Raw genomic sequence first — 223,921 nt, 5'->3', positions numbered from 1 at the left:
TGGGTCGATGGCGGCTGGGATCTGCCCAGCACGGTGGCCTTCGCCGAGGCGCTCAAGGCGTGCGGCTGCAGCGCGATCCACGTCTCCAGTGGTGGCGTGTCGCCCCAGCAGAAGATTCCGGTGGGCCCGGGCTACCAGCTCGGCTTTGCCCGCGAGGTCAAGGCGCGCGTCGGCTTGCCAACTCTGGGTGTGGGCCTGATCACCGAGGCGCGCCAGGCCGAAACCGCCATTGCCGAGGGCCAGGCCGACGCGGTGGCGCTGGCGCGGGCCATGCTGTACGACCCGCGTTGGCCCTGGCATGCCGCGGCCGAACTCGGCGCCCAGGTGAACGCGCCGCGGCAGTACTGGCGTTCGCAGCCGCGCGAGTTCAAGGACCTGTTCACCGGCGCGCGCATCGCGCAGCGCTGAAGCGGCCGCCGGCGGCTGGCCCATCAGCGCGCCAGCGCGTGCATCTCCGCGATCAGGTCGGCCTTGCCCTCGAAGCCGATGCCCGGCAGCGGCGGCAGGTGCACATGGCCGTTGTCCACCTTCACGCCATCGGGAAAGCCGCCGTAGGGCTGGAACAGGTCGGGATAGCTTTCGTTGCCGCCCAGGCCCAGGCCGGCCGCGATGGCCAGCGACATCTGGTGCCCGCCGTGCGGAATGCAGCGGCTGGGTGACCAGCCGTGGTCCTTGAGCATGTCGAGCGTGCGCAGGTACTCGACCAGGCCATAGCTCAGCGCGCAGTCGAACTGCAGCCAGTCGCGGTCGGGCCGCATGCCGCCATGGCGGATCAGGTTGCGCGCGTCCTGCATCGAGAACAGGTTCTCGCCCGTGGCCAGCGGGCCGGCATAGGCCTCGCCCAGGCGGGCCTGCAGCTCGTAGTCCAGCGGGTCGCCGGCCTCTTCGTACCAGAAGAGCGGGTACTGCGACAGGGCGCGGCCGTAGTCGAGTGCCGTGGGCAGGTCGAAGCGGCCGTTGGCGTCCACGGCCAGCTGCTGGCCGGGTGCCAGCATCTTGAGCACGGCCTCGATGCGCTCGCAGTCCTCGGCCAGCGGCGCGCCGCCGATCTTCATTTTGACCACCGAGTAGCCGCGGGCCAGGTAGCCCTCCATTTCCTGCCGCAGGCCATCCAGCCCCTTGCCCGGGTGGTAGTAGCCGCCCGCCGCGTAGACGAAGACGCGCGGGTTGGCTTGGCCGTTGCCGTAGCGCTCGGCCAGCAGCTGGAAGAGCGGCTTGCCCTCGATCTTGGCCACGGCGTCCCACACCGCCATGTCGATGGTGCCGACCGCCACCGAGCGCTCGCCGTGGCCGCCGGGCTTCTCGTTGCTCATCATGCAGGCCCAGATGCGGTGCGGGTCGAGGTTGTCGCCCGTCTCGTCGCGCAGGTTGGCCGGGTCGGCCTCCAGCACGCGCGGGATGAAGCGCTCGCGCATCAGCGCGCCCTGGCCGTAGCGGCCGTTGGAATTGAAGCCGTAGCCGATCACCGGTCGCCCGTCGCGGATCACGTCGGTGACCACGGCCACCAAGCTCAGGGTCATCTTCGAGAAGTCGATGTAGGCGTTGCGGATGTTGGATTTGATGGGCCGCGTGGATTCGAGGATGTTGACGATCTTCATGGCGAGCGCGTGGGTGATAGGTCGAAGAAAAAGAAAAGAGCGGGTTCAGCGGGGCAGCGACGAGCCGCCGCAGATGGCGATGTCCTGCCCGGTGATGGCCGCCGCCTGGGGCGAGAGCAGGAAGGTGGCAAGGGCGGCGATTTCCGCCGGCTCGATCAGCCGGCCGATGGGCGGCAGCCGCGGCGCACTGCCGGCGCGGGCCGGGTCCTGCAGCATGCCGGTGGCCGTGGCGGCGGGTGAGATGACGTTGACCGTTACGCCCTGCGCCGCAACCTCGGCGCCCCAACTGCGGGCCAGCGCGACCAGCGCCGCCTTGGTGGCCGCGTACTGGCTGCGGCCCGGCATGCCCTGCGCTACCCGGCTGCCGATGAAGACGACCCGGCCCTGGCGGCGCTCGGCCATGCCGGGCACCAGCGCGTCGGCCAGGCGGCTGGCGGCGTCCACATGCAGGCGCCACATCAGCTCGCCGGCCTCGGCATCGAGCTGGCCCAGCGGGCCGACGCGCAGCACGCCGGCCGCATGCACCAGGGCCTGGGCCGGCGGCAGCGTGGCGCACAGACGGGCGATGGCGGCGCCGTCGCGCAGGTCGATGGCGTGGCCCGTGAAGGCGGCATGCACGATCGAGGCGGGCGCGGCGTCGAGCCCGCTGACCTGCCAGCCGGCATCGAGCAGCGCCATGGCGATGGCACGCCCGATGCCGCTGCTGCTGCCGCTGACGACGGCATGCGGCTGGGGCTGCGGCACTGCGGTGCTGCCCTCAATCGACACGGATGTTGCCCTCCGTGATGATCTTGCGCGAGCGCTCCATGTCGGCCTGCTGGAAGGCGGCGAATTCCTCCGCCGTGCCGGGCGTGAGCAGCAGGCCCTGCGAGCCCAGCAGCGTCTTCATCTCGCCCGCCAGGGCCTTGTTGGTCTCGGCATTGAGGCGGCGGGTGATGTCGGCCGGCGTTCCGGCCGGCGCCCACAGGCCGTACCAGCTGTAGAACTCGTAGCCCGGCAGCGTCTCGGCCACCGTGGGCACGTCGGGCAGGCTGGCCGCGCGCTGGGCCGAGGTGACCGCCACCACGCGCAGCATGCCGCTCTTGTGGTACTGCAGCGAGCCGAGGATCGGGTCGATGAAGCCGTCGATCTGCCCGCCGATCAGGTCCTGGAAGGCGGGCGCTGTGCCCTTGTAGGGCACGATCAGGTAGTCCAGATTGCCGGCGCGGCGCAACAGCTCGGTCGCCAGGTGGCCGGCCGAGCCGATGGAGCCGACCGCGAAGGTCATCTTGCCGGGGTTGGACTTGGCGTAGGCCATCAGCGAGCGCACGTCGGTGATCGGCAGGTTCTTGTTGACCGCCACCGACAGCGGCGCCTTGGCCACCAGCGCCACCGGCGCGAAGTCGCGCACCACGTCGTAGCGCACCGACTTCATGGTCATCGGCGCCGTGGTGAAGGTCGAGGCGTTGAACAGCAGCGTGTAGCCGTCGTTGCCGGCCTTGGCCACCACCTCGGCACCGATGGCGCCATTGCCGCCCGGACGGTTCTCGACCAGGAAGGTCTGGCCCATCTGCTCGCCCAGCTTCTGGGCCAGCATGCGGCCGACCGTGTCGAGCGTGCCGCCGGGCGGGAAGGGAATGATCACCCGCACCACCCGGTTGGGCCAGCCCTGCGCCATCACGGGCGCGGCGGCGGCCAGCGTGGCGGCGCCCAGGGCGCCGTGCAAAAAGCGTCTGCGTTGCAGCATGGTGTTGTCTCCGGTGTCGTTGTTCCGAGGAGCCGTGCGGACGGCTCAGCGGCGCAGCAGGCCGGCCTGGCGGCAGGCGGCGCGCAGGGCGTCCATCTCCTGCGGATTGGGCGCCTCGGTGGGCGGGCGCGCGGTGGCGCGCTCCAGCACGCCGGCCAGGTACATGCCGCCCTTCATGCGCGCATGGGCCTCGCCCGTGGGCTCGCCGCCGCCGTAGACGGCGTCCTTCAGCGGGGTGATCACGGCCTGGATGGCCATCGCCTTCTTCAGGTCGCCGGCCTTCACCGCGGCCCACAGGTCGATGATGAGTTGCGGGATGAAGGTGGCGAAACCCACCAGCGCGCCGTCCACGCCCTGCACCATCGAGGCCAGCAGGTATTCGTCGTGGCAGGTCAGGATCGCCTTTGCCGGGTTGGCCTCGCGGATGGCCTGGATGTCCCGGGCGTACTTGTTCATGTCCCGCTGGCCGACCTTGAAGGCCTGCAGGTACGGCAGGCGGGCCAGCTCGGCCAGCAGCTGCGAGCTGTACGAGGCGCGCGTCCAGGCGGGGTAGACGTGGCAGACCAGGTCCAGCTCGGGCGCGGCGCGGTGGATGGCCTCGAAGTACTGCAGCGCATGACCCGGCGTGAAGCCGAAGCGCAGCCAGTGGTGGGGCGGCATCACGTCCAGCGCCGCGGCGCCGGCGGCCTGGGCGGCGCGTGCGTGTTCTGCCGCCTCGGCCAGGCCTTCGCAGACGATGGACGAGATCACCGGCAGACGGCCGCGCAGTTCGTCGGCCACGATGCGCGTGACCTCGGCCCGCTCGGCGGGGGTGAGCGAGAAGACCTCGCCCGTGTGGCCGTTGGTCATCACGGCCACCACGCCCTCATGGCCGGCGAGCCAGCTGGCAAGCTGGCGCAGGGCCGGCTCGTCGATGCGATGGTCGGGGGTGAAGGGGCAGGCGATGGCGGGGATGATCCCCCGATAATTTTCGATGGACGGCATTGCAGGTCTCCGTGCGGTGCGATGGGTGAAGGAAGCGGAGCGGATGATTCCGCGCCGGCCCCCGGACCGTCCAATACTCGAATCGCATACAACTATCGCGGGCCGTGCGGCCCCGCAGGAGACGCCCATGGGCCCGGGCAACCGCCCCCTCGACCTCGACTGGCTGGAAGACTTCGTCGCGCTGGCCGACACCGGCAGCTTCTCGCGCGCGGCCGAGGTGCGGCACATCGCGCAGCCCGCCTTCAGCCGCCACATCCGGTCGCTGGAGGAATGGGTGGGCGTGGAGCTGTGCGACCGCAGCGCCCATCCGGTGGCGCTCACGGCGGCGGGGCAGCGGTTCCTACCGTTGCTGCGCGGCGTGCTGGCTGGACTGGAGGCTGCACGCCAGAAGGCCCGCGCCGCCCACGAGTCGGCCGCAGCCAGCCTGCGCTTCGCGGCCACGCATGTGCTGTCGTTGACCTGGTTCCCGGCCTGGCTGGCCGGACTGGAAGGGCGGCTGCGCATCGGCCCGGTGCAAACGCTGTCGGACAGCTCCCTGGCCTGCGAGGACCTGGCGCTTCAGCGGCGCGTGCAGTTCGTGCTGTGCCATGGCCATGCCGAGGTGGCGGGCCGGCTGGACGAGGCGCAGCATCCGTGGCTGCGGCTGGATGGCGATGTGCTGCTGCCGCTGTCGGCGCCGGATGCGCAGGGGCGGCCAATGCACGACCTGGTTGCGGGTGGCCCGCTGCCCGTGCTGGCCTACAGCGAGGCTTCGGGCCTGGGGCGCATCCTGCGTGCCCAACTGCGCGAACTGTTCGGCGACGAGGCTCAGGCCGCCGTTGAACCCCGCGCCTCCATTGTCTTCACGGCCCACCACGCCATCCTGCTCAAGGCCATGGTGCGCGAAGGCAAGGGCGTGGCCTGGTTGCCGGCCAGCCTGGTGCAGGATGAGCTGCGCAGCGGCGCGTTGGTGGATGCGGGCGGCGGGGGATGGCGGGTGCCGGTCGAGATCCGGCTGTACCGCCAGCCGGCGGCGATGTCGGCGCTGGCGGAGTCGCTGTGGCGGCTGGTGAGCCTGCCTGGGGACGCAGCGGGGCAGTGAGTCGGTGGGCAACGCGATGCGACGGGGCGCCGCATCGCACATCGGTCAGCGCAGGCCCTGGCCGGTGCCGGCGTCGTCCTTGCGTTGGATCAGTTCGATCTTGTAGCCATCCGGATCCGTCACGAACGCGATGACCGTCGTGCCGCCCTTCACCGGCCCCGGTTCGCGCGTCACGTTGCCGCCCGCCGCCTTGATCTTGTCGCAGGCCGCGTAGGCGTCCGGCACGCCCAGGGCGATGTGGCCGTAGGCGGTGCCCATCTCGTAGCTGTCGGTGCCCCAGTTGTAGGTCAGCTCGATCTCGGCCTGCTCGGGGTTGCCGTTGCCGAAGCCCAGGAAGGCCAGGCTGTACTTGTATTCGGGGTTCTCGCTGGTGCGCAGCAGGTTCATGCCGAGCACCTGGGTGTAGAAGTCGATGGAGCGCTGGAGGTTGCCAACGCGCAGCATGGTGTGCAGCAGTCGCATGGTGTCGTGGGGGAGGGAACGAAAGCCCGGATTCTCCGGTGTGATCGGTTCCTCGTCGCGGCTCGCAGCAAAAGCCCGCTGTCACCGCCGGCGCTCAGACGGGCCGCGCCATCTCCCGCCACTGCGCCAACCGGCCGTTGTGCATCACGCCGATGCGGTCGGCCATGGTGTGGGCCTCGGCCTCGTGGTGCGTGACGAGGATGGCGGTCTGCCCCGCGGCGCGCAGGATGTCGCGCACCTGCACCGTCAGGTGCTGGCGGGTGGCGCCGTCGAGGTTGGAGAAGGGTTCGTCCATCAGCAGCAGCGCGGGCGCAGGCGCCAGCGCGCGGGCCAGGGCGATGCGCTGCTGCTGGCCGCCGGACAGTTCATGCGGATAGCGGCTGGCAGCCTCAGCCAGTCCCACCACACCCAGCAGCTCGCGCACGCGCGCCTCCTGCGCGGGCCGCGGTTGCCGGCGCAGGCCGAAGGCCACGTTCTGTGCGGCCGTGAGGTGCGGAAAGAGCGCGTATTCCTGGAACACCATGCCCACCTGCCGCCGCTCCGGCGCCAGATGCACGCCCGGTCCGGAGAGCAGTTGCCCGCCGAGCCGGATGTGCCCGGCGCGCACCGGCTCGAAGCCGGCCACGGCGCGCAGCACGGTCGTCTTGCCGCAGCCCGAGGGACCGAGCAGGCAGCCGATGTGGCCGCCCTCGAGCGTCAGAGAGAAGCCGTCCACCACGGTGTGCAGGCCCCGCGGCGTGTCGTAGCCGAGGCGAAGGTGGTCGATGTGCAGGGCGGCAGCGGTCGTCATGGATGGGGCGTGATGTCGTCGGCCTGCACCGCCGTGCCGCTGACGGGCGTGCGGGCCAGCAGGGCCACGGGCAGCAGGCCGGCCAGCACGATCAGCAGGGCGGCGATGGCGCCTTCCTCGTAGGTGCCGCGGGCGGCCTCGGCATAGAGCCAGGTGGCCAGGGTGTCGAAGTCGGCGGGGCGCAGCAGCAGCGTGGCGGGCAGCTCCTTCATGGCGTCCACGAAGACCAGCAACGCGCCGGCCGACAGGGCAGGGCGCAGCAGTGGCAGGTGCACGCGGCGCAACGTGCCCAGCGGGCTTTCGCCCAGCAGGCGCGAGGCCTGTTCGAGCGAGGCGGGAATGCGAGACAGCCCAGCCTCGATGCCGCCCACCGGCATGGCCAGGAAGCGGATCGTGCAGGCGACGACCAGCGTCACGCCCAGGCTCATCAGCGGCAGGCCGGGAAGGCCGAACAGGGTGGCGATGCCGGCATCGGCCGCCAGTGCCGGCGTGAGCAGGCCGATGGCCAGCACGGTGCCGGGCAGCGCATAGCCCAGGCTGGCGGCGCGGGCCGGCCAGCGGCGCGGCGTCATGGCGCCGGGCGGCTGGCGCGTAGCCCAGGCCACCACCAGGCCGGCGGCCACGGCCAGCACCGTCACGCCCAGCGCGACCGCCAGCGTGTTGCCCAGGCTGCCGATGAGCGCCGGCGAGACGCCGCCGCCCAGCCGCAGGCGCTTGATGGTTTCCCACACCAGGTAGGTGGCCGGTGCCGCGAAGCCGATCAGCACCGGCAACAGCGCGGCCAGCGTGGCGCCCAGGGCGGCCGGCCCCTGCAGGCGCCGCGGCGTCACCGCGCGCATGCGCTGCGCGGAGCCGAAGCGCTGGTGCCGGCGGCCGTGGCGCTCCAGCAGCACCAGCGCGACCACCATCGCCAGCATGGCGCAGGCGATCTGTGCGGCGCCGGCCAGGTCGGAGCGGGTGATCCAGGTGGTGTAGACCGCCACAGTGAGCGTGTTGACGCCCAGGAATTCCGAGGCGCCGATGTCGTTGAGCGTCTCCAGCAGCGCCAGGCTCAGGCCCACCGCCAGGGCCGGGCGGGCCAGCGGCAGCGCCACGCGTCGGAAGGCGCCCCAGCGGCCTTCGCCCAGCAGGCGCGCGGCCTCCATCAGGTGCGCGGGCTGGGTCACGAACATGGCCCGCGCCGTCATGTAGACATAGGGGTACAGCACCATGCCCAGCACGAAGACCGCGCCGCCCATGGAGCGCAGGTCGGGCAGGCGGAACTGCCGCGGGCTGTCGTAGCCAAGGGCCCATCGGATGGCGCCCTGCACCGGCCCGAGCGGATGCAGCAGGTCCAGGTAGGCGAAGGCCACGATGTAGGTCGGCATGGCCAGCGGCAGCAGCAGTGCCCATTGCAGCCAGCGATGGCCCGGAAAGTCGCAGGTGGCGACCAGCCAGGCGCAGCCGGTGCCCACCCCCAGGGTGAGGGCGCCCACGCCCGCCAGCAGCAGCGCGGTGTTGAGGGCTGCTTCAGGCAGCACATGGGTGGCCAGATGCGCCCAGTGCGTCAGGTCGGCGCCCAGGGCCAGCCAGACGAGGCTGGCCACCGGCGCCAGCACGCCCAGGGCGATGGCGACCGTGGCCGCATGCCAAAGCCGCCCGACGGGACGCAGGCCCGCGGGGCGGCGCATGAAGGGCGCGAAGCGCAGCGGCTTACTTGTCGAAGCCAACCTTGTCCACCAGCAGGCTGGCCTGCTTGCGGTGCTTGGCGATCTCGGTCAGCGGCAGCGGGTCGACCTTCAACTCGCCGATCGTCTGGCCGATGATCGGGTCGAGTGCCACACCCTTGCGGACCGGGTACTCGTAGTTGGCCTGGGCGTACATGGCCTGCGCGGGCTCGGAGACGAGGAACTCCAGCAGCTTGACCGCATTGGCCTTCTGCGGCGCATGCTTGGCCACGGCGGCGCCACTGATGTTGACGTGCGTGCCGCCCGGCTGCGTGCCGCCGAACACCGGCCGCACGACCTGGATGCCGTCACCCCACTTGCGGGCGTCGCTGCCTTCCTTGGAGCCCTTCATCTGGCCCACGTAGTAGGAGTTGGCCAGGCCCACGTCGCAGATGCCGCCCAGGATGTCGCGGGCCACGTCGCGATCGCCTCCGGTGGGCTTGCGCGCCAGATTGGCCTTGACGCCGCTGAGCCACTGCTCGGTCTTCGCCTCGCCGTGGTGGGCGATCATGGCCGCCACCAGGGCTGTGTTGTAGGGATGCTGGCCGGCGCGGATGCAGACCTTGCCCTTCCACTTGGCGTCGGCCAGATCCTCGTAGCGGAAGGTGGGCAGCTTCAGGCCCTTGTCCGCATACAGCACGCGGGCGCGCATCGACAGCGCATACCACTGGCCGTCGCTGCCGCGCAGGTTGGCCGGAATGGCGGCATTCAGCGCGGCCGACTGCACGGGCTGCGTGGTGCCGGCCTCGACCAGATCCAGCAGGTTGCCCACATCCACCGTCATCAGCACATCGGCCGGCGAGCGCTGGCCCTCCGCCTTGACGCGCTCGACCAGGCCGTCCTTGACGAACACGGTCTTGACCTGGATCTGCGTCTGCTGCGTGAAGGCGGCCAGCAGCGGCTGGATCAGCCCGGGCTCGCGGGTGGTGTAGACGGTGACTTCGCCCTGGGCCTGCGCAGCGACGGCTGCGGTGCCGACGAGGCCGGCGAGCAAGGCGCGGCGCGCCCAGGCGCCACGGGGCGCGATCGATGCTTTCATTGGGATTCCCACTCCAGGTTTTTTGAACAGGTCGACCGGTCAGCCGACGGGCGCCGCGCTTCTCGTCGTTGTTGTGCTTGCGGGCTGAGAAGCATTATCAACGCCGGCCTGCGGTGTCTTCATCAAACCTGGATGGAACGTCGGGTTGCTCCGGCGCTGAGCTCAGCGCGGACGCAGGTCGAACACGAGGCAAGTGGTCGTGGCATGCGCGTAGAGCGTGCCGTCGGGGCCCACCAGCCGTGCCTCGGCCGTGGCCAATTGCCGGCCGCAGTGGATGACCTGGCCGATGGCCCGCACGCGCGGCACCTGCGGCGTGATCGCGCGGACCATGTTGATGCCCAGCTCCGCGGTCGTGTAGCTGCGGCCGGCCGGCAGGCTGGTGTGCACGGCGCAGCCCAGGGCGGAGTCGAGCAGGGTGGCGAACCAGCCGCCATGCACCGTGCCCAGCGGGTTCAGGTGGCGCACCTGCGGCTGGCCCTGGAAGACGGCACGGCCGGCCACGGCCTCGATCAGCACGAAGTCCAGCGTGCGGGCGATCTCGGCATAGGGCAGCTCGCCGGCCAGCATCGCCTGCATCACCTCCAGCCCGCTGCGGCCCATCACCTGTTCAGGCCTTGCCACGCCGGGGCCGGCACCGGCATCCATCCGCGCGCGGACCGTGGCCTCGTCGTCCAGCCAGCGCTGCAGTTCGTTCGTGCTGTCGCTCATCGCATCTCCTTTGATTGCATATGCAATAGTTGCATCTACAATCATAGGCCATGAACACCATCGTCAAGCCGAAGGGCTGCACCAACTTCAAGCTGCGCCAGCTAGGGCGGCGCGTTTCGCGCCTGTACGACGCCGAGCTGGCGCAGGTCGGCCTCAAGACCACGCAGTACTCGCTGCTGTCGCATGTGCTCAAGCTGGGGCCGTTGCGCCCGGTCGACCTGGCGCGTGCCATGGGCCTCACCGCCTCGACGCTGACGCGCAACCTGCAGCCGCTGCTGGCCGCCGGCTGGATCGAGCAGGCCGAGGGGCCCGATGCGCGCAGCCGGCTGCTGCACATCACCGACGCCGGCCGCGAGAAGCGGACCGAGGCGCAGCGCCGCTGGCGCGCCGCGCAGGAACGATTGAACGATCTGCTGGGCCTGGACCGGGTGCTGGCCCTGCATGCGCTGCTCGACGAGGCCATCGACCTGCTGCGCGCCAACGAGGACGGCGATGCCGACGAAGGAGAAGAGCATGAGTGATTCCACCCCGGCCGCCGGCGCGGTGCGCCTGCCCGCCCTGTGGCTGGTGCTGCTGGCCGCCGCCGGCACTTTCGCGCTGACGATGGGCGTGCGCCAGACCATGGGCCTGTACCTGCCCTCGCTCAACACCGCCACGCATCTGGGGCTGGGCAGCATCAGCCTGGCCTTCGCCTTCGGCCAGCTGTGGTGGGGCCTGACGCAGCCCTTCGCCGGCGCCCTGGCCGACCGCGTCGGCACCGCGCGCACCGTCTTGCTCGGCGTGGTGCTGGTGGCCATCGGCACCTTCATCACGCCGTACATGACGAGCACGCTGGGGCTGATCCTGGCCGTGGGTGTGCTGGCGGCGGGCGGGGCGGGCATGGCGGGTCCCTCGGTCATGATGGGCGCGACCATGCGGCTGGTGCCCCCGGCCCGTCGCGGGTTGGCGACCGGCGTGGTGAATGCGGGCGGCTCCTTCGGCCAGTTCGCGCTGGCGCCGGTGGCCATCGGTTTGACGGCGGCGGTGGGGTGGGCCGCGTCGATGCAGTGGCTGGGCGTGCTGGTGCTGCTGGCCCTGCCGGCGGCCTGGGTGCTTCGGGGCAATTCGCGCGCGCTGGTGGCGCAGCAGGCGGCGGCCGGTGGGCCTCGCGCCCTGACGGTGCGCGAGGCCATCGGCCAGGCGCTGGCCACCCCCAGCTACCGCTACCTGGCCGCGGGCTTTCTGGTCTGCGGCTTCCATGTGGCCTTCCTGGCCACGCATCTGCCCAGCGTGGTGGCGGCCTGCGGCCTGCCGCCGGCGGTGGGCGGCTGGTCGCTGGCGGTGATCGGCCTGTTCAACATCGTCGGCAGCCTGGCCATGGGCTGGGCCCTGGGGCGCTGGCGCATGAAGTCGCTGCTGTCGCTGGTGTATGCGACGCGGGCGGTGGCGGTGCTGGTCTTCCTGCTGGCGCCCAAGACCGTGGCCGTGATGCTGGTCTTTGCGGCAGTGATGGGCGTGAGCTTTCTCTCCACCGTGCCGCCGACAGCGGGACTGGTCGCCAAGATGTTCGGGCCGGCCAACATGGCCATGCTCTTCGGCCTCGTGATGCTGTCGCATCAGATCGGCGGCTTCCTGGGTGCGTGGATGGGCGGCTGGGTGTTCGAGCGCACCGGCAGCTACGACCTCATGTGGTGGATCGACATCGCGCTGGCGGCCGGCGCCGCGCTGGTCAACCTGCCGATCCGCGAGTCGCCACCCGCGCGCGCCATGGCGCCGGCCTGAGCCTCCGTCTTCTTCGCACCCCACCGCGTCACGGCGGCCGCAGCAATGCGCCGCCGCCGCTTGCCGCATCCAGGACCTCGCCATGACCTCATCGACTCCCCGGCTCGACCCGCGCACCCGCATGCTGCTGGAGGCGCCCATCACGCCCACGCTGCTGCGCCTGGCCGTGCCCAACATCGCCGTGATGTTCGCGCAGGCGGCCATCGGCCTGGTGGAGACCTACTTCGTCGGCCGTCTCGGCACCGATGCGCTGGCTGGCATGGCGCTGGTCTTTCCGCTGGTGATGCTGATGCAGATGAGCTCGGCCGGCGCGATGGGCGGCGGCATCGCTTCGGCCATTGCACGCGCCCTGGGCGCGGGCCGGCGCGACGACGCGCATCGGCTGGTTTGGCAGGCGGTGGCCATCGCGCTGGGCTTCGGCTTGGCCTGCATGGGGGTCATGTGGCTCGCGGGCGGCTGGCTCTATGCCCGCATGGGCGGGGAGGGCCCGGTGCTGGCCGCGGCGCTGACCTATTCGCACTGGGTCTTCGGCGGCGCCGTGCTGGTGTGGCTGTTCAACTCGCTGGCGGCGGTGGTGCGCGGCACCGGCAACATGGCGCTGCCGGCGCTGGTGACCATCGTGGGCGTGGTGGTGGCCGTGCCGCTGTCGCCCATGCTCATTTCCGGCTGGGGCCCGATTCCGGCGCTGGGCATCGCGGGCGGGGCCATCGCGCTGCTGCTGTACTACCTGGGCGGCACGGTGGCGCTGGCGCTGTACCTGCGTTCGAGGCGCAGCCTGCTGCAACCGGCATGGTCGCAGGCGCAATGGAGCTGGCCCCTGATGCGCGGCGTGCTGCGCGTGGGCCTGCTGGGCGCGGTATCGACCGCAGCGACCAACCTCAGCATCGGCATCGCCACCGGACTGGCGGGCCACTGGGGCGCGGGCGCCATCGCCGGCTATGGCACCGGTGCGCGACTGGAGTACCTGCTGGTGCCGCTGGTCTTCGGCCTGGGCGCGCCGCTGGTCGCGATGGTGGGCACGAGCATGGGCGCCGGTCGCCCGGAGCGTGCACTGCGCGCGGCGGCCATCGGCGCCGCCCTGGCCTTCGGCATGACGACGGTGATCGGCGTGGCGGCTGCGCTCTGGCCGCTGGCCTGGCTGCGGCTGTTCGGCCAAGACGCGGCGATGCTGGAGGCGGGCACCTCGTACCTGCGCGCCGTGGGGCCCTTCTACGGCTTCTTCGGGGTCGGGCTGGTGCTGTATTTCGCCTCGCAGGGCGCGGGCCGGTTGATGTGGCCCGTGCTGGGCAACCTGCTGCGCCTGCTGGTGGCGGGCGTTGGCGGGCTGGTCGTGGTCGCATCGGGTGGCACGCTGGCCCAGGTGTTCGCGGCGCAGGCGGCCGCCCTGGTCGTCTACGGCCTGGTTATCGCCTGGAGCATCGCTGGCGGCGCCTGGTTCGGCCGGGTGGGATGGCCACGCTGGCCCGGACGTGAAAACGCCACCCTGGGTGGGATGGCGCTTCGGTCAGACCGTTGACCGGTCAGTAACGATAGGGGTTGTGCGGCCGGCGGTCGTAGCGGTTGGGCACGCCGTCCCGGTCGGCATCACCCCAGCCGCGACGGTGGTGCGGGGGGCGGTGATAGTGGTGCGGCGGCGGACCGTAATACCGCGGCGGCGGGCCGTAGTAATGGCGCGGCGGCGGCGGGTAGTACACCGGTGCGGGCACCGGCACGTAGGCGGGGGCCGGCGGCGGGCCTCCCAGGTACACCTGCGCCTGGATGCTCGGGCCGCTGGCTTGCGCGAGGGCCGGGACGGCGAGTCCGGCCAGCGCCAGCGCACCTGCCGAGAAGGCCATGGTCAACTTGTTCATCACGACTCCTTGCTTCCTGTCGGTTGTTGGTGAAGCAATGGTCGCCGCCGCTTGTCAATGCCATGTAAGCGGCCCGAGAAGCGTGGAAAGAAGTTGTGAGCATTTGGCTGCCCTCGTGAAACGAAGGCCTGCCGAATGCGACAGCCGTGTCAGGGTGTGACGGTCGCGGGCGCCGGCAGCATGCGCCGCAGCGCCTCGAAGAACAGGTCGGACTGCTCCCTTTCGCCCTGCACCTGGGCCGCGACGCGCGCAGCGATCCCGGGTGCCACCGGCGCCAGGGGCCGGCCGGTGCTCTGCGCCAGCACCTGGTGCAGGCAGGCGCGCTCCAGGTAATAGAGGTCGTCGTAGGCATGGGCCACCGTGGCGCCCGCCACGATGACGCCGTGGTTGGCCAGGAAGGCGACGTCCTTGCCCTGGTCGGCGGCCATGGTGCGCGCGATGCGCTCGCCTTCGGCATCGTCCAGCGCCAGGCCGTTGTAGTGTGGATCGATGGCGATGCGGTCCATGTAGCGCATCGCGTTCTGGCTCAGCGTCGGGTCGAGCGCGCGGTCGGCCGTGAGCGTGAGGGCGGTGGCATAGGGTGCGTGCACATGCATGACCACCGCATGGCCGGTCAGCCGATGGATGGCACCGTGGATGAACAGGGCCGTGGGCTCCACGCGATGGCTGCCCGCCAGCACCTGGCCGTGCACGTCGATCATCACGATGTCGTCCGGGCCGACCTCGCTCCAGTGCAGGCCGCGCGGGTTGATGAGGTAGCGCGCCGGCTCGCCGGGCAGCATCACGCTGAAGTGGTTGCAGACGCCTTCGCCCAGGCCGTGGTGCGCCGCGGCGCGCAGGGCCAGGGCGAGGTCCTCGCGCAGCTGGCGCACGGCGGGGCTGTGGAAGTCGGTGTGGGCGTCGAGGGTCATCTGAAAAGCTTGGTGCAGGAGGGGGCAGGAAGGCAGGCCGGGCGGCCCGCGGGCATTGTGGCGCGCAGACGGTTGCAACCGCGGGGTGCGCCACTGCCTTCAACCAACCGCTGGCGCGGCACGCGCTGACGCGGGCGGGAAATCCTCCAGGATCATCCGCAGCAGAAGGGCCGCCGCCAGCGGCAGCACACGCCCGTGGCGCGACACCACATGCACCCGCCCCTGCGACAGCAGGGCATTGCGCATCGGCAAGGCCGCCACGCGGCTGCCATCCGGTGCCGCGGGCATGGGCAGGCGAGCCGACAGCGCGTAACCCAGGCCCGCCATCACGAACTGGCCCAGCGCATGGAAGGAGGTGGTGCTCAGCTGCGTGGGCAGCCGCACGCCTTCGCTGATCTCGGTGGCCTCGATGTGCTGGCGAACGCCGAAGTCGCGATGCAGCGTGGCGCCGCGGTAGGGCAGCAGGTCCGCCAGCCGCAGCGGCCGGCCGAGTTGCGCGAGCGGATGCGTCTGCAGCACCAGCGTGAGGATCGGCTCCGGGTGCGAATGGTGCGAGCGCAGCCGCTCGTCGCGCGGCGGCTGGAAGAGCATGCCGATGTGGGCCCGCTCCTCCACGATCTCTCGCACGACGGCGTCGGTGCTGCCCACCGACAGGTCCACCGTGATGCCCGGATGCGCCGCCATGAAGCGCTGCAGGCTGTGGCGCATGAGCCAGTCGACGAAGCCTTCGCCGGCCACGATGTCGATGTGGCCCCGCTCCACCTTCTGGATGTCGTCGAGCTGCGCCAGCAGTTGCTGCTTCTGGGTGTGCTGGCGGCGCACGTAGGTGGCCAATAGCTCGCCCGCATCGGTGGGCACGACGCCCCGGCCCCGACGGTCCAGCAGGCGGACGCCGCATTCCTCCTCCAGCACGCCGATGGCGCGGCTGACGGCCGACGGGTCCATGCCCAGCACCTCGGCCGCACCGCGGACCGAACCGCTGTCGAGCACCTGCATGAAGTAGCGCATGCGACGGGCGTCGAGGCGGTCGTCCATCGCATTCATCGGGCGACCGCCTTCCAAGTGTTGCATTCCATGCAACGAATATCCCATTCGCCGGTCATTGATGCAACGGCGGCAAGTGCGGAGACTGGCGGCCGCCGCTGGAGGAGCGGTGTTTTCTTCAACCCATATCCGACCCCGGCGAGGGCGTCGAAGCCGATGAATCCAGCCATGCCACCTTCCACGGCCATGCCGGCCGCTGTCTTCATATCCACCGCGAGCGACAAGCTGCGCCTGGTGGTCGTCATCCTGGCCGTCGTGGCCGCGGCCGAGTGGATCGGTGCGGCACAGTTCAAGCTGGGACCGGGCAAGGTGGTGTTGCTGCCCATGCTGTGGGCGCTGCTCATCGCCGCGGCACTCGGCATCGCGCAGGCCCGACTGCCCCGGCTGATGCGTGTGGACCGCGGCCTGCAGGGGCTGGCGAGCGGACTGCTCAACGCGGGCCTGCTGCTCTTCGTTGTCAAGCTGGGCCTTACCGTGGGTGCCGCGCTGCCGATGGTGCGGCAGGCTGGCTGGGCCTTGCTCTTCCAGGAGTTCGGTCATGCCTTCGGCACCCTCGTGCTGGGATTGCCGTTGGCGCTGCTGCTGGGCATCAAGCGTGAAGCCGTGGGCGCCACCTTCTCGGTGGGCCGCGAAGGCAACCTGGTCATCATCGGGGAGAAATACGGCATGGCCTCGCCCGAGGGCCGCGGTGTGCTGGCCGAATACGTCACCGGCACCGTGCTCGGCGCGGTGTTCATCGCGGTGCTGGCGGGGTTCATCGCCAGCCTGCACATCTTCGATCCGCGCTCGCTGGCCATGGGGGCAGGCGTGGGTTCGGGCAGCCTGATGGCGGCGGCGCTGGGCGCGATCACAGCGCAGCAACCGGCCGAGCTGGTGCCCCAGCTCACCGCCATTGCCGCCGCCTCCAATTTGCTGACCTCGGTGGTGGGCTTCTACTTCACGCTCTTCCTGTCGCTGCCGGCCTGTTCCTGGCTCTATGGGCGGCTCGAACCGCTGCTCGGTCGTGCGACGGCGCGCGGGCGCCGCCCGGCCGTGGAAGCGCAGGCAGATCCCGCGCAAGCCGCCATGCCGGCCCACGCCGCACTTGGCCTGCGCGACACCGCACTGGCCTGGGTGGTGATGACCGGCGGTGTGATGGTGGGCAACCTGCTGTCGTACAAAGTGCCGTTGCTGACTTCGCTGGAGGGCATGCTGGTGGTGGTGCTGATCGTCGCCGTCGTCGAAGCGCTCAAGCGCCTGATGCCGCGGTTGCCCATGGTTCTCGCGCTGTCGGTGCTGGCCACCGTGATCGGCGTGCCCGGACTCTTTCCCTTTTCCGACACCGTGCTGGCCCTGACCGGCAAGCTCAACTTCCTGGCCTTCACCACGCCCGTGCTGGCCATGGCCGGCTTCTCGGTTGCGAAGGACCTGCCGCTGTTCCGCCAGCTGGGCTGGCGCATCGTGGTGGTGTCGCTGACGGCGACGGCCGGCACCTTCCTCGGCGCGACGCTGATCGCCGAGCTCTTCCACTGACCCACGCTCCCACCATGTACCGAAATCCCGAGATCGCCGACGACATCCGCCAGAGCATGGTCGCCTGGCGCCGCGACATCCATGCCAATCCCGAGACCGCCTTCGAGGAGCACCGCACCGCCAACGTGGTGGCGCAGGCTTTGGCGCTGATGGGCCTGCCCGTGCATCGTGGCCTGGCCGTGACGGGTGTGGTCGCCACGCTCCGTAACGGCGATGGCCCCAGCATCGCGCTGCGTGCCGACCTGGACGCACTCAACATGCAGGAGCTGGGCCGCCAGCCGCATGCCTCGCGCTGCAACGGCAAGATGCACGCTTGCGGCCATGACGGCCACACCGCCATGCTGCTGGGCGCGGCGGCCCATCTGGCACGGCACAAGCCCTTCCGCGGGACGGTGCACTTCGTCTTCCAGCCCGGCGAGGAAAACGAGGGCGGCGGCCGCGTGATGGTGGAGGAGGGGCTGTTCGACCAGTTCCCGGCCGACGCCGTCTACGGCATGCACAACTTTCCGCAACTGCCGCGCGGGCACTTCGCCATCCGCAGCGGCACCATGACGGCCTTTCTCGACACTTTCGAGATCGTCGTCACCGGCAAGGGCAGCCACGGCGCCATGCCCGAGACCGGCATCGACTCGGTGGTGGTGGCGGCCCAGCTGATCAATGCATTGCAGACCATCGTGAGCCGCCGCACCGCCGCCACCCAGTCGGCCGTGGTCAGCGTCACGCAGATCCATGGCGGCGACACGTGGAACGTGATCCCCGAAGAGGTCGTGCTGCGCGGCACCGTGCGCACGCTGGACGCGGCCGTGCAGGACCGCACCGAGGCCGCCATGCGCCAGATCTGCGAGGGCGTGGCCCGTACGCACGGCGCGACGGTGTCGCTCAAGTACATGCGCGGCTATCCCGGCGTGGTCAACACGCCGGCCGAGACGCAGGCGGCCATCGCCGCCGCAGCCAGCCTGGTCGGTGAGGGGCAGGTGCACACGGACATTGCGCCGGCCATGGGCTCGGAGGACTTCGCCTTCATGCTGCAGAAGCGACCCGGCGCCTACATCGGCATCGGCGCGGGCGAGGGCGCCGACGATCCGCCGGTGCACAACCCTTACTACGATTTCAACGACAACATCCTGCCGCTGGGCGCCGCCTACTGGGTTGCCCTGGTGCGGCAGCAATTGCCCGCGGCATGATCGGCCGATGCTTTCCGTCTTCGACATCTTCAAGATCGGGATCGGTCCCTCCAGCTCGCACACCGTCGGGCCCATGCGTGCGGCGCTTCTGTTCGCGCGCGGACTGCAGGCCGCCGGGCTGCTGAATGCGCTGGCGCAGTTGCAGGTCGATCTCTATGGCTCGCTCGGTGCCACCGGCCGAGGGCATGACACCGACATCGGCGTCATGCTCGGCCTGATGGGCGAGGCGCCCGACTCGGTCGAGCCGCAACAGGTCGCCCCACGTCTGGCCGCAGTGCGGCGCGAGGGCCTGCTGCATGTGCTCGGCCTGCAGCCGATCCGCTTCGACGCCTTGCAGGACATCGCCTTCCTGGGCGAGCGGTCGCTGCCCGAGCATCCCAATGCCCTGCGTCTGGCGGCCTTCGACGCCCATGGCGGCCTGCTGCGCGATGCGCACTACTTTTCGGTGGGCGGCGGCTTCGTGGTCGAGGCTGGGGCGGATGGTCCGCGTGCGGACGCGCTGGCGCCCGTGCCGCATCCCTTCGCCAGCGCGGAGCAACTGCTGGGGCAGGCACGGTCGCAGAGCATCGCCGCCCTGGTCATGGCCAACGAATGTGCCTGGCGGCCGGAGGCCGAGGTGCGCAAGGGGCTGCTGCGCATCTGGCGCGTGATGCAGGACTGCGTGGCCCGCGGCCTGGGCATCGGCCACGAGTCAGCCGGCCAGCCGCTGCCCGGACCTCTGCGCCTGCGCCGTCGGGCGCCGGAGCTCTACCGGCGCCTCATGCAGGAGCAGGGCGACCAGGATCCACTCGCTGCCATCGACTGGGTCAATGCCTTCGCCATGGCCGTCAACGAAGAGAACGCCGCAGGCGGCCGCGTGGTGACGGCGCCCACCAACGGAGCGGCCGGCATCGTGCCCGCCGTGCTGCACTACTACTGGCGCTTCGTGCCGCGGGCGACGGAGCAGGGCGTCATCGACTTCCTGCTCACCGCGGCAGCCATCGGCATGCTCTACAAGACCAATGCCTCGATCTCCGGGGCGGAGGTCGGTTGCCAGGGCGAAGTGGGCGTCGCCTGCTCGATGGCCGCCGGTGCACTGGCAGCGGTCCAGGGCGGCACGCCCCAGCAGGTGGAGAACGCGGCCGAGATCGGCATGGAGCACAACCTGGGCCTCACCTGCGACCCGGTGGGGGGCCGGGTGCAGATCCCCTGCGTGGAGCGCAACGCCATGGGGGCGGTCAAGGCCATCAACGGGGCGCGCATGGCACTGTGCGGCGACGGCCAGCACTGCGTGTCGCTCGACACCGTCATCCGCACCATGAAGCAGACCGGCGAGGACATGAAGTCCACCTACAAGGAAACCTCGCTGGGCGGTCTGGCGGTGAATGTGGTCGAGTGCTGACCGCCAGCCACCGTGCAGTCGTCAGCGGTGGGCGAGGGCGGGATGCACGCCACCGCCGCTGGCCGGAGTGAGGGGCGCCTGCACGCCCATGTCCACGCCGCGGTGCTCGCGGCTGAACAGGATCAGGCCCGCGATGACCACCGCGACCGTGCCGGCCACCACGGCCATCGCAAACGCATAGTCGTTGCCGCGTGAGGTCGCGAGCGATGCTTGCATGGTCGCGTTGACCGAAGCCAGCAGGTTGCCCAGCTGGTAGACAAGGCCCGGGAAGGTGGCCCGCAGTGCGGGTGGCGAGATCTCGTTGAGGTGCACCGGGATCACGCCCCAGGCGCCTTGCACGCTCAGCTGCATGAGGAAGGCGCCCGCCGCCAGCGCGGCCGCCGAGTGCGAATAGGCCCACAGCGGCAGCACGGGCAGCGCGAAGAGGGCGGCGCCGAAGATGGTCCACCGGCGGCCGATGCGCTCGGAGAGCGTGCCGCAGGCCAGGCCACCCACGATGGCGCCGATGTTGAGCACGATGGTCACCATCGACACGGTGTGCGCGTCGAAGCCATGCTGCACGCGCAGGAAGGTCGGGTACAGGTCCTGCGTGCCGTGCGAGAAGAAGTTGAAGGCCGTCATCAGCACCACGGCGTAGAGGGCGAGCTTCCACTGCTGGCGCAGGCCGGCCAGCAGACTGGGCCGGGGCTGGCTGGCCATCTGCTTCCACGCGGGCGATTCGGGCACATGCGAGCGCACGTAGATCACCAGCAGCGCCGGCAGGATGCCGACGAAGAACATGCCGCGCCAGCCGATGTGTGAATAGAACAGGCCGAACACGAGCGACGCCAGCAGAAAGCCCGTGGGATAGCCGGCCTGCAGCAACCCGGAGACGAAGCCGCGCGATCGCGCCGGCACCGTCTCCATGGTGAGGGCCGAGCCCACGCCCCATTCGCCGCCCATGGCGATGCCGAACAGCGCCCGCAGCACGACCAGCGTCGCCAGGTTGGGCGAGAAGCCCGACAGCAGCTCCAGCACGGCATAGCAGAGGATGTTGGCCATCATGGTGGGCCGGCGCCCGAAACGGTCGGCCAGCCGCCCGAAGATCAGCGCGCCCACCGGCCGCATGGCCAGCGTGAGCGTGATGGCGAGCGCCACGGAAGGCAGCGGCGCGTGGAACTCGGCCGCGATGTCCTTCAGGATGAACACCATCAGGAAGAAGTCGAAGGCGTCCAGCGTCCAGCCGAGATAGCTGGCGGTGGTCACGTGGATCTGCTCGCGGGTCCAGGTCATGGTGTGTTCTCCTTGGGTTGTGCAAGCGTTGCGCCTGGCACGGAGGAGGAACGACCGCCGGTGTCGGTGTGCAGCGTGGAGCCACTCTAGGCCGATGGCGCGGGCGATGCCAGTCGGACGCGGTCTTGTGGTGGGCCGCTTAAGGCTGGCCTAAGGATGCGCCCCGTGTCGCCGGGGAAAGCCTTCCTGTGCGGAGGTCGATCGTCTCGACCGCGTGGAAGGCCTCAGGACGGCTTTCGCCGAAGCACGGCGACATGGACCGGCGTGCGCACGACGAAGCCGAGGTCTTCGTACAGCGAGATCGCGGCGGTGTTCGTCGTCCACGCGTGCAGGAAGGGCAGGTCGCCGCGCTGCTGGATGTCGGCTGCCACGGCGGCAGACAGGCGGCGCGCCAGGCCCTGTCCGCGGAAGTCCGGATGCGTGCAGACGCCACTGATCTCCACATGCCCGGGAAAGCGCATGCGCTCGCCGGCCATTGCGGCCAGACGGCCGCCGATGCGCACGCCGATGAAACGCCCCAGCGTGTGCGTGCGGGCGAAGAAGGGGCCGGGCTCGGTGAGCCGGGCCAGGGCCAGCATCTCGTCAACATCCGCATCGCCCAGCACCACCACGTTGTCATCGGCGTGGAGGCGGCGTGTGGCCACCATCTGCACGCCTGCGGCTGCTTTCACGACTTCAAGGCCCGGAGGAACGGCGATGGCCGGCACCTGCAGCAGATACACGCTGTCGCCAGCGGGGCCGAGAAGGCCGACGAGTGCGTCGAGGCTGGCCGCACTTTCATCCGCCGTGGCGGCAAAGCCGTGGAGATCGGGCACGAAGCGTCGTGCACGCTCACCCCCGAGTGCCCAATGCGGTTGATGCTGCAGGCTGGCCCAGACGGGCCGGTCGAGTGCGGACATGGTCAGGCCTCCTGGATGCGCTGCAACAGAGGGGTGGTGGCCAGCGCGTCCTCAAGTGCAGCGAGCTGCGAGAGCAGATCGCCCCGGCTTCGGGCGCAGGCCTGCGCGACAGCGGACTCGATGGCCGGCCAGGCTTCGCGCCGGGCACGCTGCACCAGGCTTCTGCCCTTGCGGCTCAAGGTCACGCGGCGCACGCGGCGGTCTTCGTCGCCCGTCTCCGACTGCACGAGGCCTTCGTCCTCCAGCCCCTTGAGCGATCGGGTGACCACGGGCTGGCTCACGCCCACGGCCTGGCTCAGCTCGCCGACGCTCAGGGCGCCCAACCGGTCCAGCGCCGCCAGCAGCGGGAAGTGCGCGGCCGGCTGTTCGAAACCGTAGCTGGCGAGAACGGCCTGCGTCTGCGCCTGCAGCAACTCGCCGGTTCGCTTCAGGCGGGTGCCGAGCGTCAGATGGCCCAGCTCCTTGACGACGTCCTCGATCATGCGGTCTCCATCATGGCTATTTCCATATCATGCTATGCAAACGGCTTGGCCGCGTCAATCGAGCAGCCAAAGAAAAAGCGGCCCGATGGGCCGCTTCGTTCTTCGCTTGTGCAGGCAGGATTCGCTCAGTAGCGCTTGCCGCCGCCGGAGTAGCCGCCACCGCCACCGCCGGAGTAGCCACCGCCACCGCCGCCACGACGGCGATTGCCACCACCACCGCCGCCGCCGCCGTTGCCACCACCACCGCCGCCGCCGCCATTGCGACGGCCACGGCCGAAGGTCGCCTCGACGCTGGTGCGCAGCGGATCGGGCTGGCCCGACGGTCCGCCATAGGCCTCGGCGCGGCGATGCGCGACCACGTCGGCATGCGAGGGGCTGGTCGTGTTGCCGTAGTGCTTGGGCTGGCGCTCCGGACGGTCCTCGTACAGGGCATGGGCCGGCGCGTTGCCGCCGCCGTGGCCGCCCGCGCCGCCATGGTGACGCTTGGGCCCGTTGTTCTGACGCGGCGGGCGCGGACCGCCATTGCCGCCACCCGAGGGCTGGCCGCCGGCGCGTTGCTGCTGGGGTTGCTGGCCACGGCCGCCCTGGCCCTGACCGCCACCGGCCTTCTTCTGGCCGCCGCGCTCGCCGCCCTGGCCCGCCTTGTTCTCGCGGATGCGGGTCATCATCTCCTGGCGCGCAGCACGTGCCGCGGCGGCCATCACCTCGCGGCTCGGCGGCTTGCCGGCGCCGCCCCACAGGGTCTGGCGACCCATGGCGATGGGCTCGGCGATCTCGCCTTCGTCGGGGCCGAAGCCTTCGAGCGTTTCAGAGGGGATCTGCTGCTTGGTGAAGCGCTCGATCTCCTGCATGAAGCCTTCCTCGTCCAGGCAGACCAGGCTCACGGCCTGGCCTTCCTTGCCCGCGCGGCCGGTGCGGCCGATGCGGTGGACATAGTCCTCGGGCACGTTGGGGATCTCGTAGTTCACCACGTGCGGCAGGTCGTCGATGTCGATGCCGCGGGCCGCGATGTCGGTGGCCACCAGGGCGCGGATCTCGCCGCTCTTGAAGCCGGCCAGCGCCTGCGTGCGGGCGCTCTGGCTCTTGTTGCCGTGCAGCGCCATGGCGGTGATGCCGTTCTTCTCGAGGAACTCGGCCACATGGTTGGCGCCGAACTTGGTGCGCGTGAACACCAGCACCTGGCTCCAGTCGTGCTGCTGGATGATGTGCGCCAGCAGCTGCTTCTTCTTGCCACGGCCCACCGGGTGGACCACCTGCGTGATGCGCTGCACCGTGGTGTTGCGCGGCGTGACCTGGATGCTCTGCGGATTGCGCAGCAGACTGTTGGCCAGCTCGCGGATGTCGTCGCTGAAGGTGGCCGAGAACAGCAGGCTCTGCTTGTCCTTGGGCACCAGGGCCAGCACCTTCTTCACGTCGTGGATGAAGCCCATGTCGAGCATGCGGTCGGCTTCGTCGAGCACCAGGATCTCGACTGTGGACAGGTCCAGGTGGCCTTGCTGCTGCAGGTCGAGCAGGCGGCCCGGCGTGGCCACCAGGATGTCCACGCCGCGCTTGATGCGCTCGATCTGGGGGTTCATGCCCACGCCGCCGAAGATGACGGTGGAGCTCAGCGGCAGGTACTTGCCGTAGGTACGCACGGATTCCTCGACCTGGGCGGCGAGTTCGCGCGTGGGGGTCAGCACCAGGGCGGCGATGCCGTCCTTGCCGAACTTGTTGGTTTTGCCCTCGCCCTTGGACAGGCGGTGCAGCATGGGCAGGGTGAAGGCGGCGGTCTTGCCGGTGCCGGTCTGCGCGCCGGCGAGGAGGTCATGGCCTTCGAGGACGGCCGGGATGGCCTGGGCCTGGATGGGGGTGGGGGTTTCGTAGCCTTGCTCGCGCACGGCCTTGAGGATGGCGGGGGCCAGCTTCAGTTCGTCGAAGTTCATTCGGTAGTTACTTACGGGCGCCATGCACGGCGCGGTGTTCTTCTTGCGTCCACCCGCCGCGATGGCGCTGCTTGGGCGCGAACCGGGCCAGTCGAGGTGGAAAGGGAGGTAAGGCGGGAGCCTGGAAGGATGCGAATCCGTCGTCCCCGGCGAAGAGCCGTGTTGCGGGTGACTGTGCCCGGCAACGCCCCGATTGTGGCATGAGTTCAGCGCTGGCGCGCCCGTCGGCCGCGTCGAGGAGGGATAATCGATGGTTTTCGCGCTCGCCCGGCACCGGGCCCCTCTTCATCCGAGCGCGTTCCCCCACCCCGCACCGACACGAAGCCATGGCCCAGTACGTCTACACCATGAATCATGTCTCCAAGACCGTGCCGCCCAAGCGGCAGATCTTGAAGGACATCTCCCTCTCGTTCTTTCCCGGCGCCAAGATCGGCGTGCTCGGCCTCAACGGCTCGGGCAAATCCTCGCTGCTGAAGATCATGGCCGGCGTGGACAAGGAGATCGAGGGCGAGGCCCTGCCGATGCCTGGCCTGTCCATCGGCTACCTCGAGCAGGAACCCAAGCTCAACCCCGAGCACACCGTGCGCGAGGCCATCGAAGAGGCGATGAGCGAGGTCAACAACGCCAAGAAGCGCCTCGACGAGATCTACGCCGCCTACGCCGAGCCCGATGCCGACTTCGACGCCCTGGCCGCCGAGCAGGGCCAGCTGGAGGCCGTGATCGCCGCCGCGGGCACCGACAGCGAGCACCAGATCGAGATCGCCGCCGACGCCCTGCGCCTGCCGGCCTGGGACGCCAAGGTGGGCATGCTCTCCGGCGGCGAGAAGCGTCGCGTGGCGCTGTGCCAGCTGCTGCTGTCCAAGCCCGACATGCTGCTGCTCGACGAACCCACCAACCACCTGGACGCCGAATCCGTCGAGTGGCTGGAGATCTTCCTGCAGCGCTTCACCGGCACCGTGGTGGCCATCACCCACGATCGCTACTTCCTCGACAACGCCGCCGAGTGGATTCTTGAGCTGGACCGCGGTCGCGGCATTCCCTACAAGGGCAACTACTCCGAGTGGCTGCTGCAGAAGCAGAACCGCCTGGAGGCCGAGCAGAAGGGCGAAGAGGCCCGCGCCAAGGCCCTGAAGAAGGAACTGGAATGGGTGCGCCAGAACGCCAAGGGCCGCCAAGCCAAGAGCAAGGCCCGCATCCAGCGCTTCGAGGAACTGAGCGACTACGAATACCAGCGCCGCAACGAGACGCAGGAAATCTTCATTCCCGTGGCCGACCGCCTGGGCAGCCAGGTCATCGAGTTCAAGGGTGTGAGCAAGAGCTTCGGCGACCGCGTGCTGATCGACAACCTGTCGTTCAACGTCCCGGCCGGCGCCATCGTCGGCATCATCGGCCCGAACGGCGCGGGTAAATCCACGCTGTTCAAGCTGATCGCCGGCCGCGAGCAGCCCGACAGCGGCGAGGTCGTGATCGGCCAGACCGTCAAGATGGCCTTCGTCGACCAGTCGCGCGACGCGCTGGCCAACGAGGCGACCGTGTGGGAAGACATCTCCGGCGGCCTCGACATCATCAACGTCGGCAAGTTCCAGATGGCCAGCCGGGCCTACGCCGGCCGCTTCAACTTCAACGGCCAGGACCAGCAGAAGAAGGTCGGCAACCTGTCGGGCGGTGAGCGCGGCCGCCTGCACCTGGCCAAGACGCTGATCCAGGGCGGCAACGTGCTGCTGCTGGACGAACCGTCGAACGACCTGGACGTGGAAACCCTGCGCGCGCTGGAAGACGCCCTGCTGGAGTACGCCGGCACCGTGCTGGTCATCTCCCACGACCGCTGGTTCCTGGACCGCATCGCCACCCACATCCTGGCCGCCGAAGGCGACTCGCAGTGGGTGTTCTTCGACGGCAACTACCAGGAGTACGAGGCCGACAAGAAGAAGCGCCTGGGCGAAGAGGGCGCTGCCCCCAAGCGGGTGCGCTTCAAGGCGCTCAAGTAAGCTGGCGCCCCGCTCGCCGGGCCCTGCGGCCTGGCGGGCCCGTTGGCATGCTGCGGGCCGGGCGTGCCCGTATCCGCGTCGACGCTCAGACCGTCGCCACCGCCAGCGTGCGCAGCAGCGAGCGGTTGATTTCCTCGGCACCCATGTCGAAGCGCGCGCGGGTGGCGCGCACCACGGCCGGGTTGTCCTGGCCGAGGGCCTGGGCCACCTGCAGCACGCTGGCGTAGGGCCCGGTGCCGCGCAGCACCGCCTCCACCAGTCGCTCGGGCAGCGCCACCCGACCGACCGCCGTGCGCATGGGCTCGTCCATCACCAGGTCGAGCTGGGCGAACAGCCCGCACAGATAGACCTCCCGCCGCAACTCCTCTTCCACGCCCGCTTCCATCAGTTGCGAGGTGAGGTGCGCCCGCAGCACCATGGTGGCATTGGCGGGCTGCAGGTTGCGGTCGTCGCTGGTGTGGGGCAACTGCTCGGCCAGCCAGGCGTCGAGTGTGCGGTAGCCCAGCATCATCACGCCGTGGCGCAGCGAGGTGATGCGGCGCCGCAGGCCCAGGCTCGCCGAGTTGAGATGCAGCAGCAGGCGATAGGCCAGTGCCGGCTCCTGGCCGAACTGCAGCTCCAGCTGATCCAGCGACTGTTCGGATTCGAGCGCCTGCATGGTGCGCACCACGCCGCGGCGCGTGGGCGGCAGCGGCTGGCCCTTGTTGCGGTGGAGCACGTCCTCGATGGGCCAGCCGGCCACGGCCCAGGCCGCGCGCTGGTCCAGCGCATGTTCGACCAGCGCCATGCTGGCGGCACCCACCACGATCTGCTCGGGCTCGATGGGGCTGGCGGCCAGTTGCGCCTGTGCCGCCGCCCGCTGCGCGGGATGGCGCGGATCGGCCTCGCGCGCGCGCAGCACGGCCTGCAGGGCGGCGGCCGCATGGTCGACCTCCAGCTCCATCACGCGGGGCGAGCTGCGGCCCGGGAAGTCCGTGCGCCGCGGTCCGGGACCGGCCGAGGCGATGAGTGCGGCGCCGCGGCGGCGGGCCTCGGTGGCGGCCAGGGCCAGGGCTTCGTCGGCCAGCCAGTCGACCGGCACCTCGACCATCGGCGACTCGCCATCGGCCTGCTCCAGCACGCCGTGCAGCAGCCGGGGCGAGCGCGGCGCCACCAGCAGCTTGGGCGATTCGGCCATCCACATCTCGGTGAGGCTGCGCAGCAGATGGCCGCCGTCGGCATGTTCACCGTCCTCGTAGGCCAGCAGCCGTATCCCCGCCATGTCGCGCCTGCGATTCCAAAGAAGCTGGTAGCAAAGGGTGAGACTGCCGAGAACGGATTGGGCCACGATGCGGAAGAGGGAGGAAGCCTGGCGACAGGCCTCAGCTCAGGTAGTTGAAGAGAGAGAGCTTCTGGATCTGGGCATAGGTGCCCAGGGCGGCAGAGTACATCGTCTGCTGGCTGCTGATATCCGAGAGAACCTTGACAGGGTCGGCATCCTCGGCGTCGGCACGCACCTTCTCGAGCTGGTCGCTGCGGGTGGTCAGCCGGTCGCCGATGGTATCGGCCCGGTTGAGCAACTCGCCGGCCTGGCTGCGCGCGGCGGACAGCTTGGCCAGGCCTGAATCCACCTGCGCCAGCCCGCGCGAGACGGCCTGCGTGACCTGGCCATTGGCCGCGCTGCGCACACCCGCGATGGCCTGGTCCATGACCGCGAAGAGGCTCTGGCTGCCTGAGGGTTTGACCTCCAGCGTGTCGCCACTGGCCGGCGTGCCGCTGGCCGTGAAGGACATGCCGCCGAAGCTGATCGCCTGGCCGCTTTTGTACGCGGCGCCGGAGACCACCGCCTGCTGGGTGTTGGTGTCGAGCACGTCGTAGGTGGTCGTGCCGTCGGTGGCGACGGAGAACTTCACCTGGTACCCGTGGCCGGTGAGCGCGCCCGGGTCCAGCACCTGGCCGGTGTCGGTGTGCACCTGGGTCGTGCCGGTGGCCTGGTTCACCTCGAACACGCCGTTGCCGGTGGGCACATCCATCCAGGTCGCGAAGCCATCGAGCACGCCGGGCACGCTGCTGTCCGAGGCGGCGGCCTGGCCCGACACGCCCTGGTAGCTCACCGTGCCGCCGGCATCGGTGAAGGGCCGGGCGGTGCTGCCCAGGCCGCCGAAGAGCGGCAGGCCGTCGGCATTGGTGGTGTTGGCATACGACAGCAACTGGTCGCGCAGCGCCGTCATCTGCTGGGCGATGGACTGGCGGTCGGTCTCCGAGAGCGCGCCGCCGCCAGCCTGCACCAGCAGCGAGCGGAAGGACTGCAGGGCGGTCACCGAATCGCCGAGCGTCGACTCCACGCTGGTCATCGAGGCCGTCTGGGCCTGCAGCGCGCGCTGCTGCGTCTCGACGCGTGCCACGCGGGTGGTGGCGCGCTCGGCCTGCGCCGCGGCCAGCGGGTCGTCGCTGAGGCGGTTGATCTTCTTGCCGGTGTTGACCTGCTCCTGCAGGTCGGCCAGTTGGGCCTGGCGTTCGGCCAGGCGCTGGATGGCCGTCTCGCGCAGGTTGGGGGTGGAAATGCGTTGGATGGTCATGCGGTGGCCCCTTGCCCTCAGCGCACGCTGGACAGCAGCGAGTCGAAGATGTTCTGCGCGATCTGGATCACCCGTGCCGAGGCCTGGTAGGCCTGCTGGTAGGCCAGCAGCTTGGTGGCTTCCTCGTCCAGGTTCACGCCGGTGCTGTTGGCCCGCGCCGTCTCGGTGCTGGTGGCGATGGCCGAGGAGACCTGCGCGGCGTACTTGGCGCCCTGGGCCCGCACGCCCACGCGGGCGATCAGTCCGGCGTAGCCATCCGACAGCGGGGAGCCGTCGATCACCTTCTGGTCGGCCAGTGCCTGCAGAGCCTTGGCGTTGCCGCTGTTCTGCGCCGTCATCGACGCGGTGGCCGCCTGCACGGTCACGGTGTCGCCCGCCTTGGGCACCCCGGTGAGCGTCAGTGACCAGCCGTTGACCTGGATCGCCTCGCCCGCGGTATAGGGCTGGTTGTTCAGGTTGCCCGTGCCTGTGCCGCTGATGTCGTAGGTGCCGTCGGCGTTGAAGGTCAGCGTGGCCGTGGCGGTGAGGTTGGCGTTCTGCGCGCTGGCATACACGCCCGACACGGCGAGGCTGCCCGCGTTGGCGGTGCCGGTGCTGGCCTGCACCGGGCTGCCGGCCGCCACCGCGCTGGCCGAGCCCAGCGCCACCGCCACCTTGCCCGCGGCCTGCGCGAAGGGCTCGATGCGGTAGACGTCGCCCGGTGCGCCGGCGCCCGACTGCAGATCGAGCGACAGCCCGTCGATCTGCGCGGGCAGGCTGGCGAAGCTGCTCACCGTGTTGTCCGACAGGCGACGCACCTGGTAGCTGCCATCGGGCTGCACGCTCAGCGCATAGGACGAGGGCACGAGCGCCGACACGTCGCTCACAGTCGCCGCGAACACCGCGTTGCCGGTGTTGGTGGCGGCCGGCGTCGAAGCGGGCACGCCGATGTCGCCGAAGAGCTTGTTGCCGGTCTCCCCGTTCAGGCCCACGCCCAGCGAATGCTGGGCGTTGACGGTGGTGGTCATGGTCAGGGCCAGCCGGCCCAGCAGGTTGCGCGTGTCGGGCAGGTCCTCGTTCAGGAAGCGCAACTGGCCCGCTGCGGCGCCACCGCCGAGGGTGTCCGCGTCCAGGTGGGCCACCACGCTGCCACGCGCGATGTCGAGCGTGGTGCTGCCGTCGGCCGCCGTGCCCACCGACACCTGCCCGGTGCTGCTGCCCAGCACCAGCGCCTGGTTGCCGACGAAGACCGACAGCGTGCCATCGTCGGCCTGCACGGTACTGGTCTGCACCTGGGCGTTGAGCTGCGTGATGAGCGTATCGCGCTGGTCGAGCAGGTCGTTGGGCTCCTGGCCGGTGCCGCGGGCGCGCTGGATCTGGCCGTTGATCTTGGCGATGGAGGCGGCCAGGCGGTTGACCGTGTCGGCCGCCGTGCCCAGCTGTTCCAGCGTGGACTGGCCCATCTCGTCGAGCTGGCTCTGCGCGCTGGAGAAGCGCGACGCCAGCGCGCCCGCCTGGGTCAGCACCACCGTGCGTGCCGACAAATCGGTGGGGGCGCTTGCGACGTTGGTGAAGGCATTGAGCAGCGAATTCATCGCCGAGCCCAGACCGGCGCTGCCGGTCTGGAACACCGACTCGAGCGAGGCCAGCTGACCCGAGCGGGCCGAATCCGCCGCCGACACGGCGGCCGTCTGGTTGGCCTGCTGCGTGAGGTAGCTGCTGTACGCGCGCTCCACCGTGACGACGCGCACGCCGTTGCCCAGGTAGCCGCTGCCGGTGGGCGTGGTGATGGCCTGCTGCTGCACCACCGACTGGCGCGAGTAGCCCACGCTGCCCGCGTTGGCCACGTTGTTGCCGGTGGTGGTCAGCGCCGCCTGGTTGGCCTGCAGCGCGGACAGGCCGATGTTGAGGAGGGAGCTCATGTGGTCTGCAGCCGCTGCTGAAGGGCCTGCGTCGCCTGGATGGCGCGGCCCAGCTTGCGGGCATAGGCCGGGTCGGTGGCATAGCCGGCCTTCTGCAGCTGCGCCGCATAGGCCTGGGCGGAATGGGTGTTGGCGCGGGCCTGCGCGTAGCGCGGGTTCTCGCCGATCAGGCGCGCATAGTCGCGGAAGGATTCCTCGGGCGAGTCGTAGGCGCGGAACTTCGCCTTCACCTTGCGCGGCTCGCCGTGGATGTACTCGGTGGTGGTCACGGTGGCGACCTTGCCCGTCCAGCCGGCCGTGGCCTTGATGCCGAACAGGTTGTTGGCGCTGCTGCCGTCGGCGGTGCGGATCTCGCTGCGGCCCCAGCCCGTCTCGTGGCCGGCCTGGCCGATCATGAAGGCGGCAGGGATGCCGGTCTCCTGCGCCACGCGTTCGGCTGCGTCCTGGTGGCGGGCCACGAAGCCGCTCTGGCTGGCCGTCGTCGACACCGGCGCCTTGCCGATGCCGCCCATGGCGGCCAGCGAAAGCGTGGAGGGGGCCTGCCTGCCCTGGATCTGCTGCGTCAGCTGCCGCGTGATGGCGTCCGACAGCCCGCCGGGCAGGCCCGAGAGCTGCACCGACAGTTGCTGGTCCAGCAGGTCGGTGCCCAGCTTCTCGCCGTCGCTGTCGAGCAGGCCCGACTTGGTGGTCGCCTCGCGCATGCTCTTGATCAGCTCGCGCATGAAGAGGGACTCGAACTGCTTGGCGGCTTCGCGCACCGCCTTCGGGTCGTTGCCCGTGGCGTACTTCAACGCGTCCAGCGAGCGCGCGTCGGCGGCCAGGCTGTTGGAGGTGGAGGTGCCGATGCTCATGGCGATGCGGGCCGCGTCAGATCACTTCCAGCTCGGCATTGAGCGCGCCCGAGGCCTTGATGGCCTGCAGGATGGCCAGCAGGTCCTGCGGCGTGGCGCCCAGTGCATTGAGCGCGCGCACCACGTCGGCGAGTTGCGGCGAGGCCGGCACCTGGTAGAGGATGCCCGGCTCCTGCTTGATCTGGATGGCGGCCTGCTGGGCCACCACCGTCTGGCCGCCCGACAGCGGCGCCGGCTGGCTCACCACCGGCTGCGAGCTGATGGTCACCGACAGGTTGCCATGGGCGATGGCGCAGGGGTTGAGCGTCACCGCCTGGTTCAGCACGATGGAGCCCGTGCGCGCGTTGATCACCACCTTGGCCGCGGGCGCGGCCTGCTCCAGCGTCAACTCTTCGAGCTGGGCGATGAAGCTCACGCGTGCATCCGAGTCGCCGGGCGCACGCACCTGCACCGTGCGGCCGTCCATGGCGCGGGCCATGCCGCTGCCCATGCGGCGGTTGATGGCCTCGGCCACGCGGCTGGCGGTCTGGAAGTCGGCCGCGTTCAGGCCCAGGTTGATGGTGTCGCCATCGAGCAGGGGCGTGGGCACGGCCCGTTCCACCTGCGCGCCCTCGGGCACGCGGCCGGCGCTCAGGTGGTTGATCTGCACCTTGCTGCCGGCGGCCGCGGCACCGGCGCCACCCACCACCACGTTGCCCTGGGCGATGGCGTAGATCTCGCCGTCGGCACCGCGCAGCGGCGTGGCCACCAGCATGCCGCCCTTGAGCGAGCGGGCATTGCCCATGGAGGCGACCGTCACGTCCACCGCCTGGCCCGGCTGCGCGAAGGCCGGCAGCTGGGCCGTGACGATCACGGCCGCCACGTTCTTGAGCTGCAGCTGGCTGGCCCGGTTGTCGGGCAGCGTGATGCCCAACTGCTGCAGGTAGTTGGCCACGCTCTGCGTGGTGAAGGGCATCTGCGTGGTCTGGTCGCCGGTGCCATCCAGGCCCACCACCAGGCCGTAGCCGGTCAGCTGGTTGCTGCGCACGCCCTGCACGGCGGCCACTTCCTTGATGCGCACCGCCTGCGCCGGCGCCAGCAGGGCCAGGCCCAGTGCGGCACCCGCCAGCAGGCGGTGGATGGTCTTTGTCGTGTTGTTCATTTCCCCTCGATCCTGTCGTGCGTCGCGGCTGCCGCTAGAAGGGCATCACGTTCATGAAGAAGCGGCTGAGCCAGGGCATGACCTGGGCCTCGCCCTGGGCGCCGCGGCCGCGCGACTCGATGCGCACATTGGCCACCTGCGTCGAGTTGACGACGCTGCCCGGGCCGATGGCGCGCGGGTCCACCGTGCCCGAGAAGCGCAGCACGTCCACGTTCTGGTTCACGCCGATCTGCTTTTCGCCCACCACCACCAGATGGCCGTTGGGCAGCACGTCCACCACCGTCGAGGTGATGGTTCCGTAGAAGGTGTTGGCGGCCTCGGTGCCGCCCTTGCCGGAGAAGTCGGTGGCGGAGTTGCCGGCCGCGCTGGCGCGGGTGAAGGAGTTGGCGCTGATGAAGGGCAGGGCGGTGACGCCCGCGCTCAGGCTGTCCTTCTTGTTCACCGTCGACGTGGACTTCTGGCTGGCGGTCAGCGTCTCCACGATGTTGATGGTGACCGTGTCGCCGGCCATGCGTGCGCGCCGGTCCTCGAACAGCGGCCGGTAGCTCGCGTTGTGGTACAGGCTGCCCGTGGCCGCGCGGGGTGTCTGCAACTGCGTGGGATAGGTGATCTGCGGGCGCGTGTCGGGGATGTCCACCTGCGGCGTGTTGGCCAGGGTCGAGCAGCCCACCAGTGTGGCGACGGCCAGCGCTGCGGCGATCAGGGCAAGCAGGCGGTGCATCAGAGCTGTCCTAATTTCTGCAGCATCTGGTCGCTGGTCTGGATCGCCTTCGAGTTCATCTCGTAGGCCCGCTGCGTCTGGATCATCGACACCAGCTCGGTGACCACGTTGACGTTCGAGGTCTCCAGCATGCCCTGCACCACCGTGCCCAGGCCATTGGTGCCCGCGGTGCCGCCATTGGGCTGGCCCGAGGCCGCCGTCTCGGCGAAGAGGTTGTCGCCACGCGGCTCCAGTCCGGCCGGGTTGATGAAGTTGACCAGCGCGATGGTGCCGATGTTCTGCGGCGTCGCGTTGTTGGGCAGCGTTGCCGTGACGGTGCCGTCCGTGGCCACGCTCACGCTGGTGGCGGTGGTCGGCACGGTGATGCCGTTGGCGATCGGCAGGCCCGAGGAGGTCACGATGCGGCCCTGCGCATCCACCTGGAACGAGCCGTCGCGCGTGTAGCCGGTGCTGCCGTCGGGCATGGTCACCTGGAAGAAGCCGTTGCCCTTGATCGCCATGTCCAGCTGGTTGGTGGTGGACTGCAGGCTGCCCTGAGTGAAGGAGCGGCTGGTGGCGATGGTGCGCACGCCCAGGCCCAGCTGCAGGCCGGTGGGCAGCTGCGTCTGCTCGTTGGCATTGGCGCCCACCTGACGCAGGTTCTGGTACATCAGGTCCTGGAACACCGCGTTGGCGCGCTTGTAGCCGGTGGTCGAGACGTTGGCCAGGTTGTGGGAGATGACGTCCAGCTGGGTCTGCTGGGCCTCCATGCCGGTCTTCGAGATCCAGAGCGAATTGATCATGGCGGTGTGCCTGCGGTGTGAAGTGGAATCAGCCCTGCACGCTCAGCAGCTGGGCGGCGGACTTGTCGGCGGTTTCGGTGGTCTGCAGCAGGCGCATCTGTTGCTCGAACTGGCGGGCGGCGGCGATCATGCCGACCATGGTCTCGACCGGGTTCACGTTCGAGCCTTCGAGCGCGCCGGTCTCCAGGCGCGCATTGGCATCGGCGGGCAGCACATCGCCCTCGCCGGGGCGGAACAGGCCGTCGGTGCCGCGGGTGAGCGGCGTCTCGGACGTGGCGAGCTTGATGCGGCCCAGCACCGCGGCCGGCTGGCCGGTCTGCTGCGCGCTGATCGTGCCGTCGGCGCCTACGGTGAGGTTGGCGCCGGCCGGCACGTCGATGGGCGAGCCACCGTCCGAGAGCACCAGCAGCCCGCTGCTCGTGGTCAGCGCGCCTTCGGGCGAGATCTGGAAGGCACCGCTGCGGGTGTAGGCCTCAGTGCCGTCCAGGCCCTGCACGGCGAACCAGGCGTTGCCCTGGGCCGTCATATCCAGGTCGCGGCCGGTGCGCTGCAGCGCGCCGGGGCGGCTGTCGTAGCCGGTGGTGGTCTCCATGGCGAACACGCGCGTGGTGGCGCCGTCGCCGCGCAGCGGCACCGCGCGGAAGTTGGCCAGTTCGGCGCGAAAGCCCGGCGTCGAGGCATTGGCCAGGTTGTTCGCGAGCACGGACTGGCGCTGCGCCGCGGCGCTGGCGCCGGTCATCGCGGTGTAGATCAGGCGGTCCATGCGTGCTCAGCCCGTCCGTCGATCAGCGGAGGTTGACCAGCGTCTGCAGGACCTGGTCCTGCGTCTTGATCGTCTGGGCATTGGCCTGGTAGGCGCGCTGCGTGGTCATCATGTCGACCAGCGCGGCGGTCAGGTCGACGTTGGAGTCTTCCAGCGCCTTGCTCTGGATCGAGCCGAACACGCCTTCGCCCGGCGCGCCCAGCAGCGGCTGACCCGAGGCGGTGGTCTCGAACCAGTAGCCGGAATCGGTGATGCCCAGGCCCTGCGGATTGCGGAAGTCCGCCAGTGCGACCTGGCCGGCCGCCTGCGTCTGGTTGTTGGAATAGGTCGCCATCAGCGTGCCGGTGTCGTCGATGGTCAGGCTGGTGAGCTGGCCGGCGGTGTAGCCGTCCTGCGTCAGGTCGTTGACCGTGAAGCTGGAGCTGACCTGCTTGAGCTTGCTCAGGTCCAGCGAGGCGGTGAAGGTCTGCGTGGGATCGTTGGGCGACGACAGCGTGAGCGTTTGCGTGCCGCCGCTGGTCAGGTTGCCCGAGGCGTCGAAGCCGATCTGGAAGGGGGTGGAGGCCGACGGCGTGCTGCCGTTGACGCTGGTGTAGACGTTCCAGGTGTTGTTCGCCGTCTTCTGGAAATACATGCCCACCTCCACCTTGAGGCCCTGGGCGTCGTAGGCGGTCATCGAGGTGCTGTACTTGGACAGGTCGGCGGTGCTGGTGGACACGGCGGCCGATGCGTCCAGCGTGATGTCGGCGCTGACGGCCGAGGTGCGCTTGGCCGGCACGGTGCCGGTGGGCACCACCAGCGTCTGGAGGGTGGAGCTGGTGCGGTTGCCCTTGGCATCCGTCGGATAGCCCATCAGCTTGGCGCCGGTGGCCGTCACGATGGTGCCGGAGGCGTCCTTCTTGAAGTTGCCCGCGCGGGTGTAGGCGGCGCTGCCGTCGGGCATCGTCACCTCGAAGAAGCCGTTGCCGTTGATGGCCAGGTCGAGCGCGTTGTTGGTGGCGTTGATGTTGCCCTGCGTGAACTGCTGGGACACGTTGCCCACCATCACGCCCATGCCGCCGGTCACGCTGTTGGTGCCGGCCGCGGCGGCCGCATACACCTCGGCGAACTCGACCCGGGAGGACTTCATGCCGGTGGTGCCGGCATTGGCGATGTTGTGCCCGATCACGTCGAGGCTGCGGCTGGCGGCGTTGAGTCCGGCGATGGCCTGCTGAAAGCTCATGGAAGGCTCCTGGGTCAGAGAATCGAGTAGATGGCGGAATACGGCTTGCTGCCGTTGCGGCTGAGGTTGAGCGTCAGCCCGTCGCTGGTGGTGCTCACCGAGGTCACGCTGTCGTACATCAGCGTGGTGCTGCCCACGGCATCGCCCTTGTTGGTGGCGGTGACGCTGAAGCTCAGCTCCTGGTCGCTGGGATAGCCCGAGGCGTCGAGCGTGATGTCGTGCTCGCCGGCCGGCAGCGCGCCCAGCGACTTGGTATCGATCACCTGGCCGGCGGCGTTGGTGACCTTGACCGTGACCTCGGTGGCGGCCGCGTCCAGCACGACGGCGCCCATGGCCGTCTTGCCGTCGCTGCTGTAGGCCAGCGTCTTGCCTTCGGTGAGCACGTTCTTGCCCACCACGGCGGCGGCCTGCAGGGTCTGCGTGGTCGAGGCCTGGGTGGCCAGGCCGCTGACGGTGCTGTTGAGCTTCTCGATGCCGGTGACGGTGTTGATCTGCGCGATCTGCGAGGTCAGCTGTGCGTTGTCCATCGGGTTCATCGGGTCCTGGTTGCTCAGCTGGGCGACCAGCAGCTTCAGGAAGCGGTCCTGCAGGTCCGCGGCCGAGGTGGAGGCGAGCGACGAGGCGCCGCCCGTGCTGCCGGTGGTGCTGTTGCTGGCGGTGGTGCCGGTGACGGTGCTCATGCGGAGGTTCCTGCGGCGGTGGCGATGTCGGGGATGCGGGTCACTGGCCCAGTTGCAGCGTCTTGAGCAGCAGGCTCTTGGCCGTGTTCATCACTTCGACGTTGTTCTGGTAGGAGCGCGAGGCCGAGATCATGTTGACCATCTCCTCCACCGCGTTGACGTTGGAATAGGTGACATAGCCGTCGGCGTCGGCCAGCGGGTTGCCGGGCTCGTGCACGCGCCGGCCCGGGTCCTGCCGTTCGGTGACGACGTCGACGCGCACGCCGGCCGAATAGCTCTTGCCCGCGGTCGTGGGGTCGCCCTCGGCGCCGGCATCGCCCAGGTCCACGGTCTGGAAGACCACCTGCCGCGCCTTGTAGGCCTTGCCGTCCGGCCCGGCCGTGGCGTCCGCATTGGCCAGGTTGCTGGCCACGACGTTCAGGCGCTGCGACTGCGCGCTCACCGCGCTGCCGGAGATGCCGAAGATGGAGAACATGGACATGGCGGCCGCGCCCTATCTTTCGTGGTCTGTCGGGTGGATCGAGCGGCCGCGGAGCAGGCCATGCCAGAGCGCCCGCGGAACCGGCTTTGCCGGGCCGCCGGGCGCGCCCCTTCGAGGGGGTCGGCGGAGCGCGAAGCGCGCAGATTGGGGGTGTTCCATGTCATTGCCCCTGGATGGCGGACAGAAGCGTCTTGCCCTGGCCATTGAGGAAGCGCAGCGTGGCCTCGTAGCGCACGGCGTTGTCGGCGAAGGCGGCGCGCTCGCGGTCCAAGTCCACGCTGTTGCCGTCCATGGCGGGCTGCACCTGGGCGGTGTAGGCCAGGCTGCCGCCGGCATCGCTGGTGCGCGGCGCCAGCCGGAAGTGCCGGCCGTCGCTGCGGCCATCGTCGGCCGCGGTCGCCTGCGCCGGGCTGCCCGCGGCGCCGCTGCGGTCGCCGGCGGTGGCCTCGGACAGCGCGGCGGCAAAGTCCAGCTCGCGCGCGGCGTAGCCGGGCGTGTCGGCATTGGCGATGTTCCCGGCGATCACGCGCTGGCGCTCGGCGCGCAGCATCAGTGCCTGGCCCTGGAAGTCCATCGACTGCGTCAGCTTGTCCAGCATGCGTGATCCTTGGTGTGGCGAAGGGAGGAGGGCGGTGTGCCACCCCGTGAAGGGACGGACGCCACCGTGCGGAAATTGTGGGCGGGAGGCCCCGGGGCGAATGGCGGGAACAAAGGCGGCTTTTCCGGGCTGTTTCCGGCTTTGGCACGGCGGGCCCCTGTCTACAGTGCATCGCATCCCGCCAATGGCCGGCCTGCGCGCCTAGCCATGGCGCCATGCCGCCGGTGCCCGTGCACCCGGTCGGCGCCTTTCTTGCCCCCGGCCCCGGCCGACCCTTGCCGCCGTCCTGCCATGTCCCGCTCGCACCGCTGCTTCCTGAAGAACCTGGCCGCCGCCCTGGGTCTCGCCCTGGCCGCCCTGGCTCCGGCGCTCGCCCAGACCCCCGGCGGCGCCGGTACGCTGCCGGGCATCGGCGGCGAGATGGGCGCCGATTTCGTGGCCGCCGCCCAGCACTGGGTGGACGATGCCGTGGCCCAGGGCCGCGGCGCCGCCGGCACCGACATGGCGCCCCTGCGCATGGAGGTGAGCGTTGGCACGCTGGACAGCCGGCTGCGCCTGGCGCCCTGCGCCAGCGTCGAGCCCTACCTGCCACCCGGCCAGCGCCTGTGGGGCCGCAGCCGGCTCGGCCTGCGCTGCGTGGACGGCGCCGTGCGCTGGAACGTCTTCCTGCCCGTGACGGTCAAGGCCATCGGCCCGGCCTGGGTGCTGCGCGACGGCGTGGCGCCGGGGGCGGTGCTGCAGGCGGGCGACGCCGTGCAGGCCGAGGCCGACTGGGCCGCGGATGCGTCGCCGGTGGTGGCCGATCCGGCCCAGTGGGTGGGGCGCGTCGCCACCCGGGCGCTGGCGGCCGGCCAGCCGATCCGCCAGGCCATGGTGCGCACGCAGCAGGTGCTGCAGGCGGGCGCCTCGGTCCGCATCCTGGCGGGTGGGCGCGGCTTCGAGGTCAGCACCGAGGGCCAGGCCCTCAGTGCGGGCGGGGTGGGCGAGGCGGTGCGCGTGCGCATGCCCAACGGACGCATCGCCACCGGACAGGTGGTCGACGCCGGGACGGTGCGCATGGCGCTCTAGGAATGCGCTTCACGAACGCGCGCGTCGTGGACATCTGCGGACGCGGGCGATCGAAGAAAGTCGAAAAAAAGTCCTCAAGTTCCCCGGGAGGCCGCCGAAAAACAGTGACGATGCCCTTCCAAGGGCGCATGGAGTCCAGTCATGAAAGTCGGTGCAAGCAATGAAGTCGGCCTGATCGCCACCGGTGCGGTGCGGTCGGACCGCGCCGCCACCACCGCGGCGGAGTCGGGTGGCGCCCGGGCCGAGGCCGGGGTGTCGGTCGACGTGTCGTCCACGGTGCAGTCGCTCGGCCGCACCGGTTCGGGCTCGGGCATCGACGAGGCCAAGGTCGCCTCGATGCGCGAAGCCATCGCCAACGGCACTTTCACCGTCGATGCCGGCGCCGTGGCCGACAAGATGCTCGCCAACGCTCAGGAAATGCTGAGCCGCACAAGAGGTTGAACGCCATGCATGCCCCCCTGATGATCGACACCCGCGAGTCCACCGAAGAGCTGTTGCAGGAAGTCGAGCGCCAGCTCGACGCCGTGGATGCCCGCCTGCTCGAAGGCGACGCCCCGGCGCTGGAGGCCGCCTGCAACGGCATGCGCCAGGTTGCCAGCGGTTTCAGCAACGTGCTGGAGTCGGCGCTGTCGGCCGAGGTGTTCGACGCCGACTTCCGCGACCGCATCGAAGGCGTCGCCCAGCGGCTGCGCGTGATGCGTGCCGGCATCGCCCGCCGCGCCGCCGCCGTGGAGCGCAGCCTGTCGGCCCTGCTGGGCACACAGGACATGCCCACCTACGGCGCCGGCCTGGGCCAGCGCGCCATGTTCGGCGCCGCGGCGCGCGGTGCCTCGGCCGGCATGCACTGAGCCGGTCCGCGCGCCCGTCCGGCGCGCCCCATGAAAAAGCCCCGGCCGGATGGCGCGGGGCTTTTTCATGGGCGTCCGGTTCAGGTCGGCCGCAGCGACTGGTGGCCCAGCCGCCGTGACACCGCGGCCCCGCAGGCCTTGGCAGCCTTGGCCTGGGTGCCGTTCCAGTCGGTGTCGAAGGAGCGCGAGCGCCCCATCAGCGTGATGCCCAGGACGATGTTGCCCGAATAGTCGAACACCGGCGCCGCGAAAGAGCACACCCCCGGCGTGGGGTTGTTGACGGCGCGGGAGACGCCGTGCTCGCGCACCTCCTGCAGCAGGGCCTGCAGGTTGTCGGGTTCGGCGGGCTGGGCGATGTCCGGGCCCAGGCGGCGCGCATCCTCCAGCAGCGATTCCTCGATCAGCCGCGCCGGCAGGTAGGCCGCGAACAGCCGGCCGGTGGCCGTGGAGGCCAGCGACATCACCGTGCCGGTGCGGATGTTGGTGTGCAGCGGGTAGATGGCGTCGAACAGGAAAACGATGGTGGGCCCCTGGTTGCCCCATACCGACAGCGCCACGCTGTGCCCCGTCTCGCGGGCCAGGTCTTCGGCGAAGGGCACCGCCTCGCGCACCGGATTGAGCATGCGCAGCGTCACCAGGCCCAGCTGCATGGCCGTGGGCCCCAGCCAGTAATGGCCGGTGGAGGCCTCCTGCGTCACCAGCCCCAGCTTGGAGAAGCTCACGAGGTAGGGGTGCGCCTTGCCCGGCGCCATGTCGGCCGCCTTGGCCAGTTCGCGCAGCGGCATGGGCCGGCCATGTGCGCCCAGCGCCAGCAACAGCTGGCCGCCGGCCTCCACCGACTGGATGCCTCGCCGTTCCTTTTCCGCGTTCGATTCGCCCGGGTCGTTGTCCGAAAGGCCCATGGATGTCTCCTAACGCTTCGATCTTATCAAACCCATTCTCCCAGGGTAAACGATTAGATTGAGAAAGATGCGTTAGCTAAATACTAACGACACGGCAACACGTTCCTCCTGAACCGTGTGGGCCGAGGAGACATGGCGAATGACTGAAGGACAAGAGATCTACGACGTACTGGTGGTCGGCACCGGTGCGTCCGGCATGTCCGCCGCAGTGACGGCGGCGCACCAGGGGCTCAAGGTGCTGGTGGTGGACAAGGCCCCGCTGTATGGCGGCACCACGGCACGGTCGGGAGGCTGGCTGTGGATTCCCGGCACCCGGCTGGCCACGGAGCAGGGCATCCACGAACCGCCCGGCGCCGCACGGACCTACCTGCAGCACGAGGCGACCACCCATTTCGACGCGGCCCGCGCGAGGCCTACCTCGGCACCGATGAACCGGAACCCGAGGCGCAGCCGGAGCCCGTCCCCGCGCCGGAACGCTGCGCCGCCTGAGGAGCCCGCCATGTTGAAGATCGAATCCGTCCAGGTGTCCTACGGCGCCATCGAGGCCGTCAAGGGCGTCAGCATGGAGGTACGCGCCGGCGAGGTCGTGGCCATCATCGGTGCCAACGGCGCGGGCAAGAGCACGCTGCTCAAGAGCATCTGCGGCCTGGAGCCTGTGGCCGGCGGTCGAATCCTGCTCGACGGCGAGGACCTGGCCCGCGTGCCGCCGCACCGGCGCGTGGCCATGGGCGTGGCCATGTCGCCCGAAGGCCGGGGCGTGTTCGCCGACCAGACGGTGCGCGAGAACCTGATGCTGGGCGCCTATGGCCGTCGCAAGGACCCGGTGTCCGTCGAGGCTGCCATCGCCCGCGAGTTCCAGCGCTTTCCGCGGCTGGCCGAGCGGCAGCACCAGCTGTCGGGCACGCTGTCCGGCGGCGAGCAGCAGATGCTGGCCATCTCCCGCGCACTGATGAGCGAGCCGCGCCTGCTGCTGCTGGACGAGCCCTCGCTCGGCCTGGCGCCGCTGATCATCAAGGACATCTTCGAGGCCATCCGGCAACTGCGCCGCTCGGGCCTGACCATCCTGCTGGTCGAGCAGATGGCGCGGCAGGCGCTGGGCGTGGCTGACCGCGCCTACGTGCTGGAAACCGGCCGCATCACGCTCGAAGGCGCTGGCCGCGCGCTGCTGGGCGACGCCAAGGTGCGGGCCGCCTACCTGGGCGCGCACTGACCTTCCGCCCCGTCCCATTCCCCTTCATCCAAGGACCCCCATGACCGCCACCAAGACATTCGCCAGCCAGGCCGACCTGGAAGAAAAGAAGATCAGCTTCACCCAGATCTCCGAACATGCCTGGGCCTACACCGCCGAGGGCGACCCCAACACCGGCGTGATCATCGGCGACGACGCCGTGCTGGTGGCCGACACCCAGGCCACGCCCGCGATGGCGCAGGACGTGATCCGTCGCATCCGCGAGGTCACCGACAAGCCCATCCGCTACGTGCTGCTCACCCACTACCACGCGGTGCGTGTGCTGGGCGCCAGTGCCTACGGGGCCGAGCAGATCATCGCCAGCCAGGACACCTACGACCTCATCGTCGAACGCGGCGAGGCCGACAAGGCCAGCGAGATCGGCCGCTTCCCTCGCCTGTTCAGCAACGTCGAGACCGTGCCGCCCGGCCTGACCTGGCCCACGATGACCTTCACCGGCCGCATGACCCTGTGGCTGGGCAAGCTGGAGGTGCAACTGCTGCAGCTGGGCCGCGGCCACACCAAGGGCGACACCGTCGCCTGGCTGCCGAGCGAGGGGGCGCTGCTGTCGGGCGACCTGGTCGAGTTCGGCGCCACGCCCTATGCGGGCGACGCCTATTTCAAGGACTGGCCCGAGACCCTGCGCCGCGTGGAGGCACTGAAGCCCCAGGTGCTGGTGCCGGGCCGTGGCGCCGCGCTCACCACGCCGCAGGAAGTGGCCCAGGGCCTGGCCGAGACGCGGCAGTTCATCGCCGACGTGTACGCCAGCGTGCAGGCCGGCGTGGCGGCGGGGCAGGACCTGAATGCCGTCTACCGCGCCACCTATGCCGCGCTCAAGCCCAAGTACGGGCACTGGGTGATCTTCGACCACTGCATGCCCTTCGACGTGACCCGCTGCTACGACGAGGCCACGCAGTACGCCGACCCGCGCATCTGGACCGCCGAGCGCGACCTCGAGATGTGGAAGGCGCTGGAAGGTTGACCGGCGCCACCATGGACGCTGGTGCCGGGACGCCGGACGCGTCGGGGCCTCGGCTCTTTCAGCCCCTCCAGCTGCGCGGCCTCACCCTGGCCAACCGGGTGGTGATCTCGCCCATGTGCCAGCACGCCGCCCAGGACGGGCAGGCCGGGGCCTGGCATCTGGTGCACCTGGGCAAGTTCGCGCTGGGCGGTGCCGGCCTCATCCTGACCGAGAGCACGGCGGTGGACCCGCGCGGGCGCATCGGCACGGCCGACCTGGGGCTGTGGTCCGACAGCCAGATCGCGCCCCTCCAGGCCGTGGTGGATTTCGTGCACGACAACGGCGCAGCCATCGGCGTGCAGCTGGCCCATGCCGGCCGCAAGGCCGGCAGCCAGCCGCTGTGGGAGGGTGGCGCCGCGCTCGGCGATGCGCAGATGCAGGCCGACCGTCTGCCCTGGACCCGTCTGGGCCCGAGCGCCTTGCCGGCGGGACCGGGCTGGTCGGCGCCCGAGGCCATGGACGAGGCACAGATCGAGGCGGTGGTCGAGGCCTTCGTGCAGGCCGCCGTGCGCGCCGACCGCGCGGGCTTCGACGTGGTGGAACTGCACTTCGGCCATGGCTACCTGGTCGCCGCCTTCCTCTCGCCCCACGCCAACCAGCGGCAGGACGCCTGGGGCGGCGGCCTGCAGGGGCGCATGAAGCTGGCCCTGGACATCGCCGCGCGGGTGCGCGCCGTGTGGCCCGCCGCCAAGCCGCTGTTCTGCCGCCTGTCGGCGGTCGATGGCAGCGTGGGTGGCTGGGGGCTGGAGGACTCGGTCCTGCTCGCCCGCGCCCTGGCCGAGCGTGGCGTGGACGTGATCGACTGCTCCTCGGGTGGCCTCACCGAAGAGACGAAGGCGCTGCCCGTGCCGCGTGGGCTGGGCTTCCAGGTGCCCTTCGCCGCACGCATCCGCGAGGCTGCCGGTGTGAGGACGCAGGCCGTGGGCATGATCGTGGACGCACAGCAGGCGGAGGCGGTGCTGCGCGACGGCCAGGCCGACCTGGTCGCGCTCGGCCGCGAGGCGCTGTGGGACCCGTACTGGGCCCACCACGCGGCCCAGGCCCTGGGGGCCGATCCGCAGTTCCGGCGCTGGCCGGTGCGGCACGGCGTCTGGTTGGCCAAGCGCGCGCCAGCGTTGGCGCGCGCGCGATCCGAGGAAGCTGCCGGATCTCAGCACGCTGGCTGAGAGGCCACGCGGCGCTCTTCAGGCGCTCGCGTCGTCAGTGCCCGCGCATCTTGGCGCGCAGCCGCGCCACGGCCTGGCTGTGCAGCTGGCACACCCGTGATTCGGTGATGCTGAGCACGGCCGCGATCTCCTTGAGGTTCATGTCGTGCTCGTAGTACATGCCCATGATGTAGCGCTCGCGCTCGGGCAGCGACTCGATGGCCGCGACCAGCGCGCTGCGCAGGCGCTGGTCCTTGAGCACGCTCATGGGGTCGGCCTCGTTGTCGGCCACATGGCGTTCGAGGAAGGCCTCCTCGTCGTCGCGGCCCTCGCCGCCCATGTCCTCCAGGTACAGCAGCTGGGTGCCGCGCACGCGGCCCAGCAGCGACTGGTATTCGGCCAGCGGCATGTTCAGCTCGGCGGCGATCTCGGATTCGTGCGGGGCGCGGCCCAGCTTGTGCTCCAGCCGCACCACGGCCTGCTCGATCTGTTTCTGGCTCTTGCGGGAGCCGCGCGACATCCAGTCGCCGTCGCGCAGTTCGTCGAGCATGGCGCCGCGGATGCGCTGCGTGGCGAAGGTCTCGAACTGCACGCCCTGCGTGGCGTCGAAGCGCGAGAGGGCGTCGACCAGCCCGATCATGCCGACCTGGATCAGGTCGTCCACCTCGACGTTGGGCGGCAGCTTGGCCACCATGTGGTGGGCGAGGCGCTGCACCAGCGGCACATACTGGCGGATCAATGCGTCGCGGTCGAGGCGGCCCTTGGCGGTGTACATCTTCTGGAGAGCGGCGGCGGCGAGCATGGCGGGTCTGTCCCCGTGGTTCAGCGCCGAGTGCTGCATTGTGCCGGGGAAAGCAGAAGGTCGAGGTCGTCCACGCAGCGGGGCTCGAAGGCCCCACGCAACGGGGCGTTGAAGGTCTCGCGCAGCAGTTCGGCCGTGCGCGGCATGCGCCAGTCGTCCGGCACCACCTGGCCGCAGCCCAGGCCGCGCAACTGCAGGCCATGGCGCATCAGCACGTCCAGCGCGGGGCCGAGCTTGACCGCCTCGTCGACCTTGGTGAGCAGCGCGTGGCGCGCGCCATCTTCGCGGAAGGCCTGGGCCACTTCGTCCAGTGCGTCGCCCTGGGCGCCGGCGTTGAGCACGACCAGCGGCTTCACGCCGGGCAGGTCCAGTTGCGCCATCTGCTGCTGGCGGCGCGGATCGTGCGAGGCATGGCCCGCGGTGTCGATCAGCACCAGCCGCTTGTGCGCCAGCAGGGCGAGCAGCTCCTGCAGCGCGGCGGTGTCATGGGCCTGGTGGGCCACCACGTCGATGCTGCGGCCGAAGGCGCGCAGTTGCTCATGGGCGCCAGCGCGCTGGGTGTCGAGCGTGATCAGGCCCACGCTGGCGGCGCCATGGTTGCGCGCGCACAGTGTGGCGAGCTTGGCGATGGCGGTGGTCTTGCCCACGCCGGTCGCGCCCACCAGCGCCAGGATGCCGCCTTCGTCCTCCAGCGGCACGGCCTGCTCGTCGATGGCCAGCAGGCGCGTGAAGGTGGCCAGCACATGGGCCTCGGCCGCGGCGGCGTCGGTGCCGGCAGCAATGGGTTGCAGCACGGCGCGCACCAGCGGTGCCGAGAAGCCCGCGCGCACCAGGCGCAGCATCAGATCGGCCAGCGCCGGGTCCTGGCGCGCGCGGCCCAGCCAGGAGAGCGCCTCGAAGCGGGTCTCGACCATCTGGCGCAGGGCGCGCAGTTCGGCCATCACCTCGGAGAGGGCCTGGGCGGGAACCATCGCCCCGGCCGGCGCGGGTTCGGCGGCGGCAGCAACAGCCGGGCGCTGCGCGGACAAGGGCATGCCGGTCAGCGGCGCGGGTCGCTGTGCGGCGGCGGGGTTCCAGGGCATCGCGGCCACGGGAGCTGCCCCACGCGCGACGGCGGCCTGGCTGGGCGCGGCCACCGCGGCCGGGCCGGCGGGCAGGGCGGCGGCAGTCGATGCGGCCGCGTCGCCCAGTTGCTTGCGCAGCATGCGTTCGCGCACGAAGTCCTGGAAGGAGAGGGTGCTCATCGCCAGGCGGTTGGCGTCTTCCTCGACCGAGGTCTCCGCGAGGTTGGGCGTGCGTGGGGGCACGACGGCCGCTGCAGCAGGCGTCACCGGGGCGGCCGGCGCGGACGCCGCCGCAGGACGCGCGGAGGCGGCCTCCTGGAGGCCGGCCAGAGACTCCTCGGACGCGGCCATCACCTCCACGCCCTGCTCGGTCTGCTTGTTCGACAGGATGAGCGCGTCGTCGCCGAAGGCAGCCCGGGCCATGGCCATGGCTTCGCGTGCGGTCGGGGCCAGAAAGCGTTGGATGTTCATGATTCAGGCGGGCAGCGGCTGAAGGCGGACGATGGGGGCGATGCGGGGGGCACGGCGCGCGTCAGGCGGCCGCGCCGCCACCGCGCAGGATGGGCCCGATGCGGATGGTGTGGGTCTCGGGGATCTCGCTGTGCGAGAGCACCGCCAGCCGAGGCGCCGTGCGGCGTACCAGGCGGGCGATGGCGCCGCGGATGGCGTCGGGCACCAGCAGGCAGGCGGGCACGCCGCGCTCTTCCTGCCGGTTGGCGATGTCGGCCGCGCTGCGGGTGAAGGTGTCGGCCACGCCGGGGTCCAGTGCCGGGCCCTGTGCGTTGCCCAGGGCCTGCATCAGCAGGCGCTCGAAGCCGGGCTCGATGGCGATCACGTCCAGCTCCTTCACCGGGCCGTAGATCTGCTGCACGATGGCCGGTGCCAGTGCCACGCGCACGCGGCGGGCCAGCTCCACGGCATCGGTCACCACGGCCGCATGCTCGGCCAGGGTCTCGACGATGGTGCGGATGTCGCGGATGTGCACGCCTTCCTCCAGCAGCAGCTGGAGCACCTTCTGGAAGGTGGCGATCGGGATGAGCTTGGGCACCACTTCCTCGATCAGCTTGGGGCTGTACTGGCTGACGTGTTCCACGAGTTGCTGTGTTTCGGATCGGCTGAGCAGGCGTCCTGCCTGGGTCTGCATCAAATGTGACAGATGGGTGGCCATCACGGTCTCTGGATCAACGACCGTGAAACCCGCCATTTGTGCGCTGTCGCGATAGCGGGCCTCGATCCAGGTGGCCGGCAGGCCGAAGGCCGGGTCGGTGGTGGCGGTGCCGATCAACGGCGTGCCGATGCCGCCGGGGTTGATGGCCAGGAACATGCCCGGGAAGGCCTCGCCCTCGGCCACCACCACGCCGCGCAGCGTCACGCGGTAGGCGCTGGGCTTGAGCTCCAGGTTGTCACGCACATGCACGGCCGGCGGCAGGAAGCCCACCTCCTGCGCGAACTTGCGGCGCACGCCCTTGATGCGGGTGAGCAGGTCGCCCTGGCGGTTCTTGTCGACCAGCGTGATCAGGCGGTAGCCCAGCTCCAGGCCCAGCAGCGACACCGGCTGCAGGTCGGCCCAGGTGGCGTCGGCCTCGGGCGGTGGCTCGCTGGGCTTGGGCGTCTCGGCCTCGATGCGGCGGCGGCGCGCCATCGTCCATGCGCCCCAGCCCAGCAGCGCGGCCATGCTCAGGAACACCACATGCGGCATGCCGGGCACGCTGCCCAGCAGCAGCAGGATGGCGGCCGTCAGGCCCAGCGCGCGCGGCGAGGTGAAGACCTGCTGCACGATCTGCCGGCCCACGTCGTCTTCCTTGCCCACGCGCGAGACCACCATGGCCGCGGCCACCGAGATCAGGAGCCCCGGGATCTGCGCCACCAGCGCGTCGCCCACGGCCAGCAGCACATAGCTGTTGGCCGCCTCGCCGGCCGGCATGCCGTGCTGAAGCACGCCGACGGTGAAGCCGCCCACGACGCTGATGACCAGGATCAGGATGCCGGCCATCGCGTCGCCGCGCACGAACTTGGAGGCGCCGTCCATGGCGCCGAAGAAGTTGGCCTCTTCCGCCACTTCGGCGCGGCGGCGGCGGGCCTCCTTCTCGTTGATCGTGCCGGCATTGAGGTCGGCATCCACCGCCATCTGCTTGCCGGGCATGGCGTCGAGCGTGAAGCGGGCCGACACCTCGGCGATCCGTTCCGCGCCCTTGGTCACCACCACGAAGTTGATGACCACCAGGATGGCGAACACGATCAGGCCGACCGCGAAGTTGCCGCCGATCAGGAAGTGGCCGAAGGCCTCGATCACCGCGCCGGCCGCGCCCGGGCCGGTGTGGCCTTCGAGCAGTACCACGCGGGTGGAAGCCACGTTGAGCGACAGGCGCATCAGCGTGGTCAGCAGCAGCACCGTGGGGAAGGCGGCGAAGTCCAGCGGCTTCGTCATATAGGCCGCCACCATCATCACCATCAGGGCGGCGGCGATGTTGAGGGTGAAGAAGCCGTCCAGCATCCACGCCGGAATGGGCAGCACCATCAGCGCCAGGATGGCGATGACCAGCAGCGGCGCGGCCAGTCGCTGCAGGCCGGCGGAGTCGGGGCCGTCGCCGAACAGGCCCTGCATGGTGCGCTGGAGGGCGTTCATGCCTCATCCTCCAGGTCGGCCAGGGCCTTGGGGTCGTTGAGCGGATCGAGCTCGGCCGGCACCACCGGTTCGGGCACGGTCTGCGGCCAGGCGCCACGGCCGGCGATGGCGGCCTTCAGGCGGTACACATAGGCGAGGATCTGCGCCACGGCGGTGAAGAGCTGGCTGGGGATGGGCTGGTCGATCTCGGCATGGGCATACAGCGCGCGGGCCAGCATCGGCGACTGGATGACCGGGATGTCGTGCGACTTGGCGATGTCGCGGATCTTCATGGCCAGCAGGTCTGAGCCCTTGGAGATCACGTGCGGCGCGGCCATGTTGGTCTCGTCGTAGCGCAAGGCCACGGCGAAGTGGGTCGGGTTCATCACCACGAAGTCGGCGCGCGGCACCGCCGTGATGCTGGCGCGCTGCAGGATCGCGCGCGCGGCCTTGCGCTGCTGGCCCTTGACGTGCGGGTTGCCGTCGGTCTCCTTGTGCTCCTGCTTCACCTCCTCGTGCGACATGCGCAGGCGTGAGCGGTGCAGCCAGCCCTGCAGCGGCACGTCGGCGACGGCGGCGGCCACCAGCACCAGCATCGCCAGCGCGGTGCCCTGCACCAGCCAGTCGGCGAAGTAGGGCAGGGCACCGGGGGCGGGCATCAGCACCATGCGCGCCAGCGCGTCCATGGACCCGCGCACGTACACGAAGCCCACGCAGGCCAGGATGGCCGACAGCAGCACCAGCTTGAGCACGGTGCTCGCCTGCTGCTTGCTGAAGAGGCGGCCGAGGCCGGAGAAGGGGTTGAGCCGATCGAGGTCCGGCGTGATGGCCTTGGCGCTCATCACCCAGCCGCCGGTGGCCAGCGTGGCGATCACCGAGGCCGCGATGACGATGGCGGCAAAGCCCACGCAGGCCGCGATGCCGAGCAGGCCCAGCTGCGTCAGCCGCTCGCCCATGGCGGCGGGGCGCATGGCATCGGCGGCATTGAAATGCAGGGCCGCGGCCAGCGCGTCGCGCAGCGCACCGAAGGCGGTGGGGGCCAGCAGCAGCAGCGCCACCGCGCCGGTGCCCACCACGGCCAGGTGGGTCAGGTCGCGCGAGCGGGGCACCTGCCCGTCGCGGCGGGCCTGGTCCAGGCGCCGCTGCGTGGCGGGGAGCTTCTTGTCCTGGCTGCTGGATGACATGGGCGCGAACGGCGGTGGGCGGTTCGGGGCATTCTCGGCAGCGGGTGATGTTTCAAAAGCCGGATAAGGGGCGGCCCGTGCCCCTTATTCAGCCGCCCCAGCGCTGGAGCAGCCGGTCCACGCGCTGGTCGAAGCCGCCGTCCAGCGGCCGTTCGAACTGCGACAGGTGCGCCGCAAGGCGGCCGGCCGCGGGTGCCAGCGCGTCGCCATGGAGATCGAGCAGCGCCTGCGCCTGCCAGTGCGCCAGGCGCTGCAGCAGCCGCTGTTGCGTGGCCGGCCAGGCCGCGGTGTCGCGCAGCAGGCCCAGGAAGTCCTGGGCCTGTGCGGCCTCGCGCATCCAGGGCATGCCCTCCACCGGGGCGAGCAGGCTGCGCGCCAGCAGGCCGACGGGCTTGCCGGTGAAGACGGCGTCGAACTGCAGCGTGCTGAGCGTGAAGAGCAGGGCGTCGGCCGCCCCGAAGACGGTGGCCGTGCTCTGCTGCACGCGCAGGATGCGCGGATGGGCCGGCAAGGCCAGCACGCGTCCGGCGGCGAGGTTGAAGGGATGCTCCTGCACCAGCAGCCAGTGACCGTCGGCCATCACGCGTTCGCACAGGGCGTCCACGCGTGCCTGCAGCCTGGCGTGGCTGCAGTCGTGCAGGTCGGCCAGGCAGTCCTGGTCACGGCCGTGCAGGCTGGGCTCTCCGTGCGTGAAGAAGGCGAGCACCCAGTCCTCGTCGCCGATGCCCCAGGCGCTTCTTGCGGCCGCCCGGTCGAGTTCGGCGGGCGCGTCGTAGCGGTCGGGCGAGTCGATGGCCCGCGTGCGCTCGACCAGTGCGGCCACTTGGGCTGGTGCTTCGGCGCAGGTGGCGGCGGCATGGCCCAGCGCCAGGCTGGTGGTCTGCTCGCTCAGGCCGTTGTTCTCGCCCGTGTCGACCATGAGCGTGTACTTGAGCCAGCCGCGCTCCACCGACCAGAAGGGGATGTCGCGCGCACGGCTCAGGTGGCGCAGGCGGCGCGTCACCGGGTTCAGGCTCTGCCAGCCCAGCACGGCGCAGGGCCGCAGCTGGTCCAGCACATCGCCCAGGAACTCATGGGCCACGCGCTGCGCGTCTTCGGCCCCGGCATAGCTGCAGCGGTACCAGGCCACGGTGTCGAGGATGTCCTGCTCTTCGATGGCGATGCCCTGAGAGGGCTGGCCGCGCCAGCGGGCGAAGTCGGTGAGCGCGAAGGGGATGGGCAGGGCGTCCAGCCCCGGCGTCTCGATGGCCGTGGTGGCCAGGAGCACGAGGCGCAGGCCCTGGCTGGCCAACTGCTCTGCCAGCGCCAGCCAGAAGGCTTCGACGCGCGGGTCCACGCTGGCAGGCACGCAGTGCATGGCCAGCACCAGGCCGCGGGCGATGGGGGCCTGGGCCGCGCCGGCCACGCGCCGCCAGGGACGCTGGGCCGTGGCATAGCTGATGTGCGACAGGTCGACCGCCGGCTGCAGTGCCGGCTTGTGGCCACCCATGATCCACCACTCGCTGTCGGGTGGCATGCGCGTCTCGGCCGGCAGTTCGCGCCAGGTGCGGGGCATGCGCAGCCACTGGCCCCCGCCGAGGCCGGACTTGCAGCCGCTGGCGATCTGCTGCACCAGCCGGTCGCGCACGAAATGCGTCGAGAACTCGCGCCGCAGCCGGTCGAGGGTGTAGACATGCAGGTGGTGCGGGTTGGGGTCTTCGCCGGTCTCGTCGCTCCAGTCGTTGGGCACGCTGACCACGATGCGGCCGCCCGGCGCCAGCAGGCGCTCGAAGGCGGCCAGCGTCTGCTGCGGCTCCTCCACATGCTCCAGGGTCTCGAAGGACACGATGAGCTCGAAGCTGGCGTCGGGCAGTTGCGCCAGGTCGCGCGGCAGGTAGCCGGCGTGGAAGGCTAGGCGCTCGTCCTGCGTGGCGAAGTTCTGCCGCGCATAGTCGATGGCATAGGCGCTGCCGTCGATGCCGGTGACGCTGGCGCAGGTGCTGTGCCGCGCCAGGATGTAGCTGCCATAGCCCAGGCCGCAGGCGGCGTCGAGCACGCGGTCGCCGGCGCGGGCCAGGCTGGCGGCCCACTGGTAACGGATGAGGTGGGCGTCCGCGCGCTCGCCGGTCTCGCGCAGCATGTCCATGTGCAGGTCGCGCTCGGCCAGCAGCTCGTCCTGCGGATACGCCGCCAAGGCCGCATCGGGAATGCGCTGCAGCGGCACGACGAGCGGCCACGCGTCGGCGTCCAGTGCCTCGTAGGGCAGGCACAGGTGGTAGGCCGGATGCTTGCGGAAGCCCGCGGCGAAGGCCTGGCGCTCGATGTGCGCGCGGGCGGCGGCGGCCGGCAGTCCGGCGGGCGGTTCGGCCACGAGGGCCAGCAGATCCTGCGCGCCCGCGGCGCGCAGTGCATCGAGCTGGGCCCGCAGGCCGGGGCCGTCCGCGTCCGCCCAGCGCAGTGCCCAGGCGATGCCAGGGGTGCTAGCGCCGCGCGCGCGCGGCCATTCACCCAGTGCACTGCGCATTGCCTGCACGTCCATCGCAGCGTCGGCGCCCACGAGCCGCGGGGCGCCGGCATCGGCAGGGCCCAGCAGCTCGGCGAGCAGTTCGGCCGAGCTGCCGAGGCACAGCGGCGCGGTCGGGCCCAGGCAGAGCTGCGCGGCGCGCCGGGCGAACAAGGGCGCGGGCAAGGCGGCGAGCGGGGCGTTCACGAAACGAGCTCCGGTGCCGCGGCATCGGCCGCGGGGGAGGGATGGGCGGCCGGCACGGTGCCGCGCTCGACGAGGGGTCGGTAGACGATGCGCAGCACGGTGCCCGGGACCACGGGGGCGCGGGCGGCGGGGACGTACATCATTCCGCCCGGTTCCAGGCGCAGCAGGCCGTCGTCGTCGAAGGCGGCCTGGTCCAGCAGCACATCGCGGCCCAGCTGCAGGTCGACCGGCGCATCCTGCAGGGTGCCGAGGGTCAGGCGCTGGATGGCGTCGAGCTGGATGCAGCGCAGATGGCGGCCCCAGAGCACGCTCATGTCGAAGCTGGCACTGAGGGGCAGCACCAGCTGGTGGTAGCCGTCATGGGTGGCGATGGCGGTCACCTCCTGCAGGGCATGCTGCGTGCGGTTGGCCAGCAGGACGGCCAGTTGCTGCCGACGCTGGCCCCCGCGGCCGGCGTCCAGCGCAAAGCCGAAGCGCACGGCGTCGAGCAGCAGGTTGGACAGTCCCGCATCCAGGTGCCGCAATTCGGCGGGATGCCCCACGCGGAGATCGCGGAAGTCGTGCGTCAGCATGGCGAAGCCCTCCCGGCGGAACTCCTGCGCTGCCGCCGCCAGGTCGATCACCGGATGGGCGAGCGACGAGCCGAGGTTCATGTCGAACTGCAGGCCGGCCAGGCATTCGGTCTCTTCGGGCGAGGGAAAGTAGACGAGCCGCCCCAGGTCGGCTGCGGCATTGATGCCCAGCTCCACCAGGTCCGCCGGGCCGCGGCAGGCGGCAGGCCAATCGCGCCACTGTGCGACGAAGCGCAGGCAGGCCGCCTGCATCGCCTCGACCTGCGGCGATGCCACCCGCGGGCGCGCCCCGGCCGCCGCCCGCGGCGTGCCGTCGTCGTCGTAGTCCTCCGTGCTGGGGGCCGCCAGGGCGCAGATCTTCTCGAAGATGCCGATGAACGTGGTGAGCGCGACCACCAGCCGTTCGTCCGCCCAGTGCGCATCGATGAGGGCGCGGCGGTCCGATCCATGCAGCGTGGCATTGCGTGCGAGCAGGTAGGCACCGAAGAGCTCCACGCCCAGGGCTTCCTTCAGCACGGGCGCCAGCGCGGTCTGCACCGTGCCCGCATAGCCCAGGTCCACCAGCATCAGCCGCTCGCCCGGTTGCACGCCGGTGCGGCTGCGGACATGGGCGACGAGCCGGCGGCCGTAGGTCTGCGATTGCGCAAAGATGGTGCGCAACACGGCCGGCTGCTGCACGGCATTGGCGAAGGCGCGGGCCGGGTCTGGCTGCCGCCTGGCCTGGGCCACCAGCTGGCGCGCCATGTCGGGCGGCAGCAGCAGCTGGCGCGCGAGGATGTCCAGCGTGTGCACGCTGAGCGAACCGGCCAGCACGCCCAGCACGTCGTCCTGCGTGCGCAGCGAGGCGGCGATGGCCGCGAAGCGCGAGATGTGCAGCGCGCTGGCGTCCAGCACGCCCGGCGCCAGGGCCTCGCAGGCCCGCTGCGGCAGGTGCCCGTCGCGCATCAGGAAGGCCGTGCGCACCCGCGGCCCGCGTGCGGCCAGGGCCTGTTGCTGCTGGAGAATGAATTCGGCGAAGGCCGCGAGGATCGGTCCGACGGCGCCATGGCCGATGCGATCGGCCACCGTGGCCGCCTGCTCGTCCCCCAGCGAGAGGACGCCGTGGAAGAGGCTGGGCACGGGGCGTTCCGCACGCAGCTGCGGCATCAGCTGCAGCGCGGCCTGCAGGCGGTCGCCCGCCTGGGCCGTGGTGGTCTCGTCGAGCGGCAGCAACTGGGCCGCGCCGATGCCGGCCTGGCGTGCGGCCTCGGCATCGGCCACCGGATGGTCGCCCACATGGAAGAGATGGGCGGCGTTGCCGCCTTCGCGCCGCAGCACCTCCTTCCAGCCGCCGGCGCTCTTGCCGCGGCCCAGTTCGCTGGAGCAGTGGATGGCGTCGATGCCCGCGCAGTCGGGGTCGTCCATCACCCGACACAGCAGGCGGCGCAGCTCGGCGGCGGTCCAGTAGGTGTCGCTCACGACGATGACGCGCAGGCCGCGGGCCTTGGCCTGGCGGATCAGCGCGAGCGTGCATGGATGGATGAAGCCCGCTTCGGCCTCGCAGTCGAACTCGGCGTCGCACAGCGCCTGTCGCTGCGCGGCCGTGGCATGGGGCAGGGCCTGCCGGTAGATCTCGTCGAGCGTCACCTCGGGCAGGCCGCTGCGCAGCTCCTTGCGGCGCCGGGCCTGGGTCTCGCTGGCGGCTCGCCACGCGGCCGTCAGGCCCAGCGCCACGGCGGCAGGCCGCTGCTGCAGGGCATAGAACACATCGATGGGCTGCGCCACGCGGCGCCACAGCAGCGTGTCGAAGCAGTCCAGCGACAGCGTGCGCACGCCGAGGGGCAGCAGTGCCGGCAGTTCGGGCAACTCGGCGGGCCGGAGAGTGGAAGGAGGCATGGTCGCTTTCGACGCAATCGGGGCATTGCCACTGTAGGGGCGGCACCCGTGCGTCGAAGGCCCGATATGCGGCGGCGGGGGGCGGCTGTTCTCGCCTTCGGCGGGCCGCCTGGCCCGTGCGTGTGCAGGCTCAGGGCTTGGCGTCCGCCACGTTCTGGCGGGGCGCAGCCGGCGCGCTGACGGTCGTGGCGGGCGCGGCAGCCGCCTGCTCCTGCAGCGCCTTCACGGCGTCGCCGGCCTCCATGCTCCGGCGCCCGTCCATGCGGGCCTCGGCCTCGCGGGTGAGCACGGTGATGCTGATGCGCCGGTTGATGGCGGCGGTGCGGTCGTTCTTGTCCAGCGGGTCGCTGGCGGCCAGGCCCACCACGCGGATCAGCTTGTCCTCGGGCATGCCGGCGGCCACCAGTTCGCGGCGCGAGGCGTTGGCGCGGTCGGCCGACAGCTCCCAGTTGCTGTAGCCGCGCTCGCCGTTGCCGTAGGGGGTGGAATCGGTGTGGCCGGCCAGGCTCACCTTGTTGTCGATGCCCTTGAGCGAGCCGCCGATGGCGCCCAGGATGTCGCGCATGTAGGGCTTCACCAGCGCGCTGCCGGTGTCGAACATCGGCCGCTGCTGGGCATCGACGATCTGGATCTCCAGGCCGTCGGGCGTGGTCTCCAGGCGGATCTGCGAGCGGAACTCGCGCAGCTTCACGTCGCTGGTGATCAGCACCTCGATGCGGCCGCGCAGGGCTTCGAGCTTGCGTGCGTCCTCGCGCGCGGCCTGGGCGCGGGCCTCGGCCGTGTGCGAGCGGGTCGGGTCCTTGCCCACCTCGGTGCTGCGGCGCATCTCGCCGGTGGTGCGGGTGAGGTCGTTGCCGCCGCCGGTCACGATGCTGGAGCTGCTGCCGGTGCCCGGTCCACCTGCCATTTCCACCTTGAGCGGCGAGTTGAAGTAGTTGGCGATGCCCTGCAGGTCGCCCTTGGTGGTCGAGCCCAGCAGCCACATCAGCAGGAAGAAGGCCATCATGGCCGTCACGAAGTCGGCGTATGCGATCTTCCAGGCGCCGCCATGGCTCGCATGCACCGTCTTCTTGACGCGCTTGACGATGATGGGCTGGAGCTTGCGCCCCGACGAGCCGGTGGCCATGGTTGCGTTCGTGATTCAGTGACGGGGCGGCGCGGCGTTCAGGGGCCTCAAGCTGGCTTCTTCTTGACGTGGTTTTCCAGCTCGCTGAAGGTCGGCCGCTCCGTGGAGAACAGCACCTTGCGGCCGAACTCGATGGCCGTCGTCGGGTTGTAGCCCTGCATGCTGGCCAGCAGCGTGGTCTTGATGCACTGCAGCTCCTTGCCCGCGTCCTCGGCCTTCTGCTCCAGCAGGCCCGCGAGCGGCTCCACCACGCCGTAGGCCAGCAGGATGCCCAGGAAGGTGCCCACCAGCGCCGAGCCGATCATGGCGCCGAGCACGGCCGGGGGCTGGCCCACTGAGCCCATGGTGTTCACCACGCCCAGCACGGCGGCCACGATGCCGAAGGCCGGCAGGCCGCCGGCCAGGCGGGTGAGGGCGGCCACGGGGCCATGGGCCTCCTGGTGGTGGGTCTCGATCTCGCTGTCCATCAGGGACTCGATCTCGTGCGCGTTGAGGTTGCCCGAGACCATCATGCGCAGGTAGTCGGTGGTGAACTCCACCACGTGGTGGTCGCTGCCCACCTTGGGATAGGCCTGGAAGATGGGCGACTCGGCCGGCGACTCCACGTCCTTCTCGATGGACATCAGCCCGTCCTTGCGGGCCTTCTGGAGGATGTCGTAGAGCAGCGCCATCAGCTCCATGTACCGCGCCTTGGTGTACTTGGAGCCCTTGAGCGAGGCGGGCAGGGCCTTCATCGTGGCCTTGAGCACCTTGGGCTGGTTGTTGACCACGAAGGCGCCGATGGCGCCGCCGCCGATCACCAGGATCTCGTTGGGCAGGGCATGCAGCACCACGCCGATGTTGCCGCCGTGCGCGATGAAGCCGCCGAAGATGCAGCCCAGGGCGACCAGGTAACCGAGGATGACGAACATGGTGGAGATCGAAGATCAGGTGGTGCTATTGGGCCTGACGGCGGGCTGAACCGGTCCCGCAAAAAGGGCCCGATCACGGGCCCATATCGACAGTTCGGAGGCAGGGTGCCTGGGGTTCAATTCACTGAAGATGCACACCATTGGCCGAACCTGCACCCGCCCCCTTGCCCGCCCGAGCCGGCGGCTCGCACAGGCCGCACACGAAGTGGCGGGGGTTCTCGTAGGCATCGGCGACGAAGTGGCCGCCGCAGCGCGTGCAGGGCACCATCTTGAGCATGTTGTTCTTGACGAAGCGCACCAAGCGCCACGCGCGGGTGATGGTCAGCAGCGGCTCCAGGCCCTGCGCACCGACCTGCTCGGAATAGAGGCCATAGGCCTTGATCATCACGTCGACGTTCTCCAGGTCGGCGCTGGAGCGGCTGAGGTAGGCGTGGATGTTCTGGAACAGCGAGGCGTGGATGTTCGGCTGCCAGGTGAGGAACCAGTCCGTCGAGAAGGGCAACTGCCCCTTGGACGGCGAGCGGCCGGCCACTTCCTTGTACAGGCGCAGCAGGCGCTCGTAGGACAGATCGGTTTCGCTTTCGAGCACCTGCAGCCGGGCGCCCATCTCGATCAGGCTGACGGCCCGGTCGATCTGGCGCGACTCGTCGAGCACGCTCTTGGGGGTAGGCATCTTCTTGCTATCCACGAGGTGACAGGTTCAGAGACCCTGCTCCGCGATGCGGCTGGACATGACGATGTTGGCATGCAGCCGGGCCGTGGCCTCGTTGATGGTGCGGTGGCCGACGTTGTGGTTGGTCAGCAGGCTCCAGACCATGTCGTCGTCCGCGCGGAAGGTGCACAGCAGCATGTTGCCCGACGCGATCTTCATCAGCTGGGCCGGCGACAGCGCCGCGATCAGGTCGGCCGATTCGCCGGAGATGCCAAGGCGGTAGAGCGCCTGCGCGCGGTCCTCGCGGATGAGGCTCTGGGCCAGCATCAGGTAGGTGAGGTTGGCTTCCTTGATCTCGGAAAGGATCTGGTCGCTGGTCATGGTGGGCCCCCAAGGAACTGTGTCAGTCGATGGAAGTAATTGTGAGATTGGTAACAAAAAACTTAATGCGAAGCAGGCGGTACTTGGTGTCATCCAAGCTACAACTTCGCGAGATTTTTGGTTACACGGAAAGTATTCATTCCAAGACTTGGTGCCAGCAATCCGGTGCATCTAGTGCCTACGCATTAACTTTGTCACACCGGGTGTCAGCGTTCCCGCGATGGATGGCGCTGTCAAGGACACTGTGGGGTTTTGGCGTCGAGTCCGCGAAAGTTCTAGCGAGTTACAGCTGTCGCGGGCAATGCGTTAGAACAGTAACAGGTCGTATCGGTGTTGGGCAGGCCGCCGCCGACTGCCGGACAACGGGCCGGGTGTCTTGCGCAGGGCCGGAATCTTTAGGGTCTGCACCGAAAAATAAAGTGCTCAAGTCGAGCCCCGCGAGACCCGAAATCCAGGCAACGGGCCTCACCGGTCCGTCTGGCAGCCAGTGTCGGCACTGGCAGACATTGGCAACGGATGCCGGATCCACCGGCTTGCAACAGGAGTAGTCACCATGGCCTCGATCATCAACACCAACATCGGTTCGCTCAACGCCCAGCGCAACCTGGCCGCGAGCCAGAACTCGCTGGCGACCTCGATCCAGCGTCTGTCGTCCGGCCTGCGCGTCAACAGCGCCAAGGACGACGCCGCCGGCCTCGCCATCGCCTCCCGCCTGGACGCCCAGGCCCGCGGCATGAACGTGGCGGCCCGCAATGCCAACGACGGCATCTCGCTGGCGCAGACGGCCGAAGGCGCGCTGGCCCAGATCGGCAACAACCTGCAGCGCATGCGCGAACTGGCCGTGCAGTCGGCCAACGACACCAACACCAGCACCGACCGCACGGCCCTGGACAACGAGTTCAAGCAGCTCGCCCAGGAAAACTCGCGGATCATCACCAACACCAAGTTCAACGGCCAGTCGCTGCTGACCGGCACGGGGGGCTCCAGCGGCACGTTCACCTTCCAGGTGGGCGCCAACACGTCGGCGGACAACCAGATCTCCGTCGCCACCACCGACGTGGCAGGCGCGATGACCACCGCCACCCAGGGCGCCTCGGCAACCCTGGGCACGACCGCCGCCAGTGCACGCACCGCCATGACGGCGATCGATTCGGCCATCGACAGCATCTCGAACTCGCGCTCCACCTTCGGTGCCGCCCAGAACCGCTTCGAGGCCACCATCACCAACCTGCAGACCGCGGCCGAGAACACCAGCTCCGCCAAGAGCCGGATCACCGATGCCGACTTCGCCGTCGAGACGGCCAACCTGTCGCGCGCGCAGATCCTGCAGCAGGCCGGCACCTCGATGGTGGCGCAGGCCAACCAGATGCCCCAGACCGTGCTGAAGCTGCTGGGCTGATCGTTCGCAGGACGAGGGGCGCGCTGCCGCCCGGCAGGGCGTCTCCATCGAGGCGGCTGGCGATTCTTCGCCCGCCGCCTTCAACCATTGAGGAGCACCGTACATGGCCAGCACCGGCACCGTGACGTCGAGCGGCACCAACATCGACATCGACTCCATCGTCAGCAAGCTGATGTCGATCGAGCAGACCTCGGTCACCAAGCTGCAGAACCAGGCGAGCACCATCCAGAGCCAGGTGTCGGCGGTGGGCACGGTCAAGTCGATGCTGTCCACGCTGTCGGATTCGGCCACCGCGCTGACCAAGGCGACGCTGTGGGCCACGAAGACGGCCAGTTCTTCTTCCGCGGCGGTGGGCGTGAAGGTGTTGGACTCCAGCCTGGCGGCCGCCGGCAGCTTCCAGGTGAGCGTGTCGCAACTGGCGCGCTCGCAGTCGGTGTCGTCCTCGGCGGTGGCCGCCACCGATGGCTTCCAGGCGGGCACGCTGTCGATCCAGGTCGGCACCTGGAGCGGCACCTCGGGCACGAGCCCCAGCTTCGCGGCCGGCAGTGCCGCTGCCGTGGACGTCGCCATCAGCGAAGGCGACACGCTCTCCACCGTCGCCTCCAAGATCAACGCGGCCGGCGCCGGGGTGACGGCCAGCGTGGTCACCGACCTTAGCGGCCAGCGGCTCGTGATGCGCTCGGCCACCACCGGCGAGGCCGCGGGCTTCCAGGTCTCGGCCAGCGGCTCGGGCACTGGCACCGCCCTGAGCGGCCTGGCCTTCGACGCGCCGGGCTCGGGCGCCGGCATGGCGGCCAACAGCGTGCAGTGGGCGGCCAACTCCGTCGCGACGGTGGACGGCGTGACCGTCACCTCGGCCACCAACACCGTCACGGGCGCCGTCCCGGGCCTGTCGCTGACGCTGTCGCAGCTGAGTGCGGATCCGGTCACCGTCACCGCCAGCACCGACACCAATGCGCTCACCAACGCGATCCAGGGCTTCGTCAACGCCTACAACAACATCAACAGCCAGATCAACTCGCTGACCTCGTACGACGCGGCCAGCAAGAAGGCGGGGCTGATGCAGGGCGACAGCATGGTGACCGGCCTGCAGACCATGATGCGGCGGCTGGTAGGGACCGCGAATGCGAGCGGCACCTTCACCACCTTGTCGCAGCTGGGCATCTCCATCGGCAAGAGCGCGGACGGCGGCCTCACGCTGGACAGCACCAAGCTGTCCGAAGCGCTGGCCAACCCCGATGCGGTCAAGACCTTCTTCATGGGGGGCAGCGATGGTGCCGGCGGCACGACGGACGGCTGGGCCTCGCGCTTCTCGGCCTTCACCCAGGGCGCCGTGGGCACCGACGGCACGCTGGAGACGCGCACCGCGGCGCTGCAGAAGCAGCTCGACGCCAACTCGGACGACCAGACCAAGCAGACCGACCGCATGACGCTGGTCGAGTCGCGCCTGCGGGCCCAGTACTCGGCGCTGGACGCCAAGCTGAGCACGCTCACCTCGCTGGACACCTACGTCAAGCAGCAGATCGCGCAGTGGAACAAGTCGGGCAGTTGACGTGTAACTGACTTGATTTTGGGCGGCGGCGGCCGATAAAGAAGGAAAGCATCGAATCAGGAGCCGCCATGTACACACCTCCCGCCGCCCGCGTCGCCCGTGCCTACCAGCGCGTCGCGGTCGAATCCAGCATCGAAGGCGGTGCCAGCCCCCACCGCCTGGTGGAGATGCTCTATGAAGGCGTCGGCCAGTCGCTGCTGGCTGCGCAGGGCGCGCTGGCCCGCGGCGACATCGCCGCCAAGGGCGAGCAGATCGGACGCGCCGTCCGCCTGCTCGAAGAGGGGCTCAAGGCTGGCCTGGACCTGTCGCGCGGCGGCGAGCTGGCAGGTAGACTGCGCGCCTTGTACGACTACTGCATCGGCCGCCTCACCACGGCCAACCTGCGCAACGACGCGGCCATCGTGGCCGAGGTGGCCGCCCTGATCGGTCCCGTGGCGCAGGCCTGGCGCGAGATCGGTCCGCAGGCGCATGCAGTGGCCCCCCAACCGGCCTGAAGCCGCTATGCAGGAGCTCGCGATGTCCCATCGACTGCTGGACTACTACAAGGCGATCGAGGACGCGAGCGTACGCATGCTGGAGGCCGCACGCCGTGAGGACTGGGACGAGGTGGTGCGCTGCGAGGGCGCCTGCGCGGTGCTGATCGAGCAACTGCGCTTCAAGGGCCGCAGCGAGAAGCTGGAGCGCACCGAGCGGGCCGAGAAGGCGCGCATCATGCAGCGCATCCTGCGCAACGATGCCGAGATCCGCGTGCTGGCCGAGCCCTGGCTGTCGGACGTGGCCCAGCTCTTCGACGCTCGCCTGCAGACCATGCACTGAGGGAGCGCCCGGCCGCGCCTCACACCTGCATGTTCATGATGTCCGTGTAAGCCTGCACCAGCCGGTTGCGCACGTTCAGGGTGGCCTGGAAGCCCACCTGGGCCTTCTGGATGGCGACCATGGTCTGCTCCAGGCTGACCTGCGGGTTCTCCATCTGCACTTCCTTCTGCAGGCGCGACGACTCGTTCTGGGCATTGCTCACTTCGCGCAGTGCGCCCGAGAGCGCCGACGAGAAGCCGCCGCCGGCCGCGGCATCCACGCCGGGTGCAGGGCGGGCGGCGCCTGCCGGCCGCAGGCCCGCGGCCGAGGGGGTGACGGTGTTCAGGCGCAGTTCCATGATGGCCCGGATGCTAAGGCGCCCGTCGGCATGCCATGGCGGGAATTGAGGCCGAATCCGGGGCCTTATCCAAGGCTTGGCGGCGGCGGTGCTTCGAATAATCGGCGGCCATGCGGAGGCTGTCCTGGCGTCCGCCCTCCAACGCCGCCGCTCCCCTCATGTCCGCCGCTGCCGCCCAGCTTCCCGCCACCAGCCCCATGCCCGGCAATGCCCTGGTGCCGGCCGGCCTGGCCAGCCGCTTCGCCGCCCTGGACCGCAGCCAGCGCCTGAAGCTGGCGCTCGGCGCCGTGCTGCTGGCGGCGGTGGCCATCGCCGCCATCGTCATGGGGCGTTCGGCCGAATGGCGCGTGCTGTTCTCCAACCTCAGCGACAAGGACGGCGGCGCCATCGTCGCCCAGCTGGCGCAGATGAACGTGCCCTACAAGTACACCGAGGGCGGGGGCGCCATCATGGTGCCGGCCGACAAGGTGCACGACGTGCGGCTGCGCCTGGCCTCGCAGGGCCTGCCCAAGGGCTCGGTCGCCGGCTTCGAGCTGACCGATGCCAACCGCTTCGGCATGACGCAGTTCCAGGAGAAGCTGAGCTTCCAGCGCGGGCTGGAGGGCGAGCTCACGCGTTCCATCCAAGCCCTGGCGGCCGTGCAGTCGGCCCGCGTGCACCTGGCGCTGCCCAACCAGAACGGCTTCTTCCGCGAGCAGCAGAAGCCCTCGGCCTCGGTGCTGCTGACGCTGCATCCGGGCCGCACGCTCGACCGCGCGCAGATCGCCGGCATCGTGCACCTGGTCGCCTCCAGCGTGCCCGAGCTCAGCCCCGCGGCCGTCAGCGTGGTGGACGACAGCGGCAAGCTGCTGTCCAGCACCGGCGACGCCAATGCCAACGGCAGCGTCGATGCCCAGCAACTGGCCTATGTGCAGCAGCTGGAGCAGCTCTACACCCGTCGCATCCTGGACATGCTGGAGCCGGTGGTCGGCAAGCAGAACGTGAAGGCCCAGGTGACGGCCGACGTGGACTTCTCCCAGACCGAGGCCACCAGCGAGGAGCACCGGCCCAACCTGTCGCAGGACGCCAGCGCGGTGCGCAGCCAGCAGACCATCGAGACGGTGGGCGCCACGCCGGCCCAGCCCTCGGGCGTGCCGGGGGCGGCCTCCAACCAGCCGCAACCGCCCGGGGCGCCGGCCGCGCCCATCAACGGCCAGGCCGCCCCGCTGGCCCCCAACGGTGCCCAGGCACAAGGCCAGGCCCAGGCCGGCCAGCGCCCGCCGGGCAAGCGCGAGTCCATCACCAACTACGAGGTCGACAAGACCGTGCGCACCGTGCGCGGCGCGGTGGGCACCGTCAAGCGCCTGTCGGCGGCCGTGGTCGTCAACTACCAGGGTGTGCCCGATGCGCAGGGCAAGGTCACGCCCACCGCGCTGCCCGCGGCCCAGCTGGAGCAGATGACCGCGCTGGTGCGCGAATCCATCGGCTTCAGCAAGGAGCGTGGCGATTCGGTCAACCTGATGAACGCCGCCTTCATGGCCGACGGTGCCGTGGCGCCCGAGCTGCCCCTGTGGAAGCGGCCCGAGCTGTACGAACTGGCCCGCAGCCTGGCCTGGCCGGCGGCCCTGGCCGTGCTGGGCCTGGCCGTGCTCTTCGGCCTGGTACGCCCGGCGCTCAAGGCCCTGGCCCCGCCCAAGCCCGAGGCCGCCAAGGACAAGGCGCCGCAGGAGCCCCTCGCGCTGGAAGGCGGGCCCATCGCCGCGGCCCTGCCGGGCCCGGGCGGCGCGCTGGACGCCGTGGTGGGCGATGACCCCGAGCGCCCGGCGCTGGAAGCCCCGGGTATCGAGGGCGGCCCGGAGCCCATCGCGCTGCCGCGCCCGGAGCTGCTGCTGGAACAGGCCCAGCTCGAAGGCGCCCGCGTCATGGCCCGCCAGAACCCCGCCGCCGTCGCCAACATCGTGCGCGGCTGGATCAACGCAGACACCGAGAAGGCCTGAGCCGCCATGGACGAACAAGGACTCGAAGACGCCGCCGTGCTGCTCATGTCGCTGGGCGAGCAGGAGGCCGGCGAGGTGCTGCGGCACCTGTCGCCGCGCGAGGTGCAGAAGATCGGCGAGACCATCGCGCGCACGCATGTGGTGTCGCGCGAGCGCCTGGGTGCGGTGGCCGAGCGCTTCATCGCCGCGACGTCGGGCCAGGGCCTGTACGCCGCCGACACGCACCAGTACGTGCGCACGGTGCTGCAGCATGCCCTGGGCGAGGAAAAGGCCGGCATCCTGGCCGACCGCATCCTGCAGACCAGCGACTTGACCGGCATCGAGAACCTCAAGTGGATGGACGCCGTGGCCGTGGCCGAGGTGCTGCGCAACGAGCATCCGCAGATCGTGGCCGCCATCCTGGCCCACCTGGAGCCGGAGCAGGCCGCCGCCATCCTGGTGCAGCTCGGCGAGGACATGCGCGGCGACGTGCTGCTGCGCGTGGCCAAGCTGGAAGGCATCCACCCGGCCGCGCTGGAAGACCTGAACGACGTGATGTTCCGCGTGCTGGCCGGCGGCGGCAAGGTGCGCAAGCCCTCGCCGGGCGGCACCAGGACGGCGGCCGGCATGATCAACCTGCTGGGCGCCGGCAACGACACCTCCGCGCTCGACGCCATCCGCATCCAGGATCCGGACCTGGCACAGGAGATCGCCGACCTGATGTTCGTCTTCGACGACGTGCTCAAGCTCGACGACCGCTCGGTGCAGTTGCTGCTCAAGGAAGTGGCCACCGAGACGCTGATCGTCGCGCTCAAGGGTGCGGCCGATCCGCTGCGCGACAAGTTCCTGAAGAACATGTCCTCGCGCGCTGCCGAGGCCCTGCGCGAGGACCTGGAGGCCCGTGGCCCGATGCGCGTCTCGGAGGTCGAGGCGCAGCAGAAGGAGATCCTCAAGACGCTGCGCCGACTGGCCGAAGAAGGCCAGGTGGTGCTGGGCGGTGGCGCGGGCATGGTGTGAGGCCACCCGCCCTGCCATGTCCCTGGCCTTGCTTGCGCCCATGAGCCGATCCCGACTGATCAGCGCCGAGCGACTGGCCCTGCTGGCCGGCGGCACGGCCGCGCCTTGGACCTTCGAGCGCATGGATGCGCCGCCACCGGCCATCGCCGAGGACGAGGGCCCGCCGCCCGAGCCGCCCATCGACATCGAGGCGCTTCTGGCCGAGGCCCGTGCCCAGGCCTATGCCGAAGGCCACGGCGCCGGCGCCGCCGAGGCCCGGGCGCAGGCCGACAAGGCCATGCGTGCGCTGACCGATGGCCAGTTGCACGAGCAGGCCGAGCGCTTCGCCACCCTGCTCGATGCCGCCCGCGAGGGCCTGGATGCGGCCCAGCAGGACATCGCCCGCGGCACGCTGGACATCGCCTGTGCGCTGGCCCGCCAGGTGCTGCGCCAGGAACTGGCCACCCGGCCCGAACTGCTGGAGCCCGTGGTACGCGAGGCCATCGACCTGCTGGTGGCCGACGGCCGCAGCGTGCGCGTGGTGCTCTCGCCCGACGACCATGCCTGGCTGGCAGCTGCGCTGGAACAGGAATTCGCCAGCCGCGGCCTGACCGTGGTCGCCGAGGGTGCGATGCCGCCGGGCGACTGCCGCCTGGAATCGGCCGGCGCGGTGGTCGACGGCGGCATCGCCCCACGCTGGGCCCGCGCCGTGGCCAGCCTGGGCCTGACCGTGCCCTGGGAGGCGCCCGGCGCGGACCAGGTGCCGGCCACGGCCGCGGCCCGTTCGGCGGACGAACAGGAGCCCGACGTTGATGCCGCCTGAGCGCGCCGTGTGGCAACGCTTCATGGACGACGCGCGCCGCCGCGTCGAGCAGGCGCCCGGCCTGGAGGTGCGGGGCACGCTCACGCGCGTGGCCGGCCTGGTGCTGGAGGCGCGCGGCGTGCGCGAGCCCATCGGCGCCCAGTGCCAGGTGGTGATGCCCGGCAGCGCGCCGGTGCTGGCCGAAGTGGTGGGCTTTTCCGGCGAGCTGGCCTACCTGATGCCCGCCGGCGATGTGCATGGGCTGTCGGCCGGTGCCAGCGTTGTGCCCGCCGCTCCCTACGTGCCGGTGCCCCGCCTGGGCGAGCCCGAACGCGATGTGCGCGCGCGCAGCGGCATGCTGCGCCTGCCGCAGGGGCAGGGCCTGCTGGGGCGCGTGGTCGATCCCCAGGGCATTCCGCTGGACGGCCAGGGGCCCCTGCAGGACGTGGTCGCCGAGCCCATGGACCGCCGCCCCATCAACGCCATGGACCGCGACCCCGTGCGCCTGCCGCTGGACACGGGCGTGCGGGCCGTCAATGCGCTGCTCACCGTCGGCCGTGGCCAGCGCATCGGCCTGTTCGCCGGCTCGGGCGTGGGCAAGAGCGTGCTGCTGGGCATGATGGCCCGCTACACCGCGGCCGACGTCATCGTGGTTGGCTTGATCGGCGAGCGCGGCCGCGAGGTCAAGGAATTCATCGAGGACATCCTGGGCGAGGAGGGGCGCGCCCGCTCGGTGGTGGTGGCCGCGCCCGCCGATGCGCCGCCGCTGCTGCGGATGCAGGGCGCCGCCTATGCCACGGCCGTGGCCGAGCATTTCCGCGACCGGGGCCAGCATGTGCTGCTGCTCATGGATTCGCTCACCCGCTATGCCATGGCGCAGCGCGAGATCGCGCTGGCCATCGGCGAGCCGCCAGCCACCAAGGGCTATCCGCCCTCGTGCTTCGCGCGGCTGCCGCAGCTGGTGGAGCGCAGCGGCAACGGCCTCAACGGCGTGGGCTCGATCACCGCCTTCTACACCGTGCTGTCCGAAGGGGACGACCAGCAGGACCCGATCGCCGACGCGGCCCGCGCCATCCTGGACGGGCACATCGTGCTGTCCCGCGCCCTGGCGGAAGAGGCGCACTACCCGGCCATCGACATCGAGCAGTCGGCCTCGCGCGTGATGCACAACGTGGCCACGCCGGAACACCTGGAGGCGGCGCGGCGCTTTCGCACGCTCTATGGCCGCTACCGCAGCAGCCGCGACCTGGTGCGGGTGGGCGCCTACGCGGCGGGCAGCGATGCGGTGCTGGACGAGGCGATCCGCCTGCAGCCCGTGATGAGCGCCTTCCTGCAGCAGGACATGCGCGAAGGCGCGCCCATGGACGAAAGCGTTGCCGGCCTGCAGTACATCGCCGACGCCGTGCAGGCGAACTGACCGGCGCCCGATCTTTTTTTCCGAGGATGTCCATGACCGCACCCAAGACCGACGCGTTGGCCATGGCCGAGCAGATGGCCCGGGCCCGGCGCGATGCCGTGGCGCAGCAGCTGGCCGTGGCGCGCCAGGCCTGGGTCGCGGCGCAGCTGCAGCTGGACCAGCTGGAAGGCTATGCGCAGGAAACCACCGCCCGCTGGGGTGCCTCCGAAGCGCGGCATGCGCCCGAGATCATGCGGCACCACTACCAGTTCATGGACCGGCTGCACCACACCATCCGGATGCAGACCGGCATCCTGGAGCAGCATGCGCAGGCGGTCTCGCGGATCTCTGCCAAGGTGCGCGAAGCCGAGCAGAAGCTCGAAGCGCTGCGCCAGGTGATCGCCAGCCGCGACGCCAAGGCGCGCCAGGCCGAGCAGCGGCGGGAGCAGAAGGCCGCCGACGAACTGGCGGCGCAGGTGCACCGGCGTGGCCCGGGGCGTGCGTCGTGGGAGGGCCGGTGACCGTCGTGTCGGCCTCTGCGGCCGGCGCCGCCACGGCCAAGGCGCCGACGGGGCTGCCGGCTCCGGGTGGCGAGGTGGGCCTGCAGGCCCGGGCGGCCGGTGAGGGCGCCGGATTCGCGTCGCTGCTTCGGCAAGCCAACGGGGCCGAGGCGCAGGCGCCGGCCGGCGCGTCGCAGGGGAGCGCCGCGCGCGCGCGGCCTCCGGGCGCCGAACGAGCCCCGGACGGAGCGCATCGCCCGGCGACGGCGGCCGCGGAGGCAGAAGCGGCGCCCTCGGTGCCCACGCCGCCCGATGCGGCCGCGGACCCATTGGCAGCGCCCGGCACGGACCACAGCGACAAGGATGAAACGGAAGCGCTGCAGGAAGATCCGCCGGCCGCCGTCGCTGCGCAGGACCTGGCGCTGATGCTCTCGCAGCGCCGGCAGACGCCCGATGGTGCCCAGGCTGGCCGCGCGGAGCCCGCGGCAGGGTTGGGCGTCGAGGCCGTCGGCGATGCCGAGGCGGGCGGGCCGGCAGGCCGCGCGTCCGCCATGTCGGCCGGCGCCGGCCTGGCGTCCGCCGCAGGGCCGGGCGGCGGTACCCAGGAGCGCGAGGGTGCGATGGCCGGGAGCCCGGCAGCGCCGCATGGCGCGCGCAGCGCCGCGACCCCCGTCGTCCAGACGCCGGCCGAAGCGGCCAACGCGGCCGGGTCCGCCCGCTGGCAGACCCGCATGCTGGGCCAGGCCCTGGCCGATCACCGGCCGGTGCCTGAGGTGGCCGCGCCCGCACATCCGGCCGGCGCGTCCGCGCATGGGCACGCCGGCGCCGCGGGCGCCCTGCTGCCGCAGTCGCCGTCGAATCCGGTGCTGGCCGCACAACATGGGGCAGCGGCGACGCCGCCGATCGCGCCGGATGCGGCAGCGGTCCAGCCGCCGTCTGCCCTCCTGCCGGCAGAGGCGGTGCTTGCCGCGGGCTGGAAGCGCGTCGACGAGCCCGATGCCGATGCGTCCGCTCCGGCTTCGACGACGGTCGTGCCGCCCGGCTGGCCGGTTGGTGGTGCGCCCGATCTGGGCGGCACGCTGCCCGTCACCGCGCCCTCGGCCGCCACGCACGTGGGCGCCGCCTGGGGCGACGCCTCGGACGCGCTGCTCGACCCGATCAGCTGGTGGGCGGCGCAGCAGGTGCAGGGCGCACAGCTCACGGTCGCGGGGCCGGGCGACGCGCCCGTCTCGGTGCAACTGCGGCTGCAGGGGCAGGAGGCGCAGGTGCTCTTCCAGAGCGACGACCGGCAGGCGCGCCAGTTGATCCACCAGTCGCTGCCGCAGCTGGAGCAGATGCTGGCCGGCCAGGGCCTGAGCCTGGGCTCGGCCAGCGTGGGCACCGCGCCGGGCCAGGGGCAGGGCGCCGGCGCGCAGGCGCAGGGCGGCGGCTCGACGCCGCCGGAGTCCGGGGCCGGCCGGTCTTCGGCCGACCCGGCCGACATGCCTCCCGCGATGGCATCGGTCGGGACGCGCCGACCGGGTCGTGGCGCGCTCGACCTCTTCGTGTAATCCGGAAAGAAGCCGGTTTTCCTGCCTTTGTTCCGCGGCTCGGCCCGGGCGGGTGCGCCGAATAATTCCGCCAAGGTCCGGTGCCGGGCCCTGCAAACCGAGGGGAATGATCCGTGTCCGCCAATGCCGCCGCCGAAGGGGCCGCCAAGCCCAAGAGCAACCTCATCAAGATCGTGCTGATCGTCGTGGCCGTGCTCGTGCTGGCGGGCGGCGCCGCCGGCGGAACCTGGTTCTTCATGAAGGGTGGCAGCCATGCCAAGGGCAAGGACACCCATGCCGAGGCCGCGGCCGGCGACGAGGAGGACGACGAGGCGCCCTCGTCGGCCAAGAAGCCCGCCCCGATCTACATGGCCCTGGACAACATGGTGGTCAACCTGGCCGACCCCGGCGGTGACCGCTTCGCGCAGATCGGCGTGACGCTCGAACTCAGCGACGAGAAGCTGGGCGACCAGATCAAGCAGCGCCTGCCGGCCGTGCGCAGCAGCATCCTGATGCTGGTCTCGCAGCGCACCGCGGAGGAGCTGCTGCGGCGCGACGGCAAGGACAAGCTGGCCCAGGACATCGTCATGGAGGTCTCCCGCGTGGCCGGGCTGCGCACGCCGCGCCCCATCCGCACCGACGGCGAGGGCGACAGGCGACCGCTGACCCAGCGCTACACCGGCCCCATCCGCGCCGTGCTGTTCGCCAGCTTCATCGTGCAGTGAGCGCGTGCCGTGCCCGGAGGTGAAGCGATGAGCGAGGACTCCCTTTCCGACCCCGCGCAGGCCGCCACGCCGCCTGGCGTGCTGGAGCTGCTGCCCAGCGACCGGCGCGTGCGCCAGCCGCTGCCCATGCTGGACGTGGTCAACGAACGCTTCGTGCGCCACCTGGGCCAGGGGCTGTTCCAGCTGTCGCGCCGCAGTGCGCAACTGGGCGCCGCGAGCGTGCAGGTCCGCCGCTGGGAAGAGGTCATGGCCGACTACACCGGCGAGCTGGCCATGCCCGCCTGCTTCGGCGTGTATGGCCTGCAGCCGCTGCGCGGCCAGGCGCTGTTCGCCTGCGACAGCGGTTTCGTCTCGGCCCTGGTGGATGCGCTGTACGGTGGCGGCGGCACGGTCCACACCCCCATCGACCGCGACTTCTCGCCCACCGAGCAGCGCGTGATCCAGCGGCTGATGGTGCTGCTGGGCCAGGAGTACGCCCGCGCCTGGAAGGACGTCTATCCACTGGTGCCCAGCTATCTGCGCCACGAGCGGCTGCCGCAGTTCACCGGCGTTGCGACGCCGCAGGATGCGCTGGTGGTGACCACGCTGTCTGTCGCGCTCGGCACCTACGAAGGCCAGCTGCGCCTGTGCCTGCCCTACGCGGCGCTGGAGCCGATCCGCGACGTGCTCTATGGGCCGCAACAGGCCACCGCGCTGGCGGAGGACCGCCGCTGGGTCGGCCAGCTGGCACGCGAGATCCAGGCCGCCGAGGTCACGCTGGTGGCCGAACTGGCCCAGGCGGAACTGAGCGTGGCCGATCTGCTGGCCATGAAGCCCGGCGACTTCATCCAGCTGGACCGCCAGCCGATGGTGCTGGCCACCATCGAAGGCGCCCCCGTCTTCGCCTGCCGCTACGGCACGCACAACGACCGCTATGCGCTGCGCATCGAGCAGCACCTCGGCAGCCAAGGAGCCTTCCATGAGCAATGACACCTCTTCCTCTTCCGCCGCCTGGGCCGAGCCGCTGGAGCCCGGCGAGCCTGGCGCCGCCGCGGCCACGCCCGATGCGGCGGCGATGGCACAGGACATCCAGCGCGTGCTGGACATCCCGGTGCAGCTGTCGGTGGAATTGGGCCGCAAGAAGGTGCCGATCAAGCAGGTGCTGCAGATGGGGCAGGGGACCATCGTCGAGCTGGACACGCTGGCCGGCGAGCCCATGGATGTGCTGGTCAACGGCTACCTGGTCGCGCAGGGCGAGGTGGTGGTGGTCAACAACCGCTTCGGCATCCGGCTGACCGATGTGGTGACGCCTTCCGAGCGCCTGCGTCGCGTGCACCGCGCCTGAGCGCCTTTTCCTTCGATCCGATCCGGGTGCTTGCCGCGTGACGCAGAGCCTTCTCACCATCGTCCTCTTCATTGCGCTGATCGCGTCGCTGCCCTTCGTGCTGCGGCGCCTGCGCGCACGGCAATTGCTGGCGCCGGGCGCGGCCGATGCGGCGTCGCGCGTGGTGTCGGCGGTGGCCGTGGGGCCGCAGCAGCGGGTGGTCACCGTGGAAGTCGGGCCGGCCCATGCGAGGACCTGGCTGGTGCTGGGCGTGACGGCGCAGGCGGTGAACTGCCTGCACACCCTGCCTGCGGCCGGCATCCTCCCTGTCCAGGAGCCCGGCGATGCGTAAGTGGATCGCGGGCGCGGGCCTCGGCCTGGCGCTCATCGCGCCGGTGCTCGCGCAGCAGGCGCCCGCGGCCGGCCAGCTGCCGCTGCTGATCGGGCAGGGCGCCGGCGGCACCAGCTACTCGGTGCCCATCCAGACGCTGCTCTTCTTCACCGCGCTGAGCTTCCTGCCGGCCGTGGTGCTGATGATGACGGGCTTCACCCGCATCGTGATCGTGCTGTCGCTGCTGCGGCAGGCCATGGGCACGCAGGCTGCGCCGCCCAACCAGGTGATCATCGGCCTCTCGCTCTTCCTCACGCTCTTCGTGATGGGGCCGACGCTGGACAAGGTCTACGCCGAGGCCTACGAGCCCTACAGCCGCAACGCGATCGCGTTCGACGAGGCGCTCTCGCGCGCCGAGCAGCCGATGCGCCAGTTCATGCTCAAGCAGACGCGGCAGTCCGACTTCGCGCTGTTCGCGCGGCTGGCCAAGCTGCCCTCGGAGACCACGGCCGAGACGGCGCCGCTGCGCGTGCTGATCCCGGCCTTCGCCACCAGCGAGCTGAAATCGGCCTTCCAGATCGGCTTCATGATCTTCATCCCCTTCCTGGTGATCGACATCGTGGTGTCCAGCGTGCTGATGTCGCTGGGCATGATGATGCTGTCGCCGGTGCTGGTGGCGCTGCCCTTCAAGCTCATGCTCTTCGTGCTGGCCGACGGCTGGAACCTGCTGCTGGGCTCGCTGGCCGCCAGCTTCATCACCTGACCGCTCTCTTCGAGGACCTTTTCCATGAACGCCCAGATGGTGCTGACGACCGGCCAGGACGCATTGCTGCTGCTGCTGATGGTCTCCGCGCCCGTGCTGCTGGCCGTGTTGGCGGTCGGCCTGGTGGTGAGCATCTTCCAGGCCGTCACGCAGATCAACGAGGCCACGCTCGCCTTCGTGCCCAAGCTGGTCGCGGCCGTGGCCGTGCTGGCCATCGCCGGGCCCTGGATGCTGACGATGCTGGTGGACTACCTGCGCCGCATCATCGAGTCGCTGCCCAGCGTCGTCGCGTGATCTCCCGCCCGGCACCGGGCAGTCGGCCGGCCGTGCGAGCCCACGCATGCTGACCTTCAGCGAAGCCCAGCTCACGGCGTGGATCACGCCCGTGCTCTGGCCCTTCCTGCGGGTGCTGGGCCTGTTCACCACCGCCCCCGTGTTCTCCTCGCGCGCGCTGCCCGTGCGCGCGCGCATCGGCCTGGCCTTTGTCATCGCCCTGTGCGCGCAGGGCGTGCTGCCGCCGGCCCCCGCCATCGGCGTGGACAGCCCGCTGGCCCTGGGAGCGCTGGTCCAGCAGGCCGGCATCGGCATGGCCATCGGCTTCGCGGCGCGGCTGATCCTGGCCGCCGTGGAATTGGCGGGCGAACTGGCTGGCCTGCAGATGGGCCTGAACTACGCCAGCTTCTTCGATCCGATCAACAACACGCAGGCCAGCGCCGTGTCGCGCTTCTTCGGCACGCTGGCCACCTTGCTCTTCGTGGTGGTCAATGGCCACCTCGCGGTCCTGATGGCCGTCATCAAGAGCTTCGAGGTGTTCCCCATCGGCGGCGGCCTCATGGATGCGCTGATGCGGGTGCGTGTGCACGAGCTGGGCGCCGAGCTCTTCGCCAGCGCACTATGGATCGCATTGCCGATGGTCGGGCTGCTGCTCTTCGTCAACCTGGTGCTGGGCATCATCTCGCGCGTGGCGCCGCAGATGAACATCTACGCCATCGGCTTTCCGGTGACGCTCACGGCCGGCATGGCGGCCATGGCCTGGGTGCTGCCGATGCTGGAGTCGCCGCTGCTGGGCCTGATCGACCGGATGCTGGGCGGTTTCGTGGGTGGCCGTTGAGGCCAGGCCTCAACTGCGCTTGCCTTGCGCCGGCGCTGGGCCTACTGCGGTACGCAGAAGTAGCCGCCCCCGTCGAAGGGACGGCCGAGCCCGTCTTCGGCGCGTGCGTGGTAGCCGGTGGGTTTCCAGTGTGTGCCGTTCTTGTCGAGCGAGCCACACACGCGGTCGCCGGCCGAAGCCAGCGTCTGGGGCACCGGGCCGAAGGCGCCCGGACGGTCCCAAACCCAGGTGTCGCCTTCCTTGACGAGCCGCGGAGGAATCGGGTCCTCGCGGTCTCCGGGACGGGCCATCCAGGCACAGCCCTGCAGGGTGAGGAGGACGAGCACGGGCAGCAGGAAAGTCGAGCGCTTCACGGTGTATTCCAGTCGAGCCAATAGCCCCGGGATGGGGTTTTGGGCGGCAGTCTAGGAATCGATGCGGGGGGCGGATCGGCCTGCTGTCAAGCGCTTAACATTTGCAAAGCAACATTCACGAACCCGAGGAAAGGGCGCGAATGCACGCGCCCGACCCACAGCGGTGACACAGAGGAGATGGGGGAGGGATCGCGAACCCGGCGGGTTCGAGGCCCGCTGGCGCGGACACGATGATCGAAGAAGAAGGTGACGAGCCTTACCCCCGGCACTGGCTACGCAGTTAGGGCTGCTTGGTTCCCCACCTGACCCGGTTGGCCGCTTGACCATGCGGGGAGGCCCGTCGAGGTCGATCATAACCCAGGCTTGCAAGCCATCCCGCGGCGGCGGGCCATCCCGGGGCCGCGGGCACCGCCTCTTAGAATCGACCGGATGTCCTACCTCGTGCTCGCCCGCAAATACCGTCCTCGCAATTTCGGCGAGATGGTGGGCCAGGAGCATGTGGTGCAGGCCCTGAGCAATGCGCTCACGCAGCAGCGGCTGCACCATGCCTACCTCTTCACCGGCACCCGCGGCGTGGGCAAGACCACCGTCTCGCGCATCCTGGCCAAATCGCTCAACTGCCAGGGGCCGGACGGCCAGGGCGGCATCACCGCCACGCCCTGCGGCGTGTGCCAGGCCTGCACCGACATCGATGCCGGCCGCTTCGTCGACTACACCGAACTGGACGCGGCCTCCAACCGTGGCGTGGACGAGGTCCAGGGCTTGCTGGAGCAGGCCGTCTACAAGCCGGTGCAGGGGCGCTTCAAGGTCTTCATGATCGACGAAGTGCACATGCTCACGAACACCGCGTTCAACGCGATGCTCAAGACGCTGGAAGAGCCGCCCGAGTACCTGAAGTTCGTCCTGGCCACCACCGACCCGCAGAAGGTACCGGTCACGGTGCTCAGCCGCTGCCTGCAGTTCAACCTGCGGCCCATGGCGCCCGAGACGGTGCTGGATCACCTGACGCGTGTCCTGGGCGCCGAGCAGATCGAGGCTGAGCCGGGCGCGCTGCGCCTGCTGTCGCGTGCGGCGCGCGGCTCCATGCGCGATGCGCTGTCCCTCACCGACCAGGCCATCGCCTATGGCAACGGCAGCCTTGCCGAAGGCGGTGTGCGCCAGATGCTGGGCAGCGCCGACCGCGGCCATGTGCATGCGCTGATCGACGCCCTGGCGCGTGGCGATGGCGGCACCGTGGTCGAGACCGTCGAGGCCATGCGCGTGGCTGGCCTGGCCGCCGCGTCCACGCTGGAGGAGATGACGGCCGTACTCCAGGCCATGGCCGTGCTGCAGGCCGTGCCCGCCCGCGCCGCGGCCGTCGATGCCGCCGACCCGGATGCGGCCGAGGTGGCGCGGCTGGCCGGCGCCATGCCCGCCGACGAGACGCAACTGCTCTACAGCATCTGCCTGCATGGCCGTGCGGAACTGGGTCTGGCGCCCGACGAGTACGCCGGGCTCACCATGGTGCTGCTGCGTCTGCTGGCCTTCAAGCCTGCGGGCGCGGCTGAAAAAAAAAGTCCGCTGAACGCTGAGGCGCGGCCGGCACCCGCCGGCATGGCGGTGGCGCCTGCGACGCCGCGGGGCTCGTCCGCGGCGCAGGCGTCTGCATCCGCGCCACCGGCTGCGCATGCGCATCCCGCACAGTTGCCGGAGACGCCTTCCGAACGGCTACCGGCGGAGCGGATGCCCCCTGCGCAGCAGGCATCGCCGGCGCCCGTCGTCCTGCGTGCCGAGGCCGAGACGCACGCCGTCTCCGTTGCACGTCCCGCCCCCGTGGCGCCCGCTTCCGCACCCGCAGCCGGGCACCCCGTGCAAAGGCTGCCGGTCGTCGACATGCGGGGCCGCAGTCCTTCGCCGCCGCCCAGGCCGGCGCCCGCGACCGGCGAGCCCGACACGCCGGTGGTTGCCGTGCCGCTGCGCGTGCAGCCGCCGCCGGGCGCGCGCGAGGCGCCGCGCGAGTCCGCCGCCGGGCGCATCCGTCCCAGCGAGGAGGGCGATTTCTGGCACCAGACCGTGATGGGCCTCGTGGCCGCCGAGGCGATCAATGCCCTGGCACGCGAACTGGCGCTGCAGTCGCAGCTCGTGGCGCGCGACGTCGACCAGTGGCTGCTGCGCGTGGAGCGCGAAACCCTCAACCAGGGCGCCAGCCGCGAGCGGCTGCAGAATGCCCTGGCCGGCGCCGGCCACGCTGTGCGGCTGGCCATCGAGGTGGGCGCCGTGGTCGACAGCCCGGCGCTGCGCAACAGGGCGGCTGCCGAGGCCCGCCAACTCGCGGCCGAGCAAGCCATCATGGGCGATCCCGATGTGCAGGCGCTGATGCGCCAGTGGGATGCCCGCATCGTGCCCGGCTCCCTCAAGCCGGCCTGATTCCGTTCACCGACAACCTTATCTCCAGACCTAGGAAGGAACCCGCCCATGTTCAACAAAGGACAACTCGCCGGCCTGATGAAGCAGGCCCAGGCCATGCAGGACAACCTCAAGAAGGCCCAGGAAGAACTGGCGCACATCGAGGTCGAAGGCGAATCCGGCGCCGGCCTGGTCAAGGTCGTCATGACCTGCAAGCACGACGTCAAGCGCGTGACCATCGACCCCAGCCTGCTGGCCGACGACAAGGACATGCTTGAGGACCTCGTGGCTGCCGCCTTCAATGCCGCCGTGCGCAAGGCCGAGGAGACCAGCGAGCAGAAGATGGGCAAGATCACGGCCGGTATGCCGGGCCTGCCCGGTGGCATGAAGTTCCCCTTCTGAGCCAGCCTTCCGCCGCTCCACCATGTCCGACGCCCATTCGCTCGACACGCTGATCGAGGCGCTGCGGCGCCTGCCGGGTGTGGGCGCCAAGTCGGCCTCGCGCATGGCCTTCCATCTGCTGCAGCATGATCGCAACGGCGCGCAGGTGCTGTCCCGCGCGCTGCAGGACGCGGTGCTGCAGGTGCACCACTGCAGCCGCTGCAACACCTTCACCGAGGCCGAGCTGTGCGAGGTCTGCCGCGACCCGCAGCGCGACGCCAGCAAGCTGGCGGTGGTGGAGACGCCGGCCGACCAGGCGGCACTGGAGCGGACGGGCGCCTTCCGCGGCTACTACTTTGTGCTGATGGGGCGTTTGAGTCCGCTCGACGGCGTGGGCCCGCGCGACATCGGCCTGCACCAGCTCGTGGCGCGGGCCACCGACGGCCATGTGCGCGAAGTGATTGTCGCCACCAACTTCACGGCCGAAGGCGAGGCGACGGCCCATGTGATCGCCGAGGCGCTGCGCAGCCGCGGCCTGACCGTGACGCGCCTGGCGCGTGGCGTGCCGGCCGGCAGCGAGCTGGAGTACGTCGACCTGGGCACCATCGCGCACGCGCTGGTCGACCGCCGTTGAGGCGCAAGGCGTGAACGCGAGCCATCTGACGCTGGCCTACTGGTGCGTGCTGGTGGCCGCCTTGCTGCCCTACCTGACGGCCTACATCGCCAAGGCGGGCGCCTTCGCCCGCCGCGACAACGATGCACCACGCGACTGGGCCGGCCGCCTGGAGGGCTGGCGCGCGCGGGCCATGGCGGCCCATGCCAATGGTTTCGAAAGCCTGCCCTTCTTCATCGGTGCGGTGGTCATCGCCCACCAGTACGGCGCGGCGCAGGCGCGGCTCGATGCCCTCGCGGTCGCCTACGTGCTGCTGCGGGTGGTGTTCGTGTCGCTCTACATCCGCGGACGCAGCACGATGCGCAGCGCCGTGTTCGCGCTGGCGCTGCTGGTCAACATCGCGATCCTCTTCGTCGGGCGCTGAGCCACCCGGTGGGCGGTAGGGGGCCGCCGCTGCCCGCGGTGCGTTCCGTGGAAACCCGTGTGGGGGATGGTCCGGATGCTGCTGCGCGTCGGCGCCTCCTAAGCTCGTGGCAAATGCCCGGGCTCTCCTGAAGGGCGCGGCCCCCTCGATGCGACGGGGCGGCGACCCTGTCAGCGAGCACCACAGCCTTGCCAGAGAGGAACCACCGCCGCCATGCTCCACCGCCGCGCCTTCTGCGCCGCGGCCGCCGCAGGTGCCGCGCTGGCCATCGCGCCTGGCGTGCGCACCCAGCCGCGGCTCGAAAAGAACCGCGTCGTCATTGCCGTCGCGGGCAAGGCGTCGTTTTACTACCTGCCCCTGACGCTGTCCGAGCAGCTGGGCTACTTCCGGGCCGAGGGCCTGGACGTGGAGGTGGTGGACCATGCGGCGGGCGCGCGGGCCCTGCAGGCCCTGCTGAGCGGTTCGGCCGATATCTGCTCGGGCGCCTTCGAGCACACGCTGAACCTGCAGGCCGGCGGCCAGTTCTTCCCTTGCTTCGTGCTGCAGGGCCGCGCGCCCCAGGTGGCCATGGGCACGTCGACCAAAGGCTTTGCGGCCTATCAGGCGGTGCCCGATCTGCGCGGGCGTCGCGTGGGCGTGTCGGCCGTGGGATCGGCCACGCACATGATGGCCAGCCTGGTGGCGGCCCGCGGCGGCCTGCGCCCTGGCGACGTGCAGTACGTGGGCGTGGGCTCGTCCGCGGGCGCGCTTTCCGCGCTGCGCACGGGCCAGGTGGATGCCATGAGCAACAGCGAACCGGTGATGACGATGCTCGAACAGAAAGGCGATGTGAAGCTGATCGCCGATTGCCGCACCTTGCGTGGCACGGCCGAGGTGTTCGGCGGTCCCATGCCGGCCGCCTGTCTCTATGCGTCCGAGGACTTCCTGCGGCGCGCACCCAACACGGCGCAGGCGGTGGCCAATGCGGTCGTGCACAGCCTCAAGTGGCTGCAGACGGCCGGGCCCGGCGACCTCATCAAGGCGCTTCCCGAAAGTCACCTGCTCGGCGACCGCGCGTTGTACCTGGCGGCCTTCGACAAGGTGCGCGAGTCGATCGCGCTGGACGGGCTGGTTCCCCCGGAAGGGCCGCGCACGGCACTGGCCGCCATGACCACCTTCGACGCCAGCTTCAGGCCGGAGCGGATCGAGCTGGACCGGCTCTATACCAACGACTTCGCCCAGCGCGCCAAGGAGCGCTTCAAGGCCTGATCGGCGGCGCGCCGGTCAGCGCTTCTTCTTGGACGGCGAGCCGCCACGGGGCGACGTGACCGCCTTCTTGGAGCTGGCCGTGGTGCTGCGCGCAACCGCGCGCGTGGACACCGGCGCGACCGCGGCCCGGGCCACACCGCCGCCGCGCTTGCTGGTGACCACGGCATGCTTGGCGCCGCTGCCCACGTTCTCGGCGGCCGCCGCACGCACGGGCAGGTACACCACGACCTGGAAGCCGCGCTTGAAGCGGTGGCCCGCTGCCACGTCGTTCCACTGCGCCACCCGTGCGGGGCTGAGCTTATAACGGTTGGCGATGCTGGTGACGCTGTCGTTGCGGCCCGCCTTGACCACGGTGCGGCGGGTGACGATCTCGGGCTCGAAGCTCAGGTGGCCCGTCTCGGCCACCACTGCGGCGACGTCTTCCTTCACGCGGGCGGTGCGGGGCACGATCAGCGTGGAGCCCGACTTGATCAGCATGCGCGGCGGGATGTTGTTCATCGCACGCAGGTCGGCTTCGCTCATGCCTGCGCGCTGGGCGGCGTCGGCCACGGTCATGGTGGAGGGTACCGTCCAGGCCGTCCAGCTCGCGTACTGGCCCTGGTTGTAGGCCTCGAAGTTGCGCTTGAAGACGGCGGCGTTGTCCCAGGGCAGCAGGATGGGCGTGCCGCTGGCGGCCAGCAGCACCGGCTTGTGCGCGGCGGGGTTGAGGGCCCGGAAGTCCTCGATGCGCACGTCGGCCAGCTTGGCGGCGAGTTCCACGTCCAGGTCGCGCGTGAGCTCGACGGTCTGGAAGTAGGGGTGGTTGGCAATGAAGGGCAGGTCGACGCCGAACTGCTGCGGGTTGGCGACGATGTTCTTCACCGCCTGCAGCTTGGGCACGTAGTAGCGGGTCTCGTCGGGCATCTTCAGATCGGCGTAGCCTGTGGGCAGGCCAGCCTTCTGATTGCGCGCGATGGCGCGGCCCACATTGCCCTCGCCCCAGTTGTAGGCCGCCAGCGCCAACTGCCAGTCGCCGAACATGGTGTACAGGCGCTGCAGGTAGTCGAGGGCGGCGCGGGTGGAGGCGACCACGTCGCGCCGGTCGTCGCGAAACAGGTTCTGCTTGAGGTCGTAGTCGTTGCCGGTGGCCGGCATGAACTGCCACATGCCGGTGGCCCGGGCGCTGGAGACGGCCTGCGGGTTGAAGGCGCTCTCGATGTAGGGCAGCAGCGCCAGCTCGGTGGGCATACCGCGCCGTTCGAGCTCTTCGACGATGTGGAAGATGTACTTGCTGGAGCGCTCCGTCATCCGCTGGATGTAGTCGGGCCGGGTGGCGTACCACTGCTCGCGGTCACGCACCAGGTCGCTGTCCAGGTCGGGCATCTTGAAGCCGCGGCGGATGCGGTCCCACATGTCCACCGGCGGCGCGAGGGTGACCACGCTGTGGCCGCTCCATTCCTGGCTGCCGGGCACCAGCGGCGTCAGCCGGCCCGAGGGATAAACCGGCGCGGCCGAGGACGAGGAGGCCGCCGCAGCGGCCTGGATCGCCTTGGAGTCGGGCGGGGTGCTGGCGCAGCCGGCCAGGAACAGCGAGGCAGCCACCATGGCGGCGGCGAGAAGTCTCTTCATCGGAAGTCGTTTTTCCATTGGCGCAGGGCAGCGAAGACGGCAACCTCGTCGTCGGACTGCACGCCGGGCGCGTGCGCCTGGACGGCGGCGATAACGGTGCCTTCGCGCGAGCGCAGAAAGGGGTTGGTGCGGCGCTCCATCGCCAGCCGGGCCGGCAGGGTGGGGCGCCCCTGGGCGCGCAGCGTCTGGCAGTGGCGCTCGTGATCGACTAGCGCGGCATTGCCGGGTTCCACCGCCAGGGCAAAGCGCAGGTTGGAGAGGGTGTACTCATGCGCGCAGCACACCTGGGTGTCGTCGGGCAGGGCAGCCAGCGCATCGAGCGAGGCCAGCATCTGCGCCGCTGTGCCCTCGAACAGGCGGCCGCAGCCGCCCGAGAAGAGGGTGTCGCCGCAGAAGAGCAGCGGATGGGAAAGAGGGGCGGGCGGCTCGCGCAGCACGTAGGCGATGTGGCCCGCGGTGTGGCCGGGGACGTCGATCACCTCGAAGGTCAGACCGAGCGCGCGCGCAGGGTCGCCACCGCGCAGTGGCGTGAAGGGCTGGGGGATGTTTTCAGTGGCCGGACCGAAGACCTGAGCTCCGGTGGCCTCGCGCAGCGCAGCCACGCCGCCCGTGTGATCGCCGTGATGGTGTGTGACTAGAATCGCCGCCAGTTCAAGCCCGGGCTCCCGGGCCAAGGCGTCGAACACCGGTCCGGCGTCGCCTGGATCCACCACGGCGGCCTGCGCGCCAATCTGGAGCATCCAGATGTAGTTGTCGGCGAAAGCAGGCAACGGAACAAGGGTCATGACCGATCAAATTATAAAGTTGGGCGATTGGTTGAAGACCCCGCCCGGCCGCCTGCTGCAGGCCTGGGAGGCGTCGCAGTTCGACGAGGCGGTGGTCGACATCTTTGGTTATCACGCACTGCAGCTGGGCTGTGCCGAGATCGACACGCTGCGCACCAACCGCATGCCGCATCGCTGGCTCGCCGGCGGTCCGGAGGAGCCGCCGGCCGCTTCGGCCGGCCTGCTGACGGACTTCTCGGCCTTGCCCTTCGGCGCCAACAGCCTGGACCTCGTCACGCTGCCTCACACGCTCGAACTCGCTGCCGACCCGCACACCACGCTGCGCGAGGTGGAACGGGTGCTGGTGCCCGAAGGCCGCGTGGTCGTCTGCGGGCTGAACCCGGCGAGTCTCTGGGGCCTGCGGCAGCGCCGGGCCCGACTGTACCGGCATCTGGGCGGCGGCGAACTTTATTTGCCGGGCCCCTCCGAACTCATCAACTACTGGCGTCTGCGCGACTGGCTGCGTCTGCTGGGCTTCGAGGTCGAGTCCGGCCGCTTCGGCCTGTACCGGCCGGCCGCGCGCGGTGAAGCCTGGCTGCAGCGCTACCGCTGGATGGACGACCTGGGCGAGCGCTGGTGGCCCATCTTCGGCGCCGTCTATTTCGTCGTCGCGGTCAAGCGCGTGCGCGGCATGCGTCTGCTGCCGGCCGACTGGAAGCGGCGACCGGCGATGGCTGCGGCACCGCGCCCGATCGCCGGCCGGACGTCCAGAACTGGAAAGAAACACACCCTTTGAACGAAGTCACGATCTACACCGACGGTGCCTGCAAGGGCAATCCCGGCCCAGGCGGCTGGGGCGCCTGGCTCAAGTCCGGCACCTTTGAAAAAGAAATCTTCGGCGGCGAGCTGGACACCACCAACAACCGCATGGAGCTGATGGCGGTGATCGAGGCGCTGGCCGCGCTCAAGCGGCCCTGCCGCGTGGTGCTCTTCCTGGACAGCCAGTACGTGCGCCAGGGCATCACGTCCTGGATCCGCAGCTGGAAGGCCAAGGGCTGGCGCACCTCGACCGGTCAGCCGGTCAAGAATGTGGAGCTGTGGAAGCGGCTCGATCAGCTGGTGGCCGACGGCGGGCACCAGATCGAATGGCGCTGGGTGCGCGGGCACTCGGGCGATCCAGGCAATGAACGCGCGGACGCACTCGCCAACCGTGGCGTGCTGCACGCGCAGGGGCGCGCCTGAGCTTTCCGTCGTTGTTCACGGCGACCGCCGGGCGCCAGGCGCGCACCGCCGTCAGGACAGCGTGTCCAGCAGCAGCACGTCGACTTCCTCGTCGGCGTCGACGTGGCCCTGATCGTGCGGCAGCACGACCAGGGCGTCTGCCGCCACCATCGCGCTGAGCACCGCCGAACTCTGGTTGAGCGCGACGTCGACCACCGGCAGGGCGCCGGGCACCCGGCGGAGCACCGCGCGCTGGTACTCGGTCCGGCCGGGGCGCTTGCGCAGCGCGCGGCTCGTGCGTGCACGCACCAGGGGCGGCGCGACCGCCTCGGCTGCGCCGCACCCGGCCAGTTGCAGCAGCGCCGGCCGCACGAAGACCAGAAAGCTCACCATCGCGGCCACCGGGTTGCCCGGAAGGCCGAAGAAGGGCAGCGGGGCGCCGGCATCGCCCGTCAGCACGCCAGCAGCAAAGGGGCGGCCGGGGCGCATCGCGACGTGCCAGAAGGCCAGTTCGCCCGATGCTGCGAGTGCGGACCGTGTGTGGTCGGCCTCGCCCACGCTCACGCCGCCGGAGCTGATCACCACGTCCGCCTGCCGTCCGGCATCGGTCAGCGCTGCGGCCAGGGCGTCGGCCCGGTCGGGCACCGGGCCCAGGTCGAGCGGCGCCAGGCCCAGGCTGCGCACGAGCGCCGAGAGGGTGGTGCGGTTGCTGTCGTAGATCGCACCGGGACGTGGCGGCTCGCCGGGCTGGAGCAGTTCGTCCCCGGTGGACAGGACGGCGACGCGGAGCCTGCGCCGCACGTTCACCTCTGCCTGTCCGAGACTCGCGAGAAGGCCGAGCGCCGCGGGCGCCAGGCGTGTCCCCGCAGCCAGTGCCAAGCCCCCGGCCCGCAGGTCCTCGCCCGCCTTGCGGCAGTGCGCGCCGGCGACGACGCGGAGGCGGTCGAAGCGCACCCGGTCGGCCTGCGGCTGGCACAGCTCCTGAGGCACCACGGTGTCGGCGCCCCGTGGCATCACGGCGCCCGTCATGATGCGCAGGGCTTCGCCCGGGCCCAGCTGGCCGTTCCACGGTGCGCCCGCGCGGGCTTTTCCCACCACGCGCAGGTCCAGCTCCGCGCCGGCGGACTGCAGCGCCGCGCCGGAGAAGGCATAGCCGTCCATGGCGGCGTTGTCGTGCGGCGGAACGGAAACCGGCGACAGGACGTCCGCCGCCAGGATGCGGCCCACTGCTTCACCCAGCGCGATCTGCTCGGTCGGCAGGTCCTTGCGGCCACGCGCGACCAGACGGGCGATGCGCTGGTGCACTTCGTCGACATGCAGGTCGGGCGTGGTGTCGGCGTGGGAGGGATGGTTGGGCGAAGAGGTCATGGCGGGAGGCGTGCCGGCAGGGCGCGGCCGCCGAGTATCGGCCGCCTCAGCGCTGGTCGTTGAGGGCGGCGAGCGCTTCCAGGGTGTTGATGTTGGCGAAGGCGGCCGGGTCGCCGGGCTGGTCGAAGGGCACCAGCTGCGCGCCCTGCTGGCGTGCCCAGCCCATGACGCGGCGCTCGCCGCGGGCCAGCCAGTCGCACAGGCTGGCGTGCAGCCGCGTGTGGACGAGGCAGAACACGGGTTGCGGACGCGCGTCGTCGTCGCCGGGCCCGCTTCGAACCGTGGGGATGGCGATGTCGGCCGCCGCGGACCGGGCGGCCTGCAACAGGCGTGCGGCAAGGTCGGGGGGAAACGCCGGCACGTCGCACGGCACCGTCAGCAGCCATGGCGTGGTGCAGTGCTCCATGGTGGCCAGCATGCCGGCGAGCGGGCCGGCAAAGCCGGCGATGCTGTCCTGTACCACCGGTACGCCGAAAGTCTCGTAGGTGGGCAGATGGCGATTGGCGCTGATGAGGCAGGCCTCCACCTGGGGCTGCAGCCGTTGCAGCGCGTTCAGCGCCAGCGGCTGGCCGCGATAGGGCTGGAGGCCCTTGTCGGCGCCGCCCATCCGCCGGCCCTGGCCGCCGGCCAGCACGGCACCGGTGAGGGCGGCCGCCCCGAGGGCGGGTGGGTGATGCAGCGGCGCGTCAGCGGCGCTCAACGGCGGTCCTCCGGCCTGGCTGGCGGCGTGCGCATCCACGCGGCAAGAGGGCTGGCGTTCATCCGCCGATGTAGCTCATCTCGACGCGGCGAGGGGCCGGACCCCCGTCCACCTCGTCGGCAGGCCGGCGGGCCCGCAACTCGGAATAGCGGTCGCCCCGCTGCGTCCAGATGCTGCGCACGGTGCGCGCCAGCGCCTCGTCGTCGGCGCCACCGCGCAGCAGTTGCCGCAGGTCATGGCCCTGGGAGGCGAAGAGGCAAAGGTAGACGCGGCCTTCGGTGGAAAGGCGAAGCCGGCTGCAATCGCGGCAGAAGGCCTGCGTGACGCTGCTGATGACGCCGATCTCGCCGCGGCCATCGGCGTAGGCCCAGCGCTGCGCGGTCTCGCCCGGGGCGCTGGCCTCCAGGGGCAGCAGCGGCAACTCGGCGGCGATGTGCGCCACCACGTCGGCGGAAGGCATCACCTCGTCCATGCGCCAGCCGTTGGTGGCGCCCACGTCCATGTATTCGATGAAGCGCAGCACCACGTCGCCGCCATGCCGCTCACGGAAGTGCCGCGCCATCGGCAGGATCTCCTGCTCGTTGGTGCCGCGCTTGACGACCATGTTGACCTTGATCGGCCCCAGCCCCGCCTCGCGCGCGGCATCGATGCCGGCCAGCACGTCCGCGACCGGGAAATCCATGTCGTTCATGCGGCGGAAGACGGCGTCATCGAGCGCATCGAGGCTGACCGTCACGCGCTGCAGGCCGGCGGCCCTGAGCGCATGCGCCTTGCGTGCAAGGAGCGAGCCGTTGGTGGTGAGCGTCAGATCCAGTGGCGACCCGTCGGGCGTGCGCAGCGCGGCGAGTTGCTCGATCAGGTGCTCGATGTTCTTGCGCAGCAGCGGTTCGCCCCCCGTGAGGCGGATCTTGCGCACGCCCTGGTCGACGAATACGCGCGCCAGACGCGTGATCTCCTCGAAGCTGAGCAGCGCGGAATGCGGGAGGTAGACATGGTTCTTGTCGAACACCTCCTTGGGCATGCAGTAGCTGCAGCGGAAGTTGCAGCGGTCGGTCACGCTGATGCGCAGGTCGGTGAGGGGACGCCCGAGCCTGTCCTGCAGCAGGCCTGCGCGCACCCCCTCTTCGTCGCGCGGCGCGGGCAGGGGCGCATCGCGGCGCTGGTCGACGAGGGGAATCACGCGAAAGGCCATGGGATCTGTGTGGAGCGGCGCCTCGCAAGGGCGACGTCGGTGGGCGTTGCAGTTTATCGACGGGGTGCATTCCGGCGCAGCGTGGGGTCTGCCCTTGCGGGAGAACCCTGGGGGGACGGCCGCGCGCTGCCCGCGGGCAGGCGACGCCCAGCCGCCGACACCCCCTGCGTCCGCTGGTAGCCGGACCGGCGCCCGGACTACATCGACGGGGCGGGCCGGGTGGTTCACTGCCAGCGCTCCAACGTTGGAGGGCGGGCGTCCTCCCGGTGCCGGAGCGCCGCCATAACCGCAAGGACCGACCATGAACGACTCTGAAACCGCTGCCTGGCCTGCCACGCGCCGGCGTCCGCGCACCGCGCGCCGCTGGCTTGGCCTGGCCATCGTGGGATTGGGCGTGTTGGTGCTGGCAGGGCAGGTCTGGTCGCTGGTTGCCAGCAGCGCGGTGGTGGGGCAGGCCCTGGTGGGTGGCTCGGTCGCGGCCCTGGCCACGGCGCTGGGTACGCTGCCGGTGCTGTTCTCCCAACGGCTTTCCGAGCGCGTACAGGACACGCTCTTCGGCTTCGGTGCCGGGGTCATGCTGGCGGCCTGCGCTTTTTCGCTGATCCTGCCTGGGCTGGAGGTGGCCAAGGAGCAGGCGCTGTTCGGCGGCGGCCGCTGGTCCGCGGGCGGCGTGATCGGCGCCGCGATCCTGCTGGGCGCAGCGGCCTTGATGACCATGGAAAAGCTGCTGCCTCACGAACATTTCATCAAGGGCCGCGAAGGACGCGACACCGATGCCGTGCGCACGTTGCGGCGCACCTGGCTGTTCGTGATCGCCATCGCCCTGCACAACCTGCCCGAAGGACTGGCCATCGGCGTCGGCTACGCGGGCAACGATGGGCTGCGTGCCAACGCGCTGGCGACGGGCATCGCGATCCAGGACGTGCCCGAGGGGTTGGTGGTCGCGGTGGCGCTGCTGGCTGCGGGTTATGGGCGCGGTCTCGCGGTTGCGCTGGGCATGGCGTCCGGCCTGATCGAGCCGCTGGGCGCTGTGCTCGGCGCGGCAGTCGTTGAGCATTCGGCCCTGCTCCTGCCCTGGGGACTGGGCTTTGCGGCCGGCGCGATGCTCTTCGTCATCAGCCACGAAATCATCCCTGAGTCCCATCGGAAGGGCCATGAGGCCTTCGCGACGGGTGGGCTGATGGTCGGCTTCGTCCTGATGATGTTGCTGGACACGGCGCTCGGTTGAGCCCCGTGCACGGCCGGCATCAGCCGTGGCGAATGGCGATCGTCTTCATCGTGGTGAAGCCGTACAGCGCCTCGAAGCCTTTCTCGCGGCCGTAGCCGGAAGACTTCACGCCGCCGAAGGGCAGTTCGACCCCGCCGCCCGCGCCGTAGTTGTTGATGAACACCTGGCCGCTGCGCAGCCGCTTGGCCATTCGGAACTGCCGCGAGCCATCGCGCGTCCACACGCCGGCCACGAGGCCGAACTGCGTGGCATTGGCCAGGCGCACCGCGTCGTCCTCGCCATCGAAACGCATGGCCGCCAGCACGGGGCCGAAGACTTCCTCCTGGGCGATGCGGTGGTCCACCGGCACGTCGCGCAGCAGCGTGGGCGCCTGGTAGAAGCCGGAATCGGGCGCCTCCTCCACGACCTGGCCCTGGGCCACCATAGGGATGCCGGCGGTCTGGGCATCGGAGAGGAAGTCCCACACGCGCTGTTGCTGGGTCTGACGGATCAGCGGGCCGAGGTCCAGGTCCATGGCGGCGGGGCCGACGCGCAGCTTCTCGAACGCTGCGCCGAGGCGGTCGAGCAGCGGTTCGTAGATGCTGCCTTCGATGAGCACGCGCGAGCCGGCCGAGCAGGTCTGGCCCGAGTTCTGCACGATGGCATTGATGAGCACCGGAATGGCGGCATCCAGGTCGGCATCGGCAAAGACGATCTGCGGGCTCTTGCCGCCAAGCTCGAGGGTGACCGGGCAGTGGCGCTCGGCGGCCACCTGTTGGATCAGCGTCCCCACGCGCGGACTGCCGGTGAAGCTGATGTGGTCGATGCCGGGGTGGCGTGCCAGTGCGTCGCCCACCTCATGGCCGTAGCCGGTCACGATGTTGATGGCGCCCGCGGGAAAACCCACTTCGGCGGCCAGTTGCGCCACGCGGATGAGCGACAGGCAGGCGTCTTCGGCCGGCTTGACCACGCAGCAGTTGCCCGCGGCCAGCGCGCCACCGACGCTTCGCCCGAAAATCTGCATGGGGTAGTTCCAGGGGATCACATGGCCGGTCACGCCATGCGGCTCGCGCCACGTCATGACACTGTAGCCGTCCAGGTACGGAATGGTTTCGCCGTGGAACTTGTCGCATGCCCCGGCGTAGAACTCGAAGTAGCGCGCCAAGGCCAGCGCATCGGCGCGTGCCTGCTTGGTCGGCTTGCCGCAGTCACGTTGCTCCAGCGCCGTGAGTTCGTCGGCGTGTTCCGCCACCTTCACCGACAGGCGGTACAGCAGGCGGCCGCGGTCGGCGGCCGACAGGCGGGCCCAGGCGCCCTCGTAGCAGGCGCGCGCGGCCTGCACGGCGGCGTCGATGTCGCGCGCATCGCTGCGCTGCAGTTCGTCGAAGGCCTGGCCGTCGGAGGGGTCGAGGACCGGAATCACGCGGCCGCTGGCGGAGGCGGCATGCTCGTTGGCGATGAAATTCAGTTGCATGCCCCCAATTGTGGAGGAGCCGTCGCCATTGCGTCGGCGGGGATAATGTCCCCCGTCAAAACAGGTATCCGGAAATCGCCGAAAATAACGACATGCCGTGCATGTACTCCCCACTTCTCTCTGCCGTCCGCGGCGTGTTCGTTCAACAGGGAGGCGCTCATGGCCAGCTCTGATGTCAAGACGACCATGGACGAGGCTGGGCTGCGCTACAAGTCCAAGACCCCGGGTTCTCCTTTCAAGGCCTCGTCCTCCTTCAGCGGCGCCACGATGTCGTGCTTTCTGTGCGGCAAGCACCGCCCCCGTTCCCTGATGCAGACCAAGCGCGTCCTGGGCAAGGCCCAGCCGGTGTGCGCGCCGTCTTGCAAGGAACTGGAAGCGACGCTCAAGGGCGGCGGCTGAACCCACGGGGCGCCCCGCATGGGGCGCTTTGAAGCCTGGACCGGTGCTCCAGGGGGCTGAAGGCGGGGCATTCCGCCTTCGTCGTTTGCCGATATTCAGTTTGCGCCGACAGGGGTGTAGCTGTCACGGTGGTCGGCCAGCCACTGTTGCGCAAGCGTGCCCTCCTGTTCGGAGGGATGGAACGTCGGGCGAAAGTAGGCGCGCCACGCGCGCACATTGCTGGTCAGCAGGCCTTCGCGACTGAACAGGGTCTGCCAAGCCTGCCGCCAGGTCGATCGCTTCCACAGCTGTTTTTCATGGCGCAGATTGGCCACGGTCTGTCGAAGCAGGTCGGTCAGGAAGAGCAGGGTGACGCGCCGCATCCAGCGCCGCCGCCATGATTCCGCGCCTCCGACGGCGCGATAGAGGTCGAAGGCGGTGCATTTGTGCTCCGACTCCTCGGCCGCATGCCACATCCACATCGTGCGCAGACGAGGCTCGACCGCCTCCAGCGTCCGGGGATGGCGCAGCAGCCAGTCCGCGAAGAGGGCGGTGAAATGCTCGGTCGCGGCAGTGATCGCCAGGGCGTGTCGCGGATCCTGGCCCTCGAGCAGTGCCATCCGTTGCTTCATGCGTGGCGTCCAGGAATCCTCGAGGCCCTGCCGTTCGAGTTGGCCGTTGAACAGGGCGTGAATGCGCCTGTGCGTGGCTTCCTGGCCGATGAAGCCGCGCACTTCGGCCTGGCAGCGCTGTTGCGCATCGGGCGCCAGCAGCGGCAGAGCGCCCCGCACGGCATCGATGAAGAACTGCTCCCCGAACGGAAAGCTCATGGACAGCGCATTGAAGAACGCCGTCTGGAAGGCATTGCCCGCGCACCACTGGCGATCGAACGGGGCGTCCAGGTCGATCAGCAGTCTTCGAATCACAAGCTGGCTCATCAAAACGCTTTCAAAGGTTGGTACGGTGGCGTACCGCGATCATCCTTCAAAGAGTCGGTACGCTCAAGTACCGACCAAGCTTCGATCAGGGCTTTGTACGATCCGTGCCGGCCGCGTTCCCTCGGCCTACGCATTGCATGAACACCTCCACCCCACCCGAAGAGAACCTCACAGAGACCGGCCATCGCGAGCGCCTGCTGCAAGGCATGGCCCGCGCCCTGGCGGCGCGTGGCTACGCCCAGACCTCCATCGCCGACATCGTGCGGGAGGCCGCGGTGTCGCGCCGTACCTTCTACGAGCACTTCGCCGGCAAGACCGAGTGCCTGCTGGCGCTGTATGAAGCGGCCAGCGGCGTGGCGTTGAAGGTGCTGGTCGAGTCGGTCGACCGGTCGAGGCCCTGGCAGGTCCAGGTGGACGGCGCGGTGCGGGCCTATCTGGAGTGCCTGGCCTCCGATCCGGTTCTTCTGCGCACGCTGTTCGTCGAGATCCTCGGCCTGGGCCTGGAAGGCCTCGCGGTCCGGCGCCGGGTACATCTGGCCATCGCCGATTTCATCGGCGCGGCCGTTCCCGATGCGCAGGGCCAGCCGCTTGACCGGCAGATGGCCATGACGGTCGTGGGCGGCATCCACGAACTCGTGCTCCTCGCGGTGGAGGAGGGGCGGGAGGCCGACCTCACCGCGCTGGTGGAGCCGGCCACGCGCCTGGTGCGTGCCGTGGCGCAGCGCTGACGGTCAGCGTTGCGTCGGCGTCGGCATTGGGTTCGAGGTGGTCGGCTGTGCCTGGGCCACTTGCCCGAAGACGGGCGCGCCGAGGCTCGCCGCGCGCGGGGGCTGAGGCGCGTGGAACTGCACCACCAGCGGCACGATGAGCAGCGCCACGATGTTGATGATCTTGATCAGCGGATTGACGGCCGGCCCGGCCGTGTCCTTGTAGGGGTCGCCCACCGTATCGCCTGTGACGGCCGCCTTGTGGGTCTCGCTGCCCTTGCCGCCGAAATGGCCGTCCTCGATGTACTTCTTGGCGTTGTCCCAGGCGCCGCCGCCAGTGCACATCGAGATCGCGACGAACAGGCCGGTGACGATGGTGCCCATCAGGAGGCCGCCCAGGGCCTTCGGCCCCAGCACCAGGCCCACCACGATGGGCACGAGTACCGGCAGCAGCGACGGGATCATCATCTCCTTGATGGCCGCGCCGGTGAGCATGCTGACCGCCTTGCCGTACTCGGGCTTGCCGGTGCCGTCCATGATGCCGGGGATGGTGCGGAACTGACGTCGCACTTCCTCGACCACCGCGCCGGCCGCGCGGCCCACAGCCTCCATGGCCATGGCGCCGAAGAGGTAGGGAATCAGCCCCCCGATGAACAGCCCCACGATGACCAGCGGATCGGACAGGTTGAAGTCGATGGCCTGGCCATAGCTTTCGAGCTTGTGCGTGTAGTCGGCGAACAGCACCAGCGCTGCCAGACCCGCCGAGCCGATGGCATAGCCCTTGGTCACCGCCTTGGTCGTGTTGCCGACGGCATCCAGCGGGTCCGTCACGTCGCGGACGGATGACGGCAGTTCGGCCATCTCCGCGATGCCACCCGCGTTGTCGGTAATGGGGCCGTAGGCGTCCAGCGCGACCACGATGCCGGCCATGGAGAGCATCGAGGTCGCCGCGACGGCGACGCCGTACAGCCCGGCCAGCGTGTAGGCCGCCAGGATCGCGGCGCAGACGAAGATCACGGGCCATGCCGTGGAGCGCATGGACACCCCCAGGCCGGCAATGATGTTGGTGCCATGGCCCGTCGTCGAGGCCTGCGCCACATGCTGCACCGGCTTGTACTGCGTGCCCGTGTAGTACTCGGTGATCCATACCAGCGCTGCCGTCAGTGCCAAGCCGACGAAGCAGGCGCCGAACAGGCGCAGCTGGCTGCCGGCGGCGACCACCGCGTTGTCCGGCATCAGCCAGGCCGTGACGAACCAGAAGGCGACGAGAGACAGAGCGCCGGCCACCGCCAGGCCGCGGTAGAGCGCCGGCATCACGTTGGTCATGCCCGGTGACGCCTTGACGAAGAAGCAGCCGACGATGGACGCGATGATCGAGACGCCGCCCAGCGCCAGCGGATAGATCACCGCATTCGCCGGCGCTGCCGTGACCATCAAGGCGCCCAGCACCATGGTGGCGATCAGCGTGACGGCGTAGGTCTCGAAGAGGTCGGCCGCCATCCCGGCGCAGTCGCCGACGTTGTCGCCCACGTTGTCGGCGATCACGGCGGGGTTGCGCGGATCGTCCTCGGGAATGCCGGCTTCGACCTTGCCGACGAGGTCGGCGCCGACGTCCGCTCCCTTGGTGAAGATGCCGCCGCCGAGCCGGGCGAAGATGGAGATCAGCGAGGAGCCGAAGGCAAAGCCGATCAGCGGATTCAGTGCCTGCGGCGTGGCCGTGCCCGCGCCCAGGAAGGCGTAGAAGCCGGCGACCCCCAGCAGCCCCAGCCCGACCACCAGCATCCCGGTGATGGCGCCACCCCGGAACGCCACCTGCAACGCCGGTCCGATGCCCTGCGCAGCCGCCTGTGCCGTGCGCACATTCGCGCGGACCGACACGTTCATGCCGATGAAGCCGCAGGCGCCCGACAGCACGGCGCCGACCACGAAGCCCGCGGCCGTCAGTCCATCAAGGAACAGCGCGATCAGCACCGCGAGCACCAAGCCCACAATCCCGATGGTTGTGTATTGCTTCGCCAGGTAGGCCGAGGCACCGGCCTGGATCGCCGCGGCGATCTCCTGCATGCGGGCGTTACCGGGATCGCGGGAAAGAATCCAGCTTCGCGCCCAGACACCGTAGATGACGGCGATCAGCCCGCAGGCGATCACCGCATACAAAGGGAAGTTGCCAGTCATTGCCGTCTCCATGTGGTTGTGAAGACGCCAGCCGGGACCCTGCCGCAACGCGTCGGGCCCAACTGCCGCCGCGTTGCTTCCTCGATGCCCGGGCAGAACCCGCCTTGCATTGATTGGCCAACGCAACGAATTTACAGGCAAACCGAGCCGGTGTCAGGCTGGCGTCGGCCCGCTGGCTAAACTCGGGGTTTGTCCCGACCCACGGGGCGAACGCCACTCCAACCAAAGACAAGCATGTCCTTCGACAAAATCCCCCCGGGCGCCAAGGCCCCTGAAGAGTTCCACGTCGTCATCGAGATCCCGATGAACGCCGATCCGATCAAGTACGAGGTGGACAAGGAGACCGGCGCGATCTTCGTCGACCGGTTCATGACCACGGCGATGTACTACCCCACCAACTACGGCTACGTGCCGCAGACCCTGTCGGGCGACGGCGACCCGGTGGATGTGCTGGTGGTCACGCCCTATCCGCTGCTGCCGGGCGTGGTGGTCAAGTGCCGCGCGCTGGGAATCCTGAAGATGGAAGACGAAGCAGGCGTGGATGGCAAGGTGCTGGCCGTGCCCACCGACAAGATCCTGCCGATCTACAGCCACTGGAAGACGGTTCAGGACGTGAACCCGATGCGCCTCAAGGCCATCAGCCATTTCTTCGAGCACTACAAGGACCTCGAAGCCGGCAAGTGGGTCAAGGTGCTGGGCTGGGACGGCGTCGAGGCCGCCCACAAGGAAATCACCGACGGCATCGCCGCGTACAAGAAGTAATCCGCCGCCGCGGATTGCGATCATGAGCCCGCTTCGGCGGGCTTTTTCGTCTGCGTTCGGCACGCGCCCTGGCAGGGCAGGCCTGTCAGAAGCCCAGGTAGCGCCCCGGCTTGTGGTTGATGGCCAGCACGGCGTTGAGCGCGATGGCCCCTGCGATGGACAGCATCACCCGCTGCGGCTCCACCAACGCGAACGCGGTGGCGACGATGAGGCAGTCGAAGCCCATCTGCACCTGCCCGGCGCGCCAGCCCTTCTTCTCCTGCAGCCAGACCGCAAGGATGCCGATGCCCCCCAAGCTGCAGCGGTGGCGGAACAAAATCAGGAAGCCGGTGCCCGTCACCAGCCCGCCTGCCAGGGCGGCGTAGAGCGGCTGCAGGCGGTCGAAATGCAGCAACCCCGGCTGCCACAGCGTCAGCAAGGACAGCGAGGCGACGGCCAGGAAGGTCTTGACGGTGAAGGCCGCGCCCAGCTTGCGCCAGGCCAGCCAGTAGAAGGGCAGGTTGAGAAGGAAGAAGAGCGTGCCGAAGCTGGCGCCTGTGCCGTAGTGGAGCAGGAAGGCAATGCCTGCCGTGCCGCCCGTCAGCAGTCCGGCCGTGGTGAACAGCGCCACGCCCATGGAAATGAGCAGGGTTCCGCTGGCGATGGCCAGCGCGTCCTCCCACAACGCGTGGCGGGTCCGCGAGGCTGCAGGGGTGACGGGAGCGGCTGCGTCGGTCATCGATCAAGCTTAGCGGGTGGCAGGTAGGACGCGCGTGATCTGGCGCAGGGATCCGTCCTGCTGCCGGCACCCGAAGAGAGCGGCTAGGCGCGGAACGGGCTTCGTTCGCCGAGTTCCGACAGATAGGCCGACACGCCTTCGCCTTCGCGCTCCAGAAAGCGCTCCACTGCATCCGCGAAGGCGGGGTGGGCGAGCCAGTGGGCGCTGCTGGTCTTGACGGGCATGAGCGCGCGGGCCATCTTGTGCTCGCCCTGTGCGCCGCCCTCGAAGCGGTGAATCTGGTGCGCGATGCACCATTCGATGGGCTGGTAATAGCAGGCCTCGAAGTGCAGGCAGTCGACCCGCTCCAAAGCACCCCAGTACCGCCCATAGGCAACGCCCCGCCCATCGGCATCGGCACCCAGGCCGATCAGGCTGCAGGCCATGGCCCGGCCCTCGCGCTCGGCCACGAAGATGAGCCAGGCGTCGGGCAGGCTGGTCGCCATTCGGTGAAAGAAGTCCCGGGTCAGATAGGGCGGGTTTCCATGCTCACGGTAGGTTCGCGCGTAGCAGCGATAGAAGAAGTCCCAGTCCGCGTCCCGGATGTCTGTGCCACGAGCCCACCGGAAGCGAACGCCGCTTTCGGCGACTTTGCGGCGCTCCTGGCGGATCTTCTTGCGCTTCTCCTGGTTGAGGGCCGCGAGGAAGTCGTCGAAGTCCTGGTATGGACCCGCTTGACCCTTCGCCGCCGGATGCTGGTTCTCCCAGTGGAACTGCACTGTGTGCCGCAGCATGAGGCCAGCCGCCTCGCAGGCCGCGATGTCCTCGTCGTCGCCGAACAGCAGGTGCAGGGACGACAGTTCGTTGTCCGCGGCCCAGGCCACCAGCGATCGGATGAGTGCCTGTCGTGTGGGCGGGTCGACCGCCAGCAGACGGGCACCCGGCACCGGCGTGAACGGGACCGCCACCAGCGCCTTGGGGTAATAGCGCATCCCATGCTGCTCGTAGGCATTGGCCCAGGCCCAATCGAACACGTATTCGCCGTAGGAGTGGGACTTCAGGTAGAGCGGGCAGGCGGCGACCAGCTCATCGGCCCGCCACAAGGTGGCGAAGGCGGGGGCCCAGCCTGTCTGCGCCGTTGCGCTTCCGCTCGTGTGGAGCGCCGCAAGATACTCGTGGCGCATGAAGGGACCCGGCGCAGCCTGTCGGGCAAGCAGGGTGTTCCACGACGAGGCATCGATCAGCAGCGGATCGTCGACGATCCTGAATTCGAGGGACGCTCCAGCCATGGTTACTTCACTCCATGACGGCGGGACGTCGGCGCCGCTCCGCAATCCAGATACCGCCCAGCACGAGGGCCAGTGCGACGAGGTGGAAGGGGCGCAGCGGCTCGTCCAGCACCAGCACGGCCAGCAGAGGGCCGAAGATCGGCGTCAGGTTGACGAAGACTCCGGCGCGCTCCGGCCCGATCAGCGAGACGGCCTGGATGAAGGTGATCTGCGACACGAAGGAGGGCAGCAGGCCCACGAAGAGCATCAGCGCCCAGCCGGTCGCCGTGGGCATGAAGAAGCGGTCCGTGGCTACCTCGAAAGCCAGCAGGGGCAGGGAGGTCAGCGCCGCGACGCCCGCGGCGGCGGCGAAGAAGACGATCGGCGGCACGGGTGGCCGCCGGGTCAGCCCGAGCATGTACCCGGCGTAGAAGAGGCTGGCCAGCAGCATCCAGAGGTCGCCGACGTTGAAGTCGAGCGTGGCGAGCACGTGAAGCTGGCCGCGCGAAGCCACGACGACGCAGCCCGCCAGGGTCACGGCCACCCCCAGCGCCTGCATGGGCCGGAAGCGCCGGCCCGCGAACACGAAGCTGCCCAGAAGCACCAGCACCGGGATCGTCCCCTGGATGATGGCGATGTTGATGGCCGAGGTGTGGTGTGCCGCCGCGTAGAAGAGGGCATTGAAGGCAGTGAAGCCTGCCGTGCCCATGATGGCGATCAGGCGCCAGGATCGCGCCACGGTGCGCCAATGCCGGGCGATCTCGTGCCGGGCGGTGAACCACAGCGCCACACAGCAGATCGTCCACCGCGCCGTGGTCAGCATCATGGGCGAGATGTTTCCGACGGCGAGCCTCGCAGCGACGGCATTGCATCCCCACATCAGGGTGGTGAATACGAGCAGCAGCGTGGCGTTGTGGCTGGCGCGCCGGTACGCGGCGGCGATCCCGTGAAGCGCAGGCGGGGAAGTCGAAGGCATGGATCGGCGAGCGTAGCAGCCGACCGCCCTGTGCGCTGGGCGATGGTGCGAATGACATAATTTCCGAGCGTGGGTGCAACTTCGCGCCGCCTCAGCGGCTTGCGACACCTCGTGCCCCAGGGGTCTGCGTGCGCGCGGCCTGTCACCCAGTCTCTTGCATCACTCTCATTACAGGAACACCGCCATGAAGCAGATCACTGCCATCGTCAAACCTTTCAAGCTCGACGACGTGCGCGAGGCGCTGGGTCAAGTCGGCGTCTCCGGCCTGACGGTGACCGAGGTAAAGGGGTTCGGCCGCCAGAAGGGCCACACGGAGCTCTATCGCGGCGCCGAGTATGTGGTCGACTTCCTGCCCAAGATGAAGATCGAGGTGGTGGTCGCCGACGCCGACGTGGAGAACTGCGTCGACGCCATCGTCACGGCGGCCCGCACCGGCAAGATCGGCGACGGCAAGATCTTCGTGACCGAAGTGCAGCGCATCGTTCGTATCCGGACCGGCGAGGAGAACGAGAGCGCGGTCTGAGGGCGCGCGGCTCCAGCGCGGGGCCGTCCGCCATAGGCCTGCGCGAAGGCCCAGCCGCGCCCCTCAGATGTTCTGGGTGAGGAGCGGCGCGCTGCGATCTCGAGGAGCTTGCTGCCGCAGCTTCTCCAGAAGGACATCCAGTACGCTGCCAGATTCGATCAAGCCCATCTGCCAGTCGTTCATCAGCCCTGCACGGATGCTCTGGTCCACGAAAGCGAGCAGTCCGTCGTAGTAGCCTGCGACGTTGAGCAGGCCGATGGGCTTGTCGTGGTAGCCCAATTGGCGCCACGTCCACATCTCGAAGAGTTCCTCGAAGGTGCCGATGCCGCCCGGCAGCGCAAGGAAGGCGTGCGCCCGCGCGGCCATCATGGCCTTGCGCTCGTGCATGGTGTCGACCACGTGCAGTTCGTCGCACAAGGTGTTGGCCAGTTCCTTGTCGACAAGCGCCTTGGGAATGATGCCGACCACACGGCCGCCCGCAAGTCGCGTGGCCTCGGCGACGGCGCCCATCAGGCCGGTGCGGCCGCCGCCGTAGACCAGTTGGCCACCGTTTGTGCCGATCCAGCGGCCCGTGGCCTCGGCCGATTCCATGTACTCGGGTCGCGTGCCAGGCCGGGAGCCGCAGTACACGCAGACGGAAAAGGAGGAAGGGTGATTCATGCGCGCGCCTTCCCACTCAAGCGATGAAGCGTTGCCAGAGCGCAGCGAGCCAGATGCCCCCGGCCAGAAGGCTGGTGAGGAAGACGGCAGCGCTGCCCATGTCCTTGGCACGCTTGGACAGGTCGTGCCACTCGGGCCCGATGCGGTCGATGGCGGCCTCGACCGCGGTGTTGAGCAGTTCCACGATCATCACCAGAAGAACGCCGGCGACCAGAAGCGCCGTCTCGATCCAGCTCTGCCCGACGATGAAGGCCAGCGGCAGGAGGACGATCGCAAGGCAAGCCTCCATCCTGAAGGCGGGCTCACCCCAGCCTGCCTTCAGCCCATTGAGGGAGTAGAGGGTGGCATGCCAAAGACGGTCTAGACCCTTGCGCGCTTTCTGGCGATTGACATGCAGGGTGGGTTCAGGAGTGCTCATCGGGGAATCGGCGAGGCATCGACGATGCGGGTGCCTGCCCATGCGTCGTGCCAGAACTGTTGTTGAGGGTGAAAACGTGCCAGCAGGGCCCAGATGGCGACCCAGCCTGTCATCAGAACGAGCACTTCGCCGCCGCTCACCTTGAACGGGAGGGCATGGATGGCCGCCAACGGCGGCAGGAACCAGAGCCAGCCGAGAAGGTAGCGGACCAGCGCGCGACCCTGGGTCAGAGGGCGGCCGTTTCGATCCACCAGGCGCAGTCTCCAGGTCTTCATCGCGAGTGTCTGGCCGCGGGACCAGAACACCGTGAAGTAGATTCCGAACACCACGAAGAGAAAAGCCTGGAGCAGGGGGCGGCGTGCATCCATGGCGTCACGCATCTGCCCCAGCGTGCTGAAGAGCCAACCAGCCACGAACACGACGGCAAAAAGCAGAAGTCCCTCGTAGAGCCAACAGGCCATCCGGCGCCAGATGCCGGGGGGAGCCACTGGCGTCGGTACGTCTTGGCGGGCTGGAGAAATGGAGGAAGCCGGGGTGCGCAACGAAGGCATGCCCTATTGTCGGGCACGCCGGCTAAGGTGCCGTGGCCGTCGGCTCGGCCGACGGCCGTCCTGTCATCAGGATGCTGCCCGCGTCCTGCCCTGTGGCGTCGCCGATCGGCGCGGCATTGGCAGCCTCCGGCCCGGGCGAGGGCGTGATCTGGATCCGCGGGCCGCCATGCGGCTGCTGGAAGGCGGTGGCAGGTACGGGAACCAGTTTGTCTGCCGGCACCGGCCGCGCTGCAGGAGCGGCACCGATGCTGCGTCCACCCGCACTTTCCGCCAGTTTGCGCCGCTCCGCTTCGCTCAGAGCCTGATAGGCCTCCCATTTGGCCTTGAGCTGATCGGCCGGCGCGAGATTGCGCACTTCGGCGAAATTGAGCCGCGCCAGCGCGCGCTGGCGCGGACTCAGCGCAGCCCAGTCCGTCATGCGTTCATGCAACTTGGCCTGCTCTGCTGTCCCGATCTGGTCGAAGTTGCGGGACAGCGCGATCCATTTGCGGCGTTGGGCATCGCTCAGGGTGTTCCAGTGGGGTGCCAGGGGCGCAAGCGCCTGCTGCTGGGCCTTGGTGAGCGTTGTCCACCGCGGTCCACTGCGCGTCTGCGCTGCCGACTTGACCGACCCTGCGGCTGGACCACTTTCGCCGGCATGCACTGGAATCGAACCCGCCCCGATCGTCATGACGGCCAGGATCAGCGCAAAAATGTTGTGTGTCGGCAACATTTGACGGCCTTTGGCATGGTCGCCAAGCGAAAGATTCACGTGCGAAGGCCGGGTCATATCGACCTCCATCACTGGTGCGCAGCGGCGGCGTTCGCCTTCAGGAACTGGGCAAAACCGGGGTCGGTGTAGGCGGCGGGCGGGAGGTCGTCGGTCAGCAAGGCTGCATCGACCTCGGCCAGTTCGGCGGTACGGCGCTCTTCCTGGGTCAGGCCAATGGTGAGCAGGCCAATCGTCAGCAGCAGCAGGGGCGCCACGGCCAGCGCGCGCTGCCACCAGCCCTGAAGGCCGAGGATGGCGCTGCCGCCGGCTTCGACCACGACGGTGTGGGCCATCTCGCGCTTTCGCTGGGAAAGCGCCCGTGTGCGGGACGCTCGGAGGCGCTCGCTGATGTCGCGCGGCAGGTCGTCTGCACCGGCGCTCAGTCGAGCGGCGATGGCGCGGCCGAACAGGTCTTCCGGATTGGAGGAGGAGGTCATGCGTGTCGAAGTCATGGCGGCAGAAACCCCTTCGCCTTGAGGGCGCGGCTGAGTGCCTGGATGGCCCGGGAGCAGTGCGTCTTCACGCTGCCTTCTGAGCAGCCCATGGCGGCGGCTGTCTCGGACACATCCATCTCCTCCCAGTAACGCAACAGGAAAGCTTCTCGTTGACGAGTGGGGAGCGCCGCGATCTCGGCTTCGATCTGGTGGAAGACCTGGGTGCGGCGGGTGACATCCTCGGCGCTTTCGGTCTCGCGGGTGTCGAGGTCACCGTTGAAGCTGCCGAGCAGATCGAAATCGCCCGCGTCGTCGTCGTCGCTCTCGAAGTCGCTGAGGTTCGAGAACAGGGCCCGGCGCGTCTTCTGTCGCCGAAACCAGTCGAGGGTGCAGTTGGACAAAATCCGCTGGAACAGCATCGGCAACTCGGCCGGTGGCTTGTCGCCATAGTGTTCGGCCAGCTTCATCATGCTGTCCTGCACGATGTCCAGGGCCGCCTCTTCATCGCGAACGTGGTACAGCGAACGCTTGAATGCACGCTTTTCGACGCTCTTGAGAAAATCTGAGAGTTCTTGTTCGGTGGCCAAGCGCGAGGTTGCCGTAGGGCGAGGGAGGGGCGACTGCGGAGGGGCTATGGCGCGAACCTGTGACAAAGGCCCGCAGACAAACTCATGGATTATTGCATTGGCTGGCAGGAGGCTGGCTTTTGTCCTGTCCGGTGTCATAATCGCCGGCTCGCAGTCAAAAGGCAAACGGGTCAAAGTCCGGCGGTTCACCTGTCCGCCCATGGTTTTGGCCTCAAGTCCTGGCGCGGCCCCACAAGGGCTGGCAAGGGGCACCCAAGGTTTTTCGTTCCCGAAAACTCGGAAGGTTCATCAAATGGAAATCTCCAAGGCAGAGACCGCCGCGGTCGCGGCTGGCCAACCCCAAGAACTCATGGGCTCTGAAGTGCTGATCAAGGCACTGCAGGCCGAAGGCGTCAAGTACATCTGGGGCTACCCCGGTGGCGCCGTCCTCTACATCTACGACGCGCTCTACAAGCAGGACACCATCCAGCACGTGCTGGTGCGCCACGAGCAGGCGGCCGTGCACGCCGCCGACGGTTATGCCCGGGCGACGGGCGACGTCGGCGTGGCGCTGGTCACCTCGGGCCCGGGCCTGACCAATGCGGTTACCGGCATCGCGACCGCGTACATGGATTCGATCCCCATGGTGATCGTCGCCGGCCAGGTGCCCACGGCGGCCATCGGCCTGGACGCCTTCCAGGAATGCGACACCGTCGGCATCACGCGCCCCATCGTGAAGCACAACTTCCTGGTCAAGGATCCCAAGGATCTGGCGGCGACCATGAAGAAGGCCTTCCACATCGCCCGCAGCGGCCGGCCCGGCCCGGTGGTGGTGGACGTGCCCAAGGACGTCTCCTTCAAGAAGGTGGCCTACCACGGCTACCCGGACAAGGTCGAGATGCGCTCGTACAACCCGGTGCGCAAAGGCCATGGCGGGCAGATCCGCAAGGCGCTGCAACTGCTGCTGACGGCCAAGCGTCCGTACATCTACACCGGCGGCGGCGTGTTGCTGGGCAATGCCACCAACGAGTTGCGCACGCTGGTCGACATGCTCGGCTATCCGGTCACCAATACGTTGATGGGCCTGGGTGCCTACCCCGCGAGTGATCGCAAGTTTCTGGGCATGCTGGGCATGCACGGGACCATCGAAGCCAACAATGCCATGCAGAACTGCGATGTGCTGCTGGCTGTGGGCGCGCGTTTCGACGACCGTGTGATCGGCAACCCGAAGCACTTCGCGCAGAACGAACGCAAGATCATCCACATCGACATCGACCCGTCGAGCATCTCCAAGAGGGTGAAGGTGGACGTGCCCATCGTCGGCGACGTCAAGGACGTGCTGACCGAGCTGATCTCCATGGTGCGCGAAAGCGGCACCAAGCCCGACGCCGGGGCGCTGGCCGACTGGTGGAAGACCATCGAGACCTGGCGCAGCCGCGACTGCCTGAAGTACGACCGCGACAACAAGGACGTGATTAAGCCCCAGTACGTCGTCGAGACGCTGTGGAACATGACCAAGGACGTCGAGGCCTATGTGTGCTCCGACGTGGGTCAGCACCAGATGTGGGCCGCGCAGTATTACCGTTTCGACGAGCCGCGTCGCTGGATCAACTCCGGCGGCCTGGGCACCATGGGCGTGGGCATTCCCTACGCCATGGGCATCAAGCTGGCAAAGCCGGAGGCGGAGGTCTTCACCATCACCGGTGAAGGCTCGGTGCAGATGTGCATCCAGGAGCTGTCGACCTGTCTGCAGTACAACACGCCGATCAAGATCTGCTCGTTGAACAACCGCTACCTGGGCATGGTGCGCCAGTGGCAGGAGATCGAATACTCCGGCCGCTACAGCCACAGCTACATGGACGCGTTGCCCAACTTCGTGAAGCTCGCAGAGGCCTACGGCCACGTCGGCATGCTGATCGAGCGTCCGCAGGACGTCGAGCCCGCACTGCGCGAGGCCCGCAAGCTCAAGGACCGCACCGTGTTCATGGACTTCCGCACCGACCCCACCGAGAACGTGTTCCCGATGGTCCAGGCCGGCAAGGGCATCACCGAGATGCTGCTGGGCAGCGAAGACCTGTGAGCCGTTGAGCGGGGCCGGCCGTGCGCGGCCGGCGCTGCGTTTTCCTTCCCCTTCCAGACGAATCTATTGCCCGCCAAGCCTGCGCATTACCGTGCGCAGGGGAGGGCGGCGAAAAGAGGAATCGACACCATGAAGCACATCATTGCCGTGCTGCTCGAGAACGAGCCCGGCGCACTCTCCCGCGTGGTGGGCCTGTTCTCGGCCCGCGGCTACAACATCGAGTCGCTGACGGTGGCCCCCACCGAAGACCCGAGCCTGTCGCGCATGACCATCCAGACCCAGGGTTCGGACGACGTGATCGAGCAGATCACCAAGCACCTGAACCGCCTGATCGAGGTGGTCAAGGTGGTCGACCTGACCGAAGGCGCCTACACCGAGCGCGAGCTCATGATGGTGAAGGTGCGCGCCGTGGGCAAGGAGCGCGAGGAGATGAAGCGCATGGCCGACATCTTCCGCGGCCGCATCATCGACGTGACCGACAAGAGCTACACCATCGAGCTCACAGGCGACCACGGCAAGAACGACGCCTTCCTGGACGCCATCGACCGCAGCGCCATCCTCGAGACGGTGCGAACGGGCCCGAGCGGCATCGGCCGCGGCGAGCGCATCCTGCGCGTGTGACGGAATCGGGGCTCGGTCCTTGCCCGTCCGGTCCGAGCCTGTCGAAGCCCCGCGAGCCAGACGGCCTGCGGGACTGCAATGAGCCCTTCGACAGGCTCAGCACGGACGGCATCCACGCATCGCAAACGCATCATCCAACCGGAGAGAAGACATGAAAGTTTTTTACGACAAGGACTGTGACCTGAGCCTGATCAAGGGCAAGACCGTCGCCATCATCGGCTACGGCTCGCAAGGCCACGCGCATGCCCAGAACCTGAACGACAGCGGCGTGAAGGTCGTGGTCGGCCTGCGCAAGGGCGGCGCATCGTGGGACAAGGTCGGCAAGGCTGGCCTGAACGTGCTCGAAGTGAACGAGGCCGTGAAGTCCGCCGACGTCGTGATGATCCTGCTGCCCGACGAGCAGATCGCCGAGGTCTACAAGAACAACGTCGAGCCGAACATCAAGGAAGGCGCCTCGCTGGCCTTCGCCCACGGCTTCAACGTGCACTACAACCAGGTCGTGCCCCGCGCCGATCTGGACGTGTGGATGGTGGCGCCCAAGGCTCCGGGCCACACCGTTCGTTCCACCTATGCCCAGGGCGGCGGCGTGCCCCACCTCGTGGCCGTGCACCAAGACAAGTCCGGCAAGGCTCGTGACCTGGCCCTGAGCTACGCCATGGCCAATGGCGGCGGCAAGGCCGGCATCATCGAGACCAACTTCAAGGAAGAGACCGAGACCGACCTGTTCGGCGAGCAGGCCGTGCTGTGCGGCGGCGCCGTCGAACTGATCAAGATGGGCTACGAGACGCTGACCGAAGCCGGCTACGCACCCGAGATGGCCTACTTCGAGTGCCTGCACGAGCTCAAGCTGATCGTCGACCTGATCTATGAAGGCGGCATCGCCAACATGAACTACTCGATCTCCAACAATGCGGAGTTCGGCGAGTACGTGACCGGCCCCGAGGTGATCAACGATCAGTCGCGCGCCGCCATGCGCAACGCCCTCAAGCGCATCCAGAACGGCGACTACGCCAAGATGTTCATCCAGGAAGGCCGCCTGAACTACCCGTCGATGACGGCCCGCCGCCGCAACACTGCCGACCACTCGATCGAGCAAGTCGGCGGCCAGCTGCGTGCCATGATGCCCTGGATCGCCAAGAACAAGCTGGTCGACCAGACCCGTAACTGATCGGGCTTCGGCGGGGCATCTCCGCCAGCCGCAAAGGCCACCGCGTGCGGTGGCCTTTTTCTTTGTCGTCACCCTTGATGGCGTGTGCGCCGATGTCCTTTGGAAGCGGCAATCCGCCGCGGGGCGCGGCGACGTCATTGACTACACTGCCACGTTTCCCGGAAGGCCGGAGGCCGAATTCATGCACGACCACTCCCCCTTGAACGACGCGCCGATCCGCAAGCGCCGCAAGGGCATCTACGTACTGCCCAACCTGGTCACGCTGGCGGCGCTGTTCGGTGGCTTCTATGCCATCGTCATGGCCATGAACGGCCGCTTCGACCTGGCCACGGTGGGCGTGTTCTGCGCCATGGTGCTCGACAGCCTGGACGGCCGCGTGGCACGCATGACGCACACCCAGAGTGCCTTCGGCGAGCAGATGGACTCGCTGGCGGACATGGTGTCCTTCGGCGCGGCGCCGGCGCTCATCGCCTACGAATGGTCGCTCAAGGGCCTGGGCCGCTGGGGCTGGATCGCTGCCTTCGTGTACTGTGCCTGCGCGGCGCTGCGGTTGGCGCGCTTCAACGTCAACACTGGCGTGGTCGACAAGCGTTGGTTCCAGGGTCTCCCTTCGCCCGCCGCAGCGGCGCTGGTGGCCGGCTTCATCTGGCTGATGACCGACTGGGGCCGGCGCGGCGCCGACGTCTGGTACCTGAGCTGGACGCAGATCACCTGGATCACCTTCTTCTTCACGCTGTACGCGGGACTGTCGATGGTGACCAATGCGCCGTTCTACAGCTTCAAGGACATGCAGATCCGCAAGAGCGTGCCTTTCGCCACGTTGGTGCTGATCGCGCTGGGCATCGCGGTGATCAACATCCATCCGCCCACCGTGCTGTTCTGCCTCTTCGTGCTCTATGGCCTGAGTGGCTACGCGATCTATGCATGGCGCAAGGCCAAAGGCCAACCGGTGAGCATGATCAGCATTTCCACCGACGAGCCCGACGAGCGTGGGTTGCACGAATGATCGGGCCCTGTGTTAGAGTCGGAGCCCTCATGAACGTTTTTGCCCTGGCCCTACTACTGATCTCCCCCGACGGGCGGAGAAGGTAAAGGCGCGCGCGCAAAACACCCTCGACACGGCCCGTTTGTACCAGCAACGGGCCGTTAGTCTATGGGGTTGCTGGTCGGTTCCAACCTCTTGCAGAGAAATCGACATGCTTCAGCAGCCTCACACCAAGTACCGCGCCTTCGCACCGATCGGTCTCAAGGACCGCACCTGGCCCGACGCCGTAATCACCCGTGCGCCGATCTGGCTGTCGACCGACCTGCGCGACGGCAACCAGGCCTTGGTCGAACCGATGGACCTCGAACGCAAGATGCGGATGTTCGAGACGCTCGTGGCCATTGGCTTCAAGGAGATCGAGGTCGGCTTTCCCTCGGCTTCGCAGACCGAGTTCGACTTCGTGCGCAAGCTGATCGAGGAAGACCGCATTCCCGACGACGTGACGATCCAGGTGCTGACCCAGGCGCGCGAGCACCTGATCGAACGCACCTTCGAATCACTGCAAGGCGCCCCGCGCGCGATCGTGCACCTCTACAACGCCGTGGCGCCGGTCATGCGGCGCGTGGTGCTCGGCCTCGACGAAGACGGCATCGTCGAACTCGCCGTGACCCATGCGCGGATGTTCAAGGACCAGGCCGCGCGCCAGCCGGCCACCCAATGGACCTTCCAGTATTCGCCCGAGATGTTCTCCGGCACCGACCTGGCCTTCTCCAAGCGTGTCGTCGATGCCGTGACCGAGGTCTGGGCACCGACGCCGGATCGCAAGTGCATCGTCAATCTGCCGTCGACCGTCGAGCATTCCACGCCCAACATCTTCGCGGACATGATCGAGTGGATGCATCGCAACCTCGAGCGGCGTGATGCCATCGTGCTCTGCGCACACCCGCACAATGACCGCGGCACCGGTACGGCCGCTGCCGAGTTCGCCGTCATGGCGGGCGCGAACCGGCTCGAAGGTTGCCTCTTCGGCAACGGCGAGCGCACCGGCAACCTCGACATCGTGAACGTGGCGCTCAACCTTTACACGCAAGGCGTGTCGCCGGGCCTCGACTTCTCCCACATCGACGACATTCGCGCCACGGTCGAGTATTGCAATCAGATCCCGGTGCATCCGCGCCATCCCTATGTGGGCGACCTCGTCTACACCTCCTTCTCGGGCTCGCATCAGGATGCGATCAAGAAGGCCTTCTCGGCGCGCAAGGACGGCGACATCTGGGACATCCCCTACCTCCCGATCGACCCGAAGGACGTGGGCCGCAGCTACGAAGCCGTGATCCGCGTGAACAGCCAGTCGGGCAAGGGCGGTATCTCGTACCTGCTCGAAAGCGAATACGGCCTCGAATTGCCGCGCCGCCTGCAGATCGAGTTCAGCCAGGTGGTGCAGCAGGTGATGGACGTGGAAGGCAAGGAACTGGGCGCGGCCGACCTCTGGAGCATCTTCCGCCGCGAGTACCGCATGGACGGCGCCCAGGGCCTGCGCCAGCGCGTGCAGTCCGTGGAAGGCGAGGGCGACCAGGCGCTCACCGTGCTGCGTGGCGAACTCATGTGGGCCGGCGAATCAGTGGCCATCGAAGGCCGCGGCAACGGGCCCATCGATGCCTTCAGCCGGGCCGTGGCCGAGGCCATCGGACAGCCGATCCGCGTGATGGACTACCACCAGCATGCCATCGGCGCCGGGGCCGACGCGCGCTCGGTGGCCTATGTGGAAATGCGCATGGGCGATTCGCGAACCCTGTTCGGCGTCGGCATCGATGCCGACACCACGGCCGCTGCGCTCAAGGCCATCGTGTCGGGCATGCAGCGTGCCGGAGGTGCAGAGGCGCAGCAGGCACAATCGTCGGTTGCCGCCGAGGTGGCCTGACGCAGAACGTACACGGACAAGGAGCCCACGATGACCGACCAGCTGATCATTTTCGACACCACCTTGCGCGACGGCGAGCAGTCGCCAGGCGCCTCGATGACGCGTGACGAGAAGCTGCGCATCGCGCGCCAGTTGGAGCGGCTCAAGGTCGACGTGATCGAGGCTGGCTTTCCCGCCAGCTCCAATGGCGACTTCGAGGCGGTGCAGGCCATCGCCAACGCCATCAAGGACTCCACCGTGTGCGGCCTCTCGCGTGCCAACGACCGCGACATCTCGCGCGCCGCGGACGCCCTCGCGGGCGCGGCGCGGGCGCGCATCCACACTTTCATCGCCACGTCGCCGCTGCACATGGAGAAGAAGCTGCGGATGACGCCGGAGCAGGTGCTGGAGCAAGCGAAGCTGGCCGTGCGCTTCGCCCGCAACAAGGTGGCCGATGTGGAATTCAGCCCCGAGGACGGCTACCGTAGCGACGTGGACTTTCTCTGCCGCGTGCTCGAGGCCGTGATCGCCGAAGGCGCCACGACCATCAACGTGCCCGACACGGTGGGCTATGCGATCCCCGAGCTCTACGGCCAGTTCATCAAGACGCTGCGCGAACGTGTTCCCAACAGCGACAAGGCCATCTGGTCGGTGCACTGCCACAACGACCTGGGCATGGCGGTGGCCAACTCGCTGGCCGGCGTGAAGATCGGCGGCGCCCGCCAGGTCGAATGCACCATCAACGGCCTGGGCGAGCGCGCGGGCAACTGCTCGCTCGAAGAGATCGTGATGGCGGTGAAGACCCGCAAGGACTACTTCGGACTCGACCTCAACATCGATACCCAGCACATCGTGGCGGCCAGCCGCATGGTCAGCCAGACCACCGGCTTCGTCGTGCAGCCCAACAAGGCCGTGGTGGGCGCCAATGCCTTCGCGCATGCCTCCGGCATCCACCAGGATGGCGTGCTCAAGGCCCGCGACACCTACGAGATCATGCGCGCCGAGGACGTGGGCTGGACGGCCAACAAGATCGTGCTGGGCAAGCTCAGCGGCCGCAACGCCTTCAAGCAGCGATTGCAAGACCTGGGCGTCTCGATGGACAGCGAGGCCGACCTGAACGCCGCCTTCCTGCGCTTCAAGGAACTGGCTGATCGCAAGGCGGAGATTTTCGACGAGGACATCCTTGCCCTTGTCAGCGCCGAGCAGCAGTCGAACGTTGACGAGCAGTTCAGCTTTGTGTCGCTCTCACAGCACAGCGAGACCGGTGAGCAGCCTCATGCCCGTGTGGTCTTCATCGACCAGGGCAAGGAGGTGGTGGGCGAATCGGGCGGCAACGGCCCTGTCGACGCTTCGCTCAAGGCCATCGAGTCGCATGTGAAGAGTGGCGCCGAGATGGTGCTGTACTCGGTCAATGCCATCAGTGGCTCGACCGAAAGCCAGGGCGAAGTGACGGTGCGGCTGCAGAATGCGGGGCGCGTGGTCAACGGTGTCGGGGCCGATCCCGACATCGTGGTGGCCTCGGCCAAGGCGTACCTCAGCGCCCTGAACAAGCTGCACAGCCAGACTGAGCGCGTGGCGGCGCAGGGTTAGTTTCGAGCGCTCTTCGGCTTGCATGAAGAAGGGGGCGCAAGTCACTGATTTGCGTCTCTTTTTTGTATTCGATAGACTGCGGCACCTTGTAGATTTCCATGCCGCTGGAGTAGTTGATGGCCGAAGCCCCCGCGCAGCCTGTTTTGCCCCGAATTCCTTCACAGCGGTACTTGCCCGCGCTGCGCCTTCTGGCCGTGGCGCTTTGCGCAGTTTCCTTCCTGACGCCCGCCGCCCATGCCACTGGCAAGAAGCAGCAGGCCGCGGCCAAGCGGCCAACTGCCACCAGCAAGGTCGCGGCCAAGCCCGCCACCAAGGCGTCCAAGACCCGCACCGAGGAGCGTGCCGTGCGCGGTGGCCGGAATGTGGTCGCGACGGTGCGAAAGAGTGGCGGCAAGACGGTGGTGGCCGTGCAGCGTCGCTCCGTGGTGCGCGTCGCCGAGCCGCCCCGCCAGTCCTATGGCCAACTCGCTGGCCTTCATCACTCGCAGGACCCGCTGGACCTGAAGTCGAGCGTGGCGCTGGTGATGGACCAGGACACCCGCGAAGTGCTGCTGAGCAAGAACGACCATGCCGTGCTGCCCATCGCCTCGATCACCAAGCTCATGACGGGCCTGCTGATCAGCGAGGCGAAGTTGCCGATGGACGAGCCGATCACCATCACCCAGGACGATGTGGACACCGAGAAGTTCAGCCGTTCGCGCCTGGCCGTGGGCACCACGCTGCCGCGCGGCGAACTGCTGCATCTTGCCCTGATGTCGAGCGAGAACCGGGCCGCTCATGCGCTGGGGCGTACCTACCCAGGCGGTCTGGCCACCTTCGTGAGCGTGATGAATGCCAAGGCGCGGATGATCGGCATGAAGGACACCCGCTATGTCGAGCCCACGGGTCTGTCGAGCAGCAATCAGTCCACGGCCCAGGACCTGGCCCTTCTCGTGGCTGTCGCGTCGCAGGATTCGCTGGTGCGCAGCCTGACGACCTCGCCGGAATACCAGGTGGAGGTGGGCAACCGCATGCTGCAGTTCAACACCACAAACCGGCTGGTGCGCAGCCCCGATTGGGACATCGGTCTGCAGAAGACGGGCTACATCTCCGAGGCCGGACAGTGCCTGGTGATGCAGGCGCGCGTCGCCGGCCGCAAGCTCATCATGGTGTTCCTGGACTCTGCCGGCAAGTTCAGCCGGATCGCCGATGCCGAGCGCGTTCGCCGCTGGGTGGAGACCAACCGCTTCGCGCCGATGCATACGGCCAGCAGCCAGATTTCTGGCTGACCCCCGGGGCAGTATGGGCTGCTCCAGATGAACCAAGGGCCCTCTCGAGGGCCCTTTGCGTTTTGCGTCGGCGTACCCGCGGCGCGCCGGGAACCGTGAACGACGCTGTGGCGTCAGGCCGCCCTGGCCGGCTGTGCCATGTCGGCAGAGGGCGGCGTCGCATCCGTGTAGCCGAGCGCGCCGGAGATCTCGTTCGCCGTGGCCTGCAACTTGGGGAGCCAGCCGTCATCGAGCCGATCGGCGGGGGCCGAGATGGACAGGCCCGCCACGAGCTTGCCCTGGTCGTCGTAGATGCCTGCCGCCATGCAGCGCACCCCGAGTTCCAGTTCCTCGTTGTCCCGCGCGATGCCGTACTGCCGCGCCCGGGCGAGTTCGCGCTCAAGGACAGGCAACTGCGTGATGCTGTTGCGGGTGTGGCCTGCGAGGCCAGTGCGCGTCGCGTAGCTGCGCACGCGCTGCTGTTCGTCGGCGGCGAGGAACAGCTTGCCGGTGGAGGTGAGGTGCAGTGGCGCACGGCCGCCGATGGCCCGCACCACCTGCATGCCGGAGCGTTCGCTGTAGGCCCGCTCCACGTAGACGATCTCATCGCCTTGCCGCACGCTCAGGTTGACCGGCTGCTGCGTGAGCTTGTGCAATTCGCGCATCGGCCCCAGGGCGGCGTCGCGAACATTCAGCCGGCCTTTGACCAGATTGCCCAGTTCGAGCAGCCGCATGCCGAGGCGATAGCTGCCCGGTTCCGGCCGGTCCACGAAACGTCCGACGGCGAGGTCGTTGAGGATGCGGTGGGTGGTGGAGGGATGGAGCCCCGTCTTTTCGCTGATCTCCTTGAGGGAGATCGCGTCCTCGCGAGACGCCAGCACGTCGATCAGGGCGAACATGCGCTCGATGACCTGGATGACGGGCGTGGCAGGAACGTCGGTGTTGTTCTTTCTCATGGGACGGCACTGAACCAAACGGCCGCCATTTTATAGCGTGAAATCAAACTTCGCGCCATTCACCGTCCACCAGGATCTGGTGGGGGGCGAACTTGGCCTTGTAGGCCATCTTGTTGCTGTGCTCGATCCAGTAGCCCAGGTAGACGTGCGGCAAGCCGAGTTCGCGCGCCTGGGCAATCTGCCAGAGCACGCCGTAGGTGCCATAGGCAGCACCTTCCTCCGGCTCGTAGAAGGTGTAGACGGCCGACAGTCCGTCGTTGAGCACGTCCAGGATGGACACCATCTTCAGGGCGCCGGGACTGCCGTCGTCGGCCGGCTCGCGGAACTCGACCAACCGTGAGTTGACGCGGCTCTGGAGCAGGAACTGGGTGTACTGGTCGATGCTGTCGTGGTCCATGCCCCCGCCGGCGTGGCGGCCGTTCTGGTAGCGCAGGTACAGCTGGTAGTGCTCGGGCACGAAGCACAGTCGCAGCACCCGGGCCTGCAGATGCTGGTGGCGTTGCGCGGCGCGGCGCTGGCTGCGGCTGGGAGCAAAATGTTCCGCCAGGATGCGCAGGGGGATGCAGGCGCGGCAACCGTCGCAGTAGGGGCGGTAGGTGAACATTCCGCTGCGGCGGAAGCCGCCCAGCACCAGGTCGGAGTAGGCGTCGCTGTTGATGAGGTGGCTGGGCGTGGCCACCTGGGAGCGCGCCTGACGGTCGGGCAGATAGCTGCAGGGGTAGGGCGCTGTCGCGTAGAACTGCAGCGTCTGGAGCGGCAGATCCTTGAGGAGCGTCATTGCTGTGCCGGCAGAAGTTCGTTCCAGTATATGGGGTCGAATTGCCATGCAGGAATGGGCGGCTGCCTGCATGCATCGCCGATATGGGCGAGGAACTGCGCCCGTGGCCATTCGCTCGCGCCCAGGCTGGCCAGATGGGCGGTGTTCTGCTGGCAGTCGATGGCCTGCACGCCGTGGTTGCGGCAGAAGGCCACCAGGGCCGCCAGTGCGATCTTCGAGGCGTCGGTGCGCCGCGCGAACATCGATTCGCCGTAGACCGCCCGGCCCAATGCCACGCAATAGAGGCCGCCCGCGAGTTGTCCGTCGATCCAGGTCTCCACGCTGTGCGCGTGGCCGGCGCGGTGCAGTGCCACATAGGCCTGCTGCATCTCGGGGAGGATCCAGGTGCCCGACTGGCCCGCCCGGGGCGCCTCGGCGCAGGCGGTGATCACGTCGGCGAATGCATGGTCGATGCGGATTTCGCACCGCGGCGCCTGCTGGCGAAACGCCAGCAGGGTCTTGCGCAGCGAGCGGTGCAAGCGGAAGGCGCCAGGCCGGAGCACCATCCGCGGGTCCGGGCTCCACCACAGGATGGGCTGGTCGTCGCCGAACCACGGGAAGATGCCGTGGCCATAGGCGTCGAGCAACGTCGGCACGTCCAGTGCGCCGCCGGCCGCCACGACGCCCGGAACGGGATCTTGGGGCCCCCACGCGGTTGCTGGCGGTGGGAGCGGCTCACCAGCGGCGAGCCACGGCAGTTTGCGGGGAAGTCGTGCCACGGCTGGATTCTGGCGCATGCCGGGCGCGATCCCGGCACGCGCCGCTTCCAATGGGCCGCACTCTCCGATTTCCCCCAAAAAGGCGAAGGGTAAGGGCCTGGATTGCGGCACACTCTCGGCCGGCCGCCGCGAGGCAGCCATGAGGGCGCCGGCCCAAGGCTTTGCCGGCGTGGAGAACTATTCGAGGCGATCCGCCTTTCCTGGAGCTTGCGTGTTCCGCCTGCTGATCTGTGATGACCATCCGCCCATCCGGACGGCACTGCGGTTGCTCGCGCGTCAGGTCGATCCCACCAGCGATGTCACCGAGACCGGCAACGCCCGCGACCTCGTCGAGGTTCTGCGTGGGCGCCGCGACTTCGACCTGCTGGTGCTCGACCTTCAGTTGCCGGGCATGTCCGGCCTGAGCGTCCTGTCGGAGGTCAAGCAGCTGCGGCCGGAACTGGCCGTGCTCGTCCTTTCTGCGGACGAAAGCCCCCAGAGCGTCGATGCGGCGCTGCAGGCCGGTGCTTCCAGCTATCTGTTCAAGTCGGCGAGCGAGACGGTGCTCTTCCAGGCGCTCAAGGATGTCTGCGGTCGCCGGCTTGCGCTGCCCGAAAGCATCACGGCCAAGGCCGGCGGCCGGGGCCGCGCGGTGCCGGACGATGGGCTGTCGCTGTCGGCCCGGCAGCGCGACGTGCTGAACTGCCTGCTGCACGGCATGTCGGCCAAGCAGGTGGCACGCACGCTCGGCCTGTCCGAAGGCACGGTCAAGAGCCACACGGTGGCGGTGTTCCGGGCCCTCAATGTCAGCTCCCGTGCGCAGGCGGTGGTGGAAGCGCATCGGCGAGGCATCACGCTTGGATGCTGAGGCGCACGACCGCGACCTGATCAGCTTCGCCCTGGCCCAGGCCGCCGCCGCGGCCAGGCTGGCCCTGGTGGGTGTGTTGATCCTCGCCGCGGTCGCATGGCGGGATGTGGGTGCATCAGGCGTTCTCGCCTGGAGCGTGGCCGCGGCGGGGTCTCTGCTGCTGCGCAACCGCGTCATGGCCGTGGCGGCCCGCTGGCTGTCGCAAGGGCGTCCCACGCGCAGCGCACGACGCATCCTCTGGGCCTCCTCGTTGCTGCTGGCCTTTGCCCTGGTCAGCCTGCCCCTGCTGGGGCTTCCGCACATGCAGACCGAGACGCGATTGCTGGTGACGCTCTTCTATTGCTGCTGGGGTGCAGCGGGCATGTCATCCCTGGGCATCGTGCCTCGGCTGTACGCCGGCTATCTGGGGCTGATGCTGGGGGGCGTGGCCGCGGGTTGGGCGCGGGACTTCACGCCCCAGCTCGCCCCGGCGATTTTCGGCGGCCTCTTCATGTACTGGCTGGTGCTGAGCGTCTTCGCCCACGGCTTTTCCCGCCGCGTGGCCGAGGGCATCGCCATCCGCGCCGAGAACGCGCAACTGGTCAAGCAGCTGTCGGCGGCCAACGCCGCCAAGACCCGCTTCATCATGACGGCCAGCCACGACCTGCGCCAGCCGCTGCATGCCATCGGGCTGCTGGGCGGGGTGCTGGCGCGTGCCACCACCGCAGAGGACATCCACCGGGCGCGCGAGGCCCTGGCCATCGCGCTGGAGGGGCTGCAGCAGCTTTTCTCCGCCATCCTGGATCTCTCGCGGATGGACAGCGGGGCGCTGCGGCCCGAACTGCGCTACGTGCCCATCGCGCCGCTGGTCGCGCGCCTGGACATCGAGTACCGCGCCCTGTGCCTCGAAGGCGGCCGGCGCTGGGAATGCCGGGCCGAGACGGCGCATGTCCGCACCGACCTGGCACTGCTCGAGCGGGTGCTGCGCAACCTGCTCGACAACGCGCTCAAGCATGGCGCCGATGGCGGGGTGTGTCTGGCGCTGTCCACGCAGCCCGATGGCGTGATGCTGGAGGTCTCCGACACGGGCCCGGGCATCCCGGTGGAGGAGCAGGACCGGGTGTTCGACGAGTTCTATCGCAGCCGCCACGTGGTCTCGTCCGGCATGGGGCTGGGGCTGTCGATCGTGCAGCGCCTGGCCAGGCTGCTCAACGCCCGCTTGCACATGGAATTCGTCGACCCGGTCCGGCGCTCCGGTACGCGGGTCACCCTGATGCTGCCGTTGGCGCAACCCAGCGACGAGCAGGCCGTCGAGCCCGAGGTGGTGCTGCCCGACCTGCAGGGCCTGCGCGTGCTGGTACTGGACGACGAGGCAACGGTGCTCGACGCCACCCGCGCCCTGCTGGAGCAATGGGGCTGTGTGGTCGCCACCTGCCGCAGCGGCAGCGAGGTGGCCGCTGCGGTACAGCGCCTGGGACCGCCGCATGTGGCCTTGGCCGACTACCACCTCGGCCCTTCGGAAAACGGCCTGATGGCCCTGGAGGCGTTGCGCCGCGATCAGCCCGAGATGGGCTGCGTCATCGTCACGGGCGAATCCGATGCGGTCATTCGTCAGCGACTGGCCGACGAGGGCCTGCCGGTGCTGGAAAAGCCGGTGGATCCCGAAGAGCTGCGCGCCGTACTGGGCCTGTTCCGCGCCATGGACGAATGATGAACGAAAGGGTGATCGATGCAGTGGCTCTCCGACAACCTGGAGGCGCTGCTCGAAGCGCCCGATGAGCAGCGACGTTTCGACGCCGTCGTCGTGGGCTCCGGCTACGGCGGCTCGGTGGCGGCATTGCGGCTGGCCGAAGCCGCGTTCAATGTCGTCGTGCTCGAACGCGGGCAGGAATACGTGGCTGGCGAATTCCCGAGCGACCTGAGCGATGCCGGCAAGTACGTGCGCGCCCAGTGGCAGGGCGCGACCGGCGTCCAGGGGGCCGGCTATGAGGATGCGCTCTTCGACTTCCGGGTGGGGCAGGGCGCCGCGGCCCTCGTGGGCAACGGACTGGGCGGCGGCAGCCTGATCAACGCCGGTGTCGGCCTGCAGCCCGAAGCGGTGGTGTTCCAGTCCGAGCACTGGCCTGCCGCCATCCGGCGCACCAACCTGCAGCCGTGGTTCGACCGCGCCCGTGCCATGCTGGAGTTGTCCAGGCCGGAGGACGGCCAGCGTTGCTTCGACCCGCAGGGCACGCGCAAGTACCAGACGCTGCGCGGACTGCACGACCGGCTGCCCTCCCGGCCGGCCCGGGGCGATTCCGCCGCGGTCCGGCCCGAGTTCGAGGAGGTGCCCATCGCCGTCTGCCTGCATCCCTGGCAGGTCACGGCGCACGAGGGCGCGCTGGGCCCGCGGTCGGCCTGCACCGGCTGCGGCAACTGCGTCAGCGGATGCAACGACGACGCCAAGCTGACGCTCACCAAGACCTACCTGCCCGCTGCCCGGCGGGCGGGGGCGCGGCTCTTCGCGGGCGTGACGGTGCTCAGCGTCCATCGCGAGGAGGATGGCGACTTCCCCTGGGTGCTGCGCGTGGTCCGCACGGCCGAGCGCAGCCTGTACGAGGGCCAGCGCCAGCATGCAGGCGCCGCGGCCCGCGCCGGCTGGGTCCATGAACTGCGCGCACGGCAGGTGGTGCTGGCCGCCGGCACCTTCGGCAGCACGGAGATCCTACTGCGCTCCCGTTCCACGCCAGAGGGCGCGCCACGCGCGCCGCTCGCCACCAGCGACCGGCTCGGCGAGCGGGTGTCCGGCAACGGCGACGACGTGGCCTGCATTGCCGAGCTGGATGCGCCGGCCAACGCGCTGGGCGACACCGCCGCCGGCCCAAACCCCGAACCGGCGGGGCCCACCATCTCGGCCATGATCCGCTTCCGGGATGCCGCGGACGAGCGACGCTCGACCCTGGTTCAGGATGGCGGCGTGCCGGGGCTGCTGGCGCCCGTGTTCCAGGAACTCATCCAGACGCTCACCACGCTCGCCGGGCTGGACGACCCCGCCGGTCCGGCATCGACGGAGGTGGACGACCTGGCGCCGCAGCCGAAGGTCCTGACCCACTCGCTCACGCTGCTGGGCATGGGTCACGACGACAGCCCGGCCCGTATCGACCTGGACACGCGCAGCGACCGCATCCGCTGGCAGTGGCCGCGTCCCGAGGCGGCGTCCGCGCCGCCGCTGCACCGGGCCCGCGTGGCGCCCGCCACGGGCCAGGATGGGCGCTACCTGCGCAATCCGGGCAGCGGCATCCTGCCGCCCACCCTGGACGGCCTGCTGGGCGGGGCCAGCATGGGCCAGTTGCTGGTCACCGTCCATCCGCTCGGCGGTTGCCCCATGGGCGACGATGCGGTGCAAGGGGTGTGCAACCACCTGGGGCAGGTCTTCCGCGGACCGCAGGGCAGCGATGTGCACGAAGGCCTGTATGTGATGGACGGCTCGGTGGTTCCGACGTCGCTCGGTGTCAATCCCATGCTCACCATCACCGCCCTGGCCGAGCGCAGCTGCGCCGACCTGGTGCAGCGCCTGCATGCCGGGTCGGCCGCACGGATGCCCCCGCCGGCCGGCGCCGTGCCTCGGCCGTTGCCTGCGCCGGTCCTGCCCGCGCCCAGGCCGACGAGCACCGCCGGCGCCGTCGCCCCGGGTGCGTCGCTGCGCGAGGTGCTTCGCGGCCCGGTGCAGCCGTCGCCCTCGCAGCAATGGTGCGGGCCCTGGCCTCGGGACGCGGTGCCCGTCGGCGATGCCGCCTCGCTCTTCGTGCAGATGGAGGTGAGCGACTGGGCGCGCTTCCTGGCCGACCCGCGCCATCGGGCGCTCGTCCAGCCCTCGGGGACGGCGTCCTCCGCGGCCTACGAGGCCTCGCGCCTGCTGGTGCAGCTCGAAGGCCGCGCACGGCGCACGCTGTGGGTGGAAGAGGGCCATGCCGACCTGTATGCCCGCCAGCCGGAGTCCTGGCGGCGGCATGCGAGTCGCTGGCTGCGGCTGGTCCTCACCTACACCCTCAGCCGCTGGCTGCCGGATTCCGGCAAGGAGGGCGGCGGAAGCTTCTCGCTGAAACCCGCCAACCTGTGGCGGGTGGCCCGGATGCTGTGGCAGGCCGCGGAAGTGCGGGTCTTCGATTACCGCATGGTCCTGCGCATGGAGGTCGAGGACAAGGACCAGGACAAGGACCAGGACAAGGCCAGGGACGAGCCGCCGCTTCATCTGCGCGGCACCAAGGTCATCGATGGCGCAGCGTCTTGGAAGGACCTGGGGCAGTGGTGCCGCGCTGCATGGGCCGGTGGCTGGCCCGCCGTGCCGCGCCCCAGCGTCTGGAGCCAACTGGGCGAACTGCCCCTGTCGCTGAGCGACGCGTCCGGCGAAGTCCTGCTGCAGGGCCGGCTGCGCATGGACATGCCCGACATCGCCCGCAACCTGCTGCCCCAGCTGCACAGCGGCCGCGACAGCGTGACGGCGACGATGGCTGCGCTGGGCTATCCGCTGATGCTCGCGCGCGGGCTGCTGCGCACGCGGCTGCTGGACTTCCGCGCGCCGGACTACGCCCGGCGCACCGTGCCGCCTGCGCCCCCGGCAGGTGGCGAGGCCGAGCAGGTCTGGCTGCATTTCCCCGAGGGCTGGACCCATGGCGGCTTTCCTCCACTGCAGACCCGTCGGCACGGCCAGGTGCCGCCCTGTGCGCCGATCCGGCTGCGCGTGCGCGCGCGGCTGGCGGATCCGGCGGCCTCGCCCATGGACTTGGCGCTGGTGCGCTACCGGCAGCCCCGGCCCGAAGTGCACGCCCCCGACGGGCAGGGGGCCTGCCGCGTGCGTGCGCTGCTGATGATCAACGGCTTTGCCCAGTCGACGCTGCCCTTCGTCGAGCCATTGATGGGCGCCGATGCGCTGGCGGCGCGGCTGTACGACGAGGGCTGGGACCTGTGGCTGCTGGAGTACCGCGTGAGTCCGCTGCTGGATGCCTCCGCCCGCTTCTCGACCATGGACGACATCGCGGCCTTCGACATTCCGTCGGCCGTGGCCCGCGTGTGCGCAGAGCTGGGCCAGGAGCTCGACCTGGCGCCCGAGCTGCTGCGCATCCATGCCTTCAGCCATTGCGTGGGCGCTGCTTCGCTGGCGATGTCGCTGGCCGGCGGACACCTGGCCGTGCGCCATCCCGAGGGCGACGGCCAGGTGCATCGCCTGGGCGGGGCCGTTTTTTCGCAGTTCCAACCCTATGTGATCGGCTCCAACTCGGCGCAGCAGCGCCTGCAGCTGGGCGCCTTCATGCACAACGTGCTCGGCCGCGAGTTCCTGGAGTTCGCCGCCGGCGTCGGCACGCCCGACCTGCTGCACGGGCTGTTGGACCGGCTCTTCGCCACGATGCCGCACGCAGACCTGCCCTGCGTTCCCCGCGGCGAGGCCTGCCCGCACGACGATCCGGCGTGCCCGCATGCCCAGCACTGTCCGCACAAGACTCAGGCCTGCCCGCACGAAGCCGATCTGCGCGTCGAGCAGCCTGACACCACCACCTGCAAGCGCATGTCCGGGCTGCTCAGTCCGCTGTTCGATCACGGGCGCCTGGGCGAGACTTTCCACGAGCGGCTGGACATCTACTTCGGCCGCACCAACCTCGGCGTCTTCCTGCATGGCGCCAAGTGCGTGCAGCACGAGCGGCTGGTGGACGACGATGGCCGCGACTATCTCTCGGACGACAAGGTCCGGCGCTATTTCGACATGCCGATGATGCTCATGCACGGCAGCGACAACCAGCTGTTCGACGTCGCGTCCCTCGCGCGCAGCGCCGATCAACTGCGCCGGGTCTTCGGCGAGGAAGGCCGCTCGACCGCCTCCGATCCGGCTCAGCCCATGCCGCGGGTCACGGCCCACCCGCTGCCGGGCTTCGCGCATTTCGACTGCACCATCGGCCGCGCTGCGGCGCAGCAGGTCTTTCCCCGCATCGAGCAGTTTCTGGCCGATGCGTGGACGCGCCCGCTGGCCCCCCCGCAGGTGCAGCGCCATGCCGAGGCGCAACTGCCGGCGACCGGCCCGCTGATGGGCTGGGTGCGGCCGGGGCAGGGCGGCGCGACGGTGGTGCGGGTGTGGGCCGAGTTCCGGCGCCGCCACGGCGGCCTGCTGGTGGGCGGCATGACGCTGGCGTGCGGCCAGCTCCGGGGGGAGCCATGGCGGCTCTCGCAGGCCTGGCCCCTGAGGACCGTGGTCCTGCAGACACGGCCGCCGGCGCAGGTGTCCGACACCGTGCCGCCGGGCACGGCCTTTCCGGTCAGCGTGCTCGTCGCCGACGTGGTGCTGCCTGCGGACGTGGAGGGCGTGCACATCGACGTCTTCGGGCTCTACACCTTCGACGCCAGCGCCGCGCCGACGGGTGCCGCGCCGCTGGTGCCTGCGGGCGTGCCGGGCCAGACGCCCCCGTCGGCATCCACCGGTGTCCGGGAGCCCAGAGAAATGCTGGATGAGGATGCCCAGGCCACCCATGACCTGGCGGTGCTGACCGGGCAGACGCCGGGCATGGTGTCGGCCGCCGCCGCGGACGCTGCCACGCCCTTCCGCCTGACCATCGACCAGAGCCTGCTCGTCCGCGCCGCCCGGCGCATGCCCTTGCCCGAGGACCGGGTGCCCGCGCCCTTCGCAGTCCCCCTGACCACGGACGAGGTCGTGCTGCCTGAGGACGGCCTGATCGGCCCGGTGGTCGAGCAGGGCGCGCCGCTGCCGCATGCGTATGCCGATGGCCTGGTGGCCGTGCTGCGGGCGGAGCTGGAGCGCCGCGCCGCCGCCGCGCGCCGCGCCGACCCGGCCACGCTGTCGCGGGTGGACCGTGAACTGGCCACGCCTGAGCAGGCAAGGTTGCACGTGGCCGATGCCCTGCGCCGGCCCGCGGAGGGGGGCACCTGTTTCCTTGCCGCGGGGTGCCGGCATCCGGGCATCACGGGCTTCGAATCGGCGCGTGCCGACGCCAGCCTGGCAGCGCTGGCGCACGCCCATGCCCGCACGGGCGACGCCCGCTTCATGGCCATGCTCGGCGACCAGGTCTATGCCGATGCGCGTGCCGGCCTCTTCGACACGGCCTCAGAGTTGGAGCGCATCCTGCCGCGCTACCGCGACGCCATGGGTTCGCCCGGCTTCCGCGCGCTGGCCCAGCGGCTGCCGCTCTTCATGGTGCTGGACGACCACGAGATCGTCGACAACTGGACGCGCGAGCAGCTGTGGCTGGGCGAGGGCGGCCTATGGCGGGCGCTCACCGCACGCGCGGCCTACCGCGCCTTCCAGCGCGCCCACGGGCCGGATCCCTTTCCGGCCGCGGAAGGCGACGCCGACGACGCGCGCCACCACGGCGCCTTCCGCTGCGGCGACATCTCCGCCTTCATGCTGGATGCGCGCACCTCGCGGCAACTCGGCACGCGTCGGCTGCTGTCGGAGACCGGCTGGAGGCTGCTGGAGAACTGGCTGTGCCGTGAGCAGCAGATGCACGGCGATGCACCGAAGTGGGTGATGTGCGGCTCGGTGATTGCGCCGGGCCTGCGGGAGTTTGCCGGCCGCCCCGCGCCGCGGCAGGCCGACAACTGGCAGATGTCGCCCGCCGACCGGCAACGCTTCTTCGACCTCCTGGTGCGGCACCGCATCCAGAACGTGGTGCTGCTGTCCAGCGACTACCACTGCTCGGCCGTGGCGCGGCTGCACATCGGGCTCGACCTGCAGGGCCTCGCCATCGTGGCACCGCCCCTGCATGCACCCATGCGCTTCGCCAACTCGTTGGCCGACACCGTGTTGCTGGAAGAGTCGGTTCCGCTCGTTGGCGACCTCACGCTGCAGGTCGAGGGCGTGGGCGCCTGGGACGGGGAAGGCTGGCTGGCCGTCCGGCAGTCCGAAGGCGCCGACGGGCACTGGACGCTGGCGCTGGAGCTGCACCTGCGCGGGCAGGAAGCCGCGGCCTTCGACACGATCCATCTCCGCGAGACGCTGCCGAGTCGCCGGCCGCGTCCACGGGGTGCCGCTCAGAACGATTCCAGCGGCAGGCCGACGTAGTTCTCGGACAGCGAGGTCGAGGCCGCCGGCGAGTGCACCAGGTAGTCCAGCTCGGCCTCCTGGATCTTCTGGCCGAAGTCGCCGGTGTCCGGGAAGCGGTGCATCAGCGAGGTGAACCACCACGAGAAGCGCTCGGCCTTCCAGATGCGGCGCAGGCAGAGGTCGGAATAGCGGTCGAGCGCGCTGGTGCTGCGCTCGCCGTAGTAGCGCTCCAGCGCCTGGTACAGGTAACCCACGTCCGAGGCCGCGAGGTTCAGGCCCTTGGCGCCGGTGGGCGGCACGATGTGCGCCGCATCGCCGGCCAGGAACAGCCGTCCGAAGCGCATCGGCTCGGCGACGAAGCTGCGCAGCGGGGCGATGCTTTTTTCCAGCGCGGGGCCGGTCACCAGGCGCTCGCGGCCTTCCGGGTCCAGGCGCAGGCGCAGCTCGTTCCAGAAGGCGTCGTCGCTCCAGTTCTCGACCTTCTCTTCGACCGGCACCTGCACGTAGTAGCGGCTGCGGGTGCGGCTGCGCATGCTGCACAGCGCGAAGCCGCGCGGGGTGTTGCAGTAGATGAGCTCGTCGGACACCGGCGGCACGTCCGCCAGCATGCCCAGCCAGCCGAAGGGATAGATCTTCTCGTAGAGCTTGACCGCGCTGGCCGGCACGCTGGCACGGCTCACGCCGTGGTAGCCGTCGCAGCCGGCAATGAAGTCGCATTCGAGCTCGTGCGTGGCGCCGTCCTTCTCGTAGCGCACGCGGGGTCGCTCGCCGTCGAAGTCGTGCAGGCTGACATTGGCCGCACCGTAGAGGGTGGTCAGGCCGGCGGCGGCGCGGGCGTCCATCAAATCGCGGGTGACCTCGGTCTGGCCATAGACCATCACCTGCCGGCCCTGCGTGTGCGCGTGCATGTCGATGCGGTGGCGCTGGCCCTGGAAGAGCAGCTCGATGCCGTGGTGCGGCAGGCCTTCTGCGTGCGCACGGGCATCGACGCCGGCCTTCTTGAGCAGGTCCATCGTGACCTGCTCCAGCACGCCGGCGCGGATGCGGCCGAGCACGTAGTCGCCGGTCTGGCGTTCGACGATCACGTTGTCGATGCCGGCAACGTGCAGCAGTTGGCCCAGCAGCAGGCCGGCCGGGCCGGCGCCGATGATGGCGACTTGGGTACGCATGGGAAGGGTCTCCTGATCCAGGGGCAACAAAGGGATGGGCCGAAGCGTAGAAAAAAGCCGTCCCGATCCGGCGGCCCGTCAGGCTGTGCCGCGCGATGATTCGTTGGGTTGCGCGATGATCGCGCAACATCGCTGATCCAAGGAGCCGATCCATGACCATCGCCAAGGCGGACTTCATCGAGGGCCTAGCCAAGGGCCTGGCGGTGCTCGAAAGCTTCGACACCGAGCGTCAGCGCCTGAACGCCACGCTGGCCGCCCAGCGTGCCGGGCTCACCCGGGCGGCGGCGCGGCGGCACCTGCTCACGCTGGCGCACCTGGGCTACCTGGAGACCGACGGCAGCTATTTCTGGATGGCGCCGCGGGTCCTGCGTTTTTCCGGCAGCTACCTGGCCTCGTCGCGCCTGCCGCGGGCGCTGCAGCCCACGCTCAACCGGCTGTCGGCACAGACGGGGGAGTCCTTCTCCGCCGTCGTGCTCGATGGCGAGGAGGTGGTGATCGTCGCCCGCAGCGGCAGCTATGGCGCGCCTTCGCGCGTGCTGGCCTACGGCCTGCACCTGGGCGCCCGGCTGCCGGCGCATGCCACGTCGACGGGGCAACTGCTGCTGGCGGCCATGGCGCCGGCGGCGCTTTCGGCCTGGCTCAAGGGGCGCAGCCTCGCGCGGCTCACGCCGCACACCTTGACCCGGCCTGCAGAGCTGCGCCGGCGGCTGGCGCAGATCCGCAAGGACGACCATGCGCTGGCAAGCGAGGAACACGAACTGGGCGTGCAGGCCCTGGCGGTGCCGCTGCGGGACATGCAAGGCCGGACCGTGGCCGCCTTGAACCTCGTCCTGTCGGGCGGGCTGCAGCCGCCCGAGGCGCTGGAACGAAGCATGCTGCCCTTGCTCGCGGAGGCTGCGCGCGAACTGCGGGCGCTGCTCTGATAAAGCAAAATTGACTTTGTGTGAATTTGTTGCGCGACGCCGGTCCCGGCCGGGCCCAACATTTCGCCCATGCCTCTGTCCCTTCTCCACCGCTTGGCCAGCGCGCAGCTTCCTGTTTCCTTCACCGAGGGCGGCGACATCGACGCCATCCGCATGCTGGCGCTCGCCGGCCATGTGCAGGCGGTGATCCCCCGTCCCGTGCGGACCTTGTCCGGCCATCACCAGCCGGCGGCCACGGTGTCTGCCATCACGCCATTGGGGCGGCAGATGATGGAACGCTTTCCCCGCGAAGCCGAGGTGGGCTGAGCCGTCGCGGCCCGAAGGGCGGGGCCGGCCGGCCGCCATTGCCCAGGCCACGACCACAAGCCCCGGGGCTGCTGGCGTCGTGCGCCTGGACGCCAGTCAATTCCTACAGTCGCAGTAAACCTTTTGCCGCTTGAGGTGGGTCAACGGACCCATGGCGACTTATCATGATTGAAATTTCGGTAATTACTGAAATTTCAACATTTACCGCTTCGCCATGACTGAATCCACGTCCGTTGATCCCGACCGGCTGCCGAGCCGGATGTCGATGGCGGCCGCGGCGCAGGCGATGGCCGCCCTGCTGTGGCTGCCGCAGGCGGCACTGCTGGCCTGGGCGGTCCAGAGGCTTGCCGACGGCGGCGGCCTGCATGGCGTGCTTGCGCTGGCGGGTGGCGTGGCGGCGGTCGGGCTGCTGCGCGCGGCGTTCGATGCATGGGGTGTGCGCCGCGCCTTTGAAGATGCGCGGCAGGCGCTCGGTGCCCTGAGGCGCGCGGCAACGGCGGCGCTCGCTGGCGGATCGCCGGTCGACCGCGACCGGCCGGCCTCCGGCCTGGCGGCCAGCGCGCTGGCGGAGCAGGCCGAGGCCATCGTGCCCTGGTTGGCGCGTTTCCAGCCCGTGCGGCTGAGGCTCATGGTGGTGCCCCTCGCCATCGCGCTGGCGGTGGGTGCCCTGTCCTGGGTGGCCGCGGCCATCCTGGTGGTGGCCGCGCCGCTGATCCCACTGTTCATGGCGCTGGTCGGCCGCCGTGCACAGGCCGCGTCGGAAGCGCAACTGGCGCGACAGGGCGACATGAACGCCTTCCTGCTCGACCGGCTGCGGGGCCTCTCCACCCTGCGCGCGCTGGGCGCGGTCGATCACACGGCGCTGCGGCTGAGGGCCTCGGCACAGGATCTGCACCGCCGCACGATGGCCGTGCTGCGCATCGCCTTCCTGTCGTCGGCGGTGCTGGAGCTGTTCGCCGCGCTGGGCGTGGCCATGGTGGCTGTCTATGTGGGCTTCCATCTGCTGGGGCATCTGCAGTTCGGCAGCTGGGGCCGCACGCTCAGCCTGGGGCAGGGCCTGTTCATCCTGCTGCTGGCGCCCGCCTTCTTCGAACCGCTGCGCGAGCTGTCGGCCGTGTGGCATGACCGTGCGGCCGGGGAGGCCGCGCGCAAGGCGCTGGCGTCACTCGATGGCGCGGGGCCGAGGCTTCCCGGGCAGTCTGACGCTGCCCTGCCGGCAGAGCCGGCGCCTGCCGGTGCGCTGGGCGTGCGCGTGCGGGGGCTGCGCTTTGCCCCGGCGGGCGAGCGGCCGGTGCTCGACGCGTTCGACCTCGACGTCCGCCCCGGTGAACGCCTGGCCATCCTCGCGCCCAGTGGTGGGGGCAAGACGACCCTGCTGTCGCTGCTGGCCGGGCTTGTCGCGCCGCAGGCGGGGCAGGTTTTCATCGGCGGCGTTCCCATGGACGAAGCCCATGCGCCGGGCCTGCGCCGCCGGATGGGCTGGATGGGGCAGCGTGCCCATGTGTTCGCCGGCTCCCTCGACGCCAACGTGGACCTGGGTCGGCCGGTCGCGGACGCGCAGGCCGTCGCCCGCGCCATCGATTTCGCAGGCCTCGCCGACGTGGCCGCCGGCCGTCCCAGCCAGAGCCTTGGCGAGGCCGGTGTGGGCCTGTCGGGTGGCGAGGCCGTCCGCCTCGCCCTGGCCCGGCTGGCCGTGAACGACGAAGCCGGCCTGCTGCTGGCGGACGAGCCCACCGCCCACCTCGATGCCGAGACGGCCGACCGCGTCATCGACGCGCTGCTCACCCTGAGTCGCGGCCGGACGCTGGTGCTGGCTACCCACGACCCGCGCCTCGCTGCGCGCATGGACCGTGTGCTCCGCCTCGACGCGGCGCCGCTGCGCGAAGCGGCCTGAAGCCGCGATCCATCAGGAGCCCACGCCATGACCCGTTCTGCCACCCACGATCTCCAGGTTTTGCGCCGCCATTTCATCGGCCAGCGGCGCGGGGCGCTGTGGCTGGGCGCCGGGCTGGCCGTGCTCACCAGCCTCGCCGGCATCGGCCTGCTGGGCCTGTCGGGCTGGTTCATCACGGCGACGGCGCTGGCCGGCTTGCAACTGACGACGGCGCTGGTGTTCGACGTCTTCATGCCCTCGGCGGGCATCCGGCTGCTGGCCCTGGGCCGCACCGGCGCGCGCTATGCCGAGCGGCTCGTCACGCACGACGCCACGCTCGGCGTGCTGGCCGGCCTGCGCGAGCGTCTGCTGCGCGGCTGGGCGCAACCCGAGGCGGCCCAACGCCTGCTGCTGCGTCCCGCGCGGCTGCTGCAGCGTCTGACGGCCGACATCGATGCGCTCGACGCCCTCTACCTGCGCATGGCCGTGCCGCTTGCCGTCAGCCTGGCAGCGGCGGCGATGGCCGGTGTCGTGGCCGGCTTGCACGACTTGCGGCTGGGCCTGGCCCTGGCCGCCTGGCTGCTGGTGGCAGGTTGGGGCAGTGCATGGGTGGTCGCGCGCCGGGCCCGCCCCGTGGCGGTGCGCCGGGCTCTGGCGCTGGAGCGCCTGCGCGCCCGTGCCGTCGACCTCGTGGCGGGGCAGACCGAACTGGCCATGGCCGGTAGGCTGACGGCCCAGTGCGAAGCGCTGGCCGAGGCCGACAGGCGCCTGGCCGCCACCGACCTGCGCATGGCCGGGCTGGAAGCGCGGGCCAGCTTCGCGCACGGACTGATGCACACGGCCACGCTGGTGGGCGTGCTGCTGGCGACCGCCTGGCTGGTGGAGCAGGGCCGCATCGGCGCGCCGGCCGCGGCGCTGCTGATGCTCATGGCGCTGGCCGCAGGCGAGCCGATGGCGGCGCTGCGCCGCGGCGCGCTGGAGTCGGGCCGCACCTGGCTGGCGGCCCGGCGGCTGGCGCCGGCCGTGGCGGCGGCCGAGTCCGCACCGTCGGGCGATGCGCCGCAGGTCCGCCCTGGCGCCGCGGCCGACGGCGGCATCCATCTCGAAGGGATCGTGGTGCGCCGAGACGGCGGGGCACGCCCCGTCCTGCAACTGTCGTCGCTGCACATCCAGTCCGGCGAGCGCGTGGCAGTCATCGGGCCCAGTGGCGCCGGTAAGTCCACGCTGCTCGCGCTGGTGGCGGGTGAACGCGCGCCGGTCGCCGGCCAGGTCCAGGCACCGCGCGCCACCTGGATGACCCAGCGGCCCGAGCTCTTCCGCGACAGCCTGCGCGACAACCTCACGCTTGCCGCACCCCACGCCACCGACGCGCAGTTGAGCGCGGCGCTCGCCGACGCCGGCCTGCAGGCGGATGTCGCCCGCCTGCGCGAAGGCCTGGACACTTCCCTGGGCGAAGGCGGGCTGGGCCTGTCGGGCGGCCAGATGCGCCGCCTGTCGCTGGCCCGCCTGCTGCTGCAGGACGCGCCGCTGTGGCTGCTCGACGAGCCGACCGAGGCGCTCGACGCCGTCACCGCCCGCGAGGTTCTGCGCCGCCTGGACGCGCGCGCGCAGGGCCGCACGCTGCTCATCGCCACCCATCTGCGTCGCGAGGCGCGGCTCGCCGACCGCCTGCTCTGCATCGAGGCCGGCGCGTTGCGCGCCGACCTGCGGCGCGGCACACCCGCCTTCGACGCCGCCCTCGCCGCATTGCGCGACGACTGAGGCCATCGCCATTCCCCGCATTCCGACGCCAAGCATTTCAGAAGGAGTCTCACCATGGACCTCGACATCGTCGGCCTCTCACGATTGCAGTTCGCAGTCACGGCCCTCTACCACTTTCTCTTCGTTCCCCTGACCATCGGGCTCGCGATCCTGATCGCGATCATGGAGACCGTCTACGTCATGACCGGCCGCACCCTCTGGCGCGACATGACCAAGTTCTGGGGCCTGCTCTTCGGCATCAACTTCGCCATGGGCGTGGCCACCGGCATCGTCATGGAGTTCCAGTTCGGCATGAACTGGAGCTACTACAGCCACTACGTGGGCGACGTGTTCGGCGCGCCGCTGGCCATCGAGGGGCTGATGGCCTTCTTCCTCGAAGCCACCTTCGTCGGCCTGTTCTTCTTCGGCTGGGAGCGGCTGTCCAAGCTCAAGCACCTGATCGTGACCTGGTGCGTGGCGCTGGGCTCCAACCTGTCGGCGCTATGGATCCTGATCGCCAACGGCTGGATGCAGAACCCGGTGGGCGCGCAGTTCAACCCGCAGACCATGCGCATGGAGGTGACCGACTTCTTCGCCGTGCTGACCAACCCGGTGGCGCAGGCCAAGTTCGTGCACACGGTCTCGGCCGCCTACGTGGTGGCGGCGCTCTTCGTGCTGGGCATCTCGGCCTGGTACCTGCTGAAGGGCCGGCATGTGCACCTGGCCAAGCGCTCGATGACCGTCGCGGCCTCCTTCGGCCTGGCCGCCTCCTTGTCGGTGGTGGTGCTGGGCGACGAGAGCGGCTACCTCTCCACCGAGCACCAGAAGATGAAGCTGGCCGCCATCGAGGCCATGTGGAAGACCGAGCCCGCGCCCGCCGCCTTCACCGCCTTCGGCTTCCCCGACCAGGCGGCGCGCGAGACGCACTTCGCCGTGCACATTCCCTGGGTCATGGGCCTGATCGGCACGCGCTCGCTCGACACCGAAATCCCCGGCATCGACGACCTGGTCAAGCGCGCCGAGGTCAACATCCGCGAGGGCGTGGTGGCCTACGACGCGTTGCAGAAGATCCGCGCCGCCGGCGCCAGCGGCACCGTGCCGCCCGAAGCCAAGGCGGCCTTCGAGGCGAACGGCCGGCAGCTGGGCTATGCGCTGCTGCTCAAGCGCTATGTGGACGATCCGCGCCAGGCCACGCCCGAGCAGATCGCCAAGGCCGCCTGGGACACCGTGCCGCAGGTCGCGCCGCTGTACTGGACCTTCCGCGTCATGGTCGCGCTGGGCCTGTTCTTCATCGTGCTCACGGCGGCCTTCTTCTGGCTGTCGGCGCGTCGCCGGCTGGAGGCGCATCCCTGGTTGCTGAAGGTGGCGGTGTGGGCCATCCCGCTGCCCTGGATCGCCGCGGAATGCGGCTGGTTCGTGGCCGAGTTCGGCCGCCAGCCCTGGATCATCGAAGGGGTGCTGCCCACGGGCGTGGCCGTCTCCAACCTGGGCGCCGGCACCGTGCTGGCCACGCTGCTGGGCTTCGTGGCCATCTACAGCGTGCTGCTGGTCATCGAGATGAAGCTGATGCTCCAGGCCATCCGCAAGGGGCCGCAGGAGCATCCCGTGCCGCCGCCCGCCGCACTGCGCGCCGAGGCCGCCCCCGAACTGGCGCTGGTGCGCTGATCACCGCAGGAGCTGCATCATGATCCTTCACGAACTGATTTCCTACGACGTCCTGCGCCTCATCTGGTGGGCTCTGCTGGGCGTGCTGCTGGTGGGCTTCGCGCTCACCGACGGCTTCGACCTGGGCAGTGCCATGCTGCTGCCCTTCGTCGGCCGCGACGACACCGAGCGCCGCGTCGTCATCAACAGCATCGGCCCGGTGTGGGAGGGCAACCAGGTCTGGCTGATCCTGGGCGGTGGCGCCATCTTCGCCGCCTGGCCGCACATCTATGCCGTCTCCTTCTCGGGCTTCTACCTGGCGATGTTCGCCACGCTGGTGGCGCTGATCCTTCGGCCCGTGGGCTTCAAGTTCCGCAGCAAGAAGGAAGACCCGGCCTGGCGCTCGCGCTGGGACTGGGCGCTCTTCGTCGGTGGCTTCGTGCCAGCGCTGATCTTCGGCGTGGCGCTGGGCAATGTGCTGCAGGGTGTGCCCTTCCGCTTCAGCGACGACATGCGCATCTTCTACGAGGGCAGCTTCCTCGGCCTGCTCAACCCCTATGCGCTGCTGGCCGGTGTGCTGTCGGTGGCCATGCTGGCCATGCACGGCGCGGCCTGGCTGCAGCTGAAGACGGGCGGCGCCGTGGCCGAGCGGGCACGCCGCATCGGCATCGTGGCCGCGCCGCTGACGGCTGTGTTGTATGGGGTGGCCGGCCTGCTGCTGGCGCGCTTCGTGGGCGGCTACGAGATCACGAGCCCCATCAACCCGGTTGGCCCTTCGGCACCGCTGCTCAAGACGGTGGCGGTGGGGCAGGGCGCTTGGTTCGCCAACTACGCGGCGCATCCGGCGCTGTGGCTGGTGCCGGCCCTGGGCGTGGCGGGCGCGCTGCTTGCGGCCCTGTGCTTCATGGCTCGGCGCGAATTGTCGGCGCTGCTGGCCAGCGGCCTCGCCATTGCGGGCGTGATCGTCAGCGTGGGCGTGTCGATGTTTCCCTTCCTGCTGCCCTCGTCGCTGGACCCGCGGGCCAGCCTGACCGTGTGGGACGCCTCGTCCAGCCACCTCACCCTCTTCATCATGCTCGTCTGCACGCTGGTCTTCATGCCGATCATCCTGGCCTATACCAGCTGGGTGTTCTCGGTCATGCGCGGCAAGGTCGATCCCGATGCGATCCGCGAGGAGCGCGGCCACGCCTACTGAGCGTGCCTGCACTGCTTATCTACAAACACGAAGGAACAACACCATGTGGTATTTCTCCTGGCTCCTCGGCCTGCCGCTCGCGGCGGCCTTCGCCGTGCTCAACGCGATGTGGTTCGAGCTGATGGAAGACGATGCGATCCGCCATGACAAGCTGGACCCGCCGAAGTAGACACCCCCCATGCCGCTTCGCGGCTCCCCCCTCTCTGGCGCCTTCGGCTTGGAGGGGGGCGCACCCCGCGGCCTAGCAAAGCCAGTTCCGCGGGTGCACTTGCGTGGCCTGCTCCGCGGCCATTGGATTCTTGTAGCCGTGCCGGTTTCATGCGGCGTGGGTCACGCAAAGGGCCGTGAAAAACAGAAGTCCTGTTGCCTGCCGCGCGGCTCAGCGGGTGCCGGCCGGTTCCGCCATCAATGCGCTGAAGCGCGCCATGTCCACATTGCCGCCGCTCAGGATCACGCCCACGCGCTGGCCGCGCAGCGAGTCCTTCATGGCCCGTGCTGCCGCGAAGCCCAGGCAGCCGGTGGGTTCGACCACCAGCTTCATGCGCGTGAAGAAGAAGCGCATGGCCTCGACCAGCTGCGCGTCGGTGGCGGTGAGGATGTCGTCGACGTCGCGGCGGATGATGGCGAAGGTGTAGGCGCCCAGGTGCTGCGTCTGCGCGCCGTCGGCGATGGTGCGGGGCGTGTCGATGTGCACGATGCGGCCGGTGCGCAGCGACTGCTGGCCATCGTTGCCGGCCTCGGGCTCCACGCCGTACACCTTGCATTGGGATGACAGCGCCCGCGCCGCCAGCGCCGAGCCCGACAGCAGCCCGCCGCCGCCCAGGCAGACGAAGAGCGCATCGAGCGGGCCCGTGTCCTCGATCAGCTCCTTGACGGCCGTGCCCTGGCCGGCGAGCACGTCCGGGTGGTCGTAGGGCGGAATCAGCGTCATGCCGCGTTGCTCGGCCAGGCCGCGGGCCAGCTGCTCGCGGTCCTGCGTGTAGCGGTCGTAGGTGATGACCTCGCCGCCGTAGCCGCGGGTGGCGGCGATCTTGGCGGCCGGCGCATCCTCGGGCATCAGGATGGCGGCCGGCATGCCCAGCTCGCGCGCGGCCAGCGCCACGGCCTGCGCGTGGTTGCCCGAAGAGAAGGCCGCGACGCCGGCGCGGCGCTGCGCGGCGTCCAGCTTCGACAGCGCGTTGAAGGCACCCCGGAACTTGAACGCGCCCATGCGCTGCAGGTTCTCGCACTTGAAGAAGACCTGGGCGCCGAGTTCGGCGTCCGCGGTGCGCGAGCGCATCACGGGCGTGCGGTGGGCATGGCCGTCGATGCGCGCGGCCGCAGCGGCCACATCGTCGTAGGTGGGGAGGGTCAGCTCGGTCATGCACCGGAGCATGCCACGCCGGACCGCGCAGGAGCCGGAACAGATCGAAGGGCACTGCAGCAGAACAGGCCGACTGCCCCGCCGGCCGGATCGCCCATGCCGCGGCGGCTATGATTTTTCGATGCCCTGCGCCTGCTGCCTCCATTTGCCGATCCGTCCCAGCGCATGGCGCCCAGGCCGCTGATGGGCGCGCGCTGCGTCATGGTCCTCGGCACCACCAGCGGTGCCGGCAAGAGCTGGCTGGCCACTGCGCTGTGCCGCTGGTATGCGCGGCAGGGCTTGCGGGTGGCGCCCTTCAAGGCGCAGAACATGAGCAACAACGCCCGCGTGGTGCCGGCCCGCCATGACGCGGACCACGGCGGCGAGATCGGCAGTGCCCAGTATTTCCAGGCCCTGGCCGCGCGTGCCGTGCCGGACGTGCGCATGAACCCGCTGCTGCTCAAGCCCGAGCGCGACACCGCCAGCCAGGTGATCCTGATGGGCGAGGTGCACGAGGTGCTGACCCGCACGCCCTGGCGCGAACGCAGCGCCGCCGTGTGGCCGCGCATCGCCGAGGCCTTCGACAGCCTGGCGGCCGACCATGACGTGGTGGTGCTCGAAGGCGCCGGCTCGCCGGCCGAGATCAACCTGATGGCCAGCGACATCGTCAACCTGCGCATGGCCCGCCATGCCGATGCGCGCTGCCTGCTGGTGACCGACATCGACCGCGGCGGCGCCTTCGCGCATCTCTACGGCACCTGGGCGCTGATGCCGGAGGCCGACCGTACCCGTCTGACCGGCTTCGTGCTCAATCGCTTCCGCGGCGACGCGTCGCTGCTGGCACCCGGCCCCGAGCAGTTGCAGGGCCTCACCGGCGTGCCCACCGTCGCCACGCTGCCCATGTGGTGGCAGCACGGGCTGCCGGAGGAAGACGGCGTGTTCGACGACCGGCCGAGCGGCGACCGTGCACCCGGCGGTCTCACGGTCGCCGTGGTCGCCTATCCGCGCATCAGCAACCTCGACGAATTCCAGCCGCTCAAGAAGGTGCCGGGCCTGCGGCTCGTCTGGGCGCGCACGCCCGAGGCGCTGGCGGGCGTCGACTGGATCGTGCTGCCGGGCTCCAAGGCCACCGCCAGCGACCTGGCCTGGCTGCGGGCCCAGGGCCTGGACCGCGCCATCGCCGCGCACGCCGCGGCGGGCGGGCGGGTGCTGGGCATCTGCGGCGGCCTGCAGATGCTGGGCGAGGCGCTGGTCGATCCGCATGGCATCGACGGAAACGCGCCCGGCCTGGGGCTGCTGCCGCTGGTGACCGTGTTCGCACGGGAGAAGACCGTGCGCCTTCGCCGCACCTGTTTCGAGGCCGTGACCGGCCCCTGGTCCGCGCTTGCCCAGGTGCCGCTGGCGGGCTACGAGATCCACCACGGCCAGACCGGCGTGCATCCGCAACTGGCGTCCCAGGGTCAGCCGGTGCTGCCCGATGGCCTGGGCTGGCAGAACACCGCGGGCAACGTGCTGGGCCTCTACCTGCACGGCCTGTTCGAGGATGCGGGCGCGGTGCGCGCGCTGTTCGGCGCGCAGGTGCCCACGCTCGATGCCACCTTCGACGGCCTGGCCGACTACATCGACCGACACTTCGCGCCCGGCGTGCTGGCCGGGCTGATCGACCCGTGACCCGGCGGCGGGACTTGGCGGCGCTCAGCGCCCCTGACGGACACTGACAGAGGCGCCTGCGGCGGCTGGTGCCCCCGGCCGTCGCCCTTGAAACTGAAATGACCTTCTCACCAGACTCCTTGCTGCAGGACCTCGACCTGCCCCCCGTTGCCGACCTGCACGACGCCGCACTGGCCGAGCGCCTGCAGGCTGCCATCGACAACAAGACCAAGCCCCTGGGCGCCCTGGGCCGGCTGGAGGTCCTGGCATTGCGCCTGGGCCTGATCCTCGGCAGCGCCACGCCCACACTGACACAGCCCCAGGTGCTGGTCTGCGCTGCGGACCATGGCCTGGCGCAGCAGGGCGTGTCGGCCTATCCGGCCGACGTGACCTGGCAAATGGTCCACAACTTCCTGGCTGGCGGTGCGGCCGTCAGCGTCCTGGCACGCCAGCACGGGCTGGCGCTCACCGTCGTGGACTGCGGCGTGCGCCAGCCCTTCGAGCCTGCGCCGGGCCTGCTCTCGCGCCGCGTCGGTGCCGGCACGGCCGATGCATCGCAGGGCCCAGCCATGGCGCCGGAGCAATGCGCGCAGGCCATCGCCAACGGCCGCGAGGTGGTGCGCGGGCTGCCCGGCAATGCGCTGCTGCTGGGCGAGATGGGCATCGGCAACAGTTCGGCCGCGGCACTGCTGCTGTCTCGCCTGACGGGCGCGGACATCGATGCCTGCACCGGCCCCGGCACCGGCCTCGATGCCGCCGGACTGGCCCGCAAGCGCACCGTGCTGCGCCAAGTGCTGGCGCGGCATGCGGATGCGCAGGGGCCGCTGGCGGCGCTGTGCGCCTTCGGCGGCTTCGAGATCGCGACGCTGGTGGGCGCCGTGCTTCAGGCGGCCGAGGAGCGGCGGGTGATCGTGGTCGATGGCTTCATCGCCAGCGCCGCCGTGCTGGTGGCGCAGGGTCTGCGGCCGCAGGTGGTGCAGCGCTGTGTCGCCGCCCATGGCTCGGCCGAGCCGGGACATGCGTGCCTGCTGCAGGCACTGGGGCTGCAGCCCTTGCTGGACCTGGGCCTGCGCCTGGGCGAGGGCTCCGGCGCCGCGCTGGCCTGGCCGCTGCTCGAATCGGCCTGCCGCATCCTGGGCGAGATGGCCAGCTTCGAGTCGGCCGGCGTGTCGCGCCAGTCGGAATGAGGTCGCGATGAACGGCGTGCGGCACTTCCTGCTCGCGCTGCAGTTCTTCACCCGCATCCCGGTCACGGGCCGGCTGGCGGCCTGGGTGGGCTACAGCCCGCAGATGCTGCGGGCCAGCGCCGCGCACTTTCCAGGCATCGGCTGGGTGGTCGGATTGATCGCGGCCATGGTGTTTGCGCTGGGTCTGGCCGGCCTGCGCGGACCCATGGGCGCCCTGGCTGCCGCCGTGCTGGCCACGGCCGTGACGGTCTGGGCGACCGGCGGCTTCCACGAGGACGGCCTGGCCGACACGGCCGATGGGCTCGGTGGTTCGGCGCAGCGCGAGCGCGCGCTGGAGATCATGAAGGACTCGCGCATCGGCAGCTTCGGCGCGCTGGCGCTGGTGCTGGCACTGGGCCTCAAGACGGCCCTGCTCGCCACGCTGGCGGAGCAGGGCGCGGCGGCGGCGGTGGCGTCGTTGCTCGCCGCACACGTGCTGTCGCGGCTGGCGCCCCTCATCCTCATCCGGGGCCTGCCGCATGTGGGCGACAGCGCGACCTCCAAGTCCAAGCCGCTGGCCGATGCCTTGCCGGCCGGGGCGCTGGGGGTGGGCTTGGCCTGGTCCGTGCCTGCGGCGCTGTTGCTGCTCGCGGCCCAGGGTCTGCTGCACGGGCTTGCAGCGCTGCTGTTGGGCGCAGCCGCGGCGGCGTGGATGTTCCGCCTGCTGCGGCGCCGGCTCGGCGGCTTCACGGGCGACGGCCTGGGCGCCACGCAGCAGCTGTGCGAGCTGGCGATCTACCTGGCGCTGGCATGGCGGCCGTGGTGAACCGTGCGGAGGGCGCGCTGCCCGCGCTGTGGCTGATGCGGCATGCGCGCGTGCTGGTGGCGCCGGGGCTGTGCTACGGCATCACCGAGGTCGAGGCCGACCCGGTGGCCACGCAGGAGGCCGCGGCGCAGGCGGCGCGGCTGCTGCCGCAGGGTATGGCATTGCGCTGCTCGCCCGCCCGTCGCTGCCAGGACCTGGCGCTTGCGCTCCATGCGCTGCGTCCGGACCTGATGCCGAGCACCGACCCACGCCTGGCCGAGATGGACTTCGGCGCCTGGGAGGGCCGTCTGTGGTCGGACATCGGCCGTGACGCCATGGAGACGTGGACCGGGGACTTCGGCGAGACGCCACCCGGGCTGCATGGCGAGAGCGTGCACCGCTTCCTGGACCGCATCGGCGGCGCCTGGGACGAATGGCATCAGGCGCGCCGGCCAGAACTCTGGATCACCCATGCCGGCGTGATCCGCGCTGTCGAGCTGCTGAGCCAGGGCCGGCGGCGCATCGCCATTGCCGCGGACTGGCCGTCCACGCCGGTGGAGTTCGGCCGATGCTCGCCGTTGGCAGCGCCTTGAGCCTTTCAGTCAGCGCTTCGCCCAGAACGCCTTTTGCATCGCCACCGTCTCGTCCGCGATCTCCGGCACCGGCCCGATCAGCTCGACCGGCTTCTGGCAATGGTCGAAGACATAGCGCGAAGGCACGCTCATCGTCGGGTTCTCGGCATGGTCGCCCGTGGCCTCGAGCAGCTGGTGCTCGGTCATGCCGAACACCAGGCGGCCGATGTTGGCCCAATAGGCGGTACCGGCGCACATGCAGCAGGGTTCCACGGCGGTGTAGAGCGTGCAGCTCCACAGGAACTCCGGCGTGAAGTTGGTGGCCGCCACGCGCGCCAGCGTCGACTCGGCATGGTTGACCGTGTCGATGTTGCATTGCTCCAGCAGCACCGTCTCCTGGTCCGGGCCGACCAGGATCGCGCCGAAGGGATGGTGGCCCAGCGCCATGGCGCGGCGCGCGACGTCGTTGGAGCGGCGCAGGTGGCGCAGGATCTGTTCGTGCGTGGGCGCGAGGCCCTGAGGCGGATAGGTCGTCGGCGTGGTGTCGGTCATGGCAGCAGGGCTTCGAGTTCGGGGATCAGCAGGTCGGTCAGGGCCTGCGGGGCGGCCAGCTGCGGCACATGGCCGCAGGGCAGGGTGAGGCGGCGGGCACCGGGGCTGAGCTGCTGCATGCGCGCCTGCAGCGGGTGATAGACGGACTGGTCGTCCAGGCATTCCACATAGAAGCGCGGCACGCGGCCGAAGCGGTCGGCGCTCAGCCGGTTGAGCATGGCGCGTCCGCTTTCGGGCTGCGGACGCAGCAGCGCCGCGGCCTGTGCGGCGGCAGCGGGCTCGCAGTCGTGGACGAAGCAGCGCAGCGCGCCTTCGGCGGCCACGCGGCTGGCGCTGCGGTCGGCGTTCCATCGCAGCCAGGGCCCGATGCCCGAGAAGTCGCGGCCGGGCTGTTCGGCCTGCACCTGCCGCACCAGTTCCCCGAAGCCCATGCCGGAAGGCAACATCATCCCGGCCAGGTAGACCAGGGCGGCCACGCGCTGGGGCAGCACCTCGGCCACCTGCGAGGCGGTGATGCCGCCACCACTGTGGCCCAGCACCACGGCCGGCTCGCCCAGGGCGTCGATCACGCCCGCCACATGGGCGGTGTAGGTGTCGAGGCTGGCGGGCGCATCGCCAAGCGGCGGCCAGCCGTTGCCCGGCAGGTCCACTGCATGCGGCTGCCAGCCGCGTTCGCGCAGCAGCGGCAGCCAGGCGTCGAAGGCCCAGGCGCCTTGCCAGGCGCCGTGGATGAGGACGATGTGGCGGGTCATGGCGGCGGTCGTCGGGTGAAAGGGCGGGTGGACGTGGCTGTGTGGATCAGCTGGTTGAGAAAGGCGCCCGGGCTACTTCGTGGCGGGTGCCGGCGTCTTCGGCTTGAAGTCGCAGTAGGCCGCCACAGCGCATTCCCAGCAGCGCGGCTTGCGCGCCACGCAGACGTAGCGGCCGTGCAGGATCAGCCAGTGGTGGGCATGCAGGCGGTATTCGACCGGCACGCGCTTGCCCAGCTTGAGTTCCACCGCCAGCGGCGTCTTGCCCGGCGCCAGGCCGGTGCGGTTGCTGACGCGGAAGATGTGCGTGTCCACCGCGATGGTGGGTTCGCCGAAGGCCACGTTGAGCACCACGTTGGCCGTCTTGCGGCCCACGCCGGGCAGGGCCTCCAGCGCCTCGCGGCTGCGCGGCACCTCGCCGCCGTGCTGCTCCACCAGCATGCGGCAGGTCTCCATCAGGTGGCGGGCCTTGCTGCGGTACAGGCCGATGGTCTTGATGTAGCCCTCCAGGCCTTCGAGGCCCAGGTCCAGGATGGCCTGCGGCGTGTTGGCCACGGGATAGAGCTTGCGCGTGGCCTTGTTGACGCCGACGTCGGTGGCCTGGGCCGACAGCAGCACGGCGGCCAGCAGCTCGAAGGGGGTGGTGTATTCCAGCTCGGTGGCGGGCGCCGGGTTGGCGGCCTGGAGCGTGGCGAAGAAGGGACCGATGTCGGCGACTTTCATGGGGCGGCGATTATGGGGCGCCGCCCCGCGGCTCGGGCGCAGGGTCAGCGCAGGAAGACCTTCTGCATGAACTGGGCCACCGGCACCTGCATGGCCGCCTGCACGCGGGGTGGCAGCTCCAGCGGACGCATCAGCATCTTGAGGGTGGGGCCGACTTCGAGATTCGTGCGGATCACGCGGTTCAGGTCCTGGCTGACCTTGCGCAGGTACTGCGGATCATGGCCCTGGGCCGGCGCGCGGGCGGGTGCGATGTGGCGGATGGCGCAGTCGGCATCCTCGCTCTTGAGCTCCAGCGTGCGGCGGGCCACGGTGCCGAACACGCGCATGCGGCCCAGCCGTTCCTGCGCCCGGTAGCGCCGGTAGTAGCGGTAGAAGTGCTTGTAGTGGTTGACCTCGTCGGCCGCGATGCGCGTGGCCAAGTCGTGGAAGACCGGCTCGCGCGTGAAGCGCGCCAGCGCCTTGTAGTAGGTGGCGGTGCCGGTCTCGACCACGCAGCGGGCCGACATCTCCAGGCCGCGCGTGGGGGCCAGCAGCTCCACTTTGCAGTAGGTGGCGTATTCGGCCAGGAAGGCGTCGTAGGCAGGCTGCCAGTCGAAGTCCGGCCACACGTGCTCGACATAGGCGCGCAGCGCACTGCCGTGCTGCAGCTCTTCGGGCTCCCACTGGCTGCGCAGCCAGCCGGCCACCTCGTCGTCGCCCTCGAAATAGTCGATCAGGTTGCGGGTGTAGAGGTCGGAGCCGCTCTCGATGAAGGAGGCGGAGCAGGCCAGGTAGAAGAGGGTGTCGTCGCCGCGCGCCTTGTCGATGTCAATGCGCGAGAAGTCGAGGTCGTCCAGGGTCCAGTGCGGTTTGGTGTGCACATCCAGCATGGGTTCTCCTTGCGGGCTTCGGCGGATGCCGTGCCGGCAAGCCGACACACTAGGGCTTTTACTGTTTCCATTCAGTAGGAAATCGTCACGAACCGTCCGAGCCGTGCTGGATGATGCCCCAATTCGCATGCCATTCAGCTGACCGCATGATGACCGCCGGCGCCCTGAGCCTCCGACCGGCTTTCGCCGGGAGATCCGTTCCGCGGGCAAGGCCCACATTCGTCCAATGACCGACCTCCGTCCGCCCGTCCTCTACGTCTTCCTCATGCCCGGCCCGGCGGTCCAGAAGGCGCTGGACGGCCACCGGGCGCGGTGGTACTGGCCCAAGCCAGCCAAGCGGCCGAAGGCGCACCGGCTGCACCTGACGATGGCGGTGCTCGGTCCGCAGCCGGATACGGCGATCCCGGGCATCCGGCAGGCGCTGGCCGGCGTGGACGGCTCGCACCTGCACCTGCATCTCGGTGGGGCCCGCGTCTGGACGCACAACGGCGTCGCCGTGCTGCTGGCCGAGGCGAATCCCGCCTTGGTGGATCTGCATGCCCGCATCGCGCAGGTGCTGCGCCCCTGGGCACCCCCGCCGCCGCCCTGGACACCCCACGTCACGCTGGCGCGCCGCGCCTGGGAGGCCGCCGCGCCCCAGGGCGATGTCATCGACTGGGCGGTGGACGAATTCCTGCTCGTGCGCTCCTGGCTGCCACCGCATCCGGTACACCACGAGGTGCTGGCGCGCTATCCCTTGCGGGGCGGGTCGGCCACCCCCCCAAACCTATAATCGAATGTTCTGCGAAATCAGGCACTTGGGCCGGCCATCGGGGCCTGCATCAGGCGCCCCCAAGCCGCGGCGCACCGCGGTACAGAGCGACCACACCACATGAGCCAGCCCACCTTCACGGTTGCGGACATCCGCAAGACCTTCCTCGACTTCTTCGAATCCAAGGGCCACACCGTGGTCGCGTCCAGCCCGCTGGTGCCGGGCAACGACCCGACGCTGATGTTCACCAACTCGGGCATGGTGCAGTTCAAGGACGTGTTCCTGGGCGAGGACAAGCGGCCCTACGTGCGCGCCGCGTCGGTGCAGGCCTGCCTGCGTGCCGGCGGCAAGCACAACGACCTCGAGAACGTGGGCTACACCGCCCGCCACCACACCTTCTTCGAGATGCTGGGCAACTGGAGCTTCGGCGACTACTTCAAGCGCGAGTCGCTCAAGTGGGGCTGGGAGCTGCTGACGCAGGTCTTCAAGCTGCCCGCCGAGAAGCTGCTGGCCACCGTCTACATCGACGACGACGAGGCCTACGACATCTGGACCAAGGAGATCGGCCTGCCGCCCGAGCGCGTGATCCGCATCGGCGACAACAAGGGCGGCAAGTACAAGTCCGACAACTTCTGGATGATGGCCGACACCGGCCCCTGCGGTCCCTGCTCGGAGATCTTCTACGACCACGGCGCGCACATCCCCGGCGGCCCCCCGGGCAGCCCCGAGGAAGACGGCGACCGTTTCATCGAGATCTGGAACCACGTGTTCATGCAGTTCGACATGAAGGAAGACGGCAGCGTGGTCAAGCTGCCCGCGCCCTGCGTGGACACCGGCATGGGCCTGGAGCGCCTGGCGGCCATCCTGCAGCACGTGCACAGCAATTACGAGATCGATATCTTCGACGCGCTGATCAAGGCCGCCGCGCGCGAGACCGGCTGCACCGACCTGGCCAATCCTTCGCTCAAGGTCATCGCCGACCACATCCGCGCCACCTCCTTCCTGGTGAGCGACGGCGTGGTGCCCAGCAACGAAGGCCGCGGCTACGTGCAGCGCCGCATCATCCGCCGCGCGATCCGGCACGGCTACAAGCTGGGCCAGAAGAAGCCCTTCTTCCACAAGCTGGTGGCCGACCTGGTTGCGCTGATGGGCGCCGCCTATCCGCGCCTGCAGGCTCAGGCCCAGCACATCACCGACACGCTCAAGGCCGAAGAAGAGCGCTTCTACGAGACGCTGGCCAACGGCATGGACATCCTGGACACAGCCCTGGCCGGCGGCCAGAAGACCCTGCCGGGCGAGGTCGCCTTCAAGCTGCACGACACCTACGGCTTCCCGCTCGACCTGACGCAGGACGTCTGCCGCGAGCGCGACGTCACGGTCGACGAGGCCGGCTTCGATGCCGCCATGGAGCGCCAGAAGGCCGCCGGCCGCGCCGCCGGCAAGTTCAAGATGGAGCGCGCGGTCGAGTACGGCGGCGCTGGCAACGTCTTCACCGGCTACGAGCACCTGCAGGAGGCCGCCAAGGTGGTCGCGCTCTACCACGAAGGCGCTGCCGTGCAGCAGCTGGCCCAGGGCCAGGCCGGCATCGTGGTGCTCGACACCACGCCCTTCTATGCCGAAAGCGGCGGCCAGGTCGGCGACCAGGGCCTGATCACGGCCGAGGGCGTGGTCTTCGGCGTGCAGGACACGCAGAAGATCAAGGCCGACGTCTTCGGCCACCACGGCATGCAGACGCAAGGCACGCTCAAGGTGGGCGATGCCGTCACGGCCGCCGTCGACGGCGAGCGCCGTGCTTCGACGGCCCGCAACCACAGCGTCACCCACCTGATGCACAAGGCCCTGCGCGAGGTGCTGGGCACGCATGTGCAGCAGAAGGGCTCGCTGGTCGACGCCGACAAGACCCGCTTCGACTTCGCCCACAACGCGCCCGTGACCGCGGTGCAGATCGCCGAGATCGAGCAGCGCGTCAACGCCGAGGTGCTGGCCAATGCCGCCACCCAGGCCCGCGTGCTGCCGCTGGAAGAAGCCCAGAAGACCGGCGCCATGATGCTGTTCGGCGAGAAGTACGGCGAGACCGTCCGCGTGCTGGACATCGGCAGCAGCCGCGAGCTGTGCGGCGGCACGCACGTGCAGCGCACCGGCGACATCGGCCTGTTCAAGATCGTCAGCGAATCGGGCGTGGCCGCCGGCGTGCGCCGCGTCGAGGCCGTCACCGGCCTGAACGCGCTGGCCTACCTGCAGGGCCTGGAAGGCACCGTGCAGAGCGTGGCCGCCACGCTCAAGACACCCGCCACCGAGGTGCAGCCGCGCCTGGCACAGGTGCTCGATCAGGTGCGTGCGCTGGAGAAGGAGATCGGGGCGCTCAAGGGCAAGCTGGCCTCCAGCCAGGGCGACGAACTGGCCGGCTCGGCCATCGACGTCAAGGGCGTGAAGGTGCTGGCGGCCAAGCTCGACGGCGCCGATGCCAAGACGCTGCGCGACACCATGGACCAGCTCAAGAACAAGCTCAAGAGCGCCATCGTGGTGCTGGCCGCAGTCGACGGTGCCAAGGTGCAGATCGCCGCGGGCGTCACGGCCGACCTCACGGCCAAGGCCAAGGCCGGCGAGCTGGTCAACTTCGTCGCCCAGCAGGTGGGCGGCAAGGGCGGCGGCAAGCCGGACATGGCCATGGCCGGCGGCACCGATGCCGCGGCCGTGCCGAAGGCCCTGGGCTCGGTGCAGGGCTGGGTGGCCGAGCGGGTCTGATCAGCCGCCGCATTGCTCGTTCCATACAGATGAACGTGCCGGTCGCTTCCGAGCCGTCCGTACCGGGCGAGGTGCTGGTCATGGGGGCGGGCGCCGTTGGCTGTTACGTCGGTGGCTGCCTGGCTGCCGCAGGCGTGCCGGTGACCTTCGTGGGGCGGTCGCGCGTGGTGGAGGCGCTGGCGGCCAAGGGGCTCACGCTGACCGACCGCGATGGCGCGCGCCGCACCGTTGGCGCGCCCCAGTTGGGCCTGGCGCAGGCCGTTCCGGCCGGTTCGCGGCCGGCCCTGGTGCTGCTCACGGTCAAGGGCGGCGCCACGGCACAGGCGGCGGCCGAACTGGCCGCGAGCCTGCCGGCCGGCACGCCCGTGCTCTCGCTTCAGAACGGCATCGGCAACGACCGCGTGGTGCAGGCGGCCGCGCCTGCGCTGCGCGCCCTGCCGGGCATGGTGCCCTACAACATCGCTGAGCTCGCGCCTGGTGCCTACCACCGCGGCACGCCCGGCAGGCTGGCAGCACAGGACGATGCGGCGCTGCGGCCCTGGCTGCCGGTGTTCGAGGCCGCCGGCCTGCCGCTGGACCTGCATGCCGACATGGCCGGCGTGCAGTGGGGCAAGCTGCTGCTCAACCTCAACAACCCCGTCAACGCGCTGTCGGGCATGCCGCTGCGTGACGAACTGCTGGACCGCGGCTACCGCCGCTGCTTCGCCGCGCTGATCGACGAAGCGTTGGCGGTGCTGCGTGCCGCGGGCATCGAACCCGCACAGATGACCGCTGTGCAGCCCGGCCGGTTGCCCGGGCTGCTGCGCCTGCCGGACTGGCTCTTCCGCCGCGTGGCGGCGCCCATGCTCAAGGTCGATGCCAAGGCGCGCTCCAGCATGGCCGACGACGTGGCGCTGGGCCGTCGCACCGAGGTCGATGCGCTGTGCGGCGCCGTGGTCCGATTGGCCCGCGGCCACGGCCTGGATGCGCCGCGCAACGCGCGCATGGTCGCGTTGATGGATGGCGGCTGGCCCGCGCCGCCGCCGCGCCTGGGTTCAGCCGAACTGCGGCAGGCGCTGGGGCTCTGAGGGCGCTCAGCGCCGCGCGACCAGTGCGGACAGCACGGCGCGCAGCGTCGCGACGGCCGCCTGCCGTCCGCCCTCGTCGGTGGCCATCTGTGCCCGCACGATGGCGCCGTCGAAGGCCAGGGCCGCGGCATCGGCCAGCAGGCCCTGCAGCGGCCCTTCCGGCAGCAGTTGCGCGATCACCTGCGTCATCTCGGCCTTGTGCACCTGCGCCACTGCCACGGCCTCGGGCAGGGCTGGCGCCAGCTCGACCACGGTGTTGATGAAGGCGCAGCCGCGGAAGTCCGGCTGCGCGCACCATTCGTCCAGGACGTCGGCGAGCAGCAGGAGGTGTGCGCTGCCGTGCGCGGCCTCGCCGGCGCCATGTCGGCCCAGCGCGTCGATGAACCAGGCCATCCAGCGCGCATGCCGGAGGTCCAGGAAGGCGCGCACCAGCGCATCCTTGCTCGGAAAGTGCCGGTAGAAGGTGAGCTTGGCCACGCCCGACTCGGCAATCAGCCGGTCCACCCCGGTGGCGCGGATGCCGTCGCGGTAGAACAGGTCGTGGGCGGTCGAGAGGATGCGGTCGCGCGCAGGCAGCTCGGAATCCTGGGGGGCAGGGGAGGGCATGCCGCCATTGTAGACAGGTCTGTCTACATCGGCCGCTTTCCACCCTTGCCACCCCAGGAGCCTGACTCTGATGACCGACACCCGCCCACCCCTGCCGCCCTTTACGCTCGAATCCGCCACCCAGAAGGTGCGCGGCGCCGAGGACGCCTGGAACTCCCGCGATCCCGACCGGGTGGCCCAGGTCTACACCGAGGACACCGTCTGGCGCAACCGCACCGAGTTCCCGGTCGGCCGCGAGGCCGCGCGCGCCTTCCTGCAGCGCAAGTGGGCGCGAGAGCTGGACTACCGGCTGATCAAGGGCCTCTGGGCCTTCGGCGGCAACCGCATCGCCGTGCGCTTCGCCTACGAATGGCGCGACGACTCGGGCCACTGGTTCCGCAGCTACGGCAACGAGAACTGGGAGTTCAACGAACAGGGCCTGATGCAGCGGCGATTCGCCAGCATCAACGACCTGCCCATCGCCGAAAGCGACCGCCGCTTCCACTGGCCGCTGGGGCGCCGGCCCGACGACCATCCGGGGCTGGAAGAGCTCGGCCTCTGAGCGGCACGCCGTGCACCTTGCAGGCACGGCGGTTGCATGCGGATGGTGCATGGCTGTGCACGACCCTGGCGCCTTCGCGGGCGCGCTTTCCCCGATGGACCTGGGCGATGGCGTGCCCCGGCACCGGCGCCTGGGCCTGCTGCTGGAGTCCACCGGCGAAGGCATCTTCGGCATCGACCTGGACGGGCACTGCATGTTCATCAACCGGGCCGGGGCCGAGCTGCTGGGCCATGACGCCGCCGAGGTGCTGGGCCGCAACATGCACGAGCTCACGCACCATTCGCATCCCGACGGCTCGGTCTATGCCGACACCGATTGCCCGATCTTCAACGCCTTCCGCCGCGGCCTGCCGTGCCGCATCGACAGCGAGGTGTTCTGGCGCCGCGACGGCAGCTGCTTCGCGGTCGAATACTCCAGCTATCCCATCGTGGACGGCGACACGGTGCGCGGCGCCGTCATCACCTTCGTCGACATCACCGAGCGAAAGCGTGCCGCGCAGGCCATGCGTGAATCGCGCGACGAGATGGAGCGACGCGTGGCGGAGCGCACGGCCGAGCTGAGCGCCGCGCTCAGCCAGGTGCGTGCGCTGTCGGCCTGGATGGACTCGGTGCGCGAGGAAGAGCGGACGCGCATCGCGCGCGAGGTGCACGACGAACTCGGCAGCCTGCTGGTGGGCATGAAGATGGACGTCGACTGGGTCAACCGCCGCCTGGGCGAGCAGAAGGCGCGCGAACCGGCCGAGGCCGAAGCGATGCGCCTGCAGCTGCGCGCCAAGTGCGACAACATGAGCCAGCTCATCGAGCGGGCCGTGGACAACGTGGGGCGCATCATCACCGACCTGCGGCCCAGCATCCTCGACCACCAGGGCCTGTGGGCGGCGCTGGAGTGGCAGGCCAACGAGTTCGTCCAGTCGGCCGAACTGGCGCTGTGCTGGCGCATGGCCGTGGATGGCGCGCCCGAGCTGCCCGAGCCGGCGGCAATGGCGGTGTTCCGCATCTTCCAGGAGATGCTGAGCAATGTCGTGCGCCATGCCCGCGCCAGCCGGGTCGACATCGACATCCGCATCGTCGGTGGCAGCCTGCACCTGATGGTGAGCGACGACGGCGCGGGCGCGCCCGTGCAGGCCTTCCACGCGCCGGGCTCCTACGGCATCCGCGGCATGCGGGAGCGCGCCCTGCATTTCGGCGGCACGGTGGACGTGCACAGCACGGTGGGGCAGGGCACCACGCTGCACCTTCGCATGCCGGCGCCATGACGCCAAACACCCCGACGACCGCTTCCCGCCCCGCCGCCGTGCGCGTGCTGATCGGCGACGACCACCGCATCGTGCGCGAAGGCCTGCGCCAGGTGCTGGGCGACCCGGCCAACGGTGCGCCCGAGATCGTGGTCGCCGCCGAGGCCGTGACCGGGCCCGAGGTGCTGGCGCAGGTGGCCGCCCTGGGCGGACGCGCGGGCATCGACCTGGTGCTGCTGGACATCGCGCTGCCCGGCCGCGACGGGCTGGACGTGCTGCAGGCCCTGCGCGCCGACTGGCCCACGCTGCCGGTCGTGATGATCTCCACCTACCCGGAGCGGCAGTACGCCGTGCGCTGCATCCGCCTGGGCGCGGCCGGCTACCTCAACAAGAGCGCCGATGCGGACGAGATGGTGGCGGCCGTGCGCAAGGCGGCGGCCGGTGGCATCCACGTGACGGCTGCCACTGCCGAGGCGCTGGCGGCCGCCGTGGGCCGCGGCGGCGCCGCCACCGAAGCGCTGTCGCACCGCGAGCACCAGGTCTTCCGCCTGCTCACGACGGGGCACAGCGTGAGCGAGATTGGTGCGCGCCTGGGCCTGGCACCCAACACCGTCAGCACCTACCGGGCGCGCGTGCTCGAAAAGACCGGCACCAAGAACGACGTCGAGCTCGCGCTCTACGCCGAAAGGCTGGCCCAGGGCGGCACCCGGCCCTGATTCCGGCCGCCCGTGTAGTGGCAGCCCTACAGGGGCTCGACGGTGCGGGCGCGATTTGTCGAGGGCGCATCGGTGTTGGCCCATTCCGGCCCATGCGTTGCAAGGCGAGGACATTCCATCAACGAGGTGAAGCATGTCCCGTCTGCCTGCCATCGACCGCCGTCCCGACCCCTATGACGCCGAACGCCCGCTGATGCTGCGGTGCGCCTGCGGCCAGGACCATGCCCCTGGCGACCACGGCGCCGCAGCCGCTTCGGTGGAGGAGGCCTCGCGCGACTTCGTGGAGGCGAGCCTGGTGAAGGCGCTCTTTCCGCACGAGCCGCTGCGCAGGCGCTTTCTGCAGGCCGTGGGGGCCGGCACGGCCCGGGCGGCCATCGCCTCGCTGCTGCCCGTCGCCTCGCTGCAGGCGATGGCGCAGGAGCAGCGCACGCCCGAGAAGAAGGACCTGAAGATCGGCTTCATCGCCATCACCTGCGCCACGCCGCTGATCATGGCCGACCCTCTGGGCTTCTATAAAAAGGAAGGCCTCAACGTCCAGCTCAACAAGACCGCAGGCTGGGCGCTCATCCGCGACAAGATGCTCAGCCGCGAGCACGACGCCAGCCACTTCTTGTCGCCCATGCCGCTGGCCATCAGCATGGGCCTGGGCTCCACGCAGGTGCCGATGAAGGTGGCCACCATCCAGAACACCAACGGCCAGGCCATCACCCTGCACGTCAAGCACAAGGACAAGCGGGACCCGAAGCAGTGGAAGGGCATGAAGTTCGCGGTGCCCTTCGAATACAGCATGCACAACTTCCTGCTGCGCTACTACCTGGCGGAGCATGGCGTGAACCCCGACACCGACGTGCAGATCCGCGTCACGCCGCCGCCCGAGATGGTGGCCAACCTGCGCGCCGGCAACATCGACGGCTTCCTGGGGCCGGACCCGTTCAACCAGCGGGCGGTGTACGACGAGGTCGGCTTCATCCACATCCTGTCGAAGGAGATATGGGACGGCCACCCGTGCTGCGCCTTCGGCGTGAGCGAGGCCTTCATCCAGCAGAACCCGGCCACCTTCGCAGCGCTGTACCGCGCGGTGATCAACGCCTCGTTCATGGCCAGCCAGCCCAAGGACCGCGAGCTGATCGCCAAGGTGATCGCGCCCACGCAGTACCTCAACCAGCCCGAGACGGTGATCGCGCAGGTGCTCACCGGCAAGTACGCCGACGGCCTGGGCGCCGTGAAGAACGTGCCCGACCGCGCCAACTTCGATCCCGTGCCCTGGCAGAGCATGGCCGTCTGGATGCTCACGCAGATGAAGCGCTGGGGCTACGTCAAGGGCGACATCGACTACCGCCAGATCGCCGAGAAGGTCTTTTTGCTGACGGACGCCAAGAAGCAGATGGCCGCCGCCGGCTGGAAGGCGCCGGAGGGCGCGTATCCGCGCTTCAAGGTGATGGGCAAGGAGTTCGACCCTGCCAAGCCCGAGGCGTACGTCAAGAGCTTCGCCATCGCGAAGATGGCCTGAGGCGGGGACCGCCATGGCCATGAACAGGACCTCGTCCTCGCTCACCGTGCGTGCGGCCATCGTGTCGCTGCTGCTGCTCGTGCTCTTGCTGGCCGGCTGGCACCTGGCCACCGCGCCGGTGGCCACGGCCGGCAGCACCGCCGGCCTGACGCAGGAGCAGATCGATTACCTCAGGCTGATGGGCAAGGACCCGGCCGCCGGGACCCAGAAGAGCAGCGGCTTTCCGACGCCCGCCCAACTGGGACGCACCATCGTGGAGGAGCTGTCCGATCCCTTCTACGACAACGGGCCCAACGACAAGGGCATCGCGATCCAGCTGGGCTGGTCGCTGCTGCGCGTGGGGCTGGGCTTTGCCCTGGCCTGCGTGGTGGCGGTGCCGGCGGGCTTTCTGATCGGCATGTCGCCGCTGATGCGCAAGGCCTTCGACCCCTTCATCCAGGTGCTCAAGCCGATCTCGCCGCTGGCCTGGATGCCGCTTGCGCTCTACACCATCAAGGATTCGTCGGTGTCGGGCGTGTTCGTGATCTTCATCTGCTCGGTGTGGCCGATGCTGATCAACACCGCCTTCGGCGTGGCATCGGTCAAGCGCGAGTGGCTCAACGTGGCCAGCACGCTGGAGGTGCGGCCCTTGCGGCGGGCGCTGCGGGTGATCCTGCCGGCGGCGGCGCCCACCATCTTCACCGGCATGCGCATCAGCATGGGCATCGCCTGGCTGGTGATCGTGGCGGCCGAGATGCTGGTGGGCGGCACCGGCATCGGCTACTTCCTCTGGAACGAGTGGAACAACCTGTCGCTGACCCATGTGATCTTCGCCATCCTGCTGATCGGCGTGGTCGGCATGCTGCTGGACCTGGGCTTCGCGGCGCTGCAGAAGAAGGTGACCTATGTGGAGTGAGCCCGCCATGATGTCCATGCCCCCGGTCCAGGCCAGCCCCATTGCGGAGGGGGCCACCGTGTCGGCCGCACCGCTCTCGCCGAACGCCGGCGCCTTCCTGCAGGTGCAGGGCCTGGGCCGCGTGTTCCAGCCCGGCCGCCCGGTGTTTGCCGACGTGGGCTTCGGCGTGGCCCGGGGCGAGTTCGTCTGCATCATCGGCCACTCCGGCAGCGGCAAGACCACCATCCTCAACGTGCTGGCTGGACTCGACGAGGCCGACCAGGGCCATGTGTTCATGGGCGGCCGAGAGTTGCGCGGCCCCAGCCTGGAGCGCGGCGTGGTGTTCCAGAACCATGCGCTCATGCCCTGGCTGACCGTGCGTCGCAACATCGCCTTCGCCGTCGAGTCGCGCTGGCCGCAGTGGAGCCGGGCGCAGGTGGCGGCCCATGTCGAGAAGTACGTGGCTCTGGTCGGCCTGTCGGCCGCGCTGGACAAGAAGCCCTCGCAGCTGTCGGGCGGCATGAAGCAGCGCGTGGGCATCGCCCGCGCCTTCGCCATCGAGCCCAAGATGCTGCTGCTGGACGAGCCCTTCGGCGCCCTGGATGCGCTGACGCGCGGCACGATCCAGGACGAGCTGCTGGCCATCGTCCAGCGCACGCAGCAGACGGTGTTCATGATCACCCACGACGTGGACGAGGCCATCCTGCTGGCCGACCGCATCCTGCTGATGCGCAACGGCGTCGAACTCCCGGGCGGCCAATGGCGGCCGGGCGGCATTGCCGAATCGGTGCAGGTGGCGCTGCCGCGCGAGCGCACGCGGGCCGGCCTGCACCGGCTGCCCGGCTACTACGAGCTGCGCAACCACATCGTCGATTTCCTGGTCAGCCGCGCCCATGCGGTGTGACGACCCTCGTTTCCTTCTTCCAACCCCTCCCCACACACAAGGAGCCATCGCATGAACCGCAACGACGTCACCGAGAAGATCATCGCCACCAAGGTGTCCAAGGGCATCACCTGGGCCTCCGTGGCCGAACAGGTCGGTCTCTCGAAGGAATGGGTCACGGCCGCCTGCCTGGGCCAGATGACGCTGGACGCCGCCCAGGCCGCCACCATCGGCGAGATCTTCGGCCTCGGCGCCGACGAGCAGAAGTGGCTGCAGGTCGTGCCCTACAAGGGCTCGCTGCCCACGGCCGTGCCCACCGATCCGCTGATCTACCGCTGGTACGAGATCGTCAACGTCTACGGCACCACCATCAAGGAACTGATCCACGAGGAGTTCGGCGACGGAATCATGAGCGCCATCGACTTCAAGATGGACATCGTGCGCGAGCCCGATCCCAAGGGCGACCGCGTGAACGTGGTGCTGTCGGGCAAGTTCCTGCCCTACAAGACCTATTGAGCCTCGCGCACCGCTGCGGTGCGCGAGGCCGGCCGGACGCACCACCGTCCGCCAGCGTTCCGAAAAACGCCCCGACGCAGGCTGCGCCGGGGCGTTTTGCTTGGGCATGCTTCCTGCATAAACGTTCCCGTAATAGATCGTTGATTCATATGTGAATCAGAAGAGCCATCTAACCTAGGAACAACCCGCATACCAAAGCCGTCGACAGCCCTTAATCTCGCTGTCGTATTTCAGAAAAGAATCGTCGTTTCACCTATTAATCAATCATGTCCTTTCCCACGAAACTACTCCGCGCCCTGATGCTGGGCCTGGGACTGGTCGCTGCCGCCAGCGCCGCACTGGCGCAGGGCAACTGGCCGTCCAAGCCGATCACCATCGTCGTCGCCTATCCGGCAGGCGGCGACACCGACGCGCTGGCGCGCGTCTTCGCCGAGAAGCTGGCCCCGCGCCTGGGCCAGCCGGTGCTGGTGGACAACAAGCCCGGCGCCAGCGGTGTGATCGGCAGCGCCTTCGTGGGCAAGGCCCAGCCCGATGGCTACACCTTGCTGATGGCACCCAACACCTTCGCCATGGCACAGCTGGTACTCAAGACCACGCCCCAGGCCGGCTATGACGTGCTGAGCGGCTTCACGCCCATCATCCAGACGGGCGCGCAGCCGCTGTTCATCGCCGCAGGCCCGGGCACCAAGGCCAAGTCGCTGAAGGAGGCGATGGACGAGTCCAAGAAGAGCGAGCTGGCCTATGCCAGCCCCGGCAGCGGCTCGCCCATGCACGTGCTGGGCGAGATGTTCAACAAGAGCACCGGCGCCAACTTCCGCCACGTGCCGTACCGCGGCGTCGCCCCAGCCCTGACCGACATCGCCGGCGGCCATGTGCCCCTGACGTGGATCACCTACGGCCCCATCGCGCCCTACCTCGCCGACGGCAAGATGCGCCTGTTCGCCGTCGCCCAGGCCCAGCGCAGCCCGCTGGCGCCCGACGTGCCGACGCTGGCCGAACTGGGCTACAAGAACGTCGAGGTCACGGCCTGGAACGGCCTGTACGGTCCCAAGGGCCTGTCGCCCGAGATCGTGAAGACGCTCAACACCCACATCAACGAGATCATCAAGATGCCCGACGTGGCCGCCAAGATGAAGACGCTGGGCACCATCCCGGTCGGTGGCGCGCCGGACGTGCTGGCCAAGACGACGGCGGCCGACCTGGAGCGCTTCACGCGCGTGGTCAAGGAACTGGGCATCCAGGCCGATTGAGCACGTTGGCGTAGCTCGCGCTTCTGGCGCGTGCACGGCACACAAGAAGGGCGGTCCGACGCAAGTCGGACCGCCCTTCGTTCATGCGCTGGCGGGGCGCCGCGGTTCAGAGCGCCGTTCAGACATCGTCGTCTTCGCCTTCGTCTTCCGCGTCGTCCTCGACCATTTCTCCTACGGCGACGCGCACGTCGTCATCTGTCATGCCGTCGTTGGGGCCAACGATGCGGTCGGGCAGGATGTCGGCATCGGGCGTCACTGTGCCCTCGACGTCCGCGCGCTCGCCGGTGCCGGACGCATCGGTGGCGCCGCCAAGCGGCTCCAGCATGGGCCCGCCGGGGCTGTCCTCGGGACGTGCGAGAAAGGCGTCCTCGCCCACCGTGTCGCTGCCGCTGTCCGAGTTGTCGCTCGGGCCCAGCAGGGTGGTGTCGTCGTCGTGGGGCAGGGTGTTGTCCGCGCTGCCCAGGATGCTGCTTCTGGCCATGGTGTGCTCCTTCTGGGGTCGGCGATGTGCCGACGCATGGAAGAACCTTGCGCGGTGACCGTCGTGCACCCTGTGGGAGAGGGCCGATGGGCCCTGTCAGGGGGACATGGGCATGTGTGGCCGCTGTCTTGGCCTTCCACCGTATGCGGGGCAGGAAGGCCGTGACATCCACTCAGCCGGGCACGAGCATGAAGGTGGCGTGCAGCCCCGCGATGGCCGAGGGCCCCACCCACAGGTCGAACTCGCCGGTATCCACCGTGGGGCGCATGTCGGCGCCGGTGAAGAGCAGGTCCTCGCGGGTGAGCAGGAAATGCACCTGCACGGTCTGCCCGGCCTCGATGCGCACGCGGTGGAAGGCTTTGAGCTCGCGCACGGGCCGCGTGAAGCTGGCGGCGCGGGCGCCGATGTAGAGCTGCACCGTCTCGTCGACGGCGCGGGTGCCGGCGTTGGTGACGCTGGCCATCACACGCAGCGGCTGGTCGGGCGCCATGCGGCCGGGGCTGACTTCCAGTGCGCCGTAGCGCACGGCCGAGTAGCCCAGCCCGTGCCCGAAGGCGTAGAGCGGCTCGTTGGTCGCATCCAGGTAGCGGGTGCGGAAGCGCCCGGGCCCGCCCTGCGTATCGGGCCGGCCGGTGCGCTTGTGCGCGTAGTAGAAGGGCACCTGCCCCGGCGTCTGCGGAAAGCTCACCGGCAGCCGGCCGGAAGGCGACACGTCGCCGAACAGGGTGTCGGCGATGGCCGGCCCCGTCTCGGTGCCCAGGAACCACGTGACCAGCAGCGCCTGCGCGTTGCGCACCGCGCCGCGCAGGGCCAGCGCGCGGCCGTTGCGCAGCAGCACGACCACCGGCTTGCCCGTGGCCGCCACGGCCTCGGCCAACTGCTGCTGGGCCTGCGGCACCTCGATGTCGGTGCGCGAACGCGATTCGCCCGACATCTGGTCGCTCTCGCCCAGCGTCATGACCACCACGTCGGCCTGGCGCGCGGCCGCCACGGCCTGCGCGATGCCGCCATCGAGCGGCGATTCCACGTCGCTGCCACGCACGACGCTCAGCAGCGACGGATCGGCCAGTTGCGCGCGGATCGCGTCCTCGATGCCCACCGGTGGCAGCTGGCCCGGAAAGGGCCGCCACGGCCCGAAGAGCGACTGCGCATCCGCAAAGGGCCCGATCAGCGCGATGCGCTTGCCCGACTTGGGCAGCGGCAGCAGGTCGCCGCTGTTCTTCAGCAGCACGATGGAACGCTGCGCAGCCTCGCGGGCCAGCCGGCGGTGGGCGGCGCCGTCGAAGCGCGGCGGCGCGCCGGGCGCGTCCTCCTGCAGTCCGCGGAAGGGCTGCTCGAACAGGCCCAGCCGCTGTTTGACGCGCAGCACGCGTCGCACGGCCTGGTCCAGCCGCGCCATGGAGACATCGCCGCTGCGCACCAGCTCGGGCAGGTGGCGCATGTACAGGCCACTCTGCATGCTCACATCCGTGCCGGCCAGGAAGGCGCGGCGGGCGGCCTCGCGCTCGTCGGCCGCAAAGCCATGGGCGATCAGTTCCTCGTCGGCCGTGTAGTCCGAGACCACGAAGCCCTCGAAGCCCCATTCCCGCCGCAGCACCTGTGTCAGCAGCCAGGGATTGGCATTGGAGGGCACGCCGCCGATCTCGTTGAAGGCCGCCATCACCGACAGGGCGCCGGCATCGATGGCGGCCTTGAAGGGCGGCAGGTAGACGTCGCGCAGGGTGCGCTCCGACAGGTCCACGGCGGCATAGTCCAGCCCGCCTTCGGCCGCGCCGTAGCCGGCGAAATGCTTGGGCGTGGCCAGCATGGCGTCGGCGCGCGACAGGTCCGCCGTCTGGAAGCCGCGCACGCGGGCGGCCGCGAAGCGGCGGGTGAGCAGCACGTCCTCGCCATAGCCCTCGACGACGCGGCCCCAGCGGGCATCGCGGGCGATGTCGATCATGGGTGCGAAGGTCCAGCGGAAGCCGTCGGCCGTGCCTTCGCGGGCGGCGGCACGGGCCGTGCGCTCGGAAAGCGCCGGATCCCAGCTGGCGGCCTCCGCCAGCGGCACCGGGAACACGGTGCGGAAGCCATGGATGATGTCCACGCCGAAGAGCAGCGGGATGCCCAGGCGCGATTCGCGCACCGCCACCTCCTGAGCGCGGCGCTTGGCCGCCAGCCCCTCGCCATTGAACAGGCCCATGACGCGGCCGGCGCGGATGTCATCGAGCTGCTGGCGCAGCCCGACCTGGCCGGTCTGCGGATTGCCCAGGATCTCCTCGGCGGCGGGGGCGTAGAGGCTCAGCTGGCCGACCTTCTCGTCGATGGTCATGCGCAGGATCAGCGCCTCGATGCGGGCATCGGCGGCCAGGGATTCGGCGAGGGCTTCGGCGGGTTTCTGGAGCTCGGCGCAGCCGGCGAGGCCGGTGGCGATGGGGAGCGAGGCAAGACGGAGCAGGGCTTGGCGGCGATGCATGCCGCCAATTGTCAACAAAGGTCAAAAGTCCCCGGCCCAAGGCCGGGCTCAGTCCTTGTAGCCCGGGCTCTCGCGGTCCAGTTTGCGCAGCAGCGCCGGCCAGGCGATGTTGGCGCCCTGGCCGGTGGTGACCTTCTTCATCACCTGGCTGATGCCGTCCATGATCTGCGGGTTGACATGGACCAGCTCGCCGCCGGCCTGGGCGTCGATCTGGATACGGCAGGCGTTCTCGAACGTGTACATGTGCAGGAAGGCGTCGGCCACCGTCTTGCCCACGGTCAGCAGACCGTGGTTGCGCAGCAGCATGTAGTTGTTGCGGCCGAGGTCCTGCTGCAGGCGCGGCTTCTCGTCGTCGCGCACGGCCACGCCTTCGTAGTCGTGATGCGCCAGCGAGGCCAGCACGAAGGTGCTCTGCTGGCTGATGGGCAGCACGCCGCATTTCTGGGCGCTGACGGCCACGCCGGCACGGCTGTGGGTGTGCAGCACACACTGCACGTCGTCGCGGGCGGCGTGGATGCAGCTGTGGATCACGAAGCCGGCCGGGTTGACCGGGTACGGCGAGTCGATCAGCTTGTTGCAGTCCATGTCCACCTTGACCAGGCTGGAAGCCGTGATCTCGTCGAACATCATCCCGTAGGGGTTGATGAGGAAGTGATGGTCCGGCCCCGGGATGCGGGCGCTGATGTGGGTGAAGACCAGGTCGCTCCAGCCGTACAGCGCCACGAGGCGGTAGCAGGCGGCGAGGTCCACGCGCAGCTGCCATTCCTCGTCGGAGACGAGGCGGCGGACTTCGCTGAGTTCGGCTTGGGAGGTGGCGTTCATGGGTGTCTCCTTGTGCGCCGCGCGGGCGGCAGGTTCGGATGGTCGCGGGGATGGGCAACGGCGGCAGCGTGCCCACTCAAGCCGCTTCTGTGGCCAGGGCCTTCTTGTAGATGCTCTGGCGCGGCTGGGCCATCAGGCGGCGCAGCATGGGTTCGAACTCGGCAATGGGCAACGTCTCGCCCTTGGGGTCGAAGGCCGGGTTGTCGTAGAGCTCGCAGAACTCGGCCGTGCGGTCGAAGTGCGGATGCGTGCGGAACTGCTCGCGCAGGTCGCGGTCCAGCCCGATGTGGTGGAAGAAATAGTGGCCCTGGAAGATGCCGTGGTGCTTGACCATCCAGTGGTTCTCCTCGCTGACGAAGGGCTGGAGGATGGCGGCGGCGATGTCCGGATGGTTGAAGGCGCCCAGCGTATCGCCGATGTCGTGCAGCAGGGCGCAGACCACGTATTCCTCGTCCCGACCGTCACGCAGGGCGCGGGTGGCGGTCTGCAGGCTGTGGGTGTAGCGGTCCACCGGAAAGCCGCCGTAGTCGCCTTCGAGCAGCTTCAGGTGCGCCATCACGCGCTCGGGCAGCCCGCTGGCGAAGTGCATGAACTCGCCACTGATGGCCTGCCAGTCCTCGCGCGTGCTGTCCTGCATGCGCACGAAAGTCGCCCTGTGGGCCATGGTCGTCTCCGTCGTTGTCGTGGGGGAGACGGCACTGTAGGCCGGCGCAGCGGGCGCCGTCTGTCCGGCAGACGACAGGAGCGGCGAATGCGGTCAGCGCCTGGTGAAGACGACGTCCCACACGCCGTGGCCGAGCTTGATGCCCCGGTTCTCGAACTTGGTCAGCGGCCGGTACTCCGGCTTGGACGCGAAACCACCCGCATCGGGTGCGGCTGTATTGGCCAATAGCGGCTCGCCTGCCAGCACCTCGACCATCTGCTCGGCATAGGGCTGCCAGTCGGTGGCGCAATGCAGGTAGCCGCCGGGGGCCAGGTGCTCGGCCAGTTGGTGCACGAAGCCGGGCTGGATCAGCCGGCGCTTGTGGTGCCGCTTCTTGTGCCAGGGATCGGGAAAGAACACGTGCACCCCGGCCAGGCTGCCGGGCGGAATCATGTGCTGCAACACCTCCACGGCATCGTGCGCCACGATGCGGATGTTGGCCAGGCCCTGCTCCCCGGCGCGCTTGAGCAGCGCGCCCACGCCGGGCTCGTGCACCTCGCAGCAGAGGAAGTTGTCCTCCGGACGCACGCGGGCGATGTGCGCGGTGGCTTCGCCCATGCCGAATCCGATCTCCAGCACGGTGGGTGCCGCGCGACCGAAGACCTGTACGAAATCGAGCGTCGCGGGGCGGTAGGGAATCAGGTACTGCGGGCCGAAGTCCGCATAGGCACGGGCCTGCGCATCGGTGGTGCGGCCGGCGCGCCGCACGAAGCTGCGGATGCGGCGGTGGGGATGTTCGGTGTCGCCGGCTTCAGGCGGGGCAGCGGCGGAGTCGTTCGTTTCGTCGGCGGTCACGGAGCGGGATTGTAGAGAGCGGCCCAGGGTGCGACCCAGCCCTCCAGGGCCTGTCGGACACCATCTCGCAATGGTGCAGCGGGGAGCCCCAGGGCCTGCGCGGCGGCGTCCAGTGCCAACCGCGCCGCGGTGGCCGTGCCGGTATCGATGGCCGCGGCGCCGTTCTGCTTGGACAGCTTTTCGCCATTGGCACCCAGCACCAGCGGGGTGTGCAGGTAGCGCGGCGTCGGCAGGCCAAGGGCGCGCTGCAGCAGGATCTGGCGTGGCGTGTTGTCGGTCAGGTCTGCGCCGCGGACGACGTCGGTGACGCCCTGCTCGGCATCGTCCACCACCACGGCGAGCTGGTAGGCCCAGGGTCCGTCGGCGCGGCGCAGCACGAAGTCGCCGACCTCGCGCAGCACATCCTGCTGCTGCGCGCCCAGACGTCGATCGGTCCAGTCGACGGTCGACGCCAGCATGCGCCAGGTGGCGAAGCGCCAGGCCCGAGGCGCCTTGCCGTTCAGGCCGTGGCGGCAGGTGCCGGGATAGACGCGCTCGCCATGGCGGTCGTGGCCGATGCCCTGTGCGGCCAGCACCGCGTCGATCTCGCGGCGCGTGCAGCCGCAGGGATAGGCCAGGCCGGCACCGATCAGCCGCTCCAGTGCGGCCTGATAACGACCGACGCGCGCCGTCTGCCAGACCGGCGCCTCGTCCGGCACCAGGCCGCAGGCGGCCAGCTGCTGCAGGATGTGCTCGCCCATGCCGGGCAGGCAGCGTTCGGTGTCGGCGTCCTCGATGCGCACCAGCCAGCAGCCGCCGGCTGCGCGTGCATCCAGCCAGCTGGCCAGCGCCGCCACGAGCGAGCCCGCATGCAGGGGGCCGGTGGGCGAGGGCGCGAAGCGGCCGATGTAGCCGGGCACGGACCTCAGAGGATGGCCAGCGCCAGTTCCAGCCCCGAGACGAAGGCGTCCTCGACCCGGTGGCCCAGGCACCAGTCGCCCGCGATGCCGATGCCCGAGGCGGCGTTCCAGAGATGGCTGCGGCCGAGCGGCGTCTCGGTCTTGGCTTCGGTCCACAAGCGGGCGTGGGCGAAGGAGGGCTCCACGCGGATGCCGGTGATCTCGGCAAAGGCCCGAAGCAGCTTGGCCTGCACGCGGGCCGCGTCGTCGCCGATGTGCTCGGCCGACCATGGGGCGCTGGCCTGGACCGTCCAGCGTTCGATGCTGCCGCGGCCGGGCTTGGACGATTCGCGCGCCAGCCAGGCCACGCGGTGGTGGGTGGAGCGGGCGCAGTTCCACTGCGGTCCCAGGTGGGGCAGGCCGGGCTGGCTGGCCTGCGCGAAGGCGATGTGCAGCGACCAGCAGGGCGCGATGCGCACCGGTGCCAGCGGCGCGGCCAGGGCAGGGGCCACGGGCTGCAACAGGCTGCGCGCCGCGCCGGCCGGCACGGTCAGCAGCACGGCATCGAAGCCGGCATGCACGGCGTGGTCGTCGCCGTCGCCCTGTGTGCGCAGCTGCCAGCGGCCGGGCTGCAGCGTGTCGGCCTCCAGGCACGAGACGGTGGTGCCCAGGTGCAGGGCATGGCCCAGCGGCGCCGCCCAGTGGGCGGCCAGGCCGTCCATGCGGGGCAGGCCGACCCAGTGCGGTTCCAGGCCCGGCAGCGAGGCTTCGACCACCCGGCCCAGGGCATCGAGCACGCGCACGGCGTTGGCGCTCCAGCGGCGGCAGGGCGCGGCGGTGGCGTCCAGGGCCCGGCGGAAGCGCTCGTCACGGACGGTGAAGTACTGGGCGCCGGTGTCGAAGCTGCCGGTGCGGCTGTCCAGGCTGGCCAGCCGTCCGCCGGGCGTGGACGCCTGCTCGAACACCGCCACCTCCAGGCCGGCTTGCGCCAGCGTGCGCGCCGCCGCGAGGCCGGCGATGCCTGCGCCCACGATGGCGATTCGGCGGGGTTGGAAATCGGGGCGGTCGGCGTCGGTGAGGGGCATGGCGGCAGGTGTTGCGGGCAGCGGGATGGTCGTGCGACTCTAACCGCACCGATGACGCACCATGCTGCGCCAACGCAGGGCGACCGGGTTTGTCCCCGGTACGGTCGGGCCGCCGGCCAGTGGCCTCGCCTTCAGCGGCCGCGGTGCTGCGTCAGCAGGGCCTCGCGCGTGCCCGTATGCTCGAACTGCGACAGCCACCACTGCAGCGCCAGGCCTGGCTGGGCGGCGCTGCGCACGCGCCATGCGGCATGCATGTTGGTGGTGGGGGCGGCGCGTTCGGTGGGGAGCGCAACCAGGTGGCCGGCCTCCACATAGGGCCGGGCCATCGGCTCGGGCAGGAAGCCGGCACCCAGCCCGTGCAGCTGGGCATGCAGCTTGGCCTGCATGGTGGGCACGGTGAGCACGTCCTGCCCGGCCAGCAGGTTGACGTTCATGCCTTGCGACAGCCGCGCCGAATCGGCGGCGGCGACGGCGCGGTGCTGGCGCATCATGGCCTCGGTGACGGGCAAGCTGGTGCGCGTGAGCGGATGGTTCGGTGCCACGGCATAGACGAAGGACAGCTGACCCAGCACACAGCTGCGGATGCCGGTGCCGGTGAAGCCCAGCCCGTCCGCGTCGAGCACCGAGCCGATGGCCAGGTCGGCCTGACCGCTGGTCAGCGCCTCGATGGTGCCCAGCAGGGTCTCGTCGCGCAGCTTCAGCCGCGTGGGTGGCGCCAGGGCATAGAAGGCGCCCACCAGGTCGTAGAGCGGGTCGCGGGCGATCACGCTGTCGATGGCGATGGTCAGCTGAGGTTCCCAGCCCGTGGCGATGCGGCGCACGCGGTTCGCCACCGCGTCGATCTCGCCCAACAGCCGCACCGCATCGCGCAGCAGTTCGCGGCCCGCCTCGGTCAGTTTGGCCTGGCGGGCGCTGCGGTCGAACAGCAGCACGTCCAGCGCGTCCTCGATCTGCCGCACACGGTAGGTGAGGGCCGAGGGCACCAGCCCCAGGCTGCGGGCGGCGGCGGCGAAGCTGCCGCGGTCGACCACGGTCTGCAGCATGGCCAGGGCGTCGGGCGTGAGGACTTCGCGGGCGGTGGGCATGGCCGGATTGTCATTCAAAAAATTTGAACGACGTCTTCAATGCACTGCGGTTTCAAGCCGGGTCCGCCGGCCTAAAGTTCATCCCATCGCGGCGCAGTTCGGTGCCGCCTACCGGGGAAGGCCGGCGCAGCAGGCGCCACCGCCAGCCCCATTCGAAGGAGTTCAACATCATGCTGCAGATCCGCAAGTCCCAGGAACGTGGCTATGCCGACCATGGCTGGCTCAAGTCCTTTCACAGCTTCTCGTTCGCCGGCTACTACGACCCCGCCTTCATGGGCTGGGGCAACCTGCGGGTGATCAACGAGGACCGCGTGGCCGCCGGCGCCGGCTTCGGCACCCATGGCCACCGCGACATGGAGATCATCAGCTACGTGCTCGACGGAGAGCTGGCCCACAAAGACAGCATGGGCAACGTCGAATCGATCCCGCCCGGCGACGTCCAGCGCATGAGCGCGGGCCGCGGCGTGATGCACAGCGAGTTCAACCACAAGGCCGACCAGACCACGCACTTCCTGCAGATCTGGATCGAACCCAATGTGCGCGGCATCCCGCCGGGCTATGAGCAGAAGCAGGTCGACGTGGCCGACAAGCGCGGCAAGCTGGCCCTGGTGGCGGCGCCCGAAGGCGAAGCCGGCGCCGTGAGCATGCATGCCGACGCGCGGCTCTATGCCGGTCTGTTCGACGGCGATGAGACGGCCGAGCTGAAGCTCGACCCGGCCCGCAAGGCTTATGTGCACCTGATCCGCGGTGCGCTGGACGTCAACGGCCAGCGCCTGCAGGGCGGCGATGCGGCGATGATCGCGGCCGAGTCGCAGCTGAGCCTGGCCGGCGGCCAGGACGCCGAGGTGCTGGTGTTCGACCTGGCGCCGTGATCGCAGAATGAGACGGCCCGCCCTGTGCGGGCCGTTTCTTCATCGATTCCCTTCGCGGTGCCGTCCGTCATGCGGCGGCATCTTTCACTGCTTCCAATCTGTCCAAACCGATTTTTTCAACGCAAGGAGCTACTTCCATGGCCATCACCCAGACCTCCAACACCACCCCGACCCAGGACGCCGCAGCCCTGGTCGGCCGCGTGCTCATCGCGCTGCTGTTCCTGCCGGCGGGCTGGAGCAAGCTCACCGGCTTTGCCGGCACCGTCGGCTATTTCGGCAAGATCGGCGTGCCCATGCCCGAGGTGGCGGCGGTGATCGCCGTGGTGGTCGAACTGCTGGTCTGTCTGCTCTTCCTGGTCGGCTTCAAGACGCGCCTGATGGCCATCATCCTGGCCGTGTTCACCGTCGCCACCGCCTTCCTGGGCCATGCCTTCTGGAATGTGCCCCCCGAAATGGTGATGGCCCAGAAGACCAACTTCTTCAAGAACTTCGCCATTGCCGGCGGCTTCCTGGCCTTCTTTGCCTTCGGCCCCGGCCGTTTCAGCATCGACAAGAAGTGATGCCCGCGGGCCGCGGCGCTGGCGCCATGGCCCATCTTTTTCCATTTTTTTTCTGAACCTGGAACTCCCATGACCGACATCGCCATCGTCTACCACTCCGGCTACGGCCACACCCAGCGCGTCGCGCAGGCCGTCGCAGAAGGCGCCAACGCCGCCGTGATCGCCATCGACGCGGATGGCAACCTGCCCGAAGGCGGCTGGGAAACGCTGGCTGCGGCCAAGCTGATCGTCTTCGGCGCGCCGACCTACATGGGCGCCCCCAGCTGGCAGTTCAAGAAGTTCGCCGACGCCTCGTCCAAGGTCTGGTTCGTCCAGGGCTGGAAGGACAAGCTCTTCGCCGGCTTCACCAACAGCGCCACCATGAACGGCGACAAGTTCGCCACCATCGCGTACTTCTGGCAGTTGGCGATGCAGCACGGCGGCCTGTGGGCTGGCCTGGGCATCGTGCCGAGCAACAAGAAGGAATCCAGCCGCGACTCGCTCAACTACGTCGGTGGCTTCGGTGGCCTGATGACCACCTCGCCCGCAGACGCGAGCCCGGCCGAGATCCCGGCCGGCGACCTGCAGACGGCCCGCGCCTTCGGCGAGCGCCTGCAAGGCGCGCTGAAGCTGCTGGCCTGATCCCTCTGCATCCCATCCACGCCAACCGAACCGGAGAGCCGCCATGTCCGACCTTCTCACGCTCCATCCGCATGCCAAGGACCTGGGCGGCGGCTTTCAGGTTCGCCGCGTGCTGCCGGCCGCGCAACGGCGCGCGGTCGGCCCCTTCGTCTTCTTCGACCATTTCGGTCCGGCCACCGAAACCCCGGAGGACCAGCACGACGTGCGGCCCCACCCGCACATCGGCCTGGCGACGGTGACCTACCTGTTCGAGGGCGCGATGATGCACCGCGACAGCCTGGGCACCGAACAGGAGATCCGCCCCGGCGCCATCAACTGGATGACCGCGGGCCGCGGCATCGTGCATTCCGAGCGCAAGCCCGAGGCGCTCAAGACCGAGACCTACGTCAACCATGGCCTGCAGCTGTGGTGCGCGCTGCCCCGCGAGCATGAGGAGGTCGAGCCCAGCTTCTCGCACACGGCCGCCGCGGACATTCCCGCGACGGAGGTGGAGGGCGTGCCGGTGCGCGTGCTGGTGGGCGAGGCCTTCGGCCTGCGCTCGCCGGTGCCCACCTTGATGCCCACGCTCTACCTGGACATCGCGCTGCCCGCAGGCGGCGCCTTTTCGCTGCCGCCGCTGGCGCCGCAGATGGCTGTCTATGCCGTCGATGGCGACGTGATGCTGGGCGGCGAGCCCCTGCCGCAGCACACCATGGGCGTGCTGCCCGACGAGGACGCCGCGGCCGGCGAGCGGCCCCCGGTGCGCATCACCGCCGATGGCGCGCGCCGCCTGGTGGTGGTGGGCGGCGCGCCGCTGGACGGGCCGCGCTTCATGAGCTGGAACTTCGTCTCCAGCCGCCGCGAGCGCATCCTGCAGGCCGGTGCGGACTGGGAGGCGCAGCGCATGGGCCATGTGCCCGGCGAGACCGAATTCATCCCGCTGCCGGACCATCCCTTCAAGACGCAGTCGCAGACGAGTGCGGCGGAGCCGGAAGGCAATTCCAAGGCTTGAGCAGGCGGGCAGGTTTGGCCACGGGCAGCGGTGCCGCCCGACTTCGGCGCCCTCAACCCTGCTTGATCGGCAGATCCGGGTCCTCGAAGGCCCGTGCGCTCGCATGCGACGAGCGCGCGCTCAGGTCCGGCGCCAGGGCCTCGCGGCCATCGAAGACGAAGCAGTCGCCGCGGTAGTGGGCGCCGCCCACTTCCTCGAAATACTTGAGGATGCCGCCTTCGAGCTGCAGCACATTCGTCAGCCCCAGCTCGTGCATGTAGATGGCGGCCTTCTCGCAGCGGATGCCGCCGGTGCAGAAGCTCACCACCGTCTTGCCCTCCAACTGGTCGCGGTGCGCCTGCACCGCCGCCGGAAACTCGCTGAACTTGCCGATGCGCCAGTCGATGGCGTCCTCGAAGGTGCCGTAGTCCACCTCGAAGGCATTGCGGGTGTCCAGCATCACCACAGGTTGGCCGGCGTCGTCGTGCCCCTGGTCCAGCCAGCGGCGCAGCGTCGGCGCATCCACTGCCGGCGCACGGCCGGCGGAAGGGCGGATGGCCGGATGGTCCATGCGGATGATCTCGCGCTTGTTCTTGACCAGCATGCGGCGGAAGGGCTGGTGGGCGGACCAGCTTTCCTTGGGCGCCAGCGGCGCGAAGCGCGGATCGGCACGCAGCTCGGCCACGAAGCCGCGCACTGCCTCGGGCGCGCCTGCCAGGAAAAGGTTGATGCCTTCCTCGGCCAGCAGGATGGTGCCCATCAAGCTGAGCGCTTTGCAGCGCTCCAGCAGGTGCGGCCGCAGCGTGTCGCGGTCGTCGATGGGCACGAAGAGATAGGCGGAGATGTTGAGCACGGATTCGGACACGGCGCGGATTGTAGGAAGGCGTCCGCGCGTGATCGGGCACATCCGGCTTCGGTTGACATGAGTCAAGGCTCCCCGGGCAGCGCGCCTGCACGATGGGCACGTTCCCGACGACCCGGCCATGGCCATGATTTCCAGGATGCTCGACCACTTTCGCCGCGCGGTGCCCTTCCGCATCGTGCCGGCCACCATCGCCACCGCCGTGCTGATCGGCCTTCTGCTCGTGCCTACGCCCGACGGCCTCACGCCCAAGGCCTGGGCACTCGTGGCCATCTTCCTGACCACCATCGTGGCGATCATCCTCAAGGTCATGCCCATCGGCGTGATGGCGATGATGGCCATCATGGTGGTGGCGCTGTCGCAGGTCACCGCCACTTCGTCCAAGGGGGCGATCACCGACGCGCTGGCCAGCTTCGGCAATCCGCTGATCTGGCTGATCGTGGTCTCGGTGATGATCTCGCGCGGCCTCAAGAAGACCGGGCTGGGCGCGCGCATCGGCTTCTGGTTCATCTCGCTGCTCGGGCGGCGCACCCTGGGCATCGGCTACGGCCTGGCGGCCTGTGAGCTGATCCTGGCGCCGTTCACGCCCAGCAACACCGCCCGGGGCGGCGGCATCGTGCACCCGATCATGAAGTCCATCGCCCATGCCTTCGGCTCCGATCCGGAGCAGAAGACGCAGGGCAAGGTCGGCACCTACCTGGCGCTGGTCAACTACCACGCCAACCCCATCAGTTCGGCCATGTTCGTCACGGCCACGGCGCCCAATCCGCTGGTGGTCGACTACGTGGCGAAGGTGACGAACCAGTCCTTCCACCTGAGCTGGGGCACCTGGGCGCTGGCCATGCTGTTGCCCGGCCTGGTATGCATGGCGCTGATGCCCCTGGTGATCTACGTGCTGGCCCGGCCCGAGGTGACGCGCACGCCCGATGCCGTGACCTTCGCGCGCGCCGAACTGGCCCGCATGGGCCCGCTACAGGGCCGTGAGTGGGTCATGCTGGGCACCTTCGCGCTGCTGCTGGTGCTGTGGGCCGACGTGCCGGCCCTGCTGCTGGGCAAGGCCTTCAGCCTGGATGCAACGGTGGTGGCGTTGCTCGGCCTGTTCATGCTGCTGATCACCGGCACGCTGGACTGGGAGGATGTGCTGACCGAGAAGAGCGCCTGGGACACGCTGGTGTGGTTCGGCGCCCTGGTGATGCTGGCGGGCGAGCTCAACAAGGCCGGCGTGATCGGCTGGTTCTCGGCGGGCCTGCGCAGTGGCATCGAGTCCAGCGGCATGGGCTGGCTGCCCGCGGCGGCGGTGCTGGTGCTGGTCTTCCTGTTCTCGCACTACCTTTTTGCCAGCACGACGGCGCACATCAGTGCCATGCTGCTGGCCTTCCTGAGCGTGGGCGCGCACCTGGTGCCTGGCGCCTACCTCGTGCCCTTCCTGCTCATGATGGCGGCGGCCTCCTGCATCATGATGACCCTGACCCACTACGCCACCGGTACTTCGCCGATCGTCTTTGGCAGCGGCTACGTGGGCATGGGCCGCTGGTGGTTCGTGGGGCTGGTGATGGCGGTGGTGGAACTGGCGGTCTTCGCGACCGTGGGGCTTCTGTGGTGGAAGGTGCTGGGCTATTGGTGAGCGTCCGGCGTCAGCGGGCGCCGGCCAAGGCGCGCCGCGACTCGGCCGCCAAGGCGGCCAGGGCCGCCTCCAGCGAAGGATGGATAAAGGCATAGCCGGCCTGCTGTGCCACGGCAGGCACCACATTCCGGCCGGCCAGCAGCAGGTCGGACATCTCGCCCATGGCGAGGCGCACGGCCACCCCCGGAACGCGCAGGCGCACCTTCCGCCCGTAGGACGCCGCCAGCGCATGGACGAATTCGGACTGCGTGGGCGTCGGCGGCGCCACGACATTGACCGGCCCGGCCATCGTCTCTTGTGCCAGGGCGAAGCAGGCCAGGCCCACCACATCGTCCACATGCACCCAGGGCGAGGGCTGCCGGCCGTCGCCCAGCACCGCGCCCAGGCCCAGGCGTGCCGCCAGGGCCTGTGGCGGATAGGCGCCGCCGTCGGTGCCCAGCACCACGCCGAAGCGCAGACGCACCACACGCACGCCCAGCGCCTCGGCGAGCTGCGCATCGCGTTCGATGGCGGCGCACAGGTCGGACTGGAACTGTCCGGGCTGCGGCGGTGCGCTTTCGTCGCAAGGCAGGTCGGCGCCTGTCTGCACCTTGCCATACCAGCCGATGGCCGACGCCACCAGCAGGGCGCGGGGCGGGCGCGCCAGCCGGTGCATCAGTGCCAGCAACTGGGAGGCTGGCGCGGCCCGGCTGCGCATCAGTTCCTCGCGCCGGGACTGGGTCCAGGGCGGGCCGATGACCCGCGCGCCGGCCAGGTGGATGCAGGCGTCGATGGGGGTGTCGGCCGCGATGTCGGACAACTGGCCGACCACCCGCACCTGCGGCCCCAGGGTCCGGCCGGCGCGCGCGGGATCGCGGGAGAGCGCGATGACCGCATGGCCGTCCGCCAGCAGCCGGCGGACGAGATGGCGGCCCACGAAGCCGGTGGCGCCGGTGACGAGCAGGGTCTGGGACATGGCGGGCGGCCTTCGTGGGAGCACGGTGGGCATGGGCGGTGAGGGGGTGTGCATCATGCGCCGACCTCGCCGCGCCGGATGGCGGCCGAACGTTCGGCGATGCGCCGGCGTTCATCCGCATCCAGGCGCTGCAGGTTGCGCAATTGCACGGTCATGCGCGGATTGGACGCCAGGCGCTCCTCGTGGCGGGCCAGGAAGTCCCAGTACAGCGTGGTGAAGGGGCAGGCCTCGTCGCCCAGCCGCTCGGCGGGCTTGAAGCGGCAGCGGCCGCACAGGCTGCCGGCGCTCATGCGTTCGATGTAGCGGCCGGTGGCCACGTAGGGCTTGCTGCCCATCAGGCCGCCGTCGCCGAACTGGCTCATGCCCAGCGTGTTGGGCAGTTCCACCCATTCCACCGCATCGACATAGACCGCGAGGTACCAGGCGTGGACCTGCTGCGGCTCCACGCCCAGCAGCAGCGCATAGAGGCCGGTGACCATGAGGCGCTGGATGTGGTGCGCATAGCCGTGTTCCAGCGTCTGCCCAATGGCGTCGGCCAGGCAGGCCATGGGCGTGTCACCGGTCCAGTAGAAGCCGGGCAATGGCTCCCTGGCGCCGAGCGCGTTGAGTTCCAAGTAGCGCGGCATGCGCGTCCAGTAGATGCCGCGCACGTACTCGCGCCAGCCCAGGATCTGGCGGATGAAGCCCTCGGCGCTGGCCAGCGGCACATGGCCTGCGCGGTACGCCTTCTCGACGGCCTCGACCACTTCTCGCGGATGGAGCAGCTTGAGGTTCATCGCAGCCGACAGGCGCGAATGCCAGAGCCACGGCTCGCCCGGCCACATGGCGTCCTGCCAGTGGCCGAAATCGGCCAGGCGGTGGCGGACGAAGTCGTCCAGGGCTTCCCGGGCCTGCGCCCGGGTGACTGGCCAGGCGAAGTTCGCAAGCTTTCCGGGCCGGTCGGCGAAGCGCTCGGCCACCAGGTCGAGCACGCCCTGGGTGAGCGGGTCAGGTCCGAAGGCCGGCGCCGCCGGCACCAAGCCCGGACCGGTCTTGCCGAATGAGGCGCGGTTCTCTGCGTCGTAGTTCCACTGGCCGCCGACGGGCTCGTCGCCATCCATCAGCACGTCGTGGCGGCGGCGTTGCTCGCGGTAGAAGAACTCCATGCGCAATTGCCGTCGGCCCCGTGCATGGGCGGCGAATTCGCGGACGGTGCAGAAGAAATGCCGGTCTTCGCGGATTTCCAGCGGCACGCCTTCGGCGGCAGCCACCGCCTGGAGCGCCTTGAGCACCCGGTGCTCGCCCGGTGCAGTCATCACCAGCCCTTGCGGCCGGTGCGTGCGGATGGCCAGTTCGAGCTCGGCCGCCATGCTGCCGCGATTGCCTTTCCCGTCGAGGCGGGTGTAGTGCACCGTACGGCCGGCTTCGACCAGCGCATGGGCGAAATGCCGCATGGCGGCCAGGAAGATGGCAATGCGCGGCTGGATGGACCAGACATGGCTGGCCTCGTCGTCCACCTCGGCCATCCAGACGGCGTCCTGCGCCGGATCGAAGCCATCGAAGCCGCTGGCCGCCAGGTCGAGCTGGTCGCCCAGTACCAGCACCAGGTGGCGCAGCGTCACCGCGGCGCCTCCGCACGGCGACGCCGGCAGGCCTCGGAGCAGTAGCGCACCTCGTCCCAGTTGCGGGCCCAGGCCTTGCGCCACGTCATCGGCCGGCCGCAGACGGCGCAGGGCTTGGCGGGCAGGGCGGCCTTGTTGCCCTTGAAACCTCGGGGCTCGGTCATGGGAAGTGCAGCACGGTTCGCGGGGAGCGGGTTTTCTGGCATTACGCAGTTCAAGGCCGGCCCGATCACTGTCGACCTTGCGGGCCGGGGGGCTTTTTACAATCGCGCGAATGTTCGTTCATCTGCGCCTGCACACCGAGTTTTCCGTCGTCGACGGCACCACCCGCATCGACGAAGTCGTCAAGGCAGCCGCCAAGGACGGCCAGCCCGCCCTGGCCATCACCGACCTCAACAACCTCTTCGGCGGCGTCAAGTTCTACAAGCAGGCCCGGGGCAAGGGCGTCAAGCCGCTGCTGGGCTGTGAAGTGGCCATGGAAGGCCTGGACGCCGACGCGCCGCCCTCGCGCGTCGTTCTGCTGGTGCAAAGCCGCGAGGGCTACCTCAACCTGTGCGAGCTGCTGGCCCGCGGCTGGACCCAGAACGTGGGTCGCGGCGAAGGCCAGGCCAAGGCCAAATGGGCCTGGCTGGAGGAACTCAACGGCGGGCTGATCCTGCTCTCGGGCGCCCAGGCCGGCCCGCTGGGCGCACCCCTGGCCACCGGCAACGACGAGCGTGCGCGCGAGGTGGCGCTGCGCCTTGCCGGCATGTTCCCGCACCGCTTCTACCTGGAACTGCAGCGCGCCGGCCGGCCCGAGGACGAGCCGCACGTGGTCGCGGCCGTCAAGCTGGCGGCGCGCCTGTCGCTGCCGGTGGTGGCCACGCACCCGGTGCAGTTCCTGGAGCCGGACGAATTCGAGGCCCACGAGGCCCGCGTCTGCATCTCCGAAGGTGAGATCCTGGGCAACCAGCGCCGGGTGCGCCGCTTCACCCGCGAGCAGTATTTCAAGAGCGCTGAGCAGATGTGCGCGCTCTTCGCCGACATCCCCAGCGCCATCGCCAACACGGTGGAGATCGCCCGCCGCTGCAACCTCACCCTGGTGCTGGGCAAGCCGCGGCTGCCCGACTTTCCGACGCCGGGCGGCGTGCCGATGGAGGAGTTCTTCCGCCTGGCCTCCTTCGAGGGCCTGGAGGAGCGCCTCGTGCACCTGTACCCCGACGCGGCCAAGCGCGACAGGCAGCGCCCGCGCTATGTGGAGCGGCTGGAGTTCGAGATCGGCACCATCCTCAAGATGGGCTTCCCGGGCTACTTCCTGATCGTGGGCGACTTCATCAACTGGGCCAAGAACAACGGCTGCCCGGTGGGCCCCGGTCGGGGTTCGGGTGCGGGCTCGCTGGTGGCCTATGCGCTGAAGATCACCGACCTGGACCCGCTCGAATACAACCTGCTGTTCGAGCGCTTCCTGAACCCGGAGCGGGTGTCCATGCCCGACTTCGACATCGACTTCTGTCAGGGCAACCGCGACCGCGTCATCGAGTACGTCAAGCAGAAGTACGGCCGCAACGCGGTGAGCCAGATCGCCACCTTCGGCACCATGGCCGCCCGCGCCGCCATCCGCGACGTGGGCCGCGTGATGGACATGAGCTACAACTTCTGCGACGGCATCAGCAAGCTCATTCCCAACAAGCCGGGCAAGCCGGTCACGCTGCAGTACCCGCCCAAGGACCTGTCCGAGGCCGACAAGGAGAAGTACGCCATCGCCGCCGAGCCGCAGCTGGCCGAGCGCATCGAGAAGGAGGAAGAGGTCAAGACCGTCGTCGAGATGGCGCAGAAGCTCGAAGGCATGACGCGCAACATCGGCATGCACGCGGGTGGCGTGCTGATCGCGCCGGGCAAGCTCACCGACTTCTGCCCGCTCTACCAGCAGCCGGGCAGCGAGTCGGCGGTGAGCCAGTACGACAAGGACGACGTGGAGGCCATCGGCTTGGTCAAGTTCGACTTCCTGGGCCTGGCGACGCTCACCATCCTGGAGATCGCGCGCGAGTTCATCGTGCAGCGCCACAAGGGCCAGGAAGGTTTTGCCTACGAGAACATCCCGCTGGACGACAAGCCGACCTACCGGCTGTTCCAGGAGGGCAAGACCGAGGCCGTGTTCCAGTTCGAATCCCGTGGCATGCAGGGCATGCTGCGCGACGCGCGGCCGACGCGGCTCGAGGACCTGATCGCCCTGAACGCGCTGTACCGTCCGGGCCCGATGGACCTGATCCCCAGCTTCGTGGCCCGCAAGCATGGCCGCGAAGAGGTGGAGTACCCGCACCCGGCCGTGGCCGAGATGCTCTCCGAGACCTACGGCATCATGGTCTACCAGGAGCAGGTGATGCAGACGGCGCAGATCCTGGGCGGCTACTCGCTCGGCGGTGCCGACCTGCTGCGCCGCGCGATGGGTAAGAAGAAGGCCGAGGAAATGGCCGAGCACCGTGAGAAGTTCCGCGCCGGTGCGCTCGCCACCCACGGCATCCCGCAGGAGAAAGCCGACGAGATCTTCGACCTGATGGAGAAGTTCGCGGGCTACGGCTTCAACAAATCGCACGCGGCCGCCTACTCGCTGCTGGCGTACCACACCGGCTGGCTCAAGGTCCATTACACCGCCGAGTTCTACTGCGCCAACATGACGGTGGAAATGGACAACACCGACAAGCTCAAGGTGCTGTTCGAGGACGCGGTCAAGAACTTCGGCATCAGTTTCGAGCCGCCGGACGTCAACCGCGGCCGCTACCGCTTCGAGCCGGTCAGCGACAAGGTCATCCGCTATGGCCTGGGCGCCGTCAAGGGCACCGGCCAGTTGGCCATCGAGGCCATCGTGAAGGCGCGCGAGGAGGGCGGGCCTTTCCAGAGCCTGTTCGACTTCTGCGCCCGCGTGGACCGCCAGCGCATGAACAAGCGCACCGTCGAGGCGCTGATCAAGGCCGGCGCCTTCGACACCCTGCACGCGGACCGCGCGGCGCTGGTCGCCTCGCTCGACCGCGCCTTCGACTACGCCGCCGCGCAGGAGGCCAATGCCAACCAGGGTGGCCTGTTCGACATGATGGACGGCGGCCCCGGCTGCAGCACCGAGGCGCCGCCCCTGGCCGAGGTCACGCCCTGGGGCGTGAAGGAGCGCCTGACCCACGAGAAGACCGCCATCGGCTTCTACCTCTCGGGCCACCTGTTCGACGAGGTCTCGCGCGAGGTGCGCCAGTTCGCGCGCCGGCAGATCGACGAGCTGATCGACAGCCGCGAGCCGCAGATGATCGCCGGCATCGTGAGCGGCCTGCGTGTCATCAGCGGGCAGCGCGGCCGGCTGGCCATCTTCGCGTTGGACGACAAGAGCGCCACCATCGAGGCCGTGGCCGACGAGGCCGTGCTGGACGCCGCGCGCAACCTGCTCAAGGAAGACGAACTGGTGATCGTGAGCGGCCGGCTGCAGCCGGGCCGGGGCGGCTTCGAGCCGCGCTTCAACGTGCAGCAGGTGTGGGACCTCGCCACCGCCCGCTGCCGCTTCGGCAAGTACCTGCGCGTGGCCGTCAACGGCAAGCTGCCGGACATCGCCCGCATCGTGCGCGACCATCCGGCGCGGGTGGAGGCGACGGAGCAGGGCGAGGTGCACCGTGGCCTGCCGGTACGGCTGGCGCTCAAGCGCGCGGGTGCGCAGGTGGAGCTGCAGCTGGGCGAGTCGGCGCGCTTCTTCCCGGTCGATGCGGCGCTGGCCAGCTGGATGGCGCAGGCCGAGGCCGGGCAGGCGGCCATCGTGTACGAATCGGCATGAGCGGCGGCCGCGCGCTGCGTCCTCGCGCGCCGCCCGATCACCTTTCCGGCCCGCGCGCGGCGGGGGCCGCCAATCCTGGAGTTCCTTCCGCCATGAGCACTGTGTTGCGTACGCTGTATCCCGCCATCGAACCCTACGCCACCGGCATGCTGGACGTGGGTGACGGGCACCACGTCTACTGGGAGCGCTGCGGCACGCCCGGCGCCACGCCGGTGGTCTTCCTGCACGGCGGTCCGGGCGGCGGCATTTCGCCCGCTCATCGCCGCCTGTTCGATCCGGCGCGCTACGACGTGCTGCTCTTCGACCAGCGCGGCTGCGGCCAGTCGACGCCCCACGCGAGCCTGGAGGCCAACACCACCTGGCACCTGGTCGCCGACATCGAGCGGCTGCGGGAGGAGATCGTGGGCGTGCCGCGCTGGCAGGTCTTCGGCGGCTCCTGGGGCTCCACACTGGCGCTGGCCTATGCCGAGACACACCCGCAGCGGGTCAGCGCGCTGGTGCTGCGCGGCGTCTACACCGTCACGAAGGCCGAACTGCAGTGGTACTACCAGTTCGGCGTCTCCGAGATGTTTCCGGACAAGTGGGAGGGCTTCCAGGCACCCATTCCAGTGGAAGAGCGGCACGACATGATCGCGGCCTATCGTCGCCGGCTCGTGGGCGACGACGAAGCCGCCAGGCTGGCCTGCGCCCAGGCCTGGACGATCTGGGAGGGCGAGACCATCACGCTGCTGCCCGACGCCGCCTTCAGCGAGCCCTTCCGCGACCCGCATTTCGCCCTGGCCTTCGCGCGCATCGAGAACCACTATTTCGTGCACGGCGCCTGGCTGGAGGAAGGCCAGCTGCTGCGCGATGCGCACCGGCTGAAGGGCATTCCCGGTGCCATCGTCCATGGCCGCTACGACATGCCCTGCCCGATGCGCTACGCCTGGTCGCTGCACCAGGCCTGGCCCGACGCGAACTTCCATCGGATCGAAGGCGCGGGGCATGCCTATTCCGAGCCCGGCATCCTCGACGCGCTGATCCGCGAGACGGACCGCCTGGCGGACCGGCGCTGATGGCGGGCGGAGACGTCGCACGTCGGCAGGACCTGGCGAAACCCGAGGCCGCGTCGGACGCCTCGCCGCGTGCGGCCTTCGCGCAGCTGCTGGCCGACATCGAGGCCGCCCGCGCGCGGCTGGCGGAGTGGCAGGCGCTGTCGGAGCGCTTGGGCGTGCAGTACGCGCGCGACGTGGCGCCATTGCACGAGGCCTACGACGCGCTAAGGGCGGAATTGGTCGAGCGGCTCGATGCGCTGGCCTCCGGCGGCGAGCGCCTGTCGCATCCCGAGCGCATGCGGCTGCATGGACTGATCGCGCAACTGGCGGGTGAACTCGAAGAGACCGAGGACGCGACGCGGCGCGCGGCGATGCAGCGCTTGCGGGCCTACTACGCGCCCGAGGCATCCGAAGGCTGGTCAGATGATGTGGAGCCCGACCGTCGCGCGCGCCCATCCGACGACGAGGTTGGCGCAACGGCAGACGCCGGCACCCCGCCCGACGACGACCCCGTCACGCTCGCCGACCGCGCCGAAGCCCACGCCCGTGCCGCCGCCGAGCAGGCCGAGGCCGCCCGCGCCGCGCACCGGGCCCGCCGCACGCGCCAGGCCAAGGAGCGTGTGGCCCTGGCTGAAGCGCGCGACACGGCCGTACCGCTGCGCGAGGTCTACCGCCGCCTGGCCAGCCAGCTGCATCCCGATCGCGAGCCCAACCCGGCCGAGCGCGAGCGCAAGACGGGGCTCATGCAGCGCGCCAACCGCGCCTACGAGGCCGGCCAACTGCTCGAACTGCTGGAGATCCAGAAGGCGCTGGCGAGTGCGGAATCCAGCCGCCTGGCCCAGATGAACGATGAGGCCGTCGCGCGCTACAACCGCCTGCTCGAAAGCCAACTGACCGATCTGCAAACGCAATGGCGGGCCGAGCAGGTGCGGCTGGCGGCAGCGTTCGGGCTACCGCCGCATCCCACGCTCACCGCCGCTCGTTTCGAGGCGGACCTGCGCGCGCGCAAGCAGTCGCTCGTCGCGGCGCAGAAGGGGTTGCGGCAGCTGCTGCAAGCCCTGGAAGCGCCCGGCGCGCTACGCGAATGGCTGCGGCAGGAAAGGGTGTGGGAGCGGGAGGAAGCGGCGACGACCAAGTCGTCGCGCCGCGCTCGCCGCTGAACGGGCGAGCGCGCGAACTCAGAAGTCCTTGGGGCGCATCACGATGATCGGGAACGGGGAGGGCACCCGGCCATCCGTGTCGCGCGGCATGACCTCTGCGCGCTGGACGGCGCGCACCGCGGCATCGTCCCAGGACGGGTTGCCGCTGGACTTGGTGACGCGCGGCGTGCCGACGATGGTGCCGTCCGGCGAAGTCTGGATCTGGATTTCGACCGCCGGGTTGCCGGCCACCGAGTTGGGGTCGAAGACCACGTTGCGCTTGATCAGCGCGGCCACGCGGCCCAGGTAGCCGGCGGACACACCGCCGCTGCCATTGCCCTTGCCCGAACGCGGCCCGCTGGACTGATCGGCACCGCCGTTGGCCTGGCCCAGCATGCGCCGGATGTTGTCCTGCCGCTCCTTCTCCAGGGCGGCAGCGCGTGCGGCGGCTGCGTCCTTCGCGCGCTTGTCGGCCGCAGCTTTCTCGGCCGCGGCAGCCTTCTGTGCAGCGGCCTTGTCGGCGGCTGCCTTCTCGGCCTGCTCCTGCTTCTTCTGATCGGCCAGGCGCTGCTGTTCCTTCTGGCGGCGGTCTTCTTCCTGCTCGCGCTTGCGGGCTTCCTGTTCCTTGCGGTCCTGCTCGGCCTTGCGCTGCGCGTCCTGCTGGCGTTTCTTCTCGGCTTGGCGCTCTTCCTCCTCGCGCTGCGCCTGCAATTCGCGCTGCTTGCGCTCACGCTCCAGGGCGATGTCTGGCGCCTTGGGCGGTGGTGGCGTGGGCGCGACCGCCGGGGCCGGCGGCGGGGGGGGAGGGGGCGGCGGCGGTGGTGCGGGTGTGGGTGCCGGAGCCGGGGGCGGCGGTGGCGGTGGCGTGGGCGTCACGTTCTGCCGTGCCTGCTGCACGGTAGACGACCAGATCTCGGCCTCGACCGGCTCGTCGTCGCCTTCGCGCTTCCAGCGTACGCCCCAGGTAAGGGCTGCGATCAGCAGCGCGTGGGCGAGCAGGGCCAGCACCACGGCGCGCACCGTGCCGCGCTGCGGTGGGGGATTGAACTCTGAGCGTTCGGAAGCCAGGGACATCGGGGCGGGGTCCTCGCGGGGCCGCTCAGCGGCCGCTGCCGGTGGCCTGCACCGACAGGCCCACGCGTTCGATGCCGGCCCGCTTGAGCTGGTTCATGGCCTTCACCACCGTCTCGTACTTGACCGACTTGTCGGCGCTGATGACCACGGGGCGCTGGTCGTCGCCGTTCTGGGCGGCCTTCACGGCCTGGCCGATCTGGTTCATGGGCACCTGCAGGCCGGAGGAGCCGGAGCTCGGGTCCTTCTTGAACTCGATCACGTCGTCGCTCTTGATCGTGACTTCCAGGGGCTTGTCGGGCTGGCGGTTGGCCTTGTCGACCGTGGGCAGGTTGATGACGCTCGGCGTGATCAGCGGCGCCGTGACCATGAAGATGATCAGCAGCACCAGCATCACGTCGATGAACGGGACCATGTTGATCTCGTTGATCGTGCGGCGACCTCGGCCGCGGGAGGCGACGGCGGGCATGCTTGGCTCTCCGTGCGGTTCAGTGACCGGCCGCGGTGGCGGCGGGCGCGGTGGACAGGTTGCGCTGCAGGATGTTGGAGAACTCTTCGGTGAAGGTCTCCAGCGCGATCGCGACCTTGTCGATGTCGCGGGCGAAGCGGTTGTAGCCGACCACCGCCGGGATGGCGGCGAACAGGCCGATGGCCGTCGCCACCAGCGCCTCGGCGATGCCGGGGGCCACGGTGGACAGCGTCACCTGCGTCATGGTCGACAGGCCGGTGAATGCATGCATGATGCCCCACACGGTGCCGAACAGGCCCACGTAGGGGCTGACCGAGCCGACGGTGGCCAGGAAGGACAGGTTGGATTCGGCCGCGTCCATCTCGCGCTGGAAGCTGGCGCGCATGGCGCGGCGGGTGCCGTCCAGCAGCGTGCTGGCATCGCCGATCCGGCGCTCGCGCAGCTTCTGGTACTCGCGCATGCCGGAGGCGAAGATGCGCTCCATGGGGCCGGCCAGCTTGGCGTTCTGCGCGGCAGCGGCGTAGAGCTCGTTCAGGCTGGAGCCCGACCAGAACTCGCGCTCGAACTCGTCGTTGAGCGCACGCATGCGTCGCAGGGCGAAGAACTTGCGGATGATGGCGGCCCAGCTGGCCACCGACACGCAGGCCAGCAGCGCCATCACGAACTGCACGACGATGCTCGCCTGCAGGATGAGGGAAACGATGGACATATCCTGGTTCATGTTCTTCGGTGTGGTTGTGCGTTGGATGGAGCGCGATGGCGTTCGAGGGTTCCCAGCAACGTGGCCGGCATGCGCAGCGGGCGCAGCGTCGCCGCCTCGACCCAGCCGATGCGGATGGTGCCTTCGGCCAGCTTGTACGCGGGGTCGGCGGCCAGTACCACCTGCTGTGAGAGCGTGATGGACGCCTGGCCCATGTGCTTGAGTTCGGCCGAGACGCACAGCAGGTCGTCGAGTCGCGCCGGGCGCTGATAGCGCACCTGGGTGTCGGTGACGACGAACATGCCGCCCGTCTCGTCGCGCAGCAGCTGCTGCTGAACGCCCATGGCGCGCAGCCACTCGGTGCGGGCGCGCTCCATGAACTTGAGATAGTTGGCGTAGAAGACGATGCCGCCTGCGTCGGTGTCTTCCCAGTAGACGCGGATGTCGTGGGTGAAGCGGTTCATCGGACGAGTGCGCGCAGGCGGGTGACCGCCTCTTCGAGCTGGGGCAGGGCGTTGGCGGTGGAAAAGCGGATGAAGCGGCCCGTCTGGTCGGTGCCGAAGTCACGGCCTGGTGCCACGGTGACATGGGCGCGCTTCATCAGCTCGAAGGTGAAGTCCCAGCTTGTCTCGGGGCCGGAAATGCCAAGATGGCGCGCGAATTCGCTGCAGTCGGCCCACGCATAGAAGGCGCCGTCGGGCACCACCGGCACAGGCAGGCCCAGCGATTCGAGCTGTGGGATGAACCAGTCGCGGCGGGCCTTGAACTCGGCGCGGCGGCGTTCGTACTCGGCGATGCTCTCGGGCTCGAAGCAGGCCAGCGCCGCCTGCTGGGCGATGGCGCTGGCGCAGATGAACAGGTTCTGCGCCAGCCGCTCGACCACCGGCACCAGCGCCTCGGGTACCACCAGCCAGCCCAGGCGCCAGCCGGTCATGCTGAAGTACTTGCTGAAGCTGTTGATGCCGATGACGTTGTCGTCGATGGCGAGTGCGCTGTGGCCGAAGCGGGCATCGGCCTCGGCGGCGTCGCCCAGGGCGGCGCCGTAGCTCAGGCCCAGGTAGATCTCGTCCACCAGCGTGATGCCGTTGTGGGCCTTGACCACTTCGTGGATGCGGCGCAGTTCGTCCAGCGGGATGGACGTGCCGGTCGGGTTGGAGGGCGAGGCCAGCAGCACGCCGCGCGTGCGTTCGTTCCACGCGCCCTTCACCTGCTCGGCCGTGAGCTGGAAGCGGCCTTCCGCCGTGGTCGGCAGCAGCACCGCGCGCCCCTCGGCGGCGCTCACGAAATGCCGGTTGCAGGGGTAGCTCGGGTCCGGCATGAGGATCTCGTCGCCGGCCTCGATCAGCGCCAGGCAGGCCAGCTGCAGCGCGGCCGAGGCACCGGCCGTGACCACGATGCGTCGCGCCGGCACGTCGAGGCCGAAGCGCTGGGCATACCAGCCGCTGATGCGCTCGCGCAGCGCGTCGATGCCCACCGCGGGTGTGTACTGCGTGCGGCCGGCCGAGACGGCGCGGGCGGCGGCTTCCTGCACCAGAGGCGGTGCGGTGAAGTCGGGCTCGCCGATGTTCAGGTAGAGCATCGGCTGGCTGCCGGCGGCGGCCTCGCGCGCCAGTGCGCTGGCGGCCTTGGCCACTTCCATGACGAAGAAGGGCTCGATGCGCTCGGCCCGGCGGGCAATGCGCAGGGGCGGGGCGATGCTCATCGCGCCTTGCCGGAGGCGCGGTCGGCTTCGACCTCGGGCGCGCGCAGCTGCGGCGCCAGGCCACCCAGCACGCCGTTGACGTACTTGTGGCCGTCGGTGCCACCGAACTCCTTGGCGAGCTCGATGCATTCGTTGATGACCACGCGCCAGGGCACGTCGGCGCAATGGCGGAATTCGTAGGCACCGATCCACATCACGGCATGCTCGATGGGCGAGATCTCTTCGAGCTTGCGGTCCAGCAGCGGCACGATCAGCGCGTCCAGCTCGGCGGCCTCATTCACGCAACCGTGCAGCAGGGCGTCGTAATGGGCCGAATCGGCCTTGTGGAAGCCCGAGAGGTCGCGGGTGAAGGCGTCGATGGCCGATGCGTCGTTGCGGCCCACCAGATGCTGGTAGAGCGCCTGCACGGCGAATTCGCGCGCCCGCGTGCGGGCCGACTTGGCCGAAGCCTTGCGCACGCCGTTGGATTTGGTGCCGGGCTTGGCGCCGGCCGCTGGAGCCACCGGGCGGACCTCGCCTTCGGCCGGCAGTTCGGTGCCGGTCAGCGGGGCGTCCTCGGGCGGTTGGGTGCTGCTCATGCCTGGCCTCCGATGCGCTGCACCAGCCGGGCCATCTCCACGGCGACAGTGGCCGCATCGCGGCCCTTGTCGGTCTGGCGGGCGATGGCCTGCGGCAGGTCCTCGGTGGTGAGGATCGCGTTGGCGATGGGCAGGCGGTGGTCCAGCCCCACGCGCGTGACGCCGGCGCCGGATTCATTGGCCACCAGCTCGAAGTGGTAGGTCTCGCCGCGGATGATGCAGCCCAGCGCCACCAGCGCATCGAAACCGCCGCGGTGCGCCATGGCCTGCAGGGCCAGCGGCACTTCCAGCGCGCCGGGCACGAGCACATGTTCGATGTCGGCCGGCTGCACGTTCAGCCGGGCCAGCTCGGCCAGGCAGGCCTCGGCCAGCGCATTGGTGATGTCTTCGTTGAAGCGGGCCTGGACGATGCCGATGCGAAGGCCGCGTCCGTCGAGCGGGCCGACCGCTCCCTTGTTGGCGTTGAGCATGAGGATTCTTTTTTATGGGGTTGGAGCGGCCGGTGCCGCTCCGGGGTCATTTGGTCACGTAGCCGGCAATCTCGACGCCGTAGCCCGCCACCAGGCTGGGCATGCGGCGGGGCTTGCCCATCAGGAGCATCTTCTGGATGCCGCATTCGCGCAGGATCTGCACGCCCACGCCGTAGCTGCGCAGGTCCATGCGGCCGCGCTCGGGGGCCTGGGCGGGGCGCGCCGTGCCTTCGAACTGGGCCAGCAGGTCGGCCGCGCTTTCGCCGCAGTTCAGCAGCACCGCCACACCCTTGCCGGCACCGGCGATGTGGGCGAGCGCCGCATCGAGGCTCCAGGTGTGCATGGGGCGGTGCAGCTCGATCAGGTCGAGCACCGACAGCGGCTCGTGCACGCGCACCGGCACGGCCTCGTCCGCCTGCCATTCGCCACGCACCAGGGCCAGGTGGAAGCCGCCGCTGGGCTGGTCGCGGAAGGCATGCAGCTGGAAGGGGCCGTGGGCCGTCTGCACCTCGCGGCTGCCGACGCGCTGCACCAGCGACTCGTGGCGGCTGCGGTATTCGATCAGCGCGGCGATGGTGCCGATCTTCAGCCCATGCTCGGCGGCGAAGCGCTGCAGGTCGGGCAGGCGGGCCATGGTGCCGTCGTCGTTCATCACCTCGCAGATGACGGACGCGGGCGAGCAGCCGGCCATGCGGGCGAGGTCGGAGCCGGCTTCGGTGTGGCCGGCGCGCATCAGCACGCCGCCGTCGACGGCCTGCAGCGGGAAGATGTGGCCGGGCTGCACCAGGTCGCTCGCGCGGGCGTCCGGCGCCACGGCGGCCTGCACGGTGCGCGCGCGGTCGGCGGCGGAGATGCCGGTGGTCACGCCCTCGGCCGCCTCGATCGAGACGGTGAAGGCGGTGGAATGCTTGGCGCCGTTGCGCGCCACCATGGGCGGCAGGTTCAGGCGCTCGCACATCTCGCGCGACAGCGTCAGGCAGATCAGGCCGCGCGCATGGCGGGCCATGAAGTTGATGCTCTCGGGCGTGATGTGGTCGGCGGCGATGACGATGTCGCCTTCGTTCTCGCGGTCTTCCTCGTCCACGAGGATGACCATGCGGCCGGCGCGGATCTCCTCGACGATCTCCTCGACCGGCGAGATGGGCGCGGGCGTGACGGCCGCGATGGGCAGGGAACTGATGGAAGCGCTCATGGTGCGAGGGAGGAGGTGCCGGAGACTGCGGTGCCGGCCTGCAGCATGCGCTCCACGTAACGGGCCACGGTGTCGATCTCCAGGTTGACCTGGCTGCCGGCCTTGAGCAGGCCCAGCGTGGTGTGCTCGACGGTGTGGGGGATGAGGTTGATGCCGATCTCGCAGCCCTCGGCATGGTCCTCGACGGTGTTGACCGTCAGGCTCACGCCGTTGACCGTGACCGAGCCCTTGTAGGCCATGAAGCGGCCGAGCGCGGCGGGGGCCAGGATGCGCAGGTTCCAGCTCTCGCCCTGCGACTCGAAGCGGCTGACGCGGCCGATGCCGTCCACGTGGCCCGAGACGATGTGGCCGCCGAGCCGGTCCTGCGGGCGCAGGGCCTTCTCGAGGTTGAGGGTGGTGCCCGACTGGCCGAGGCCAGCGGTCTTGGCCAGCGATTCGGCGGAGATGTCGATGGTGAAGCGCGAGGCGGCCGGGTCGAGCGAGGTGACCGTCATGCAGGCGCCGTTGAGGGCGATGCTGTCGCCGAGGCCGACGTCGTCCAGATAGCCGGCAGGCGCCTCGATGTCCAGCCGCTTGCCGTGAAGAGAGGAGCTTCCGAGGTCATGGACGGCGGCGATGCGCCCCATGCCGGTGATGATGCCGGTGAACATAGCCCGCCATTTTCGCAGACTGGCGAGGCGCGGACCGCGCGCTGGGTCAAAACGCGTCGCGGCCGGCCGGACGGGCGACGATGCGCAGGTCCTCGCCGATGCGCTGCACGTCGTGGAACACCCACGCCGGCGCGTCCGCCAGCGAGGCCAGCGGGCTGGTGGGCGTGGGCCGGTGGAACATGTCCAGCCCCTCGCCGATGAGCTTGGGCGCGAGGTAGACCAGCAGCTCGTCGACCAGCCCGGCCCGCAACAGCGAGCCGGCGAGCTTGTGGCCGGCTTCCACATGCAGCTCGTTGATCTCGCGCCGGGCCAGGTCGGCCAGCATCGCGGCGAGGTCGACCTTGCCCTGGGCGTCGGCCATGCGCGTCAGGTGGGCGCCGCGGGCCTGCAGCGCGTCGGCTCGCGCGTCCTCCGGCGCTGCCGCGTAGAACCAGACCGGCCGCTCGGCCGCGAACAGCCGGGCGTCCAGCGGGGTCTGCAGGCGGCTGTCCACCACCACCAGCGTGGGTTGGCGGGCGATGGTCAGGCCGCGCACGTCCAGCCGGGGGTCGTCGTCCAGCACGGTACCGGCGCCGGTGAGCAGGGCGGCGGCGCGGGCCCGCCAGCGGTGGCCGTCGGCGCGGGCGGCCTCGCCGGTGATCCATTGGCTGGTGCCGTCGGGCAGGGCGGTCTTGCCGTCCAGCGAGGCGGCGGTCTTGAGGCGGACCCAGGGCTTGGCGCGCACCATGCGGCTGAAAAAGCCGATGTTGAGGGCGCGGGCGCCCTGGGCCGGCTCGCTGGCGGCGTCGAGCAGGCGGGCGTCGATGCCCGCCGCGCGCAGGCGCGCCATGCCGCGGCCGGCGACCTGCGGGTTCGGATCCTGAAGCGCCGCCACGACTCGGCCCACGCCGGCCGCCACCAGCGCATCGCAGCAGGGCGGCGTGCGGCCGTGGTGGCTGCAGGGCTCGAGCGTCACATAGGCGGTGGCGCCCTTGACGGCATGGCCGCGCGCCTGGGCATCGCGCAGCGCCATCACTTCGGCATGAGGCCCGCCGGCCTGCTGGGTGTGGCCCTGTCCCAGCACCGTGCCGTCCTCGGCCACGATCACACAGCCGACGCGGGGGTTGGGATCGGACAGGCCGACCGCGCCCGAGGCCAGGTCCAGCGCCCGGGCCATCCAGGTGAGGTCGTGGTCGGGCAGGGGTGGCAGGACGGGGAGGTCGCTCATGAGGCTTTGAAGCAGTCGCTCGGCAGGGTGTCCGCGGCATTGTTGCTGATCGTGCGACGGCCGGTCTGGTCGACGGACAGCGTGCCGCAGCGGTCGCCCTGCATGGCGCCCGTGGGCGTGGCGGCCAGTGTGAAGCGCTGCGGCTGGCTGGCGTCGAGCGTCAGCGTCAGACGATAGACGGCAGCGCCGGTGGCGGGCACGCGGGTCAGGGCGTCCGGCAGTGCCGCGCCCGCAAAGCTCAGGCGGGCGGCGTGGTAGCGATGCAGATGATGCTCGGCCTCCATGAGGGCCAACTGGGCCGCCGCGCGATGAGTGCGTCGCACGTGCTCCTGGTAGGCCGGCAGCGCGATGGCGGCGAGCAGCGTGGCGATGGCCAGGGCCGCCAGCAGCTCGATCAGCGAGAAGCCGGTGGGTGGCCGGCGCGGGGCAGAACGTTTCATCCGGGGTTGGCGGCGGGAGGGGTGATCAACGTGCGCCAGCGGCGCGTCCAGCCTGGGGGCGCGCAGGTCGGGGTGGACGGCGCGCCCGCGCCCTGGCAAGGGTCGGCGGCCTTGCGAAGCACCGCCTGCTGCCAGGCCTCGGCACCGTCGAGCAGCATGCCGGTCTGCGCCGAGACCTGCGCATCGGCCGAGAGACCCCGTGCCGTGACCACGAAGCGCAGGCCCTGCGCGCCGTCCGCGAGCCGCTGGAACAGGCATTGCCCCGCCCCCAGGCTGCGGCCGTCGGGTCCAGCGACGGTGGCGGTGCGCAGGCCGGAGGCGCCCGGGCGCCAGGCAGACAGCCGGTTCCAGGTCTGCTCGGCCTGGGCGGCGGTCACGGCGACGGTTCGCGGATCGGCCGCATCGGGGGCGAGGGTCGCCATGACCAGCGCTTCGCATTGGCGCAGGGCGAGGCTGGCGGCCTCCTGGGCCTGCGCACTGGTCTGCTGGGCCTGCACCTGCCGGGCGGCGGTGATGGCGCCCCGCACCGCCAGGGCGGTGGCCGCTGTCAGCGCAGGCAGGAGCAACATCAGGACCACGAGGGCCTGCCCTCGCTCGGCCAGATGCCGCGCGCGGGGTGCCTGGCGACTGCGGCGCTTCATGAGGAGGTTCCCGCGTCCAGTGCAGGCCGCAGGGCACGGAAGAAGACCGTGGTGCGAAAGCTGCGCCGCAGCCGTCCGTCCAGGGCCTGCTGCGGCTGGCCGTCGCAATCGAGGTAGGACTCCGGCGTCTGCTGGGCGCCTGCCACCGGCAAGGCACTGCGCACGACGATGCACAGGCTCATGCCGATCACGCGCCGCCAGCGCTCGGCGGTGGCGCCCAGCGCGGCATCGTCGGCCCGCACATAGGCTGTGACCTGCGCCGACTGCGGTTCGCTGCCGTCGGGAAGGCGGGTCACGGCGTAGAGCACGCGCATGTCCTCGACCTGGCTGGCGAGGGCCTGCTTGCTGCCCATCACGCCCGCGTCGCGCATGCCGCGACAGTACAGCGTGGGCACGCCGTCATCGTCCGGCTCGATGAAGTAGCGCTGGTCGGCCAGCGCGTAGCGCAAGGCGCCGTCCGCGCTGGACGTGGCCCAGGCGGCGATGCCCTCCAGCACGCAGTTGGACGGCTGGTCGGTGCCCACCGGCACCGTGACATGGACGTCTGCCTGATGCCGGATCGCGAAGGCGTGCGGCCGCGCATCGCCGGTGGGCGCCTTGCAGGCCAGTGCGTCGAAGGCGGCGCCCGTATCGGAAAAGGCGCCTGCGCAGCCTCGCACGGCGAGGCCCTGGAAATGCGGCGTGCCCTGGTCGTCGAGCTCCGACAAGCCGGCGAGCCGCATCTGCTGGGCCAGCAGTTGCAGGGTCATCGCGCCGTCGCTGTGGAGTTGCACCTGCGCCGCGACGCGGCGTACCGGCTGGCCGGTGATCACGTAGACCTGGACCGCCAGAAGCACGAGGGCAAGGCCGATGGCGGAGGACAGCAGCAACTCGACGAGGCTGGTGCCGGCCTGCCGGTGCCGCGCGTGTCGACGGTGTTCCGATGGCATCAGAGGGCGAAGCGCTGGAAGAGGCAGGCCTGTTCGGGGGCAGGCTTGCCCAGTTCGGCCGGGCAGTCGGCCTGGTTGGCGGCACCCAGCCCGTCCTCGGCTGCCGCGCCGGCGGTCCACCAGACCAGCCAGACCTGCAGCACCTGGGCGCCGTTGTCCTGGGTGGTCTTCACCTGCGCACGAGCCTGGGGCAGTTGGGCGGCCGCCGTCGTGAGGAGGTTGCGCTGGTCCAGCGCTGCGACCCGCCGCGCGGCCTCCGCGGCGTCGGCCAGGTCGGCTGCGGGTGCGGCGGCTGCAGGCGGTGGCTGATCGAGGCCGAGCGCATAGCGCCCCTCCTGCAGGCCCCTGGGATTCATGCGGGCGCGTTCGGCATGGTCCTGCGCGAGGAGGAGGGCGGCCGCCCGTTGCTGGGTGGCCTGCAGTTGCTGGTAGGTGCGTGCGGCCAGCCGCGCCCCACCCAGGGCGGCACCGGCCAGGAGCATCAGCGCGACGAGCACTTCGAGCAGCGAAAAGCCCAGGGCGCGGCGGCGAGGCGCGATGGCGGCCACCCTCACGATCCGGTCGTCACCCGCGCACGGCCGATGCGGTTGAGCACCAGCTTGCGCACCGGCACTTCGGGATGGCTCGAGGTGATCGCGAGGCTGGTCGGCGTGCTGTTCAGCAGGCCGTTGGGCAGGAACACGAGGCGCTGGACGCTGCCGCTGGCCGGCGCGATGCGCAGCAGCCCGGGCAGACGCGGCTGGACGTGCATCAGCGGCTCGTCCGTGCCGCGCACGCCGTCGCCATCACGGTCGCCGAAGACGATCCAGCCGGCGCTCCAGTCCGAGGAGGCGAGGCAGCCGTTGCCGTCGGCGCTGACGCAGACCGTGGCACGGCCGGAGGAACGCAGGGCGTGGATGCGCGCGAGGTCGAGGCTCTCGCGCAGGGCCTGGCTGGCACGGCTGCTCTGCCAGTCGCGCAGCCAGCGCGCCACGTTGGGCATGGCCACCGTGGCGGCCGTCAGCATGACGGCCAGACAGATCAGCCCCTCGACCAGCGAAAAGCCCCGCATCCGCGCCGATCGCGCGTTCCTTCCTCGCATGGTGCGCCCCCTCGTTCCCGTTCGAGCGCGGGATGTTAGGGACGCATCCATGCGCCAGGCACCGATGCACGACGGGAGTGCCGCCGGGGGCGATCAGCGGACAGGCAGGGAGAGTCGGGAAAGGAAGGTGAGCCGACGCTGCGGGCGTGCATCGGCATGCTGCCGCCCCAGGAGGCCGGCGGCGGTCAGATGTCCCGCAAAAGCCGGCGGAACTCTTCGACGTCCTCGAAGCTGCGGTACACCGAGGCGAAGCGCACGTAGGCGACCTTGTCCAGCCGCTGCAGCTCGTGCATGACCAGTTCGCCGAGCTTGCTCGACTCGATCTCGCGCAGCCCGCCCGACAGCAGCGTCTGCTCGATGCGCATGAGCGCCTCGTCGATCTGCTGCACGCCCACGGGTCGCTTGCGCAGGGCGAGCATCATCGAGGCGCGCACCTTGGCCGGGTCGTAGTCGGCGCGGCTGCCGTCCTTCTTGACGACCGCCGGGAAGTTGACGTCTGGCCGCTCGTAGGTGGTGAAGCGCTTCTCGCAGCCGCCGCACTGACGGCGGCGGCGCACGAAGTCACCGTCTTCCGAGATGCGGGTCTCGACGACCTGCGTCTCGGCGTGGCCGCAGAAGGGGCATTTCATGCGGCCGTGCCTGCTTCAGCGGTAGACCGGGAAGCGGCTGGTGAGTGCCGCCACCTTGGCGCGCACGGCTTCGATGTTGGCGGCGTCGCGCGGGTTGTCCAGCACGTCGGCAATCAGGTGGGCCGTGGCGCGGGCTTCCTCGTCCTTGAAGCCGCGGGTGGTCATCGCAGGGGTGCCAACGCGCACGCCGCTGGTCACGAAGGGCTTCTCGGGATCGTTGGGGATCGCATTCTTGTTGATGGTCATGTGGGCGCTGCCCAGCACGGCCTCGGCTTCCTTGCCGGTGATGCCCTTGGCGCGCAGGTCGACCAGCATGACATGGCTCTCGGTGCGGCCGCTGACGATACGCAGACCGCGCGAGGTGAGCGTCTCGGCCACGATCTGGGCGTTCTTCACCACCTGCCGCTGGTAGGCCTTGAACTCCGGCGTCAGCGCTTCCTTGAATGCCACGGCCTTGGCGGCGATCACGTGCATCAGCGGGCCGCCCTGCAGGCCCGGGAAGATGGCGCTGTTGATCGCCTTTTCGTGCTCCGCCTTCATCAGGATGAAGCCGCCACGCGGGCCGCGCAGGCTCTTGTGGGTGGTGGAGGTCACCACATCGGCATAGGGCACAGGGTTGGGGTACACGCCCGCGGCGATCAGGCCGGCATAGTGGGCCATGTCGACCATGAAGATGGCGCCGACGTCCTTGGCCACCTTGGCGAAGCGCTCGAAGTCGATGCGCAGGCTGTAGGCCGAGGCACCGGCCACGATCAGCTTGGGCCTGGACTCGTGGGCCTTGCGCTCCATCGCGTCGTAGTCGATCTCTTCCTTGTCGTTCAGGCCGTAGGAGACGACGTTGAACCACTTGCCTGACATGTTCAGCGGCATGCCGTGGGTGAGGTGGCCGCCTTCGGCCAGGCTCATGCCCATGATGGTGTCGCCTGGCTTGAGGAAGGCCAGGAACACGGCCTCGTTGGCGGAGGCGCCGCAGTGCGGCTGCACGTTGGCGGCGTCGGCGCCGAAGAGTTGCTTGATGCGGTCGATGGCCAGTTGCTCGGCGACGTCGACATATTCGCAGCCACCGTAGTAGCGCTTGCCCGGATAGCCTTCGGCGTACTTGTTGGTGAGCTGCGAGCCCTGGGCGGCCATCACGGCCGGCGAGGCGTAGTTCTCGCTGGCGATCAGCTCGATGTGGTCTTCCTGGCGCTGCGTCTCGGCGACGATGGCGGCGTACAGCTCGGGATCGGTCTCTGGGACCAGGATATTGCGTTGGTACATGGCAGTCCTTCGAAGAAGAGGGACCTTGCGGCGTCGGATCCGGCAAGGGCTGCCCAGGCGAACGGCTGATCGCCCCGGCTCCAGCCGCGGGCGGTGCGCTTCCCAGTGGTCATCCACGTCAGCGCCGGCTCGCCTCGCAAGGAGGGGCCGCGCCTATCGCCAGTCGCGCACCGGCGGAGTGTAGCCGAGGCCTTCGTCCCTCCCTCGTCCCAGGGGAACCGCAGCGCGCCACGCCCAAGAAAGAAAAAGGCGCCTGATCAAAGGCGCCTGGGAGGCTCGCCGGGGTGGCAGCGGTCAGGACGCGGGTTGTTCCAGCAGGGCGACCGTGGCGGGCGGCCGCGTCGTGGGCTTGGGCTCTCCCGCCGGGGCCATGACCGGGATCGGCTGGGTCCGTTGCGTGGGCTGCGTCGGCATCGCGGCCGGCGGCGGCGTGGTGGCGGCCGGTGCCGAGGGGGTGAAGATCGGCACATTGCGGCCGTTGGCCACCTGGCGCAGGCGGTCGTGCTCGGCCATCACCTTCACGGTGTAGCCGCCGTCGTCACCCAGGTTCGCAGCACCGACGTAATAGCGCAGGCCGCCTTCCAGCGAGCCGGCGCGGGCGATGCATTCCTGCAGCACCTTGACGCCGACGCGCAGGTTGGTGATGGGGTCGAAGGCCGCGAGCGTGCCACCGGCCGGCTCGTACTTGTCGCCATGGACGCGGGTCATCACCTGCATCAGGCCCTGTGCGCCGACGGGGCTCTGGGCGAACGGGTTGAAGCTCGATTCGACGGCCATGATGGCCAGGATCAGCGTCGGATCGAGCTTGGTCTGCCGGCCGATGTCGTAGGCCTCGGCGACCAGCACGCTCAGGGGCTCGGCCGCCACCTTGTATTTGCGGCTGAGCCAGTAGGCCACGGCCGCCTGGGGGCGGGGCAGCTCTTCGGGGCGCGCCGCGGTGGCCCGCTCCACGGCGTTGGGTGCCGGATCGGTGGGGGCCGGAGCCGGCTTGCGAGATTCCACCCAGGCAGCCAGACGCTCCTCGCCAACCTGTTGCAGGTCGGGGCGGGCGGCCAGCGCGACGACGACGAACACGAGCGCGAGCCCGATCAGCGCGAAGCCGTTGTGGACGATCTCGAAGAAACCATCGGCTACGTCGCTGGCAAAGGTTCGCAACCCCTGCATGCCAGCCCGCAAGACCTGATTCATTCGCTACTTTCCTTTCTCTGCGAGCTCCAAGGCTGCGAGTCGTGCACCAGGGTGCCGACTGCCTCGAACGATCGCGTGATGCGGCGGAGAACAGGTCCGTGCAGGGATACAAGGTGCACGGGCGTCCTGACTTCGCCAGAGAGGCCGGACCTGGGAAGTCCGGAAGAGAGCCCGGGGAGTAGGACTGCGGGAGCCCGGGCAGCGCGCATTCTAGGAACCGTTAAATACACGGTCAAGAATATCGAATCTTTTCTTTATGCTAAATAGGTGCTTAAAAGTTTGTCTATTGCCCCACCCAGCCTCATCGCTCGACTTCATTTGCCACGCCCGGTCGGCAGGCCTAATCTGCGGCTGTCTGCATCGCAGACGCTCCGCCGGCGCTTCTCCTGAAGGACGCAGTCCTGACGGGTGGCCCGGCCCCTCGGCGGCAATCCCTTGCTGCCAGTGCGTCGGGAACCTTCTTCTTCCCGCGCCAAAAGATGGATGCGGCCTGGCGCCCTCCGTCGAGCCCGGTGGCCTGTGCAAGCAGCCACCGGGCTTTTTCGTTGTGAGGTCCGCCGATGCCGACAAGGGGCGCCCACGCGGCGGCGCCCCGCCTCTCGTCGCAGGGCGAGTACGCGTTGCGGCACACTCCGCCCATGAATTTCTCCGGAACGAAGTGCGGCCTTTGGTTGAGGCGGCTGGGCGTCGCCATCGCCGGCCTGCTGCTCCTGTGGCTGCTGCTCTGGGCCGCCGTGCCGCCGCTCCTGAAATGGCAGATCCAGAAGCAGGCATCGGCAGCGCTGGGCCGTAGCGTGACCTTGGGGGGCGTGCAGTTCCGGCCCTGGACGCTGGAGTTGTCGCTGTCGGACCTGGCGATCGCTGGCGTGGACGCTGCGCCGCCGCTGTTCACGGCGAAGCGCCTGTATGCGGACGCCGAACTTCAGTCTTTCCTGCGCCTGGCGCCGGTGGTCGATGCGCTGCGCATCGAGCAGCCCGCGCTGCGGTTGACGCGGCGCGCGGATGGCGCGCTGGACGTCGACGACATCCTGCGCCGGCTGAGCGGCCCCGCCGAGCCCAAGCCCGCGGGCGAGCCCGCCCGCTTCGTGCTCTACAACCTCGCGATCCACGACGGGCGCATTGCGCTGGACGACCAGGTGGCGAAGCGCCAGCACGTGGTCGAGGGGCTGGAGGTGCAGCTGCCCTTCCTCAGCAGCCTGGCATCGAAACGCGAGGTGGACGTCGAGCCCCGGCTGGCATTCACGCTCAATGGCAGCCGCTTCGACTCCTCCGCGTCGTCCCTGCCCTTCGCCGCCACGCACAAGACGGCCGCGCAGTTGCACATTGCCGGCCTCGATCTGGCGCCCTACCTGGCCTATGCACCGCCCGGCCTGCCGGTCGCGCTGCAGTCGGGCGTCGTGGACGTGGACCTGCGTGCCGACTTCGAGCGGGCCGACCATGCCTCGCTCAAGCTGTCCGGCACGGTCCAGGTCAAGGACGTGAAGGCCTTGGATGCGCAGGGCGGCGAACTGCTCAGGCTCGATGCGCTGAAGGTCCAGCTGGCGGATGTGCGTCCGCTGGAGCGGCAGGTGCATCTGGCGTCCGTGGAGGTCGATGCGCCCACGCTGGCGGCACGCCGCGACGCGCAGGGTCGCATCAACCTGCTGCTCACCGACGGCCGGACGCCAGCGCCGGCCACCGCGCACGCCGCTCGCACGGCCGCGCCGCCGACCTCGGCGCCATCGAAGGACGCTGCCGCGCCCGGTGCGTGGCAGGTGCGGGTCGACCGCGTGGCGGTGCGGGAAGGCCGCGTGGCCTGGCGCGACGATTCCGTGCGGCCAGCGGCGGCCATCGATGTGACCGGCCTGGGCGTCACGGTGGACGACGCGGCATGGCCCATGGCGCAACCGGCCCGCTTCTCGGGCGAGATGGCCGTGGCGCAAGGTCGGCTGCGCTTCGAAGGGCAGGGCAGCCCGAGCACGGTGAAGGCCCAGCTGGAGGCCAGCGACGTCCCGCTGTCCCTGGCCGCACCCTACCTGGCCTCGACGCTCAATCCGGCCGTGGACGGGCGCCTGGGCGGCCGACTGGGGCTGCAGTGGTCGCCGCAGACGCTGCTGCTCACGGCCGAGCGCGCCACGCTCGACAGCCTGTCGCTGACCGAAGGCAAGACGGCCCTGGCTGCGGTCGGCCACTTCGAGGTGCGCGATGCGCAGGCCGATCTGAAGGCGCGCACGCTCAGCGTGGGCAGCCTGACGGCCACGGAGCCGCGCGTCCGGGTGGAGCGGGACGAGGAGCAGCGCTGGATGTACCAGCGCTGGCTGCGCACGCCCGACGCGTCGACTGCGCCGGTGGCGCAGCCCCGCCAGGTGCAGGGTGAGCCGCCGCCCCCGTGGAGGGTCCGGATCGCGGCCCTGTCCGTCGACGGCGGTGACGTGGAATTCGCCGACCGCGCCCAGGCCGGCGCGCCGGTGGAGGTGAAGCTTGCCAGCCTGCGCCTGCGGGCCCGCGACCTCGATCCCGCGTCTGCTGCGGCGTCGCCCGTGGAGTTGGCTGGCCGCATCACGGCAGGCACCCGGTCGGAGCCGGGCCGCTTCGACTTCAAGGGCAGCCTGGCGATGGCCCCGGTGGCGCTGTCCGGCCGGCTGGAGGCCACGGGCCTGCCGGTGCATGCCTTCCAGCCCTACTACGGGCAGTCGCTCAATGTGGACGTGCGGCGTGCCTTCGCCGCCTACCGGGGCACGCTGGCGGTGGCCGTCCAGCCGGCGGGCGTTCAGGCAAAGCTCAGCGGCGACCTGTCGGTCGACGACCTGCGGGTGGACAGCGTGGCGCTGACCGCCGCAGACGGCCCTGCGACGGGCGCGGCGCGGGGCGAGCGGCTGCTGCGCTGGAAGACGCTGGCCCTGCGCGGTTTCGAACTCGATCAGCGTCCCCGCGCCGCCCTGCGGCTCGACGTGCGCGAGACCACGCTCACGGATGCGTTCGCACGGATCATCGTGCAGCCCTCGGGACGCCTGAACCTGCAGGCCATCACCCGCCAGGGCCAGCAGGAAAGCGAGCGGGCCGCGGCCGAGCGGCCGGCACCGCGCACCGCGTCCGCGCGTGGTGGTGCCAGTGCCACCACCAATGCCGGCGAAACGGGCCCCGCATCGGCGCCAGCGCCGGCGCCGGCCACTGCGCGGGCAGAGGCCGCGCCAGGCCTCGCGCCCATCATCCATTTCGGCCCGATCAGCGTGGTCAATGCGCGTGTTGACTTCTCCGACCTGTTTGTGAAGCCGAATTATTCGGCCGACCTCACGGAGCTGACCGGCCGGCTCAGCGCCTTCTCCTCCGAGCCGGCCGACGGCGGCCGGCCGGCCCTGGCCGATCTAGAGCTTCGCGGCAAGGCGCAGCAGACCGCTTCGCTCGAGATCCTGGGCAAGCTCAATCCGCTGGCCAAGCCGCTGGAACTGGACATTGCGGCGAAGGTGCGCGACCTGGAGCTGGCGCCGCTGTCTCCTTATTCGATCCGCTATGCCGGCCATGGCATCGAGCGCGGCAAGATGAGCGTGGACGTGCACTACCAGGTCGCGCCGGACGGGCGCCTCACCGCCACCAACAAGCTGGTGCTCAACCAGTTGGCCTTCGGCGACGAGGTCAAGGATGCGCCCAACAGCCTGCCGGTGCGCCTGGCCGTCGCCTTGCTCGCCGACCGCAACGGCGTCATCGACGTCGATCTGCCGTTGTCGGGCTCGCTCAACGATCCGCAATTCAGCATCGGGCCGCTGATCTGGAAGGGCATCCTCAACCTGATCGCCAAGGCGGTGACCTCTCCGTTCAGCCTGCTCACGGGCGGCCTGGGCGGTGGCAGCAGCGAATCGAGCGTCGTGCCCTTCGCCTTGGGCAGCGACGCGTTGTCCGACGCGGCGAAGCAGAGCCTGGACAAGGTCGAGAAGGCACTGGGCCAGCGCGACGGCCTGCGCCTCACCCTCGTCGGGCAGGCCAGCCTGGAGCGTGAACGCGACGCGCTGCAGCGCGAGCGCCTGCGCCGCATGGCCCTGGCCGAGAAGCGCCGCGCAGCGGTGCGCGGCGGCACCGACCCGGCCGAGGTCGGCCCGGTCACCGACGCCGAATACCCGGCGCTGCTGGAGGCCGTCTACAAGCGGGCCGACATTCCCAAGCCCCGCAATCTCATCGGCATGGCCAAGTCGCAGTCGGTGGCCGAGATGGAGAAGCTGCTGCTGCCGACCATTGCCGTCGACGAGCAGTCCATCCGCGAGCTGGCCATCGCCCGGGCCGCGGCCGTACGTGACTACCTGCTCCAGCGGCAGTTGCCCGGCGACCGGATCTTCCTGGGGGCGGTTCGCACGCGTGCGGACGGCGCCGACTGGATGCCCGGCACGGCCTTGGCGCTGGACATGCCCTGAGAAGGATTCCTCAACCGCTTTCTGCGGTATTCCAGACCCACGCGCTCCTGGGCGACAATGCGGGATGCGCCGGCCTTGCCGGCGCCTTTGCTTGGATGACCGGCTTCGCGCCGGCCCACCCCCTCCGATCTCTTTCAACGACTCTGGCGCAGTGACTCAAGCCACGACCAAACACGATCTCCCCACCCTCGACCAGCTCACCGGGGGCGTCTTCACCGCCGCCACCTCCGGCGAACGGGCGCAGCGCGTGCGCGACTGGCTCGCGGGCAATCCCTCGCCCGAGTTGATGCAGGAAGTCTTCAAGGAACTCAGCGGCCGCGACAAGGGCGCCGCCCGCGCCCTGCGCGAGCGTCTTGACGAGATCAAGCGCGCCAAGGGCCAGGAGGTGATCGCCGCCGAGTGGGCCGAAAAGGCCCGCTCGCTGCTCGACCAGCCCCGGCTGAACATCGCCGACGCCATGGCCTGGCAGCGCGACGCCGCCAAGGCCGGCGCACCGTTGTCGCGTGAACCGCTCGCCGGCCTCAAGGCCAACCTGGCCGAACGGGTGAAGGGCGTGGAGGATCTGCAGCACCGCGCCCAGGTCCATCGCGAAGCCGCCGTGCTGCTGGCGCAGCGCTTCGAGGTGCTTTCCACCAAGGGCTGGCAGGACGCCCAGGCCGCCGAGGAGGGCCTGCGCGGCGACGTCGCCCACTGGACGACCCAGGCCGACGAGATTGCGCAGGACCCGAACTGGGCCAGCCTGGATGCGCGCTTCGCGCCGCAGCTCGACGCATCGCGGTCGCAATTGCAGGTCGTGTCCGAGGCCTTCCACAGCGCGCTGGCCCAGGCCGTGGCCGCTGCGGCCGATGCCCAGGCGCCGCTGCCTCCCGTCCCCGTCTGGGCCGACGAACTGCGTGCCGCCCGGGGCCTGCCGCCCGAAAACGCGCCGACCCCGGCCGCGGCACCGCCCGCCCCCAAGGTGGATCCGGCACAGCGTGCTGCCGCCGAAGCAGCCGTCGAAGCCTCCCTGGCCAAGCTGGAGGAAGCCACGGCCCAGGGCCAGGGCAAGAGCAGCCAGGCCGCGGCCAATGCGCTGCGCGCTGTGCTCAAGGAGCACGGCAAGCTGGTGGGCAATGCCCTGGAAGCGCGCGTGCATGCCGCGCTCGTCGCCGCCGGCGAACTCGAAGGCTGGCAGCGCTGGGGCGCCGACAAGGTCCGCGAAGAACTGGTGGCAAAGGCCGAAGGCCTGCTCAATCGTCCCGAGGGTCAGGCGCTGGGCGGTCGCAAGATGCAGGAGCAACTGCGCGCCCTGCGCGAGCAATGGAAGCAGGCCGACCAGGGTGGCGTGCCCAACCACGGGCTGTGGCGTCGTTTCGACGAGGCCTGCAACAAGGCCCACAAGGTGGTCGAGGCCTGGCTGGAGAAGGTGCGCGCCGAAGCCGCCGAACACCGCGCCCAGCGTCTTGCGCTGATCGAAGAGTTGCGCGCCTGGACGGTTGAGCACGCCAGCGATGCCGACCTCAAGGCCCGCAACCGCGCCCTGCACCAGTTCTCCGATCGTTGGCGCGATGGCGGCCATGTCAGCGAGAAGGTGTTCGCCGAGCTGCAGCCGTTGTGGGGCGCAGCCATGACCGAGGCCCGTGGCCCGCTCGAGGTTTCGCAGAAAGCCAGCATCGAGCGCCGTCAGCAGATGATTGCCGAGGCCACCGAACTCGGCGCTGCGCCGCAGCTGCGCATCGACGCCGTCAAGGCGTTGCAGCAGCGCTGGCAGGCCGAGGCGCAGGCCGTGCCGCTGGAGCGTCGCCAGGAGCAGAAGCTCTGGGACGCCTTCCGCAAGCCCATCGACGACGCCTTCCAGCGCAAGAGCGCCGAGCGCGAGCGCCAGACCGAAGCCATGGGTGAACACGACCGTGCGGTGCTCGAGGCTTCGAAGGCGCTGGAGGCAGCCAATGCCACCGGCGATGCCCAGAAGATCCGCGCCGCCATGACCGCGCTGGAAGATGCCCTGCGCGGCCGTCGCGAAGCCGCGGCTCCGGGCGGCGCTGCAGCACCTGTGGCCGGCGCCGATGCTGCCGCCCCTGCCGAATCCACCGCCGCGCCGACGGACGCTTCCGCCCAGGAGGGCGCACCCGCCGCCCAAGGTGGCGAGGGTGCGGCACCCGCACCGGCTGCGGCGCCCAAGGCTGCACCTCGCCCGGTCGTGGCCGTCCGCGGCGACGACCGTCCCGGCGCGGCACGCCCGGCCGCCGCACCCGCCGGTCGCTTCGGCGACCGCCGTGATTCCCGCGACAGCCGTGGCGGCCCGCGGGGCGGCGACCGCAGTGGCGACCGTTTCGGCCGCGACCGCGCCGGACGTCCCGGCGACATGCGCGGTGATCGTCCGCCGCGCGAGGACCGCGGTCCCCGTCTGGGCGATACCGCCTTCCGCGCCCAGCGCGACGCCATGGAGCACGCCCAGGCCGCCCTGCGCAAGCTGGCGAGCCAGGCGCACGGCGAGGCCGTGACGCAACTGCTCGACGCCTGGAGCAAGCGCGACGGCGCCGCCGTGCCGCCGGCGCAGGAACTGGGCCGCGTCACGCCTTCGGTGCGCAACCAGTGGGTGCAGTCGCTGTCCGCCGCGCCTTCGGGCGAGCCGGCCGAGGCCCTGCTGCGCCTGGAGATGGCCGCCGAAGTCCCCACCCCGCCGGAGCAACTGGACGCGCGCCGCGCACTGCAGCTCAAGCTGCTGACCAAGCGCAACGAGCCTGGCCCGGTCGAGACCTGGGCCCAGGACGCCGCGCGTGTGCTCGCTTCGGCGCATGAGCCGACGACCGCGCGTCGCCTGCAAAGCGCGCTCAAGCCGCTGTTGCGCAAGGGCTGATCGCGGGGCGTTGCCTCATCGAAAGCGGCGTGCCGGCGACGGTGCGCCGCTTTTTTCTTGGGGCTGCAGCGCCGGGGCGACGCTACCCTTCGAAGCGGGCGCGACACCCGCGGCAACCTGCGGGCGGCCCCTGCGGACCTCTCGCGTTCAGCGTTGACGGTCGTTGGCGAGGAAGAACGCGTCGAAGGCGGACGCCAGGCCGCTGAACTCCTGGATGAAGCGCGACCGGTCCACGAAGTAGGCTTCACAGGCAACGGCGAAGAACTCCGCCAGGGACGAGGCCGCGTAATCGTCGAGCCAGGGCGGCTCTCCCCCGAAGCGCTCTGCCACGATGGCCTGCTCGCGGAAGCGGTCGTAGGCGGGCTGCAGCGCAGCCAGCCAGCGCTCGCGGGCCTGGAGCGCCGTCGTGCTGCCCATGAAGCCGATTGGCAGTGGCGGACAGCCGTCCACCTGCCCGTCGCGCATGTCGATCTTGTGGGCGAACTCGTGGATCACCACGTTCAGGATGGGGCCGGCCTGCGTGCCGGCGGCGCCTTCGGCCACATGCGGCCAGCTCAGCATGACCGGGCCGTGCTCGCGCGCCTCGCCGATGATGGCCTCGTCGTACTCGTGCACCACGCCGGCCTCGTCCACCAGGGTGCGACGCGTGGACACCTCAGAGGGCACGACGACGATGCCGACGAAATCGTCGTACCAACCCAGGTCGCCCGGCAGATGAAGCAGTGGCAGCACGGCCTGCGCGGCGATGAGCAGCGCGACCTGGTCGGTGATCGCGAAGCCCAGCGCACCGTGGAATTCCTTCTGCTGCAGAAAGCGCGCGCTGAGCTCGCGCAGCCGCTCGCGCTCGTCCCTGCGACGGGCGGCGAGAAAGGGCAGCGCATCCAGGACGCGCTGCCAGTCGGCTTCGGGAATCTCGGGAGGGGGGCGCAGTCCGCGCAGCCAGCGTCCCAGCATCGATGGAGGCCTCAGCGCAGATCGACGCGCTGCGCGCCGGCCGCCGTCAGGCACAACACCTGGGCGCGAGGAGGTGAGGCAGCCACGTCCCAGTCGCTGAGGACCAGCCGTTCCAGGCCGTCGCCCAGGTCGTGCCGTCCGGGCTTGTGGGTATGGCCGTGGATCAAGGTCTGGGCGTGTGCACTGCGCAGCCAGGCGACGGCTGCATCGGCATCGACGTCCGCCCAGACGGCGCGTGGATCGGCCTTGCGCGATTCGCTCTGTTCGCGCATGTGGCGGGCGAGTGCGCGGCGCTCCTCCAGGGGCTGCGCGAGAAAGTTCTGCTGCCACTCCAGGCTGCGCACCTGCGCACGGAAGGCCAGGTATTCGTGGTCCTCCAGGCAGAGCAGGTCGCCGTGGCTGAGCAGCCAGCGCCGGCCATGCAGCACCAGCACCAGCGGATCAGGCACGCGCTGGATGCCGGCCTGGGCGGCAAAGCCCTGGCCGAGCAGAAAGTCCCGGTTACCGGCCATGAAGAACATCGGCCGGCGCGCCGCCGCTTCCTTGAGCCAGGCGGCGCAGTCGGCCTCGAAACCGGGCTCGGAGGCGGAATCGTCGCCCACCCAGACTTCGAAGAGGTCGCCCAGGATGAACAGGGCGTCGGCCGGCGAGGTCTGCAGGTACTGCCGCCAGGCCAGGAGGGTCTGCGGCTCGGCAGGATGCAGGTGCAGGTCGGACAGCAGGTCGACCGTGCGCCACTCGGGCGGCGCGAGGAATTCGGTGAAGGCGGCCTGCGCGGTCATCGATCAGGCGCGGGGCGCTCAGCCGCGATGCAGGCGAGGGGATCCGCGTACGGGCCGGTTGCGTGCATGCCGCCTTGCGATCACTCGGCCAGAACGGTGGCCTTTTCGATCACCACGTCGTCCGCGGGCACGTCGTCATGGAAGCCACGGCGGCCCGTCTTCACCTTGCGCAGCTTGTCGACGATCTCGGTGCCCGAGACGACCTTGCCGAATACGGCATAGCCCCAGCCCTGCTGCGACGGCGCGGTGTGGTTGAGGAAGTCGTTCTTGGCGACGTTGATGAAGAACTGCGCGGTGGCGGAATGGGGCGCGCTGGTGCGGGCCATGGCCACGGTGTACATGTCGTTCTTCAGGCCGTTGTTGGCCTCGTTGGTGATCTCGGCGCCCGTGGGCTTCTGCTTCATGCCGGGCTCGAAGCCGCCGCCCTGGATCATGAAGCCGTCGATGATGCGATGGAAGATGGTGTTGTCGTAATGGCCCTGGGCGACGTAGGCCAGGAAGTTCTCGACCGTCTTGGGTGCCTTCTCGGCGTCCAGCTCGATGACGATGGGACCGTGGTCCTTGATGGAGAGTTCGACTTTGGGATTGCTCATGGGGGCTCCTGGAGAAAGGGGAGGGCGCTCGCGGGGCGGGCTTACTTCAGCACCGTGGCGCTGCGGATGATGACGGGCTCGACCGGCACGTCGCGCATCGGGCCCTGGGCACCGGTGGGGACGGCGCGGATCTTGTCGACCACGTCCATGCCCGACACCACCTTGCCGAACACGGCGTAGCCATGGCCGTCCGGGTTGGGCGCGTTGAGCATGTCGTTGTTCTTCACGTTGATGAAGAACTGGGCCGTGGCCGAGTTCGGATCGCTGGTGCGAGCCATGGCGATGGTGCCACGGTCGTTCTTCAGTCCGTTGTCGGCCTCCAGCGCGATCGGTGCACGCGTGGGCTTCTGGCGCAGGTCGGGCGTGAAGCCGCCGCCCTGGATCATGAAGCCGTCGATGACGCGGTGGAACACGGTGCCGTCGTAATGCTTCTCCTGCACGTACTGCAGAAAATTGGCGACGGTCTTGGGTGCCTTGGCCGGATCGAGCTGCAGCACGATGTCGCCAGCACTGGTGGCCAGCTTGACGCGCGGCGCAGCGGCTTGGCTCCAGGCGGCAGTGGGTACGGTGGCGGCCGCAGCCAGGGCCAGCAGCCAGCGGCGGGTGAAGAGGGTGGAACGGGAAAACATCACGCAAAAACTCCCTGCGAGGTCACGGAAAGGGATAGGAGCGACCGTTGGCCCGGCGGTTCCGGCCGGGCGCCGATGGTGCATCAGCGCGCGATGCGCCGCTGCTCGGGCGTGGCCGCGGGCAGCTTGCCGTTGGCGGCATTGCCGGTGCTGTCCACCAGCTGGCGCACCAGCGCCAGCTTGGGCGCGACGCTGGAACTGGTCGATGCGAAGGATTGCGCGCGGTTGTACTGGCGCGCAGCCAGGCGCACATAGACATCGCCCAGGTTTTCGTGCGCGACGGCGTAGTTGGGGTTGAGGCGCAGGGCGTTGTCGAGCGCGTCGCGCGCCTTGTCGAGCTGGCCCTGGGCGGCGTAGATGACGGCCAGGTTGTTGTAGGGCTCGGGCAGTTCGGGATAGTCCTGCGTCAGCTTGACGAAGGTGTCGGCCGCGTCCTGCGGCTTGCCTTGTTCGCTGAGGATCACGCCGCGCAGGAAGCGCATCTGCGGGTCGCGCGGATTGCCGGCGATGTAGCGGTCGGCCTTGTCGAGCGCCTCTGCGGCCTTGCCCGCGCGCAGCAGCGCGTTGACGTCGGCGTAGTCGTCGGCCAGGGCCGTGCCGGCCCCTGCGACCAACAGGCAGGCCAGGGCAGCGCGGAGCAGGGAACGGGCGACGGGGGATGCGGCGTGCGTCATGGAGCGAGTGAGGCCGGACCGCGAGTGCGCCCCGGCGTGGTTGGATGCGGCAGCCGCCTCTGAAAAAGGCGCTGCGCAGGGGCCGTTTATACTTGCCGGATTGTAGCCACGGGTTGTCCGAAGCCCTTGGCAGTGCGCCCGCGGCGGCGCATGATCGACTCCCCAGGCCGGCGCCACCTTTCAACGGCGCCCATTCCGATTTCCATGACCCTGCGTATCTACAACACGCTCACGCGTGCACTGGAGGAATTTTCGCCGCTGGAGGCGGGCCATGTACGGATGTACGTGTGCGGCATCACGGTCTACGACTTCTGCCACGTGGGTCATGCCCGTTCGATGATCGCCTTCGACGTGGTGCAGCGCTGGTTCAAGGCCCGCGGCTGGCGCGTGACCTACGTGCGAAACATCACCGACATCGACGACAAGATCATTCGCCGCGCAGTGGAGAACGGCGAAACGCTCAAGGCCCTCACTGGCCGGATGATCGACGCGATGTACGAGGACACCGACTCGCTGGGCGTCGAGCGGCCCACGCATGACCCGCGCGCCACAGACTACATCCCCCAGATGCTGTCGATGATCGAGACACTGGAACGCAAGGGCCTGGCCTATCGCTCGGCCGATGGCGACGTGAACTATGCGGTGCGCAAGTTCCCGGGCTACGGCAAGCTGTCGGGCAAGTCGCTCGACGAGCTTCACGCCGGCAACCGCGTGGCCGTGGCCGAGGGCAAGGAAGACCCGCTCGACCCCGTGCTCTGGAAGAGTGCCAAGCCCACCGAGCCCGCCGAGGCCAAGTGGGAGAGCCCCTTCGGCACCGGCCGTCCCGGCTGGCACATCGAATGCTCGGCCATGGCCTGCGACCTGCTCGGCGAGACCTTCGATATCCATGGCGGCGGTGCCGACCTTCAGTTCCCGCACCACGAAAACGAGATCGCGCAGAGCGAAGGCGCCACGGGCAAGACCTTCGCGATGAAGTGGATGCACAACGGCTTCATCAACATCGACAACGAGAAGATGTCCAAGAGCCTGGGCAACTTCTTCACGATCCGCGACGTGCTGAAGAAGTACGACGCCGAGACGCTGCGTTTCTTCATCGTGCGCGCGCATTACCGCAGCGACCTCAACTACAGCGACGTGCACTTGGACGATGCGCGCAACGCGTTGCGCCGCCTCTATACGGCACTCGACGGAGTTCCGCCGGTGGAGGTGGCAGAGATCGATTGGCAAGACCCCCATGCCGCACGCTTCAAGGCCGCCATGGACGAGGACTTTGGCACGCCCGAGGCGGTCGCCGTGCTCTTCGAACTGGCTGCCGAGGCCAACCGCACCCGTTCCGCACAGACGGCCGGCCTGCTCAAGGCGCTGGCCGGCACGCTGGGCCTGCTGCAGACCGAGCCGCGTGCCTACCTGCAGGCCGGTGCGGGGCTTGACGACGCGGCCATCCAGGCGCGCATCGCGGAGCGCGCCGCGGCCAAGGCGGCCAAGAACTTCGCCGAGGCCGACCGCATCCGCAACGATCTGCTCGCCCAGGGCGTCGTGCTCAAGGACGGTCCCACGGGCACCACCTGGGCCGCGGCCCAGTAATCGGTGGACAGGACGGCAACCCTGGCCATGGCTGCTCCGCGCCCGCAGGATCCGGAATTCATCACGCCCGACTACTGGGAGGAGGCCTGCCGCCACCTGGTCAAGAAGGACCGCGTGATGCGCCGGCTGATCCCGCAATTCGGCGATGCACGCCTTCAGTCGCGCGGCGACGCCTTCACCACGCTGGCGCGCAGCATCGTGGGCCAGCAGATCTCGGTGAAGGCGGCGCAATCGGTGTGGGAGCGCTTCGAAAAGCTGCCGCGCCGCATGACGCCCGCGAACGTGCTCAAGCTGAAGGTGGACGACATGCGTGCCGCGGGCCTCTCGGCGCGCAAGGTGGAGTACTTGGTCGACCTGGCGCTGCACTTCGACGGCGGTACCGTGCACGTCGACGCCTGGAAGGACATGGCCGACGAGATGATCATCGCGGAGCTCGTGGCCATCCGCGGCATCGGCCGGTGGACGGCGGAGATGTTCCTCATCTTCCATCTGTTGCGCCCCAACATCCTGCCGCTGGACGACGCCAGCCTCATCGCCGGCATCAGCCAGCAGTATTTCTCGGGCGACCCCGTCAGCCGCAGCGATGCGCGCGAGGTGGCCGTCGCCTGGGCCCCTTATTGCAGTGTGGCCACTTGGTACATTTGGCGCTCGCTCGAGCCCCTGCCCGTGGCCTATTGACTTCACAGGAGTAGATCTTGGCAAAACGTAGCTTCCTCGACTTCGAGCAACCCATTGCCGAACTCGAAAGCAAGATCGAAGAACTGCGCTATGTGCAGAGCGAATCGGCAGTCGACATCTCGGAAGAGATCGACCAACTTGGCAAGAAGAGCCAGCAACTGACCAAGGAGATCTACAGCAGCCTCACGCCCTGGCAGATCACCAAGATCGCGCGCCACCCCGAGCGGCCGTATACGCTGGACTATGTGAACGAGATGTTCACCGACTTCGTGGAGTTGCACGGCGACCGGCATTTCGCGGACGACCTGTCGATCGTGGGCGGTCTGGCGCGCTTCAACGGCATGCCCTGCATGGTGCTGGGCCACCAGAAGGGCCGCGACACCAAGGAGCGCACCGCGCGCAACTTCGGCATGAGCAAGCCCGAGGGCTATCGCAAGGCGCTGCGCCTGATGAAGACGGCCGAGAAGTTCAAGCTACCGGTCTTCACCTTCGTCGATACGCCGGGTGCGTATCCCGGCATCGATGCCGAGGAGCGCGGCCAGTCCGAGGCCATCGGCCGCAACATTTTCGAGATGGCGCAGCTCGAAGTGCCGATCTTCACCACCATCATCGGCGAGGGCGGCTCCGGCGGTGCCCTGGCCATCTCGGTGGCGGATCAGGTTCTGATGCTGCAGTACTCGGTGTATTCGGTGATCAGCCCCGAGGGCTGCGCCTCCATCCTCTGGAAGACCGCAGACCGGGCGCAGGACGCGGCGGACGCGCTGGGCATCACGGCGCACCGCCTCAAGGCGCTGGGCCTGGTCGACAAGATCGTCAACGAACCGGTGGGCGGGGCGCACCGCGACCATCGGCAGATGGCGTCCTTCCTCAAGCGCGCGCTGACCGAGGCGGTGCGCCAGGTGGTGGACCTCAAGCCGCGCGAACTGCTGGAACGTCGCTATGACCGCATTCAGAGCTACGGGCGCTTCGCCGACACGAAGGTTGACGCCGGGCGCTGAGTTCCGAGTTGACGCGCAGCAGGGCGGCTCCCATTTTCATGCATGCGGCCGTGCGCGTCACCGCCGACGTGTTGCACCGCGCGCTTTGAGCGCTTCGCTCAGTCCGGGCGGCAGCAGCTTCTGCGACAGCCGCAACAGCAGGAACACCACGATGCCGTCGTCCAGCCAGCCCAGCAACGGTACGGCATCCGTGATCAGGTCCAGGGGGCTGATCAGGTACGCCGCCGCAGCGAGCACGGCCAGCTTGGCGCCCCACGGCGAGCGCCCGTCGCGCAGGACGGCCCAGGCCAGCAGGAGCTCCTTGCGCATCGCCCACCACAGTCGTCCCAACTTCCACATTCGGCAACTCCTCGGTCCGGGTGCGGCCGGCGCGGGAATGCGGCGGCCATGAGCGCAGTTGGAGCGCCAGGGGGGGCAGGGGTTCCCCCGGGTGGCGTCGAGGCAGCCGTCGCCGCGCTCACGCCGCGCCTGCCGCTGGGCGTCGCCTTGAGCGGCGGTGCCGACTCGACGGCGCTGCTGGTCGCCTGCGCGCGCCGTTGGCCGGGCCAGGTGGTGGCGCTGCACGTCAATCACGGGCTGCAGGCGGCGGCCGATATCTTCGAGCGCCATTGCGCCGCGCTTTGCGAACGCTGGCAGGTGCCGTTGCGGGTGGGCCGGATCGACGCGCGAGCGCAGGCTGGCGAAAGCCCGGAAGAGGTGGCGCGGCTGGGGCGCTACCGGGCGCTTGCCGCGCTGGCCAGCGCGGACGGTGACTTCGTCCAGAACGCGTCGGGTGAGGCCAAGGCCGTGGAACCTGCCCCGACCGGCGACGGGCCCCGCGCTGTGCAGGACATCGTGCTGGGTCACCATGCCGACGACCAGATCGAGACGCTGATCCTCGCCCTGTCGCGCGGTGCCGGTCTGCCGGGCTTGGCCGCCATGCCGCGCATGGCCGAGCGTGCCGGCCTGCGCTGGCACCGGCCCTTCCTGGACCTGCCGCCCGACACCCTGCGCGCCTGGCTGCGCGCCCGCGGCGAAAGCTGGGTCGACGACCCCACCAATGCCGATGCGCGCTACACGCGCAACCGCATCCGCCAGCAGGTGCTGCCCGCGCTGGCCGCCGCCTTCCCGCAGTTCCGCGAAACCTTCGCCCGCAGTGCGCGGCACGCAGCCCAGGCGCAGGAACTGCTGGCCAACATCGCCCGTGCCGACCTGGACCAGACGGGCACGCCACCCCGCATCCGCGCGCTGCAGGCGCTGCCGCGAAGCCGGCAGGCCAATGCATTGCGGGCCTGGCTGGCGCAGGCCGCCGGCCGTGCGCCGGCGGCCCGTCAGATCGACGAACTGCTGGACCAGATCGCCGACTGCACCACGCGTGGCCACCGTATCCATCTCAAGGCCGGCAGCGGCCAGGTGGTGCGCGAAGGCGACGCCCTGCGTTGGTACAATGGCGCGCCCTTGCCGAAGCCCCCGCGCTGAATGGCATCCGGGCCGCCACCGCGCAGGCCGCTCTGAAGGCCCGCCATCCCGGGCGACGCCGACCAGGCGACTCACTTTTCTTCCGACATCTCACCCATGGCATTGATCGTTCACAAGTACGGCGGCACGTCGATGGGCTCGACCGAGCGCATCCGCAATGTCGCCAAGCGCGTCGCCAAATGGGCGCGCGCAGGCCATCGCATGGTGGTGGTCCCCAGCGCCATGAGTGGCGAGACCAACCGCCTGCTGGGCCTGGCCAAGGAACTGGCCCCGGCCAAGCCCACCACGCCCTACAACCGCGAATTGGACATGCTGGCCGCGACCGGCGAGCAGGCCTCGTCGGCCTTGCTGGCCATTGCGCTTCAAAGCGAAGGCGTGGAGGCCGTGAGCTACACCGGCTGGCAGATGGGCGTGCAGACCGACAGCAGCTACACCAAGGCCCGCATCGAGCGCATCGACGACGAGCGCGTACGCGCCGACTTGGACGCGGGCCGCGTGGTCGTCGTCACCGGCTTCCAAGGCGTGGACGAACTGGGCAACATCACCACGCTGGGTCGTGGCGGCAGCGACACCTCGGCCGTGGCCATCGCCGCCGCCATGAAGGCGGACGAATGCCTGATCTACACCGATGTCGATGGCGTCTACACGACGGACCCGCGCGTCGAGCCCGATGCGCGCCGCCTGGCCAAGATCAGCTTCGAAGAGATGCTGGAGATGGCGAGCCTGGGCTCCAAGGTGCTGCAGATCCGCTCGGTGGAGTTCGCCGGCAAGTACCGCGTGCCGCTGCGCGTGCTCTCCAGCTTCACGCCCTGGGACATCGACATCAATGAAGAGGCCGTGTCGGGCACTCTGATCACCTTCGAGGAAGACGAAACCATGGAACAAGCCGTCGTGTCCGGCATCGCTTTCAGCCGCGACGAAGCCAAGATCTCCGTCCTGGGCGTGCCCGACAAGCCGGGCATCGCGTACCACATCCTGGGCGCGGTGGCCGACGCCAACATCGAGGTGGATGTGATCATCCAGAACCTCTCCAAGGACGGCAAGACCGACTTCAGTTTCACCGTCAATCGCGCCGAGTTTGCGCGCACGGTGGACCTGCTCAAGACCAAGGTGTTGCCCACGCTGGGCGCGGCCGACATCGTGGGCGACACCAAGATCTGCAAGGTCAGCATCGTCGGCATCGGCATGCGCAGCCATGTGGGCGTGGCCAGCAAGATGTTCCGCGTGCTGAGCGAGGAGGGCATCAACATCCAGATGATCTCCACCAGCGAGATCAAGACCTCGGTCGTGATCGACGAGAAGTACATGGAACTGGCCGTGCGCGCGCTGCACAAGGCCTTTGACCTGGACCAGCCTGCAAATTAATGCGCAACGCGCGGCCTTCGGGGTCGAACGGGGCAGATTTGATGGCATAATCATGGTCTGCCTAGCGCACTGGAAACGTGACCGAGTGGCCGAAGGTGCTCCCCTGCTAAGGGAGTATGGGGTGTAGAGCCTCATCGAGGGTTCGAATCCCTCCGTTTCCGCCAAGCCCTTCGCATAGAAAGCCGTTGATCTTCAACGGCTTTTTTCATTTCTGGCTGGCCGGCTGCTGCCGCTAGTCCCAAATTTGTCCTAAATCGATCAATCCGGGGGCTCCGCGCCCTCCGTCGAACGGGCCAGCGTCGCATTCAACGCGGCCAGGTTCGCACCCCGGTCGGCTGACGGAATCCACTTGGCGTAGTCGCGCATCATCACCGGCACAGAGTGCCCATGCTGCATGGCCACCCAGACAGGATTCGCGCCTGCCATCAGTGCGATGGTGACGCTGGTGTCGCGGCATTCCTTGGGCGGGCGATAGCGCACACCTGCCGCCAGCCGGGCTTGCAGCCAAGCGCGGCGTTGCGACCGCTCATCGATGTAGCGCGGTGGTTGAGCTCCACCAGCCGCTCGCGGTGTGGTCTTGGTGCGGGCCCTGTCCTCGGTCAGCACGCGCCCGGTGCACGCGCATCGTGCCGGCGCGCAGGTTCACGTCTTCCCACCGCCCCCGCACCGCCACTTTTCTCTTCCTGCGCCCACTCGCGCCTCGCGCCGCCGGTGGGCGTGCTGTGGCCAGCGTAGGGTGTACGGGCCTGCTGACACGATGGCACCTTGATCGTGCCCCCATGCTGCTTGCACGGTTCGGGCGCTGCGGGGCGCGCAGCACTCAGGAGTTGGCGAGGCGGTCGCGTCCGCTTCGCTGGATGCTCCGACACCGCCAGCAAGCTAGGCTTCAGCAGTCGAGATCGGCGAACCTGCGTCTCAACTGCCATAGGCGGACATCGGCACGGCCACGTTCTTCGACTGTCGCAGCGTCCGTCCGGCTTCTCTGCGCGGCCAGCATCGGGTCCAGTCGATCGCATTCCTGCCGGGCCGAAGGGCTGAGCGCCTGGCGGTGGGTGGCGGTCTTCCATTGGGCATCGTCCATGCCGGTCAAGGGGCGCACAGCCCGGCCCATCTGCTCGTTGAATTCCAGTCGCTGGACGTCCCGGCCCTTGCGGCTTTGGCCGCTCCAGCGGTCGGCGCCCTGGGTGGGGGTGGCATCGATCTCGATGGCGCCGACGCATGGCGTGTGGCTGTATTGGACTTTGCCCTGAGTGACGCATTTGTAGACCGCCTTTTGGGCGTGCACGGGTGGCGCCGTGAGGACCAGCGCCGTCAGGGGTACGAGAAGCAGCAAGGCGCGATTCATCGTGCCAGTCTCACACGGCCGGAGACTGCTTGGCGCGAAGGCTTCATCCATTCGACGGAGCGCCGCAGCGACGACCGTCGCAGCAACGCCATAGGTGTCCATGCCGCTGCTGAGAGTCACGCACCGGCTACCCCAGCGCCAGCCGGCTGCCGCGGTGCGATTCCTGGCCTCCCTACAGCGCCAACACCCCCAGCCCGCGCAGCAACACCAGCACCGCGACCGCGGCGGCCGTTGCGCCGAAGGCCTGCTGCAGTCGCGCCCCCGCCAGCCGCGCGCCCAGGCGGCGGCCGGCCAGCAAGGCCAGCACGGCGCCGGCGGCGAAGGGCAGGGCCACGTCCCAGGCGACGGCGCCCTGCGAGGCGGCGCCGGCCACGCCGCCCACCGACACCAGTGCGATCACGGCCAGCGAGGTGGCGACGATGCCGCGGATCGGTACATTGGAGAAGGCGCCCAGCATCGGCACGATGACGAAGCCGCCACCCACGCCCAGCAGCCCGCTCAGCAGGCCCGAGAGCGCGCCGGTGGCGCCCAGCGCGAGAACGCAGGGCGACACCAGCCGCAGCTGCCCACGCACCGGATCGAGCCGGCACACCTGCAGCGCAGACGGCGCGGAAGGCCCGGCCGGCACGGGCGCCAGCGACTGCCGGATGCTGCGCACCGCCACCCAGGCCAGCACCAGCGAGAAGCCCACCATCAGCGGCGCATTGGGCAGCCGGTGCGCCAGCATCACGCCCAACGGCGCGAAGGCCATGCCCGTCACGCCGATGATGGCCGCGGCGCGGTAGCGCACCTTGCCCTCGCGCAGCGCCAGCACCGCCCCCAGGGCCGAGGCCAGCCCCACCGCGATCAGGCCCACCGGCGCCGCCTGCACCATGCTCAGGTGCAGGCCGAAGACCAACAGCGGCACCGCCAGGATGCCGCCTCCCGCGCCGCTGAGGGCCAGCACCAGGCCCACGGCGGCGCCCATCGACAGGCTGATGAGCAGGGCAGTCATGGCGCCACCCTCACTCGGTCAGGGCCGGCTCGGCCAGCCATTCGCGGCCCTTGAGCATGCCGGACCAGTACATCGGCGGCAGTACCCGGTCCTTCAGGTACCAGGCCAGCGTCGATGGACGCGTACCGTCGATCAGCCAGTTCGGAAAGGTCGGCGCCACCTTGCCGCCGTAGACGAATTCGGCCAGCACGATCTTGCCGCGCTCCACAGTGAGCGGACAGGAGCCGTAGCCGTCGTAGCGCGCCTCGCCCTTGGCGTGGCCCAGCGCAGCCAGCAGGTTGTGCGCCACCACCGGCGCCTGCTTGCGCGTTGCGGCAGCAGTCTTGGCGTTGGTGGTGTTGGCACAGTCGCCCAGCGCGAAGACGTTGGCATGGCGCTTGTGGCGCAGCGTGGCCGGGTCCACGTCCACCCAGCCGGCCGCATCGGCCAGCGGGCTCACGCGCACGAAGTCGGGGGCGGTCTGTGGCGGCACCACATGCAGCAGGTCGAAGTCCTTCAGCACGGCTTCCTTCCGACCGTCCGTGTGCGTGTGGATGAAGGTGGCCCGCCGGGCCGGCCCGTCCACCGCCACCAGCTGGTGGCCGAAGTTCAGGTGCACGCCGTAGGCGCGATGTATTCCATCAGCGCGGGCACATAGTCGGCCACGCCGAAGAGCACGGCGCCTGCATTGCAGAAATCGATGTCGACCTGGTCCAGCACGCCTTGGCGCCGCCAGTGGTCGGCCGACAGGTACATCGCCTTCTGCGGCGCGCCCGCGCACTTGATGGGCATGGGCGGCTGGGTGAAGACGGCCTTGCCGCCGCGCAGCCGCTGCACCAGCTCCCAGGTGTAGGGCGCCAGGTCGTAGCGGTAGTTGGAGGTCACGCCATGGCGGCCCAGCGTCTCGGGCAGGCCGGGAATGGCCTGCCAGTCGAGCTTGAGCCCTGGGCAGACCACCAGCTGCCGGTAGCGCACGACGCGGCAGCCGTCGAGCACGACGGCGTCGCGCTCGGACTCGAAGGCGGCCACGGCACCCTTGAGCCAGCGCACGCCGCGCGGCAGCACCGAGGCCATGGTGCGCGCCGTCACCTCGGGCTTGAACACGCCGGCGCCCACCATGGTCCAGCCGGGCTGGTAGTAGTGCACCTCGGCCGGGTCGATGATGGCGATGTCCAGGTCGCGGCGGCGCGCAAGCAGGCTGGCCGCCACGGCCGCGCCGGCGGCGCCGCCGCCCACGATGACGATGTCGTGCGTGGCATCGATTGCACCGCCGGGCGTCTGGCCGCCGTTGGCCACGCGGCGGACCACGGCCTGCAGGTCGTAGCCGGCCGAGCGGGCGCGCTGCAGGATCTCGGGCAGCGGCAGCTTCGTGGCCTGCGACAGCGCCCAAAGCGTGGCCGAGCGCGTGCCCGTTCGGCAGTAGGCGAACACCGGCTTGGGCAGACTGGCCAGCAGCACGCCGAAGGCCTGGGCGTCCTCGTCGCGCACCGTGCCCGATTCGACCGGCAGGTGATGCACCGGCAGGCCGCAAGCCTGCGCGGCCTGGGCGATCTCTGCGAAGCCGGGCTGGTCGGCACCTTCGCCGTTCGGGCGGTTGCAGAGGATCGCGCGGTAGCCCGCGGCGGCCAGCGCGGCGACGTCGGCGGGCGTGATCTGCGGGCCGACGGCGATGTCGGCGTTCAGGGTCCTGATGTCCATGACGTGTCTCCTGGTGGGGGCGTCCGGGCGGTGGTGCTCAGAGGGCATCCACCGGGATCTTCAGGTAGCGCCGGCCATCGGCCTCCGGCTCGGGCAGGTGGCCGGCGCGCATGTTGACCTGCACCGAGGGCAGGATCAGCACCGGCATGGCCAGCGTCGCGTCCCGCGCCCGGCGCATGGCGACGAAGTGGTCCTCGTCGATGCCGTCGTGCACATGGACGTTGTGCGCGCGCTGCTCGGCCACCGTGCTCACCCACTGCAGCGGGCGGCCGCCGGGCTGGTAGTCGTGGCACATGTACAGCCGCGTGCGTGGCGGCAGGGCCAGCACCCGGCGGATGGAGCGGAACAGCGTGTGCGCATCCCCGCCCGGAAAGTCGCAGCGGGCCGTGCCGTAGTCGGGCATGAACAGCGTGTCGCCCACGAAGGCCGCGATGTCGGCGTCCTCGCCGGGGCCGGAACGCACGACGTAGGTCATGCAGGCGGGCGTGTGGCCCGGCGTGTGCATGGCCTCCACCTGCAACTTGCCGACCTGGAAGGCCTCGCCATCCTCGAACAGGTGGTCGAACTGCCGGCCGTCGCTGGCGAAGCCTTCGCCCGCGTTGAACAGTGCGCCGAAGACCTGCTGCACACGCGTGATGCGGTTGCCGATGCCGATGCGCCCGCCCAGTTGCTGCTGCAGTTAGGGCGCGGCCGTGAGGTGGTCGGCATGCACATGCGTTTCCAGGATCCAGGCCACCGTGGCGCCCAGCTCGCGAACCCGGGCGATGAGGCGGTCGGCGGGCGCGTGGGAGGTGCGGCCCGATTTGGGGTCGTAGCCGAGCACGCTGTCCACCAGGGCACATTGGTACGTGGCGGGATCGAGCACCAGATAGCTCAGCGTCCAGGTGTCCGGGTCGAAGAAATGCTCGATATGCAGGGTGGCAGCGGATGGCATGGCGTCTCCTTGGCAGATGGTTTGCCCTGGATCAATCCAATATCCATGCCACGCGGCCGCCCGCCGAGGAAAACGCGCAAGTGGTGGAGATAAAAGAATTTCTTGCGCGGGGTGACACGGCGCGATGGCGCGGCTGCGCCTGTCATGGCAGTTGAGCTGCCATCCTGGCACCGCCAGAATGGCAGCCTTGCACAAGGAATGCCCCATGTCCCCGTCGCCCGCGCCCGCCGCTCCCGCCATCGACAGCCTGGTCAACTACCTGGAGCACGACGCCGTGCCCACCATCGTGATGGACCCGGACTACACCATCCTGGCGGGCAACGCGGCCTATCGCCGGCAGTTCGGCGTCAAGGCGCGCCCCTTCCTCGGGCAGAAGTGCTACCGGGTCTCGCACGGCTACGACGTCCCCTGCGACCAGTCGGGCGAGCACTGCCCGATGAAGCAGGCCCGCGACACCCGCGCGCCCGACCGCGTGCTCCATGTGCATCACACGCCGCGCGGCCCGGAGCATGTGGATGTGGAACTGCGGCCCATCCTGGCCGCCGACGGCACCATCGCCGCCTATGTGGAGCGGCTGACCACGCTGCGCCATGCCTCGCCCCAGGCCAGCCGTGCGCGGCTCATCGGCCATTCGGCCGCCTTCAACAAGGCCCTTTCGGCCGTGCAGCGGGTGGCGCCCTCGCGGCTGCCCGTGCTGCTGCAGGGCGAATCGGGCACGGGCAAGGAACTCTTCGCCCGGGCCGTGCACGAGACGAGCGACCGCGCGCAGGGGCCATTCGTCATCGTGGACTGCTCGGGCCTGACCGAGACGCTGTTCGAGAGCGAGCTCTTTGGCTACGAGAAGGGCGCCTTCACGGGCGCTCATGCGCGCAAGGCCGGACTCGTCGAGACGGCCGAGGGCGGCACGCTCTTCCTGGACGAGATCGGCGACGTGCCGCTCGCGCTGCAGGTCAAGCTGCTGCGCCTGCTGGAAAGCGGCACCTTCCGCCGCGTGGGCGCCGTGCAGATGCAGCGGGCGGACGTGCGCCTGGTGGCCGCCACCCATCTGCCGCTGGAGGCCATGATGCAGGCCGGCCGCTTCCGCAAGGACCTGTACTTCCGTCTGAGCACCTTTCCCATCCACCTGCCGCCGCTGCGCGAGCGGGTGGAGGACCTGCCGGTGCTGGTGCAGACCCTGCTGCAGCAGGAGTCGCCCCTGAACGCCTGGCGCATCCACGCGGCCGCCATGGCGCGGCTGGCGCGCTACGCCTGGCCCGGCAACGTGCGCGAGCTGCGCAACGTGATCGAGCGCGCCAAGCTGCTGGCCGATGGCGGCGAGGTGCGCGAGGAGCACCTGCCGGATGCGCTCCTCGCCGCCACCCGGGCGGGTGCAGCATCGGCGACAGGCGCAGTCGCCGCCGCGCCCCGGGCCTCCGGCCCGAGCGACGCCGAACTGCAGCGCCTGGCCGCCGACCGCGGCCTCAGCCGCAAGGCCCTGGCGCAGCAGCTGGGCCTGAGCGAACGCACCCTCTATCGGCGGCTCAAGGCACTGGGGGTCGCGCCGCCCGCCGACTGAGCGCCTCATCAAACCACGCGCCTGCGGGCGGGACAGGGCGACGCGACGTCGCGGCCGGCGCTCAGCCGCAGCCGTTCAGCCGCGGCCCGTGGGTGGCTGGAAGCGCGCCCGCGCCTGCACCGCCTTCTCGCGGAAGGCGCAGCCCGCCGCATGGTCGTTGACCAGTCCCATCGCCTGCATGAATGCGTACACCGTGGTGGGGCCGACGAACTTCCAGCCGCGCTTCTTGAGGTCCTTGGACATGGCGATGGAGGCGGGCGAGGTGGCGCGCACCGTCACGCCATCGCCGCGATCGGCCGGCACCTCGTGCCGCCACACATAGGCGGCCAGCGAGCCTTCACGGGCGATGAGTTCCTGCGCGCAGCGGGCGTTGTGGATGGCCGCCTCGATCTTGCCGCGGTGGCGCACGATGCCCGCGTCCTGCAGCAGCCGCTCGACATCCGACTCGCCGAAGGCGGCCACGCGCGCGATGTCGAAGCCGTGGAAGGCGGCGCGGAAGTTCTCGCGCTTGTTCAGGATGGTCAGCCAGCTCAGGCCGGACTGGAAGCCTTCCAGGCACAGCTTCTCGAAGAGGCGCCGGTCGTCGGCCACGGGGTAGCCCCATTCGTCGTCGTGGTAGGCGCCGTACTGTGGCGTGGCGGCGCACCAGCGGCAGCGTTCGTGGCCGTCAGGGCCGGGCAGGGTGGTCATCATGGGCGGTCGTCGGCCAGGGAGGGGTGGGAAAGGTCGTGCGGCACGGCGTCCGTCCGCGCTGCGCGGCGACGATACACCGCGCCCCAGCCCAGCCCCAGCACGGCCGCCACCACCGAGGCACCCAGCACGCCCAGCTTGGCGGCGGCCAGCAGGTCTGGGTCTGCAAAGGCCAGCATGGCGATGAAGATGGACATGGTGAAGCCGATGCCGGCCAGCAGGCCCACCAGCCAGATGCCGCCCCAGTCCACGCCAGGCGGCAGCCGGCACAGGCCGCTGCGCACCATGAGCCAGCTCGCGCCGACGACGCCCAGCGGCTTGCCGGCCACCAGGGCCACCATCACCCCCGCCATCACCCAGACCGCCGCGCCGGCATCGCCGCCGCCACCGCCCAGGTGCACGCCGGCATTGGCCAGCGCGAAGATGGGCATCACGCCGAAGGCGACCCAGGGATGCAGCGTCATCTGCACGCGCGAGACCGGCGGCACGAGCTCGCGCTGGGCCTGCAGCAGCTGGCGCCGCGGATGCAGCAGCGCGGCCGGCGCGGCGCCCAGGCGCGCATCGGCGGCCGCGCTGCGCAGCCGGGCCGCCGCCTCGTCGATCAGCGCCTGCGCCGGCTGGCCCAGGCGGCCGGGACGCACGGGCGTCATCAGGCCCAGCACCACGCCGGCCAGGGTCGGGTGCGCGCCGGTCATCAGGATGCCGCCCCACAGCACCGCGCCCGGCAGCACATAGGCCCAGGCCGAGCCGGCACCGATGCGCTGCAGGCCCAGCACCATCAGCACCCCAATGGCCGCCACCGCGAAGCCGGCCGGCGCCAGTCCGCCGGAGTAGAAGAGGGCGATGATCAGCACCGCGATCACGTCGTCGATGATGGCCAGGGCCAGCAGGAAGACGCGCACGTTGCCCGGAATGCCGCGCCCCAGCAGGGCGAGCACGCCGACGGCGAAAGCGATGTCGGTGGCCGTGGGCACGGCCCAGCCGGATTGCCGCACCGGGTCGTGGTTGAGCGCCAGATACAGCAGCGCCGGAACGGCCACGCCGCCCAGCGCGGCGCCGATGGGCAGCAGCGCCTGCCGCAGGTTGGAGAGCGCGCCTTCGTGGATCTCGCGGCGGATCTCCATGCCTACGACCAGGAAGAACAGCGTCATCAGGCCGTCGTTGATCCAGAAGTGCAGCGAGGGCGCCGCTGACCAGGCACCGACGGCCACGCCCACGGGCAGGTGCCACAGCGCGTCGTAGCTGTCCCGCCATTCCGAGTTGGCCCACAGCAGGGCGAAGGCGGCCGCAGCCAGCAGCACGATGCCGCTGACGGCTTCGATGTGGAGAAAGCGTTCGAAGGCCGCAAAGGCGCGTTGGGCGATGCGCTGTGCGCGCGGAAGGGCGTGGGGGGCGACGGTCCGATGCATGGGACGGATCTCCAGGAGCAATCCGCGAGGCGGCCCGACCTTCGCGACTCCTGCGTGGCGCCCGTCTGCGCCTCGCACCCAGCCAATCATGATAGCCCGGCCGCGTTTGCGTTCCTGACCGCGCCTGCCGGTGTCGCGTGTGCGGCCTGTCCCACGTCCGCCCGGGCCGAATTGGCATTAGCCTGGCTGCAGCACCAGCCGGTAGCCCACGCCGGTCTCTGTCAACAGGTGCCGCGGTTGGGCCGGGTCCAGCTCCAGCTTCTGCCGCAGATGGCCCATGTAGACGCGCAGGTAGTGGCTCTGTTCGGCATGCGATGGGCCCCATACCTCACGCAGCAGCTGGCGATGGGTCAGCACGCGGCCGGCATTGGCGATCAGCGTGCACAGCAGGCGGTATTCGGTGGGCGTGAGGTGCAGCAATTGCCCGTTGCGGCGCACCTGTCGCGCCAGGCGGTCGACTTCGACCGCACCTTCGCCCTCGCCGAAACGGAACACGGGATCGGCCGGCGTCTCGCCCACCGCGCGGGGCCGGCGCAGGTTGGCCCGCACGCGCGCCAGCAGCTCGCCGGTGCCGAAGGGCTTGGTGAGGTAGTCGTCGGCGCCGGCGTCCAGTGCGGCGATCTTGTCGGCCTCGTCGCTGCGGGCCGAGAGCACGATGATCGGCACGCCCGACCAGCCGCGCACGTCGCGGATCAGCGTGACGCCATCGCCATCGGGCAGGCCCAGGTCCAGCACCAGCAGGTCGGGCTGGCGGGTGCCGGCCATGGCCAGTCCCTCGCGCAGATCACCGGCCTCGTGCACCTGCCAGCCCTCGGCCTCCAGCGCGCCGCGCACGAAGCGGCGGATCTGCGGCTCGTCCTCGATGACGACGGCAGTGGGGCTGGGGGTGGAAGCGGGCGGGGCGGCGACAGGCATGGCGGAAGGGTTCAGGCGGGCGCGGCGGGTGGGTCGCGCCGCGGCAGCACGACGGTGAATTCTGCGCCGCCGCCGGCCTCGTCCGGCACCGCATCGGCCGCATGGATCTGTCCGCCATGGGCCTGCACGATGGCCTTGCAGATGGCCAGGCCCAGGCCCACGCCGGGCGTGGCCGACTCGGCATGGCCCCGGGTGAACTTCTCGAAGAGCGGGTCCGGCTGGCCCTGCAGCGATGCGGGCAGGCCCGGGCCATGGTCGCGCACCGTGAGCTGCAGCGTCTGCGGCAGCGCGCGGGCCGAGATCAGCACCGGCGGCGCGCCATAGCGGGCCGCGTTCTCCAGCAGGTTGACCAGCACGCGCTCGAGCAGCACGGCGTCGAACTCGACCAGCGGCAAGTCGGCGGGCAGGGACGTGCGAACGGCACCCGCGGGCAGCACGGAGCGCGTGGCGCGGATGGCACTGCCCACCACTTCCTCCACCGACTGCCAGTCGCGCCGCAGGCTCACAGCGCCGCCGGCCGCCCCGCTTTCGAGCCGCGCCATGTCCAGCAGGTTGTTGACCAGGGCGCTCAGCGCCCGGGCCTGCGCCACGATGGCCTGTGTGGCCTCGCCGATGGCGGGCGAGGCATCGGCGCCGGGCAGGCGCTGCAGCGATTCGGCCAGCGCGATCAGCGCCGTGAGCGGCGTGCGCACGTCGTGCGACAGGGCGCCCAGGAGTGCGTTGCGCAGGCGTTCGGATTCGATGTCGACGACCGCCTGCTGTGCCACCTCCACGTAGTGCACCCGCTCCACGGCGATGGCGATCTGGCGGGCCAGCGTCTCCAGCTGCTGGGCCTGCTCGGGCACGAGCAGCCAGCGTGGCTCGGCCGGCCGCAGGGCCAGCACGCCGCGCACCCGCATCGGTGCCTTGAGCGCCACGTAGTGCCAGGGCTGGGCCGACAGCGTGCCGGTGCCCAGGCCTGCGCTCTGGCCATGCTGCCAGGCCCAGTCGGCCACGCTGAAGTCGAAGCCCGCGGGCGCGGCGGCCGGCGGCTGCAGCCGGTCCTGCGCGTCGGCGGTGAGCACCAGCGCCTCGCCGCCGAAATGCCGCTGCACGGCGGCGGCGCCGATGTCCGCCACCTGTGTTCGCTCCAGCGCGGCCGACAGGTCGCGCGTCAGCTCGAACAGCGACTGCGTGCGCAGCGCCCGGCTGGCCGACACGGCGGCCTGGAAGCGCAGCCCTGCCGTGAGCTGGCCCACCAGCAGGCCCACGCCCAGCATGACGGCGAAGGTCAGCACGTACTGCACGTCGCTCACCGCGAAGGAGAAGGTGGGCTGCACGAAGAAGAAGTCGAAGGCCAGCACGTTGAGCAGCGCACCGAAGGCCGCCGGTGTGCGGCCGAAGCGCCAGGCCACGCCCACCACGCCCAGCAGGTAGAGCATGACGATGTTCGACAGCTCCAGTACGCCCGACAGGGGCGTGGCCAGCAGCGTCACGCCCACGCAGACGGCCGCGGCGCAGGCCAGCCCTTTCCACGGCCCCGCCGCACGGGCGGGTTCGTCCTCGGTGCTCGCATGGCGCAGGCCGGCGGGCGAGCGGGCCAGGCGGCGGGCGCTGTCGGCGCGGCCCACGCAGACCAGGTCCAGGTCGGGCGCGCGGCGACCCAGCCGCTCGGCCAGCGGCCGGCGGATGCGGGCCAGCCAGCGGTCCCAGGCGGGCGCGTCCGCGCTGCCGGCCGCAGGGCCGAGGATCAGCGTGGCGCAGTTGAGGCGCCGCGCCTGCGCGGCCAGCGCGCCGGCCACGTCCTCATCGGTGAGCACGGCGGTCTCGGCGCCCAGCTCCTCGGCCAGGTGCAGGGCGGCCAGCACCTGGTCGCGCCGGGCGGCGGGCAGGCGGGCGAGCCGCGCCGTTTCCACGTAGGCTGCATGCCAGCGCACGTTGAGCTGGCCGGCCATGCGCGCCGCCACACGCACCGTGTGGGCCGCCGCTTCGCCCGGGCCGATGGCCGCCAATAGCGCGCCCGAAGTGTTCCAGGCCGGTGGCGTCTGGCCGTCGGCGCGGGCGCCGGACTGCTCCACCCGCCAGCCGCGCACGTCGTCCTCCACATGCTCGGCCGTGCGGCGCAGGGCGATCTCGCGCAGCGCGATCAGGTTGCCCTTGCGGAAGAAGTTCTGTTGCGCCTGCCGCGCCTGATGCGGCACATAGACCTTGCCGGCGGCCAGGCGGGCCAGCAGCTCGTCGGGTGTGGCATCGACCAGCACCACCTCGTCGGCCTCGTCCAGCACGCCGTCGGGCACGGTCTCGTGCACGCGGATGCCGGTGATGGCGCCCACCGTGCCGTTGAGGCTTTCCAGGTGCTGCACATTCAGGGCGGTCCAGACCTCGATGCCGGCCTCCAGCAGCTCCTGCACGTCCTGCCAGCGCTTGCCGTGGCGCGAGCCGGGGGCGTTGCTGTGGGCCAGCTCGTCCACCAGCAGCAACTGCGGGCGACGCGCCAGGGCGGCGTCCAGGTCGAACTCGCGCAGCACATGGCCGCGGTGCGGCGTCTGGCGCAGTGGCAACTGCTCCAGGCCGTGGAGCAGCGCGGCGGTCTCGGCGCGGCCGTGGGTCTCGACCACGCCGACCACCACATCGCGGCCCGCGGCGCGCTCGCGCTGGGCGGCGCTGAGCATGGACCAGGTCTTGCCCACGCCGGCGTTGGCGCCGAAGTAGATGCGCAGCCGGCCCCGGCGGGCGCGCCCATCCTCGGCCTGCATCTGGGCCAGCAGGGCGTCGGGGTCGGGGCGTTCGCGCTCGGTCATCGGGTCGGCAGGTTAGCAGCGGGCTGGCCGACCTTAGAAGGTCTTGGTCAGCGTGGCGATGAAGCGTGCCTTGTTGGGCGACTCGCTGGTCGTGAAGGTGCCGGCGGGCAGCACGAGCTGGCCGGTGGTGGCTTGGTAGGCGTCCTTCTTGTTGGCGCCGACGATGGCGCCGGTCAGGCTCAGGCCGCCGCCGAAGTCGTAGGTGGCGCCCACGTTGTAGTCCACGTAGCTCTTGTAGGGCGTGTTGCGACGGATGTCGCTGGACAGGGCGGTGTAGCCGACGGCGGCCTTCAGCGTCACCTTCGGGAAGATTTCCTTGCTGTACGCGATGTTCAGGTAGCCGGTGCCGCGGCCCTTCCAGCCGGTGGTGCGGTTGCTGGCGAAGCCGAAGTAGTCCTTGGAGACGGTGCTGGAATACTTGACGGTGAAGGCGCCGATGGCCTCGTCACTCCAGGTGGCGGCGCCGTACAGCTCGGTGGTGTTGCCGGTGCGGTTGCCGGGATAGATGTAGGTCAGGACACCGAAGTCGAGGTCGAAGGGGCCGGCCTTGAACTTGTAGCCGCCGTAGATGTCGCTCTCGATGGAGTTGCCCGCCAGCCAGTTCACGCTCGAGTTCCAGTTGCCGACGTAGAAGCCGCTCTCGTGGGCGTAGTCGAAGCCGCCCTGGACGGCGGGCTTGACGGCGCTGGTCTTGTAGAAGCCGTTGTTGCCCAGCGCGTCCTGGTCCTGGCCACGGAACTTGTAGTTGGTGGTCAGCGAGATGTTCGCAGTGATGAGCGAGGGCGCCTGTGCGGCGGCGGGCGTCGGCGTCTCGGACTGGGCATGGGCGGCGAAGGCGATCAGGCCTGTACCGAGAAAGCAGAAGGAAGAAGCGCGAAAAGACATGAGGGAAGGCATCGTCGATGCAAAGGAAAAAACGGAGGGCGGAAACGGTGGGCCGTGTCAGTGCGGCCGGCGGCGGCGCGCATGGCGCTCGCAGCCGCGCACGATCAACCAAGCCACCCCGGCCGGCAGCAGCACGGCCGCGAAGGCCAGCCCGGCGGCCAGCAGGTCAGCCAGCATGGCGCGGGCGGCAGCGGTCGAGGTGTTCCCGCCAGCCGATCAGGCGGCCGATCTCGCCGGTCGGGCAGGTGTCCAGCAGCAGGTGCAGCACCTGCGCGTAGCGCAGCGCCGGCAGGCGGATGGCAAGCCGCACGCGCAGCACGTCGTGGCGCGCGGTCGGCGGCTCATGCAGCAGCGGCTCGCAGCGCAGCACGCCCGCGTCGGGGCAGGTGGCGAGGGCGCGGCGGATGCCGCAGGCGGCCGTGCAGGGCACCGTCACGTCCAGGACCTGGAAGCGCGTCTGGTGCACGGGCAGCAGGCGGCCCGGATGTTCACGGTAGGCGGCGTAGCCCATGGATGGCCTCGTCGCTCAGCGCTTGGCCAACGCGTCCAGCGCCAGGTTGAGCGCCAGCACATTGACGGTCGGCTCGCCCAGGAAGGGCAGCGCGGGCCGCTGCACCTGCGCGTCGATCAGTTGCTGGACCTGGATGGCGCTCAGGCCGCGCACCCGCGCCACCCGTGCCGCTTGGTAGCGCGCCGCCTCGGGGCTGATGTGCGGATCGAGCCCGCTGGCCGAGGCCGTCGCCAGGTCGGCCGGCACCGGCGCCGTGTTGCCCGGGTCGGCGGCGCGCAGGGCCTCGACGCGGGCCTTCACGGCATCGGTCAGCGCCGGGTTGAGCGGCCCCTGGTTGGAGCCCGAGGAGCCGCTGCCGTTGTAGGGCTGCGGCGCGGTGGCCGAGGGCCGGCCCCAGAAATGGCCGGGGTCGCTGAAGTTCTGGCCGATGAGGGCCGAGCCCACGGCCTTGCCGTTTTGCTCCACCAGGCTGCCGGCGGCCTGCTTCGGGAACAGCGCGCCGGCCACGCCGGTCACGGCCAGGGGATAGACCACGCCGGTGATCACGCTCAGGGCGGTGAACAGCACCAGGCAGGGCCGCACGAGGTTTTGCTTCGTCATGGTGAAGATCTCCACGGGTTCAGACCAGGCCGACCGCGGCCAGCAGCAGGTCGATGAGCTTGATGCCGACGAAGGGCACCAGCAGGCCGCCCAGGCCGTAGATGGCCAGGTTGCGGCGCAGCAGCGCGGCGGCGCCGATGGGCCGGTATCGCACGCCCTTGAGCGCCAGCGGGATGAGGAAGACGATGATCAGCGCGTTGAAGATCACCGCGCTCAGGATGGCCGAGGAGGGGCTTTCCAGCCGCATCACGTTGAGCGCCGCCAGCTGCGGATAGGTGCTCACGAAGATGGCCGGGATGATGGCGAAGTACTTCGCCACGTCGTTGGCGATGCTGAAGGTGGTGAGCGCGCCGCGCGTCATCAAGAGGGCCTTGCCGGTCTCCACCACCTCCAGCAGCTTGGTGGGGTTGGAGTCCAGGTCGACCATGTTGCCGGCCTCCTTGGCGGCCTGCGTGCCGCTGCCCATGGCCACCGCCACGTCGGCCTGGGCCAGGGCGGGCGCGTCGTTGGTGCCGTCGCCCGTCATGGCCACCAGCCGGCCATCGGACTGGTACTGGCGGATCAGCTTGAGCTTGTCCTCGGGTGTGGCCTCGGCCAGGAAGTCGTCCACGCCCGCCTCTGCGGCGATGGCGGCGGCGGTGAGCTTGTTGTCGCCCGTGATCATCACCGTGCGGATGCCCATGCGCCGCAGCTGCGCGAAGCGCTCGCGGATGCCGGTCTTGACGATGTCCTTGAGCTCCACGATGCCCAGCACGCGGGCGCCCTCGGCCACCGCCAGCGGCGTGCTGCCGCGGCGGGCCACCTCGTCGGCGGCACGCAGCAGCTCGGGCGGCATGGTGCCGCGCAGGGTCTCGACATGGCGGCGCACGGCCTCCACCGCGCCCTTGCGCAGCGGCACGGGGTCGCCCGCCAGGTCCAGCGCGGCGGCGGGCAGGTCGGCGCCGCTCATGCGCGTCTGGGCGGTGAAGGGCACGAAGACGGCGCCGTCGACGGGCGCGACGTCCACGCCCTCGCGGCGGGCCAGCTCGACGATGCTGCGGCCCTCGGGCGTCTCGTCGGCCAGCGAGGCCAGTTGCGCCGCATGGGCCAGGCGCGCCTTGTTCACGCCCGGCGCCGGCAGGAAGGCCGAGGCCTGGCGGTTGCCGTGGGTGATGGTGCCGGTCTTGTCCAGCAGCAGCACGTCCACGTCGCCCGCGGCCTCGACGGCGCGGCCCGAGGTGGCGATCACGTTGGCCTGCATCATGCGGCTCATGCCGGCCACGCCCACGGCCGACAGCAGGCCGCCGATGGTGGTCGGGATCAGGCACACCAGCAGCGCCACCAGCGCGGTGATGGACACCACCGTGCCGGTGCCCGCCGCCTGCACGCTGAAGAGCGAATAGGGCAGCAGCGTCACCGTCACCATCAGGAAGACCAGCGTCAGCGCCACCAGCAGGATGGTCAGCGCGATCTCGTTGGGCGTGCGGGCGCGCTTGGCGCCTTCCACCATGCCGATCATGCGGTCCAGGAAGGACTCGCCCGGGTTGACGCCGATGCGCACCACCAGCCAGTCCGACAGCACGCGGGTGCCGCCGGTGACGGAGGAGAAGTCGCCGCCGGACTCGCGCACCACCGGCGCCGATTCGCCGGTGATGGCCGATTCGTCCACCGAGGCCACGCCTTCGATGACCTCGCCGTCCAGCGGAATCATGTCGCCGACCTCGACCAGCACCACGTCACCCTTGCGCAGGTTGGTGGCGCGCTCGGGTCGCCAGATGGCGCTGGTGGAATTGGCCGTGGCGGGCTCGGGCGCCGTGCCCTCGGCACGCACGCGGGCCAGCTGCTCGGCCAGCCGCGCCATCTCGCGTGGCGCGCCTTCGAGCTTCTTCGCCCAGCTGTCCTTGCGCAGGCTACGCAGCGAGGCGGCCTGCGCCTTGCTGCGGCCTTCGGCCAGCGCCTCGGCAAAGTTGGCGAAGAGCACGGTGAACCACAGCCACAGCGAGACCGCGAGGATGAAGCCGGGCCGCATGCCGGTGTCGCCGGGAAAGTTGAGGCTGTGCACCCACAAGAGCGTGGTCAGGATGCTGCCGACGTAGACGACGAACATCACCGGGTTGCGCCACTGCACGCGCGGGCTCATCTTGGTGAAGGACGCGACGAGCGCGGGGCGCACCAGCGCGCCGTCGAACAGGGAAAGCGTGTTGTTGTTCATGGGGCGCTCCTTACTTCCAGAGCATCAGTTGCTCGACGATGGGGCCCAGGGCCAGCGCCGGCACATAGTTGAGCAGGCCGACGAGCAGCACCGTGCCGATCAGCAGCACCACGAACAGCGGTCCATGGGTGGGCAGCGTGCCGGCCGTCACCGGCAGGCGCTGCTTGGCGGCCAGGGCGCCGGCAATGGCCAGCACCGGCACCATCACGGCGAAGCGGCCCAGCCAGGTGGCCACGCCCAGCATCGTGTTGTAGAAGGGCGTGTTGGCCGAGAGGCCGGCGAAGGCGCTGCCGTTGTTGTTGGCGGCCGAGGTGAAGGCGTACAGGATCTCCGAGAAGCCATGCGCCCCCGGGTTGGCGATGCCGGCGCGGCCAGCCTCCACGCTCACCGCCACGGCCGTGCCCAGCAGCACCAGGATGGGCGTCACCAGGATGGCGATGGCGATCAGCTTCATCTCGTAGACCTCGATCTTCTTGCCGAGGTACTCCGGCGTGCGGCCGATCATGAGGCCGGCGATGAACACCGCCAGGATGGCGAACACCAGCATGCCGTACAGGCCCGAGCCCACGCCGCCGAACACCACCTCGCCCAGTTGCATCATGACCAGCGTGACCAGCCCGCCCAGCGGTGTGAGCGAGTCGTGCATGGCGATCACCGCGCCGCATGAGGCCGCCGTCGTGACCACGGCGAACAGGGCCGAGGCGGCGATGCCGAAGCGCAGGTCCTTGCCCTCCCAGTTGCCGGCCGACGGGTCCACGCCCAGGGCGGCCAGCAGTGGGTTGCCGGCCTGCTCGGCGCCCGTGGCGACGATCACGCCGACGACGAAGATCGCCGTCATCGCACCCAGGATCGCCCAACCCTGGCGCCGGTCGCCCACCACCTGGCCGAAGGCCAGGCACAGCGCTGCCGGGATGGCGAAGATGGCCAGCATCTGCAGCAGGTTGGTCAGCGCCGTCGGGTTCTCGAAGGGATGGGCCGAGTTGGCGTTGAAGTAGCCGCCGCCATTGGTGCCCAGCATCTTGATGGCCTCCTGCGAGGCGACGGGGCCCATGGGCAGGGTCTGCGACTGCGTGGTGGCTTCCTTGGTGACGGGATTGCCGGCGGCGTCCTTCAGCGGCTGGCCGTCGGGGCCGTTCTGCGGGTCTTGGTAGACGGTCGCCTCGATCGTCGTGACGGTCTTGTAGCCGTCGAAGTTCTGGATCGTGCCCTGGCTGACGAAGACGAGTGCCAGTACGAAGGCGATCGGCAGCAGCAGCCACAGCGTGAGCCGCGTGAGATCGGCCCAGGCATTGCCGATGGCGCCGAAGCGGGCGCTGCGGCGGCCCGCCTCGCCGCGGGCCGCGAAGCCGCGGATCAGCGCGAAGGCCACGGCGATGCCGGTCGCCGCCGAGAGGAAGTTCTGCACCGTCAGCGCCAGCATCTGCGTGAGGTAGCTCATGGTGCTCTCGCCGGCGTAGCCCTGCCAGTTGGTGTTGGTGGCGAAGCTGAGTGCGGTGTTGAAGGCCGAGTCGCCCGAGACGGCCGGCAGACCGGCCGGGTTGAGCGGCAGCAGGGCCTGCAGGCGTTGCAGGCCGTAGACGACCAGGGCGCCCAGGGCATTGAAGGCGAGCAGGGCGAGGGCGTAGCTCATCCAACCCATCGAGGCATTGGGCTCGACGCCGGCCAGGCGGTAGAGCGGGGCTTCGACGCGTGCGATCCAGCGCGGCATGCGGCCTTCGCAGAGCGCGGCGAGCCAGCGGCCCAGCGGCCAGGCGAGGAGCAGCAGCAGGCCGAGGAAGACGGCCAGGAGGGTCCAGGCGGAGGCGGTCATCAGAAGTCCTCCGCCCGGATCAGTGCATAGACCAGGTAGGCCAGCAGCAGGGCGGCCAGCGTGCCGGCCAGTCCGTAGAGGGCGGCGAGCGACATCATGGCCGGCTCCCGTTCGGCCGCTCCATGGCGGCCAGCGCATACACCAGCGCCACCATGCCGGCCCACAGGGCGGCGATGGCGACGAGCCAGACGATGTCCATTTCTCACTCCAGTCATCGAAAAGACGATGGCTGGCAGTGTCTGAAGGGGCGCCTCAAGACGGTGTAGAGACTGGCCGGTGCCGTATCAAAACGGCGTAAAGATCGAGACGCGGGGGTATGCGATCGGGGGCGCTGCGGGGTCTGCCTCAGCGATCGGCCGGTGGCATCGGTATGGCGATGGTTATGGCCATGGATATGGTGATGCCGAGCCGAGCCGAGCCGAGCCGAGCCGAGCCGAGCCGAGGGCAGAGCAGCTCGGTGCGGCGCGCTATGTCGGGGCGCACCAGCGGTGTACCGCTAACCCGGCGGAGGACGTCGGCATGCGCGCTCCCGGTGCACGCTCGCGCTGACCGGCTTGCCTCACCACACGGGTGCTCGCTCTCCACCGACGTGCTTTGGGCACTGCACGGCGCCGCGAATGGCACCTCCGCACGCACACCGCCATCCCCCGCCTCGACGGTGGTCCCGAACGGCCGGATTTGCCGCCGGCGGCCTCCGAGTCCGTTCGCCCTGAGCTTGTCGAAGGGCATGACGGCGCGCGGCGCCAACGTCCGACCCGCCCTGACCGGTGCGACGCAGCGCCCGCGCGGGGCTTCGACAGGCTTGTATGGTTTGGTTTCCATCAACCAAACCGTAAGAAAGGGCGAGGAGCCGGGATGTAGGGACATCGACAGGCATCGGCGGTAGCTTCAGACCCTACCGACCGACACCCTGAGT

Annotated in this window: 210 protein-coding genes, 1 tRNA gene, 1 other RNA gene, 3 pseudogenes and 1 riboswitch (1 of these 216 cut by a window edge); of the genes and pseudogenes, 94 read left to right on the top strand and 121 right to left on the bottom strand. The window is 69.8% G+C overall.

All coding sequences use genetic code 11. From position 1 onward, the window contains the following. Positions 1-408: the end of an NADH:flavin oxidoreductase/NADH oxidase gene (locus tag KBC94_RS10675; RefSeq protein ID WP_294369734.1), read on the top strand. 708 nt of this gene lie to the left of the window's left edge; 408 of the gene's 1,116 nt are visible here — the last part of the coding sequence; the start codon falls outside the window, past its left edge; it ends in the stop codon at positions 406-408. Between the two features lie 23 nt (positions 409-431). Here KBC94_RS10675 and KBC94_RS10670 read toward each other — a convergent pair whose 3' ends face one another. From KBC94_RS10670 to KBC94_RS10655, 4 genes are read right to left on the bottom strand one after another with little or no spacing between them, the layout of a single operon-like run. Further along, entirely contained in the window at positions 432-1,598 is a 1,167-nt protein-coding gene (locus tag KBC94_RS10670; protein ID WP_294369732.1) for a mandelate racemase/muconate lactonizing enzyme family protein, read from the bottom strand. A gap of 45 nt (positions 1,599-1,643) precedes the next feature. Then, positions 1,644-2,366 carry an SDR family oxidoreductase gene (locus KBC94_RS10665; RefSeq protein WP_294369730.1) on the bottom strand — a complete coding sequence of 241 codons (723 nt, stop codon included), beginning with the start codon at positions 2,364-2,366 and terminating at the stop codon, positions 1,644-1,646. After that, complete coding sequence (locus KBC94_RS10660) at positions 2,356-3,321, bottom strand: tripartite tricarboxylate transporter substrate binding protein (protein WP_294369912.1); 966 nt, start codon at positions 3,319-3,321, stop codon at positions 2,356-2,358. Before KBC94_RS10660 ends, KBC94_RS10665 begins: the two co-directional genes overlap by 11 nt. Positions 3,322-3,369: 48 nt before the next feature. Beyond that, positions 3,370-4,308, bottom strand: coding sequence for a dihydrodipicolinate synthase family protein (locus KBC94_RS10655; RefSeq protein ID WP_294369729.1), 939 nt, complete (start codon positions 4,306-4,308; stop codon positions 3,370-3,372). A gap of 127 nt (positions 4,309-4,435) precedes the next feature. On the opposite strand from KBC94_RS10655, the gene KBC94_RS10650 reads away from it, so the two are divergent. Next, entirely contained in the window at positions 4,436-5,389 is a 954-nt protein-coding gene (locus KBC94_RS10650; RefSeq protein WP_294369728.1) for a LysR family transcriptional regulator, read from the top strand. Between the two features lie 45 nt (positions 5,390-5,434). Here the strand turns inward: KBC94_RS10650 and gloA are convergent, their stop codons facing one another. The 5 genes from gloA to KBC94_RS10625 all read right to left on the bottom strand — a co-directional run bounded on the left by gloA (position 5,435) and on the right by KBC94_RS10625 (position 10,094). Continuing rightward, entirely contained in the window at positions 5,435-5,851 is a 417-nt protein-coding gene (gloA, locus tag KBC94_RS10645) for a lactoylglutathione lyase (RefSeq protein WP_114804430.1), read from the bottom strand. Positions 5,852-5,945: 94 nt separating this feature from the next. Then, positions 5,946-6,641, bottom strand: a complete 696-nt coding sequence (locus KBC94_RS10640; protein WP_294369727.1) for an ABC transporter ATP-binding protein — start codon at positions 6,639-6,641, stop codon at positions 5,946-5,948. Then, positions 6,638-8,311, bottom strand: a complete 1,674-nt coding sequence (locus KBC94_RS10635) for an iron ABC transporter permease (RefSeq protein ID WP_294369909.1) — start codon at positions 8,309-8,311, stop codon at positions 6,638-6,640. The genes KBC94_RS10640 and KBC94_RS10635 overlap by 4 nt, the downstream gene beginning before the upstream one ends. Positions 8,312-8,333: 22 nt before the next feature. Beyond that, positions 8,334-9,386: a Fe(3+) ABC transporter substrate-binding protein gene (locus KBC94_RS10630; protein ID WP_294369725.1), complete on the bottom strand. Its 1,053-nt coding sequence runs from the start codon at positions 9,384-9,386 to the stop codon at positions 8,334-8,336. A gap of 162 nt (positions 9,387-9,548) precedes the next feature. Then, positions 9,549-10,094: a PaaI family thioesterase gene (locus tag KBC94_RS10625; protein WP_294369724.1), complete on the bottom strand. Its 546-nt coding sequence runs from the start codon at positions 10,092-10,094 to the stop codon at positions 9,549-9,551. Positions 10,095-10,144: 50 nt separating this feature from the next. Here KBC94_RS10625 and KBC94_RS10620 point away from each other — a divergent pair, with 50 nt between their 5' ends. The 3 genes from KBC94_RS10620 (at position 10,145) to KBC94_RS10610 (ending at position 13,371) form a co-directional block, all read left to right on the top strand. After that, complete coding sequence (locus KBC94_RS10620) at positions 10,145-10,615, top strand: MarR family winged helix-turn-helix transcriptional regulator (protein ID WP_294369721.1); 471 nt, start codon at positions 10,145-10,147, stop codon at positions 10,613-10,615. Next, entirely contained in the window at positions 10,608-11,855 is a 1,248-nt protein-coding gene (locus tag KBC94_RS10615; RefSeq protein ID WP_294369720.1) for an MFS transporter, read from the top strand. The genes KBC94_RS10620 and KBC94_RS10615 overlap by 8 nt, the downstream gene beginning before the upstream one ends. A gap of 82 nt (positions 11,856-11,937) precedes the next feature. Continuing rightward, positions 11,938-13,371: an MATE family efflux transporter gene (locus KBC94_RS10610; protein WP_294369719.1), complete on the top strand. Its 1,434-nt coding sequence runs from the start codon at positions 11,938-11,940 to the stop codon at positions 13,369-13,371. 4 nt (positions 13,372-13,375) lie between these two features. On the opposite strand, the gene KBC94_RS10605 is transcribed toward KBC94_RS10610, so the two are convergent. The 4 genes from KBC94_RS10605 to KBC94_RS10590 all read right to left on the bottom strand — a co-directional run bounded on the left by KBC94_RS10605 (position 13,376) and on the right by KBC94_RS10590 (position 15,830). Further along, entirely contained in the window at positions 13,376-13,705 is a 330-nt protein-coding gene (locus KBC94_RS10605) for a hypothetical protein (RefSeq protein WP_234192362.1), read from the bottom strand. Between the two features lie 149 nt (positions 13,706-13,854). Next, entirely contained in the window at positions 13,855-14,616 is a 762-nt protein-coding gene (locus KBC94_RS10600) for an aldolase (RefSeq protein WP_294369717.1), read from the bottom strand. A 99-nt stretch (positions 14,617-14,715) separates the two neighbouring features. Next, positions 14,716-15,651: a LysR family transcriptional regulator gene (locus KBC94_RS10595; RefSeq protein WP_294369906.1), complete on the bottom strand. Its 936-nt coding sequence runs from the start codon at positions 15,649-15,651 to the stop codon at positions 14,716-14,718. A gap of 5 nt (positions 15,652-15,656) precedes the next feature. Beyond that, positions 15,657-15,830: a hypothetical protein gene (locus KBC94_RS10590; protein ID WP_294369715.1), complete on the bottom strand. Its 174-nt coding sequence runs from the start codon at positions 15,828-15,830 to the stop codon at positions 15,657-15,659. On the opposite strand from KBC94_RS10590, the gene KBC94_RS10585 reads away from it, so the two are divergent. Genes KBC94_RS10585 through KBC94_RS10575 form a run of 3 tightly spaced genes read left to right on the top strand, consistent with a single transcriptional unit; the run spans position 15,829 to position 19,737 of the window. Then, entirely contained in the window at positions 15,829-17,172 is a 1,344-nt protein-coding gene (locus tag KBC94_RS10585) for a DUF3100 domain-containing protein (protein ID WP_294369712.1), read from the top strand. The genes KBC94_RS10590 and KBC94_RS10585 overlap by 2 nt on opposite strands. Positions 17,173-17,186: 14 nt before the next feature. Next, positions 17,187-18,356, top strand: coding sequence for a M20 aminoacylase family protein (locus KBC94_RS10580; RefSeq protein ID WP_294369710.1), 1,170 nt, complete (start codon positions 17,187-17,189; stop codon positions 18,354-18,356). A 7-nt stretch (positions 18,357-18,363) separates the two neighbouring features. Next, positions 18,364-19,737, top strand: a complete 1,374-nt coding sequence (locus KBC94_RS10575; RefSeq protein ID WP_294369708.1) for an L-serine ammonia-lyase — start codon at positions 18,364-18,366, stop codon at positions 19,735-19,737. Between the two features lie 21 nt (positions 19,738-19,758). On the opposite strand, the gene KBC94_RS10570 is transcribed toward KBC94_RS10575, so the two are convergent. The 4 genes from KBC94_RS10570 to KBC94_RS10555 form a co-directional block, all read right to left on the bottom strand. Then, positions 19,759-21,009, bottom strand: a complete 1,251-nt coding sequence (locus tag KBC94_RS10570) for an MFS transporter (RefSeq protein WP_294369706.1) — start codon at positions 21,007-21,009, stop codon at positions 19,759-19,761. Between the two features lie 224 nt (positions 21,010-21,233). Then, entirely contained in the window at positions 21,234-21,908 is a 675-nt protein-coding gene (locus KBC94_RS10565; protein ID WP_294369704.1) for a GNAT family N-acetyltransferase, read from the bottom strand. A gap of 2 nt (positions 21,909-21,910) precedes the next feature. Further along, positions 21,911-22,390, bottom strand: coding sequence for a MarR family transcriptional regulator (locus KBC94_RS10560; RefSeq protein WP_294369702.1), 480 nt, complete (start codon positions 22,388-22,390; stop codon positions 21,911-21,913). 125 nt (positions 22,391-22,515) lie between these two features. After that, entirely contained in the window at positions 22,516-24,315 is a 1,800-nt protein-coding gene (locus tag KBC94_RS10555; protein WP_294369701.1) for a DEAD/DEAH box helicase, read from the bottom strand. A gap of 326 nt (positions 24,316-24,641) precedes the next feature. Here KBC94_RS10555 and ettA point away from each other — a divergent pair, with 326 nt between their 5' ends. Further along, positions 24,642-26,303, top strand: coding sequence for an energy-dependent translational throttle protein EttA (ettA, locus tag KBC94_RS10550; RefSeq protein ID WP_294369698.1), 1,662 nt, complete (start codon positions 24,642-24,644; stop codon positions 26,301-26,303). An 85-nt stretch (positions 26,304-26,388) separates the two neighbouring features. Here the strand turns inward: ettA and KBC94_RS10545 are convergent, their stop codons facing one another. The 12 genes from KBC94_RS10545 to flgB form a co-directional block, all read right to left on the bottom strand. Beyond that, positions 26,389-27,564, bottom strand: coding sequence for an HDOD domain-containing protein (locus tag KBC94_RS10545; RefSeq protein ID WP_234192355.1), 1,176 nt, complete (start codon positions 27,562-27,564; stop codon positions 26,389-26,391). A 100-nt stretch (positions 27,565-27,664) separates the two neighbouring features. Then, on the bottom strand, positions 27,665-28,861 hold the full coding sequence (gene flgL, locus KBC94_RS10540) for a flagellar hook-associated protein FlgL (protein WP_294369696.1): 1,197 nt from the start codon (positions 28,859-28,861) through the stop codon (positions 27,665-27,667). Between the two features lie 17 nt (positions 28,862-28,878). Continuing rightward, positions 28,879-30,762 carry a flagellar hook-associated protein FlgK gene (gene flgK, locus KBC94_RS10535; protein ID WP_294369693.1) on the bottom strand — a complete coding sequence of 628 codons (1,884 nt, stop codon included), beginning with the start codon at positions 30,760-30,762 and terminating at the stop codon, positions 28,879-28,881. Then, complete coding sequence (locus tag KBC94_RS10530; RefSeq protein WP_294369690.1) at positions 30,759-31,613, bottom strand: glucosaminidase domain-containing protein; 855 nt, start codon at positions 31,611-31,613, stop codon at positions 30,759-30,761. The genes flgK and KBC94_RS10530 overlap by 4 nt, the downstream gene beginning before the upstream one ends. 16 nt (positions 31,614-31,629) lie before the next feature. After that, the gene (locus KBC94_RS10525) at positions 31,630-32,754 is read right to left on the bottom strand and encodes a flagellar basal body P-ring protein FlgI (RefSeq protein WP_294369688.1); all 1,125 of its coding nucleotides are present in this window, start codon (positions 32,752-32,754) and stop codon (positions 31,630-31,632) included. 34 nt (positions 32,755-32,788) lie between these two features. After that, positions 32,789-33,475 carry a flagellar basal body L-ring protein FlgH gene (locus KBC94_RS10520; RefSeq protein ID WP_294369684.1) on the bottom strand — a complete coding sequence of 229 codons (687 nt, stop codon included), beginning with the start codon at positions 33,473-33,475 and terminating at the stop codon, positions 32,789-32,791. Beyond that, a complete protein-coding gene (flgG, locus tag KBC94_RS10515; RefSeq protein WP_294369682.1) occupies positions 33,475-34,257 on the bottom strand; it encodes a flagellar basal-body rod protein FlgG in 783 nt (260 codons plus the stop codon). Before flgG ends, KBC94_RS10520 begins: the two co-directional genes overlap by 1 nt. Positions 34,258-34,285: 28 nt before the next feature. Further along, entirely contained in the window at positions 34,286-35,020 is a 735-nt protein-coding gene (gene flgF, locus KBC94_RS10510) for a flagellar basal-body rod protein FlgF (protein WP_294369680.1), read from the bottom strand. Between the two features lie 22 nt (positions 35,021-35,042). Beyond that, positions 35,043-36,242: a flagellar hook protein FlgE gene (flgE, locus tag KBC94_RS10505; RefSeq protein ID WP_294369677.1), complete on the bottom strand. Its 1,200-nt coding sequence runs from the start codon at positions 36,240-36,242 to the stop codon at positions 35,043-35,045. Positions 36,243-36,256: 14 nt separating this feature from the next. Further along, positions 36,257-36,922 carry a flagellar hook capping FlgD N-terminal domain-containing protein gene (locus tag KBC94_RS10500; protein ID WP_294369674.1) on the bottom strand — a complete coding sequence of 222 codons (666 nt, stop codon included), beginning with the start codon at positions 36,920-36,922 and terminating at the stop codon, positions 36,257-36,259. Positions 36,923-36,962: 40 nt separating this feature from the next. Next, positions 36,963-37,403 (bottom strand): flagellar basal body rod protein FlgC, encoded by a 441-nt coding sequence (flgC, locus tag KBC94_RS10495; protein ID WP_294369671.1) that lies wholly within the window; start codon positions 37,401-37,403, stop codon positions 36,963-36,965. Between the two features lie 160 nt (positions 37,404-37,563). Further along, a complete protein-coding gene (gene flgB, locus KBC94_RS10490; protein WP_294369669.1) occupies positions 37,564-38,001 on the bottom strand; it encodes a flagellar basal body rod protein FlgB in 438 nt (145 codons plus the stop codon). A gap of 291 nt (positions 38,002-38,292) precedes the next feature. On the opposite strand from flgB, the gene flgA reads away from it, so the two are divergent. The 3 genes from flgA (at position 38,293) to KBC94_RS10475 (ending at position 39,917) form a co-directional block, all read left to right on the top strand. Further along, positions 38,293-39,069, top strand: a complete 777-nt coding sequence (flgA, locus tag KBC94_RS10485) for a flagellar basal body P-ring formation chaperone FlgA (RefSeq protein ID WP_234192343.1) — start codon at positions 38,293-38,295, stop codon at positions 39,067-39,069. A gap of 141 nt (positions 39,070-39,210) precedes the next feature. Further along, positions 39,211-39,510, top strand: coding sequence for a flagellar biosynthesis anti-sigma factor FlgM (gene flgM / locus KBC94_RS10480; protein WP_294369665.1), 300 nt, complete (start codon positions 39,211-39,213; stop codon positions 39,508-39,510). A 5-nt stretch (positions 39,511-39,515) separates the two neighbouring features. Continuing rightward, positions 39,516-39,917 carry a hypothetical protein gene (locus KBC94_RS10475; protein ID WP_234192341.1) on the top strand — a complete coding sequence of 134 codons (402 nt, stop codon included), beginning with the start codon at positions 39,516-39,518 and terminating at the stop codon, positions 39,915-39,917. A gap of 80 nt (positions 39,918-39,997) precedes the next feature. On the opposite strand, the gene KBC94_RS10470 is transcribed toward KBC94_RS10475, so the two are convergent. Beyond that, positions 39,998-40,819, bottom strand: a complete 822-nt coding sequence (locus KBC94_RS10470; protein WP_234192340.1) for an IclR family transcriptional regulator — start codon at positions 40,817-40,819, stop codon at positions 39,998-40,000. Positions 40,820-40,958: 139 nt separating this feature from the next. On the opposite strand from KBC94_RS10470, the pseudogene KBC94_RS10465 reads away from it, so the two are divergent. The 4 genes and pseudogenes from KBC94_RS10465 to KBC94_RS10450 form a co-directional block, all read left to right on the top strand. Continuing rightward, positions 40,959-41,216: pseudogene (locus tag KBC94_RS10465) on the top strand (FAD-dependent oxidoreductase); the annotation flags it as partial. A 102-nt stretch (positions 41,217-41,318) separates the two neighbouring features. After that, the gene (locus KBC94_RS10460; protein ID WP_234192335.1) at positions 41,319-42,029 is read left to right on the top strand and encodes an ABC transporter ATP-binding protein; all 711 of its coding nucleotides are present in this window, start codon (positions 41,319-41,321) and stop codon (positions 42,027-42,029) included. Positions 42,030-42,069: 40 nt separating this feature from the next. Continuing rightward, positions 42,070-43,029 carry an MBL fold metallo-hydrolase gene (locus KBC94_RS10455; RefSeq protein WP_294369661.1) on the top strand — a complete coding sequence of 320 codons (960 nt, stop codon included), beginning with the start codon at positions 42,070-42,072 and terminating at the stop codon, positions 43,027-43,029. Then, positions 43,026-44,234, top strand: coding sequence for an NADH:flavin oxidoreductase/NADH oxidase (locus tag KBC94_RS10450; protein ID WP_294369659.1), 1,209 nt, complete (start codon positions 43,026-43,028; stop codon positions 44,232-44,234). Before KBC94_RS10455 ends, KBC94_RS10450 begins: the two co-directional genes overlap by 4 nt. Positions 44,235-44,268: 34 nt before the next feature. Here KBC94_RS10450 and KBC94_RS10445 read toward each other — a convergent pair whose 3' ends face one another. From KBC94_RS10445 to flhD, 10 genes are all read right to left on the bottom strand, one after another. Beyond that, positions 44,269-44,988: an RNA polymerase sigma factor FliA gene (locus KBC94_RS10445; RefSeq protein WP_294369901.1), complete on the bottom strand. Its 720-nt coding sequence runs from the start codon at positions 44,986-44,988 to the stop codon at positions 44,269-44,271. Between the two features lie 47 nt (positions 44,989-45,035). Continuing rightward, positions 45,036-46,550, bottom strand: coding sequence for a flagellar biosynthesis protein FlhF (gene flhF / locus KBC94_RS10440; protein ID WP_294369657.1), 1,515 nt, complete (start codon positions 46,548-46,550; stop codon positions 45,036-45,038). 61 nt (positions 46,551-46,611) lie between these two features. Further along, positions 46,612-48,705 carry a flagellar biosynthesis protein FlhA gene (gene flhA / locus KBC94_RS10435; RefSeq protein ID WP_294369656.1) on the bottom strand — a complete coding sequence of 698 codons (2,094 nt, stop codon included), beginning with the start codon at positions 48,703-48,705 and terminating at the stop codon, positions 46,612-46,614. After that, complete coding sequence (locus tag KBC94_RS10430) at positions 48,702-49,868, bottom strand: EscU/YscU/HrcU family type III secretion system export apparatus switch protein (protein ID WP_294369654.1); 1,167 nt, start codon at positions 49,866-49,868, stop codon at positions 48,702-48,704. The genes flhA and KBC94_RS10430 overlap by 4 nt, the downstream gene beginning before the upstream one ends. Before the next feature lie 88 nt (positions 49,869-49,956). Further along, entirely contained in the window at positions 49,957-52,557 is a 2,601-nt protein-coding gene (locus KBC94_RS10425; RefSeq protein WP_294369651.1) for a methyltransferase domain-containing protein, read from the bottom strand. Further along, positions 52,554-55,004 carry an HAD family hydrolase gene (locus KBC94_RS10420; protein WP_294369646.1) on the bottom strand — a complete coding sequence of 817 codons (2,451 nt, stop codon included), beginning with the start codon at positions 55,002-55,004 and terminating at the stop codon, positions 52,554-52,556. The genes KBC94_RS10425 and KBC94_RS10420 overlap by 4 nt, the downstream gene beginning before the upstream one ends. 130 nt (positions 55,005-55,134) lie before the next feature. Then, entirely contained in the window at positions 55,135-56,130 is a 996-nt protein-coding gene (gene motB / locus KBC94_RS10415; protein ID WP_294369643.1) for a flagellar motor protein MotB, read from the bottom strand. A 47-nt stretch (positions 56,131-56,177) separates the two neighbouring features. Beyond that, positions 56,178-57,041, bottom strand: a complete 864-nt coding sequence (motA, locus tag KBC94_RS10410; protein ID WP_234192326.1) for a flagellar motor stator protein MotA — start codon at positions 57,039-57,041, stop codon at positions 56,178-56,180. 121 nt (positions 57,042-57,162) lie between these two features. Continuing rightward, a complete protein-coding gene (flhC, locus tag KBC94_RS10405) occupies positions 57,163-57,714 on the bottom strand; it encodes a flagellar transcriptional regulator FlhC (protein ID WP_294369639.1) in 552 nt (183 codons plus the stop codon). Between the two features lie 27 nt (positions 57,715-57,741). Next, positions 57,742-58,074 carry a flagellar transcriptional regulator FlhD gene (gene flhD / locus KBC94_RS10400; protein ID WP_017760131.1) on the bottom strand — a complete coding sequence of 111 codons (333 nt, stop codon included), beginning with the start codon at positions 58,072-58,074 and terminating at the stop codon, positions 57,742-57,744. Between the two features lie 553 nt (positions 58,075-58,627). Between flhD and KBC94_RS10395 the strand changes: the two genes are divergently transcribed. From KBC94_RS10395 to KBC94_RS10380, 4 genes are all read left to right on the top strand, one after another. Further along, on the top strand, positions 58,628-59,473 hold the full coding sequence (locus KBC94_RS10395; protein WP_234192324.1) for a flagellin: 846 nt from the start codon (positions 58,628-58,630) through the stop codon (positions 59,471-59,473). A 103-nt stretch (positions 59,474-59,576) separates the two neighbouring features. Beyond that, positions 59,577-61,025 carry a flagellar filament capping protein FliD gene (gene fliD / locus KBC94_RS10390; protein ID WP_294369631.1) on the top strand — a complete coding sequence of 483 codons (1,449 nt, stop codon included), beginning with the start codon at positions 59,577-59,579 and terminating at the stop codon, positions 61,023-61,025. Between the two features lie 68 nt (positions 61,026-61,093). Further along, positions 61,094-61,519: a flagellar export chaperone FliS gene (gene fliS / locus KBC94_RS10385; protein ID WP_017759946.1), complete on the top strand. Its 426-nt coding sequence runs from the start codon at positions 61,094-61,096 to the stop codon at positions 61,517-61,519. Between the two features lie 22 nt (positions 61,520-61,541). Then, positions 61,542-61,841, top strand: a complete 300-nt coding sequence (locus KBC94_RS10380) for a flagellar protein FliT (RefSeq protein WP_043114550.1) — start codon at positions 61,542-61,544, stop codon at positions 61,839-61,841. A gap of 19 nt (positions 61,842-61,860) precedes the next feature. On the opposite strand, the gene fliE is transcribed toward KBC94_RS10380, so the two are convergent. Continuing rightward, positions 61,861-62,178 carry a flagellar hook-basal body complex protein FliE gene (gene fliE / locus KBC94_RS10375; RefSeq protein ID WP_294369614.1) on the bottom strand — a complete coding sequence of 106 codons (318 nt, stop codon included), beginning with the start codon at positions 62,176-62,178 and terminating at the stop codon, positions 61,861-61,863. A gap of 197 nt (positions 62,179-62,375) precedes the next feature. Between fliE and fliF the strand changes: the two genes are divergently transcribed. The 13 genes from fliF (at position 62,376) to fliR (ending at position 73,589) form a co-directional block, all read left to right on the top strand. Next, complete coding sequence (fliF, locus tag KBC94_RS10370; protein WP_294369899.1) at positions 62,376-64,154, top strand: flagellar basal-body MS-ring/collar protein FliF; 1,779 nt, start codon at positions 62,376-62,378, stop codon at positions 64,152-64,154. A 6-nt stretch (positions 64,155-64,160) separates the two neighbouring features. Then, complete coding sequence (gene fliG, locus KBC94_RS10365; RefSeq protein WP_017759319.1) at positions 64,161-65,150, top strand: flagellar motor switch protein FliG; 990 nt, start codon at positions 64,161-64,163, stop codon at positions 65,148-65,150. A gap of 40 nt (positions 65,151-65,190) precedes the next feature. After that, the gene (locus KBC94_RS10360) at positions 65,191-65,952 is read left to right on the top strand and encodes a flagellar assembly protein FliH (protein ID WP_294369613.1); all 762 of its coding nucleotides are present in this window, start codon (positions 65,191-65,193) and stop codon (positions 65,950-65,952) included. Continuing rightward, the gene (fliI, locus tag KBC94_RS10355) at positions 65,942-67,348 is read left to right on the top strand and encodes a flagellar protein export ATPase FliI (protein ID WP_294369896.1); all 1,407 of its coding nucleotides are present in this window, start codon (positions 65,942-65,944) and stop codon (positions 67,346-67,348) included. Before KBC94_RS10360 ends, fliI begins: the two co-directional genes overlap by 11 nt. Before the next feature lie 32 nt (positions 67,349-67,380). Then, the gene (locus KBC94_RS10350; protein WP_294369610.1) at positions 67,381-67,848 is read left to right on the top strand and encodes a flagellar export protein FliJ; all 468 of its coding nucleotides are present in this window, start codon (positions 67,381-67,383) and stop codon (positions 67,846-67,848) included. Positions 67,849-68,123: 275 nt separating this feature from the next. Then, entirely contained in the window at positions 68,124-69,377 is a 1,254-nt protein-coding gene (locus KBC94_RS10345; protein ID WP_294369607.1) for a flagellar hook-length control protein FliK, read from the top strand. Between the two features lie 113 nt (positions 69,378-69,490). Next, the gene (locus tag KBC94_RS10340) at positions 69,491-70,081 is read left to right on the top strand and encodes a flagellar basal body-associated FliL family protein (protein WP_294369604.1); all 591 of its coding nucleotides are present in this window, start codon (positions 69,491-69,493) and stop codon (positions 70,079-70,081) included. Between the two features lie 27 nt (positions 70,082-70,108). Continuing rightward, positions 70,109-71,050, top strand: a complete 942-nt coding sequence (gene fliM, locus KBC94_RS10335) for a flagellar motor switch protein FliM (RefSeq protein WP_294369601.1) — start codon at positions 70,109-70,111, stop codon at positions 71,048-71,050. After that, positions 70,995-71,405: a flagellar motor switch protein FliN gene (gene fliN / locus KBC94_RS10330; protein WP_294369599.1), complete on the top strand. Its 411-nt coding sequence runs from the start codon at positions 70,995-70,997 to the stop codon at positions 71,403-71,405. Before fliM ends, fliN begins: the two co-directional genes overlap by 56 nt. 37 nt (positions 71,406-71,442) lie before the next feature. Beyond that, on the top strand, positions 71,443-71,736 hold the full coding sequence (locus KBC94_RS10325) for a flagellar biosynthetic protein FliO (protein ID WP_294369596.1): 294 nt from the start codon (positions 71,443-71,445) through the stop codon (positions 71,734-71,736). Then, the gene (fliP, locus tag KBC94_RS10320) at positions 71,729-72,478 is read left to right on the top strand and encodes a flagellar type III secretion system pore protein FliP (protein WP_294369593.1); all 750 of its coding nucleotides are present in this window, start codon (positions 71,729-71,731) and stop codon (positions 72,476-72,478) included. The genes KBC94_RS10325 and fliP overlap by 8 nt, the downstream gene beginning before the upstream one ends. A gap of 24 nt (positions 72,479-72,502) precedes the next feature. Then, complete coding sequence (gene fliQ, locus KBC94_RS10315; protein ID WP_017757546.1) at positions 72,503-72,772, top strand: flagellar biosynthesis protein FliQ; 270 nt, start codon at positions 72,503-72,505, stop codon at positions 72,770-72,772. Positions 72,773-72,818: 46 nt separating this feature from the next. Beyond that, positions 72,819-73,589: a flagellar biosynthetic protein FliR gene (gene fliR, locus KBC94_RS10310; RefSeq protein ID WP_294369590.1), complete on the top strand. Its 771-nt coding sequence runs from the start codon at positions 72,819-72,821 to the stop codon at positions 73,587-73,589. Positions 73,590-73,630: 41 nt separating this feature from the next. On the opposite strand, the gene KBC94_RS10305 is transcribed toward fliR, so the two are convergent. Together KBC94_RS10305 and ffs are read right to left on the bottom strand one after the other, a co-directional pair. Beyond that, a complete protein-coding gene (locus tag KBC94_RS10305) occupies positions 73,631-73,942 on the bottom strand; it encodes a hypothetical protein (RefSeq protein WP_294369587.1) in 312 nt (103 codons plus the stop codon). Between the two features lie 245 nt (positions 73,943-74,187). Further along, positions 74,188-74,284: signal recognition particle sRNA small type (gene ffs, locus KBC94_RS10300), an RNA gene on the bottom strand. A gap of 87 nt (positions 74,285-74,371) precedes the next feature. Between ffs and dnaX the strand changes: the two genes are divergently transcribed. From dnaX to KBC94_RS10275, 5 genes are all read left to right on the top strand, one after another. Then, positions 74,372-76,348 (top strand): DNA polymerase III subunit gamma/tau, encoded by a 1,977-nt coding sequence (gene dnaX, locus KBC94_RS10295; protein ID WP_294369585.1) that lies wholly within the window; start codon positions 74,372-74,374, stop codon positions 76,346-76,348. Between the two features lie 48 nt (positions 76,349-76,396). Further along, the gene (locus KBC94_RS10290) at positions 76,397-76,729 is read left to right on the top strand and encodes a YbaB/EbfC family nucleoid-associated protein (RefSeq protein ID WP_017759408.1); all 333 of its coding nucleotides are present in this window, start codon (positions 76,397-76,399) and stop codon (positions 76,727-76,729) included. A 22-nt stretch (positions 76,730-76,751) separates the two neighbouring features. Next, positions 76,752-77,342 carry a recombination mediator RecR gene (gene recR, locus KBC94_RS10285; protein ID WP_294369580.1) on the top strand — a complete coding sequence of 197 codons (591 nt, stop codon included), beginning with the start codon at positions 76,752-76,754 and terminating at the stop codon, positions 77,340-77,342. A gap of 10 nt (positions 77,343-77,352) precedes the next feature. After that, complete coding sequence (locus tag KBC94_RS10280) at positions 77,353-77,745, top strand: MAPEG family protein (protein ID WP_043118994.1); 393 nt, start codon at positions 77,353-77,355, stop codon at positions 77,743-77,745. Between the two features lie 213 nt (positions 77,746-77,958). Continuing rightward, the gene (locus KBC94_RS10275; protein WP_294369577.1) at positions 77,959-78,993 is read left to right on the top strand and encodes an ABC transporter substrate-binding protein; all 1,035 of its coding nucleotides are present in this window, start codon (positions 77,959-77,961) and stop codon (positions 78,991-78,993) included. A 15-nt stretch (positions 78,994-79,008) separates the two neighbouring features. Here the strand turns inward: KBC94_RS10275 and KBC94_RS10270 are convergent, their stop codons facing one another. Together KBC94_RS10270 and gloB are read right to left on the bottom strand one after the other, a co-directional pair. Then, positions 79,009-80,601, bottom strand: coding sequence for a transglycosylase SLT domain-containing protein (locus KBC94_RS10270; RefSeq protein WP_294369574.1), 1,593 nt, complete (start codon positions 80,599-80,601; stop codon positions 79,009-79,011). Beyond that, positions 80,598-81,386 (bottom strand): hydroxyacylglutathione hydrolase, encoded by a 789-nt coding sequence (gloB, locus tag KBC94_RS10265; RefSeq protein WP_294369571.1) that lies wholly within the window; start codon positions 81,384-81,386, stop codon positions 80,598-80,600. The genes KBC94_RS10270 and gloB overlap by 4 nt, the downstream gene beginning before the upstream one ends. Between gloB and KBC94_RS10260 the strand changes: the two genes are divergently transcribed. Both KBC94_RS10260 and rnhA read left to right on the top strand, forming a co-directional pair. Next, positions 81,385-82,161 carry a methyltransferase domain-containing protein gene (locus tag KBC94_RS10260; protein WP_294369567.1) on the top strand — a complete coding sequence of 259 codons (777 nt, stop codon included), beginning with the start codon at positions 81,385-81,387 and terminating at the stop codon, positions 82,159-82,161. The genes gloB and KBC94_RS10260 overlap by 2 nt on opposite strands. Then, positions 82,158-82,607: a ribonuclease HI gene (rnhA, locus tag KBC94_RS10255; RefSeq protein ID WP_017761721.1), complete on the top strand. Its 450-nt coding sequence runs from the start codon at positions 82,158-82,160 to the stop codon at positions 82,605-82,607. Before KBC94_RS10260 ends, rnhA begins: the two co-directional genes overlap by 4 nt. Positions 82,608-82,658: 51 nt before the next feature. On the opposite strand, the gene glp is transcribed toward rnhA, so the two are convergent. From glp to moaA, 3 genes are read right to left on the bottom strand one after another with little or no spacing between them, the layout of a single operon-like run. Then, the gene (glp, locus tag KBC94_RS10250) at positions 82,659-83,954 is read right to left on the bottom strand and encodes a gephyrin-like molybdotransferase Glp (protein WP_114804391.1); all 1,296 of its coding nucleotides are present in this window, start codon (positions 83,952-83,954) and stop codon (positions 82,659-82,661) included. 46 nt (positions 83,955-84,000) lie between these two features. Next, a complete protein-coding gene (gene mobA / locus KBC94_RS10245) occupies positions 84,001-84,654 on the bottom strand; it encodes a molybdenum cofactor guanylyltransferase MobA (protein WP_366934673.1) in 654 nt (217 codons plus the stop codon). Between the two features lie 58 nt (positions 84,655-84,712). Further along, on the bottom strand, positions 84,713-85,846 hold the full coding sequence (gene moaA, locus KBC94_RS10240) for a GTP 3',8-cyclase MoaA (RefSeq protein ID WP_294369562.1): 1,134 nt from the start codon (positions 85,844-85,846) through the stop codon (positions 84,713-84,715). 301 nt (positions 85,847-86,147) lie between these two features. Here moaA and KBC94_RS10235 point away from each other — a divergent pair, with 301 nt between their 5' ends. Further along, positions 86,148-87,074, top strand: a complete 927-nt coding sequence (locus KBC94_RS10235; RefSeq protein ID WP_294369561.1) for a ZIP family metal transporter — start codon at positions 86,148-86,150, stop codon at positions 87,072-87,074. A 19-nt stretch (positions 87,075-87,093) separates the two neighbouring features. Here KBC94_RS10235 and KBC94_RS10230 read toward each other — a convergent pair whose 3' ends face one another. Next, positions 87,094-88,527 carry an aldehyde dehydrogenase family protein gene (locus KBC94_RS10230; protein ID WP_294369560.1) on the bottom strand — a complete coding sequence of 478 codons (1,434 nt, stop codon included), beginning with the start codon at positions 88,525-88,527 and terminating at the stop codon, positions 87,094-87,096. A 159-nt stretch (positions 88,528-88,686) separates the two neighbouring features. Between KBC94_RS10230 and KBC94_RS10225 the strand changes: the two genes are divergently transcribed. After that, on the top strand, positions 88,687-88,926 hold the full coding sequence (locus KBC94_RS10225; RefSeq protein WP_017757288.1) for a hypothetical protein: 240 nt from the start codon (positions 88,687-88,689) through the stop codon (positions 88,924-88,926). A gap of 95 nt (positions 88,927-89,021) precedes the next feature. On the opposite strand, the gene KBC94_RS10220 is transcribed toward KBC94_RS10225, so the two are convergent. Then, on the bottom strand, positions 89,022-89,843 hold the full coding sequence (locus KBC94_RS10220; RefSeq protein ID WP_294369557.1) for a metal-dependent hydrolase: 822 nt from the start codon (positions 89,841-89,843) through the stop codon (positions 89,022-89,024). Between the two features lie 137 nt (positions 89,844-89,980). On the opposite strand from KBC94_RS10220, the gene KBC94_RS10215 reads away from it, so the two are divergent. Next, positions 89,981-90,571, top strand: coding sequence for a TetR/AcrR family transcriptional regulator (locus KBC94_RS10215; RefSeq protein WP_294369553.1), 591 nt, complete (start codon positions 89,981-89,983; stop codon positions 90,569-90,571). Between the two features lie 3 nt (positions 90,572-90,574). Here the strand turns inward: KBC94_RS10215 and KBC94_RS10210 are convergent, their stop codons facing one another. Further along, positions 90,575-92,725 carry a sodium-translocating pyrophosphatase gene (locus KBC94_RS10210; RefSeq protein WP_294369552.1) on the bottom strand — a complete coding sequence of 717 codons (2,151 nt, stop codon included), beginning with the start codon at positions 92,723-92,725 and terminating at the stop codon, positions 90,575-90,577. A gap of 234 nt (positions 92,726-92,959) precedes the next feature. On the opposite strand from KBC94_RS10210, the gene ppa reads away from it, so the two are divergent. Further along, a complete protein-coding gene (ppa, locus tag KBC94_RS10205) occupies positions 92,960-93,487 on the top strand; it encodes an inorganic diphosphatase (protein ID WP_017757292.1) in 528 nt (175 codons plus the stop codon). Positions 93,488-93,572: 85 nt separating this feature from the next. Here ppa and KBC94_RS10200 read toward each other — a convergent pair whose 3' ends face one another. The 3 genes from KBC94_RS10200 to KBC94_RS10190 all read right to left on the bottom strand — a co-directional run bounded on the left by KBC94_RS10200 (position 93,573) and on the right by KBC94_RS10190 (position 96,428). Next, complete coding sequence (locus tag KBC94_RS10200) at positions 93,573-94,205, bottom strand: YitT family protein (protein WP_294369545.1); 633 nt, start codon at positions 94,203-94,205, stop codon at positions 93,573-93,575. 83 nt (positions 94,206-94,288) lie between these two features. Next, positions 94,289-95,473, bottom strand: a complete 1,185-nt coding sequence (locus KBC94_RS10195) for a GNAT family N-acetyltransferase (RefSeq protein ID WP_294369542.1) — start codon at positions 95,471-95,473, stop codon at positions 94,289-94,291. 7 nt (positions 95,474-95,480) lie between these two features. Beyond that, positions 95,481-96,428, bottom strand: coding sequence for a DMT family transporter (locus KBC94_RS10190; protein ID WP_081682386.1), 948 nt, complete (start codon positions 96,426-96,428; stop codon positions 95,481-95,483). A 184-nt stretch (positions 96,429-96,612) separates the two neighbouring features. Here KBC94_RS10190 and KBC94_RS10185 point away from each other — a divergent pair, with 184 nt between their 5' ends. Next, the gene (locus KBC94_RS10185; RefSeq protein ID WP_017757297.1) at positions 96,613-96,951 is read left to right on the top strand and encodes a P-II family nitrogen regulator; all 339 of its coding nucleotides are present in this window, start codon (positions 96,613-96,615) and stop codon (positions 96,949-96,951) included. Between the two features lie 63 nt (positions 96,952-97,014). Here KBC94_RS10185 and KBC94_RS10180 read toward each other — a convergent pair whose 3' ends face one another. The 6 genes from KBC94_RS10180 to KBC94_RS10155 all read right to left on the bottom strand — a co-directional run bounded on the left by KBC94_RS10180 (position 97,015) and on the right by KBC94_RS10155 (position 100,352). Then, positions 97,015-97,611 carry a TIGR00730 family Rossman fold protein gene (locus tag KBC94_RS10180; RefSeq protein ID WP_294369527.1) on the bottom strand — a complete coding sequence of 199 codons (597 nt, stop codon included), beginning with the start codon at positions 97,609-97,611 and terminating at the stop codon, positions 97,015-97,017. A gap of 16 nt (positions 97,612-97,627) precedes the next feature. Continuing rightward, positions 97,628-98,029 carry a diacylglycerol kinase gene (locus KBC94_RS10175; RefSeq protein ID WP_294369524.1) on the bottom strand — a complete coding sequence of 134 codons (402 nt, stop codon included), beginning with the start codon at positions 98,027-98,029 and terminating at the stop codon, positions 97,628-97,630. After that, the gene (locus KBC94_RS10170) at positions 98,026-98,490 is read right to left on the bottom strand and encodes an RDD family protein (protein ID WP_294369889.1); all 465 of its coding nucleotides are present in this window, start codon (positions 98,488-98,490) and stop codon (positions 98,026-98,028) included. The genes KBC94_RS10175 and KBC94_RS10170 overlap by 4 nt, the downstream gene beginning before the upstream one ends. Before the next feature lie 112 nt (positions 98,491-98,602). Further along, positions 98,603-99,349: a DUF3106 domain-containing protein gene (locus KBC94_RS10165; protein ID WP_294369521.1), complete on the bottom strand. Its 747-nt coding sequence runs from the start codon at positions 99,347-99,349 to the stop codon at positions 98,603-98,605. Positions 99,350-99,360: 11 nt separating this feature from the next. Beyond that, on the bottom strand, positions 99,361-99,768 hold the full coding sequence (locus KBC94_RS10160) for a DUF3619 family protein (RefSeq protein ID WP_294369518.1): 408 nt from the start codon (positions 99,766-99,768) through the stop codon (positions 99,361-99,363). Positions 99,769-99,779: 11 nt separating this feature from the next. Then, positions 99,780-100,352, bottom strand: coding sequence for an RNA polymerase sigma factor (locus KBC94_RS10155; protein WP_017759051.1), 573 nt, complete (start codon positions 100,350-100,352; stop codon positions 99,780-99,782). Positions 100,353-100,644: 292 nt separating this feature from the next. Here KBC94_RS10155 and KBC94_RS10150 point away from each other — a divergent pair, with 292 nt between their 5' ends. The 7 genes from KBC94_RS10150 to KBC94_RS10120 all read left to right on the top strand — a co-directional run bounded on the left by KBC94_RS10150 (position 100,645) and on the right by KBC94_RS10120 (position 109,943). Then, on the top strand, positions 100,645-102,411 hold the full coding sequence (locus tag KBC94_RS10150) for an acetolactate synthase 3 catalytic subunit (RefSeq protein ID WP_294369512.1): 1,767 nt from the start codon (positions 100,645-100,647) through the stop codon (positions 102,409-102,411). Between the two features lie 129 nt (positions 102,412-102,540). Next, complete coding sequence (gene ilvN, locus KBC94_RS10145; protein ID WP_017759053.1) at positions 102,541-103,032, top strand: acetolactate synthase small subunit; 492 nt, start codon at positions 102,541-102,543, stop codon at positions 103,030-103,032. A 151-nt stretch (positions 103,033-103,183) separates the two neighbouring features. After that, a complete protein-coding gene (ilvC, locus tag KBC94_RS10140) occupies positions 103,184-104,200 on the top strand; it encodes a ketol-acid reductoisomerase (RefSeq protein ID WP_294369505.1) in 1,017 nt (338 codons plus the stop codon). A gap of 181 nt (positions 104,201-104,381) precedes the next feature. Continuing rightward, entirely contained in the window at positions 104,382-105,206 is an 825-nt protein-coding gene (gene pssA / locus KBC94_RS10135) for a CDP-diacylglycerol--serine O-phosphatidyltransferase (RefSeq protein WP_017759055.1), read from the top strand. 190 nt (positions 105,207-105,396) lie between these two features. Next, entirely contained in the window at positions 105,397-107,106 is a 1,710-nt protein-coding gene (gene leuA / locus KBC94_RS10130) for a 2-isopropylmalate synthase (RefSeq protein WP_294369502.1), read from the top strand. A 30-nt stretch (positions 107,107-107,136) separates the two neighbouring features. Then, positions 107,137-108,675: a 2-isopropylmalate synthase gene (locus tag KBC94_RS10125; RefSeq protein WP_294369501.1), complete on the top strand. Its 1,539-nt coding sequence runs from the start codon at positions 107,137-107,139 to the stop codon at positions 108,673-108,675. A gap of 116 nt (positions 108,676-108,791) precedes the next feature. Then, positions 108,792-109,943 carry a serine hydrolase gene (locus KBC94_RS10120; RefSeq protein ID WP_294369499.1) on the top strand — a complete coding sequence of 384 codons (1,152 nt, stop codon included), beginning with the start codon at positions 108,792-108,794 and terminating at the stop codon, positions 109,941-109,943. A 113-nt stretch (positions 109,944-110,056) separates the two neighbouring features. Here the strand turns inward: KBC94_RS10120 and KBC94_RS10115 are convergent, their stop codons facing one another. From KBC94_RS10115 to aat, 3 genes are read right to left on the bottom strand one after another with little or no spacing between them, the layout of a single operon-like run. Beyond that, positions 110,057-110,878, bottom strand: coding sequence for an IclR family transcriptional regulator (locus KBC94_RS10115; protein ID WP_294369497.1), 822 nt, complete (start codon positions 110,876-110,878; stop codon positions 110,057-110,059). Between the two features lie 43 nt (positions 110,879-110,921). Then, on the bottom strand, positions 110,922-111,656 hold the full coding sequence (locus tag KBC94_RS10110) for an arginyltransferase (RefSeq protein ID WP_294369494.1): 735 nt from the start codon (positions 111,654-111,656) through the stop codon (positions 110,922-110,924). After that, positions 111,653-112,414: a leucyl/phenylalanyl-tRNA--protein transferase gene (aat, locus tag KBC94_RS10105; RefSeq protein WP_294369492.1), complete on the bottom strand. Its 762-nt coding sequence runs from the start codon at positions 112,412-112,414 to the stop codon at positions 111,653-111,655. Before aat ends, KBC94_RS10110 begins: the two co-directional genes overlap by 4 nt. 16 nt (positions 112,415-112,430) lie before the next feature. On the opposite strand from aat, the gene KBC94_RS10100 reads away from it, so the two are divergent. Genes KBC94_RS10100 through KBC94_RS10090 form a run of 3 tightly spaced genes read left to right on the top strand, consistent with a single transcriptional unit; the run spans position 112,431 to position 121,284 of the window. Continuing rightward, entirely contained in the window at positions 112,431-113,261 is an 831-nt protein-coding gene (locus KBC94_RS10100; RefSeq protein WP_081682110.1) for a response regulator transcription factor, read from the top strand. Beyond that, entirely contained in the window at positions 113,251-114,951 is a 1,701-nt protein-coding gene (locus KBC94_RS10095) for a hybrid sensor histidine kinase/response regulator (RefSeq protein ID WP_294369487.1), read from the top strand. The genes KBC94_RS10100 and KBC94_RS10095 overlap by 11 nt, the downstream gene beginning before the upstream one ends. 18 nt (positions 114,952-114,969) lie before the next feature. Beyond that, on the top strand, positions 114,970-121,284 hold the full coding sequence (locus KBC94_RS10090) for an alkaline phosphatase D family protein (protein ID WP_294369485.1): 6,315 nt from the start codon (positions 114,970-114,972) through the stop codon (positions 121,282-121,284). On the opposite strand, the gene pobA is transcribed toward KBC94_RS10090, so the two are convergent. Beyond that, positions 121,254-122,435, bottom strand: a complete 1,182-nt coding sequence (pobA, locus tag KBC94_RS10085; RefSeq protein ID WP_294369482.1) for a 4-hydroxybenzoate 3-monooxygenase — start codon at positions 122,433-122,435, stop codon at positions 121,254-121,256. The genes KBC94_RS10090 and pobA overlap by 31 nt on opposite strands. A gap of 152 nt (positions 122,436-122,587) precedes the next feature. Here pobA and KBC94_RS10080 point away from each other — a divergent pair, with 152 nt between their 5' ends. The 7 genes from KBC94_RS10080 (at position 122,588) to cydX (ending at position 130,285) form a co-directional block, all read left to right on the top strand. Then, positions 122,588-123,358, top strand: a complete 771-nt coding sequence (locus tag KBC94_RS10080; RefSeq protein ID WP_017758064.1) for an IclR family transcriptional regulator C-terminal domain-containing protein — start codon at positions 122,588-122,590, stop codon at positions 123,356-123,358. Positions 123,359-123,427: 69 nt separating this feature from the next. Beyond that, on the top strand, positions 123,428-123,664 hold the full coding sequence (locus KBC94_RS10075) for a hypothetical protein (protein WP_234192278.1): 237 nt from the start codon (positions 123,428-123,430) through the stop codon (positions 123,662-123,664). Positions 123,665-123,923: 259 nt separating this feature from the next. Further along, positions 123,924-125,558 carry a thiol reductant ABC exporter subunit CydD gene (gene cydD, locus KBC94_RS10070; RefSeq protein WP_294369885.1) on the top strand — a complete coding sequence of 545 codons (1,635 nt, stop codon included), beginning with the start codon at positions 123,924-123,926 and terminating at the stop codon, positions 125,556-125,558. A gap of 27 nt (positions 125,559-125,585) precedes the next feature. Beyond that, entirely contained in the window at positions 125,586-127,298 is a 1,713-nt protein-coding gene (gene cydC, locus KBC94_RS10065; protein WP_294369471.1) for a thiol reductant ABC exporter subunit CydC, read from the top strand. A 54-nt stretch (positions 127,299-127,352) separates the two neighbouring features. Next, positions 127,353-128,942, top strand: a complete 1,590-nt coding sequence (locus KBC94_RS10060) for a cytochrome ubiquinol oxidase subunit I (RefSeq protein WP_294369470.1) — start codon at positions 127,353-127,355, stop codon at positions 128,940-128,942. Positions 128,943-128,961: 19 nt separating this feature from the next. Then, positions 128,962-130,116 carry a cytochrome d ubiquinol oxidase subunit II gene (cydB, locus tag KBC94_RS10055; RefSeq protein WP_294369465.1) on the top strand — a complete coding sequence of 385 codons (1,155 nt, stop codon included), beginning with the start codon at positions 128,962-128,964 and terminating at the stop codon, positions 130,114-130,116. A 43-nt stretch (positions 130,117-130,159) separates the two neighbouring features. Next, complete coding sequence (gene cydX, locus KBC94_RS10050) at positions 130,160-130,285, top strand: cytochrome bd-I oxidase subunit CydX (RefSeq protein WP_114804163.1); 126 nt, start codon at positions 130,160-130,162, stop codon at positions 130,283-130,285. Between the two features lie 210 nt (positions 130,286-130,495). On the opposite strand, the gene KBC94_RS10045 is transcribed toward cydX, so the two are convergent. Beyond that, on the bottom strand, positions 130,496-131,479 hold the full coding sequence (locus tag KBC94_RS10045; RefSeq protein ID WP_294369461.1) for a threo-3-hydroxy-L-aspartate ammonia-lyase: 984 nt from the start codon (positions 131,477-131,479) through the stop codon (positions 130,496-130,498). Between the two features lie 183 nt (positions 131,480-131,662). Between KBC94_RS10045 and KBC94_RS10040 the strand changes: the two genes are divergently transcribed. The 4 genes from KBC94_RS10040 (at position 131,663) to KBC94_RS10025 (ending at position 135,672) form a co-directional block, all read left to right on the top strand. Next, positions 131,663-133,129 (top strand): cobyric acid synthase, encoded by a 1,467-nt coding sequence (locus tag KBC94_RS10040; RefSeq protein WP_294369882.1) that lies wholly within the window; start codon positions 131,663-131,665, stop codon positions 133,127-133,129. A 98-nt stretch (positions 133,130-133,227) separates the two neighbouring features. Next, positions 133,228-134,295, top strand: coding sequence for a nicotinate-nucleotide--dimethylbenzimidazole phosphoribosyltransferase (gene cobT, locus KBC94_RS10035; protein WP_294369459.1), 1,068 nt, complete (start codon positions 133,228-133,230; stop codon positions 134,293-134,295). A gap of 7 nt (positions 134,296-134,302) precedes the next feature. Continuing rightward, positions 134,303-135,100, top strand: coding sequence for an adenosylcobinamide-GDP ribazoletransferase (gene cobS / locus KBC94_RS10030; RefSeq protein ID WP_294369458.1), 798 nt, complete (start codon positions 134,303-134,305; stop codon positions 135,098-135,100). Next, the gene (locus KBC94_RS10025) at positions 135,085-135,672 is read left to right on the top strand and encodes a histidine phosphatase family protein (protein WP_294369456.1); all 588 of its coding nucleotides are present in this window, start codon (positions 135,085-135,087) and stop codon (positions 135,670-135,672) included. The genes cobS and KBC94_RS10025 overlap by 16 nt, the downstream gene beginning before the upstream one ends. 9 nt (positions 135,673-135,681) lie before the next feature. Here KBC94_RS10025 and KBC94_RS10020 read toward each other — a convergent pair whose 3' ends face one another. The 4 genes from KBC94_RS10020 to KBC94_RS10005 form a co-directional block, all read right to left on the bottom strand. Next, the gene (locus tag KBC94_RS10020; RefSeq protein ID WP_294369454.1) at positions 135,682-136,203 is read right to left on the bottom strand and encodes a nucleoside deaminase; all 522 of its coding nucleotides are present in this window, start codon (positions 136,201-136,203) and stop codon (positions 135,682-135,684) included. Next, a complete protein-coding gene (locus tag KBC94_RS10015; protein ID WP_294369452.1) occupies positions 136,200-136,955 on the bottom strand; it encodes an alpha/beta hydrolase in 756 nt (251 codons plus the stop codon). The genes KBC94_RS10020 and KBC94_RS10015 overlap by 4 nt, the downstream gene beginning before the upstream one ends. 72 nt (positions 136,956-137,027) lie before the next feature. After that, positions 137,028-137,675 (bottom strand): endonuclease III, encoded by a 648-nt coding sequence (gene nth / locus KBC94_RS10010; protein ID WP_294369450.1) that lies wholly within the window; start codon positions 137,673-137,675, stop codon positions 137,028-137,030. 44 nt (positions 137,676-137,719) lie between these two features. Continuing rightward, entirely contained in the window at positions 137,720-138,544 is an 825-nt protein-coding gene (locus KBC94_RS10005; protein ID WP_294369447.1) for a ferritin-like domain-containing protein, read from the bottom strand. Between the two features lie 226 nt (positions 138,545-138,770). Here KBC94_RS10005 and KBC94_RS10000 point away from each other — a divergent pair, with 226 nt between their 5' ends. The 3 genes from KBC94_RS10000 to KBC94_RS09990 all read left to right on the top strand — a co-directional run bounded on the left by KBC94_RS10000 (position 138,771) and on the right by KBC94_RS09990 (position 143,107). Next, positions 138,771-139,316, top strand: coding sequence for a 2'-5' RNA ligase family protein (locus KBC94_RS10000; RefSeq protein ID WP_294369444.1), 546 nt, complete (start codon positions 138,771-138,773; stop codon positions 139,314-139,316). Positions 139,317-139,415: 99 nt separating this feature from the next. Next, positions 139,416-142,040 carry an alanine--tRNA ligase gene (gene alaS / locus KBC94_RS09995; RefSeq protein WP_294369439.1) on the top strand — a complete coding sequence of 875 codons (2,625 nt, stop codon included), beginning with the start codon at positions 139,416-139,418 and terminating at the stop codon, positions 142,038-142,040. Between the two features lie 80 nt (positions 142,041-142,120). Beyond that, positions 142,121-143,107: a 2-dehydropantoate 2-reductase gene (locus KBC94_RS09990; RefSeq protein ID WP_294369879.1), complete on the top strand. Its 987-nt coding sequence runs from the start codon at positions 142,121-142,123 to the stop codon at positions 143,105-143,107. Positions 143,108-143,113: 6 nt separating this feature from the next. On the opposite strand, the gene KBC94_RS09985 is transcribed toward KBC94_RS09990, so the two are convergent. Further along, positions 143,114-143,713 (bottom strand): TetR/AcrR family transcriptional regulator, encoded by a 600-nt coding sequence (locus KBC94_RS09985; RefSeq protein ID WP_294369437.1) that lies wholly within the window; start codon positions 143,711-143,713, stop codon positions 143,114-143,116. Positions 143,714-143,783: 70 nt separating this feature from the next. On the opposite strand from KBC94_RS09985, the gene KBC94_RS09980 reads away from it, so the two are divergent. The 8 genes from KBC94_RS09980 to KBC94_RS09945 all read left to right on the top strand — a co-directional run bounded on the left by KBC94_RS09980 (position 143,784) and on the right by KBC94_RS09945 (position 151,237). Continuing rightward, positions 143,784-144,254, top strand: coding sequence for a nuclear transport factor 2 family protein (locus KBC94_RS09980; protein ID WP_294369435.1), 471 nt, complete (start codon positions 143,784-143,786; stop codon positions 144,252-144,254). Positions 144,255-144,348: 94 nt separating this feature from the next. Beyond that, positions 144,349-145,509 carry a PAS domain-containing sensor histidine kinase gene (locus KBC94_RS09975; protein ID WP_294369877.1) on the top strand — a complete coding sequence of 387 codons (1,161 nt, stop codon included), beginning with the start codon at positions 144,349-144,351 and terminating at the stop codon, positions 145,507-145,509. After that, positions 145,506-146,204 (top strand): response regulator transcription factor, encoded by a 699-nt coding sequence (locus tag KBC94_RS09970; RefSeq protein WP_294369434.1) that lies wholly within the window; start codon positions 145,506-145,508, stop codon positions 146,202-146,204. Before KBC94_RS09975 ends, KBC94_RS09970 begins: the two co-directional genes overlap by 4 nt. Before the next feature lie 133 nt (positions 146,205-146,337). Continuing rightward, positions 146,338-147,714, top strand: a complete 1,377-nt coding sequence (locus KBC94_RS09965; RefSeq protein WP_294369431.1) for a CmpA/NrtA family ABC transporter substrate-binding protein — start codon at positions 146,338-146,340, stop codon at positions 147,712-147,714. Positions 147,715-147,727: 13 nt separating this feature from the next. After that, positions 147,728-148,609 (top strand): nitrate ABC transporter permease, encoded by an 882-nt coding sequence (ntrB, locus tag KBC94_RS09960; protein WP_294369428.1) that lies wholly within the window; start codon positions 147,728-147,730, stop codon positions 148,607-148,609. Between the two features lie 16 nt (positions 148,610-148,625). Then, positions 148,626-149,492 (top strand): ABC transporter ATP-binding protein, encoded by an 867-nt coding sequence (locus KBC94_RS09955; protein ID WP_294369875.1) that lies wholly within the window; start codon positions 148,626-148,628, stop codon positions 149,490-149,492. A gap of 51 nt (positions 149,493-149,543) precedes the next feature. Continuing rightward, positions 149,544-149,987 carry a cyanase gene (gene cynS / locus KBC94_RS09950; protein ID WP_294369425.1) on the top strand — a complete coding sequence of 148 codons (444 nt, stop codon included), beginning with the start codon at positions 149,544-149,546 and terminating at the stop codon, positions 149,985-149,987. 299 nt (positions 149,988-150,286) lie between these two features. Next, on the top strand, positions 150,287-151,237 hold the full coding sequence (locus KBC94_RS09945) for a tripartite tricarboxylate transporter substrate binding protein (RefSeq protein ID WP_294369872.1): 951 nt from the start codon (positions 150,287-150,289) through the stop codon (positions 151,235-151,237). Positions 151,238-151,355: 118 nt separating this feature from the next. Here KBC94_RS09945 and KBC94_RS09940 read toward each other — a convergent pair whose 3' ends face one another. The 8 genes from KBC94_RS09940 to KBC94_RS09905 all read right to left on the bottom strand — a co-directional run bounded on the left by KBC94_RS09940 (position 151,356) and on the right by KBC94_RS09905 (position 159,541). Next, positions 151,356-151,718 (bottom strand): hypothetical protein, encoded by a 363-nt coding sequence (locus tag KBC94_RS09940; protein ID WP_294369423.1) that lies wholly within the window; start codon positions 151,716-151,718, stop codon positions 151,356-151,358. A gap of 172 nt (positions 151,719-151,890) precedes the next feature. Next, positions 151,891-154,173, bottom strand: a complete 2,283-nt coding sequence (gene bglX / locus KBC94_RS09935; protein WP_294369420.1) for a beta-glucosidase BglX — start codon at positions 154,171-154,173, stop codon at positions 151,891-151,893. 48 nt (positions 154,174-154,221) lie between these two features. Then, positions 154,222-154,995, bottom strand: coding sequence for a class II aldolase/adducin family protein (locus KBC94_RS09930; RefSeq protein WP_294369419.1), 774 nt, complete (start codon positions 154,993-154,995; stop codon positions 154,222-154,224). Between the two features lie 76 nt (positions 154,996-155,071). Beyond that, positions 155,072-155,659 (bottom strand): HD domain-containing protein, encoded by a 588-nt coding sequence (locus KBC94_RS09925; protein ID WP_294369416.1) that lies wholly within the window; start codon positions 155,657-155,659, stop codon positions 155,072-155,074. A gap of 93 nt (positions 155,660-155,752) precedes the next feature. Then, positions 155,753-156,493 (bottom strand): tRNA (guanosine(46)-N7)-methyltransferase TrmB, encoded by a 741-nt coding sequence (gene trmB / locus KBC94_RS09920; protein WP_294369414.1) that lies wholly within the window; start codon positions 156,491-156,493, stop codon positions 155,753-155,755. Continuing rightward, positions 156,490-157,401, bottom strand: coding sequence for a tRNA glutamyl-Q(34) synthetase GluQRS (gene gluQRS, locus KBC94_RS09915; protein WP_294369871.1), 912 nt, complete (start codon positions 157,399-157,401; stop codon positions 156,490-156,492). The genes trmB and gluQRS overlap by 4 nt, the downstream gene beginning before the upstream one ends. Continuing rightward, positions 157,398-158,456 (bottom strand): FAD-dependent oxidoreductase, encoded by a 1,059-nt coding sequence (locus tag KBC94_RS09910; RefSeq protein WP_294369412.1) that lies wholly within the window; start codon positions 158,454-158,456, stop codon positions 157,398-157,400. The genes gluQRS and KBC94_RS09910 overlap by 4 nt, the downstream gene beginning before the upstream one ends. 131 nt (positions 158,457-158,587) lie before the next feature. Then, positions 158,588-159,541, bottom strand: coding sequence for a LysR family transcriptional regulator (locus KBC94_RS09905; protein WP_294369409.1), 954 nt, complete (start codon positions 159,539-159,541; stop codon positions 158,588-158,590). Positions 159,542-159,711: 170 nt separating this feature from the next. On the opposite strand from KBC94_RS09905, the gene KBC94_RS09900 reads away from it, so the two are divergent. The 4 genes from KBC94_RS09900 (at position 159,712) to KBC94_RS09885 (ending at position 162,585) form a co-directional block, all read left to right on the top strand. Next, positions 159,712-160,413 carry a pirin family protein gene (locus KBC94_RS09900; RefSeq protein ID WP_294369407.1) on the top strand — a complete coding sequence of 234 codons (702 nt, stop codon included), beginning with the start codon at positions 159,712-159,714 and terminating at the stop codon, positions 160,411-160,413. A gap of 137 nt (positions 160,414-160,550) precedes the next feature. Next, a complete protein-coding gene (locus KBC94_RS09895; RefSeq protein WP_294369404.1) occupies positions 160,551-160,973 on the top strand; it encodes a DoxX family protein in 423 nt (140 codons plus the stop codon). A gap of 69 nt (positions 160,974-161,042) precedes the next feature. Then, positions 161,043-161,594: a flavodoxin family protein gene (locus KBC94_RS09890; protein WP_294369401.1), complete on the top strand. Its 552-nt coding sequence runs from the start codon at positions 161,043-161,045 to the stop codon at positions 161,592-161,594. 43 nt (positions 161,595-161,637) lie between these two features. Then, entirely contained in the window at positions 161,638-162,585 is a 948-nt protein-coding gene (locus KBC94_RS09885) for a pirin family protein (RefSeq protein WP_294369399.1), read from the top strand. A 52-nt stretch (positions 162,586-162,637) separates the two neighbouring features. Here KBC94_RS09885 and KBC94_RS09880 read toward each other — a convergent pair whose 3' ends face one another. Continuing rightward, positions 162,638-163,471 carry a sulfurtransferase gene (locus KBC94_RS09880; RefSeq protein WP_294369395.1) on the bottom strand — a complete coding sequence of 278 codons (834 nt, stop codon included), beginning with the start codon at positions 163,469-163,471 and terminating at the stop codon, positions 162,638-162,640. Between the two features lie 76 nt (positions 163,472-163,547). On the opposite strand from KBC94_RS09880, the gene KBC94_RS09875 reads away from it, so the two are divergent. Then, positions 163,548-165,050 (top strand): DASS family sodium-coupled anion symporter, encoded by a 1,503-nt coding sequence (locus KBC94_RS09875; protein ID WP_294369393.1) that lies wholly within the window; start codon positions 163,548-163,550, stop codon positions 165,048-165,050. Positions 165,051-165,060: 10 nt separating this feature from the next. Here KBC94_RS09875 and KBC94_RS09870 read toward each other — a convergent pair whose 3' ends face one another. Genes KBC94_RS09870 through KBC94_RS09860 form a run of 3 tightly spaced genes read right to left on the bottom strand, consistent with a single transcriptional unit; the run spans position 165,061 to position 167,770 of the window. Continuing rightward, on the bottom strand, positions 165,061-166,005 hold the full coding sequence (locus tag KBC94_RS09870; protein ID WP_294369389.1) for a TIGR01777 family oxidoreductase: 945 nt from the start codon (positions 166,003-166,005) through the stop codon (positions 165,061-165,063). Between the two features lie 53 nt (positions 166,006-166,058). Continuing rightward, entirely contained in the window at positions 166,059-167,600 is a 1,542-nt protein-coding gene (locus KBC94_RS09865) for a cryptochrome/photolyase family protein (RefSeq protein WP_294369868.1), read from the bottom strand. A 2-nt stretch (positions 167,601-167,602) separates the two neighbouring features. Beyond that, positions 167,603-167,770 carry a DUF2256 domain-containing protein gene (locus KBC94_RS09860; protein ID WP_294369387.1) on the bottom strand — a complete coding sequence of 56 codons (168 nt, stop codon included), beginning with the start codon at positions 167,768-167,770 and terminating at the stop codon, positions 167,603-167,605. Positions 167,771-167,880: 110 nt separating this feature from the next. On the opposite strand from KBC94_RS09860, the gene dnaE reads away from it, so the two are divergent. The 3 genes from dnaE to KBC94_RS09845 all read left to right on the top strand — a co-directional run bounded on the left by dnaE (position 167,881) and on the right by KBC94_RS09845 (position 173,587). Then, positions 167,881-171,393 (top strand): DNA polymerase III subunit alpha, encoded by a 3,513-nt coding sequence (gene dnaE, locus KBC94_RS09855; protein ID WP_294369383.1) that lies wholly within the window; start codon positions 167,881-167,883, stop codon positions 171,391-171,393. Between the two features lie 92 nt (positions 171,394-171,485). Continuing rightward, complete coding sequence (gene pip, locus KBC94_RS09850; RefSeq protein WP_294369380.1) at positions 171,486-172,448, top strand: prolyl aminopeptidase; 963 nt, start codon at positions 171,486-171,488, stop codon at positions 172,446-172,448. Beyond that, positions 172,448-173,587, top strand: coding sequence for a hypothetical protein (locus tag KBC94_RS09845; RefSeq protein WP_294369378.1), 1,140 nt, complete (start codon positions 172,448-172,450; stop codon positions 173,585-173,587). Before pip ends, KBC94_RS09845 begins: the two co-directional genes overlap by 1 nt. Positions 173,588-173,605: 18 nt before the next feature. Here KBC94_RS09845 and tolA read toward each other — a convergent pair whose 3' ends face one another. From tolA to KBC94_RS09755, 18 genes are all read right to left on the bottom strand, one after another. Continuing rightward, positions 173,606-174,640: a cell envelope integrity protein TolA gene (gene tolA / locus KBC94_RS09840; RefSeq protein WP_294369375.1), complete on the bottom strand. Its 1,035-nt coding sequence runs from the start codon at positions 174,638-174,640 to the stop codon at positions 173,606-173,608. A gap of 25 nt (positions 174,641-174,665) precedes the next feature. Continuing rightward, positions 174,666-175,106, bottom strand: a complete 441-nt coding sequence (locus KBC94_RS09835; protein WP_234192219.1) for a biopolymer transporter ExbD — start codon at positions 175,104-175,106, stop codon at positions 174,666-174,668. 19 nt (positions 175,107-175,125) lie between these two features. Further along, complete coding sequence (tolQ, locus tag KBC94_RS09830) at positions 175,126-175,827, bottom strand: protein TolQ (RefSeq protein WP_294369367.1); 702 nt, start codon at positions 175,825-175,827, stop codon at positions 175,126-175,128. Further along, positions 175,824-176,270, bottom strand: coding sequence for a tol-pal system-associated acyl-CoA thioesterase (ybgC, locus tag KBC94_RS09825; protein ID WP_294369364.1), 447 nt, complete (start codon positions 176,268-176,270; stop codon positions 175,824-175,826). Before ybgC ends, tolQ begins: the two co-directional genes overlap by 4 nt. After that, positions 176,267-177,490, bottom strand: a complete 1,224-nt coding sequence (locus KBC94_RS09820; protein ID WP_294369866.1) for a pyridoxal phosphate-dependent aminotransferase — start codon at positions 177,488-177,490, stop codon at positions 176,267-176,269. Before KBC94_RS09820 ends, ybgC begins: the two co-directional genes overlap by 4 nt. Before the next feature lie 14 nt (positions 177,491-177,504). Continuing rightward, complete coding sequence (gene nusB, locus KBC94_RS09815; RefSeq protein ID WP_234192216.1) at positions 177,505-178,086, bottom strand: transcription antitermination factor NusB; 582 nt, start codon at positions 178,084-178,086, stop codon at positions 177,505-177,507. After that, positions 178,083-178,556, bottom strand: coding sequence for a 6,7-dimethyl-8-ribityllumazine synthase (gene ribH, locus KBC94_RS09810; RefSeq protein ID WP_294369360.1), 474 nt, complete (start codon positions 178,554-178,556; stop codon positions 178,083-178,085). Before ribH ends, nusB begins: the two co-directional genes overlap by 4 nt. A gap of 46 nt (positions 178,557-178,602) precedes the next feature. Beyond that, positions 178,603-179,748 carry a bifunctional 3,4-dihydroxy-2-butanone-4-phosphate synthase/GTP cyclohydrolase II gene (ribBA, locus tag KBC94_RS09805; RefSeq protein ID WP_294369357.1) on the bottom strand — a complete coding sequence of 382 codons (1,146 nt, stop codon included), beginning with the start codon at positions 179,746-179,748 and terminating at the stop codon, positions 178,603-178,605. Next, a complete protein-coding gene (locus KBC94_RS09800; protein WP_294369354.1) occupies positions 179,745-180,398 on the bottom strand; it encodes a riboflavin synthase in 654 nt (217 codons plus the stop codon). The genes ribBA and KBC94_RS09800 overlap by 4 nt, the downstream gene beginning before the upstream one ends. 46 nt (positions 180,399-180,444) lie before the next feature. Beyond that, positions 180,445-181,605, bottom strand: a complete 1,161-nt coding sequence (ribD, locus tag KBC94_RS09795; protein WP_294369350.1) for a bifunctional diaminohydroxyphosphoribosylaminopyrimidine deaminase/5-amino-6-(5-phosphoribosylamino)uracil reductase RibD — start codon at positions 181,603-181,605, stop codon at positions 180,445-180,447. Continuing rightward, positions 181,602-182,045 carry a type IV pilin protein gene (locus tag KBC94_RS09790; RefSeq protein WP_294369347.1) on the bottom strand — a complete coding sequence of 148 codons (444 nt, stop codon included), beginning with the start codon at positions 182,043-182,045 and terminating at the stop codon, positions 181,602-181,604. The genes ribD and KBC94_RS09790 overlap by 4 nt, the downstream gene beginning before the upstream one ends. Continuing rightward, positions 182,042-182,686, bottom strand: coding sequence for a hypothetical protein (locus KBC94_RS09785; RefSeq protein ID WP_294369346.1), 645 nt, complete (start codon positions 182,684-182,686; stop codon positions 182,042-182,044). Before KBC94_RS09785 ends, KBC94_RS09790 begins: the two co-directional genes overlap by 4 nt. After that, a complete protein-coding gene (locus KBC94_RS09780) occupies positions 182,683-183,615 on the bottom strand; it encodes a PilW family protein (RefSeq protein ID WP_294369341.1) in 933 nt (310 codons plus the stop codon). Before KBC94_RS09780 ends, KBC94_RS09785 begins: the two co-directional genes overlap by 4 nt. Further along, positions 183,615-184,163: a type IV pilus modification protein PilV gene (gene pilV / locus KBC94_RS09775; protein ID WP_294369339.1), complete on the bottom strand. Its 549-nt coding sequence runs from the start codon at positions 184,161-184,163 to the stop codon at positions 183,615-183,617. The genes KBC94_RS09780 and pilV overlap by 1 nt, the downstream gene beginning before the upstream one ends. Before the next feature lie 2 nt (positions 184,164-184,165). Then, positions 184,166-184,666, bottom strand: coding sequence for a GspH/FimT family pseudopilin (locus tag KBC94_RS09770; protein ID WP_294369338.1), 501 nt, complete (start codon positions 184,664-184,666; stop codon positions 184,166-184,168). A gap of 215 nt (positions 184,667-184,881) precedes the next feature. Beyond that, a complete protein-coding gene (gene nrdR, locus KBC94_RS09765; protein WP_017759788.1) occupies positions 184,882-185,325 on the bottom strand; it encodes a transcriptional regulator NrdR in 444 nt (147 codons plus the stop codon). A gap of 15 nt (positions 185,326-185,340) precedes the next feature. Continuing rightward, positions 185,341-186,585: a serine hydroxymethyltransferase gene (gene glyA / locus KBC94_RS09760; RefSeq protein WP_294369337.1), complete on the bottom strand. Its 1,245-nt coding sequence runs from the start codon at positions 186,583-186,585 to the stop codon at positions 185,341-185,343. Positions 186,586-186,629: 44 nt separating this feature from the next. Continuing rightward, positions 186,630-186,762: riboswitch (ZMP/ZTP riboswitch) on the bottom strand. Positions 186,763-186,879: 117 nt separating this feature from the next. Further along, positions 186,880-187,773 (bottom strand): lytic transglycosylase domain-containing protein, encoded by an 894-nt coding sequence (locus KBC94_RS09755; protein ID WP_294369336.1) that lies wholly within the window; start codon positions 187,771-187,773, stop codon positions 186,880-186,882. A 638-nt stretch (positions 187,774-188,411) separates the two neighbouring features. Between KBC94_RS09755 and KBC94_RS09750 the strand changes: the two genes are divergently transcribed. Then, complete coding sequence (locus KBC94_RS09750) at positions 188,412-192,155, top strand: DUF748 domain-containing protein (RefSeq protein ID WP_294369334.1); 3,744 nt, start codon at positions 188,412-188,414, stop codon at positions 192,153-192,155. A 151-nt stretch (positions 192,156-192,306) separates the two neighbouring features. After that, the gene (locus KBC94_RS09745; RefSeq protein ID WP_294369329.1) at positions 192,307-194,994 is read left to right on the top strand and encodes a DUF349 domain-containing protein; all 2,688 of its coding nucleotides are present in this window, start codon (positions 192,307-192,309) and stop codon (positions 194,992-194,994) included. Positions 194,995-195,141: 147 nt separating this feature from the next. On the opposite strand, the gene KBC94_RS09740 is transcribed toward KBC94_RS09745, so the two are convergent. The 5 genes from KBC94_RS09740 to KBC94_RS09720 form a co-directional block, all read right to left on the bottom strand. Beyond that, positions 195,142-195,945, bottom strand: coding sequence for a M90 family metallopeptidase (locus tag KBC94_RS09740; protein ID WP_294369864.1), 804 nt, complete (start codon positions 195,943-195,945; stop codon positions 195,142-195,144). A 14-nt stretch (positions 195,946-195,959) separates the two neighbouring features. After that, entirely contained in the window at positions 195,960-196,730 is a 771-nt protein-coding gene (locus KBC94_RS09735; RefSeq protein WP_294369327.1) for a UDP-2,3-diacylglucosamine diphosphatase, read from the bottom strand. A gap of 80 nt (positions 196,731-196,810) precedes the next feature. Further along, positions 196,811-197,323, bottom strand: a complete 513-nt coding sequence (locus KBC94_RS09730; protein WP_294369324.1) for a peptidylprolyl isomerase — start codon at positions 197,321-197,323, stop codon at positions 196,811-196,813. 41 nt (positions 197,324-197,364) lie between these two features. Then, positions 197,365-197,952 carry a peptidylprolyl isomerase gene (locus KBC94_RS09725; protein ID WP_294369862.1) on the bottom strand — a complete coding sequence of 196 codons (588 nt, stop codon included), beginning with the start codon at positions 197,950-197,952 and terminating at the stop codon, positions 197,365-197,367. Between the two features lie 83 nt (positions 197,953-198,035). Continuing rightward, on the bottom strand, positions 198,036-198,626 hold the full coding sequence (locus tag KBC94_RS09720) for a tetratricopeptide repeat protein (protein ID WP_081682456.1): 591 nt from the start codon (positions 198,624-198,626) through the stop codon (positions 198,036-198,038). Between the two features lie 204 nt (positions 198,627-198,830). Between KBC94_RS09720 and cysS the strand changes: the two genes are divergently transcribed. The 3 genes from cysS to KBC94_RS09705 are packed head-to-tail and all read left to right on the top strand — an operon-like array spanning position 198,831 to position 201,886. Further along, positions 198,831-200,210 (top strand): cysteine--tRNA ligase, encoded by a 1,380-nt coding sequence (cysS, locus tag KBC94_RS09715; protein WP_294369296.1) that lies wholly within the window; start codon positions 198,831-198,833, stop codon positions 200,208-200,210. Between the two features lie 27 nt (positions 200,211-200,237). Continuing rightward, entirely contained in the window at positions 200,238-200,888 is a 651-nt protein-coding gene (locus KBC94_RS09710; protein WP_234192200.1) for a DNA-3-methyladenine glycosylase, read from the top strand. A 17-nt stretch (positions 200,889-200,905) separates the two neighbouring features. Then, the gene (locus KBC94_RS09705; protein ID WP_294369288.1) at positions 200,906-201,886 is read left to right on the top strand and encodes an acetyl-CoA carboxylase carboxyltransferase subunit alpha; all 981 of its coding nucleotides are present in this window, start codon (positions 200,906-200,908) and stop codon (positions 201,884-201,886) included. Positions 201,887-201,943: 57 nt separating this feature from the next. On the opposite strand, the gene KBC94_RS09700 is transcribed toward KBC94_RS09705, so the two are convergent. After that, on the bottom strand, positions 201,944-202,225 hold the full coding sequence (locus KBC94_RS09700; RefSeq protein WP_294369285.1) for a YkvA family protein: 282 nt from the start codon (positions 202,223-202,225) through the stop codon (positions 201,944-201,946). 48 nt (positions 202,226-202,273) lie between these two features. On the opposite strand from KBC94_RS09700, the gene tilS reads away from it, so the two are divergent. The 3 genes from tilS to KBC94_RS09685 all read left to right on the top strand — a co-directional run bounded on the left by tilS (position 202,274) and on the right by KBC94_RS09685 (position 204,873). After that, positions 202,274-203,344 (top strand): tRNA lysidine(34) synthetase TilS, encoded by a 1,071-nt coding sequence (tilS, locus tag KBC94_RS09695; protein WP_294369282.1) that lies wholly within the window; start codon positions 202,274-202,276, stop codon positions 203,342-203,344. A 96-nt stretch (positions 203,345-203,440) separates the two neighbouring features. Continuing rightward, a complete protein-coding gene (locus KBC94_RS09690; RefSeq protein ID WP_114804209.1) occupies positions 203,441-204,709 on the top strand; it encodes an aspartate kinase in 1,269 nt (422 codons plus the stop codon). Positions 204,710-204,780: 71 nt separating this feature from the next. Continuing rightward, positions 204,781-204,873 (top strand) — tRNA-Ser (locus KBC94_RS09685). Positions 204,874-204,967: 94 nt separating this feature from the next. Here KBC94_RS09685 and KBC94_RS09680 read toward each other — a convergent pair. The 5 genes and pseudogenes from KBC94_RS09680 to KBC94_RS09660 form a co-directional block, all read right to left on the bottom strand. Continuing rightward, positions 204,968-205,315: a hypothetical protein gene (locus KBC94_RS09680; protein WP_294369277.1), complete on the bottom strand. Its 348-nt coding sequence runs from the start codon at positions 205,313-205,315 to the stop codon at positions 204,968-204,970. A 280-nt stretch (positions 205,316-205,595) separates the two neighbouring features. Continuing rightward, on the bottom strand, positions 205,596-206,156 hold the full coding sequence (locus tag KBC94_RS09675; protein ID WP_294369274.1) for a DUF4124 domain-containing protein: 561 nt from the start codon (positions 206,154-206,156) through the stop codon (positions 205,596-205,598). Between the two features lie 70 nt (positions 206,157-206,226). Then, complete coding sequence (locus KBC94_RS09670) at positions 206,227-207,048, bottom strand: sulfite exporter TauE/SafE family protein (protein ID WP_294369272.1); 822 nt, start codon at positions 207,046-207,048, stop codon at positions 206,227-206,229. A gap of 10 nt (positions 207,049-207,058) precedes the next feature. Continuing rightward, positions 207,059-208,725: pseudogene (locus KBC94_RS09665) on the bottom strand (TIGR01244 family sulfur transferase). A 37-nt stretch (positions 208,726-208,762) separates the two neighbouring features. Then, positions 208,763-209,659, bottom strand: a pseudogene (locus KBC94_RS09660) (MBL fold metallo-hydrolase). A 205-nt stretch (positions 209,660-209,864) separates the two neighbouring features. On the opposite strand from KBC94_RS09660, the gene KBC94_RS09655 reads away from it, so the two are divergent. After that, entirely contained in the window at positions 209,865-211,214 is a 1,350-nt protein-coding gene (locus tag KBC94_RS09655) for a sigma 54-interacting transcriptional regulator (RefSeq protein WP_294369266.1), read from the top strand. A 75-nt stretch (positions 211,215-211,289) separates the two neighbouring features. Here the strand turns inward: KBC94_RS09655 and KBC94_RS09650 are convergent, their stop codons facing one another. The 10 genes from KBC94_RS09650 to kdpF form a co-directional block, all read right to left on the bottom strand. Further along, positions 211,290-211,907, bottom strand: a complete 618-nt coding sequence (locus KBC94_RS09650; protein WP_294369263.1) for a DNA-3-methyladenine glycosylase I — start codon at positions 211,905-211,907, stop codon at positions 211,290-211,292. Further along, positions 211,904-213,313 carry a Na+/H+ antiporter NhaA gene (gene nhaA / locus KBC94_RS09645; RefSeq protein ID WP_294369260.1) on the bottom strand — a complete coding sequence of 470 codons (1,410 nt, stop codon included), beginning with the start codon at positions 213,311-213,313 and terminating at the stop codon, positions 211,904-211,906. Before nhaA ends, KBC94_RS09650 begins: the two co-directional genes overlap by 4 nt. Positions 213,314-213,490: 177 nt before the next feature. Next, positions 213,491-214,228, bottom strand: a complete 738-nt coding sequence (gene kdpE / locus KBC94_RS09640) for a two-component system response regulator KdpE (protein WP_294369255.1) — start codon at positions 214,226-214,228, stop codon at positions 213,491-213,493. Between the two features lie 11 nt (positions 214,229-214,239). Further along, entirely contained in the window at positions 214,240-217,008 is a 2,769-nt protein-coding gene (locus KBC94_RS09635; RefSeq protein WP_294369252.1) for a DUF4118 domain-containing protein, read from the bottom strand. A 33-nt stretch (positions 217,009-217,041) separates the two neighbouring features. Continuing rightward, positions 217,042-217,893 (bottom strand): TorF family putative porin, encoded by an 852-nt coding sequence (locus KBC94_RS09630; RefSeq protein WP_294369250.1) that lies wholly within the window; start codon positions 217,891-217,893, stop codon positions 217,042-217,044. A gap of 166 nt (positions 217,894-218,059) precedes the next feature. Next, positions 218,060-218,404, bottom strand: coding sequence for a hypothetical protein (locus KBC94_RS09625; protein WP_294369246.1), 345 nt, complete (start codon positions 218,402-218,404; stop codon positions 218,060-218,062). 15 nt (positions 218,405-218,419) lie between these two features. Next, complete coding sequence (gene kdpC, locus KBC94_RS09620; RefSeq protein WP_294369244.1) at positions 218,420-219,004, bottom strand: potassium-transporting ATPase subunit KdpC; 585 nt, start codon at positions 219,002-219,004, stop codon at positions 218,420-218,422. A 19-nt stretch (positions 219,005-219,023) separates the two neighbouring features. Then, positions 219,024-221,195, bottom strand: coding sequence for a potassium-transporting ATPase subunit KdpB (gene kdpB, locus KBC94_RS09615; protein ID WP_294369241.1), 2,172 nt, complete (start codon positions 221,193-221,195; stop codon positions 219,024-219,026). Between the two features lie 10 nt (positions 221,196-221,205). Further along, positions 221,206-223,005: a potassium-transporting ATPase subunit KdpA gene (gene kdpA / locus KBC94_RS09610; protein ID WP_294369238.1), complete on the bottom strand. Its 1,800-nt coding sequence runs from the start codon at positions 223,003-223,005 to the stop codon at positions 221,206-221,208. Further along, positions 223,005-223,103: a K(+)-transporting ATPase subunit F gene (gene kdpF, locus KBC94_RS09605; RefSeq protein ID WP_017757755.1), complete on the bottom strand. Its 99-nt coding sequence runs from the start codon at positions 223,101-223,103 to the stop codon at positions 223,005-223,007. The genes kdpA and kdpF overlap by 1 nt, the downstream gene beginning before the upstream one ends. Positions 223,104-223,921: the final 818 nt, after the last annotated feature.

This window comes from Pseudacidovorax sp. (assembly GCF_017991995.1).
Classification (GTDB): domain Bacteria; phylum Pseudomonadota; class Gammaproteobacteria; order Burkholderiales; family Burkholderiaceae_C; genus Xenophilus.
The sequence above is the reverse complement of the archived record's forward strand: the minus strand, read 5'-3'. Positions and strand labels throughout refer to the sequence as shown.

Bases quoted from the DNA above. Each gene is read 5' to 3' on its own strand.
- KBC94_RS10670 (WP_294369732.1), bottom strand. From the start codon at position 1,598: ATGAAGATCGTCAACATCCTCGAATCCACGCGGCCCATCAAATCCAAC.
- KBC94_RS10655 (WP_294369729.1), bottom strand. From the start codon at position 4,308: ATGCCGTCCATCGAAAATTATCGGGGGATCATCCCCGCCATCGCCTGC.
- KBC94_RS10650 (WP_294369728.1), top strand. From the start codon at position 4,436: ATGGGCCCGGGCAACCGCCCCCTCGACCTCGACTGGCTGGAAGACTTC.
- gloA (WP_114804430.1), bottom strand. From the start codon at position 5,851: ATGCGACTGCTGCACACCATGCTGCGCGTTGGCAACCTCCAGCGCTCC.
- KBC94_RS10640 (WP_294369727.1), bottom strand. From the start codon at position 6,641: ATGACGACCGCTGCCGCCCTGCACATCGACCACCTTCGCCTCGGCTAC.
- KBC94_RS10635 (WP_294369909.1), bottom strand. From the start codon at position 8,311: ATGCGCCGCCCCGCGGGCCTGCGTCCCGTCGGGCGGCTTTGGCATGCG.
- KBC94_RS10630 (WP_294369725.1), bottom strand. From the start codon at position 9,386: ATGAAAGCATCGATCGCGCCCCGTGGCGCCTGGGCGCGCCGCGCCTTG.
- KBC94_RS10625 (WP_294369724.1), bottom strand. From the start codon at position 10,094: ATGAGCGACAGCACGAACGAACTGCAGCGCTGGCTGGACGACGAGGCC.
- KBC94_RS10620 (WP_294369721.1), top strand. From the start codon at position 10,145: ATGAACACCATCGTCAAGCCGAAGGGCTGCACCAACTTCAAGCTGCGC.
- KBC94_RS10615 (WP_294369720.1), top strand. From the start codon at position 10,608: ATGAGTGATTCCACCCCGGCCGCCGGCGCGGTGCGCCTGCCCGCCCTG.
- KBC94_RS10610 (WP_294369719.1), top strand. From the start codon at position 11,938: ATGACCTCATCGACTCCCCGGCTCGACCCGCGCACCCGCATGCTGCTG.
- KBC94_RS10605 (WP_234192362.1), bottom strand. From the start codon at position 13,705: ATGAACAAGTTGACCATGGCCTTCTCGGCAGGTGCGCTGGCGCTGGCC.
- KBC94_RS10600 (WP_294369717.1), bottom strand. From the start codon at position 14,616: ATGACCCTCGACGCCCACACCGACTTCCACAGCCCCGCCGTGCGCCAG.
- KBC94_RS10595 (WP_294369906.1), bottom strand. From the start codon at position 15,651: ATGGACGACCGCCTCGACGCCCGTCGCATGCGCTACTTCATGCAGGTG.
- KBC94_RS10585 (WP_294369712.1), top strand. From the start codon at position 15,829: ATGCCACCTTCCACGGCCATGCCGGCCGCTGTCTTCATATCCACCGCG.
- KBC94_RS10590 (WP_294369715.1), bottom strand. From the start codon at position 15,830: ATGGCTGGATTCATCGGCTTCGACGCCCTCGCCGGGGTCGGATATGGG.
- KBC94_RS10580 (WP_294369710.1), top strand. From the start codon at position 17,187: ATGTACCGAAATCCCGAGATCGCCGACGACATCCGCCAGAGCATGGTC.
- KBC94_RS10575 (WP_294369708.1), top strand. From the start codon at position 18,364: ATGCTTTCCGTCTTCGACATCTTCAAGATCGGGATCGGTCCCTCCAGC.
- KBC94_RS10570 (WP_294369706.1), bottom strand. From the start codon at position 21,009: ATGACCTGGACCCGCGAGCAGATCCACGTGACCACCGCCAGCTATCTC.
- KBC94_RS10565 (WP_294369704.1), bottom strand. From the start codon at position 21,908: ATGTCCGCACTCGACCGGCCCGTCTGGGCCAGCCTGCAGCATCAACCG.
- KBC94_RS10560 (WP_294369702.1), bottom strand. From the start codon at position 22,390: ATGATCGAGGACGTCGTCAAGGAGCTGGGCCATCTGACGCTCGGCACC.
- KBC94_RS10555 (WP_294369701.1), bottom strand. From the start codon at position 24,315: ATGAACTTCGACGAACTGAAGCTGGCCCCCGCCATCCTCAAGGCCGTG.
- ettA (WP_294369698.1), top strand. From the start codon at position 24,642: ATGGCCCAGTACGTCTACACCATGAATCATGTCTCCAAGACCGTGCCG.
- KBC94_RS10545 (WP_234192355.1), bottom strand. From the start codon at position 27,564: ATGGCGGGGATACGGCTGCTGGCCTACGAGGACGGTGAACATGCCGAC.
- flgL (WP_294369696.1), bottom strand. From the start codon at position 28,861: ATGACCATCCAACGCATTTCCACCCCCAACCTGCGCGAGACGGCCATC.
- flgK (WP_294369693.1), bottom strand. From the start codon at position 30,762: ATGAGCTCCCTCCTCAACATCGGCCTGTCCGCGCTGCAGGCCAACCAG.
- KBC94_RS10530 (WP_294369690.1), bottom strand. From the start codon at position 31,613: ATGAGCATCGGCACCTCCACCTCCAACAGCCTGGCCGCCGACGCGCGC.
- KBC94_RS10525 (WP_294369688.1), bottom strand. From the start codon at position 32,754: ATGAACAACACGACAAAGACCATCCACCGCCTGCTGGCGGGTGCCGCA.
- KBC94_RS10520 (WP_294369684.1), bottom strand. From the start codon at position 33,475: ATGCACCGCCTGCTTGCCCTGATCGCCGCAGCGCTGGCCGTCGCCACA.
- flgG (WP_294369682.1), bottom strand. From the start codon at position 34,257: ATGATCAATTCGCTCTGGATCTCGAAGACCGGCATGGAGGCCCAGCAG.
- flgF (WP_294369680.1), bottom strand. From the start codon at position 35,020: ATGGACCGCCTGATCTACACCGCGATGACCGGCGCCAGCGCCGCGGCG.
- flgE (WP_294369677.1), bottom strand. From the start codon at position 36,242: ATGAGCTTTCAGCAGGCCATCGCCGGACTCAACGCCGCCAGCCGCAGC.
- KBC94_RS10500 (WP_294369674.1), bottom strand. From the start codon at position 36,922: ATGAGCACCGTCACCGGCACCACCGCCAGCAACAGCACCACCGGCAGC.
- flgC (WP_294369671.1), bottom strand. From the start codon at position 37,403: ATGTCCATGTTCTCCATCTTCGGCATCTCCGGCAGCGCGGTGAGCGCG.
- flgB (WP_294369669.1), bottom strand. From the start codon at position 38,001: ATGCTGGACAAGCTGACGCAGTCGATGGACTTCCAGGGCCAGGCACTG.
- flgA (WP_234192343.1), top strand. From the start codon at position 38,293: ATGTCCCGCTCGCACCGCTGCTTCCTGAAGAACCTGGCCGCCGCCCTG.
- flgM (WP_294369665.1), top strand. From the start codon at position 39,211: ATGAAAGTCGGTGCAAGCAATGAAGTCGGCCTGATCGCCACCGGTGCG.
- KBC94_RS10475 (WP_234192341.1), top strand. From the start codon at position 39,516: ATGCATGCCCCCCTGATGATCGACACCCGCGAGTCCACCGAAGAGCTG.
- KBC94_RS10470 (WP_234192340.1), bottom strand. From the start codon at position 40,819: ATGGGCCTTTCGGACAACGACCCGGGCGAATCGAACGCGGAAAAGGAA.
- KBC94_RS10460 (WP_234192335.1), top strand. From the start codon at position 41,319: ATGTTGAAGATCGAATCCGTCCAGGTGTCCTACGGCGCCATCGAGGCC.
- KBC94_RS10455 (WP_294369661.1), top strand. From the start codon at position 42,070: ATGACCGCCACCAAGACATTCGCCAGCCAGGCCGACCTGGAAGAAAAG.
- KBC94_RS10445 (WP_294369901.1), bottom strand. From the start codon at position 44,988: ATGTACACCGCCAAGGGCCGCCTCGACCGCGACGCATTGATCCGCCAG.
- flhF (WP_294369657.1), bottom strand. From the start codon at position 46,550: ATGAACATCCAACGCTTTCTGGCCCCGACCGCACGCGAAGCCATGGCC.
- flhA (WP_294369656.1), bottom strand. From the start codon at position 48,705: ATGAACGCCCTCCAGCGCACCATGCAGGGCCTGTTCGGCGACGGCCCC.
- KBC94_RS10430 (WP_294369654.1), bottom strand. From the start codon at position 49,868: ATGTCATCCAGCAGCCAGGACAAGAAGCTCCCCGCCACGCAGCGGCGC.
- KBC94_RS10420 (WP_294369646.1), bottom strand. From the start codon at position 55,004: ATGCCTCCTTCCACTCTCCGGCCCGCCGAGTTGCCCGAACTGCCGGCA.
- motB (WP_294369643.1), bottom strand. From the start codon at position 56,130: ATGGCCACCGGCTCGTCGGGGCGCAAGCTCCAGCCCATCATCGTCAAG.
- motA (WP_234192326.1), bottom strand. From the start codon at position 57,041: ATGTTCGTCATCCTCGGTTACCTGGTCGCCCTGGGCTGCATCTTCGGC.
- flhC (WP_294369639.1), bottom strand. From the start codon at position 57,714: ATGCCTACCCCCAAGAGCGTGCTCGACGAGTCGCGCCAGATCGACCGG.
- flhD (WP_017760131.1), bottom strand. From the start codon at position 58,074: ATGACCAGCGACCAGATCCTTTCCGAGATCAAGGAAGCCAACCTCACC.
- KBC94_RS10395 (WP_234192324.1), top strand. From the start codon at position 58,628: ATGGCCTCGATCATCAACACCAACATCGGTTCGCTCAACGCCCAGCGC.
- fliD (WP_294369631.1), top strand. From the start codon at position 59,577: ATGGCCAGCACCGGCACCGTGACGTCGAGCGGCACCAACATCGACATC.
- fliS (WP_017759946.1), top strand. From the start codon at position 61,094: ATGTACACACCTCCCGCCGCCCGCGTCGCCCGTGCCTACCAGCGCGTC.
- KBC94_RS10380 (WP_043114550.1), top strand. From the start codon at position 61,542: ATGTCCCATCGACTGCTGGACTACTACAAGGCGATCGAGGACGCGAGC.
- fliE (WP_294369614.1), bottom strand. From the start codon at position 62,178: ATGGAACTGCGCCTGAACACCGTCACCCCCTCGGCCGCGGGCCTGCGG.
- fliF (WP_294369899.1), top strand. From the start codon at position 62,376: ATGCCCGGCAATGCCCTGGTGCCGGCCGGCCTGGCCAGCCGCTTCGCC.
- fliG (WP_017759319.1), top strand. From the start codon at position 64,161: ATGGACGAACAAGGACTCGAAGACGCCGCCGTGCTGCTCATGTCGCTG.
- KBC94_RS10360 (WP_294369613.1), top strand. From the start codon at position 65,191: ATGAGCCGATCCCGACTGATCAGCGCCGAGCGACTGGCCCTGCTGGCC.
- fliI (WP_294369896.1), top strand. From the start codon at position 65,942: ATGCCGCCTGAGCGCGCCGTGTGGCAACGCTTCATGGACGACGCGCGC.
- KBC94_RS10350 (WP_294369610.1), top strand. From the start codon at position 67,381: ATGACCGCACCCAAGACCGACGCGTTGGCCATGGCCGAGCAGATGGCC.
- fliM (WP_294369601.1), top strand. From the start codon at position 70,109: ATGAGCGAGGACTCCCTTTCCGACCCCGCGCAGGCCGCCACGCCGCCT.
- fliN (WP_294369599.1), top strand. From the start codon at position 70,995: ATGCGCTGCGCATCGAGCAGCACCTCGGCAGCCAAGGAGCCTTCCATG.
- fliP (WP_294369593.1), top strand. From the start codon at position 71,729: ATGCGTAAGTGGATCGCGGGCGCGGGCCTCGGCCTGGCGCTCATCGCG.
- fliQ (WP_017757546.1), top strand. From the start codon at position 72,503: ATGAACGCCCAGATGGTGCTGACGACCGGCCAGGACGCATTGCTGCTG.
- fliR (WP_294369590.1), top strand. From the start codon at position 72,819: ATGCTGACCTTCAGCGAAGCCCAGCTCACGGCGTGGATCACGCCCGTG.
- dnaX (WP_294369585.1), top strand. From the start codon at position 74,372: ATGTCCTACCTCGTGCTCGCCCGCAAATACCGTCCTCGCAATTTCGGC.
- KBC94_RS10290 (WP_017759408.1), top strand. From the start codon at position 76,397: ATGTTCAACAAAGGACAACTCGCCGGCCTGATGAAGCAGGCCCAGGCC.
- recR (WP_294369580.1), top strand. From the start codon at position 76,752: ATGTCCGACGCCCATTCGCTCGACACGCTGATCGAGGCGCTGCGGCGC.
- KBC94_RS10275 (WP_294369577.1), top strand. From the start codon at position 77,959: ATGCTCCACCGCCGCGCCTTCTGCGCCGCGGCCGCCGCAGGTGCCGCG.
- KBC94_RS10270 (WP_294369574.1), bottom strand. From the start codon at position 80,601: ATGAAGAGACTTCTCGCCGCCGCCATGGTGGCTGCCTCGCTGTTCCTG.
- KBC94_RS10260 (WP_294369567.1), top strand. From the start codon at position 81,385: ATGACCGATCAAATTATAAAGTTGGGCGATTGGTTGAAGACCCCGCCC.
- gloB (WP_294369571.1), bottom strand. From the start codon at position 81,386: ATGACCCTTGTTCCGTTGCCTGCTTTCGCCGACAACTACATCTGGATG.
- glp (WP_114804391.1), bottom strand. From the start codon at position 83,954: ATGACCTCTTCGCCCAACCATCCCTCCCACGCCGACACCACGCCCGAC.
- moaA (WP_294369562.1), bottom strand. From the start codon at position 85,846: ATGGCCTTTCGCGTGATTCCCCTCGTCGACCAGCGCCGCGATGCGCCC.
- KBC94_RS10235 (WP_294369561.1), top strand. From the start codon at position 86,148: ATGAACGACTCTGAAACCGCTGCCTGGCCTGCCACGCGCCGGCGTCCG.
- KBC94_RS10230 (WP_294369560.1), bottom strand. From the start codon at position 88,527: ATGCAACTGAATTTCATCGCCAACGAGCATGCCGCCTCCGCCAGCGGC.
- KBC94_RS10225 (WP_017757288.1), top strand. From the start codon at position 88,687: ATGGCCAGCTCTGATGTCAAGACGACCATGGACGAGGCTGGGCTGCGC.
- KBC94_RS10220 (WP_294369557.1), bottom strand. From the start codon at position 89,843: ATGAGCCAGCTTGTGATTCGAAGACTGCTGATCGACCTGGACGCCCCG.
- KBC94_RS10215 (WP_294369553.1), top strand. From the start codon at position 89,981: ATGAACACCTCCACCCCACCCGAAGAGAACCTCACAGAGACCGGCCAT.
- KBC94_RS10210 (WP_294369552.1), bottom strand. From the start codon at position 92,725: ATGACTGGCAACTTCCCTTTGTATGCGGTGATCGCCTGCGGGCTGATC.
- ppa (WP_017757292.1), top strand. From the start codon at position 92,960: ATGTCCTTCGACAAAATCCCCCCGGGCGCCAAGGCCCCTGAAGAGTTC.
- KBC94_RS10200 (WP_294369545.1), bottom strand. From the start codon at position 94,205: ATGACCGACGCAGCCGCTCCCGTCACCCCTGCAGCCTCGCGGACCCGC.
- KBC94_RS10195 (WP_294369542.1), bottom strand. From the start codon at position 95,473: ATGGCTGGAGCGTCCCTCGAATTCAGGATCGTCGACGATCCGCTGCTG.
- KBC94_RS10190 (WP_081682386.1), bottom strand. From the start codon at position 96,428: ATGCCTTCGACTTCCCCGCCTGCGCTTCACGGGATCGCCGCCGCGTAC.
- KBC94_RS10185 (WP_017757297.1), top strand. From the start codon at position 96,613: ATGAAGCAGATCACTGCCATCGTCAAACCTTTCAAGCTCGACGACGTG.
- KBC94_RS10180 (WP_294369527.1), bottom strand. From the start codon at position 97,611: ATGAATCACCCTTCCTCCTTTTCCGTCTGCGTGTACTGCGGCTCCCGG.
- KBC94_RS10175 (WP_294369524.1), bottom strand. From the start codon at position 98,029: ATGAGCACTCCTGAACCCACCCTGCATGTCAATCGCCAGAAAGCGCGC.
- KBC94_RS10170 (WP_294369889.1), bottom strand. From the start codon at position 98,490: ATGGCCTGTTGGCTCTACGAGGGACTTCTGCTTTTTGCCGTCGTGTTC.
- KBC94_RS10165 (WP_294369521.1), bottom strand. From the start codon at position 99,349: ATGACCCGGCCTTCGCACGTGAATCTTTCGCTTGGCGACCATGCCAAA.
- KBC94_RS10160 (WP_294369518.1), bottom strand. From the start codon at position 99,768: ATGACCTCCTCCTCCAATCCGGAAGACCTGTTCGGCCGCGCCATCGCC.
- KBC94_RS10150 (WP_294369512.1), top strand. From the start codon at position 100,645: ATGGAAATCTCCAAGGCAGAGACCGCCGCGGTCGCGGCTGGCCAACCC.
- ilvN (WP_017759053.1), top strand. From the start codon at position 102,541: ATGAAGCACATCATTGCCGTGCTGCTCGAGAACGAGCCCGGCGCACTC.
- ilvC (WP_294369505.1), top strand. From the start codon at position 103,184: ATGAAAGTTTTTTACGACAAGGACTGTGACCTGAGCCTGATCAAGGGC.
- pssA (WP_017759055.1), top strand. From the start codon at position 104,382: ATGCACGACCACTCCCCCTTGAACGACGCGCCGATCCGCAAGCGCCGC.
- leuA (WP_294369502.1), top strand. From the start codon at position 105,397: ATGCTTCAGCAGCCTCACACCAAGTACCGCGCCTTCGCACCGATCGGT.
- KBC94_RS10125 (WP_294369501.1), top strand. From the start codon at position 107,137: ATGACCGACCAGCTGATCATTTTCGACACCACCTTGCGCGACGGCGAG.
- KBC94_RS10120 (WP_294369499.1), top strand. From the start codon at position 108,792: ATGGCCGAAGCCCCCGCGCAGCCTGTTTTGCCCCGAATTCCTTCACAG.
- KBC94_RS10115 (WP_294369497.1), bottom strand. From the start codon at position 110,878: ATGAGAAAGAACAACACCGACGTTCCTGCCACGCCCGTCATCCAGGTC.
- KBC94_RS10110 (WP_294369494.1), bottom strand. From the start codon at position 111,656: ATGACGCTCCTCAAGGATCTGCCGCTCCAGACGCTGCAGTTCTACGCG.
- KBC94_RS10100 (WP_081682110.1), top strand. From the start codon at position 112,431: ATGCCGGGCGCGATCCCGGCACGCGCCGCTTCCAATGGGCCGCACTCT.
- KBC94_RS10090 (WP_294369485.1), top strand. From the start codon at position 114,970: ATGCAGTGGCTCTCCGACAACCTGGAGGCGCTGCTCGAAGCGCCCGAT.
- pobA (WP_294369482.1), bottom strand. From the start codon at position 122,435: ATGCGTACCCAAGTCGCCATCATCGGCGCCGGCCCGGCCGGCCTGCTG.
- KBC94_RS10080 (WP_017758064.1), top strand. From the start codon at position 122,588: ATGACCATCGCCAAGGCGGACTTCATCGAGGGCCTAGCCAAGGGCCTG.
- KBC94_RS10075 (WP_234192278.1), top strand. From the start codon at position 123,428: ATGCCTCTGTCCCTTCTCCACCGCTTGGCCAGCGCGCAGCTTCCTGTT.
- cydD (WP_294369885.1), top strand. From the start codon at position 123,924: ATGTCGATGGCGGCCGCGGCGCAGGCGATGGCCGCCCTGCTGTGGCTG.
- cydC (WP_294369471.1), top strand. From the start codon at position 125,586: ATGACCCGTTCTGCCACCCACGATCTCCAGGTTTTGCGCCGCCATTTC.
- KBC94_RS10060 (WP_294369470.1), top strand. From the start codon at position 127,353: ATGGACCTCGACATCGTCGGCCTCTCACGATTGCAGTTCGCAGTCACG.
- cydB (WP_294369465.1), top strand. From the start codon at position 128,962: ATGATCCTTCACGAACTGATTTCCTACGACGTCCTGCGCCTCATCTGG.
- cydX (WP_114804163.1), top strand. From the start codon at position 130,160: ATGTGGTATTTCTCCTGGCTCCTCGGCCTGCCGCTCGCGGCGGCCTTC.
- KBC94_RS10045 (WP_294369461.1), bottom strand. From the start codon at position 131,479: ATGACCGAGCTGACCCTCCCCACCTACGACGATGTGGCCGCTGCGGCC.
- KBC94_RS10040 (WP_294369882.1), top strand. From the start codon at position 131,663: ATGGGCGCGCGCTGCGTCATGGTCCTCGGCACCACCAGCGGTGCCGGC.
- cobT (WP_294369459.1), top strand. From the start codon at position 133,228: ATGACCTTCTCACCAGACTCCTTGCTGCAGGACCTCGACCTGCCCCCC.
- cobS (WP_294369458.1), top strand. From the start codon at position 134,303: ATGAACGGCGTGCGGCACTTCCTGCTCGCGCTGCAGTTCTTCACCCGC.
- KBC94_RS10025 (WP_294369456.1), top strand. From the start codon at position 135,085: ATGGCGGCCGTGGTGAACCGTGCGGAGGGCGCGCTGCCCGCGCTGTGG.
- KBC94_RS10020 (WP_294369454.1), bottom strand. From the start codon at position 136,203: ATGACCGACACCACGCCGACGACCTATCCGCCTCAGGGCCTCGCGCCC.
- KBC94_RS10015 (WP_294369452.1), bottom strand. From the start codon at position 136,955: ATGACCCGCCACATCGTCCTCATCCACGGCGCCTGGCAAGGCGCCTGG.
- nth (WP_294369450.1), bottom strand. From the start codon at position 137,675: ATGAAAGTCGCCGACATCGGTCCCTTCTTCGCCACGCTCCAGGCCGCC.
- KBC94_RS10005 (WP_294369447.1), bottom strand. From the start codon at position 138,544: ATGCTGGATGTGCACACCAAACCGCACTGGACCCTGGACGACCTCGAC.
- KBC94_RS10000 (WP_294369444.1), top strand. From the start codon at position 138,771: ATGACCGACCTCCGTCCGCCCGTCCTCTACGTCTTCCTCATGCCCGGC.
- alaS (WP_294369439.1), top strand. From the start codon at position 139,416: ATGAGCCAGCCCACCTTCACGGTTGCGGACATCCGCAAGACCTTCCTC.
- KBC94_RS09990 (WP_294369879.1), top strand. From the start codon at position 142,121: ATGGGGGCGGGCGCCGTTGGCTGTTACGTCGGTGGCTGCCTGGCTGCC.
- KBC94_RS09985 (WP_294369437.1), bottom strand. From the start codon at position 143,713: ATGCCCTCCCCTGCCCCCCAGGATTCCGAGCTGCCTGCGCGCGACCGC.
- KBC94_RS09980 (WP_294369435.1), top strand. From the start codon at position 143,784: ATGACCGACACCCGCCCACCCCTGCCGCCCTTTACGCTCGAATCCGCC.
- KBC94_RS09975 (WP_294369877.1), top strand. From the start codon at position 144,349: ATGGACCTGGGCGATGGCGTGCCCCGGCACCGGCGCCTGGGCCTGCTG.
- KBC94_RS09970 (WP_294369434.1), top strand. From the start codon at position 145,506: ATGACGCCAAACACCCCGACGACCGCTTCCCGCCCCGCCGCCGTGCGC.
- KBC94_RS09965 (WP_294369431.1), top strand. From the start codon at position 146,338: ATGTCCCGTCTGCCTGCCATCGACCGCCGTCCCGACCCCTATGACGCC.
- ntrB (WP_294369428.1), top strand. From the start codon at position 147,728: ATGGCCATGAACAGGACCTCGTCCTCGCTCACCGTGCGTGCGGCCATC.
- KBC94_RS09955 (WP_294369875.1), top strand. From the start codon at position 148,626: ATGCCCCCGGTCCAGGCCAGCCCCATTGCGGAGGGGGCCACCGTGTCG.
- cynS (WP_294369425.1), top strand. From the start codon at position 149,544: ATGAACCGCAACGACGTCACCGAGAAGATCATCGCCACCAAGGTGTCC.
- KBC94_RS09945 (WP_294369872.1), top strand. From the start codon at position 150,287: ATGCTGGGCCTGGGACTGGTCGCTGCCGCCAGCGCCGCACTGGCGCAG.
- KBC94_RS09940 (WP_294369423.1), bottom strand. From the start codon at position 151,718: ATGGCCAGAAGCAGCATCCTGGGCAGCGCGGACAACACCCTGCCCCAC.
- bglX (WP_294369420.1), bottom strand. From the start codon at position 154,173: ATGCATCGCCGCCAAGCCCTGCTCCGTCTTGCCTCGCTCCCCATCGCC.
- KBC94_RS09930 (WP_294369419.1), bottom strand. From the start codon at position 154,995: ATGAACGCCACCTCCCAAGCCGAACTCAGCGAAGTCCGCCGCCTCGTC.
- KBC94_RS09925 (WP_294369416.1), bottom strand. From the start codon at position 155,659: ATGGCCCACAGGGCGACTTTCGTGCGCATGCAGGACAGCACGCGCGAG.
- KBC94_RS09910 (WP_294369412.1), bottom strand. From the start codon at position 158,456: ATGCCCCTCACCGACGCCGACCGCCCCGATTTCCAACCCCGCCGAATC.
- KBC94_RS09905 (WP_294369409.1), bottom strand. From the start codon at position 159,541: ATGCCCACCGCCCGCGAAGTCCTCACGCCCGACGCCCTGGCCATGCTG.
- KBC94_RS09900 (WP_294369407.1), top strand. From the start codon at position 159,712: ATGCTGCAGATCCGCAAGTCCCAGGAACGTGGCTATGCCGACCATGGC.
- KBC94_RS09895 (WP_294369404.1), top strand. From the start codon at position 160,551: ATGGCCATCACCCAGACCTCCAACACCACCCCGACCCAGGACGCCGCA.
- KBC94_RS09890 (WP_294369401.1), top strand. From the start codon at position 161,043: ATGACCGACATCGCCATCGTCTACCACTCCGGCTACGGCCACACCCAG.
- KBC94_RS09885 (WP_294369399.1), top strand. From the start codon at position 161,638: ATGTCCGACCTTCTCACGCTCCATCCGCATGCCAAGGACCTGGGCGGC.
- KBC94_RS09880 (WP_294369395.1), bottom strand. From the start codon at position 163,471: ATGTGCCCGATCACGCGCGGACGCCTTCCTACAATCCGCGCCGTGTCC.
- KBC94_RS09875 (WP_294369393.1), top strand. From the start codon at position 163,548: ATGGCCATGATTTCCAGGATGCTCGACCACTTTCGCCGCGCGGTGCCC.
- KBC94_RS09870 (WP_294369389.1), bottom strand. From the start codon at position 166,005: ATGTCCCAGACCCTGCTCGTCACCGGCGCCACCGGCTTCGTGGGCCGC.
- KBC94_RS09860 (WP_294369387.1), bottom strand. From the start codon at position 167,770: ATGACCGAGCCCCGAGGTTTCAAGGGCAACAAGGCCGCCCTGCCCGCC.
- dnaE (WP_294369383.1), top strand. From the start codon at position 167,881: ATGTTCGTTCATCTGCGCCTGCACACCGAGTTTTCCGTCGTCGACGGC.
- pip (WP_294369380.1), top strand. From the start codon at position 171,486: ATGAGCACTGTGTTGCGTACGCTGTATCCCGCCATCGAACCCTACGCC.
- KBC94_RS09845 (WP_294369378.1), top strand. From the start codon at position 172,448: ATGGCGGGCGGAGACGTCGCACGTCGGCAGGACCTGGCGAAACCCGAG.
- tolA (WP_294369375.1), bottom strand. From the start codon at position 174,640: ATGTCCCTGGCTTCCGAACGCTCAGAGTTCAATCCCCCACCGCAGCGC.
- KBC94_RS09835 (WP_234192219.1), bottom strand. From the start codon at position 175,106: ATGCCCGCCGTCGCCTCCCGCGGCCGAGGTCGCCGCACGATCAACGAG.
- tolQ (WP_294369367.1), bottom strand. From the start codon at position 175,827: ATGAACCAGGATATGTCCATCGTTTCCCTCATCCTGCAGGCGAGCATC.
- ybgC (WP_294369364.1), bottom strand. From the start codon at position 176,270: ATGAACCGCTTCACCCACGACATCCGCGTCTACTGGGAAGACACCGAC.
- nusB (WP_234192216.1), bottom strand. From the start codon at position 178,086: ATGAGCAGCACCCAACCGCCCGAGGACGCCCCGCTGACCGGCACCGAA.
- ribH (WP_294369360.1), bottom strand. From the start codon at position 178,556: ATGCTCAACGCCAACAAGGGAGCGGTCGGCCCGCTCGACGGACGCGGC.
- ribBA (WP_294369357.1), bottom strand. From the start codon at position 179,748: ATGAGCGCTTCCATCAGTTCCCTGCCCATCGCGGCCGTCACGCCCGCG.
- KBC94_RS09800 (WP_294369354.1), bottom strand. From the start codon at position 180,398: ATGTTCACCGGCATCATCACCGGCATGGGGCGCATCGCCGCCGTCCAT.
- ribD (WP_294369350.1), bottom strand. From the start codon at position 181,605: ATGAGCGACCTCCCCGTCCTGCCACCCCTGCCCGACCACGACCTCACC.
- KBC94_RS09790 (WP_294369347.1), bottom strand. From the start codon at position 182,045: ATGAAACGTTCTGCCCCGCGCCGGCCACCCACCGGCTTCTCGCTGATC.
- KBC94_RS09785 (WP_294369346.1), bottom strand. From the start codon at position 182,686: ATGAAGCGCCGCAGTCGCCAGGCACCCCGCGCGCGGCATCTGGCCGAG.
- KBC94_RS09780 (WP_294369341.1), bottom strand. From the start codon at position 183,615: ATGCCATCGGAACACCGTCGACACGCGCGGCACCGGCAGGCCGGCACC.
- KBC94_RS09770 (WP_294369338.1), bottom strand. From the start codon at position 184,666: ATGCGGGGCTTTTCGCTGGTCGAGGGGCTGATCTGTCTGGCCGTCATG.
- nrdR (WP_017759788.1), bottom strand. From the start codon at position 185,325: ATGAAATGCCCCTTCTGCGGCCACGCCGAGACGCAGGTCGTCGAGACC.
- glyA (WP_294369337.1), bottom strand. From the start codon at position 186,585: ATGTACCAACGCAATATCCTGGTCCCAGAGACCGATCCCGAGCTGTAC.
- KBC94_RS09755 (WP_294369336.1), bottom strand. From the start codon at position 187,773: ATGAATCAGGTCTTGCGGGCTGGCATGCAGGGGTTGCGAACCTTTGCC.
- KBC94_RS09750 (WP_294369334.1), top strand. From the start codon at position 188,412: ATGAATTTCTCCGGAACGAAGTGCGGCCTTTGGTTGAGGCGGCTGGGC.
- KBC94_RS09735 (WP_294369327.1), bottom strand. From the start codon at position 196,730: ATGACCGCGCAGGCCGCCTTCACCGAATTCCTCGCGCCGCCCGAGTGG.
- KBC94_RS09730 (WP_294369324.1), bottom strand. From the start codon at position 197,323: ATGAGCAATCCCAAAGTCGAACTCTCCATCAAGGACCACGGTCCCATC.
- KBC94_RS09725 (WP_294369862.1), bottom strand. From the start codon at position 197,952: ATGTTTTCCCGTTCCACCCTCTTCACCCGCCGCTGGCTGCTGGCCCTG.
- KBC94_RS09720 (WP_081682456.1), bottom strand. From the start codon at position 198,626: ATGACGCACGCCGCATCCCCCGTCGCCCGTTCCCTGCTCCGCGCTGCC.
- cysS (WP_294369296.1), top strand. From the start codon at position 198,831: ATGACCCTGCGTATCTACAACACGCTCACGCGTGCACTGGAGGAATTT.
- KBC94_RS09710 (WP_234192200.1), top strand. From the start codon at position 200,238: ATGGCTGCTCCGCGCCCGCAGGATCCGGAATTCATCACGCCCGACTAC.
- KBC94_RS09700 (WP_294369285.1), bottom strand. From the start codon at position 202,225: ATGTGGAAGTTGGGACGACTGTGGTGGGCGATGCGCAAGGAGCTCCTG.
- tilS (WP_294369282.1), top strand. From the start codon at position 202,274: ATGAGCGCAGTTGGAGCGCCAGGGGGGGCAGGGGTTCCCCCGGGTGGC.
- KBC94_RS09690 (WP_114804209.1), top strand. From the start codon at position 203,441: ATGGCATTGATCGTTCACAAGTACGGCGGCACGTCGATGGGCTCGACC.
- KBC94_RS09675 (WP_294369274.1), bottom strand. From the start codon at position 206,156: ATGGACACCTATGGCGTTGCTGCGACGGTCGTCGCTGCGGCGCTCCGT.
- KBC94_RS09670 (WP_294369272.1), bottom strand. From the start codon at position 207,048: ATGACTGCCCTGCTCATCAGCCTGTCGATGGGCGCCGCCGTGGGCCTG.
- KBC94_RS09655 (WP_294369266.1), top strand. From the start codon at position 209,865: ATGTCCCCGTCGCCCGCGCCCGCCGCTCCCGCCATCGACAGCCTGGTC.
- KBC94_RS09650 (WP_294369263.1), bottom strand. From the start codon at position 211,907: ATGATGACCACCCTGCCCGGCCCTGACGGCCACGAACGCTGCCGCTGG.
- nhaA (WP_294369260.1), bottom strand. From the start codon at position 213,313: ATGCATCGGACCGTCGCCCCCCACGCCCTTCCGCGCGCACAGCGCATC.
- kdpE (WP_294369255.1), bottom strand. From the start codon at position 214,228: ATGCCTGTCGCCGCCCCGCCCGCTTCCACCCCCAGCCCCACTGCCGTC.
- KBC94_RS09635 (WP_294369252.1), bottom strand. From the start codon at position 217,008: ATGACCGAGCGCGAACGCCCCGACCCCGACGCCCTGCTGGCCCAGATG.
- KBC94_RS09630 (WP_294369250.1), bottom strand. From the start codon at position 217,893: ATGTCTTTTCGCGCTTCTTCCTTCTGCTTTCTCGGTACAGGCCTGATC.
- KBC94_RS09625 (WP_294369246.1), bottom strand. From the start codon at position 218,404: ATGGGCTACGCCGCCTACCGTGAACATCCGGGCCGCCTGCTGCCCGTG.
- kdpC (WP_294369244.1), bottom strand. From the start codon at position 219,004: ATGACGAAGCAAAACCTCGTGCGGCCCTGCCTGGTGCTGTTCACCGCC.
- kdpB (WP_294369241.1), bottom strand. From the start codon at position 221,195: ATGAACAACAACACGCTTTCCCTGTTCGACGGCGCGCTGGTGCGCCCC.
- kdpA (WP_294369238.1), bottom strand. From the start codon at position 223,005: ATGACCGCCTCCGCCTGGACCCTCCTGGCCGTCTTCCTCGGCCTGCTG.
- kdpF (WP_017757755.1), bottom strand. From the start codon at position 223,103: ATGATGTCGCTCGCCGCCCTCTACGGACTGGCCGGCACGCTGGCCGCC.